Origin of the sequence: Kribbella flavida DSM 17836 (assembly GCF_000024345.1) — a bacterium.
Taxonomy (GTDB): Bacteria; Actinomycetota; Actinomycetes; order Propionibacteriales; family Kribbellaceae; genus Kribbella; species Kribbella flavida.
Genome location: NC_013729.1, coordinates 6,779,320 through 7,007,286, shown reverse-complemented (window position 1 = coordinate 7,007,286; position 227,967 = coordinate 6,779,320). Strand labels below are relative to the sequence as shown.

The following is a 227,967-nucleotide window of genomic DNA, read 5'->3' as shown; positions in this document are numbered from 1 at the left end:
TGCTGGCCGTCGTCAGCCTGCTCGGCGGTCCCCGGGTCCCGCTGCTTCCACTGCCCGGCCCGGCCCAGACCGCCGACGCGGTGAACCCGGTCGACGGACCACCGTCGGTGAGCTCGTCCGACCCGGTTTTTCCGCGGATCCCGGGCGACCCGCCGGCCACGACGACGCCGTACCCGACCCCGCCACCGGCGACGCTGCCCGGTGCCCCGGACACCGCCGGCTCCGCCGGTCAGGACAACAGCGACTCCCGGTCCGGTCCCCAGCGGGATGCGCCGACGCCCGGCCCGGCCGAGCAGAGTGCGCGTCCTGGCGACCCGGTCACCGCGAAGCCCCCGCCGCCCGGCGACGAGCGCACGGTCCGGCCGCGCCCGGACCCGACGCCGACCGCGACCTCGACTGCCACCCCGTCGCAGCCGCCGAGCCCTCCGCCCGGTACTCCGTCGCCCACACCGTCCGGTCCGCCGGACGACCCGGAGCCGCCGGACAATCCCACGCTGACGGACCACCTGCTTGCCCTGCTGGACCTGCTGACTCCGTGACGGCCGGCCTGCGGTCGTAGGGATTGGCAGTACCAGGCTGTTCCCGGCACGAACCGCAATACTGGGCACGTGGGAGAACTCGGCAACATGCTGCACGCCTGGCGCGACCGCGTGACCCCTGCCGAAGCGGGCCTGCCGGTCAACGGCGTACGGCGGGCGCCCGGGCTCCGGCGTGAGGAGCTCGCCCAGTTGGCGGGATTGTCCGTGGACTACGTCGTCCGGCTGGAGCAGGGCCGGTCGTCGGCTCCGTCGGTCCAGGTGCTCACCGCGCTGGCCCGCGCACTACGGCTCAGCGACGCGGAACGCGACCACCTGTTCGTGCTGGCCGGGCAGACGCCGCCGACGCCGGGGCAGATCTCTGCGTACATTCCACCTGGCGTCCAGCGGCTCGTGAACCAGTTGGACGGTGCGCCGGTGATGGTGTGCGACGCGGCCTGGACGATGATCAGCTGGAACCCGTTGTGGGCGGCGCTGCTCGGTGACCCGTCGGCGCTGCGCGGACGGGCCCGCAACATCATCTGGCGGCACTACACCGCTGTCGAGGACAGCTGGGCGGGCCGCTCCGTCAAGGTGGTGCAGACCGAGGAACAGGCTCGCCGGTTCAGACTCGCCATGGTCACCGACCTGCGCGCGGCCGCCGCGCGCTACCCGAAGGACCGCGACCTGCGCGCGCTGATCGCCGAGCTGCACGCCGCGAGCGAGCAGTTCGCGACCGCCTGGGACGAGCATAGGACCGGCTTCCACGACTCCGACCGCAAGACGATCCAGCACCCCGACCTCGGCGCGGTCACCCTCGACTGCGACATCCTGACCGTGCCGGGCAGCGACCTGCGCATCGTCGTCTACACCGCCACCCCCGGCACCGAGGCCGCCGAAAAACTCAAACTGCTCTCCGTCGTCGGCCTGCAGGCGCTCAGCTAGCTAGTACATGTGTTAGCGTTGGTACATGTCCATGAAGCGCACCAACGTGTACGCCGACCCGGCTGACCTCGCCTTGATCAAGGAGGCGGCCGAACGGCGTGGCGTGCCGGAGGCGGAGATCATCCGGGAGGGCATCCACCTGGCGGCGATGGCGAACCGGGTCTGGGACGAGCCGCTCGACTGGCCGACCTTCGATGGTCCCGGCAGTCCGGCGGACAAGGACGAGGTCCGGTCGGCCGTCGCACACCGAGCCGGTACTCAGTGATTCTTGTCGCCGATACCTCCGGCATCATCGCGGCCTTCGACCGGAACGCGCAGGAGGCAACCGGCTGCCGCCAGGCGCTGCAAGACGCCGGCACGGTGATCCTGTCTCCGCTGGTTCTGGCGGAGGTCGACCACCTTGCCAGGGCACGTCTCGGTGCGGCGGCACGGACGGCGATTCTCGACCTGCTCTTCGCCCAGGTGCAGAGGATGCGCTTTCAGGTGCCGGAAATCAGCACGCCGATCCTGCAAACCGCCACGGCCGTGATGCGCCGCTACGCCGATCTGGACCTGGATCTCGCGGACGCCGTCACGGTCGCCCTGGCGGCGGAGTACCGGACCGACACCCTCCTGACGCTCGACCGGCGGGACTTCCGTGCGGTCCGGCCGCTGACGCCACACGCGGCGTACCGCTTGCTGCCGGACGATTTCTAGCCGCCGCGCTCGCGGTCAGAACGGGGCGACGTCGCTGGTGGAGGCGTTGCCGAGGGCGGACGGTTGCAGGTCGACCCGCCAGCCCTCGTTGCGGCCGAAGCCCTGGTCGAACTTCAGGAAGCTGCAGTCCTTGCTGAACTGCCGGCGCTTCGGGTTCCAGTCGGTGCCGCTCTTGGCGTAGAGGTGGTACTGGCCGCCGATCCGGCTGATCGTCGCGGTCTTCTTCGCCTGCACGTAGACCAGCAGGTGCGGCTTGGCCGGCGGCTTGCCGTCGGTGACCACGGCCACCGCGACGTCCTGGGCGGTCCCGTTCTTCACCTGCAGCCGGCCCGAGCCGCGCGGACCCGAACGGACCAGGACGTCGCCGTTCGACGGGCGCTGGTCGGCGGGCTCCGGCTCGACCTTCGGCAGCGAGGTGCCGAACCTCAGCCCGAGCTTGGCCAACGGGGTGACCGCCGCGGTCAGGTCCGCGGTCAGCTTCCGCTGCACGGTCTGGGAGGTGTAGACGACGCCGCCGCACTTGGCGTCGGTCCCGACCGTGTCGTGCGCCGACAACGCCGTGGCTGCCGCGCGAAGCCGGGTCTGCAGCGTTTTGTGCGCAGCGGCGACGTGCGGCTGAACCTGGAGGGCGCCCAGCATTGTCGCTTCGGTCGTCAGTCGCTCCGACAGGCTCAGGATCGCGTTCTGCAGATTGGTCGCGGAGTTGGCGCCGGTGAGGCCGCGTACCTCGGCGGCGATGCGTCGGTCCGCCTCGGCCAGCTGTGCCTGGTACTGCGCTCCGGTCACCGGCCCCGCCGGTGTGGACGCCGGCGCACTGGGCGCGCTGGCCGGCGCGCTCGCTGTCGGGACCGACGTCGTCGTCGCCGAGCTCGTCGGCGCGTCGTCCGCGGCGTCGTCGCCGTTCCCACAGCCGGTCGCCAGACCGAGCAGCGCCACCCCCAGCGCCACCGAGACCATCTTCCGCATCGCTGCCCCCCAGGATGGAAAATCCTTGTCGGCAAAGCGTAAGGCTCGTCCGGTGCACCCGCGACCCGGACGTGCACGGGCTGCGGCGCGAGCTCAGCTCCGGGGGGTGGGACGGACGAACGGGAAGGCCAGCGTGGCCCGGATGTTCTGGCCGGTCAGCATCATCAGGATCCGGTCGACGCCCAGCCCGAGCCCACCGGTCGGCGGCAGCGCGTACTCCAGCGCGGCCAGGAAGTCCTCGTCCAGCGACATCGCCTCCGGGTCGCCCGCGGCCGCCTTCAGCGACTGCTCGGTCAACCGCCGGCGCTGCTCGACCGGGTCCACCAGCTCCGAGTACGCCGTACCGATCTCCGCGCCGAAGGCGACCAGGTCCCAGCGTTCGGCCAGCCGCGGATCGGTGCGGTGGCCCCGGGGCAGCGGCGACGTCTCCAGCGGGAAGTCGGTGTAGAACGTCGGTAGCGTGGTCCGCGGCTCCACCAGCTCGTCGTACAGCTCGAGGACGAGCTCGCCGGCCGACAGGTCGAAGCCGGCCCGGACGCCGTGCTGCGCGCAGATCTCCCGCAGCCGGCTGACCGGCGTACCGGGGTCGATCGTGACCCCGGCGGCGCGGCTGACCGCGTCGTGCACGGTGACGACCGGCCAGTCGCCGGAGATGTCGAGCTCCGCACCGTCGCGCTGGACCACCGCTTTGCCGAACACCGCGACGGCCGTCTCCAGCAGCAGCTCCCGGGTCAGCTCGCGCATCACGTGGTAGTCGGCGTACGGCTGGTACGCCTCGACCGAGGTGAACTCGGGGTTGTGGGTGGCGTCGGCGCCCTCGTTGCGGAAGTTGCGGTTCAGCTCGAAGACCTTGCCGAGTCCGCCGACGCCGAGCCGCTTGAGGAACAGCTCCGGCGCGATCCGCAGGAACAGGTCGGTGTCGTAGGCGTTGATGTGGGTGACGAACGGCCGCGCGTTCGCCCCGCCGTGCACCGCCTGCAGCATCGGCGTCTCCACCTCGACGAATCCGCGCGCCTCGAACCCGTGCCGCAGGGCCCGTACCGCGGTGCTGCGGTGCCGCAGCATCCGCAGCGCGTCCGGGTTCGTCACCAGGTCGAGGTGGCGCTGCCGGACCCGGGCCTCGGGATCGGTGAAACCCTTGCGTTTGTCCGGCAACGGGTGCAGGCACTTGGCCGCCATCGTCCAGCCGGTCACCGCGACCGACAGCTCGCCCCGGCGACTCGTCACCACCTCGCCGGTGACGCTGACGTGGTCGCCGATGTCCACGAACCGGTCCCAGTTCCGCAGGTCCTCGGCCGGGCAGGTGCCGGCCGCGAGCATCACCTGCAGCTGGTCGAGGCCGTCCTGCAGCTGGGCGAACGCCAGGTTGCCGTGGTCGCGCAGCCGCATCACCCGCCCGGTGACCGAGACGTGGTGACCGGTGTGGTGGTCGGGCGGCAGGTTCTGGTGCAGCGCGAGGATCCGCTCCAGGGTTTCGGTCCTCGGCACCGAGACCGGGTACGGATCGATGCCCTCAGCAACCATCGCGGACGACTTGGCCCGCCGGATGCGTTCCTGCTCGGTGAGCCGGCGGTCCGGCAGCGCGGGCCGGAGCAGCTCGTCCTCCTGCTCCTGCACGGTGATCGCGAACCGGCCGTCGTCGCCGACCGCGATGGCGTTGCGGTCCGCGGTACTGCGGGCGTCGACCCGGGTCCACGGCCGCGGCGCCGGCAGGAACCCCTCGGCGGTCCCGGCCGCGAGCAGCACCTGCGCGAGCGAAGCGCCCCGCGAGTAGCAGATCAGCCGCGGGGACCAGCGGGGCAGGTACTTCTCGTTCGACTGGTAGAGGCTCTCCAGCTGCCAGAACCGCGAGGCCGCGGTGAGCAGCGCGTTCGTCAGCCGCAGCACCGGCCCGGCGCCGACCCGCTCGGCGTCGCTGAAGATCTCCCGGAACATCGCGAAGTTCAGCGAGATCCGGTGCACGCCGAGATCGCCGCAGGCGTCCACCAGCGCGGTGACCATGAACTCCATCAACCCGTTCACCGACTCCGGGTCGCGGCGCATCAGGTCCAGCGAGACACCGCGCACGCCCCACGGCACGAACGAGAGCAGGCCGCGCACGGCGCCGCCGGCGTCCCGCGCGATCACCATCACGCAGCGCGCGTCGGCGGCGTCCCCGAGCCGGCCGAGCGCCATCGAGAACCCGCGCTCGGTCCGCGCCCCGCGCCACCGCTCCGCCAGCTCGACGTACTGCGCGAGGTCGTCCGGCGCGAGGTCGCCGTGCCGGACGACCTGAGCGTGGTAGCCGGCTCGCTGGACCCGGGTGACGGCCTGCCGGACCGGCCGCATCGTCCGGCCCTCGAGGCTGAAGTCGGCGACGTCGATGATCGCCTCGTCCCCCATCGCGAGCGCCCGCAGCCCGGCGTCGACGTACGCGCGGGCGGCCTCCTCGCTGGCCGACAGAACGGCCGGGGACCAGCCGTAGATGCGGGCCTCGGCGAGCCACTGCTCGATCGCGCCGGGCCAAGCCGCCGGGTCGCCGAGCGGGTCGCCGCTGGCCAGGCTGACCCCGTTCACCACCCGGTACGCGATCGCGGCGTCGTTGCCGGGCGCGAAGACGACGGCCTTGTCGCGCCGGGTGGCGAAGTAGCCGAGGCTGTCGCGTTCGCCGTACTGGAGCAGCAGGCGACGGACCTGCAGCTCCTCGGCCTGGCTGAGGTAGCGGACCCGGCGGACCGAGCGCAGGAAGATCCAGAACGCGATCACCAGCGAAGCGGCGGACAGGAAGCCGACGGTCAGCCCGACCCAGGCATGCCCCTCGTGCCCGGAACCCATCCGCGCCCGGCTCTGGCCGAAGGCGGAGAACACCGCCCAGCCGATCTTCTCCTTCTGGCCCTGCAGCGTGTTCGGGACGACCTGGGTCAGCGCGATGCTGACCGCGATCGAGATCAGCAGGCCGGTGACCAGTACGCCGATCGCCACCCGCCGGCTGCCCGGGGCGAGCCGGGCGGGGAAGCTGTCCCGGATCCGCCACAGCAGCACGATCAGCAGCGCCGGCACGAGCACCCGGACGATGCCGACCTCCAGGTCCTCGATCGAGGCGCGGCCGAACTCGGCGATCAGGTCGGGGTCGTTCGGGTTCGCGATCCGCACGCTGATGAAGCCGAGCGCGGCGATCTGGGTGACCAGCGTCAGGCCCTCGAAAACCCACAGCACCCAGAGCAGGGCAGCTCGTTTGCCGCGCAGCAGCGCGCTGCCGACGACAGCCAGGTAGACCGCGGAGAGAAACGTGTGCCCGGCCGGGATGCCGGTGAAGTCGATGACTCCCTCGACCCGCTTCACCACCTCGGGAGCGACCAGGTGCAGCGGGACCGCGACGAACGACCAGATGGCCGCGCTGACGACCGCCAGACCTACCCAGCCGGCTGCCGACTGCTGCCACTTCGGGATGGCCTGTTGCCCTGACACGCAGTGATCATCCCACTGCAGTGTCACAGCCGTGTGCCGAGTGGTCAGCTCAGCGGTTGAGCCACCAGATCGAGGCGTTCAGCGCGGTGGCGAAGGTGGTCCAGGCCCAGTACGGAACCAGCAGGGCCGCGGCGGACCGGCGGACCCGGGCGAAGGTGAGCACGGTCCACGCGATGGTGGCCCAGAGCAGCACGATCTCCACCAGGGCCGGTCCGATCGCTCCGGCGCCGAAGAACAGCGGAGTCCAGGCGGCGTTGAGGAGCAGTTGGACGGCGTACGGGACGAGTGCGCGGCTCCAGCCGACGCGGCGCCAGACGAGCCAGCCGCTGACGGCGATCATGGCGTACAGGACTGTCCACACCGGGCCGAACAGCCAGCTCGGCGGCGCCCAGGACGGCTGCTGCAGCTGCTGGTAGCGCTCGGCGGTGCCGTCCACCCCGAGGACGCCGATCAGCGCCGCGGCGGCGACCGCGGCGACCAGCAGAACCAGTACGCCGGCGCTGCGAACCGGGCGGCTCTCGGTCCAGGTGCTCATGGGTGCGCGGTGCCCGCCGGTCAGGACGAGCAAACCGCTGCAGAAATTATGCGGTGGTGGTCAGCGCCGGAGTCGGGAGCTTGCGCTGCCACACCTCGTCCAGCGCCATCCGCATCGCGCCGGTGACGACAGCGTCCTCGGCGAGCGCGGACAGTTCCAGCTTCGGGTGGTTGAGCGTGAGCAGCCGCAGCTGGTCGGAGATGGCGTCGAGCAGTACGGCGCCGGCGCGGGCGACGCCGCCACCGATCACCACGGCCGTCGGGTCGAGCACCAGGACAGCGGGGGCCAGCGCGCGGGCGAAGTCGCGGGCGACCTGCTGCACGACGGCCTGAGCCACCGGATCACGCTCGGCGGCCGCGGCGAACACGTCGGCCGTGTCCAGCTGGTCGCGGCCGAGCTCGGCGAGCCGGGAGTCCGGGTGGTCGAGCACGGCCTGCCGGCCGAGCGCGGCGATCGCCTCGGAACCGACGGCACGCTCCAACGGTCCGCGACTGTCCTCGGGATTGATCACGTCGTCCGTCGCGGTCGCGATGAAGCCGATCTCGCCGGCGGCGCCGGTGCCGCGGTGCAGCCGGCCGTCGATCACGATGCCGGCACCGAGCCGCTCACCCCACTGGACGGCCAGCAGCGTGCCGGTCCCGCCCCGGGCGGCGGCGATCGCCAGGGCAGCCAGGTTGGCGTCGTTGTCGAGCATCACCGGGCAGTCGAGCAGGCTGCGTACGTGCTTGACCAGGTCGACCGAGGACCAGCCCGGCACGCTCGGGGCCAGCTGGACCCGGCCGGTGTGCTCGTCGACGATGCCCGGGCTGGCGGCGACCGCCGCGGCGATGTCCTCGGCCGGGACCTCCGCCTCGTCCAGCGCCTCGGTGATCACCTCGCTGATCACGCCGAGCAGCTCCTGGGCGGTCCAGCCCGGGCCGGACCGGCGGACGAGGGACAGCTTGCGACCGGCCAGGTCGGAGACACCGACGGTCACCCGGTGCGGGCCGACGTCCAGCCCGAGCACCGGCGCCGCGCGGCCGCGCAGCGAGACCCGGATGGCCGGCCGGCCCAGCGAGCGGTCGGCGGAGTCGGGACCGTGCTGCTGCAACCAGCCGTTGTCCAGCAGCTCGTCGACGGCCTGCGCGACGGTCGGTCTGGCCAGACCGGTCCGCTCGACCAGCTCCGCGACCCGCAGCGGCGCCGGGGCGGACCGCCGGACCGCGTCCAGCACCGCCGCCACGTTGATCCGCCGCAGCATCGTCGTACCGCCGCCGCCGACCGTTCCCTTGCCCATGTCCGACCCCTTGCCTGCCACTCGCCCATCCTATATATAAAGCGAGCGTTCATAAATTATCGACGGAACGACGCGCGCCGCGGGGTGGGCGGCCACCCCCTGAGGTCCGTGCGTCGACACCTATCACCGACCGGGCACCCACCGCCTGAGCACACGCGCGGACCCCGGGATCAGTCCTGCAACACCGTCCGCGCGAAGCTGCTCAACGCCTCACGATCCGGCTGCCGCGTCTTGGTCATCAAACTCGCCACGTGCTTCTCCACGGTACGGGGAGAGATGTGCAACCGCGACGCGATCGACTTGTTCCCGATCCGATCCACCAGCAACAGGCAGACCTCGTACTCCCGGGTGGTGATCCCCAACTGCCGCAGATGCGCCGGCACCTGATCACTGCCCGACCGCCGCTGCGACACGGTCGCCCCGAGCTGCCGCAACATGCTCCGGCAGGCACTGGCGACAGCCGGTACGTCGGCGCGGTGGAAGTGCTCCTCCGCCAGCCGGAGCCAGAGCACGGGATCGCCCCATCCGTCGGCCGCCGCCTGCTCGGCCACCAGCCGCAGACCGAGGTGGCGTGCCATCGGATAGATCTCGGCGGTTTGCAGCGCCTCGTCGACCATCGCCGAGGCTTCCTCGGCGCGTCCGTCCCGTCCCAGCAGGACAGCGTGCGCCAACTGGACAAATTGCCGGTTCCAGCGCATCCGGCTGGCCGCGGTGGCCATCACCGCTTCAAGGTGTTCCCAGCTGTTTCGGCCGGCGAGTACGCCGAGCAGGAGCCCGACACCGTTCTTGCCCGCCAGATGGAACATGCTCGGGTTCTGGGCGTCGTAGGCCAGCGCCTGGGCCATCTCGTTCTCGGCGAGCTCGCGGTTCTCCTCGAGCAGCGCACAGAAGGTCCGCGCCAGTCCGAAGGACACCGGCAGCTCGTGCGACGCTCTCTCGCCGTACTCGGCAAGTTCGGCGAGGGTCTGCTCCATCGCGGCGCGCCGGCACTGATGGCCGGCCAGCATCGCCTTGGTCACCAGCACGTACGGCGCGCCGCGGCCGAGCTTGAGCCGCCGGGTGACCTCCAGGCACTCCTCGATCTTCACCGCGGCCACGTCGTACTCGGCTCTGAGCACGGCTTGCTGGGCAAGGATTCGGTCGACGTCGTAAGCGCTCGGGATCGCCCCGATCTTCAGCGCCTGCTGCCTGGCCGTCTCCAGCTCGGTGCCGTCACCGTCGGCGAGGTAGATGGTGCCCGCCTGGAAGATGTGCGCGACGACGCGCTGCAGCCCCATGTTGTTGTCGGTGGCTACCTGCCGAGCGCGCTGGAAGTACCTGATCGACTGCTCGAGATCGTGTTCCCGAGCGAGGATGCCGAGCAGTTGCCACGCATCGGCTTCGACCGTCGGCAGGTTCGCGCGTTGCGCGGCCTCCGCGGCCCGGGTGGCCAGCTCGGTGGCCGACTTGAGCCGGCCCGGACTGGTCCTGGTCATTTCGACCGCCGCCGCGATCGCCTCCAGCGGGGCGAGGTCGGCGTCGCCGGCCTCCGGTCCGAGCAGGGCTCGGGCGGAGCCGATGTGCGAAATCGCAGCGGACCAGCGACTGGCGGAGTAGTTGAACTCCGCGAGACGGACGTGAAGCCGGGCCACGTTGCGACTGTCCAGACCGCGACTTGCCAGGTGGTCGACAAGCTCCGGCCGGGCGGCCGGGTGCTCGAACTGCCCTGTCTCGCCGAGCGCGAGCAGCAGGGAGCCCAGCACGTCCGCACGGTACTCGACATCTGGATCGTCGGCCAGCAAGGTGAAAGCGCGATCGAGCAGCCGCGCCGCACTGCCGAGCGAACCCTCGTCGAAGGCCCTCCGCCCTGCCTCGGCGAACAACCGTGCCGCACGTGCCGGGTTCCCGCCGGTCTCGGCCAGTTCCGCGACCATCAACGACCACTCGCCCGGCAGCCCGGGGTGGAGCAACTCGATTGCGTCGGCGCACCGGCCGGCCAACGTCGCACGCTCGGTCGGGTTCAGCCCGGCGAGCAGTGCCTCGGCGGTCAACGGATGGCGAAACGCGTACCAGTCGGGAACCGGTTCGTCCGGCCCGACCAGCTGTGCGGCCAGGCCGGCCCGCAGGGTGGCGAGCAGTTGCCGTTCGTCGATCGCACTGGCTTGCCGGACCACGCTCAGCGGGAAACGGTGCCCGATCACCGCTGCCAGGACAAGCAGCTCTCGGGACTGTGGACCCAACTGGTCGGTCCGGCTGTTGATGCTGTGCACCACAGCGGCCGGAATGGTCATCCGGAGGTCGTCGGCAACCTGCACCACACCGTCGCCACCGGCCAGCAGTTGGCCCGACCTGCTGGCTTCCTGCAGCAACTCCTCGGCGATGAAGGGGATGCCGGCGCTGTCGGTCCAGAGGCGATCGGCGAGCTGGTCCGGGACGGCTTCCGGCCCGACCTCGAGCCGGTTGGCCGCGAGCTCGCGGACCTGGTCCCGGTCGAGAGGACGGAGTTCTGTCAGCGTGGCAGTGCCTCGCTGATCGGCCAGTTGCGCCACGACCTCGGCGGGGCAGCGTTCGGAGCGAACGGTCGCGATCAGCGCGATCGGCTGGTCCTCGAGATTGTCCAGCAGGTACTCGACGACGGCTAGCGTTTCCGGATCCGCGCCCTGCAGGTCTTCCAGGACGAGCAGGCAGCCGCGATCGCGACCGGCCGTGCCGAGCAGCCGAAGGATCGCCTCGCCGAGCACGACCGCCGAGACAGCGGTCTCGGCGGTTCCGTCGTCCCAGTCCGGGATCAGCCGGGCGAGTACCCGTCGGTACGGCCCGAGCACTTCGGGATCGGGCATCTCTCCCCGGCGAATCAACGACAGCAGCGCTTCGCTGAACGGCCGGAAGGCGACCGTCGTACCGATGGCGACGACCCGGCCCCGGAGAGTGACCATGCCGTGATCCAGCGCCTCGGTGGTGCCTACCGCGGCGAGCCGGCTCTTGCCGATGCCAGGCTCGCCGGTCAGGAAGACAGCACCGCCATGGCCGGAACGGGCAGCCGCCAAAAGGTCGTGGAGCTGTTCGATCTCCCCATCCCTGCCGACCACCTTGGGCGCATGGGTCCGCATCCCTGCACTCTAATCGTGGACAGGTCGGATCGCAGGCGGATCGGCTGGTCGGCTGGAAGTGCATCAGACGTTTGATCGGATCGTTGCCCGATCCATCCATCCGGCCGCCCGGCAGGCGCTAAAGCTCGTGCCCGACAGTCGTGAAGGTCGAGCAGCCGTCGGCGAGAGTCTGAACCGCCAGCGCCGCCATGCTGGTGGTGCCGACGAGTGCGAGCGCGCGGCGACCGATCTTGCTGCGCTTCGGCAAGGTGACGGGACCGAGCGGGTCGGTGCCTTCGAGGTCGGTGGCGGGCTGGGCGAGGTTCTCGTCGTGCGGGTGCTGGGCGGTCATGATGTCTCCCCTGTCGGTTGGTGGCCCGCCGGCGCTGTGATGGGCGCCGGCCGGGCCGGTTCTTGCAGCAGCACGGACGGGATCTGCCCGTGGAAGCCGAGGCGCAGCAGGCCGTAGCCGATTCCCGCCAGGCCGGTCAGCAGACCGGGGGAGGGAACGGCGCGCGGCGTGCCGCACTGCGGTCCGTGCTGCTGTACTGCGGCGAGCACCAGCCCGGCCCGGCGGCGCCGGACGGCCGCAACGGCTGGGTGATCGCGTTCGGTCAGCCACAACAGTGGCTCGACCGCGCCGAGCTCGCCGTGACACAGACTCAGGTCGGCGAGCATCGGACGTTCGGTGGCGTGGCGCAGGTAGGCGTCGAGGTCGACCGGTCCACCGGCGCGCAGACCGGCGAGCAACGTCCCGGCCTGGCCGGAGCACCAGCCCGGATTCGCTGCGGTGGTCTGCTCGGCTCGCTCAACCGCGACTCGGGCAGCGTGGTGGTACTGCGAATCTGCCGCGGCGTAATGGCCCAGCGCCCAAGCGATTCCCGCGTAGCCGCGCGCGAAGCCGGCCGGCTCGGCCTGCTGGAGGTGAAGGTTGACAGCGGCGAGCAGTTCGTCGGCGTACTGGGCGGCAAGCTTCGTCGTCCGTGGACCGCTGCCGATCGCCTGCACAGCGGTGAGGCCCCCGGCGGCGCCTTCGACATAGCTCGGAACGCCTTCGGAACGGGACGCTGCGTTCTCCATCAGCTGGAGCGACAGGTCCAGCCAGCTGAGCAGGCTGGAGTCGTCGAGCAGTTCGGCCAGCCTGCTGAGGCCGTAGCTGATCCCGCCCAGTCCGTGCAGGCCGGCGCCGACGGTCTGCCCGGCGTCGGGACTCGCTGCCAAGACCTCGAGCACCTGGGGGATCGGGCGGATCGCGTCGTACGCCAGTTCGCAGTACTTGGTCGCGCCGGTGAGAACTCCGGTCTGGGCCAGAAACAACGCGGTTCCGAGGTAGCCGTTGGTGAGCCCGGCGCCCATGGGAAGGATCGTCCAGTGGTGGTCGTCGAGCAGTTCGAGGCCGAGCCAGTTCGCCTGGCTGCCGTTGTCGCCGAGGACCTGGGCCATCACCTCGTCCGCGATGTCGGTGGCGGCGGCGAGCAGCTGCTCCGGATCCGCTTCGGCGGTCCCGAGTCCCGGCCGGGTGGCGGTGCTCGAGTGCAGCACCGGTGCGGGGCGAGTGGCGAGGCTCGCGGAGATCACCCAGCACTGGCGGTCCTGGTCGACCTCGCCCATCGCCGCGACCTTCGCCTCGACGGCTGCCAGGCCTTCCGTCCTCAGCAGGCCCGGGACCCGGGTGCCGTCGGAAGCCCAGACGTCACGGGTTTGCGGGCGCGTGGTGAAGAGCGGGATGTTGCCCGACCAGAGATCCGCGAGCTCGGACGGCACCACCTGGCGCAGCTCCTGGTTGGCATCCCACAGCAGGTCGAGCAGTGAGCTGTGGCCGTCGGCATCGTGCAACGCAGTGGGATGGGTCGACTCGTCGAGCAGGGTGGCGTAGATCCGCGAAGGACGCGGGACGTAGCGGATCTCGTCTGCCGAGCACCGGGTGAGCAGGCCAGCTGGACCGAGCAACTCGGCGCGGTGCCGGGCGATGGCTTCGTACGCGCTGCGAAAGCCTGCGAGCAAAGAGACTTCGTGGTCCCTGGGCTCGGTCACCGACCCGCGCAGAGTAGGTCGGTTGTCGCGGTACTGGTTCTTGCCGGCGCGGCGTACGAGGTGCATCGAGTCGAGTCCGGCATCCGCCCAGTCGACGACCTCGTGGGGAGCTACGCCGTCGTCGCCGCCGATGCCGGACAGATCCGCGGCACCGTGCTCTCCGACCACCATCAATGGCAGCAGTGCGGTCCGGGAGACCGAGCTGAGCAAGGCGGTGTGGGCTGGATCCTGACCGAGCGGACCGGTGCTCGCCATGGCCGGATGGAACAGCGTCTCGACGTCGACGAGAACCGGCTGGTCGCCGCCGGCGATGAGGTTCTCGTGGTGCATGTCGGTGCCGTCGAGCACGTACAGCAGAGCCAGCAGAGCGCCTTGGCGGTGGTAGAAGCGGCGTACGGCGGCCAGGTCGTCGCACGGCGCGTGCTCGATGAACTCCATCCACCCGTAGCCGGGGCGGCGGACGATCCGTACGGTGCGCAAGGCCGCGGCGGTCCTGCTGTTCAGCCAGTCGACGATTTGGTTGAAGTGCTCGTGCAGATCCAGGGGCCGAGGCTTGTAGACGACCTTGCGACCGTCGGCGAAAGTGAGGACGGTCGTGCAGCGACCGCCCCGGTGAGGGTCGCCGCCTGGATCCACACCGGCGAGCTCGCCCGGGTCGCGGCCGTGGAAGAGCGTGGTGACCAGCAGTTCGCGGTCCTCGGCGAGGCGGGTCAGCAGTTCGTGGTGGGCGGCTACGGACTGCCGGCACGCCTCGCCCAGGATGCGGGCCAGGACGGGGTACTCGGCCAGGAGGTCCGCCAGCTCGCTCCCTCCTGCGAGCCGGTGGGTGAAATCCAGGAAACGTTCGTTCGGGGTGGCGCCGGTCAGGTCGCCGCGGACCCGAGCGCGGTGCAGTTCCAGGACCAGGGTGCGGGCGGACAGCTTGAGCAGGCGGTGGCCCAGGCGTTGCAGGAACTGGTCGGTGACCGGGCCGGTGTGTCCGGCGGCGAGCAGGTCGTTGCGGGCGGTGGCGAGCAGGGGAGCGAGGCAGCGGAGCAAATCGTGTTGCCAATCCCCGGTTGCCGCCTCCGGCTCGTGGGTGGTGGCGGTACTGCGCTCGATGTACTCCGCCCAGGCCGGGCGCTGCGCGCCGGACTCGTGCGGAGCCAGCCCAGCGGACCACCAGGCCGTGGGATGGGCGGTTGCCGCCGTCGCTGAGTCGAGCACGCCGACAGCGTGGCAGCAGGCGCGCGAGAAGACATGGGTATGGAACCCCCATATTCCCGCAAGCGTTCGCTTCGACGTACGTGTCCGGCAAACGCTTGTTTTGCTGCTGTCCGCGGGACGGTGACTGGGGGTTGACCGCCCCGCGGCAGCAGGACCTGTCCCGGGCCGCCTCTGGTGGAAGGCTTTCCGGGTCAGGAATCCAGGTGTGGCGAGAGACCGTGACGGTTCCCGCTGGTCGTGGTCGTCGTGGCCGGCCTCCCGCTGTCGGGTCGAACTGCTGGAACGCCGAGAACGATGCCTGAGGCGTCAACGGCCCGGCAAGAGCCGTCGGCCCCCATCTTTCGGCGCCGGGTGGGGGTGCGGAACATGGGGGTGGATCCCCCATGTGCGATCGGCGGACAGGTGACACGGTGGGCAGGTGTTCAGCCCAGCTCCCGGACTCCCGGTCTCCGCCCACTCGGTGCTCGACGTGGTGCCGCAACCGGCCGGCCAGTCCGCCGCCGCCGCGTTGCGGGAGACCGTGGAGGTCGCCCAGGCGGCCGACGATCTCGGCTTCCGCCGGTTCTGGCTCGCGGAGCACCACGGGGTGCGCGGCTTCGGCAGCGCGTCGCCGGCGGTGCTCGCCGCGGTGCTGGCGGCCCGGACCGACCGGATCCGGCTCGGGTCCGGCGGGATCTTGCTGGGCAACCACCAGCCGCTGCTGGTCGCCGAGCAGTTCGCGGCGCTCGCGGCGGCGTACCCGAGCCGGGTCGATCTCGGCGTCAGCGAGGGCGCCGTCTCCGCACCTTGTACCGCGGCCGCTCTGGGCTGGTCCGGTGACGCGCGGGAGACCTTCCCGCAGCGGCTGGACGAGCTCTGCCGGTTCCTGCGTGACGGTCTGCCCGGACGGGTTCCCGTCGGAGACGTCCGCCTCACGCTGGCCGGGCTGCCACCACCGGTGTTCGTCCTGGCGAACCGGCCGGCGACGGCGCAGCTGGCCGCGGTACGAGGGCTGCCGGTGTTCCTCACCGCGTCGGAGGCGACGGTGGCGGCCGCGGCGGCGTACCGGGACACGTTCGAGCCGACCGGGCCGACCGGCAAGCCGTACCTCGGGGTGTCCGTCGGGATCGTTGCCGCGGACACCGACGAGGAGGCGCTGAACCGGCTGGCGGAGTACGTCCGGGTGAAGCACCGGCTGAGCACGGCCTCGCTGCGGGCCACTCCGGCCGAGCTGCTCGAACTGCTGGCGCCGCCGCTCACCGGCCGCGAGCGTGGGCGGGCAGAGCGGCTGCTGGACGACCCGGGGCACATCGTCGGTTCACGCTCGACGGTGGCCTCCGGGCTGGCGACCCTGGCCGCCAGCACCGGCGCGGACGAGATCATGCTCACCCCACTCGCGTACGACGGTCTGGTGCGCTCCTCGATCCTCCGCACGGTCGCGGCGGCTCTGACCCGGGCGATCCGCACCGTGCCGCGCTCGGCCCCGCACTTCGTCGCCACCGCCTGATCGCCACCGCCTGATCGCGCCCAACGCTCGACCGCCCCGACCTAAGGTGGGTACTGCCCCACTACGGAAAGGCAGAGCTGATGTCGCGCGAGCAGGAAGTCGTCCAGGAGTGCCCGACCGAGCTGTTCGTCGGTGGCAAGTGGCGAGCGGCGGAGAGCGGTAGGACTCTCGCCGTCGAGGACCCAGCCACCGGTACGACGTTGTGCGAGGTTGCCGACGCCGGTCCGGCCGACGGTGTGGCCGCACTGGACGCGGCCGTCGCCGCACAGGCGGACTGGGCTGCCACCGCTCCGCGCGAGCGCGGCGAGATCCTGCGCCGGACGTACGAGCTGATGACCGAGCGCGCCGACGAGCTGGCGCTGCTGATGACGCTGGAGATGGGCAAGCCGGTCGCGGAGTCCAAGGGCGAGATCGCGTACGCCGCGGAGTTCTTCCGCTGGTTCGCCGAGGAGGCGGTGCGGATCGACGGCGGCTACCAGGTCGCGCCGAACGGCAAGGGCCGGTTCCTGGTGACGCGGCAGCCGGTCGGGCCGTGCCTGCTGATCACGCCGTGGAACTTCCCGGCCGCGATGGGCGCCCGCAAGATCGGGCCGGCGGTCGCGGCCGGCTGCACGATGGTGATCAAGCCGGCCGCGCAGACGCCGCTGTCGATGCTGAAGCTGGCCGAGCTGATGACCGAGGCCGGGTTGCCGGCCGGCGTGCTCAACGTGGTCACCACCAGCGACTCCGGCGGCGTGATGGAGCCGCTGATCCGCGACCCGCGGGCCCGCAAGCTCTCGTTCACCGGCTCCACGCAGGTCGGCCGGAAGCTGATCGAGCAGTCGGCCGAACAGGTGCTGCGCACGAGCATGGAGCTGGGTGGCAATGCGCCGTTCCTGGTCTTCCCCGACGCGGACCTGGACAAGGCGGTCGAGGGCGCGCTGCAGGCCAAGATGCGCAACGGCGGCGAGGCGTGCACCGCGGCCAACCGGATCTACGTGCACTCGTCGGTGCTGGACGACTTCGCGACCAGGCTGACCGAGCGGATGTCGGCGCTGAGGGTCGGCCGCGGCACCGAGGACGGCGTCGAGGTGGGCCCGCTGATCGACGCCGAGCAGCGCGACAAGGTGAAGGAGCTGGTCGACGACGCGGTGCAGCAGGGCGCCCGCGTGCTCACCGGCGCCGAAGTTGCCGAGGGCAAGGGTTATTTCTACCCGCCGACCGTGCTCACCGACGTACCACGGTCGGCCCGGCTGCAGAAGGAGGAGATCTTCGGCCCGGTCGCACCGCTGACCGCCTTCGACACCGAGGACGAGGCGGTCGCGATGGCGAACGACACCGAGTTCGGCCTGGTCTCCTACCTGTTCACCAACGACCTCAGCCGCGCGCTGCGGGTCTGCGAGAAGCTGGAGACCGGCATGATCGGGCTCAACCAGGGCATCGTCTCCAATCCCGCGGCGCCGTTCGGCGGCGTCAAGCAGTCCGGCCTCGGCCGCGAGGGCGGCAGCGTCGGCATCGACGAGTACCTGGAGGTCAAGTACGTCGCGATCACCGTCGACTGATCACTCCGTCAGCCACTGCTTGATCGTCTCCTCGTCGGGGCGCGGCGCGGTGCCGATGGCGTGCGGGACGAAGCGGGCGTAGTAGTCGGTGATCGGCCCGTCGGACTCGCGCACCATCATGCCGGCGGCCGCCCCGTCGACGATCCAGCTGCCGATCACGGCCCGGTTCCCCTCGTACGACGGCAGCGGGCTCCACTCCTGGTAGACCATCGTGCCGGTGTCGTACGGGCCGTCGTGCACGTGGTCGTCGCCGCCGATGGTGTGGATCCGGATGTTGCCGCCCTCCCGGCCGTGCAGCGGTTTGGCCACCCACTCGAGCAGGTCGCCGGGGTGGTCGAAGTACGCCGGCAGCAGGTTCGGGTGGTCCGGGTAGAGCTCCCACAGCACCGGCAGGATCGCCTTGGTGGACAGCATCGTCTTCCAGATCGGCTCGATCCACTGCACCGGCTCGCGTTCGACGCCGGCCAGCAGGTAGCGGCCGAACTCGTCGTCGAGCATGTCCTCCCACGGGTACAGCTTGAACGCGGTCCGGATCTTCCGCCCGCCCCAGTCGACGAACGCCCGCTGCGCCGACTCCCAGCCCAGGTCCTCGATCTCGTGCCCGTACGTCGCCAGCCCGGCCATCGCCGCCGTGTCGCGCAGGTAGGCCACCGTCATCGCCTCCTCGCCGGTGGTCTCGGCGCCGGAGTTGAAGAAGTGCGCCTCGTTGCCCGGCAACCGGCCGGCGGCGAGCTGCTCGCTCCACCACTTGACCAGGCGGTCGTGCACCGAGTTCCACTGGTCGGCGTCGGGGAAGACGTCCTCCAGCCAGTTCCACTGGATCACCGCGGACTCCAGCAGCCCGGTCGGGGTGTCCCCGTTGATCTCCAGCATCTTCGGCTCGACGCCGTTCCAGACCAGGTCGAACCGGGCGTACACGGACAGGTCGTCGCGTTTCAGCGACTGCTGCACCAGCGGCAACGTGCCCGGGGCGAGCCCGAGCTGGGCGTCGCTGAACCGGTCACCGGCCGCCATCACCGACGCGGCGTGCTTGCACATCTCGTACAGCTCCTCGGTGACCCGCTCGAGGTGCAGCACCTCCTCCATGGTCACCTCGTACCACGCGCTCTCGTTCCAGTACGGGCGCTCGGTGCCGTCGGGCAGCTCGGTCATCGGGTAGACCAGGCCCTGCTCGACGACCTTGTCGCGCCAGTCCGGCCGCGGCTTGATCGCGTGTCGCCACATCAGCCGCCAGAGCTCCCCTTGCCGGACTTGCCGAACCCGCCCCGGGTGATGGTGCCGATGTCACCGCCGCCCGGGTTCAGCCCGCCGCGCCGGACCGAGGGCGCCGCGCCGCCGGTGCCGGTGCGCGGGACGGTGTAGGTGCCGGAGCCGGCCGGGTAGCGGCCACCGATCGGCGGTACGAGCACTCCGCTGCGGGTGGCCATGTAGAACCAGAAGAATCCCGCGCCGGAGCCGTTGTACTCGCGCTCGTCCTTGCAGTTCTCGTCGCTGGTCCGCTGCTCGGTCTCCGGGTCGACGCAGATCGCCGCGTAGTCCGGCTGGTCCTCGTCGTCGCTGGAGCACCCGGTCAGTGAGGCGGCGACCAGCGCGGTCAGACCGAGCGTGATCCCCACACTGCGCATCCGGCGGTCGCTCATCGTCGTCCCTCCCCTTCGGCCGGCGGCTTCATCGAGAACATCACCGCCGCGCCCACCACCATGGTCACACCGACCACAACCAGCGGGCCGGTGCCGACGTCGGCCACCGCCAGCACGAGCACCGTCGCGAACGACACGGTCGCCAGCACCGGCACCACCAGCCGCTGGACCATCCGGCCGCGGAGCTCGCCGCTGAAGTACACCGGGACGGCCAGAGCCGTGGCCAGGTAGTACAGCGAGACCAGGATGGACACCGCGGCCACGGAGTCGGCCAGTACGGCGTCCGACGTGAGCACCAGCACGACGTACACCAGCACGCTGGCGGTCGCGAACGTCCAGGTCGACACGCTCGGGGTCTGGTAGCGGGCCGAGATCCGCGCGAACTGGCCCGGGAACGCGTCCCGCCGGGCCATCGACAGCATCGTCCGGGCGGTCGGCAGGATCGTGGTCTGCGTCGAGGCCAGCGCCGACACCAGGACCGCGGCGATCAGCAGCTTGCCGCCGGCCGTGCCGAGCAGGTCGGCGCCGAGCACCGCCAGGAAGTCGTCGTCGGCGATCTCCGCCAGCTGGCCGGTCCCGGCGTACGCGACGGCGGCCCAGGCGACCACGACGTACAGGACGACGAGGATGCCGTTCGCGACGAGGGCGGCGATGGCCGGAGTACTGCGTGGGTTGCGGGACTCCTCGTTGACGCTGAACGACGAGTCCCAGCCCCAGTAGAGGAAGACAGCGACCAGTACGCCGGCCGCCCACGCTCCGTCACCGGTGTCCGAGAACGCGGGGATGCTGACGGTGCCGGCCTCCCGGAACGCGCCGACGACGAACCAGATCAGCGCGACCAGCTCGACCGACAGCAGCAACAGCTGGGTGCCTGCGGCGACCCGGATGCCGCGGTACGCGAGCAGGGCCATGCCGAGGATGAACACCGTGCCCAGCCCGGCCTGTGCCAGCCGGGACTCCTCAGCGGTTTCCAGGCCGAGCAGTGCGTAGGTGTAGACGGCGGCGACCTGGGCGAGATTGCTCATCACCAGGACGCAGGCCATCACCGTGGTCCAGCCGACCATCCGGCCGACGCTCAGGCCGAACGCCTTCTCGGTCCACGGGAACGTCGTACCGCAGTCCGGCTCGGCCCGGTTCAGCTCCCGGAAGCAGAGCGCGACCAGTACGACCGGTATCGCGCTGACCGCCAGCACCAGCGGTGCCGCGGCGCCGGTGTACACAGCCAGCAGTCCCACCGACACTGCCAGCGAGTACGCCGGGGCGGTGGAGGCGACGCCGATCGCCGTGCCCGCACCAACTCCCAGCGCGTTGCCACGCAGGCTCCGGCCCCGTGACCGCGACTCGGTCGTCGTCAAAGCCCACCGTCCCTGTCTCGTAGCGCCGGACCGTTGGCCCGTCGTCAGCCCAGACTGCCACCCCGGACGGGGCGTCGCGCCACCGCCACTCGCCGGACCGCAGGTTGTGACGGCTTCAGCCGGCCATCAGTTCCGTCACGGTGACCAACTCGTAGCCCCGCAAACGCAGCGATTTCACGATCGAGGGAATCGCCTCGTCGGTCAGCGGCGCGTTGTCGCCGCCGTGCATGTGCAGGACGACGATCGAGCCGTTGCGCGCGTTCTGCAGGACCTGGCCGACGATCGACTCGGACGACTTGGCGAAGCCGTCGGCGCCCGGAACGTCCAGGCCGACCGCGGTGACAGCGGCCGGAGCCAACTCGTGCAGGGCGGTGCCGTCGTAGCAGCCGCCGGGGAACCGGAACCAGCGGGTCGCCTGCGGGTCCAGCTCGTCCAGGATGGTGACGGCCCGGCGTACGTCGGTGAGCATGCCGGCGCGGGGGACGGTGCCGAGCGTGTAGCAGCGCTTGGTGAAGGCACGGTGGTCGTAGCTGTGGGTCGCGAGCTCGAAGAGCGGGTCCGCGGCCAGCTCGCGGGTCCGGTCCGGGTACTGCTCCATCCACAGGCCGGTGAGGAACAAGGTGGCCGGGACCCTCAGGTCGCGCAGGTGCTGGATCAGTGCCTCGTTGTAGTACGACTTCACCTGACCGCTGTGCAGCCGGCGGCGCATTGCGGTCGTGAGGTCGGCGTCGAAGGTCAGTGCGATCCGCGGCTTGTCCCGGGGACCGTGCTGCACGATCGGCATCAGCGTTCGCGCCCGGGACTCACCAGGCCGGCGCACCGGGGTGGTGCTGGGCTTCGACGACGGCTGAGCCGGTGTGCTCGCCGAGACGGTCGGCGTGGGCGAGTCCTGGACGCTGGGCGGAGCCGAGGAGCCGCCACAGCTGCCGAGCAGTACTGCCACCACCGCGCAGAACGCAGCCAACGTCCATCCCCGTGCCCCAGTCACGGAAGTCGAGTATGCCTCCGAACCGGGCTACTCCCGCGAGCGGTCCTCCCATTCGGTGCGCAGGAGCGACCAGGTCTGTACGTCGTGCGCTTCCCCGCGGTAGGGAAAGGCCTGCCGGAGGGTGCCCTCGTGTGTCATTCCCAGGCGGCGCGCGACGGCGATGCTGCGGGTGTTCGACGGGACACACCGCCACTCGACCCGGCTCAGGCCCCGGACGCCGAGCGCCCAATCGATCAGGAGCTGCGCCGAGCGGGTGACCAGACCGCGCCCCTCGGCGTGGCCGGCCAGCCAGACGCCGATCTCGCAACTGCCGTCATCGGTGTCGAAGGTGCGGAACAGCAGTCCGCCGACGAGTTCGTCCGCCAGCCAGATGCCGTAGATGCGACCCTCGTCCGCAGCCTGGCGCTCGGCATAGCGCTGCAGGAACTCACGTGCTGTTCGGTCGTCGACGACAGTCACCGCCCACGGCAAGTAGGGGGAGAGGTTCGTTCGAGCCTTGTCGACATGGGCCTGGAACTCGGCGGCCTGCCAGGGCTCGAGCGGCCGCAACTCGGCGTTGTCGGCGATCGTTGCAGCGAACATCGTGTCTCCTCAGGACCCGGGAGTGCTGGACCGCCCCACCATACATAACAATTGTTTGGTACGTACACTGGACGCATGCCGGCGAAAACGGATCACGACGCGCGCCGCCGTGACGTGTCGGCGGCGGTGTGGAAAGTCGTTGCCGCGGACGGGTTCGGCGGCCTGACGCTGCGCGCGGTGGCGGCGGCGATGGGCGGGTCCACCGGATTGGTCACCCACTACTTTCCGTCCAAGCAGGCGCTGGTACTGCACGCCCTGGAGGTTGCCGAGCAGCGGACGCAGGCCCTGGTCCCGGACACCACCGATCTGCGGACTGCTCTGATCGCGGTGCTGCCGCTAACTGCGGAAACGACCGAACTGAACCGGGTCTGGGTCAGCTCCTGGGATGTCGCGCTGGCCGACCCTCAGTTGGCTGCGCTGGAGCAAGCTCGCTACCGCCGCTGGCGAACGCGGCTGAAGCCGCTGGTCATTCAGGCGCAGAACGATGGCGACCTGATCACGGGCGATGCCATGGACCTGGCCGCCGGTCTGGCCGCCTTCACCCACGGTCTCGTGGTGCAAGCCCTGGTGGATCCGCGAACCTTCGGCCGCAAACGGCTGGAGTTGCTGCTCGACGCCCACCTCACCGCCCTCCGCCCACGCCGCTGACCCTGCGCATCCTCTAGCGCCGGCAGGCAGCTGGCTCGGATAGCGCCCGGGGATCTGGGTACCGGCGATCAACCGTCCCCGCGTGAAGGGTGTTCCGATGTCCACCGCCCGCCCACCGGCCCAACGTTCCCAGGTGCAGCCTCCACCGGAGTACGGCGTGCTGCTGCCGACTCGGTCCGTCTGGGCCGGGGTGCTGATCGGCATCGGGATCGCGGCGTTCGTCGACGAGACCGTGTTTCACCAGTTGCTGCACTGGCACCACTTCTACGACCGGTCGACGCCCGCAGCCGGGCTCGTCTCGGACGGGCTGTTCCATGCCTTCGGGTGGTTCGCGGTGGTCATCGGGCTGGTCATGGTGGCCGATCTGCGCCGGCGTGCGGGCCTGGTCGGCCGCAGTCTGGCTGGCGGCATCCTGCTGGGCGCGGGCGCCTTCCAGTTGTACGACGGCACCGTCCAGCACAAGCTGCTCGATCTGCATCAGATCCGCTACCAGGTCGACCTCACGCTGTACGACTGGACCTGGAACGTGCTGGCGGTCCTGATGGTCGTGGCCGGCGTCCTGCTGATCCGCGCCGGGCGCACTCGGCCATGACCCACTCGCACGACCATCAGGCGACCGGGCTGGCGACCTTCGCTGCCCTGCTGACGGCGTTGGTCCTGGTGATCGTGTACGCGTGGGCGGTGCAGCGGCTGCAGCGGCGCGGGGACACCTGGTCCGTCGGGCGGTTCCTGTGCTTCGCCGGTGGAGTGCTCGGACTCACTGCGGCCTTCGCCTTGCCGCTGCCGGGTCGAGCGTTCACGGCTCACATGACCCAGCACCTGCTCATCGGCATGCTTGCGCCGCTGCTGATTGTGCTGGCCCGCCCGCTGACCCTCGCTCTCCGCGTACTCCGCCCTGGCCGGGCTCGGCAATCCTTGCTCGCTCTCGCGCACTCCAGGTGGTCGAGCTTCGTGCAGCTTCTTCCAGTGGTCGCTGTCCTCGAGGTTGGCGGTCTCTGGGCGCTCTACCGGACTCCGCTGTTCGCTGCGTCGCAGGAACGCCCCTGGCTGCACGCGGTGGTTCACGGGCACGTCATCGTGAGCGGACTGCTGTTCGCCTTCGTCATCTGCCAGCTGGATCCCGTTCGGCGCCGCTACGGCCTCGTGCCGCGCGCCGCGACGGTCGTTCTGGCCGGCGCGGCGCACGCCGTACTGGCGAAGTCGCTGTACGCTTCTCCGCCGCCGGGCACCACGTTCGCTGCTGCTGACCTGGCTGTCGGCGCGAAGGTCATGTACTACGGCGGCGACGTGGTCGAGATCTTGCTGGCTGTCGTCCTGGCCCTGCAGTGGTACTCCGCCGAAGGCCGGAGGTTCACGCGCGGGCTGCGGCCAGGTACCAGTTCAGGGCGGGCGTTGGGTCGGTTGGGGCGGGCCAGTCGTTGAGGACTGCCAAGAGCTCGACGTAGCGCTGCCTGCGCGGGTCCGATGCCAGCCGGAGGTGGTCGATGTCCAGTGGACCGAGCTCGACGACGATCGCGGCTGCGGCAGGGGAGTCGGGCGAGAGGCCGTCGAGCTGTGCCACTCGGTCGCGGACGACAGCGACGGCATCGGGACGCGGCACGCCGTCGGCCGGCACATTCTTCACGAGCTGCCGCAGAAGGTCCCGGAAGTCGGAGTCCTGGCAGAGCGAGCCCAGCTCCAACCAGGCTTCCAGTTGCTGGACGGTCGCATTGTCCGGCAGCGCAGGGCGCATGGTCTGCCGGGCGGCCGCGAGCGAGGGCCGGGGATCGGCGAAGACTGACTCCAGGAAGCCCTCGACCAGGGTGGTCCGTTCAGCAGCGGTCAGCGCTGCCAACCGCTGCAACTCGTGCAGCCGCTCCGGCGAGAGGGCTGCAGAGCGGAGGACCGCCTGCCGCACGCGGAGGGCCCGGATCTGCACCTCCAGCGCGTCCGCCTCAGCAGCGGCGACCTCCGCCAGCGAATGCTCGCGCTGCAGCACCTGCTGGATGGTCGCCAGCGGCAGACCGAGGTCGCGCAGCGTGCGGATGAGCTCCAGGCGGGCCAGCGCCTCCGCGTCGTACTGGCGGTAGCCCGCCGAGGTGCGGCCGGTGGGCGGCACGACCCCTCGATCGGAGTAGAAGCGGATCGTCTTCACCGAGAGCCCGGTCCGTCGGGCCAGCTCACCGATCGAGTAGGTCATGCCCTCACTGTGCCGTCTCCCAGCGGGGGAGACTCAAGCCACCAAGTCGTTCGCGGACCGCAGCACCGGTACGCCGACCGTGTCCGGTGCGGCGCCGCCCGTCACGTGGAAGGTGTGCGCCTCGCCCGCCGACAGCGTGATCAGGCAGCTGTCGACGCGGGCCGCCGCGTCCAGCCGGTCCGGGAACAGCGCGAGGTCCTTCACCAGCGCGGTCGCCGTCACGGTCACGTCGTACCCGTCGCCGGTCGCCGTCACCGACGACGTGAACGCGTCGCCGACCAGCTGCAGCGCGGTGTCCTCGACGAAGTACCAGTACGCCGTACTGCCGTCGGCCGCGCGCACCTCGACGTACTCCGTCGTCGGGTCGCCGGGAGTGGCGACCGAGGCGGGCAGCGAGTTCAGGACCGCGGACCGCGGACCCACCTCCAGGCTGAACGTCTCCTGCGCGAGCACCTCGCCACCGGCCGCGGTGCTGCGCCGGGCCACCGTCACCTCGGTCGACCAGGTCTCCTCGGTGTCGTTGTGCGCGGCAACCACCGGGCCGTCCTCGCGCGGCTGCACGGTGAGCAGCCGGTCGGCGTACACCCGGCGCAGCGCGAACCACAGCGGCTTGCGGATCCCGTGCCCGTCGACGGCCGCCCAGGAGATCACCGGCCAGTTGTCGTTCAGCTGCCAGACGACCGCCCCGGTGTTCAGCGGGAACAGGCTGCGAAAGTGCTCGATGCCGTAGGCGACCGCGCGGGCCTGGTTGAGCTGGGTGGTCCAGTGCCAGTCATCGATGGTCTTCCAGCGCGGCAGGTGGTTGCCGAGCCCGCGCTCCAGCTTGAGGTTGCCCTCGTTCGCCTTCTGGTGCACGAGCATCTGCTCGCCGTACGGGTCGAGCGGCTCGTCGTGCACCACCGAGGTCAGCGTCGACCAGGCCGGCGGTCCCTGGAAGCCGAACTCGGAGACGAACCGCGGCTGGTACTTGCGGTACGTCGAGTAGTCCACCTGGTTCCACACGTCCCAGATGTGCATGGTGCCGTGGCGCTCGTCGTTCGGGTGGATGAAGTGGTCGTAGGAGTACGGGCTGCCCGGCGAGTACGGCGTCCGCGGGTCCAGCTCGGCGACGATCTTCGGCAGCAGGTCGAAGTAGTACCCCTCGCCCCAGGTCCGGCCGGCCAGCGGCTGGCGCCAGCCCCACTCGACGTAGCCCCAGATGTTCTCGTTGTTGCCGTTCCAGACCGCGAGGCTGGCGTGCCGTGCGAGCCGGGTGACGGCCTGCCGGGCCTCGGCCTCCACCTCGCTGCGCAGCGGCTCGTCCTCCGAGTACGCCGCGCAGGCGAACAGGAAGTCTTGCCAGACCAGGAGGCCGACCTCGTCGCAGATGTCGTAGAAGTCGTCGGTCTCGTAGATGCCGCCGCCCCAGACCCGGAGCAGGTTCATCCCGGCGTCGACGGCGTCGGCGATGCTGCGCTGGTAGGTCTCGCGGTTCAGCCGGGTGACGAACGCGTCGTCGGGGATCCAGTTCGCGCCGCGCACGTAGACCGGCTTGCCGTTCACCGACAGCACGAACGGGCCGCCGTGCTCGTCCGGTGCGACGTCGACGGTGATCGTGCGGAAGCCGACCCGGCCGGTCCAGTCGCCGGTCTGCTCGCCGGCGCGCAGCGACACGCTCACGTCGTACAGCGGCTGGTCGCCGTACCCGCGCGGCCACCAGCGGTCGACGGCGTCCAGCGTCGAGGTGACGCCGACCTCGGCGGTGCCGGCCGGCACGGTGGTCTCGGTGCTGGTCCCGCCCACCTCGACGGCGACGGTGGCGTCGGCGGTGAAGCCGTCGGCCCAGGCCAGCGTGACCCGGGTGTCCAGCACGCCGCGGTCGCCGTCCAGACCGGCCAGCGGGCGCACGGTGTCGATCCGGACGCCGGTCCACGACTCGATCCGGATCGGCCGCCAGATCCCGGCCGTGGCGACGTCCGGTCCCCAGTCCCAGCCGAAGTTGCTGGCCATCTTGCGCAGCGCGTTGTACGGGTGCAGATTCGTGTGCGGCCAGACCCCGAGCTGCTCGGCCAGCCGGTTCGCGGTCTCCACCGGACCGGCGAACTCGATCACCAGTTCGTTGCTCTCGGCAACAAGCAGAGCGGTCACGTCGAACCGGTACGAGCGGTGCTGGTTGCTGGTCCTCGCCACGACCGTGCCGTTCAGCGTGACGGTGGCGACCGTGTCCAGCCCCTCGGCGACCAGCTCCTGGACCGCGTGCCCGTCGGCGTCCCAGTCGAACTCGATCCGGTAGCTCCAGCTGGTCCGGCCGATCCAGGCCAGTGTGCCCTCGTTGGCGCCGTCGAACGGGTCGGGAATGACGCCCGCCGCCAGCAGGTCGGTGTGCACCTCGCCCGGCACGGTCGCGGTGACCGGCGTGGTCCGCAGCGCGCTGTGCCGGTCCGGTACCGGGCCGTCGACGGCCCGCACGGTCCAGGCGGCACCGCCGGCGGAGGTCAGGGGGACAACGGTCAGGGAGGTCATCGATCTCATTTCATGAACCGGTTCAGTTGAACAACGACGAAGCAGCCGGCGGGGTGGCCGGGCTCAGGTCGCGGGCTGGGTTGGCGGACTCGAGTCGACGAACCCGGATCGGCGAACCCGGATCGGCGGGCTCGGGTCGGCGGGCTCAGGTCGCGGGGTGGGCCGGGGTGAAGGAATCCCCGGCGAACACAGCGGTTCGCCGGGGATCCGATGCGTCGACAGCGGTCAGAGCGTGGCCGCGGTGACGTCCCAGTCGTCCGGCAGGACGGGCGGGACCTCGACCGTGCTGGTCACGTCGACGAACGTGCCGGACTCGATCGAGTCGGTGATCGAGGCCATCACGTCGACGACGTGGAAGGCCAGCGCGCCGGTGGCCCGGTGCGGCCGGTCGGCCCGGATCGCCCGCGCCATCTCCAGAACTCCGGTACCCCGCTCGGCGGTGGCCTCGGTGGTCGCGACCGACTCCCAGTCCTCGCCGTCGCGGCGGCGGACCTTGAGCTCACCGTCGAAGCGGTTCGGGTCCGGCAGGGCCAGCGTCGCCTCGGAACCGGTGATCTCGACGAACCCGGCCCGCGGCAGCGGGGAGTCGAAGCTGAAGATGCTCTGCGACGACTGACCGGACTCGAACCGTGCGATCGCGCTGACGTGCGTCGGCACGGTGACGTCGAACTCGGTGCCGGCCAGCGGGCCGGAGCCGATCGTGCGCTTGTCCCGCGACTTCGAGCCGAGCCCGGCGACGGCCGCGACCGGGCCGAACAGCTGCACCAGCGTGGTCAGGTAGTACGGGCCGATGTCCCACAGTGGGCCGGCGCCCTCCTGGAACAGGAACGCCGGGTTCGGGTGCCAGGACTCCGGGCCGGGCGACTGCATCAGGGTCAGCGCGGTGAGCGGCTGCCCGATGTCACCCTTCTCGATGATCCGGCGTGCGGTCTGCAGGCCGGGACCGAGAATGGTGTCCGGCGCGCAGCCCAGCCGCAGTCCCGCGTCCTGGGCGGTGGACAGCAGCTTCAGCCCGCTCTCCTGGTCGAGCGAGAACGGCTTCTCGCTCCACACGTGCTTGCCGGCGGCGATCGCGGCCAGCGCGACCTCGACGTGCGCGATCGGAATGGTCAGGTTGACCACGATCTCGACGTCGGCGTTGTTCAGCACGGCCTCGGGTCCGCCGTGGGCGGGGATGCCGTACTGCTCGGCCTTCTCTTTGGCTGCCTCCGGCCGCAGGTCGCCGATCGCGACGACGCTGAGGTCGGGGAAGCTCTGCATGCTCTTGATGTAGGCGTCGGAGATCACCCCGGCGCCGATCACGCCTACGCCGACCGCGCTCATGCGAAATCCTGCCCGGTGAGGTAGCGGAAGCTGCCCTCGACGGCGTCGAAGATCTCGCCGCTGAAGTCGTCCAGCTCGACGACGCGCAGCGCGGTGGGCGCCGCGGCCAGGATGTCCTGCACTGCGATGGTGCCGTCGCCGACCGCGACCTGCGCCTTGTTGTCCAGGGTGCCGTCGCCGTCCTTGACGTGCAGCGCCTTCACCCGGTCACCAAGCCGGCCGAGCAGCGCGGGCACGTCGGCGCCACCGACGGCGGCCCAGTACGTGTCGACCTCGAGAATGACCTCGTCGGACAGGTGCGCGACCAGGATCTCCAGGCCGTGCACGCCGTCGATCACCGACTCCAGCTCGAAGTGGTGGTTGTGGTAGCCGACGGCGATGCCGTGCTCGGCGCCCTCGGCAGCCGCCTTGTTCAGCGCCTCCGCGGTCGCCTTGATGTCGTCCGCGGACTGCCAGCGCGCGGGCTCGACGAACGGGTCGATGACGGTGCCGATGCCCAGCTGCTGGGCGGCCTCGAAGATCGGGCCGCTGTCCTCGCGGAGCAGGCCGGCGTGCGTGCTCGGCGCCGACAGACCGTACTTGGGCAGCGCTTCGGCGAGCTGCGGGGCCAGATTGACCAGACCGAACGGCTCGACCTTCGTGTAGCCGATCTCCGCGATCCGGGCCAGCGTGGCGTCGAAGTCCTCCTCCAGCTTGTGCCGCACGGTGTAGAGCTGGAGGGACAGGTTGTCCACTGCGACCATTCTTCTCTCCTCGTCGCCGGAGCTTCTCCGCTGCCCAAAGAAGACCCGGCCTCGGTTGACCGAACCGGTTAAGTACCGACCGGCAGACTATCCCACCTTGCCCGCCCGGACCAGAGTGCAACCACCCTCCGAACACGTCCCCGGCAACCGCTTCCCGACCTCCGTTCCGCAACCTTGTGCACGGACCGGCCGGAAACCGGCGCGATCGGTGGCTGGGCCGTGCACGAGGTGGGTTTGATCAAATGGTTGCTGTGGGTGAGGGAGAGCGTTTACCTGCAGACAGACAGTGGGGGGCGGCGCACAATGAGTGCCTGCCGGACCGCCCGTCCCGGTTCGGACCGCCCGTTCGAAGGAGGCCGATCGTGGCCCGTGTGACCATCAAGGAGATCGCCCGACGGGCGGGCGTCTCCAAGGGAGCGGTGTCGTACGCGCTGAACAACCAGCCGGGGGTCTCCGAGGCCACCCGGGCGCGCGTGCTCAAGGTCGCCGAGGAGCTGGAGTGGATGCCCAACCGGGCCGCCCGCCAGCTGTCGGCGGCGCGCAGTGAGACCTTCGGCCTGGTGCTGGCCAGGACCGCGAAGACGCTCAGCGAGGAGCCTTTCTACATGGGCTTCGTCGGCGGTGTGGAGTCCGTGCTGAGCGAGAAGTCGTACGCGCTGGCCCTGCAGGTCGTGCCCGACCTGGCCGACGAGATGGCGACGTACCGGAAGTGGGCCGCCGAGCGGCGGGTGGACGGGGTGATCGTGGTCGACCTGCGCGTCGACGACCCTCGGATTCCCTTGCTGCGCAAGCTCGAACTGCCCGCGGTGGTGGTCGGCGACCCCGCGCTGGCCGACGGGCTGACGTCTGTCTGGACCGACGGCCGGTCCGCGATGAATGCCGCGGTGGAGCACGTCGTGTCGCTCGGCCACCGGTCGATCGCGCGCGTCGCGGGGCCGCCCGAGCACGGGCACGTGTGGATCCGGGACCAGGCCTTCGCCGCGGTCGGCCGCCGGCTGGGGCTCGACCTGCAGGTGCTGCACACCGACTTCTCCGGCGAGCAGGGTGCCGCGGCGACCCGGCGGTTGCTGACCGCCGACGACCGCCCGACCGCGATCATCTACGACAACGACCTGATGGCGGTCGCCGGGCTCTCGGTGGTCAACGGCCTGGGGTTGCGATCACCCGACGACGTCACGCTGGTCGCCTGGGACGACTCGGCGCTGTGCCGGCTGACCCATCCGCCGCTGACCGCGATGAGCCACAACATCGTCGCGTACGGCGCGGAGGTCGCCCGCCGCCTGTTCGGCGTGCTCGACGGCGCGCCGCCCGAGGCGCATCTCTACTCCACCCCGCTGCTGATCGTCCGCGACAGCTCGGCCGCACCCGGACGCCGCGCCCAGGAAGTCGGCACCTTGAACAGGGCATAGCCTGTCCGCGGTCCCGCGATCCTGCACGCGGTCCCGCGATCCTGCACGCGGTCCTGCACGCGGTCCCGCGATCCTGTGCGACGTGCCGCGAACCTGCTCGAGGTCCCGGCGTGGATCACCGGTTGGCGGCGGTCACCTGCACCGGTACGCCGTTGAGCGCCGCCGTACCGGACAGGGTGTCGGTGAATGCGTCGTCGGTGAGGTCGTTGGCCGAGACGCCGGACACCTGGTTGGCCACGGTCAGCCGCGCCCCGGCCCGGCCGTGGCCGAAGCCGTGCGGCAGGCTGACCACGCCCGGCATCATGTCGTTGCTTGCGGCAACCTCGACCGCGACCGAGCCGACCGCGGAGGTGACCTCCACCAGCTGGCCGTCGACCAGCTCGCGGTGCGCCAGGTCCGTCGGGTTCATCAGCAGCTGGTGCCGTGGCTTGCCCTTCACCAGCCGAGCCGAGTTGTGCATCCACGAGTTGTTGCTGCGCAAGTGCCGGCGCCCGATCAGCAACAGGTCATCCTCGTTGCTCAAAGCAAGCAACGACTGCTGCACCCGGGGCAGGTCGTCGAGCAGCATCGGCTGGGCGAGGTCGATCCGCCTGTCGCGCGTCCGCAATGCCTGCGGCAGTGCGGGTTGCAGCGGACCGAGGTCGATCCCGCCCGGGGACTTCCGGAGCTTTCGCACCGACAGCCGGTAGGGCCCGATCCGCAGCCCGGCGTCGACGATCCGTCGCGGGGTGAGCCGCAGCCGCGCCGTGGCGAGCAGCTTGCGCCGGCTCATCGGCGTACGGCGGAGCAGGGCCAGTCCCAGGTCGCGGAAAATCTCCCAGTCGTGCCGGGCGTGGGCCGGCCGGGGCAGCACGGCGTCGTTCCAGCGGGCGGTGTTCCGGACCGCCAGCTGGTGGAAGGCCAGGTCGTAGTGGTCGCGCTCCAACGGCGGGGTCGGCGGCAGGATCACGTCCGCGTGCCGGGTGGTCTCGTTGATGTAGGGGTCGACGGCGACCATGAAGTCCAGCGTGGCCAGGGCCTCGTCCAGCCGGCGGCCGCTCGGCGTGGACAGCACCGGGTTGCCGGCGATTGTCACCATCGCCCGGATCCGGCCGTCGCCCGGGGTCCGGATCTCCTCGGCCATCGCGGCCGCGGGCAGTTCGCCGCCGAACTCGGGCAAACCTCGCACCCGGCTCGTCCACACCCCGAAGTGGCCGCGCCCGATTCCACGCAGAGTGTCGACGGCCGGTCGCGGGATCATCGTGCCGCCGGGCCGGTCGAGGTTGCCGGTGATGATGTTGAGCACCTGCACGGCCCACTGGCAGACCGCCCCGAACTGCTGCGTCGACACCCCGACCCGGCCGTAGCAGGCGGCCCGGTCCGCGGTACCGAACTCGGCCGCGATCCGGCGGATCACCGCGGCGTCGATCCCGGTCGCCGCCGCGGCCCGCTCCGGCGTCCACTCCGCGACCGCGGCGGTCACCTGGTCCAGTCCGTCCACGTAGTCGGCCGGCCGGGCGTTGCCGTCCGCGATCACCTGGTGGATCAGGGCCAGCAGGAACGCCGCGTCGGTGCCGGGCCGGACGAAGTGGTGCTCGTCGGCGACGGCCGCCGTCTCGGTCCGGCGCGGATCGATCACCACCACCCGGCCGCCGCGGCGGCGGACCTCCTTGAGCCGCCGGCCGAACCCGGGCGCGGTCATCATGCTGCCGTTGGAGGCCAGCGGGTTCGCGCCGAGCATCAACAGGTACGCCGTCCGGTCGATGTCGGCGACCGGGACCATCAGCTGGTGGCCGTAGAGCAGGTGGCACGCGAGCATGTGCGGCAACTGGTCGACCGAGGTGGCGCTGAACCGGTTGCGGGTCCGCAGCAACCGCACGGCTGTCGGCATGTGCGTCATCGCGCCGAGGCTGTGCACGTTGGGATTGCCGAGGTAGACGCCGACCGCGTTCCTGCCGTGCTCCTGCTGGATCGCGGTCAGTCGCGCGGCGACGTACGCCGTGGCCTCGTCCCAGCCGATCTCCTGCCAGCCGTCCGGCGTACGGCGGACCGGGGTGGTCAGCCGGTCCGGGTCGTCCTGCAGGTCCTGGAGGGCCACGGCCTTCGGGCAGATGTGCCCGCGCGACAACGGGTCGGACTCGTCGCCGCGGATGTCGGTGACCCGGCCGTCGTCGACGGTGACGAGTACGCCGCAGATGGCTTCACACAGATTGCACGAGGTCCTGCGCACGGTGGCTGCCATCCAGCCAAGCTACCGCCAGGTAGGCACGGCGACTAGTCGAACCGCGCCTCGTCCAGCCGGCCCAGGATGGCGTCGACGGTCTCGGGCGGGGACAGGTCGGAGTTGTCCAGCCAGAGACCTCGGCGTGGGGTGAAGGCGTGCAGCTCGTAGTCGAGCTCGTCCACCGACAGGCCGCCGAGCCGGCGTGCGATGACGTCCGGCCGGGGCGTCAGCACGACCAGGTAGCGCGGCCGGCTCCGGATGCCGTCCAGGAACTCGCGCAGCAGTTCGCCGATCACCACGTCCTGCAGGACCACCGTGAAGCCGGCCTGGGCGTAGCCGTCGGCCGCCTGGCAGGCCAGCCGGTACCGCAGTTTCAGCTGTTTCTGCGCCTCGGCGCCGTTCTCCGCGTCGGCCGAGGCCTGGCCGCTGACGATCATCCGGCGAAACACCTCGCCGCGCAGGTGGACGCCGTACTGGAAGCGCTCGGCGAGCAGTTGGGAGACCGTCGACTTTCCCGCCGCCGTGATCCCGCTGACGACGATCACGCCCTCGGTCTCCATGGGGTGGATCGTGCCATGCGGACCGGAGGTTCCGTCAGGTCTCGCGGGCGGATTGTCCGGAGTCTGCCAGCGGTTGCGGCGGTCAGCGCTGCAGGGAGTCCAGGTGCGCGGCCACCACCTGCCGAGCGCGATCGGCGGTGGTCACCTCGGGCTGGACCGCCACGTGCAGGGAGATCCCGTCGATCAGCGCGTGCAACCGCTCGGCTTCCAGGTCGAGGTCGAGATCCTTGCGCAGAGCGCCGTCCCGGGCCAGCTCGCTGAGCATCGACAGGCACAGCCGGCGCAGGCCCTCGGTGGACGGCGCAAGATGCTCACGCAGCCCACCGGCGCCGGTCTCGGCCTGGGCCTGGGCGATGAACGACAGCCACACGTCGAACTCGGCCAGCCGCTCGGGGTCGAGCGGGATCACTTCCTCCAGGTACCGCAGAGCCATCTCGGTCGCGCTGCCGGTCACCCTCAGCGCGGCGATCCGGTCGTGCACCCGGCGGGAGACCAGGTCCATCGCGAAGCTGATCAGGCCGTCCTGGTCGGGGAAGTAGTAGCGGACCGCGCCGGCGGACCAGCCGGCCTCGGCGGCGACGGTGCGGACCGAGGCGGAGCGGATGCCGTCGCGACGGACCACCCGCCACAGCGCCTGGGCGATCTCCTCGCGGCGGGCTTCGTGATCGACGATTTTCGGCACCCGCCCTTTTTAGCACTCCTGTGTTACCGTGGTTCTTGTCAACACAGTCGTATCAAAAAAGAAAGGGTGGACGCCGTGCTGCTGGCTGTCATCGCCGCGTGCGAGATCGGCTTCTGGGTCCTGCTCGCCGCCGGCCTGACGACGCGCTACCTGTTCCGGCTGCCGAAGCTGGGCATGGCGCTGCTCGTGATGGTGCCGCTGGTGGACGTCGTGATGCTGGTCGCCAGCGTGATCGACATCCGCACCGGTGGTGAGCCGTCGTTCAAGCACTCGCTGGCCGCGATCTTCATCGGCGTCAGTGTCGGCTTCGGCCACCGCACGCTGCAGTGGGCGGACGGCTGGGCGGCGCACAAGTTCGCCGGCGGGCCGCGGCCGTACAAGCCACGCAAGGGGACCCGGGAGAAGGCCCGCTGGGAGCGGCAGGGCTGGTACCGCCACCTCACCTCGTACGCCGTGGCCTGCGCGATCATGATCGGCCTCGGCCTGCTGTCCGGCGAAGGGTACGACGCGCTGCTCGGTCCGGCCTGGACCTGGACGATCGTGCTGGTGATCGACGGTTTCATCTCGTTCAGCTACGGCGACGACGTGGACGAGGACGCCGACAGCAAGCAGGACCGGGTCGAGGCCTGAGTGTTCCGCCTCGCCGCTCCCGGCCGGCTCCGCTCCCGCACCGTAGATTGCGGTCATGACCAAGTTCGGTGCGGGGCGGCTCTGGTTCGCGGTGACGGCTGCGGTCGTGGCGATCGGCATCATCGTGCAACTGGTCGTCACGGCGACCACGACCGAAGGCTTCTTCCCGGACAATCCCGACCGGGTGCTCAACGTCTTCGCCTTCTTCACGATCCAGTCGAACCTGCTGCTCGGTGGCACCACGCTGCTGCTCGCGCTCGGCGCCGCCTCCGACTCCACGGTGTTCCGGACGCTCCGGCTGAACGGTGTGCTCTGCATCGCGGTGACCGGGATCGTCTACCACGTGGCGCTGGCCGGGCTGGACGAGTTGTCCGGTGCGGCCGCGCTCACCAACTTCCTGCTGCACACGGCCACTCCGGTGCTCGGCGTCGTGGGCTGGCTGCTGTTCGGCCCGCGCGACCGCACCGACCGCGAGATCGTCGGCTGGTCGCTCGCGTTCCCCCTGCTGTGGCTCGCCTTCACGCTGGTCCGCGGCGAGCTGGTCGGCTTCTACCCGTACCCGTTCGTCGACGTCGGCGAGCTCGGCTACGCCCAGGTCCTGCTGAACTGTCTGCTCGTCGCGCTACTGTTCCTCGCTCTGGCGTTCGGGGCCACCCTTCTCGACCGCCGGCTGACCAGGACCACCGTCGAGAGGTAGATCCGTGCTGGTGACATCCCGCTCGTACGCCGAGTACGAGGCGATGTTCGATCTGTCCGACCTTCCCGAGTCCGTGCTGGACTGCTGCGCCGGCGGCGCCGGGTTCACGGCCGAGGCGGCGGCCCGGGGCGTCGACGCGGTCGCGGTCGACCCGGCGTACGAGCTGCCGGCGGCGGAGCTGGTCGACACGGTGCGGCGCAGCCTGCCGGCCACCTCGGGCATCGTGGACGAGCACGCGGGCAACTTCGTCTGGCACTGGTACGGATCGCCGGAGCGCAAAGACGAGCTGCGGCTCGACGCGGCGGACCGGTTCCTGACCGACGTCGCGGTCGCGCCCGAGCGGTACGTGCCGGGCAGCCTGCCGGAGCTGCCGTTCCCGGACCGGCGGTTCGAGCTGGTGCTCAGCTCGCACCTGCTGTTCACCTGGGCCGACAAGTACGACCAGGACTGGCATCTGGCGGCGTTGCGCGAGCTGGTCCGGGTGGCGCGGTCCGAGGTGCGGGTCTTCCCGCTGGTCAAGCAGGGTGCGGGGGAGCCGGTGGAGTACCTGCCGGAGCTGCTCGAGCAGCTCGACGGTGTTCAGGCGGAGATTCGTCGGGTGCCGTACGAGTTCCAGGCCGGGGCCAACCGGATGCTGGTGCTCACGCACTGAGCGTGCGACGGGAGGCCTGCACGTGAAGGTGGTGCCGGCTGCGACCGGCACCACCGTTCACCAGACTGCGGGTCAGCGCAGGAAGCGGCCGCAGGACGGCCACGGGGACGCGCCGCGCTGCGAGTACAGCTTCTTCGCGCGCATCAGCTGCTCGGCGGCCGAGGCGTTCGAGGGGAGGCCGGATCCACCGACGCTGCGCCAGGTCTGCCGGTCGAACTGGAAAAGACCGTGGTACTTGCCCGTCGGGTTCACCGCCCGCGGGTTGCCGCCGGACTCGCACTGGGCGACCTTGCGCCAGGCCGCGCTCATCGAGACGCTGCCGCCGTTTCCGCCGCGGGTCGACTCCGACCGGCTGGTACGAGCCTTGCGCTCGGACTTGCGCTCGGACTTGCGCTCGGACTTGCGCTCGGTCTTGCGCTCGCTCCTGGCCTCGACCTTGCGCTCACTGCGGCGCTCGGTCTTGCGCTCCGTCTTGGCCGTGGACCGGCGCTCGGTGACGGCGGCCTTGTTCACGCCGTCGAGCTTGAGCGTCTGGCCGATCAGGATCAGGTCCGGGTTGTCCAGACCGTTCAGCTCGGCCAGCTGGTGCCAGTCGGTGCCGTTGGCCTGGGCGATCTCGGAGAGGGTGTCGCCGGACTTCACCGTGTAGTCGGTCGCGAAAGCAGCGCCCGCGCCGACGGCGGTGATCCCGGCGCCGAGGCCGGCGATGGAGAGGGTCCGGACGATCCGGCGGGTACTTCGCCGGGGTCGGGCATGTCGAGCTTTGGACATCAGAATCTGCTCCTCATGAGCTGGGCATGGTGAACTTCTCCAGCCCGGCCGATTCAGCCGCGTGCGCACTTTCCCCGAGAATCCCGCGGCGCGCCGGAAGTGCGGGCCGGCCGGCGGGATGATGGTGGTCGTCACCTGTGTGCGTGAGGCTCGGATCGTGGCCGCTGTCGGCGGCCGTACCGGGCTCCACAGTCTGGGTGAGGTACCACTCCCTCCAGGGGTGCAGGGGACAAGCACTCGGGCGATGTCACGAGACAGCGTCCGAATGGTCACGCGCCGGTAACGGCGTTGACCGAGCCATCGTGCGTGACCCGCGCCGCGAACGCAAGGGGTATGCCCAACTTCGGCTGAAATTTTTCTTGCCTCCGGCCATCGAAAACCCAACAACAGAACGGTTTCCACGCTCGCGACGAGCGCTGATGACGGCGTGGGCGACGGGGTTGTCCGGGCGGACCGGCGAGGAATCGTGCGTGTCGTAACTCACGTTCGCTCGTTGATCGAGTCACGGGCCGGGAGGGCCCGTGGTTGAGGCAAACGATTGATGGGGGCGTGCGGTGATCCGAGTGGTCCTCGGGCACCGCGGCACGTTGGTGCGTGGAGCACTGGCCGCGGTGCTGTCCAGGGAGTCCGATCTCGACGTGCTGGCCGCGCTGGACCGGTCGGACGACGTGCTCGCCGCCGTCCGGCTGCGTCCGCAGGTGGTCGTGCTCGACCCGCAGCTGCCCGGCAAGGTCGGGATCGAGGAGCTGTGCCGGCGGTTGACCGGCCGGGGCGTGCTGGTGCTGGTCGACCACGAGGCGATCGCCGCGACCAGCATGGCGCTGGTCAAGCAGGCGCCGCGGGTCGGCCTGATCGCGACCGACGCGACCACGGACCAACTGGTCGAGGCGGTCCGGGACGTGGCCAAGGGCCTGCCGGTCGTCGACGTCCGCCTCGCGGTCGCCGCGCTGCGGGCCGGTGACAACCCGCTCACCGACCGCGAGTGCGAGGTGCTGCGCCAGGTCACCACCGGCGCCACCGCCCAGGAGATCGCCCGCACACTGAGTCTGAGCGCCGGTACGGTGCGCAACTACCTGTCCCGCATCCTGACCAAGACCGGTGCCCGCAGCCGGATCGAGGCGATCCGCAAGGCCCAGGACGCCGGCTGGATCTGACCGCGGACCGCCGCCGCGACGAATGGTTGCCGCGTCCGGCTTGCCTGTCCCGCAAGCCAGTCTCAGGAGGCGGGCTGGATCCGGTCCTCGGGTTGCCAGTGGCCCAGAAGTTCCCGGTAGAGCGGCGAGGCGCGGAGCAGCGTCTGGTGGGTGCCCAGGGTGGCTCGGTTGCCGTCCAGCACGAGAATCTGCTGGGCTCGCAACGCCGAACTGATGCGGTGGGCAATGACGATCAGGGTGCCGCCGCGCTGGGCGAACGCCTGCTCAGCGCGGCGTTCGGCCTCCGGGTCGAGGAAGCAGGTCGCCTCGTCGAGCACCACCAGCGGCGCGGGCGACAGGTAGGCGCGGGTCAAGGCGATCAGTTGACGCTCGCCCGCGGAGAGGTCTCCCGGCCGGAGCGTCGCATCCAGTCCGCCGAGCCGTCGCACCAGGGCCGCGGAACCGACCGCGTCGACAGCCTGCTCGACCTCCGACGTCGAGGCGTCGGGCAACAAGTAGTCCAGGTTCTCCCGGACGGTCCCGCTGAAGACGTAGGCCTCCTGCGGAATGAGAACCCGCGTCCCCGCCAGCCGCTCCGCCGTCACCTCGCTCGGTGGTACGCCGCCGAGCAGCAGCCGCCCCTCGGTCGGCGTGAGCAGACCGCAGATCAGCCCGGCCAGCGTCGACTTCCCGATCCCGCTCGGCCCGACCACCGCGAGGTGCTCGCCCTCGGCAACGACCAGGTCGAGCCGCTCGAGCACCGGCTCAGCGGCCGGCCCGTAGGCGAAGGTGAGACCGCGCGCCCGGACCTGGTGGCCGGCCGGCTCGATCGCTGCGCCGGACTGCTGGGAGCCGCGCAAAGGCCGCTCGGGAGGCGGCTGCAGGGACAGGATCCGGCCGAGCGTCACGACGTACCGCAGGCCGCTGTCGCCCAGGGCGCCCATCACCGTGCTGAGCGCCGGCTGCAGGCCGATCAGGACGTACGTGAGGCCGCCGAGCAGTGTCCCGGTGCTGACGCCGCGGCCCACCAGCCAGGGACCGGCCGCCAGCAGGATCAGCAGCGGCGCCCAGCCGCCGACGGCGAAGCAGAGCGTGCGCAGCGCGGCCACCTTCGCCAGCGACCGCTCGGCTGCGGCCTGCGCCTCGATCGGCCGCCCGGCGAAGTGCTCGACGAACTCCTCGGACCCGGTCGCGGTGATGTCCCGCACCCCGCTGAAGGTCATGCCCGCGGCCGCCGCCAGGTCCTCGTCGGCCTGCAGCGACGCGCGCACCCGGTCCGCCGCCAGCCCGAGCACCGCCAGCGACGCCGCGAACCCGAGCAGGAACGGCGGTACGACGAGCACCGCGATCGCCGGTGCCAGCGACAACAACCCGGCCAGAACGCCGAACAGTGTGACCGCGAAGCTGCGGACCACCAGCACCAGACCGGCGAAGGTGTCCCGGACGATCTCCACCTGGCGGTTCAACCGGGCCACCGCCGCGTCGTCGCCGGTCCGCAGGGCGCCGCCGACAACCCGGCGGACCAGGTCGTCGCGGAGCGGCTCGACCAGCTCGCCGAGGCGGCCGTAGACCTGGTACGAGCCGGCCGCGCCGATGCAGGCGGTGGCGACCAGTCCGCCCAGCCAGGCGATGCCCTGCCAGGCGTGACCGGCGAGGAAGCTGTCCGTCGCGCGCGCCACGGCGATGCCGTAGAGCGCCGTCGGCAGGATCTCGGGCACCGACCAGAGCGCCAGCTTCAGTGCCGACCGGTTGCGCAGCGCCGCGACGCCGTACCGCAGTTCGCGCTTCATCCGAAGACCTCGCGGTAATCGGGGTGCCGCCAGAGCTCGGAGTGGTGGCCGACCGCACGGACGCGGCCTCGCTCCATCCAGACCACCAGATCGGCCCGAGCTGCGGTGGCGGGGCGGTGGGTGACGATCAGCCGGGTACGACGGTGCCGGTCGTCGGTGAGCGTGCGACTGATCTGCATCTCGGTCGCGGTGTCGAGGCTGGAGGTGGCGTCGTCCAGGACGAGCAGGCGGTCCGCGGGCCAGGCGCGGGCCAGGCCGAGCCGCTGGCGTTCTCCGCCGGACATCGGGGCTTCGGGCAACGGAGTACGGTAGCCCTGCGGGAGGCGGCTGACGAAGTCGTGCGCGTGGGTGGCCCGGGCCGCGGCGAGGGTCCGGACCGTGCTGTTCGCGCGGTGCGAGATGGCGTCGCCGATGGTCGACCCGACCAACGTCGGCCGCTCGAACGCGCAGCCGACCGCTCGGCGCAGAGCGTGCCGCTGGACGGCCTGCAGCGGTACGCCGTCGAGCAGGACCTGACCCGTCGACGGGTCCCGCAGACGGGCGGCCAGCGCGGCCAGAACGGACTTGCCGGCGCCGCTCGGACCGATGACGGCGACCGTCGCACCACCGGGCAGGTCCAGCTGGATCTCGTCGAGCAGGACGGTGTCGCCGGACCGGACGCTCACGCCGTCGAAGCGGAGGCGGCCCGGTCCGGGAGGCAGCGGCAGCGTGCCGTGCGGCACCGACTCGATCGCGAACACCTCGGCCGCCCGGCTCACCCCGGCGCGGGCCCGGGCGATCTCCCCGATGACGCCGGTCAGGCTGCCGAGGCCCGCCCCGAGTACGGCGTACTGGCCGGCGGCGAAGAGTTCGCCGGCGGTGATCCTGCCCTCGACGAGCTGCAGGCCGCCGACCGCGAGGACCGCGACCAGGACCAGCGGTCCGACCACCGCGGCCTGGGCCCCGGAGCGGGCGAGCACGCGCCAGGTCAGCAGGCCGTGCTTGTGCAGCTCGGGCAGCAGGCTCAGGATGCGCCGCTCCTCGCGGCCGACGGTGCCGGCGGCGAGGATCGTACGGATGCCGGTCAGCGACTCGGTCAGCAGGCCGGAGATCCGGCCCTGGGTCTCCTGGTAGGCGAGGCTGATCCGAGCGGTCCGGCGGGCGAAGATCCAGAGCACGGCGATGACGAGCGCGACGCCGCCGAAGAACGCCGCCGCCAGCCAGGGGTCGATCAGCGCCAGCAGGACCAGGCTGCCCGCGGGCGGGAGGACCGCGGCGAAGGCGCTGATCAGCGCGGGCCCGGCCTGGGCGGCGTCGACCGCGTTGCCGGAGACGCGGCTGACCAGGTCGCCGGTGTCGAAGCCGCGGCTGCCTTCGGGACCACCGCGGACGACCCTCCGGACCAGCCCGTGCCGCAGCCAGGCCGTCGTCCCGGCGACACACGCCGTACCGGCGAAGACGTCGACCAGCGCACAGATGATGCCGGTGGCAACCAATGCCACGGCGATCGTCAGCCACTGGTGGTAGCCGTGCCCGGCCACGATCGAGTCCACCGAACGCCCGAGCACCGAGGGCAGCGCGAGCGAGACGCAACTGCCGGCCACGGAGGTCACCGCGATCACCGGCAACCACCCGCGGCCGTGCCGAGCCACCGCTGCGAAGGTCAGGCTCATGGGTCGCTGCGCGGGGTGAGGCGGAGTTGGCCGGCGAGGAAGGCGAGCATGTCGGCAGCCAGCGCGATGCCCTGGGACGTCGAGCCCGCCGAGTGCCCGGCGTCCGGATCGAGCCGCAGCAGCACCGGACGGGAATCAGGCGGGCCGGAGGTCGCGTGCTGGAGGGCGGCGCAGGTCTTGCGGGCGTGCAGGGGATCGACCCGCGTGTCGTTGCCGAAGGCGGTGAACAGGACCGCGGGATAGCGGATCCCGGGCGTGACGTGGTGGTACGGCGAGTAGCTCAGCAGCGTCTTCAGCTGCTGAGGATCCGAGGCGGAGCCGAACTCCGGGACCCACTGCGGGCCCAGGCCGGACCGTTCGTAGCGGACCATGTCGAGCAGCGGCGCCGAGCAGACCGCGGCGGCGAAGAGCTCCGGGCGCTGGGTGATCGCGGCACCGACGAGCAGCCCGCCGTTGGACTCACCGCAGAGCCCGAGCTGGTCGGACGTCGTCCAGCCGTCAGCGATCAGCTGCTCGGCCGCGGCGAGGAAGTCGTCGATCACGTTCTGCTTCTGGTCGAGCATGCCGGCGCGGTGCCACGCGTCACCGCGCTCGCCGCCGCCGCGCAGCGTCGCGGTGACGAACACGCCGCCTGCCTCGACCCACGCCAGCGTGAAGGCCGAGTACGCCGGGGTCAGCGACTGGCCGAATCCGCCGTACCCGTAGAGGATCGTGGGTCGCGGCATACCGTCGCCCGGACCGGCGATGACCAGCATGTCCAGCTCGGTGCCGTCGCCGGACCGGAAACTCACCGGCGTCGCCGTCGCGGCGGCGACCGGAGCGGCGCCCGGCGGCTCGGACCACAGACTGGTCTCGCCGGTGGTCGCGTCGTAGCAGTAGACCGCAGCCGGCGTCACGCTGTCGGTGTAGGAGAACCAGGCCTGGTGCCCACCCTCCGGCCGTGTCGTCAGCGAGCCCACAGAACCCTTGCCCGGAAGGGGAATCTCGCCGAGACGTCGCCCGGTGACCAGGTCGTGGACGATGATCTCACCGATTCCCGCTCGCGAACGGCCGACCAGCACCACCTTGTCCAGCACGGCCAGGCTGCTCAGTGGAGCATCGGGATCGGCCGCAACGTAGTCGTGCCAGATCAGTGGATTCTCCGGGTCGCCGATGCAGATCCGGCCGGTCGGGGCGTCCTTTGTCGTCACGACGTACAGCCGGCCGTCGCCGCCGACCGAGACCACCGTGACCGCGTCGGCACCTGCCTGCAGCACCTGCGGCGGCGCGTCGTTGCCGAGGTCCGCCAGCCAGAGGTCGTTCCCCCTGCCGCGGGCCGCGGAGACGGCCAGCCAGCGCCCGTCCGCACTGAGATCCAGCCCGTACGACGCTTCGTCGGTGAACACCTGCTGGTCGTCGGCCGAGCCGATGTGGTGCAGCAGGACCCGGCGGAGTCGCACGTAGTAGAAGGATTTTCCGTCCGGCAGCCAGGCGATCGGGGAGTAGCGGCAGCCGTCGATCGGTCCGTCGACGACCTCACCGGTGGCGACGTCGAGCACGTGCAGGACGGACCGCTCGTCACCGCCGCGGGAGACCTGGAACGCCAGCCGTGATCCGTCCGGCGACGGCTGCCAGCTGTCGAGCGTGGTCAGGCCGCTGGGGTCGAGCTGCACGGGATCGAGCAGAACGGTGTCGTCGACCATGAGTACGGGGTGGTCCTGCCGCGGCTCGCGGCGGAGCACGAAGCAGCGGTCACCGCGCCAGACAGGCGTGGAGACGGAACCGACCGCGGACAACGCCCGCACGCGGTTGCGGAAGTGGTAGCGGCTGGGCAGGGTGGCGGCGTGGTTGAGCCAGAGCTCGTCCTGGGCGGCCTGCCAGCGCAGGGTCTCCGGACTGGTGGCGTCCTCGAGCCAGCGGTAGGGATCGGCGACGGCCTGTCCGTGCACCTGCTCGACGAGCGGAAGCCGCTCGGCCGGTGGGTAGTCCATGGTCGCTTCCTCCCCAAGGCGTCAGCACGGGCCCGGCAGCGCTACGCCGGCAACTGCCAGGCAGGCCCTGGGCGGGAGTTGCCGCCCGCCCAGGGCCTTCGGAAACCTCGTGCAGCAGGTCCGGATCAGTGGCAGAGCAGAAGGCTCAGGTTGCTCGGACGCTGCGAACCGCAGCCGAGCACGGTCAGCGTGGAGCCGCCGTGGTGGTGGCCGCCGTGGCCGTAGCCCGGGGTCTCCAGACCCTGAAGGTCGAGAAGTGCCATGTGTTTACACCTCCTTCGGAGGAAGTCGTCGGGATGGGGACTCGGACCACTGGGGAGGTCCGAGGAACGGGAGGGACACCGGCCGCTCGTGCAGCGCGGTTCCCAGGGCCAGCAGAACGCCGGCGGATCCGGTGGCCAGGTCCGTCGAGAGACGGAGCAGCTGGTTGCCCGGGAAGATCAGTCCGCCCTCGTACGGCAGCGCGTGCCAGCCGAGTCCGCGGACCAGGTCATCGGTGCTGTCGCCGAGCTCGGCCGCGGTCAGCAGCAGCCCGGCGCGACCCATCAGCAGGCCGGGCTGCACGTAGTACGCGCAGTGGGTGACGAGCCGCAGCGCAGCCAGCTGGGTGGCCAGCTTCTCGTCGGGCCGGTGCTGCAGGTAGCGGCTGAGCACCAGCGCGATGCCGGCCGAGCCTTCCTCCAGGTAGGGCAGCGTCCGCCAGCCCTGGTTGACCTGGAGCGTGCCGTCCGGCGTCGGGATGCAGCGGCGCAGGTCCTGCCGCAGCGCGGTCTCCGCGAGGTCGAGCAGGCCGGTGTCGCCGGTGCGCTCGTACGCCGTGAGAAAGAGCAGTGCGGGACCGGAGGAGCCGTACATCAGCCCGGCCCGTGGTTTGCCCTCGCCGCTCAGTTCCGGAACGTCGGTGACGTCGCCGAGCCGGTCCGCGACCAGGTCGAGGATGCGGACCGCCTTGCCCTGCAGACCCGGCTCGGTCGCGGCGAAGTGCAGCAGGTTGAGGCCGATGCCTGCGAGACCTGAGTGCAGTCCGAGCTCGCGGCTGCCCAGGTCGTCGGCGAGCGTGCGGTCGATGGCGTCGAGAGCGTCCTGCCGGTGGCCGAGCTCGCCGAGGACGTGGGCGACTCCGTGCAGTCCGTCGTACAGGCCTGGGCCGGTCTCGGTGGTCAGGGCGTGCTCGCGCAGCCAGTCCTCGTACTCCGGGAAGCGGCCGGCCCCGGTCTTCGCCAGTGCGTACAGGACACCCGCGGCACCGGTGGCGAGGTTGATGCCACCACCCGGGCGGAACTGCGCGATGTCGCCGGGGAACAGCCGGTCGTCCCGCTCCGGAGTCGCGCTCGCCACGATCGCCGTCGTCAGCGCCGCCCGTACGTCGGTCCAGCCGGCGCGGCCGGGCAGCGGCAGCGCCGCCATCTCCGGGTCCTCGGTGAGCTCCGGGCCGACGATCGTCCGGACTGCGGCGTCGAGCGTTGCCCTCGGCACCGGGAAGGTCTCGGCGATCATGCCGGCGAGCTGGAAAGCCTTGCCCGGATGCAGGTTCAGCAGCATGGTTGCCTGCGGCGCGAACAGGCCGAGGGTGATGCAGGCCAGCGCGTACAGGTCGACGTCCGTGCCTTGGCGGTCGCCGGGCGCCGCGTAGCCGGGATGAGCCAGCGCGGACCGGGCCTGCTCGGCGGCCAGCGTGGCCACCTCGAAGTCGATCAGGACCAGCCGGTCGCCGGTGCTCAGCAGCACGTTGTCGGGGTGAAGGTCGCAGAACACGACACCCCGGCCGTGCAGCTGGCCGACCGCCTGCTGGACCGCCGTGACCATCCGGGTCGCCCACTCGGCGTACTCCGCGAGGTCGGCGGCGGACGCGTCCGGCCGGGTCAGCGGGTAGCGGCGGACGAGCTCGCGCTGCAACGGGTTCGCGTCGACGAACTCCTGGACCAGGAAGTGGTGATCGCCGAGCGTGAAGTAGTCGTGCACCTTCGGTACGACGCCGAGCCCGTCGAGGCGCTGCAGGATGTCGCGCTCGTGCCCGATCCGGGCGACCGCGTCCCGGCCGGACATGTCCAGGCCGGCCAGCGGACGGCCCTCCTTGAGCACCACCCGGTCCTGGGTCTCGTTGTGGTGGCCGAGGTAGACGCCGCCACCGTTGGAGAACTGGATGACGCCGTCGATCGTGTACGCGAGGTCGTTGGTGGTGACCGCGTTGCGGGCCTCCAGGTGCGACGCGAGGAACGACGGCAGCCGCACCCACGGCGGCACGCTGAAGGTCGGGCTGCGGTGGTCGGGAACCAGCCGGCCGTGGTCGTCCTCGAGCGCGAGCACCCGGTCGCCGGCGGCGTCCAGGGTGTAGCGGCTGACGAACGCGCCGTACCGGACGAACAACGGGCCTTCGGCGTACCGGAGGTCGCTCAGGATGTACGGGCCGCGGACGCCGTGGAGAAGGTCGTCGAGCTCCTTGAGGACCAGCTCCAGCTGGGCCTCGTCGGTCGGGTAGATGGTGACCAGCTTGCCGCTGGAGCCGCGCGGGGCCGACTTCGAGTTGACCATCACCAGGACCGGCTCGTTGCGCAGGAACTTGAACGCGATGCCACGGGGGACGCAGTAGTCCCAGACCGCGTCGAGCACGCGCTCGGCGTCGGCCAGTCCAGCGGAGACGTGGACCTTCCAGCCCTGGGCGGGCAGTCGCAGCCCGTCCGGGGCGTAGTGCATCCACATCTCGCCGGCGACGTGCTGCCAGCCGGCCGGGACGGGTCGCGAAGCCTGGGCGAAGTCGGGGTGCTCGGCACCGCGATTGGCCGGGGTGTCGTAGAACAGCCGGTCGGCCAGGCAGTACAGCTCGTAGGATTCCACGGCGGTTCGTCCCCCTCTCTCGTCGGTGCCCCGGCACATCTTGGGCAGCGCGAGGGGGGTCGGCGTAGTGCATCGCGTCACGACTAGACCGTGAAGAACTCACGCACTACGAGTGAGTAACTAAACACTCTTTGTCACATTCCGCTCACTTTGAGCGGGGAAAGCGCTGTGACATCATGTCGATTCGTGGCAGTGCTGTCACAGGCCGTAACTTCGACGTGGGAACGTCGTGCTGAGGATTTCTCACTGCGCGTCCCGGTTCTGCCGGCTGGCCGCGTAGGCGATCCGGCGGGCCCGCATCACCTCACCCAGCGGCCGGTGCTCGGCCTTCGCGGTCCACGGGTCGAAGCTCGCGCGCTCGATCTCGTCGGCCAGGGCCGGGTCCGGCCGCTGCCGTGGGACGGTCAACCGGGCGACGGTCAGGCAGGGCGTGTCCCAGACCACCGAGGCGTCCTCGATCGGCGTGCGCTGCTCGTCGACGAAGAACTGGACCTGGAGGTCGTAGTGCAGCGGGCCGTCGGCGAGCCGGGCGTGCACGTCGGCCGCCCAGTCGCCGGACGCGCGCGGATCGACCTGGTCCGCGCGGGCGGCGAGCTTCACGCGGACGGCGTACGGGCCGAAGGCGATCGGGGCGGCGCTGAAGAAGTCCTGGGTCGCGAACCCGGAGAACGGCGTCTTCAGCGCGGCGGAGGCCGCTCGGAGGCGAGGGAAGAGGCTGGGCTGCCGGGCGACCGCGCGCAGGACCTGGCCGGACGTGCCGGCGGCGGTGGTGACCAGCGTGGTGAACTCCTCGCTGGTCGGAGAGCTGAGCCGCTCGTGGTTGATCAGGACGAGGTCCTGGCAGACCGCCTCGCCGCCGAGCGCGGCCGGCCCGCTGGTGCCGAACACCTTCACCGCGAAGCCGTGCACGTCGGGGACCGCGTCCGGCGCCCGGTTGAAGCCGCCGTTCGAGAGCCGCACCCAGGCGTCGTACGTGTCGGGGACGCGGAACAGTCCTTGCTGCGCGTACTCCGGGAGGTCGCTCGGCACCGTCAGCACGGCCCGTAACGCGGCCACCTGCTGGCGGTGCGACGCGCGCCCGGCGCCGAACTCCCCCGACCTGCGTGCCTGCAGCTCCACGAACCGCTCCGCCTGCCGCCGGTGCCGCTCGGCCTCGTCGTCGTGCACCACTTCCCGCCACTCGACACTCGGCTCGATCACGGTGCTCCCCATCCCTCGCGCGGTCTGGTCCACCCCCCAGTATCCGCCGTCCCCCTCGTTGCGCCAGGCAACAAGCGCGCCCGGCCGGCGCCCGACGCGACTCTGAGCACGTGCCAGCCACTCGTACGCCGATGTGGTGGCTGGCGCGTGCTCAAAGTCGGAGTACGGAGCTGGGTCAGCTGGGGTAGGTCTGGGTCTCGGTGGCTTTGAGGGTGGCCCAGAGGTGGCGGCCGGGGGTGAGGTGGAGCTCGGCGACTGCGGCGGTGGTGACGTCGGTGAGCAGATCGGTGGGGGCCGACGAGTCCGGAGCGGGCGAGAGGCGGACTCGGACCGTGTGGGCGTGCTGCTCGATCCCGGTGACGACGACCGGCCAGGTGTTGCGGGGGCTGCCGCTGGGGCGGTCGGGGTAGAGGCTGACGGCCGACGGGGGGAACGACACGTGCACAGGACCGGTGGCCGGGGTGGCGGTGGTGACGGTGCCGCCGGCGGCCAGGTGAACGGTGGTGCCTTCGGCGGTACCTCGGTACAGGTTGAGGCCGACCAGGTGAGCGACGTAGTCCGTCCGGGGGCGGCGGGCGATTTCGGTGGGAGCGCCTTCCTGGACGACCCGGCCGTTCTCGACGATGACCAGGCGGTCGGCGAGGACCATGGCGTCGAGGGGGTCATGCGTGACCAGTAGCGTGCGGCCCTCGTAGCGGGACAGGTGCTGGCCGAGCTCGGCGCGGACGTGCAGGGTGGTCCCGGCGTCGAGGGCAGCGAGTGGCTCGTCCAGCAGCAACAGTTCGGGCTCAGTCGCTAGAGCCCTGACCAGCGCGACGCGCTGGGCTTGGCCACCGGAGAGGGAACGGGGACGGGACGCGGCGTGCTCGGCAAGACCGACCGTGGACAGCCAGCGGAGAGCCTCGGCCCGGGCGGTGTGCTTGCCGACACCCCGAGCGCGCAGGCCGAAGGCAACGTTCTCCAGCGCGCTCATGTGGTCGAACAGCAGGTAGTCCTGGAAGACGACCCCGATCGGGCGTCGGTCGGCCGGGCGGAAGACGCCGGGCGGCTCGTCCCACAGGTCGTCGTCGAGGGTGATCCGGCCGTCGTCGAGCGGCAGCAGGCCGGCGAGTGCACGCAGGGCGGTGGTCTTCCCGGCGCCGTTCGGGCCGAGCAGGGCGACCACCTCGCCCGGGGCGACCGACAACTCCATCGCCAGTTCGAAGCCGGTACGGCGTACGTGCAGGTCGGCGTGCAAGGTCATCGCAGGCCGCCGATCCAGCGCTCGCGCAGACAGGCCAGGACCGCCACGGAGACGAGCAGGAGGACCAGGCTGAGGACCACCGCCACGTCGGGGTCCGTCTCCAGCGCCAGGTAGACCGCCAGCGGCATGGTGGTGGTCCGGCCCGGCAGGTTGCCGGCGAAGGTGATCGTGGCGCCGAACTCACCGAGCGCGCGGGCCCAGCACAGCACCGCGCCGGCGACGACGCCCGGCGCGATCGACGGGAGCGTGACCCGGCGAAAGGTCAGCCAGCGTCCCGCGCCGAGGGTGGCCGCCGCTTCCTCGTACCGCGGGTCGGCCGCCCGCAGTGCGCCCTCGACCGAGATCACCAGGAACGGCATCGCCACGAACGCCTCCGCGACGATCACGCCGGCGGTGGTGAACGGCAGGGTCAGGCCGAACCACAGATCGAGCCGCTCGCCGATCAGCCCGCGGCGTCCCAGGACGAGCAGCAGCGCCACCCCGCCGACGACCGGGGGCAGAACCAGGGGAACGGTCACCAGCGCCCGGAGCACGCCGCGGCCGGGGATGTCCGCCCGGGCGAGCAGCCAGGCGAGCGGAATGCCGAACAGCAGGCAGAGCACGGTCGCGGCACTCGCACAGATCAGCGACAGCCGCAGGGCCTGGCCGACCTCGGCGCTGAACAACCGGGACGGCAACGTCGACCAGGGGGCTTCGAGCAGCAGGCCGATCAACGGAACGAGCAGGAAGGCGAGCCCGAGCAGCGCGGGCAGCAGCAGGACGACCGGCAGTCGGCCACCCGTCCGTCTCCTCCGGCCGCGGGTGCTCACGGAACGTCGAAACCAGCCTCGGCCAGGACCTTCTTGCCCGCCGGCGACAGGACGAAGTCGACGAACGCCTGGGCGCCCTCGGCGTTCGGGGCCGTGGTCAGCGTCGCGATCGGGTAGTCGTTGACCGCCTGCGCCGCCTCGGGGAACTCGATGCCCTCGACCTTGTCCTTCGCCGCGAGTACGTCGGTCCGGTAGACCAGCGCGGCGTCCACCTCGCCCAGCCCGACCTTGGTCAGTGCTGCTTTGACGTCCTGCTCCAGGCTGTCCGGCTCCGGGGTGATCCGGGCCGCGGCGAACACCTTCCGCGCGGCCGCGCCGCACGGCACCTGCTCGGCGCAGAGCGCGATCTTGCGGCCGGGATCGGCGAAGTCGCGCAGCCCGGTGACCTTGCCCGGGTTGCCCTTCGGCACGGCGATCTCCAGCCGGTTCCGGACGAAAGTGGTCGGGGTGCCCTTGCCGGTGACCTGGTCCAGGTTCTTCGGCGCGGCCGAGGCGAAGACGTCGGCCGGCGCGCCCTGGTTGATCTGCTGGGCCAGCGCCGAGCTGCCGGCGAAGTTGAAGACCACCTCGACGCCCGGGTGCGCTGCCTCGAAGTCCTTGCCGAGCCGGGTGAAGCTGCCGGTGAGCGAGGCCGCCGCGAACACGGTGACCGTGCCGTCGACGCCGGAACCGTTCGCCGACGCGGCCGGGGAGTCACCCGACCCGCACGCGGCCGACGCGAGCAGGCCGGCAACGGCCACCACACCGGCCAGGACTCGCCGCCCTGCCTTCACGACTCCTGGCGTCGGTTTCGCCGGGGAACTGGTTCGACGCGGCATCTAGGCCTCCGGGATCTCGACGACGACGTGGGTGGACTTGATCGAGGCCACCGCGACGACGCCCGGCTCGAGGCCGAGCTCGTCGGCCGCCTCGCGGCTCATCAGCGAGACGACCCGGAACGGCCCGGTCTGCAGCTCGACCTGAGCCATCACGCCGTCCTTGACCACCCGGGTGACGATGCCGCGCATCCGGTTCCGGGCCGAGGCGGCGGTGGTGGTGCCCGGCTCCGGCGACTCGGCCAGCCGCTGCGCGAACGCCGCCAGCTCCCGGCCGTCGACGGCCATCCGGCCGCCCTGCTCGGTGGCGGGCAGGCGCTTCTGGTCGATCCAGCGCCGCACGGTGTCGTCGCTGACCCCGAGCAGAGCGGCCGCCTCACTGATCCGCAAAATCGGCATGCTGGCCATCTTAGGGCCGCAGATGCGGCAGGTAACCCCCGATTGTCCTTAGTTTTTCGAGACCTCCGGCATAGGTTGGGGCCATGACCGGGCTGCGGGAGTACTTGGACGGGCCGCACAAGGCCGCGCGCGACGTCGTACGGGACGGGCTGGCGACGCACGCCGGCCTGCTGGACGCGGGGCTGCGGCTGTCGCGGGACGAGTACCGCGACCAGGTGCTGGCCACCCTGCGGGAGGTGGCCGCGCAGGGTCACCCGGTCCGCGGCTTTCCCAAGGAGTACGGCGGCCAGGGCGACCTGGGCGGTTTCATCGCCGGCTTCGAGACGCTCGCCTTCGGGGACCTGTCGCTGATGGTCAAGGCGGGCGTCCAGTTCGGGCTGTTCGCCGGCGCGATCCTGCACCTGGGGACCGAGCGGCACCACGAGCGGTACCTGGCCGACGCGCTCACCGGTGACCTGCTCGGCTGCTTCGCGATGACCGAGACCGGCCACGGGTCGAACGTGCAGGCGCTCGAGACCACCGCGACGTACGACCCGGCGACCGGGGAGTTCGTCGTGCACACGCCGACCGCGTCCGCGCGCAAGGACTACATCGGCAACGCGGCCCGGCACGGCCGGCTGGCCGCGGTGTTCGCGCAGCTGGTGGTCGGCGGCCAGACCCTCGGCGTGCACTGCCTGCTGGTGCCGATCCGGACCGACGACGGGCAGCCGGTGACCGGCGTGACGATCAGCGACTGCGGCCCCAAGCTCGGGCTGAACGGCGTCGACAACGGCCGGATCGTCTTCGACCAGGTCCGGGTGCCGCGCGAGGCGCTGCTCGACCGGTACGCCCAGGTGGATGCCGACGGCACCTACCGCAGCGAGATCGAGAACCCGGACCGCCGGTTCTTCACGATGCTCGGCACGCTGGTCCAGGGCCGGGTCTCGGTCGGCGGCGCCGCGATCAACGCGAGCAAGGTGGCGCTGACGATCGCCGTCCGGTACGCCGAGCAGCGACGGCAGTTCGGCGCGCCCGGCAGCCCGGAGGAGGCGCTGCTGCTGGACTACCGGATGCATCAGCGCCGGCTGCTTCCGCTGCTCGCCCGGACCTACGCCCTGCACTTCGCCCAGGCCGAGCTGGTCGACGAGTTCGCCCGGATCTTCGGCGCCGACACCGCCACCGGGCAGGACGGCGGCAGCGCGCCGGACGGCGGAAGCCGGAGCGACGAGCACGACCGCCGGGCGCTGGAGGCCCAGGCCGCGGGCACCAAGGCCGTCGGCACCTGGCACGCGACCGAGACGATCCAGCTGTGCCGGGAGGCCTGCGGCGGGGCCGGCTACCTGGCCGAGAACCGGCTCTCGACGCTGAAGGCGGACACCGACGTGTTCACCACCTTCGAGGGCGACAACACCGTCCTGCTGCAGCTGGTCGCGAAGGGCCTGCTGACCGACTACCGGGAGTCGTTCGGCAAGCTCGACCCGCTCGGCACCGCGCGGTTCGTGGCCGGGCAGGCGGTCGAGATCGCGGTGGAGAAGACCGCGCTGCGCGGGCTGATCGAGCGGCTGCGCGACGCCGTGCCGAACCGGTCGGACGCGGGTGACCCGGACGCCGGGCTCCGTGACGACGACTACCACTCCGGGCTGCTGCGGTTCCGCGAGCAGCACATGCTGGCCGGCGTGGCCCGCCGGCTGCGGGCCGGGATCGACGCCGGCGACGAGGCGTTCGAGGTGTTCAACCGGTGCCAGGACCACGTCATCGCGGCCGGCCGGGCGCACGTCGAGCGGGTCGTGCTGGAGGCGTTCCAGCGCGCCGTGCACGCCGCACCGGAGGGGGAGACGCGGGACCGGCTGAAGGAGCTGTACGACCTGCACGCGCTGACCACGATCGAGAACGACCGGGCCTGGTTCATGGAGCACGGCCGGCTGTCCGGCCCGCGGTCCAAGGCGATCACGGCGCTGGTGAACGACCTGTGCGGGCGGGTCCGGCCGCACGCGAGCAGCCTGGTCGACGCGTTCGGCGTACCGGGCGCGGCGGTCGACGTACCGATGGTTGTACGGTCGCTGCATGAGTGAGCCGCTTGAGCCCGCCTCGGCCGCCGAGGCCGCCCGCGAACTTGCCAAGGTGCTGCTGGAGCAGGCCGACGCCTTGGACCTGCACGACCTGCGGGCCACCACGGCGATCGAGAACGTCCGGGTCCAGTCCCGGGTGCTGGCCGACGCGGTGCACGAGCGGGGCTGGGGAGACATCTTTCTCGGCATCGACTCCTACGACCCCGACGAGCTGGACGACGTGCCGCTCGGGCCGGACGACTTCGACGACCCGGCCGACTACCGGGAGCTGGTCGAGGGGGTGGCCGACCTGGACGAGCCGCTGGTCCCGGAGAACGGGATGCGGCTCAGCTACCAGGCCCGCTACGACTTCGTGGTGACCGATCCGGAGGCGTTCATCGCCTACGTGCGCAGCCGCGCCGACGAGGCTGTGATCCAGGGAAACGACGACGAGATCGACGATATCGATGATGCCCGCTCGGCGTTCGAGCTGCTCGGCTACCTCGACGGGCTCGGCTCCAAGGACTACGACACGGTCGGCCTCAGCCCGGCCGGCGGCGAGGAGTCGCACAAGGTGGTCGAGTTCTCGCTCTGGGACATGGACCCGACCAGGCGGGACGACACCTACCCGTACTGACCACGTCCGGAACCAGGATGGGCGCTTCGACGCCCGGTGGGCCGGATGGTCAAGCGTGCAAGCTTTTCCGTTGTTGCGGCAGGCAACGTCAGTACGGAAAGTGACGACTTGTGCACGTAGTGTCGCCTTCTGAAAAGCCAATGCAAATGTTTGATCGTGAGCATGGCCCCGCTCCGGGGCCCCGTGACAACGTTGCGTTGTCGGCGACGGACGGGTCGCCGGCACAGGCTCTTGGTGGCACCGCGATCTTCCGTCCGTGACCGGACTGTACCTCCCCTGCCGGTTGCGGAACCAGGTCGAGGCTCCACCTTCCTTCGGGCCGACCGCCCTCTCGGGGCAGCGTTAGACGCCGGCCGTGCCGCACAGGGCAGCCGGTCGCCAGTGAGGTGGCGACCGACGCCCGGCACGGTCGGCGTTTTCCTTTCCCCGGGCCGTGCTCTCGCTGCACCGGTGCTGACTGGGGACCGGTCCAGCCCGACCGGCCCGGGGCCACCAAGTTTTCGGGGTCCATTCACCGGTGAGCCCTGGTGTAAATGGGTTACGTGCACGTTGACTGTTCTGGTCAATCGTTCACGACCGGAGGTCCCTGTGCCTGCCCCGTCCCTCACCCGCCTGGTGGCCGTGCCGCTCGCGTTCGCGCTGGCCACTCCGGCGCTGCTCCCGGCCTCGGCCACCCCAGCGGCCGGAACCGTCGCCTCGCCGGCTCAGCTGCAGACGTACGAACGCACCCGCCCGGTGGCGCCCGGGGTGACCGCCGGATCGCTCGAGACGTTCGACGAGCGCGGCTGGCAGCAGGGCAACACCCTGTCCGTCGACCTCACCAAGGGTGCGCGGATCGACTACCTGTCGCCGGGCCAGGTCACCGCGACCAAGCCGCTCGACCAGCAGGCGAACGAGGCCGGCGCGGTGGCCGCGGTCAACGCCGACTTCTTCGACATCAACAACTCCGGCGCGCCGCTCGGCCCGGCTGTGGCCGACGGCCAACTGGTCAAGTCGCAGTCCGAGGATCCCTACCGGGCGGTGGCTTTCGACCCCCAGGGCGTCGGTCGCATCCTCGAGGTGCTGTTCGACGGCACGGCCGGTCCGTACCGGTTGAACCGGCTGAACAGCCCGGTGATCCGCAAGGACGAGATCGGCGCCTTCACGACGCTGTGGGGCAGCTACTCCCGCGCCCACGCGGTGGCCGGCGCGGCCAAGGTGACCGAGGTCGTCGTCGCGGGGGACACGGTGACCGCCGTGGCAGCCGCGGCCGGTGCGGGCGACATTCCCGCCGGGACGACGATCCTGGTCGGCCGCGAGGCCGGCGCGGACGAGCTCGGCCGCTTGAAGGTCGGCGACCGCGTCCCGGTCGCGTTCGCGCCGCGCGCGTCGGACGGCAGTGTGGTGCGGACCGCCGTCGGCGCCCACGCGCTGCTGGTCAAGGAGGGCAAGCCGCAGCCGGCCGACGACACGGCGTACGCCGGGCGGACCGGGCTGGGCTTCTCCGCCGACGGCAAGAAGATGGTGATCGTCAGCATCGACAGCAACCGGCTGACCCACAGCCGGGGCGCGACGCTGGCCGAGATGGGCCGGATCCTGGCCGCCCGCGGCGCGTACGTCGGGGTGGAGCTGGACGGCGGCGGTTCGACCACGCTGGTCAGCCGCCGGCCGGGCGGGACCAAGGTGCAGGTCGACAACGTGCCGGGCGACGGATCGGTCCGACCGGTACCGAACGGCCTGGCCGTGATGGCGCCGAAGGGCAGCGGCCGGGTCCGCGGCCTGTGGGTCGAGACGGCGGCCGACGGCCGGACCGCGCCGGGTGATGCGCCGGTGCCGGGTGGCCGGCCGGACCGGGTCTTCGCCGGCACGACCCGCACGCTGACCGCCACGGCGTACGACGAGATGTACGGCGCGGTCCGGCAGACCCCGCGGATCCACTGGTCCGCCTCGCACGGCATCGTGCGCGACGGGGTGTTCCGGGCCCTCACCCCGGGACGGGCGACGGTGCGTGCGACGACGTCCGGCGGACGCGGCAGCACGGAGCTGGAGGTGCTCGGGCCGGTGCAGCGGGTCACGCCGACGAGCGCGACGCTGAACCTGACCACCACCGGCAGCTTCGGTCTGGTCGGGTTCGATGCCCACGGCAACTCCGCGCCGGTCGAGCCGGCCGACGTCCGGCTGTCCTACGACCAGACCCTGTTCCAGGTCGTGCCGACCCGCGACGGCCGGTTCGAGCTGACGCCGAAGCAGGAGTCCGGGGCCGGCGTGATCACCGCCCGGATCGGTGCCCTCGAGACGTCGGTCGCGGTGTCGGTCGGCGTCGAGAAGCGCATCCTCGACACCTTCGACCAGGCCGAGCAGTGGACCGCCGGGTCGGCCCGCGCCGCGGTGTCGGTGCGCAAGGTGGCCGAAGGTGAGAACGGTCCCGGACTCAAGCTCAGCTACGACTTCAGCCAGTCGACGCTGACCCGGAACGCCATCGCGATCTCGCCGCGGCCGCTCGGCGGCACCGGGCAGTCCCGCGCCTTCGGGGTCTCGATCCACGGTCACGGCAAGGGCGAGTGGACCGCGCTGCAGGTCGTCGACGCCACTGGACGCTCGACGACCCTGTACGGCCCGTACATCACCTGGAACGGCTGGCAGACCGTCGAGCTGCCGGTCCCCGAGGGACTTCCGCAACCGGTGAGCCTGCGCCGGGTCTACACGCTGGAGACGAAGGCGGCCGCGCAGTACACCGGTGAGGTCGTGATCGACAACGCCTACGTCAAGTCGGCCCCGACGGTGACCGCTCCGGCGGCACCGCCGGTCCGGGACGGTCTGGTGCAGACGGCGCGCGCGGTGGACGGCCGGGACTGGCGGTTCGCGGTGATGTCCGACGCGCAGTTCGTGGCGCGTGACCCGAACTCAGCCCTGGTCCAGGCGGCGCGCCGGACGCTGCGCGAGATCAAGGCGGCCGAGCCCGACTTCTTCGTCATCGCCGGCGACTTCGTCGACGAGGCCACCGAGGCCGACTTCCAGCTGGCCCAGCGGATCCTGGACGAGGAGATCGGCACGTCGGTGCCGTACTACTACGTGCCCGGCAACCACGAGGTGATGGGGTCGGCGATCGGCAACTTCACCAAGTACTTCGGTGCGCCGCACCGGGTGTTCGACCACCAGGGCACCCGTTTCGTCACGCTGAACACCTCGAACGGCACCCTGCGCAGCAGCGGGTTCGACCAGGTCGCGCTGCTACGGTCGGCGCTGGACCAGGCGGCGACGGACCGTGCGATCTCGTCGGTCGTGCTGATCGAGCACCACCCGCCGCGCGACCCCACCCCGGCCAAGAACAGCCAGCTGGCCGACCGGCACGAGGCGGCGCTGGTCGAGCGGTGGCTGGCCGAGTTCCAGCACGAGACCGGCAAGGGCGCGGCGTTCATCGGCGGGCACGTCGGGACGTTCCACGCCTCGCGGGTGAACGGGGTTCCCTACCTGGTGAACGGCAACTCCGGCAAGGCGCCGGCGACCGGTGCAGACAACGGAGGCTTCACCGGCTGGACGCTGCTCGGCGTGGACAAGGTCAGCGCCGGCGAGCAGGCGCAGGCCCGTTGGCTGCCGCACCGCGGTGGACCGAACTGGCTGTCCGCGCAGATCCGCCCGCACGTCGACGAACTGACGCTGTCAGCGCCGGCCACCCTGCGTCGCGGGGCCACGGCGCAGGTCTCGGCCGTGCTGACGCAGAACGGGCGGTCGGTGCCGGTGGCCTACCCGGTCAGCGCCGACTGGTCGACCAGCCACAACGTGCGGTACGACGCGGCGCGCGGCACGATCACCGCCACGGGCACCGGCCCGGCGACCCTGACGGTGAAGGTCAACGGCGTGACCGAGACCGTCACGCTCCAGCTGACCCGCTGACGATCAGCGACGAGCGAGGCCGCCGGTCCGGGGCCTTGCTCGTCGCTGTTCCGGGGTGTCGCCGTCAGGCCAGTTCGAGCGCACCGAGCGGCCGCTGCCGCACCTCGCCGTACGTCGTGGTCCGCTGCCGGGCGGGGCGGCCGGCGGCGGTGGCCATCGCGGTGAGCTCGTCGATGGACTTGCGCGAGCCGTGCTTGGACCCGGCCATCCGGCTGATGGTCTCCTCCATCAGGGTGCCGCCGATGTCGTTCACACCGCCGTTGAGCACCGCGACGCAGCCCTCGGTGCCGAGCTTCACCCAGGAGCACTGGATGTTGTCGATCCGGCCGTGCAGCATGATCCGCGCCATCGCGTGCACCGCGCGGTTCTCGTCGTACGTCGGGCCGGGGCGGGCCACGCCGGCCAGGTAGATCGGCGAGTTGGTGTGGATGAACGGCAGCAGCACGAACTCGGTGAAGCCGCCGGTCCGGTCCTGCACCGCCGCGATCGTGCGCAGGTGCTGAACCCAGTGGTGTGGCGAGTCCACGTGGCCGTACATCATCGTCGAGCTGGACGGCAGGCCGACCCGGTGCGCGGTGCTGATCACCTCGATCCAGCTTGCCGTCGGCAACTTGCCCTTGGTGAGGATCCAGCGCACGTCGTCGTCGAGGATCTCGGCCGCGGTGCCGGGAACGCTGTCCAGCCCGGCCTCCTTGACCGAGATCAGGAACTCCTCGATCGACAGCCCGGTGCGGACCGAGCCGTTGACGATCTCCATCGGCGAGAAGGCGTGCACGTGCATCTCGGGGACGCGCTGCTTGACCGCGCGGACCAGGTCCGCGTACGCCGTACCGGGCAGGTCGGGGTGGATGCCGCCCTGCATGCAGACCTCGGTCGCGCCGATCACCCAGGCCTCCTCGGCCCGCTGGGCAACCTCGTCCATCGACAGCGAGTACGCGTCGGCGTCGGTCCGCCGCTGGGCGAAGGCGCAGAACCGGCAGCCCGTGTAGCAGACGTTGGTGAAGTTGATGTTGCGGTTCACCACGTAGGTGACGTCGTCGCCGACCACGGCCTTGCGGAGGTCGTCGGCGATTCGGGCCAGCTGGTCGAGCGCCGGACCTGTTGCCGTCATCAACGTCAGCGCCTGCGCGTCGGACAGCCCGGCCGGGTCACGCTCGGCGGCCGCGAGCGCTTGCTTCACGTCGCCGTCGATCCGCTCCGGCGCCTTCCGGGCGGCCACGTCCTCGCGCAGTACGTCCCAGTCCCCGTACGCCGCGTCGAAGTCCGAGCGGGTTTCGGTCCGGCGGCCCTCGGTATCGATCGCGGTGTGCAGGTCGGTTCGCCCGACGCTGTCCCAGCCGCCGTCGGGCTCCTGCCACGGCAGGCCCTTCGGCAGCGCGGCCTCGTTCGCCAGGCCGGTGGCCGGGTCGACCAGAGCCTCGACGTGCGAGATCAGCCGCGGGTCCAGCCAGGGCTCGCGCAGGTACTCCGGGTGGGCGGTGAGCCGCTCGCGCAGGGTGAAGCCGGCGTCCGCGGTGAGCTTGGCCAGGTCGTCCAGGTGCGGCCACGGACGCTCGGGATTCACGTGGTCCGGTGTCAGCGGGGAGACGCCGCCGAAGTCGTCGACGCCGGCGGCCAGCAGCAGCTTCGCCTCGTTCAGGTTGACCAGGTTCGGCGGGGCCTGGACTCGCGCCCGCGGCCCGAGCACGATCCGGGTCACCGCGATCGCGGCCAGCCACTCGTCCAGCGGCACATCCTCGTCGTTGCGCATCGCGGTGTCGGGCTTCACCCGGAAGCCCTGGATGATGACCTCCTGGATGCCGCCGTACTGCCGGGCCACCCGGCGCAGCGCGAAGATCGAGTCGGCCCGCTCGGCGATCGTCTCGCCGATGCCGATCAGCAGGCCGGTGGTGAACGGCACGTTCGAGCGCCCGGCGTCCTCCAGCACCCGGATCCGGACCGCCGGGTCCTTGTCCGGCGAACCGAAGTGCGGCTGGCCCTTCTCCTCGAACAACCGGCGCGAGGTGGTCTCCAGCATCATGCCCATGCTCGGCGCGACCGGCTTCAGCCGCTGCAGGTCCTGCCACGACATCACGCCCGGGTTCAGGTGCGGCAGCAGGCCGGTCTCCTCCAGGACCCGGATCGCCATCGCGCGAACGTAGTCCAGCGTGCTGTCGTAGCCGGCTTCCTCCAGCCACTGCTTGGCGGCGTCCCACCGGTCCTCAGGTGCGTCGCCAAGGGTGAACAGCGCCTCCTTGCAGCCCAGCGCCGCACCCTGGCGGGCGATCTCCAGCACCTCGTCCGGGCTCAGGTACGGCGACTCGACCCGGCCGGGCGTGGTCGCGAACGTGCAGTAGTGGCAGCGGTCCCGGCACAGCCGCGTGAGCGGGATGAAGACCTTCTTCGAGTAGGTGACGATGCCGCTGCGGCCGGCGTCCTCGAGGCCCTGGTCGCGGACCCGGGCGGCGGTCGCCATCAGGGTCTCCAGCGCCTCGCCCGAGGCGGTCAGCAGCACCTCCGCCTCGGTCCGGTCGAGCGTCTTGCCATCGTCGGCGCGCTTCAGCGCCCGCCGCATCGCGGTACTGGGTGTCGTCGTCACGAGGTCCGAGCCTAGGCGCTGGAACGGCCCCGATCGGGCGATTTCCGGACCCAAAAACAATCAGTACGCCTGTCCTGATACTTTGCCGTTTGTGCAGGTCAGCGCGCGAAGCCGGAGACCCGACGGCCGCCGGGTCCGCGGGGCGCAGCGGCGGGCCGAGCTGCTGCGCGCGGCGCTGGCGGTGATCGAGCGCGACGGTGTGGCCGCGATCAGCCATCGGGCCGTCGCCGCCCGGGCCGGGGTCTCGCTCGCCTCGACGACGTACCATTTCGCGACGCTCGACGACCTGCTGGTCGCGGCCCTCACCGGGGCCGCCGAGGACCTCACGGCCGAGCTGCACGAACGAGTGACCGAGCTCGGAGCCCGGCCCGCCGACGAGCTGGCCAGGCTGGTCGAGCACCTGCTGGTCTACCGACGGGGCCGCACGCTCGCGGAGTACGAGCTGTACCTGCTCGCGGCCCGGCGGCCCGAGCTGCGGGAGGCCGCGGCCGCGTGGTTGCAGCCGCTGACCGAGATCGCCCGGACGTTCACGACCAACCCGCAGAAGGCGAGTCTGCTGGTCGCCGCGCTCGACGGGTTGTTGCTGCAGTCCTTGGTCGGGGCCAGGTCGTTCGACCAGGCCGACTTCGCGGCACTGCTGTCGCACCTGAGGTAGCGCCTGCACTACCCCGGCCCGGGCGCTGCGGCCCGGGCGCGGACTGCGCCGTACGGGTTGGCTTGGACCATGCTGAGGATGTCTCTGGGGGCCGTACGCGATCGGTGGCACTTGTTCGCGGGTGCGGTGGTGGCAGTCGCGTTCGGCGTCGGCCTGGTGCAGTCGGCCCTGCAGGTGATGGCCGCGACGGACCCTCCCCAGGTGCCGCCCGGACTGTCGGGCCCTGAGCGGGCCAAGCTGCGCGACGGGTACGCCGGGGCGGCGACGCTGATGGGCATGTCGGTGATGCTCGCCGTCTTCCTCACGGTGTTCGTCGTCAGCACCACGTTCGGCTTCGCGGTGGTGCAGCGGCGGCGGGAGCTCGGGCTGCTGCGGCTGGTCGGGGCGCAGCGCGGCACCTTGCGGCTGATGCTGCTGGGTGAGGCCGCGGTGCTCGGCCTGGTCGGTACTGCGGCTGGCGTGCCGATCGGGCTGGTCGGCACGTGGGCTCAGTCGAAGCTGCTGATCGAGCTGGGCATGTTGCCCTCGTCGTTCCACGCGCCGTGGGAGCAGGGCGCGCTGTGGGCGGCGGCGATGATCGGCGTGGGCACGGCCGTGGTCGGGGCGTTCGCGGCGGCCTGGCGGGCCTCCCGGATCGGCGCGCTGGATGCCCTCGCCGATCTGCCCAGAACACTGCCGGTGATGACGGGGTGGCGGTGGTTCTGGGGGTTGTCGGCGGCCGGGTTCACCGGGCTGATGGTGATCGCGGCGCAGGCTGCCGGCGACTTCGTGGCCGGGCTGATGATCGCGCTGGTGGTGATGATCAGCGGGTCGGTCGCGCTGAGCCAGCTGAGTCCGGTCGTCGTGCCCCTCGCCGGGCGGCTGCCGGCGCTGGTGCTGCGCGGCAACGTGGTGACCGACCTGGCCCGCGCCGGCGTCCTGCACGCCGTACGCCGCAGTGCCGCGACGGCCGCGCCGTTGATCGTGCTGGTGGGACTGCTCGCCGGTCTGTGGGGCGTGTTCGGCTCGCTGGCGAAGGCGGTCGGGGAGGAGCAGCGGCAGTTGATCACCGCCGAGCTCGTCGTCGGCGGCGCGGTACCGCCGGATCCGCGGATCGCAGCCACGTCGGTGCAGACGACGGTGCCGGTGACGATCGTCCGGACCGCCGGGAAGAAGAAGCAGACGACGTACTCGGAGGCCGTCGGCATCGATCCGGCCGGGTACCAGCGCACGCACACTCTGCGTGCCCGCAAGGGATCACTCGACAAGTTGACTGGGGCAACGATCGCGATCGGGCCCGGGATGGCGACCGAGGGGTACAAGCTGGGTTCGTCGGTGACGGCCGTGATCGGGACGCAGCGGCTAACGCTGAAGGTGGTCGCGCTGATGCCGGAGACGCTCGACGTGACCGAGCACTTCTTCGTCCCGCGGGCGCTGGTCTGTGCTCCGGCGTCGCGCTGCGCCGAGGCGAGGACCGAGACGCTCGTCCGGGTCGCGGCGGGAACCGATCCGGCCGAACTGGCCCAGGCGCTCGCTGCCCAGGGGGAGGTGCGGACGGTGCGTGAGTGGGCCGAGGCGAAGGGCGCTGCGGAACAGCGCGACGACACCGGGATCTTCGCCGTCCTGATGGGGCTGGCCGGGGTCTACGCGGCGGTTGCCGTGGTCAACGCGGTGGTCATGGCGGCGGCCGACCGGCGGCGCGAGTTCGCGCTGGCCCGGATGGCCGGGTGCACCCGGCGGCAGGTCGTCGGCATCGCCACGGTCGAGTCGATCACCGTCGTGGTGGTCGGCGTCCTGCTCGGCGCGCTGGTCGTGGGAGCGGCGCTGGCCGGGATCGCCGCCGGCACGGCCGAGCTGTACGGCGTGGTCGTGGTCGCCGTCCCGTGGCGGCTGCTCGGGCTGATCTCCGCGGCCGCTCTCGTCGTCGTGGGCTGCACCGCCGCGCTGAGCGCTTGGACCACGACCAGGTTCAGCCCGATCACCGTGCTCAGCGGACGGGAGTGACCTCGGGCCGGTAGGTCAGCAGGGTGAGGTTGTCGCCGATGGTCCGGTGGCGGAGCAGGCGCAGCGGCGTCGTGGCGCTGGTGTCGTCGAAGAGGCGCCGGCCGGATCCGAGCACGACCGGGAAGAGCATCAGCCGCAGCTCGTCGACCAGGTTGTGCTCCAGCAGGGTCCGTCCGAGCTGGCGGCTGGCGTAGACGAGGATGTCGCCGTCTCGCTGCTGCTTGAGGCGGGAGACCTCGTCGACGACGTTGCCGCTGAGAACCGTGCAGTTGGTCCAGACGGGACTCCGGCGGCCGGCGGACACGACGTACTTGGGCAGGCTGTTCAGGCGGTCGGCCAGCTCGCCGGTCCGGGCGGGCCAGCGGGTGCCGAACCACTCGTCGCTCCGGCGGCCCAGGAGCAGGGCCTCGGCGTGCAGCGCCTCGTCCGTGGTCACCTTGGTCCACTCGGCGAGGTCCTTGCCGCCGAACCGGGCGAACCAGCCGCCGCCTGCGGAGCCTTCCTGGCCGTCCGGGTCCTCGACCACCCCGTCGAGGGTTGCGTTGGTGGTGATCACGAGCTGTCCCATGGTGGGTCTCCTTCGTCGTCGGCTACCGAGATGGACACCGCGGTCGCCGGAAAAGGGGCGCAGTCGGCCGCCCCGTTGTCGCCGCGGCCGGTGTCGGTACCGGAAGATGCAGTGAGCGGGAGGTGGCGGTGACGGCCGAGTTGATGGCGCGGGCGCGGAGCGGGGACGGTGACGCGTTCCGGGAGCTGACGGCGCCGTACGTCCGCGAGCTGCAGGTGCACTGCTACCGGATGCTCGGGTCCTTCCAGGATGCCGAGGACGCGCTGCAGAGCACGCTGCTGGCCGCCTGGCAGGGACTCGACGGTTTCGAAGGCCGGGCGTCGCTGCGCACCTGGCTCTACCGGATCGCCACCAACCGGTGTCTCAACGCCCGCCGGTCGGCCGCCCGCCGTCCGCCCCAAGCCTGGGACGTGCCCGGGGTGGAGCCCCTGGCACCGACTCGTCTCGGCGAGGTTGTCTGGCTCGAGCCGTTCCCCGACGCCCTGCTCGACGGTGCGGTCGACGTGCCGCTCGGCCCGGAGGCTCGGTACCAGCAGACCGAGGCCATCTCGCTGGCCTTCGTGACCGCGCTCCAGGTGCTGCCGCCGCGCCAGCTCGCCGTCCTCGTGCTGCGGGACGTGCTCGGCTTCCGCGCCGACGAGGTGGCCGAACTGCTCGACTGCAGCGTGGAGTCGGTCAAGAGCGCGCTCAAACGAGCCCGCGCCGGGCTGCGGCGATCGGTGGCCGGCGCCGAGCCGGCGCCGGCCCGCGACTCACCCGCCGAGGCTGCGCTGGTGGCGAGATTCCTGCACGCCTGGCAGTCCGCCGACGTCGACGCGCTGGTCGAGCTGCTGACCGACGACGCCTTCGTCTCGATGCCGCCGATGCCCTTCGAGTACCAGGGCCGAGACGTCGTACGCCGCTTCTGCGCCGCCCTCTTCGGAGCCGGCCGGCGGTTCGACCTGGTGCCGACCCGGGCCAACGGCCAGCCCGCGTTCGGGGCGTACCTGCGCGGCCCGGACCGGATCAGCCACGGAGCCGGCCTGTACGTCCTGACGCTGGCCGGCGACCGGATCGCGGCGATGACCCGCTTCGAGAACACCGTGCTCCCGGCGTTCGGCCTGCCCCGATCCCTGCCGAGCCGCTGACGGTGAGCCGGCGCCGGAATCAGGCATTTCCGGTGGCTTGCGCGACGGGACGCCCTGACCGGTCGCGGAAGAGGGAGACCGGCAGCGATCCGCGGAAGAGCACGTGCGGAATGTCGGCCCAGGGCAGCAGCGGCTCGTCGGCGGTCAGGCTGCGCAGCCGGCGCAGAGCCGTCTCGCTGGGGCTGCTCAGCTCGGCCACGGTTCGCACGCTGTACGGGACGAAGTCCTCGGGGCCGGGGGCCGAGTGCGTCGGGTCGTACCGCATCAACCGGATGCAGGTCCGGTCGGCCGGCAGCAAGTTCGCGTCCAGGGTCCAGTAGTCGAGCGCCGGTACGCCGCGGCCCGACGCGCGGATCGCGTCGAAGATCGGTCCGGGGTGGACCGGCGAGAAGAACAGCACGTCGTTCCACGTGCACGCCAGCGGATGCACCGGGTGCCGGGTGACCTCCGGCCAGGCGGCGTACTTGGCGACCTCGCGGTCGTACAGGTCGGGGTAGCGGTCGCGGATCTGGTTGAGCGGCAGCAGGTGCTCGCCGCGCAAATCGCGAACGGCGGCCTTGTAGAGAAGAGTTGGCATACAGAAAAGCCTCCGACGCGGAAATCCGCGCGGAGGCTGCCTGTGCAGTTTATCAACCGGTGAGGGTCATCAGCGGGTGAGGTCGGTGGCGATCACCCGGGCGATGTTGCGCTCGGCCAGGGCGGTGATGGTGACGAAGGGGTTGACGCCGATCGATCCGGGCAGCAGCGCGCTGTCGGTGACGTAGAGGTTGCGGTGGCCGCGAACCCGGCCGTAGTCGTCGGTGGCGCGGCCGAGCACGCAGCCGCCGAGCGGGTGGTAGCAGAAGTCCGCGGCGAACGCCCGGTTGCCGGAGAACAGGTCGCGACGGTACGTCGTGCCCGTCGCGCGGTTGATCCGGTCGAACAACGCCTTCGCGGCCTGGATCGACGGCGTCGACTGGGACGCCTGCCAGTGCAAGATCGCCCGATCGGTGGCGTGGTCGTAGCTCAGCCGGCCGCGCTCGGGGTTGGCGGTGATCGCCAGGTACAGACCGGCCCAGGTCTCCAGCCCCGTCGGCAGCGGCGCGATCTCCGCGAAGGCCGGGTGGACCGGGTCATCCCAGTTGTCGATGGCAACGGCCGGGATGGTGGACTGCAGCGAGCCGGTCGGGTCCCAGGCGTGGTTCGCCCGAGCGGTCATCACGTTGCCGTTGGTTCCCCAGCCCTCGCCGATCGCGTCCGGCAGGTCGGGCAGCGTGCCGGTCTCCCGGGCGCGCAGCAGCAGCTCGGTGGTGCCGATGCTGCCGGCGCCGAGGAACAGCTGCCGGCAGCCGAGCTCGCTGCGCCGAACAACCTTGCCCGAGGCATCGATCTGCTCGAGGCCGAGAACGTAGCCGCGGCGGTCCGCGCGGACCGAGACGACCCTGGTCAGCGTCCGGATCGTCACCCGGCCGGTGCCGACGGCATCGGCGAGGTAGGTCTTGTCGAGGCTCTGCTTGCCGTGGTTGTTGCCGTAGATGACCTCGCCGGCCAGCGCCGATCGCGGGACCTGCCGGCGCTCCTCCTGCTCCAGGTAGCCGAAGTCGTAGACGTTCGGGATCACCGCGGTGCGGAAGCCGGCCTGGTGGGCGTGCCGGCGGGACACCCGGGCGTAACGGTAGGCCGGGGTCGTCTCCAGGTAGCGCGGATCGATCGAGTTCACCCCGAGCATCCGGTTCGCCAGCGGGAACCAGCGCCGGTACATCTGGTCCGCGTCGACACGCGGCAGCACCTGCTCGAAGTACGACCGCCGCGGCGTCGGCGCCATGCCGCCGTTGACCAGCGATCCGCCGCCGACCCCGCGGCCGACGTACACGTCCATGGCCGGGAAGTCGATCCGGTCCAGCACTCCGGCGTACGGCGTACCGAGGTCGCGGTTGACCACGTCGAGCCACAGGAACGTGTCGAGCGGCGCCGCGGTGCGCCGGTGGAACCACATCGAGCGGCGGTCGGGGGCCAGGGTCGAGCAGAACACCTTGCCGTCGGCGCCGGGCTGGTTCCACGGCTGGCCCATCTCCAGCATCGTCGTCGCGACGCCGGCCTCGCCCAGGCGCAGCGCGGTGACGGCCGCGCCGTAGCCGGTGCCGACCACGACGGCCGGAACGAACGAGCGCTCGGCGGCGACGGCGTCGCCGACCCGGCTCAGGCCGAGAGCGGCGGCGGAGGTGAAGGCAGCGAGGCCGGCGAACCGGCGTCGGGTCACTACGGACTGGTTGGTCTCGTTGGAGGCGGTCACTGACGCACCGTAGCGGTGCAACTCCGCACAGGAGTTGGCTTCGTGATGAGAGTCACTTCCACTCTGCGTTGCCGCAAAATTGCGCGAAATATCAATTTGCAGTGACTGCAAACTCGTCTACTGTGGTCGGGTGACGGACAACGAGCAGGTCCCGGTCCCTGGCCGGCGGGAGCGCAAGAAGCGGGAGACGCGGGCCGCGCTGGCCGCGGCGGCGCTTCGGCTCGCGCTCGAGAAGGGCCCGGACAACGTCACCGTCGAGGAGATCAGCGAGGCCGCCGACGTGTCGGCGCGCACCTTCTTCAACTACTTCTCGCACAAGGAGCACGCGATCCTCGGCCGCGACCCGGAGCATCTGGAGCGGGCGCTCAGCCAGGTCCGGAACGCCCCGCCCGGGCAGTCGCCGCTCGCCATACTGCGGCTGCTCGCCTCGGAGGCGCTGGCCGACCTGGAGGACAAGGACGGCATCGCCTCGCAGCGGGTCGGCCTGATCATGCGGACGCCGACGCTGCTGTCCCACTTCGTCATTCTCGGCGTCGAGGACGAGCGCGAGCTCGCCGCGGCACTCGCCGAGCGGATGGGCGGACCGGCCGCCTCGGTCCGGGCGAAGCTGATCGTCGGCGTCGTCAGCACCGCCGTCCGGGTCGCGATGGAGCAGCAGGAGCTGCAGCCCGATCGCTCGCTCCAGTCGCTGGTCGACGAGGCGTTCCAGCTGCTCGCGGACGGCCTCGATCCCGCCTTCGACGCGACCACCCTTTCCCGTACCGACCAGAAAGGTCAGTCATGACAACGACCTCTTCGCCCACCCCGTCCGACGCGGCGGGCGAGGTCTCCGCCACCACGCCGCCGGAGCAGGCGGCCGAGCAGGTCGCCGCGCTGACGCCGCGGCAGACCGTGCAGGCGATCTCCGGCCTGATGATGGGCATGTTCGTCGCGATCCTGGCCGGCACCGTGGTGTCGACCGCGCTGCCGCGGATCATCCACGACCTCGAGGCGAGCCAGTCGTCCTACACCTGGGTGGTCACGCTCGAGCTGCTCGCGATGACGGCCACCGTGCCGCTGTGGGGCAAGCTGGCCGACCTCTACAACAACAAGCTGCTGGTCCAGCTGTCGCTGGGCTTCTTCGTGATCGGTTCGCTGGTCGCAGGCCTGGCGCCGAACATCGAGGTGCTGCTCGGCAGCCGGGTCCTGCAGGGGCTGGGCGCCGGCGGCCTGACCGCGCTGGTGCAGATCGTGATGGCCGCGATCATCCCGCCGCGCGAGCTCGGCCGGTACTCCGGCATCTTCGGCGCGATCTTCGCCTCGGCGACCGTCGGCGGCCCGCTGCTCGGCGGCTTCCTGGTCGACTCGCCGCTGGGCTGGCGGGCCTGCTTCCTGGTCGGTGTGCCGTTCGTGCTCGCGGCGATCGTGCTGCTGCAGCGCACGCTGAAGCTGCCGACCGTGCGCCGGGACGTGCAGATCGACTGGTGGGGTGCGTTCCTGATCACCGCCGGCGTCTGCACGCTGCTGGTCTGGTCGTCGTTCGCCGGCAACAAGTTCGACTGGGCGTCGGGCTGGACCGCGCTGCTGGTCGGAGCGGCCGTGGTGGCGCTGGTTGCGGCGGTCCTGGTCGAGCGCCGGCACCCCGAGCCGATCATTCCGATGGGTCTGTTCGGCAACCGCACGGTGACGCTGTCCATCGTCGCCAGCGCGCTGGTCGGTGTCGCGATGTTCGGTGGCTCGGTGTTCCTGGCGCAGTACTTCCAGATCGCGCAGGGCTACTCGCCGACCAAGGCCGGGCTGATGAGCCTGCCGATGATCCTCGGCATGATGGTCGCGTCCACGATCGCCGGTGGACTGATCACGAAGTACGGCAAGTGGAAGATCTACCTGGTGATCGGCAGCGTGCTGCTGCCGATCGGGCTGGCGCTGTTCGGCACGATCGACGCGCACACCTCGAAGTACCTGCTCTGGGTGTTCATGATCGTGCTCGGCGTCGGCATCGGCCTGGTGATGCAGAACCTGGTGCTCGCCGCGCAGAACGACGTCCCGGCGCGCGAGCTGGGCGCGGCCACCTCGGCGGTGAGCTTCTTCCGCAGCATGGGCGGCACCATCGGTGTGAGTGTGCTCGGCGCGATCCTGGCCAACAAGGTCACCGAGACGCTCAACCCGGGCGGTGCGCAGTCCGGTGAAGCCGGCACCGTGCCGAACATCGCCGAACTGCCCGAGCAGGCCCGCACCGTCGTCGAGAACGCGTACGGCGAGGCGACCGCGGAGCTGTTCCTGATGTCGGTGCCGTTCGCGGTGCTGGCGCTGGTCGCGGTTCTGTTCATCAAGGAGAAGCCGCTGCTCACCACCAGTGGGGCCGAGCGTCGTGCCGACGAGGAAGCCGCGAGCCGGCGGGTGCAGGACGAGGTCTGAGGCAACGGATCGGTCGCCGGACGGCCGGGCTGGCAAGCTGGACGCATGATCGTTGCCTTCAGTATCAGCCCGGCCGCCGGGGACGAGACCGGTGGCGTGAGCGAGGCGGTCGCCGAGGCGATCCGCGTCGTCCGCGCCTCCGGCCTGCGGAACGAGACCAACGCGATGTTCACCAACCTCGAGGGTGAGTGGGACGAGGTGATGGCGGTGGTGAAGCAGGCGGTCGACGCCGTCGCCGCGGTCTCCCCGCGGGTGAGCCTGGTGCTCAAGGCCGACATCCGGCCCGGCTACACCGGCCAGCTCACCGCCAAGGTCGAACGCCTGGAACAAGCTCTCGGCGACTAGGACACCGACACGGCCAGGGCGTGTCTCCTAGGGCGTGTTGATTAACTCCCTGCGTGCTGCGCGGCACCCGGCACGGCACCTCGCCGGGCACCTGCTCGCGACTGCAGGGAGTTAATCAACACACCCTAGGGCGCCGACGCGGCGTCAGTGGCTGTTGAGCGCGGCGAAAGTCTGCTGGAAGCGGCCCTCGCGCTCGGCGTACCGCAGGAAGCCGACCCGCTCGACCAGGATCTCGCGGGCGTCGGGCTGGTCGGTCAGCAGCTGCACCGACTCGGTGAGGAACTCCTGCAGCGGCATCCACTGCGGGTCCGGCTCGCGTCCCTCGAGCAGCGCGGTCCGGACCGCCGGCGGGACCAGCTCGATCACCTGCACGCCGGTCCCGGCGAGCTGGAAGCGAAGGCTCTCGGTGTAGCTGTGCACCGCCGCCTTCGTCGCGCTGTACGTCGGAGTCGCCGCCAGCGGCGTGAACGCCAGCCCGGACGACACGGTGACGATCGCCGCGTCCGGCCGGCCGAGCAGGAACGGCGTGAACGCGGTGATCGCCCGGATCGTGCCGAGCAGGTTGATCGCGACGGTCTGCTCGGCCGCCGCCAGGTGCCCCGGGTCGCGCAGGTCCTCCGACCGCATGATGCCGGCCATCGTCACCAGCACGTTGGTCTCCGGGTAGCGCGTGGTGACGGTGTCGTAGGCCGCCTGGATCGAGGCCGGGGCGGCGACGTCGAGCTCGACGGTGCCGAGCCCGTCCTCGGCGGCGATCCGGTCGAGCAGGTCCTTGCGCCGGCCGCTGACGATCACGGTGTTGCCGAGGTCGCGCAGCTCGCGGGCGAGTCCGAGGCCGATGCCGGAGGTGCCGCCGGTGATGAAGATCGTGTTGCCAGTCGTTTTCATGGCTCCAGCCTTCGCCGGCCGGCCGGCGGTAACCAGGCCGAGCTCAGCCACTGCTCGGCAAGCAGTGGCTGACGGTCGCGACGGCTGGGACCCTGGACCCATGGAGTACGGCGAACTGTCCGACTTCCTGCGCAAGCGCCGGGAAGCCCTGCAGCCCGAGGACGTCGGCATGCCCCGCGGCCGCCGCCGGCGTACGCCGGGCCTGCGGCGCGAGGAGGTCGCTTCGCTCGCCTCGATGTCGGCCGACTACTACAGCCGGCTGGAAGGTGGCCGCGGGCCACAACCGTCCCCGGAGATGCTGGCCGCGATCGCCCGGGCGCTCCGGCTGACGGCCGACGAACGCGACTACCTGTTCGTCCTGGCCCAGCACGGGACGCCGCCCCGGGTGACCCGGCTCGACCACGTGAACCCTGGCCTGCTGCGCATTCTCGACCGGCTCGACGACACCCCGGCCGTGGTGCTCAACCGGCTCCACGAGACGCTCGCCCAGACCAGCGCGCACGTCGCGTTCGACGGCGAGCAGACCAACTACGAAGGGCTCGAACGCAGCGCGGTCTACCGGTGGTTCACCGGCAACCGGGGGATCTACTTCGAGCAGGAGTGGGACCACCACAGCCGGGTGCTGGTGTCCGGCCTGCGCGCGGTCGTCGCGGCCGACGGCCCGAAGTCGCAGGCCGGCACGATGGCGCGGATCCTGCGGGAGACCAGCGCCGAGTTCGCCGAGCTGTGGGAGGCGCACGAGGTCGGCCACGCGCACAGCCGGACCAAGTGGTTCAGGCATCCGGTGGTCGGCGACCTGGAACTGCACTGCCAGGTGATGGAGGACCGCGACCAGCAACAGACCCTGCTGGTGTTCACCGCGACGCCGGGCAGCGAGAGCGCCCACCGGCTGGAGCTGTTGTCGGTCGTCGGCAGTCAGCAACTGGCCGAGCAGTGACGACCGAGTACACCTAGGCCACCGGCTGCCCGGGCAACGCCTCGCTGCCCGGGCGGACCGATCGCCGGCTCAGGTAGTAGGCGAAGAGCGCGGTCGGGAAGAACATGACGATGCCGTAGACGGCGACCGGGATCGACATCTCGCTGTTGCCGAGCAGGGACGGGCTGAGCGCGATGGTGAGCGCCAGGGTGGCGTTGTGGATGCCGATCTCCATCGAGCAGGCGATCGACTGGCGCTCGGCGAGGCCGGTCAGCCGGGGTACGGCGTACCCGATGGCGAGGCTGAGCACGTTCAGCAGCAGGGCGATCAGGCCGACCTCGACCAGGTAGTCCAGCACGTTGGCGCGCTCGGTGTAGACGGCGGCGAAGATGACCAGGGCGAGCACGACGATCGAGCCGAGCTTCACCGGCCGGGTCATCCGGTCCGCGAACGACGACCGGCGGGCACGGACGAGCATGCCCAGGGCCACCGGGACCAGCACGATCGCGAAGACCTGCAGCATCTTGGCCGGCTGCAGACCGATCTGGCCGTCGCCGAGGAAGTGGTTCAGCGACAGGTTCACCACGATCGGCAGCGTGATCACCGCGAGCACCGAGTTCACCGCGGTCAGCGTGACGTTCAGCGCGACGTCCCCGCCGGCCAGGTGGCTGAACAGGTTGGCCGTGGTGCCGCCGGGGGAGGCGACCAGCAGCATCATGCCGACCGCCAGCGCCGGCGCCAGCCCGAACACCTTGACCAGACCGAAGCAGATCACCGGCAGCAGCACCACCTGGATGCCGAGCGCAACCAGTACGGCGCGCGGCATCCGCAGCACCCGGGTGAAGTCCGCGACGGTCAGCGTCAACCCGAGACCGAACATGATCACCGCGAGCGCGACCGGCAGCAGCACCGAGGTGAGAACTGAGTCGGACACCGGGGCCTCCTTCGGACGGGTGCTCAGAGTGACAGTGCCGGGCAGCGGGCGGCAAGATCTCGTCTTCGGTCCGGCCTGTGTATTACGTTGCCGCCCATGAAGACCCTGCGTATCGCCGCCCTCGCCGCCGGAGTCCTGCTCTCCGCCACCCAACTCACCCCCGCCCAGGCCACCGGTACGACGGGTGGCAGCGGCCACCGGCCGGCGTACCAGTGGGAGCTGAAGCCGACCGGCAGCGCGTCGCAGTTCCGCGGGCTCGCCGCGGTCAGCAAGGACGTCGCCTGGGTGGCAGGCAGCGCCGGGCGGGTGCTGCGCACCACCGACGGCGGCACCAGCTGGCAGAACGTGAGCCCGGCCGGCGCGGCCGCGCTGCAGTTCCGCGATGTGGAGGCGTTCGACGCCAAGCGTGCGGTGATCCTGGCGATCGGTCCCGGCGAGGACTCCCGGGTCTACCGGACCGAGAACGGCGGCCGCAGCTGGACCGAGACGTTCCGCAACACCGAGCCGACCGCCTTCTACGACTGCCTCGACTTCCACGACAACCGGCGCGGCCTGGCGCTGAGCGACCCGGTGAACGGCAAGTTCCGGATCGCCGCGACCTCGAACGGCGGCCGGTCCTGGCAGGTCCAGCCGGACGCCGGCATGCCGGCCGCGCTGCCCGGCGAGTTCGCCTTCGCGGCGAGCGGCACCTGCCTGGTCGCGGGCACCGGCCGGACGGCCTGGTTCGCGACCGGCGGCGGCGACCGGCCGCGGGTTTTCCGGACCAGCGACGGCGGCCGGACCTGGACGGTGACCGACTCGCCGATGGCCAGTGGCGCGGCGGCCGGCATCTTCAGCCTCGCCTTCCGCGGCAAGCTGCACGGCGTCGCGGTCGGCGGCGACTTCGAGAAGCCGGCCGAGGCGGTCCGCGCGGCGTCGGTGACCACCGACGGCGGCCGCAGCTGGAAGCTGGTCCCGGCCGCACAGGCGCCGAAGGGGTACCGCAGCGGCTCGGCCTTCGTGCCAGGAACGCTGGCCACCGTGGTCGCCGTCGGTCCGTCGGGCAGCGACGTCAGCCTGGACGGTGGGCGCAGCTGGACCCAGTTCTCCAGCACCAGCTTCGACAGCGTCGAGTGCGCCGGGCACGGCGTACGGGCGGCCTGCTGGGCGTCCGGCGCGAAGGGCGCGGTCGGGCGGCTCGTCCGGACCCGGTGATCTGTTCAGCTCGGCGACACCCGGGCGTCGTCGCGGGGTCGCCCCCGTTCGACCAGGATTGAGGCCATGCGCACACTTCCCAAGACTCTGCTCGCCGCCCTCGCGGGAGTGCTGATGGTGCTGCCGACCGCCGCGGCCGCGAGCCCACGGTCGGACGACCGCACGTTGACCGTGATCACCTACAACATCCACCACGGGGCGGGTGTCGACGGGGTGCTGGACCTCGAGCGGATCGCCACGGTGATCGAGAAGTCCGGCGCCGGCGTGGTCGGGCTGCAGGAGGTCGACAACCACTGGAGCGAGCGCAGCAACTGGGTCGACCAGGCGGCCTGGCTCGCGCGGCGGCTGAAGATGCACTACCGGTACGCGCCGAACCTCGACCTGCCGCCGCTGAACCCCGGTGAGCCGCGTCGCCAGTACGGAACCGCGATCCTGTCGCGCTACCCGATCAAAGACTTCCGGAACACGCTGCTGCCGAAGGCCCCGGCCGGGGAGCAGCGCGGCCTGGCGGTCGCCACGGTCAAGGTCCGTGGCCAGGAGCTGCGGTTCGCGAACACCCACCTGACCCACAACAACAACGCCGAGCGGCTGGAGCAGGCGCAGAAGGTGGTCGAGGTGCTGGCCGGCTCGAAGCAGCCGACGCTGCTGGTCGGCGACCTGAACGCCGCGGCCACCACGCCGGAGATCCAGAAGCTGACCGCGATCTGGCGCGACACCTGGCCGCAGGTCGGCGTCGGCCCGGGCAACACGATCTCGGCGGAGAACCCGACCGCCCGGATCGACTACCTGCTGCACAGCGCCGCCCTGCGGCCGACGTCCGCGTCGGTCCCGGCGACGCTGGCCTCCGACCACCTTCCGGTCGTCGCCACCTTCACCCTGCGCTGATCCCGCGCACGTCCACCGGCGTCCTCCGCTCCGCGGAGGGCGCCGGCTTTTTGTTGCCTGCTCCACCTGTTGCCGAGGGCGCCCACCTTCAGGCGGCCGGAATTACAAGCTTGTAGTTTGTCAAGCCGACACGCACGTGAAACAAAGTTATCCGTGGTAAGGGTGTTCCCAATGGGGCTGCAGGCAACTAGTGTCACCTGTGGGGTCCAGAAGGACCAAAAGATCGCGAACCCTGGGGAAGGGGTTCACGACCGGCGGAAGGAAGTACCCCGATGCGGACGCCCTCGGGGGCTACGTCCGGCAGGCGGGACGCGGGCACAGGGAAGACCGGCAGAGCGCTGCTCTGCGGAGTGCTCGCGGTCTGCATGACCGGCACCATGGCCCTGACCACCGTGCCGGCCCAGGCTGATCCACGGCCTCCGGTCATTCCGTCCCGGATCCAGGTCGATGCCGCCCGCCAGGCCGCCGCCGCCCAGGCCGCCGAGGTCGCCGCGATCGAGCAGCGGCTGGCCGGCGCGAACGCCCGGCTCGAGCAGCTCGGCCGCGCCTCCGGGATCGCCGCCGAGAAGTACAACGGCGCGGTGCACCGACTTCGGCAGGCCCAGCGCGACGCCGCCGCGGCCGCGGACCGGGCGACGAAGGCCGCGCAGAAGCTCGCCGAGCAGCGCCGCCAGATCGGCCGGTTCGCCGCCGCGTCGTACCAGGGTGGTGGGGACGTTGCGAAGCTGGCGCCGCTGCTCAGCGCCGACGGTCCGCAGCAGCTGCTCGACTCGGCCGGAGCGTCGCGGTCGGTGTCACAGGCGATGCAGGGCTCGTACCTGCGGTTCACCGCCACTCAGGTGGTCAGCAACGCGTTCAAGGTGCAGGCCGACCAGGCGGTGGCCAAGGTGAAGGCGGCGGCCGACGAGGCGGCCAAGGCGAAGGCGGCGGCCAGGTCCGCGGAGGCTGACCAGGCCGCGGCCGTCGCGGCGATCGGCGGTGAACGCCGGCAGCAGATCGCGCGGCTGGCGACGCTGCGCCGTACGTCGTACCAGGTGGCCGACCAGCGGCAGCGGGGACTCGAGGAGCTTGCGCGCCAGCGAGCCGCCGCACTGGCCGCGCAGAAGGCCGAGCAGCTGCGCCGCCGGATCGCCGCGCACGAGGCGGCCGAGCGGGCCCGGATCGCCGCCGAGCAGGCCCGGCTGGCTCGTGCGCAGCGTGCGGAGCAGGAGCGGCGCAAGCAGCAGGAGCAGGCGGAGCAAAAGGCCGCCAAGCCGCCGAACCGGCCGGCCAGGCCGCCGGTCAAGCGGGCCGAACCGCCGGTCAAGCCCGCGAAACCGCCGAAGAAGAAGCCGAAGGCGGACCGGCCGGGCAACGGTGGCACGACCCACCGCAAGGGAGCCTCGGCCGCGATCGCCTTCGCGCTGTCGCAGCTCGGCGAGCCGTACGTCTGGGGCGCCCAGGGGCCGAGCTCGTGGGACTGCTCCGGGCTGACGATGGCCGCCTGGGAGACGGCCGGCGTCCGGCTGCCGCACTACAGCGTCGCGCAGTACGAGCAGGTCCGGCACATCTCGGAGGAGGAGCTGCGGCCGGGCGACCTGATCTTCTGGTCCGAGCAGGCCGACGACCCCGGCACGATCTTCCACGTCGCGCTGTACCTCGGTGGCGGCCGGATGGTGCACGCCCCGCGCAGCGGCCGGCCGGTCACCGTCGACAGCGTCTACTACTGGGAGGACCCCGACTTCTTCGGCCGCCCCTGAACCCGTTCGCGGCGGCGGCTTGTCCCGGCCGCCGCCGCACCCTTCACCCGACGTCAGCCGCCCCTGACCCCGACCGACGCCGGTGACCACCGGCCCGTAGAACGGTGGTGCTGATGCCAGCTTCTCGCAGCAAGACCCTGCTCGCCGCGGTCTTCGGCCGCCCGCGCCGTGCTTCGCACGCCGGGCAGCCGGCGCGCCCGGGCGACGCGCACGGGACGCAGCCCCTGGAGACACCGAGGGTCGTCGCCGATCCGGAGTCCGACGTGCCGGTGGAGAGCGAGCGCGGAGCTGACCGCCGGACGGCCAGCTCCTACGCCCTCATCGGGTGGTGAGCGGCTGCCGGCGTCGCGGTCGGCCGGCCGGACCTCGCCCGGCGGTCCGGGCGAGGTCTCAGTGGCCTTCGGTCTTCAGGCGGTCGAAGGAGGCGGTGATCTCGGCCTCGGCGTCGGCGCGGCCGACCCAGGTGGCGCCCTCGACCGACTTGCCCGGCTCCAGGTCCTTGTAGACCTCGAAGAAGTGCTGGATCTCCAGCCGGTCGAACTCCGGTACGTGGTGGATGTCGCGCAGGTGCTCCTGGCGCGGGTCACCGGCCGGCACGCAGAGCACCTTGTCGTCGGGGCCCTTCTCGTCGGTCATCCGGAACATGCCGATCGCCCGGGCCCGGATCAGGCAGCCGGGAAAGGTCGGCTCGGGCAGCAGCACGAGCGCGTCCAGGGGGTCGCCGTCCTGACCGAGGGTCTCCTCGATGAACCCGTAGTCGGAGGGGTACTGAGTGGACGTGAACAGGGTGCGGTCGAGCCGCAGCCGGTTCGTCTTGTGGTCCAGCTCGTACTTGTTGCGGGTGCCCTTGGGGATCTCGATGAAGACGTCGAACTCCATGGGGCAGATACTGTCACGGTTCGGCCCGACCATCTGACAGGAGCAGCCCGGTGGCCCGTCCTTCCCGTGCGGTCTTCGTCACGCTCGCGGCCGGCGCGGCCCTGACCGGCCTGGTCGCGGCCGCCCAGGCGGTGCCGGCGTCGTCGCAGCGTGCTACCACCGGGACCACTGGCACGGTCGCTCCCGTCGTGCTCGCACCGGCGAAGGCCGAAGGCGTGGCGCCCACCAGCGCCGGCGTACGGAAGGCGCTGTCGGCCGCACTGGCGGACCCGTCGCTCGGCAGGCACTTCGGAGCTTCCGTGTACGACGCGTCCCGCGGCAAGCAGGTCTACTCGGTCGGTGCGGCCAAGCCCTTCGTGCCCGCCTCGACGCTGAAACTGCTGACCACGGTCGCCGCGCTGGAAGCGCTGGGTCCGGACCACTGGTTCAGCACCAGGACCGTACGGGCCGGGAGCTCGCTGGTCCTGGTGGGCGGCGGTGACCCGCTGCTGACGATCAAGCGGTCCGCGGACCCGCTGGAGTTCCCGCGTCGCGCCACCCTGCAGGACCTGGCCGCCAGTACGGCGAAGTCGCTGCGGGCCGGAGGTGTCACCAGCATCACCCTCGGGTACGACGCGTCGCTGTTCACCGGCCCGGCGGCGAACGCCAAGTGGGAGCCGAACTACGTGCCCGAGGGCATCGCCGGCCCGACCTCCGCGCTCTGGGTGGACCAGGGCCGGATCACTCCCGGCATGGCGAAGCGGGCGGTCGCACCGGCACAGGCGGCGGCGACGTCGTTCGCGGCGCTCTTGCGGGCCGCCGGCATCAAGGTCGCCCCGGCCGTGCGGCCGGTGGTGGCTCCGGCCGCTGCCGCGAAGGTCGCCGAGGTCCGGTCCGCGCCCGTCGGCGACCTCGTCGAGCACGTCAACCTGCACAGCGACAACGACGGCGCCGAGGTGCTGCTGCGGCACGTCGGCCTGGCCACCAAGAACGGCGGCTCGTACGCCGGAGGCCTGAAGGGACTGCGCAGCACGCTCACCAAGCTCGGGCTGAACGTGACCAAGGCCAGGCTGGAGGACGGCAGCGGGCTGTCCCGCACCAACCAGGTTCCGCTGGACGTGCTGGCCGGCGCAGTACGGGTCGCGGTGAGCCGGCCGGAGCTGCGATACCTGATCAGCGGCCTGCCGGTTGCCGGGTTCACCGGCAGCCTGGAGGAGCGCTTCGCAGTACCGGGTGCCGGCGCCGGTACCGGCCTCGTGCGCGCCAAGACCGGCACGCTGACCGGTGTGCACTCGCTGGCCGGGCTGGTCCGCAGCCGGACCGGGACACTGCTCGTCTTCGCCGTCGCCACCGACGCAGCCCTGCCGAACAAGCCGCTGGAGGCTCGCGCCGCACTGGACCGCGCGGCGGCCGCCCTGGCCGCCTGCGGTTGTGCTGCCTGAACTCACCGCGTCCCACAGGCGCAGGTTGGGACATGCGACTAGGGTCGGACCATGAGTACGGCTGAAGGTGGGACCGCGGCCGAGATGGTCGACTGGCAGCTTGCGACGGGCGTGGCGCGCAAGCTGCTCCGTCCCGGGCCGGTGGTCACCCGGGCCGAGGCGGACCAGGTGGTCGCGCAGCTGCGGCAGTTCGCCGCGGAGTCCGAGCACCACGTGCGGGAGTTCAGCGGGCTGCAGGCGACGTCGGCGACCGCCCCAGTGGTGATCGTGGACCGGCCCGGCTGGGTGCAGGCCAACGCGGACGGCTTCAAGACCGTGCTGGCGCCGCTGGCGGACAAGCTGCGCGAGAAGCAGGAGAAGAGCGGCGCGCTGGCGTCCGCGGTCGGCTCGCGGGTCACCGCGATCGAGGCGGGCGCGCTGCTGGCCTTCCTGTCCTCCCGGGTGCTGGGTCAGTTCGACCCCTTCTACCCGGCCGAGCCCGACCCGAGCCGCCCCGGTCTGACCGGGCGGCTGCTGCTGGTCGCACCGAACGTGATGCACGTGGAGTCCGAGCTCGGCGTCGTACCGCGGGACTTCCGGCTCTGGGTCTGCCTGCACGAGGAGACGCACCGGGTGCAGTTCACCGCGGTCCCGTGGCTGCGGGACCACCTGCGGTCGGAGATCGCGCTGTTCCTCGACCAGGCGGAGCTGGACGCGTCGGCGTACGCGGCGATGTTCCGGGAGGCGGTGCAGCGGCTGGGCCGGTCGGTGAAGGGCGAGGCCGAGCTGAGCCTGGTCGACCTGATGCAGTCGCCGGAGCAGCGCGCCGTGCTGGACCGGCTGACCGCGGTGATGTCGCTGCTGGAGGGCCACGCGGACTTCGTGATGGACGGCGTCGGGCCGTCGGTGATCCCGACCGTCGACACCATCCGGTCCAAGTTCACCTCCCGCCGCTCCAGCGGGAACCCGGTCGACCAGCTGCTCAAGCGGCTGCTCGGCCTGGATGCCAAGCTGAAGCAGTACCAGGACGGCGCCGCCTTCGTCCGGCGGGTGGTCGACCGGGTCGGCATGGAGGGCTTCAACAAGGTCTGGACCGGACCGAACACGCTGCCCACCAAGCACGAGATCGCCACCCCCGATGCCTGGGTCTCCCGACTCCACGGCTGAGTCGGCCGAGCAGCTGGTCGACAGCCGGCGGGGCAAACTGCACCCCGCGGTGGCTCGCGTCCGTGAGGCGGTTCGGGCGGCGCTGCGAGAGCTGCCCGCGGACACGACTGTTCTGGTGGCCTGCTCCGGAGGCGCCGACTCGCTCGCGCTGGCCGCGGCGATCGCCTTCGAGGCGCCGAAGCTGCGACTGCGTGCGGGCGCGGTGATCGTCGACCACGGGCTGCAGGCCGACTCGGCCCACGCTGCCGCGATCGCCGCCGACCAGTGCCGCTCGCTCGGGCTGGACCCGGTGGAGGTCCGCGCAGTCGAGGTCGGCAGCGAAGGCGGCCCGGAAGGCGCCGCCAGAGCCGCCCGGTACGACGCACTGCGCGCCGCCGCCGACCAGTTCGGCGCGGACGTCGTCCTGCTCGCGCACACGCGGGACGACCAGGCGGAGACGGTTCTGCTGGGTCTGGCCCGCGGTTCGGGGGCCCGCTCGCTCGCTGGGATGGCGCCGGTGGCCGGACTGCTCCGCCGCCCGCTGCTGGAGGTGCCACGTGCCAGTACGGCCGCTGCCTGCATCGCCTCCGGGCTCCGGCCCTGGCACGACCCGCACAACGACGACCCGCAGTACAGAAGAGTGCGAGTGCGGCATGAGGTGCTGCCGGTGCTGGAGGAGGCGCTCGGGCCCGGCGTGACCGAGGCGCTGGCCCGCACCGCCGGTCTGCTCCGCGCCGACGCCGACGCGCTCGACGCACTGGCCGCGGACCTCGCCGAGACCGCCGTACGGCGTACCGATGACGAGGTGCTCTGCGACATCGGCATGCTCGAGGCCGAGCCGGAAGCGATCCGCACCCGCGCGCTGCGGCAGGCCGCGCTGGAGGCCGGCTGCCACGCCACCGACCTGACTGCCGGACACGTCGCCGCCATCGACGCTTTCGTCACCGGCTGGCGCGGTCAGCGCTGGATCGACCTGCCGCAAGGCGTTCGGGCGATGCGCCGAGGCGGATTCATCCATCTCAAGCCACGTGTGACAGGCTGACCCGTGTGGATGCGTCGGACATCGAGAAGGACCTGACCGAGATCCTCCATACCGAGGAGGAGATCCTGGCCAAGCTCAAGGAGCTGGCCGTACGGATCGAGGCGGACTACGAGGGCAAGGACCTGCTGGTGGTCGGTGTCCTCAAGGGCGCCGTGATGGTGATGGCGGACCTGGCCCGCTCGTTCAGCCGGCACGTGGAGATGGACTGGATGGCCATCTCGTCGTACGGCTCGGGCACCAAGTCGTCCGGGGTGGTCCGGATCCTCAAGGACCTGGACACCGACATCACCAACCGGCACGTGCTGATCGTCGAGGACATCATCGACACCGGCCTGACGCTGACCTGGCTGGTCAGCAACCTGGAGTCGCGCAAGCCGGCCTCGGTGGAGATCTGCACCGCCTTCCGCAAGCCGGACGCGGCCAAGATGGCGGTGCCGGTGAAGTACGTCGGCTTCGACATCCCCGACGAGTTCGTGGTCGGCTACGGGCTGGACTACGCGGAGAAGTACCGCAACCTGCGCTGCGTCGCGACGCTGGCGCCGCACGTCTACTCCTGAGCTCCCCGCCGGACTTGGTGACAGGCTGTACAACGGACCGTACCGTCGTTCCAGGTGACCCTCGTGGTGGGCAGGCTTGCCCGGCACGAGACACTTGGACTGGTGTTACCGTCGAAGGGCCCCTCACCCGGGCCTGCTGAGCTAGGAGGGACGGGGCGCGAGCCTCGATCATGGACGTGAAGCGCATACTCCGCGGACCGCTGTTCTGGATCGTCATCGCCTTCCTGGGCGTGCTGGTGATCGGGCAGCTCCTGACCGGCTCGACCGGGTACAAGTCCGAGCCCACCGGTCAGGTCGTGCAGCTGATCCAGCAGGCCACGACCTCGTCCGACAAGTCGATCAAGACGGTGACGCTGATCGACCCCGATCAGGAGATCCGGGTCGAGAAGACCGACGGCACGAAGGTGCGGGCGCACTGGGTCGACGGCCAGGCCAACACCCTCGGCTCCTCGCTGCAGACGCTGTTCCAGCAGGGCAAGATCGAGCGGTACGACGTGGAGAACCCGAAGCCGAGCTTCATCGGCCAGGTGTTCTCGACGCTGATCCCGTTCCTGCTGATCGCGGTGGTGTTCATCTTCTTGATGAACTCGATGCAGGGCGGCGGCTCCCGGGTGATGAGCTTCGCCAAGTCCAAGGCCAAGCTGGTCAGCAAGGACACTCCGAAGACCACCTTCGCCGACGTGGCCGGCGCCGACGAGGCGATCGAGGAGCTCGGCGAGATCAAGGAGTTCCTGCAGGAGCCGGGCAAGTTCCAGGCGGTCGGCGCGAAGATCCCGAAGGGCGTGCTGCTGTACGGCCAGCCCGGTACGGGCAAGACGCTGCTGGCGCGGGCGGTCGCGGGTGAGGCGGGCGTCCCGTTCTACTCGATCTCCGGTTCGGACTTCGTCGAGATGTTCGTCGGTGTCGGCGCCTCCCGGGTGCGCGACCTGTTCGAGCAGGCCAAGACCAACGCCCCGGCGATCATCTTCATCGACGAGATCGACGCCGTCGGCCGGCACCGCGGCGCGGGCCTCGGCGGTGGGCACGACGAGCGCGAGCAGACGCTGAACCAGCTGCTGGTCGAGATGGACGGCTTCGACGTGCGCGGCGGGGTCATCCTGATCGCCGCGACCAACCGTCCGGACGTGCTCGACCCGGCGCTGCTGCGGCCGGGCCGGTTCGACCGGCAGATCCCGGTCGACGCGCCGGACCTGCCGGGCCGCGACAAGATCCTCAAGGTGCACGCCCGGGGCAAGCCGATGGCCGAGGACGTCGACCTGACCGCGGTCGCCCGCCGGACCCCGGGCTTCACCGGCGCCGACCTGGCCAACGTGCTGAACGAGGCGGCCCTGCTGACCGCCCGGCTGAACAAGCAGCAGATCGACAAGCACGCGCTGGACGAGGCGATCGACCGCGTGATCGCGGGACCGCAGCGCCGCACCCGGCTGATGTCGGACAAGGAGAAGGTGCTCACGGCGTACCACGAGGGCGGCCACGCCCTGGTCGCCGCGGCGCTGCCGCACTCCGACCCGGTGCACAAGGTGACGATCCTGCCGCGCGGCCGCGCGCTGGGCTACACGATGGTGCTGCCGGACGAGGACAAGTACTCGACCACCCGGTCGGAGATGCTCGACAAGCTGGCCTACATGCTCGGTGGCCGCGCCGCCGAGGAGATGGTCTTCCACGACCCGACCACCGGCGCCAGCAACGACATCGAGAAGGCGACGTCGCTGGCTCGCGCGATGGTCACGCAGTACGGCATGACCGAGCGGCTCGGCGCGATCAAGTTCGGCCAGGACTCCGGCGAGCCGTTCCTGGGCCGCGACCTGGGCAGCCAGCGCAACTACTCCGAGGAGATCGCCGCGGCGGTCGACGAGGAGGTCGGCAAGCTGATCCTGAACGCGCACCAGGAGGCCTTCGACATCCTGGCCGAGAACCGCGCGGTGCTCGACCACCTGGTCGAGGAGCTGCTGGAGAAGGAGACGCTGGACAAGGGCGAGATCGCCCGGATCTTCGCGCCGATCCAGAAGCGTGAGCTGCGGCCGGCCTGGACCGGGTCGGCGACCCGGGTTCCGTCCGAGCAGCCGCCGGTGATGCCGCTGCCGAGCCGCGGTGAGCAGAACGGTTCGCTGCAGGACGTCATCCCGGGTGGTTCGATCGGCCCGGACGAGGCCGCGCACGGCCCGAACTACGGCAGCGGCCCGACCCCGCCGGCGGAGTGAGGCAGGGCATGTCCGCTGAGTGCCGGCCGGCTGCGCGGCGCCCGTGACGTCGCCGAAGTTCGACCACGAGCGGGCCGAGCGGGCGGTCCGGGAGCTGCTGATCGCGATCGGCGAGGACCCGGACCGCGAAGGACTGAAGGAGACCCCGGCCCGGGTGGCTCGCTCGTACGAGGAGATCACCGCCGGGCTGGGGCTCACCGCGTCGGACGTGCTGACCACGACGTTCGACCTCGGCCACGACGAGATGATCCTGGTCAAGGACATCGAGGTCTGGTCGCTGTGCGAGCACCATCTGGTGCCTTTCACCGGGGTCGCGCACGTCGGCTACATCCCCAACCCGGACGGCCGGATCACCGGCCTGTCCAAGCTGGCCCGGCTGGTCGACGTCTACGCCAAGCGCCCGCAGGTCCAGGAGCGGCTGACCACCCAGGTCGCCGAGTCCCTGGTCGAGCTGCTGCAGCCGCGCGGGGTGATCGTGGTGATCGAGTGCGAGCACCTCTGCATGACGATGCGCGGCGTGCGCAAACCCGGCGCCAGAACCATCACCTCCGCCGTCCGCGGCCAGCTCCGCAACCCCTCCACCCGCGCCGAAGCCATGAGCCTCATCGTCGGCTGACCCGGCTGTCCTCGTCCTGCGCGTAGCCACCTGGGGGGTCAGGTCGTTGAGGGGTCAGAGGTCGTTGACCATGGACATTCCGTGGCTGAGCGTTTACGTTCCGTAGTGGTGTTCCGACTCGGACGCGGGACGCCTTCGTGAGGAGGAACGTATGTCAGGGCGTTGCCTGGTCGGCGTCGCACTCACCGGGATCGTCGCGTTGACGGCCGCCGGGCTGGTCGCGGCGAACGGCGCCGAGGCCGACGAGCGGAGCGGGACGGCGCGGGCGGGCCGCACGATGGCCCCCGACCCGGAGCTGCTCCAGCAGGAGCGCATCGTCAAGGCCGGCACGGTGGAGACCCAGCTCGGGTCCCGGGTGATCGGCAGCTATCTCAGTGACGCGGGTGACGTCGTCGTCGCGGTCTCGGACCAGGCCACCGCCGGGCTGGTCCGGGCGATCGGCGCGGTGCCGAAGCTGGTCCGGTTCACGGCCGAGGAGCTGCGCTCGGTGCAGCGCGACCTCGACCACCTGGCCGTCGGATCCAGCGCCGGCAAGGTCAAGTCCTGGTACGTCGACCCGATCACCGGCACCGTCGTGGTCACCGTGCCGACCGGCGCCCGGGACGCGATCACCAAACGGTTCCTGCGCCGCGCCCAGGCCAACGGCGACCGGGTCACGGTGCGCACGTCCCCGGGCGAGCTCACCACCACCCAGGACGACTTCGGTCTGCTCGGCGGGCTCCAGGTCGACAAGAACACCGGGTACACCTGCTCCCTGGGCTTCAACGCCCGGACCGACGACGGCACCCGAATCTTCCTGACCGCCGGGCACTGCACGGCCGGCAAGCCGTCGTTCTCCCGCAACGGCTACATCCTCGGCGACACCCGCAGCTCGAGCTACCCGGGCAACGACTTCGGCACCGTCACGGTGATCGACGGCTGGGACCAGCGCGGCTACGTCGAGCGCTGGGGCGACACCGACGTACCGATCAAGGGCCAGACCGGCGTCACCGTCGGCGCCTCGGTCTGCAAGTCCGGCAAGACCACCCGCTGGACCTGCGGCCGGGTGGTCGCGAAGAACGTGACCGTCAACTACGGCAGCAACCAGGTCGTCAAGGGCATGTACAAGCACACCGCCTGCGTCCAGACCGGCGACTCCGGCGGCGCCAACCTGACCAGCGGCTACGCGCTCGGCATCACCAGTGGCGCGGCGCTGATCAGCGGCGAGTGCCTGCAGAAGCGCGGCCAGGCGAACGAGTCCTACTCCCAACCGATCGGTGAGGCGCTGGCAGCAAGCGGCGCCTCATTGGTACTGGGTTAGCGACCCCCGGCAGGCGCCCGGGAGTTGATGGGGGCCCGGTACCTAGGTGGGGCGGTTCGGCCGGGACCACTACGGTGGTCCAGTGCGAACTGCCCCACCGAGTCATGTTCAGGGACTGCCCACGCCGGACCGCTGTCTGGTGATGGGTGTCGTCAACGTGACCCCGGACTCGTTCTCCGACGGCGGGGAGTGGTTCGAGCCGTCCGCGGCGATCGAGCACGGGCGGGAACTGCTGGCCGAGGGTGCCGACCTGCTCGACGTCGGCGGGGAGTCCACCCGGCCCGGGGCGCAGCGGCCCGCGCCGGCCGAGGAGATCCGCCGGGTGCTGCCGGTGATCGAGGCGCTGGCGGCCGACGGCGCGCTGATCTCGGTCGACACCATGCGCGCCGACGTGGCCGCGCTGGCCCTGGACGCGGGCGCGGTGATGGTGAACGACGTGTCCGGCGGACTGGCCGATCCCGACATGCTGCCGCTGGTGGCCGACCGCGGTACGCCGTACGTGTGCATGCACTGGCGCGGGCACTCGGCCGACATGCAGGACCGCGCCCGGTACGACGACGTGGTGGCCGAGGTGGTCGCCGAGCTGGCGGTCCGGCTGGAGGCGATCGCGGCGGCCGGCATCGACCTGGCCAGGGTCGCGCTGGACCCGGGCCTGGGGTTCGCGAAGAACGCGGACCACAACTGGGAGGTGCTGCGCCGGCTGCGCGAGTTCGCCGTGCTGGAGCGGCCGCTGCTGATCGGTGCGTCCCGCAAGGCGTTCCTCGGTAGGCTGCTCGCCGACGAGGAGACCGGTGAGCCTAGGCCGGCCGTACGACGAGACGACGCGAGCGCTGCTGTCTCCGCCCTCGCTGCCGCGAGCGGGGCCTGGTGCGTCCGGGCCCACGCGGTGGCACCGAGTGTGGACGCGGTCCGGGTGGCGAGCAGGTGGGGAGCGGTATGACCGAGGAGCAGCCGGGAGCGCGGCGGGCGGAGCCGTCGGGCGAGAACGCCGTGCTGACCGCGAACACGGCGTTCTACAACGCGTTCGAGGCCGGCGACCTGGACCTGATGGCGGCGGTCTGGCTGCCGGAGCCCGACCCGGTCTGCATCCACCCGGGCAACGCGGCCATCTCCGGGTACTCCGAGATGATGCGGGCCTGGGCGATGATCTTCGCCAACACGCCGTACATCCAGTTCTTCCTGACCGACGTGCAGGTACGCGTGGATGAAGACGTGGCTTACGTCACGTGTACGGAGAATGTCCTGTCGTCGGGTGAAGGGGCCCCGGAGGAGGGGTTCGCCGGTGGCAAGGCGTTCGCGACCAACGTGTTCCGGCGAACTTCTTCCGGCTGGCGGTTGTGGATCCACCATGCCTCCCCGGTACTGTCGTCTGGGGGTCCACAGGAGGAGGCGGAATGAGCGGTCCCGTGATGCCTCCTGACGTGATCGAGATCCGCGGTATCCGTGGCTTCGGCCGGCACGGGGTGTTCGAGCACGAGCGGGCCGACGGGCAGGAGTTCGTCGTCGACGTCCGCCTCGAGCTGGACACCCGGCCCGCCGCCGCCTCGGACGACCTGGCCGACACCGTGAACTACGGCGTCGTCGCCGAACGCGTGCACGCGGCGATCGAGAACGACCCGGTCGACCTGATCGAGACCCTCGCCCAGCGGATCGCGGACGTCTGCCTGGCCGATCCGCGGGTCACCGGCACCGCGGTGACGATCCACAAACCCTCGGCGCCGATCACCGTGCCGTTCGACGATGTTGTCCTGACCGTGCAGCGCAAACCCGGAGAGATTTCGTGACTGAGACCCCTAGTCCCCACGTCATCGACGCGGACACCCTCAGCGGTGGCCTGAAGCCGATCCGCCAGGTGATCCTGTCGCTCGGCAGCAATCTCGGCGACCGTGAGGCGCACCTGCAGGGCGCTGTCGACGCTCTGCGGGACACCCCGGACGTCGTGGTCGTCGACGTCTCGCCGGTCTACGAGACCCAGCCGGTCGGTGGGCCCGAGGAGTCCGGCCCGTACCTGAACGTCGTGCTGCTGGCCGACACCACGCTGGCCGTCGAGACGCTGCTGGACCGCGCGCATGCCGTCGAGCAGGCGTTCGGTCGCGAGCGCAGTGTGCCGGGAGCGCCGCGCACGCTGGACGTCGACCTGATCACCTACGGCAAGAAGACGATCCAGACCGACGAGCTGACCGTGCCGCACCCGCGGGCGCACGAGCGCGCGTTCGTGCTGGCGCCCTGGCTGGACATCGAGCCGGACGCCGAGCTGCCCGGGGTCGGGCCGGTCGCCGACCTGCTGGCCCAGGTGGGCACCGAGGGCGTCAGGAAGCTCGACGACCTGACCATCGAGCTGCAGTAGTGGTGTCCGGCAGTCCCGGGCCGGGCAGGGCTTCCGGCCAGGAGCCGCCCCGTCCCGGCTCGGTGCGGCCGACGTCGCGCTGGCTACTGGTCGCGATCGCCGTCCTCGGGGCGGCGATCGGGCTGACCATGGTGCAGGCGATCGAGTCCGGCGGCGGGGTCGCGCCGACGGTGTCGTTGCTCACACTGGTCGCCTGGGCGTTCCTGGCCGCGCTGCTGTTCGCCGCCGCCCGCAACACCCATCAGCGGATCCAGGTCCGCCGGGAGCGGATCGAGCCGTCGCGCGCGGTTTTCCTGCTGCTGCTCGGAAAAGCGAGCGCATTCGTCGGTGCGTTGTGCACCGGTGTGTACGCAGGGTTCGCGTTATCCTTCCTGGACGCGGTGAGTTCTTCGGGGCCGCGCAACCGGGTGATCACGGCCGGACTGGCGGCGGTGATCTCAGTGCTGGTCGTCACGGCCGGATTGCTGCTCGAACGTGCGTGTCGTATCCCCGAAGACCCCGAAGAGACCCCCTAACATGTCGGTCCATGGGGTCAAGGGGTAGCCGCCGTCGAACCAGGACCACCGTTCTCACCGTCGCGAACAGTCTGCTGATCGTCATCTGTCTGGCCGTCAGTGTCGCGCTGTTCTCGCAGAACGCGTGGATCCTGCGCGCGGCTGCCGTCTGTGCGGTGATGATCGCGATCGGCGCCTCGCTGCTGATCCGCCACCAGTTGCTGGTCGAACGCCTGGCCCACAGCGACGAACGCGCCCACGTGGCGCAGGAGTACTCCCGGATCACCAGCGCCCGCGTCGTCGAGAACGCCGAGTTCGTCGACCTGATGCAGCGCCGGCTGGACAAGATCGACCAGCGCCTGGACAAGATCGACGAGGAGGTCGCCACGGTCGTTGCCGCCGGCGACAAACACTCCCAGGCCGACGCCCCCACCGTCGTCGACCTCAAACTCCGCGGCCTCGCGGCGTCCTGACGCTCAGTGCGGACGCGGTCCGAGGGATGCGCCCGGTACTCTTCCTCGATGTCGACGGTCCGCTGATCCCGTTCGGCGGCCCCTCGCCCTACCCGTCGTACGGCGCGGCCGGCGCTGACGGCAATCCACTGCTCGCCCGGCTCGATCCAGCACACGGCGCCCGACTGACCGCGCTCGGCTGCGACCTGGTGTGGGCGACGACCTGGGGAGCAGAGGCGAACGAGGTGATCGCTCCCCGTCTCGGCCTGCCGGAGCTGCCCTTCGTCGAGTGGCCGGATGCCGAATCGATCGGCTCGATCCACTGGAAGACCGCAGGTTTGCTGGCCTGGGCCGACGGCCGTGCGTTCGCCTGGCTGGACGACGAGATCACCGACCGCGACAAGGTCTGGGTGCACAGGCGGTCTGCGGCGCCTGCCTTGCTGCATCGGGTGGATCCCCGGCATGGGCTTCGGGCAGCGGACTATACGGTGGTTCGGGATTGGTTACGGGGGCTGAAGCCGGCCGGCGGGTGAGTGGAGGTTGGGATGGGAATCCTGGTGCGGGTGGAGTTCGTCGTCCGGGACGGGCGCGAGCAGGACTTCGCGGCGGTCGTCCGGGCGTTGGCGGCTCGGGTCGCCGAGGAGCCCGGGACGTTGAAGTACGACTGGTACCAGGGACCGGGGTACGTGGTGGTGCTCGAGGAGTACACCGACGCGGCGGCTGCGATCGGGCACAACGAGCACGTGGCCGATCTGCTCGCGCAGCTTTTCGCGCTGGCCGACATGACGCTGCTGCAGCTGCACGGCGACGTGACGCCGGAGCTGCAGAAGGTGCTGGACGGGCTGCCGGCGGCTCAGGTCTTCCCACCGCTCGGTTAGGTTGCTGGTACGCCGACCGTTCTGCCGAGGAGTCGTCCCGTGACCGACCTGCCGCGCCTGCTGGAGATCGCCGAAGGGGCGGTGGCGATCGCCGCTGACCTGGTGGAGTCGCGCCCGCCCGGCGCTGTGCACTCCAAGGGCGACCGCGACATGGCCTCCGACACCGACATCGCGGTCGAGCAGGCGGTCCGGGCGCACCTGGCGAAGGAGACGCCGCAGATCGCGTTTCTCGGCGAGGAGGAAGGCGCTCATCCGGGCGAGGGGGAGCTGTCCTGGGTGCTCGACCCGATCGACGGCACCGTCAACTACCTCCACGGCGTACCGCTCTGGGGCATCTCGCTGGGCCTGGTCGCCGGGACGTCGCAACGCCTCGGCGTTCTCCACTTCCCGCGCCTCGGCACCCGCTACACCGCGGCCGAGGGCCTGGGGGCCTTCCGCAACGGCGAGGCGATCCGGGTCAGCCGCTGCGAGCAGCTCTCCGAGGCCCTGGTGATGGCCGGCGACTTCGCCGTCGGCGCAGACGCAGCCGCGAGGAACCGCCCGCGGACGGCCCTGATCGACCTGCTCGTCCCGCGGGTGCAACGCATCCGCATGCTCGGTACGGCGGCCCTGCACCTGGCGCTGGTCGCCGACGGCAGCCTCGACGCGTCGATCATGTTCAGCAACAAGCCCTGGGACACCAGCGCCGGCGTGATCATCGCCCGCGAGGCCGGCGCGATCGTCGTCGACGTCGACGGCTCACCCCACGACGTCGCCTCCGGCGCCACCATCGCGCTGTCCCCGGGGATCGCCGAGGAGCTGCTCCCGTTGATCTAGCAGGCGACGCGTTCCTGACCCTCGCAGCTCCAGCTACTGCCCGTTGCGCTGCGCAACGAGCACCAACGAGGGAACGCCCGCCACACTCTGCGTGAGCCGCAGCTCAGCCACCGGCTCGAGACCCGCCGCAGCCAAGATGGCCCAGAGGTCGTCCGGCTGCCACAGGTAGGTGGTCCAGGAAACCGGCACCGCGCCGTACGCCTCGGTCCGCACGATCTCACCGTCACCCTTGTGGGTCGCGATGATGACCTGCCCGCCCGGTACCAGCGCGCGGGCGAAGGACTGGATCACCGACGGAAGAACGTGCCGCGGCAGGTTGAACAGTGACCACCACCCGAGAATCCCCCCGAGGGACGACTCCGCCAGCTCCAGCTCGGTGGCCGACGCCACGGCGAACCGCTGCCCCGGGTACAGCCGCCGCGCGTGCTCGATCATCCGCGGCGAGAGGTCCACCCCGGAGACGTCGAGCCCGTGCTCGGCCAGGTAGGCGGTCACGTCGCCCGGCCCGCATCCGACGTCCAGCACCGGCCCCAGCCCGCGCACCGAGGCCGCGAACCCGTCCATCGCGGACCGCAGCCAGGGATAGGTGGTGATGTCCCCGAGGTTCATCTCGACGTAGTTGTCGGCGACCCGGTCGTAGGAGGTCCGAACCAGCTCGAGGTCAGCGGGTTGCTCGATGGAGGAGGCGCTCATGGTGGCGGATGCTAGCGGCCGGGCGGGCCGCGCCGATTTCCGAGCTCAACGCGAAGCGTGTTCTGGCCGCTGCGGGCGGCGTCGTAGGAATCAGCTCGCCTGATGACGCGCGGCGTGGGCCTCCGAATGCTCGAACGCCGGCGACATGTCGTCGATCTGCTGTGTGGTCTGGCCGTACCGCGCGGCGACCTCGCTCCATCGCGCGGTGGCTCTGGCAACCTCGGCAACGACCTCACGTGCTTCGGTCTGGCTGAGACGGAACATTTCGGCGACGTCCAAGGCCAGCTCCAGGCTGGCGTCCGTGTCGCGGTCGTTGATGGCAGTCGAAAGGTACTTCGCGCCGGGTGACGGATCCGGATTGAGATCGAAGGCGGGCGACAGACTCCAGGCGTTGTGCGTGGTGCGGAGAAAGCCGTGGTTGCGCAGATGGTCGTCGAGGTTGGAGATCAGGATGGAAAAGACGATCCGCCTCCACAGATCGCGCAGTTCACGAGAGGTAGCGATCGAGTGTTCCTCGATGGCTGAGGCGATGTCGAGATAACTTCCCGTGTCGCCGTCCTTGGCCTCGAGCATCGTCATCGCGCTGATGTATCCGATGCGCAGCCGCCCGGCCCGATCGAAACGGTCGATGACGTGCACATGCCGCCCGGCGACCTTCAGCAATTGCGATCTCGGTACGGCGATGCCCGCGGCGGACGCCAGGTCGAAGGCGATCTTCTCCCAAGCCATCACGTTCCATGCGTCCGACCGGCTCGGAAACTTCGCGATGGCGATCGCGCCGTCCTCGGTTCGAACGTGAGCCTTGGGTCTCGCGCCACCCAGCGAACTGCCCGCGCGGACCAGTTTGCGAATCGCCTCCAGGTCAGCGTCGTCGTCCTCGGTCCGTTCAGCCAGGTTCAGCAGGTCGGGCAGTTCCGCGAGCGCCGGAACTCCGGTGACGTCGTCGGCGAGAAACGTCCGGGTCCCGGACAAGGCGAACCTGACGGCTCCCTGACGAAGGTCGTCGCGAACGCCGAGGAGGTAGCTGAACTCGCTGAGAGTTCGAGGAGTGGCGCCTGCCGTGCGCGCGCGCTGCCGCTCCGCCTTGGTGATGAGAACCTTGCCCCAACGGTCAGGTGAGCTGTCGGCGAACGAGTGGAACAGCGACACCCCGACAGCGGTGTGGAGCGCGCCGGCGACCCGGGGCAGAGCCGGCTCGAGGTCATAAGCCAACGGATCGGCGAGATACCCCGGGTCGTACAGGAAGGTGGCGGACTCTGCGCCGCGTCCGTAGTGGGAGTTGAGCTGACCTGCCAACACGTCTCTGCCATCGATCTGAACCCAGACGTCGACCTTCGGCGGCAGACGGTCGCCGGTCGCGGCCACCGTCTGCTGGATGGCAGGGCGTCTGCTAGCTCTCGGCATCGCCGTCCCTTCGCTTGCGTCCAGGCTGCCGGACCCTCTGTGGCAGCTCTTGGTCCGCTCGGAGACGACCGACATCTGTGCTGTAGGGATCGACTGCTGCCACCAGGAGGTCCATGACGCCGAGCGCTCGGGCGATGCGAAGCGTGTTCTCCAGGCTTGCGCCGTCGCCGGCTTCCAGACGCTGCACCGTCGCCCTGGAAACACCCGCGCGATCACCGACCTGTCCGGCGGTCAACTGCTGCAGGCGCCGCCACGTCGCCAAGTGGCTGCCGATATCAGCCAGCGCGCGACTGACGGGCCTGGGAATCCCACGAGTCTGCGGCATGGTTGCTCCTGAAGCTTAATGAGTCATATTTGCACCACTAACCCACTTAATGTAGCAAATATGAGCTTAACGTATAGCTTCGAAGCACGATCGCCGGATCGCGCCTCCTGGCCCATCCGTCGGCGGACGCCGCCTGCATCGCCTCCCGCCAGCCAGCAGTGGTAGGCCGCCAGGCCGCCCTCCCGCGCCGTCCGCAGGTCCGGACGCTACCCGCCAGCGCCGAAGCTGTCGGTTCAATGCGACAGCGCCAAGTTCGCGCGATAGTGCCGAGGGCGTGCGACAGCGCCGGAGGCCGCGCGACAGCGGCAGTCAACCGGGTGGGTGGGAGCACGGCGACGAAGAAGCCGCGCGTGGGCTGGATCACCTGCACCACCGACAAAGGAGCCGCGCATCGGGCTGGACCACCCGAACGAAGGCCCGCACAACCCGGCGTACGGAAAGCCGGCCTACTTGTCGATGTCCCCCACCACGAAGAACATGCTGCCGAGGATCGCGATCATGTCCGCCACGATCGTGCCCGGCAGCATCTCCGGCAGCACCGAGATGTTGTTGAAGCTGGCGGACCGCAGCTTCAGTCGCCAGGGGGTCTTGTCGCCGCGGGACACCAGGTAGTACCCGTTGATGCCCAGCGGGTTCTCGGTCCAGGCGTACGTCTGCCCCTCCGGCACCTTCAGGATCTTCGGCAGCCGCACGTTCACCGGCCCTGCGGGCATCGCGGCCAGCCGGTCCAGGCAGGCGTCGATCAGGTCGAGCGACACCTTCACCTGCTCCAGCAACGCGGCGAACCGCCCGAAGCAGTCGCCGTCGGACCGCGTCACCACCCGCAGTACGCCGTCCCGCGCCAGCTCGTCGTAGGCCAGGTACGGCTCGTCCCGCCGCAGGTCCGCGTCCACCCCGGAGGCCCGGGCGATCGGCCCGGACACCCCGTACGCCGCGATCAGCTCCGGCGACAACCGGCCGACGCCGACCGTCCGGGCCCGGAAGATCTCGTTGCCCAGGACAAGGTTCTCGATGTCGGGCAGCCGGCTCCGGACCGCGGCGGAGGCGGCGGACGCGCGCCCGAGCCAGCCGTACGGCAGGTCTTCCTTCAGCCCGCCGACGCGGTTGAACATGTAGTGCATCCGGCCGCCGGACAGTTCCTCCATCACCGCCTGGATCGTCTCCCGCTCGCGGAACGCGTAGAACACCGGCGTGATCGCCCCGAGCTCCAGCGGGTAGGAGCCGAGGAACATCAGGTGGTTCAGCACCCGGTTCAGCTCGGCCAGCAGGGTGCGCATCCAGACCGCCCGGACCGGCACCTCCAGCCCCATCATCCGCTCGACCGCCAGCACCACCCCGAGCTCGTTGGAGAACGCGGACAGCCAGTCGTGCCGGTTCGCGAGCACGATGATCTGCCGGTAGTCGCGCACCTCGAACAGCTTCTCCGCGCCGCGGTGCATGTAGCCGATGATCGGTTCGCAGCCGACGATGCGTTCGCCGTCCAGGGTCAGCCGCAACCGCAGGACGCCGTGCGTGGCGGGGTGCTGGGGGCCGATGTTGAGCACCATGTCGGTGGTCGGCATTTCCGAGCCCGTACCGGTGCCGCCGCGCTCGTACAGCGGGTCCAGCCCGGCCGCTCCGGCGCCGATTCCGACGACTCTTTCCGCACTCATGTCTCCCAGTGTCCCGCAACCGGGACCACGGACGTGACAGGCTTGACCCGTGGACGACCTCTTCGCACCGTCGGATGTCAGCTGGACGCCGGTCTCACCGAAGCTCGCGGCGGTCCGCCGGGTGACCGCGGCGATCACGTTCGGCCTGCTCGCGATCGCCGGTCTGCTGGTGCTCGGGCTGACGGTCGACTGGCTGTACGGCGGTCTGTGGCTGCTGCTGATGCTGGCCGGGTTCGCCTGGTCGTGGCGGATGATCGGCCGCAACCAGCAGTCCTGGAAGTACGCCGAGCGCGAGGACGAGCTGCTGGTCAGCCACGGCATCCTGTTCCGCCAACTGGTGGTCGTGCCGTACGGCCGGATGCAGTTCGTCGACGTCGCGGCCGGTCCGCTGGAGCGGTCGTTCGGCATCGCCACGGTGGAGCTGCACACCGCCACCCCGGCGACGGACGCGAAGATCCCGGGCCTGCTCCCGGACGAGGCGAGCCGATTGCGCGACAGGTTGTCCGCGCTCGGCCAGGCGCAGGCGTGGGGCCTGTGACCGAGCCGGCCGCACCACCGCCCCAGCCTCAGCCGGAGCCGCAGTCCCAGCTCCAGCCGCAGTCCCAGCCGCAGCCCGTGCCGGTGACCGAGCGCGAGGGCGACCGGCTGCACCCGCTGACCCCGTTCGTGAAGGGCTGGGGGTACTTCGTCGTCGCGGCGCTCGCGATGGTCAACAACGAGGGCCTGCGCAGCAACCTCAGGATCGCTGGGTTCGCCCTGCTCGGCGTGCTGGTCGGCGGCATCGCGCTGGGCGCGTTGTCGTGGTGGTTCACCAAGTGGCAGCTGACCGAGGACGCGGTCCGGGTGGACAGCGGCTTCCTGTTCCGGCGGACCCGGATCATCCGCTTCGACCGGATCCAGGCGATCGACGTCGCCCAGCCGTTCGTGGCGCGGTTGTTCAACATGGCCGAGCTGCGGATGGACGTGGCCGGCGGCAGCCGCAGTGACGGCAAGCTGAGCTACTTCACCTCCGAGGACGCCGCCAAGCTGCGCGGCACCCTGCTGGTCCGCGCCAAGGGCCGGGAGGCCGCCGAGGAGACGCTGCAGGCTCCGGAGCAGGAGTCGCCGCCGCTGCTGGTCGTTCCGACCGGTCGGCTGCTCGGCGCGACGCTGCTGTCGTCCACTGTGCTCGGCAGTCTGGCTGGTCTGATCTGGCTGATCGTCGCTACCACGGTGTTCGAGTTCCACGTCGGTCTGTTCGCCGGTCTGCCGCTGCTGCTCGGTGTGGTGCAGCCGATCTGGAAGCAGGTCGTCGGCAACCACCAGTTCACGCTGCACGAGACCCGCGACGGTCTGCGCACCAAGCGCGGCCTGTTCGACCTGCAGCGGCAGACAGTCCCGCCGGGACGGGTCCAGGGCCTGCTGATCACCGAGCCGCTGATCTGGCGCCGCCTCAACTGGTCCCGCGTCGACCTGGACATCGCCGGTGTCGTCGGCGGCGTGTCAGGCGACGGCGAGGAGGAGCAGAACGGCGTCCAGCTGCTCCCGGTCGGCACCCGCACCGAGGTCGCGGGTGTGCTCGCGCGCGTCCTTCCCGGGTTCGACCTGGCTCAGATCGAGCTGCACCGGGCTCCGCGCCGCGCGAGGTGGCTGCGGCCGATCGGCTGGCGCTATCTCGCCTACGGCGCCGACGACCAGGTGCTGGTGACTCAGCGAGGCTGGGTGAGCCGCAAGACCTCCGTGGTGCTGCACCACAAGACCCAGTCGGTCCGGGTCCAGCAGGGGCCTCTCCAGCGCCGCCTGCGCCTTGCCAACGTGCACGTCGACACACCGCAAGGCCCGACCGACGCCATCGCGCTGCACCGCGACCCAGCCGACGCAGCGAACCTGCTGGAGGCTCAGACCACCAGAGCCCGCGAAGCACGCCGTACGACGTCCGCTCCGCTCCCGGTCCAGACCCAGCCGAACGCGCCGAGCCCGGCGGAGTCCAGCAGCTCAGCGGCCTCGCCGGCGGACGACAGCTCGGCGATGTAGCGCAGCGGGTCGGTCCGGGCCAGCTCCTGGCTCGGACGCCCCGCTGAGACCCCCAGGGCACGCAGTGCGTCCCGCTGGGTGGTGATGGTGCCGCCCAGCGAGTCCAGCGCCACGTGCGCGGTGATGTCGCAGGAGCCGTCCGGCACCGGCTCGCACTCCCGTCCGCCGCGAAAACCGGTCAGTGTCCCGTACGCCGGCCGGCCGGCCCGGACGTGTCCGTAGTCGATCGCGACGGCGAGTCCGTCGTCGAGCCGGGACACCACGTCGGCCCACGCCGCGTCCCGCGTCACGCCGATCTCCGCCCGGTCGCCGGGCTCCGCCAACGGCCACCACCGCTCGAGCCAGGCCAGATCTTTGCCCTCGACAACCTCACCCGGACCGAGATCGGCGAGCAGGTACCGTGGTACGCCGTCGTCGGCGAGCTCGGCGAGCTCGCACGGCACGTTGTCGAGCCACTCGTTGGCGATCACCAGCCCGGTCAGGGCCGGCGGCAGCACGTCGTCCAGCTCGATGCCGGTCACCGTCAGCTCGGGAGCAAGGACCTCGACGGCCTTGCCCAGTTCGCCGGAACCGGCGCCGATGTCGGTGATCTGCCGCGCGCCGATCTCCCGCGCCAGCCGGACCACCGCGGCGGCGAACAGCGGCGAGGCGTGCACGGAGGTCCGGAAGTGGGCGCTTGGTCGTTCCCGCCGGTAGAAGCCGTCGGAGCCGTACAGCGCCTCGTCCCAGGCCTCCCGGAAGCTACGCACCGGACCCGAGCGGGACGGAGCCGATCAGCTGCCAGACCCGGTCCTCGCCCTCGCGCCAGATGGTCAGGTCGTCCAGCAGCACGGCCGGCGGCGGCTCGACGGCGAGCGCCTCCTCCGCCTCGGCGACCACCTTCGGCCCTCCTTGACCGGCCGCGCAGATGGTCAGGTGCGGGTGCGGGTCGAGATGCTTGCCGCCGTACGGCGGGCACTCGGGGAAGGCGAAGAGCACGGCGTTGGTCAGGGCAAGGATCTCGTCGTACGGCTCGGGCAGCAGCCACGCCGTACCGTCCTCGAACCGGCCGGCCGACGAGAACGAGACCTCGAACGGGATCACGTCCGCGACCGCGTCGGTGAGCCGCTGGACGTCGTCCGGCGACGGGTCGGTCACCCAGGGAACCAGGACCGTCACGTGCGGTGGAACCCGTTCGCTGAGCGGCAGATCGGGCCGGTCGGCGGAGTACGAGACCGAGCGCCAGCGGTCGGTGAACTCGGCGAGCTCCGGCAGCGCGACCAGGATCGCGGTCGGTCCGGTCGGCTCAGGCCAGACGGGGTCGAATCTGCTCACGCCTCATGCTCCCACCTGTGACCCACGACTCCACCACATTCCACCGATGAGCACTACGCTGACCCCAACCGCACCAATCGTCCGGTACCCGCACCACGGGACTGGAACGTAGAGAGTGGACATGGAACGCATCGGCATCATCGGAGCCGGGCGGGCCGGCAGCGCCCTGGGAGCAGCCTTGGCGTCGGCCGGGTATCCCGTCACCGGCGTCAGCGCGCGCTCGCGGGTTTCGCTCGACCGGGCCGCCGAGCTGCTCCCGGACGTCCCCGTGCTGCCGCCGGACGAGGTGACCGCCCGCGCGGACGTCGTCCTGCTCGGCGTACCGGACGACCGGATCGGGACCGTGGCGGCCACGTTGCCGCTGGCACCGGACCAGTACGTCGTCCACCTGTCGGGCGCGCACGGGACCGCCGTGCTCGGTGACGTCGCCGCGGTCCCGGTCGCGCTGCACCCGTCGATGACGTTCCCGGGCGGAGCCGTCGACCTGCGCCGCGTCGTGTTCACCGCGACGGCGCCGCCGGCGGCCGAGGACCTCGTCGAGCGGCTGGTGAAAGGGCTCGGCGCCTCGGTCCAGTGGATCGGCGAGCAGCACCGCGCGCTCTACCACGCGGGCATCGTGCACGGCGCGAACCACCTGATCACGCTGGTCGCCCAGGCGCTCGACCTGCTGCGGGAGACCGGGATCGCGGATCCCGCGGGCACACTTCGCCCGCTGCTGACCGCAAGTCTCGACAACACGCTGCGGTCCGGTCATGATGCGCTGACCGGGCCGATCGCACGCGGCGACGTGGACACGGTGGCTGCCCATCTCGCCGTACTGCGGGGCCGCACGGCGAGCACGTACGCCGAGCTGGCCCGGGCCACGGTGGAACGGGTGACGGACGACGGGCGGATCGACGCCGCCACCGCCACCCGGTACGCCGAACTGCTGGACCGGCAACAGGCGCCGGAGCGGGATCGGACACGGGAGGCACCGCGGTGAGACTCACCCAGACGAAGGCCGAGCTGCGGGCGGCCGCGGCGGTCCGCCCCCGGGCGGTCGTGATGACGATGGGCGCGCTGCACGACGGGCACGCGGCGCTGCTCGCGGAGGCCCGGGAACGGGTCGGACCGGACGGCAGCGTGGTGCTGACGATCTTCGTGAACCCTTTGCAGTTCGGGCCGACCGAGGACTTCGACCGGTACCCGCGCACGCTGGCCAGCGACCTGGCGATCGCCAAGACCGAAGGCGTCGACCTGGTCTTCAACCCGTCCCGCGACGAGCTCTACCCGAACGAGCCGTCGATCACCGTGCACCCCGGCCCGCTGGCCGACGAGCTGGAGGGCATGGTCCGGCCGGGCCACTTCGGCGGCGTGCTGACGGTGGTGGCGAAGATGCTGCACCTGACCTCGCCGGACCTGGCGCTGTTCGGTGAGAAGGACTACCAGCAGCTCACGCTGATCCGGGAGATGGTCTGCGACCTGGACTGGGACGTCGACATCGTGCCGGTGCCGACGGTGCGCGAGCCCGACGGCCTGGCCCTGTCGTCGCGCAACCGCTACCTCGACGAGACCGAGCGGGACGAGGCGCTGGTGCTGTACCGCGCGCTCACCGCGGGCGCGAAGGCGGGCATGCACGGCCCCGACGCGGTGCTGGCCGCGGCCCACGCCGAGCTGGAAGCCGTACCTTCGGTGAAGATCGACTACCTGGCGTTGCGGGCGCCCGATCTGGGCCCGGTGATCGGCCCCGGCGAGGCCCGGATGCTGATCGCCGCCCGGGTCGGCACCACCCGTCTCATCGACAACATTTCCATCACCTTGCGGTGACAAGCATTGATACCGTCGCGGGATGACTGTGCATTCCGCGCCTCCGGTACCGCAGCGCCTGGCGGCGCCTGAACCCGGCTGGACCGACACCGTCGACGTGGTGGTGATCGGTTCGGGCATCGCCGGGCTGACGGCCGCGCTGAAGGCTCGTGAGTTCGGCTCCGTGCTGGTGGTGACCAAGGACGTCGTCGCGTCGGGATCGACCCAGTGGGCGCAGGGCGGGATCGCGGCCGCGCTCGATCCGGAGGACACGCCGGAGGAGCACCTGCAGGACACCCTGGTGGCCGGAGCCGGCTTGTCCGACCCGGCGGCGGTCCGGGCGCTGGTGACCGAAGGGCCGGACGCCGTCCGGGACCTGATCGCTCTGGGTGCCCGGTTCGACACGCTGGCCGGCGGCGACCTGTCGCTCACCCGCGAGGGCGGCCACCACCGCAACCGGATCGCGCACGCGGGCGGCGACGCGACCGGCGCGGAGATCGAACGCGCGCTGGTCGCGGCGGTCACCCGGGCCGACGACATCCGGATCATCGAGCACGCGCTGGTGCTCGACCTGCTCCGGGCCGAGGACGGCGCGGTCGCCGGCGTCACCCTGCACGTGATGGGCGAGGGGCAGCTCGACGGCGTCGGCGCGATCCGCAGCCGCGCGGTGATCCTCGCCTCCGGCGGCCTCGGCCAGCTCTACGCCGCGACCACCAACCCCAGCGTGTCCACCGGCGACGGGATGGCGCTCGCGCTGCGGGCCGGCGCGAAGGTGCGGGACCTGGAGTTCGTCCAGTTCCACCCGACCGTGCTGTGGCTCGGCAAGAGCGCGAAAGGCCAGCAGCCGTTGGTGTCCGAAGCGGTCCGTGGCGAGGGCGCGTTCCTCGTCGACCACGAGGGCAACCGGTTCATGCAGGGCCGGCACGAGCTCGCCGACCTGGCGCCGCGCGACGTGGTGGCGAAGGCGATCATGCGCCAGATGCTTGCTACCGGCAAAGATCACGTGCTGCTCGACGCCCGGCACTTCGGCGACGAGAAGTGGCGCGTCCGTTTCCCGACCATCCTGGCGTCCTGCCGGTCGCACGGCATCGACCCGGTCCGCGAGCTGATCCCGGTCGCGCCGGCCTGTCACTACTCGTCCGGCGGCGTCTGGACCGACCTGCACGGCCAGACCTCGGTGCCCGGCCTGTACGCCTGTGGCGAGGTCGCCTGCACCGGCGTGCACGGGGCCAACCGGCTGGCGTCCAACTCGTTGCTGGAAGGGCTGGTCTTCGCCCGCCGGATCACCGACTCGCTGGCCGCCGAACTGCCGCCGCTGCGCGAGCTCGCCGTGGACCACCGGGTCCCCGGCCTGGTCGACGCGGACGTCGTACCGGAGCTGCAGCGGGTGATGACGGTCGGCGCCGGGGTGATCCGGAGCGCGGCCGGGCTGGCCGACGCCGGCGAACGGCTCGGCAAGCTGATCGAGCAGCCGGCGACCGATCCCGGCACGCCGAGCTGGGAGGCGACCAACCTGGCGACGGTCGCGTCGGCCCTGGTCGCGGCCGCCACCGTGCGCGAGGAGAGCCGCGGCTCGCACTGGCGTGAGGACCACCCGGATCGCGACGACGCGCGCTGGTCGGGCAATCTGGACCTCACGTTGCCGGGGGACGGCCGGTCCGCCCGGCCGGCCACGGCCTTCGTGGCACTGAAGGAAGCATCAGAGGGGAAGTAGCGCCATGGATGACACGCTCGACAGGCGGTGGGTCGAGGACCTGGTCCGGGCCACCATCGAGGAGGACCTGGCCGGCGGTGTCGACGTCACCACGACGGCCACCGTCGACGAGCAGCAGATCTCGGTCGCCGAGCTGGTCGCTCGCGCGGACGGCGTGGTCGCGGGCCTGCAGATCGCCGAACTGGTGATCCGGCTGGTCGCGGGTGCGGACGAGGTCGAGATCGAGCACTCCGTCACCGACGGCAGCGCGGTCAGGACCGGCGACGTGCTGCTGACCGTGCGCGGCAAGACCCGCAAGCTGCTCACCGCCGAACGCACCATGCTCAACCTGGTCTGCCACCTGTCCGGCGTCGCGACGCTGACCCGGCGCTGGGTGGACGCGGTCGAGGGCACCGGCGCGGTCATCCGGGACACCCGCAAGACGATGCCGCTGCTGCGCTCGCTGGAGAAGTACGCCGTACGCTGCGGTGGCGGGCAGAACCACCGGATGGGGCTGTCCGACGCCGCGCTGATCAAGGACAACCACGTGATCGCGGCCGGCGGGGTGGCGGAGGCCTTCCGGCTGGTGCGCAAGGCGTACCCGGAGATCGCGGTCGAGGTCGAGGTGGACTCCGTCGACGACGCGCTGATCGCGCTGGAGTCGGGTGCGGACCTGATCCTGCTGGACAACATGCCGGTCGAGCAGCTGCGCGAAGCCGTCGAGAAGATCGCGGGCCGGGCCCGGCTCGAGGCCTCCGGCGGACTCACCCTCGAGGTCGCCCGGGAAGTGGCCGAAACCGGCGTCGACTTCCTCGCCGTCGGTGCGCTCACGCACTCCGCCCCGGTCCTCGATCTCGCCCTGGACCTGCAGGACGCGTCCTGATGCTGCTGGCCGTCGCCGTCGAGAACAGCCGCACCCTCGTCGGCCTGGTTTTCGAGGGCGCCGTCAAGCGGCACTGGTGGGTGGGCACCGACCCACGCCGTACGGCGGACGAGTGGGCGGTGCTGCTCGGCGGCCTGCTGGCCGGCGAGGCGCCGGTCGCCGGCATCGCGGTCTGCTCGGCCGTTCCGCACGTCCTGCACGAACTGCGCGACGTGGTCGCGCGCTACTACGCCGACCTGCCGAGCGTGGTGCTCGAGCCGGGCGTGAAGACCGGCCTGCCCGTGCTGGTCGACAACCCCCGCGAGGTCGGCACCGACCGGATCGCGAACGCGCTCGCCGCGGTCAACCGCCACGGCTCGCCCTGCGTCGTCGTCGACATCGGTACGGCGACCACGGTCGATCTGGTCAACCCTGCCGGCGCCTTCGTCGGCGGCGCCATCGCGCCGGGCATCGAGACCGCGACCGACGCCCTCGGCGAAGCCGCCGCCCAACTGCGCCGGGTGGAACTCGTCCGCCCCCGTGCCGCGCTCGCCAAGAACACCGTCGAAGCCCTGCAGTCCGGCGCCATCTTCGGCTTCACCGCGCTGGTCGACGGCCTGGTCACCCGCATCCTCATCGAGCAGTCGCTGGCTCCCGGCTCAGTACCGGTGGTCGCCACCGGCGCCTTGGCCGCGCTGATCGTGCCGGAGTCGACGCTGATCACCCACCACGAGCCGTTCCTGCCCTTGCTCGGGCTGCACCAGGCGTTCGCCCGCAACCACTAGCTCAGGGCTGCTCGATCTCACGCCCGACAGTGAGCGCTTCCCGAAGCTGCTGGGGGAGCGAGCGATAGGCGGCGTCCGGGGTGGTGCCGGTCGCGTCGAGCGTCTTGCTGAAGAAGCACCGCGCGGCCGCCGCGAGCGCGACGTCGAGCACGTCCTCGTCGGACAGTCCCAGCGCCAGCAGGCGATCGACGTCTGCCTGCGTGATGCGGTCGGCGCTCACCGCGACCTTCCGCGCGAAGGCCATCACGGCCTGGTCGACCGGATCAGCCGGCTCGCCGACCACCAGGCCGGCGACCTCGTCAGCGGTGAAGAACTGCTCCGCGAGCGCCTGCCCGTGCGCCAGGCTGCAGTAGCTGGATCTCAACGCCGTCGCCGCCGCCAGCGTGGCGAGCTCGTACCGCCGCAGGTCCATGGACGTCTTGATCGCCCCGTTGAGCTGCTTCCACGCGTCGTACACGGCAGGCCGCGCCGCGAACGTCCGCACGAAGTTCGGCACGTGCCCCGCCGGCGCGCGGTTGTGCTCGAAGAACTCGCCGTCCTCGGCAGTACGGATGAAGGCCATCGCGATCCCCCCCCGGTTGGAGTGCTTGGACCGAGTGTCACCCCACCTCCTCGACTGCAACAAGACGCGCGGACAGCACCCTTCGGTTTCGTCGCGCTTCCTGAGACGCCGGAGACTCGCGACCAGCTAGCTCGCGGACCAGCCGGTCCAGTGGTCGACGTGGGCGACGATGAACGGGCCGGCTGGTGAGGTCTCGGCGTACTGGGGGTACTTCGCGGCCAGGCCGTCGGTCGGGTGCGTCGGTACGACGGCGGCTGTGCAGTCGGCTCGGATCCACCACAGGTGGGTCCAGTCGGGGGAGTAGTGGTCGACGAGCAGGGTGGCTTTCGGGTTTTCGGTGAGGTTGCGGAGGCGGCGAAGGTTGCGGGTCGTTTTCGGCTTGTGGTCGACGGCGACGACCACCACGTCGTCGGTCAGGGTGAAGGTGACCGGGACGAGGTGCGGGCGCAGGTCGGAGCCGGTGGTGGCGAGCACGGCGCGGTCGGCGGCGGCGAAGCGGGCGCGGCAGATCCGGGTGGGGAGTATCACGATTCGGCCCTCCTGCTAGGCAGCCCGGGGTGTCAACTATGTATGGTCAACGCGGTTCAGGTTGTCCGCGAGGCAGGTGAGGTGCGATGAGCGGGGTACGGTCGCCGCTTGCCGTCGTGACCGGCCTGTTGCTCGCCGTGACGGCGCTGACGGCGTGCACGTCGGACCCGGTGCCGACCGGGGTGACGGTCGGCTGGGACGAGTCGCGCAGCGCGGTCCAGGTCAGCTGGACCGACGACAACGCGCCGAACCGGATCTCGATCGAGGGCGTGGTGTCCACCAGCCCGTCGTACGTGAAGTACCTGCCGGCCGACGCGCAGAACTCCTGGGCGATCCCCACCTCGGCGTTCCCGGCCGACGGCAACTACCGGGTCGCCGTCGCGATCGGTACGTCGCAGGGCGGGGTGACCAGCAAGCCGGCCCGGTCGCCGATGTTCGACACCGACGGCCCGCTGCGGCCGGCTGAGGCGGTCGCGACGCCGCAGGGCCGCAACGTGGTGGTGACCTGGCGGGTGCCGCCGCCGGCGCAGGACTTCACCCCGGGCGACCCGCTCGACCTGCCGGCCGGCAGCCAGTCGTACACGCCGGTGATCGGCAGCAACGGGCAGCCGTTCCGGCCGGTCGGCGCGGCCACCACGAAGACCCGGCTGGTGCTGAAGAACGTCCGGCCGCCGTACTACTTCCAGCTCCGCGCCCGCAACGAGTGGGCCTCGCTGACCGGGGCCGAGATCGCCGGCCGGACCAGCGCGACCTCGGTGGCCGTGCCGACGCTGTGGACGTTCGGCAAGCAGATGCTGATCCGTGGCCGGACGATCCAGCAGGAGGTCAGCTGCGGCGGAGCTCGTTGCTCGCTGCAACAGACGACGTCGGCCGGGTTGCCGGTCGTGATGCTGGCGCAGAACCGCCCGGGCGGTCCCTGGGTCCAGGCCGGCCGGTCCACCACCCAGCCGGGCGGACACTTCCAGGTCCGGGTGAACACCGGCGCCACCCGCTCGTACCGGGCGTACGTACCGCTGAACAGCCGGGTCGGGGCGTTGTCCAGCGCGTCGAGCAGCAAGGCGTTCCTGACCCGGACCAGGCTGCTGATCCAGGGTGCGGGCTACGCGGGCGGCAACGTGCACAACCGCAACGCCGTGGTGAAGGCGGTGGTGGTGGTCCGGCCGGTGGTGAACAGCACGGCGATGCTGCAGTTCTGGAACGGGCGGGCCTGGGGCAACGTGCGCGGTACCCCGATGCGCAACGGACGGGCCGAGATCAGCTTCCGGGCCACCCGTCCGGGCACGTTCGCCTACCGCTTCCTGGTCCCCGGTACGACGTACCAGGGCACGCCGGTCTACGGCACCGCGACCCCCAGCCTGGTCATCCGGGTCCGCTGACCGCCTAACCCGCGTCGGCCGGCGGCTTGCCGAGCGGGACGACGGCCAGCAGGGTGCCGACCTGGCGGGCGTCGGCCGGGTGGTCGGTCTGTGAGCGGCCGTGCCGGTACCGGTCGAGCAGAGCCGTCAGGTCTTTGCCGAGTTGCTCGGTCTCGGCCCGGGTGAGCCAGAAGCTGCCCCGGCTGAGCTGGGCCAGGTCGTCCCACGGGTCGTCGTCGGGCAGCTCGTCGAACTGCTCGAGCAGCCGGTTCACCCCGGTCCGGACCATCGCCCGGCGGGCCAGCCGGCCGGCGACGGTCGGCTGCGACGAGATGACCAGGCTCTTGGCCGGCGCCCGCCAGGGCCGCTCCCGGCCGTCGGCGGAGGTGTCGGCGCGTTCGATGACGCCCCAGCGCGACAGCGCCCGGAGGTGGTAACTGGTCGCGGACGGCGTGAGTCCGGCCAGCTCGGCGCACTCGGTCGCGGTCAGCACCCGGCCGCTGTAGAGCTCCTCGATGATGCGTTGCCGCGCCGGGTGGGCCAGCGCCCGGATCGCGCGCGGATCGGTGAGTACGACCCGCTTCTTCTTCGCCGCCACGGGCCTAGCGTAGCCCCTGTTGACGGTCACTGATGTGAAGCATTAACTTCATAACTATGAAGCAACCACTTCACGGTTCACTGTGGTCCCGGCCTGACGTCCGGCTGGTCCTGCCGGCCCGCGCCCTCTCGTACGCCGGGGACGCGGTGGCGCTGGTGGCGCTCACCCTGCGGGTCTCGGCCGACAGCGGCCCCAGCTCGTTCGCGATGACCGGGCTCCTGCTGGCCTTCGCGCTGCCGACGGTCCTGATGGTCCCGTTCGCCGGGCGGATCGTGGACTCCCTCGACTCGCGGACGGTCCTGGTCTCGGCCTCGCTGCTGCAGGCGGCGGCCGGTGCCGGGCTCGCCCTCGCGGACGGTCTGGCCGCCACCCTGGCGCTGGTCTGCGTGCTGCAGGTCGGGCAAGCGGTGGCCGGTCCGGCCTGGGCTGCGCTGATTCCCCGGATCGTCGGCGAGGAGCTGATCGGCCGGGCGACCGGTGCGAGTCAAGCGCTGACCGGGGTCGCGACCATCGCGGGCGCGGGGATGGGCGGATTGCTGGTGGCCTGGCAGGGCGACACCGGTGCGCTGCTGGTCAACGCCGCCACCTTCCTCGGTCTGGCCGTCGTCGCCTGGTTGGTGCGGACCAGGCGGCGCCCGGATCCGGGCGGACCGGCGTACGCCGGAGGAGCTCTGGCGGGTGTGCGGAGTCTGCTCGGTGACCAGTTGCTCCGGGTGCTGGTGCCGGGGCTGTGGCTGTTCATCCTCGCGGCGGAGGCGCTGAACGTGGTGGAGGTCTACCTGCTCACCGGCGACCTGGGGCTCGGTCCGGTCGGGTACGGCCTGATTGGGGCGGGTCAGGGGGTCGGCGCCGTCGCCGGTGCCTGGTGCACGGGCCGCCTCGGGGCGGACCGAGCCCGCGCCCTGGCAGTGGTCGCCGGGACGGCGCTCATCGGTGCGGCCGCCCTGCTCATGGGGCTCACCCAGATCCTGGTCCTGGTGGCTTTGGGCGCGGTCGGGATGGGCTTCGCCGCGGGCGTGCTGAACACCGGCACCAGCACCCTCGTCGTGACCCGTACGCCGGAGGCACTGCGCGGCCGGGTGATCGCTGCCCTGGCCGGTTCCACCCGGGCCTGCAGCCTGGTGGCGTTGCTGCTCGGCGGTGCCGCCGGAGCCCTGCTCGGCCCGCGCGGGACGTTCCTGGCCTCGGGCGCGGCCTGCGTCCTGCTGGCCGTCGTGATGGTGGTGCCGGTGCTTTCGGCGCTGCGCCGGGAGCCCGGGGCGGCGAGAAACGATTCGGTCTCGAAGGTGGTCAGTCACTAGCCTTTGCCCTATGACTGAGCCACGTGAGACCCCGGTGACCCCCGACCACGGGCAGGACGACCTGCCTGAGCAGCTGCGGGTCCGCCGGGAGAAGCGTGACCGGCTGCTGGCAGAGGGGGTGCAGCCGTACCCGCTCGCGGTCCGCCGCACGCACCTGCTCAAGGACCTGCGCGCGCGGTACGACGGCCAGGACCTCGCCCCGGACACCCGGACCGGCGAGCAGGTCGCGGTGGCCGGCCGGGTCATCTTCCTGCGCAACACCGGCAAGCTCTGCTTCGTCCGGCTGCGCGAGGGCGACGGCACCGAGCTGCAGGTGATGCTGTCGCTGGCCGACGTCGGCGAGGAGGAGCTGGCCCGGTTCAAGGCGCTGGTGGACATCGGTGACCTGATCTCGGTGCACGGTGAGGTGGTCACCAGCCGGCGCGGCGAACTCTCCGTGCAGGCGGCCGGCTGGCAGATGGCCGCCAAGACGCTGCGGCCGCTGCCGAACGAGCACAACCCGCTGAGCGAGGAAGCCCGGGTCCGGATGCGGTACGTCGACCTGATCGTGCGCCCGGAGGCGCGCGACATGGTCCGGACCAAGGCGGCGGTGCTGAAGTCGCTGCGGGCCACCTTCGACGCCCACACCTTCGTCGAGGTCGAGACGCCGACCCTGCAGCTGACCAACGGCGGGGCGGCGGCTCGGCCGTTCCGGACCCACCTGAACGCCTTCGACCAGGAGATGCTGCTGCGGATCGCGCTGGAGCTGGACCTGAAGCGGGCGATGATCGGCGGTGTCGACCGGGTCTACGAGATCGGCCGGACGTTCCGCAACGAGGGCCTGGACTCCACCCATGCCGCGGAATTCTCGATGATCGAGGCCTACCAGGCCTACGGTGATTACGATTCGATGGCCGTGCTGATCGAGGAACTGATCCGGAACGCGGCCCGCGCGGTCGGTCGTACGGTGATCACGGCGCGCGACGGGTCCACCATCGATCTGGACCAGCCGTGGCGGCACGCGACGCTATTCGAGTTGGTCTCCGAAGTGGTCGGCGAGGAGGTGGACGCGAGCACCGAGGCGGCCGCCCTGATCAAGATCGCCGAGCGTCACGAGGTCGAGCTGCAGCCGGGCTGGAATGCCGGTGAGATCGCGCTGGAGATCTACGAGAAGCTGGTCGAGCACACGCTGATCCAGCCCACCTACGTGCGCGACTACCCGGAGTCGGTGCGGCCGCTGGCCAAGCCGCACCGCGAGCGGCCGGGCCTGGTCGAGGCCTGGGACCTGATCATCAACGGCGTCGAGCTCGGGGTCGCCTACTCGGAGCTGAACGACCCGGTGATCCAGCGCGAACGCCTGGTGGCGCAGTCCTTGCTGGCCGCCGCCGGCGATCCCGAGGCGATGGAGCTGGACGAGGACTTCCTGCGCGCGATGGAGTTCGGCATGCCGCCGGCCGGTGGCATGGGGATGGGTCTGGACCGGCTGGTGATGCTGTTCACCGGGGCCGGTATCCGGGAGACGATTCTGTTCCCGCTGCTGCGTCCGGAGTGAGCCGAAAACGGGTCCGGGTGGCTGTTGCATACCACAACAACCGCCGAGGTAATTCCCGGGCCCTATTTTCGTCCGCCGGGTAACACGGAGTGACGTGAATACCCTTCGTCACGAACAGTGCCGGTACCGGTCCGGGCTGCCGGTTAAGTCACATCTTTCCTCCACATTCCGCCTGTTGAATGACAACTCCAGGGTTTGTGCGGTACAAATCAGGAGGAAACCAAAACGGCAGGGGGATTGTGCCCGGTGACGGGCGCGGAAAGGACTGTCATCGATGGCGCAAAGGGTCCAGGTGGTTCTCGAGGACGATCTCGACGGCGGTAAGGCCGACGAGACCGTGACCTTCGGTTTGGACGGCACGACGTACGAGATCGACCTGTCCAAGAAGAACGCCGCCAAGTTGCGCGACGCCCTGGCCGGGTACGTCGGCGCGGGGCGCAAGGTCGCCGGGCGCCGTGGCACGACCGGACGCACGGCGCGGGGCCGTGGCCGGTCGGCGACCGACTCCGCGGACATCCGGGCGTGGGCCAAGGAGAACGGCTACGAGGTGAGCGAGCGCGGCCGGATCTCGGCCGAGGTGCGCGCGGCGTACAACGAGGCCAAGTAGCAGTCCAAGGTTGAGCCGGTCCCGGTGCCAGTTCTGGCGCCGGGACCGTCCGCATTCCGGTTGTTTCACGATGTGGACACATCCGCGGGCGGATCCGCTCCGGATCCCTGCGGAAGCAACCACCGGCACGAATTCGCTGGTGGCGAACACCGGGCGCGCCGGGAACACCCGGAACGGCCCGGAGGTTGTTCCCTTGTGATCCCCAGTGGGCGGCCGGCCGAGAGGTCGTCGCTTGTTCGCTGAGAGCGAGCCTGTCGGAGCCGGGGACTAGCATGCATGTACGGGGGTCGGCCTACACGGCACGTCCGACTCCTCTGAGGCAAGGAGCGCTTTGGCGATGTTTGAACGATTTACGGACCGCGCCCGTCGGGTAGTCGTCCTGGCTCAGGAAGAGGCCAGGATGCTCAGCCACAACTACATCGGGACCGAGCACATCCTGCTCGGCCTGATCCACGAGGGTGAGGGTGTCGCCGCCAAGGCTCTCGAGAGCCTGGGTATCTCGCTGGAGGCTGTCCGCTCTCAGGTCGAGGAGATCATCGGCCAGGGACAGCAGGCTCCGAGCGGGCACATCCCGTTCACCCCTCGCGCCAAGAAGGTGTTGGAGCTCTCCCTGCGTGAGGCCCTGCAACTGGGCCACAACTACATCGGCACCGAGCACATCCTGCTCGGCCTCATCCGCGAGGGTGAGGGTGTCGCCGCGCAGGTCCTGGTCAAGCTCGGAGCGGACCTGAACAAGGTCCGTCAGCAGGTCATCCAGCTGCTGAGCGGGTACCAGGGCAAGGAGACGGCGTCCGCCGGCGCGCCCGCCGAGGGTGCGCCCAGCAGCTCCCTGGTGCTCGACCAGTTCGGCCGGAACTACACCCAGTCCGCCCGCGAATCGAAGCTCGACCCGGTGATCGGGCGCGAGACCGAGATCGAGCGGGTCATGCAGGTGCTGTCCCGGCGGACCAAGAACAACCCCGTCCTGATCGGTGAGCCGGGCGTCGGCAAGACCGCGATCGTGGAGGGTCTGGCCCAGCAGATCGTCCGCGGCGACGTGCCCGAGACCCTCAAGGACAAGCAGATCTACTCCCTCGACCTGGGTGCCCTGGTGGCCGGTTCGCGCTACCGCGGCGACTTCGAGGAACGCCTGAAGAAGGTGCTCAAGGAGATCCGCACCCGCGGCGACATCGTGCTGTTCATCGACGAGATCCACACCCTCGTCGGGGCCGGCGCGGCCGAGGGCGCGATCGACGCCGCGAGCATCCTGAAGCCGATGCTGGCCCGTGGTGAGCTGCAGACCATCGGCGCCACCACGCTCGACGAGTACCGCAAGTACGTCGAGAAGGACGCCGCGCTGGAGCGCCGGTTCCAGCCGATCCAGGTGGCCGAGCCCTCGATCGCGCACACGATCGAGATCCTCAAGGGCCTGCGTGACCGCTACGAGGCGCACCACCGGGTGACCATCACCGACGCCGCGCTGGTGAACGCCGCGCAGCTGGCCGACCGCTACATCTCCGACCGCTTCCTGCCGGACAAGGCGATCGACCTGATCGACGAGGCCGGCGCCCGGTTGCGGATCCGCCGGATGACCGCTCCGCCGGACCTGCGCGAGTTCGACGAGAAGATCGCGAACGTGCGCCGGGAGAAGGAGTCGGCGATCGACGCCCAGGACTTCGAGCGGGCGGCGAGTCTTCGCGACGACGAGAAGAAGCTGATCAACGCGAAGGCCGAGCGGGAGAAGCAGTGGAAGGCCGGCGACATGGACGTCGTGGCCGAGGTGGACGAGGAGCTGATCGCCGAGGTGCTGAGCACCGCGACCGGCATCCCCGTCTTCAAGCTGACCGAGGAGGAGTCCTCCCGGCTGCTCGACATGGAGAAGGAGCTGGCCAAGCGGTACGTCGGCCAGACCGACGCCGTCAAGGCGCTGTCGCGGTCGATCCGGCGGACCCGTGCGGGTCTGAAGGACCCGCGCCGGCCGAGCGGCTCGTTCATCTTCGCCGGTCCGTCCGGTGTCGGTAAGACCGAGCTGTCCAAGGCGCTGACCGAGTTCCTGTTCGGCGACGAGAGCGCGCTGATCAGCCTCGACATGTCCGAGTACTCCGAGAAGCACACCGCCTCCCGGCTGTTCGGTTCCCCGCCCGGTTACGTCGGCTACGAAGAGGGTGGCCAGCTGACCGAGAAGGTGCGCCGCAAGCCGTTCAGCGTGGTGCTGTTCGACGAGGTCGAGAAGGCCCACCCGGACATCTTCAACTCGCTGCTGCAGATCCTGGACGAAGGTCGCCTGACCGACGCCCAGGGCCGCGTGGTCGACTTCAAGAACACCGTCATCATCATGACCACGAACCTGGGCACCCGGGACATCGCCAAGGCCGTCAGCCTGGGCTTCTCCCAGGCCAACGACGCCTCGGGCTCGTACGAGAAGATGAAGGCGAAGGTGACGGAGGAGCTGAAGCAGCACTTCCGCCCCGAGTTCCTGAACCGCGTCGACGAGATCGTGGTCTTCCACCAGCACGGCAAGGACGAGATCGTCAAGATCGTCGACCTGATGATCGCGCAGGTGGAGGAGCGGCTGAAGGACAAGGACATGGGCATCGAGCTCACCCCGGCGGCGAAGGCACTGGTCGCCGACCGTGGCTTCGACCCGGTCCTGGGTGCTCGCCCGCTGCGCCGCGCCCTGCAGCGCGACGTGGAGGACGTGCTCGCCGAGAAGATCCTGTTCGGGGAACTGCGTCCCGGCCAGATCGTGCTCGTCGACGCCGCTCCCGCCGGCACGGTCGGCGAGGACGGCCTGCCGGAGTACTTCACCTTCACCGGCACGCAGAAGAGCGCGCCGGACCTGGAGCTCACCGAGCTCGCCGGCGGCGGTACCGGCGTACAGGACAGCTGACCGGTTCGACCGGTCGCTGACTCCAGCTGAACCCGAGGGGCCCCGTGGACACCAGTCCGCGGGGCCCTTCGGCGTTTCGGGAGCGCGTCGGTGCCGATGCAACCGGGTGGTGCGCCGAACCGGTAATTACCCGTGAGGAAGCGCCGAAACGAACCGGAGGACGTTGGTGCCGAACGACCGCGACGAAGAATTCTCGCGCTACGTGTCCGCCCATCGCGGGCGCATGCTCCGCGTCGCCCGACTGCTGACCACCGGCGACGCGCACTGGGCCGAGGACCTGGTGCAGACCGCCCTGACCAAGCTGTACCTGAAGTGGAGCGCTGTCGACCAGCGCACCGGTGCCGCCCGGTACGCCGACCGGATCCTGGTGAACGTGTTCCTGGACGAGAAGCGCCGGTTCTGGCGGCACCGGGAGACGTTGAGCGACGACGTGACCGAGTCCGGCCGGCTGACCGGGCCGGTCGCGACGGCGCAGTCCGGGTCCGCGCCGGAGGGCCGGCCGGAGGAACGCCTGGTCATGCTCGACGCGCTCGCCCAGCTGCCGAAGCGCCAACGGGCCGTCGTGGTCCTGCGGTTCTTCAGCGACCTGGACGTCGCCACCGTGGCGGACCTGATGGGCTGCAGCCAAGGCACGGTCAAGAGCCAGACCGCCCGCGGCCTGGACAAACTGCGCGACCTCGTTGCCGACCCCCTGGACACATTGGAGACCGCACGATGACCGACCTGAAGAACCTGCTCGACGAGGCCGCGGGACCGGAGCCGCTGGTGAGTGACGCCGACGTCTCCGCCGACCTGGGCCGGGCCCGGCAGGCGGCCCGGCGCCGGCGTTTCACCGGGGCCGGCCTGACCGCCGTCGCGGCGACCGTCACGCTCGCCGCCCTGGCCACGCCGCTGCTGCTCTCCCCGAACTCCGGTCAGGAGGCGGCGACACCGCCCGGCCAGCCGTCGGTGTCCGCTCCTGGTGCGTCCGAGCCGGTCCGTGCGCTGACCGCCGGCCAGGTGCTGCTGGTTGCGGCCGCGGCGGCCGAGCGCGCCGAGCCGACCAGTGGCCAGTACTTCCGGGTCCGGGTCGCCTGGACCCGGGACCTGGCCGTCAACCAGGGCAAGGACCCGTACAAGATCCGCGAGACGATGGTGACCGAGACCTGGACCGGCCGCGCCGGCGGTACGGCGTACCGCGGGACCCGGTCGCTCGGCGCCAAGCCGGCCACCGCTGCCGACAAAGCCGCCTGGCGACGGCACGGGTCGCCGACCAGCTGGAACCTCGGCAAGACCGACACGGTGGTGCCGAAGGACCAGATCATCCGGTCGACGCCGACCCGTGGCGAGCTGCTGGAACTGCCGGAGGAGGCGGACCGGTACCACGCGCTGGGCGCCGCCGGCGTGCCGTTGAGCGAGGTGCTGGCCCTGCCGACCACTCCGGAAGCACTGCGCGCGCGGCTGCTGAAGGACAAGGCCGCTCGGGCTGCCGCCGCCGACAACACGTCGTACCTGGCAAGCATGGCGGCCGGCCTGCTGCAGGAGACGCCCGCGCCGCCCAAGGTGCGAGCCGCCGCGCTGCGGCTGCTGGCCGGCCTGCCCGGTGCGAAGGTCGAGCAGAACGTGACTGATGCGCTGGGCCGCAAGGGAACGGCGGTGCAGTTCTCGTTCCCGTCCGCCTGGCTGACGATCAGGCTGATCATCGACCCGGTCTCCGGCAAGTTCCTCAGCAGTGAGCACGGCGGCGGCAAGAGCCGCGAGACGGTCGGCCTGGAGTCAGGCTGGACCAACAACAAGCCGACCCCGCCGCCCACGGCACTCCGCTGACCGATCCCTGCGCCGGCCGTGGTGGCCGGCGCAGGGCCGGTTCGTCGCCCACGCGGGCTCCTCGCGCCCGGTCACCTACTTGGTGCCAGCGAGCGAGGGCCTGCGTGGGGCGGGCGGATCACCCGCACACCGCACACGCCGTACGCCGGCGGTAGTAGTACGCCGCCGTCGCCAGGGCCAGTGACGCGCCCCAGAGGGGGAACGGGAAGAGCAGCAGGTGGCCGAGGTTGGTGAGCAGGGAGACCTCGGGCGACCAGAGCAGTTGACCCATGGACACACTTCCGACCAGCAGCAGGGTCGCCGCGGTAGCCGCCGGAATGATGGCCGCCTTGAGCGCGACCGGGCGGCCGGCCAGGAACGGGATCCAGCGTGGCCAGATCTCGCCCCACGGGCGGATCAGGCCGAGGGTGACGATTCCGGCGGCCAGGGCGATCAGTCCCAGGCCGAGCCCGAACAGCCTGATGCCGGGTTCGGCCTCCAGGGTGGCGGCGTCGAAGCCGACGGGGTTCGGCAGCAGCCAGGTCATCCGGAGCAGCGCGTACGGCATCGGGCAGAGCGCCGCCACGACCGTGGCCCACCAGCCCCAGCGGCGAGCGACCTCCGGCCGGGTCCACCAGGCACCAGGCCGTCCGCACCGCACGCAGCGACCACGGGCGCTCCGCAGTCCCCGTACGCCGAGCACGGCCCAGCCGCCGCCCAGCAGGAACGCCCCGAAGACGAACAGCGGCCGAGTCCCCACCTTCTCCGGGATGCTGGCCACGCCCGCTCCCAACTCCCGGAACGCCTGCCAGTCGAAGAGCCCGGTGGTGAGCTCCAGCACCGCGGCCAATGCCAGTACGCCGAGCAGCAGGGCCCGGGTGGTCCGCTGCCGCCAAGCGCCGACCAGCAGGAAGCCGAAGGCCACTGGCAGCCCGACCAGGACCAGCAGATAGCCGGTGATGACGATGACGGTCATGCTCGGCGCAAGCACCCCGAACACCAGCAGTTGAAGCGCCGTGAACACCAGCAGCGGCCGGTACGCCGACGACGTCCACCCCGTCTGCGTGTGGCCCAGCGCCGCCGGTACGCCGAGGAAGCCGAGCACCGCGACCAGACCTGCGCCGACCTGCTCCGGGAAGAACGCCAACGGCGAAAGCTTGTCGCCGTCGGGCGGGACCGGCCCGAACGGGTATCCGTCCATGCCGAGCAACCAGGCCAGCCCGAGGACGCCGTACAGGAGTGAGAGGCAGGCGACGGCGACCGGCAGACGGATCGTGCTGCTGCGGGTGTCGCTGCGTGGAGTTGTGATGGTCATGCGGTCCTCCGGTGTCGTGTGCTTCCACCGTGCGGCCGGACCGGGCTCGGAGGGCTCCGTCCTGCGAGGGGTTGGCCTCCCTCTCGCGGGTGAACGTCAGCGGTTCTGGCGAAGACGAAGGACGGCCTGGGCGAGCGCTTCGTCGTCGGGTGCGCTGGGACGTTGGCGGTCCGCGATCAGGTGTGCCGTCGCGCAGAGGAGCCAGATCACCCCGGTGACGACAGCAATCGCTGGCCCTGGACCTGGCCAGGTGTCGCTGAGCGCGCTGGCGGTGTTCGCCTGCCACCCACCTGCTACGTAGAGCAGTGCGATCACGCCGGTGAGGACTGCAGCCGCTTGGGCGACTCGACCGGGGCGCACCCACAGCGCGACGACCGCTGCGGCCAGCCCGGCAAGCCAGGTCAGCAGCAGAGCCGGCTGCGCCTCCAGGCCGAGTTGCCAGACCGTCTGGCCGAGTCGACGGCTGAAGATCCAGGGGAGCAGCAACGCGAGTCCAGCTGGCAGAGCGGCGAGCAGTGTGGCCCTGGCGAACCACCGATGCCGCTCCACCGTGAGCCGGCGCTCGAGCTGGTCGAGTCTGCGCGGCAGCTCCTCGTCAGGAAGCTCCCCAGGCAGTTGGGCCGGGTCACCGCCGAGCCGGCGCGCACGCGTCTCGCTCATCGACGCCCCCGCCCAGCAACTCCCGCGTTCATCCAGTACGGCGTACTGCCGGCCGCGGGCGTACGGCGATCGCAGCGCGACGTCGGCTCGGGGGCAGCCGGGTACGACGCGGCTGCTGCGGCCGCGTCGGGAATGAGCAGCACCTGGTCACCGCCGCCCGGCGAGACTCCCACCAGGACCGATCCGTCAGCCCGGGCCTCGATGCTTTCCACTCCGGCGGTCTTGCGCGGCAGCGGCCGCAGTACGCCGTCCGGGGTGATCACGGCCGTCGACGTGCTGCTGCTGAGCCACAGGTTGCCTCGCACGTCGACCGCGAACGCCTCGACGGTCATTGACGAGCTGACCGGGTCACGGCTGAGCGGACAACCCGCAGGAGCGATCCCGGTGAGCTGCTGCGGCTGAGAGCCCGGTCTGCGGAGTGCGAGGCCCGTCCGGCCGGTCCGCCAGGCGACAGTGCCGTCGGGACCACTGGAGACCGCGTTGCCGGCAGCACCCGGGCCGGGCGCGACCAGGAAGTCGCTCAGCTTCAGCCCGGCGCGCAGTTGGTCGGCTGGGATCTGCCAGGTGCTGTTGGACGCCCAGATGACGACGGAACGGTCCGCAGTGCGATGGCTGAACGCCGGGCCGGTGCCGGTGGCGAGTACGTCGATGCCTGGCGTCACGTAGTACGTGCCGTCGGGGTTTCGGTGGCTGAGGCTGATGTCTGCGGTGACCAGGCTCAGTGGGACGGACAGGACGGCCCAAGGGTGGTTGGCGGCGCCACCGGCGAACAAGAGCATCCGGTGGTCGGAGACACCGAGCAGTGCGGGCGGGGTGACGCCATGGCTCAGTGCGACCTGTGGAAGTGCCACTCCGTCGCCGTAGGCGAACACCGTGGAGCCCTCCGACCCGGTCCGGCCGAGCAGCCACTCGCCCGGCGTACCGTCGAGGTTGCCGGCGAGGGAGTCCAATGGGTCGGACGTGCCGATGGCGACGCGCATTCCCAGCCGGTCCTCCAGCTGGCCGCCATTGAGGTCGAGCAGGCGATGTGGAACCCCGGCGACCACCTCCGGCTCGTACGGCGGCGCTGCGGCGTCGGGAGCGAGCAGACCCGCGAGCACGCCGATCGACGCCGACGTGGCGACCACTGCGAGGTGGCGAGGGCGGCGGAGAGAGAGCAGTACTGCGAGCAGTAACAGGGGGATCGCGAGCGCCAGAGCGGTCCAGAGACCAATGGCGGGGCGGTAGCCGACGCCGTCGGGGAGGCGTGGCGGAAGCTGGATGAGTGCGTACAGCGTGCCCGCGGTGACCAAAGAGGCGGTGGCGGCAGCGGCAGCGCGCAGTACGAGGTCGGCCCCGGTGATTGTCGCGGCGAGGGTGCCGGCGGCCAGGGTGGCGAGGAGCATGGTCCAGGTTGTGGCGTAGGGGAGTTCCCAGAGCTGGGAGCGGACCAGGCCGGCCTCAGGACCGGCCGGGCCGAGCGCTACCGGGTCGATCAGTTCGCGCCAAGGAAGCAGAGTCGACAGGAGCAGCAGTGCCGCGGCGGCCGCGGTCAGGAGCTGAACGGCGGTCGGCCGGCGCGGCTCCGGAGTGAGCAATCCGCCGAGTTGGACAAAGGTTGCCCGCAATTCGGACTGATGGAGCGGTTCGTCCGAAGGCACATCCGGCCGCTCTGGGAGCAGCGGCTCGACCCTCGGGACGACGGTGGACCAGTGCGCGCACACGACGGTCGCGAGGACTCCGCAGACGGTCGTGCCCATCACAGCCGGTGAGGTGGCGCAGCCTTCGCGGCCCTGAACCACCAGACCAGTCCAGCTCACTGCAGTGGCGAGCCCCAGTCCGAGAGCGGCCCAGCCACGGAGCTGTCGGCGCCCCACGATTCGGTCTGTGCACAAGCGATCCACGAGCAGAACGCCGATCATCGCGACGGGCAGCGCGAGTGCCGGACCACGGCCGCTCACTGGTTGCGTGCTGGCGCGCCAGAGGTAACAGCCTGTACTTGCGGAGGCCGGCAGCAGGACCGCCACTCCCGCCGCCACAGCAAGACTCGCGAGGACGGCGGCGTGCCACTGCGGCCGTCGCAGGGCCTTGCGGCGCTCCAGTTGTTCCACTCGCAGCAGCGCCGCCGCTGCCTTCGCTTCGGTGGGAAGATCGCGCAGCGGCATAAAACGACGTTACCCGTGCGCGCCGGCCCCTTCATCTCGACCGTGCAGCGTGGCTGCCGGTGCGGAATCGAGGGCAGACCCTAGCGGCATGTGGCTCGTTGTAAGAGCATGACTGCTCCAAGTGGACCCGGACTGTTGGAGAGGAGGCCGGAGATGGAATCATCTCGTCGCATGGACGCACCGCGTCTGCCGTTGACCCAGGAACCGGTCGCTGACGCCGGTTCCTTTGGCGTGCGGCAAGCGGGTGGGGTGCTGGAGCGGGCGCAACGGATCGCGGACACCCTGCGCGAGCAGGCGGAGTACGAGAACGACACCGCGCTGCAGGAGGCCGAGCGGGTCCGGGCCGAGTCCGAGCGGCTCCGCGCCGACGCGGAGGCGGAGGCGCAGAAGCTGCGCGCGGACGCGACCGCGTCGGCCGAACGTCTGCTCGCCGACGCCGAGCGCGCGGCCGAGCAGCTGCGGACCGAGGCCGAGACGGCCTCCGAGCGGGTCCGGGCCGAGGCGAACGACGAGGCCGAGCAACTGCGCGCGACCGCGACCGCGGAGGTCGCCAAGCTCCGGGCCGACACCGAGGCCGAGGTCAAGCGGCTGCGCGACGAGGCCGCCGCCGAGGTGGCGAAGCTGCGCGCCGACGCGACCGGTACGGCGGAGCGGCTGAAGGCGGAGTCGGAGTCGGCCGCCGAGCAGTTGCGCGCCGAGGTCGCCGAGGAGGTGGCCCGTCGGCGCAGCGAGTCCGAGGCCGCGGCCGACAAGCTGCGGACGGAGACCCAGAGCGCCGCCGACGCGTTGCGCGCCGAGTCGCAGGCCGCGGCGGCCCGGCGGATCGCCGACGCCGAGGCGGAGGCCGAGCGGATCCGGACCGCCGCCGACGAGCACCGGGCCGAGGCCGAAGCCGCCGCCGAGAAGATCCGGACGGAGTCCGAGGCGACGGCCGGGAGGCTGCGGACCGACTCCGAAGCCGCGGCGGCCAAGCTGCAGGCCGACTCCGAAGCCGCGGCGGCCAAGCTGCAGGCCGACTCCGAAGCCGCGGCGGCCGCCTTGACGGCCGAGTCCGAGGCCGCGGCCGCGAAGCGACGGGCCGACGCCGAGGCCGCGGCCGAGCAGCTGCGGACCGAGTCGGAAGCGGCGGCGGAACAGCTGCGGGCCGAGACCCAGGCAGCCGTGGACGAGCTCAAGGCGACCTCGGAGGCGGCGGCCGCCCGGGCGATTGCCGAGGCGGAGGCCGAGGCGGCCCGGATCAAGGCCGACGCCGACGACCTGCTGGAAGAGGCGCGGGAAGCGCGGGAGGCGGCGGCGCAGAGCGTCGAGCGGGCCGGCCGTGAGGCGCAGCAGCTGGTCGCCGACGCCGGCGAGCAGGCGGCGCTGGTATCGCAGGCCGCCGTACGGACCGAGGCCGACCTGATCGCCCGGGCCGAGGCCGAGGCCGACGACCTACGCAGCGCCGTCGAGCGCGAGGTCGAGGCGGCCCGGGAGCGGGCTCGTACCGAGATCGCCGAGGCGCACGCGGAGATCGAGCGGCTGCGCGGCGAGAACCGGGCCGAGCTGGAGCGCCGGACCGCCGAGCTGGAGGAGACCGAGCGGGCCAAGCTGGCCGCCATCTCGCTGGAGATCGACAAGCTGCGGACCGAGGCGGTCGAGGACCTCGCCCGGCGCAAGGCCGAGGCCGAGGCGGCCAACGAGCGGCTGATGGCCGACGCCCGGGCGCAGGCCAAGTTGGTCGTCGACAGCATCGAGGCCGACCGGCGGACGGCGACCGCCGAGGCGCAGCGCATCGTCGAGGAGGCCAACAAGGCCGCCGAGGTGGCGCTGGCCGAGGCCGAGAAGCAGACCGCGTGGACCCGGACGACGGTCGACGAGCTGGTCGCCACCGCCGAGGCCGAGGCGCAGGCGATCCGGGAGCAGGCCGCCGCCGAGGCCGCCGAGCTGCTGCGCACCAAGCGCGCCCACCTGCGCCGGGTGGTCAGCCGCTCGACCAGCCGGCTGAAGGCGACCCAGGAGGAGATCGCCCGGCAGAACGCCGAGCAGACCAACCAGGCGAACGCCGCGGCGCAGAAGGCGACCGCGCAGGCCGAGGCCGCGCTGGAGTCCGCCTCCCAGCAGGCCGAGCGGGTGACCGTGCAGGCCCAGGCCAAGGCCGAGCGGCTGAAGGCGACCGCCGAGGCGGAGGCCAAGGAGATCATCGACCGGGCGAACCGCCGGGTCGCCGAGGCCGAGGCGAGCACCCAGGTGCTGCGCGAGCGGGCCGCCAACAACCTGGCCGACGCCCAGCGTCAGTCGCACGAGCTGATCCGCAAGTCCCGGGCCGAGGCCCAGCAGCTCGAGGCGCAGGCCCGCGCCCACGCCGACGAGCTGCGCGGCCAGGCCCGAAAGCTTCTCGCCGACGCCGAGGCGAGGGTCGCGGCGCTGAACCAGCGCCGCGACGAGATCACCAAGGAGCTCACCCAGCTTTCGGGTGTGATCGAGGCACTCGCTGTACCAGGCTTCCGCGTTGATGGTGGAATGTCCTCCAGCGAGGGTTCCACGGGGGAACCAGGATGAGGACGTGACAGCCAGATCCTTGTCAGTGACAATGTGTGATCCACCCACCCACCGAAGTGAGCATCCGAAGACATGAGCAGTGAAGCCCCAACCCCGTTCCGCACCGTTCTGCGTGGCTACGAGCCGGCCCAGGTGGACCAGCACGTACGGGAGCTGACCACCTCGCTGACCGCGCTGCAGCAGCAGTCCGAGCAGCTGCAGCGGCACGTTCAGGAGCTGCAGGCCCGGACCGACGCCGCCGAGTCGGCCGTCATCTCCGCGCAGGAGGACAACAAGGACCGGACGCCGACGTTCACCGAGTTCGGTGAGCGGGTGGCGAAGATCCTGTCGCTGGCCGACGACGAGGCCCGCGACCTGGTCACCCGGGCCCGCACCGACGCCGAGGCGATCGTCGCCGACGCCGAGGCGCACGCCAAGAAGGTCCGCAAGGAGGCCGAGCAGTACTCCCTGGACTGGAAGAGCGAGGTCGACGCCGAGGCTGCCCGCATCCTGGAGGAGGCGCGGACCCAGGCCGACGACATGCGCGACGAGGCCGAGCGCGACGCGAACGCGCGCCGCAGCGAGGCGCAGGCCCTGTACGAGCAGGAGCGGGCCAAGTCCGCCCAGGCCGCAGCCGCCTTCGAGACCACCCTGGCCGAGCGCCGGGGCAAGGTCGAGCAGGAGTTCGCCGCCCGGACCGCGCTGGCCGAGCAGCAGCTGGCCGCCGTCACCGACCGCGCCGCCCAGGTGCAGCGCGAGGCCGACCGGGCCCGGTCCGAGGCCGAGCGTCTCGCCCAGCAGCAGCTGGCCGACGCGAACCGGCAGGCTCAGGAGATCGTCGCCGCCGCCAAGGACAAGGCGGAGCGGATCCGCGCCGAGTCCGAGCGTGAGCTCGCGGCCGCGACGCAGCGCCGGGACAGCATCAACGCGCAGCTGACCAACGTCCGCCAGATGCTGGCGACGCTGTCCGGCAGCCCGGCGATGCCGCTCGACCTGCTCGGCGACGAGGACGAGCCGGCCACGTCCAACAGCAAGAAGAACTGAGCAGGCCGCACCTGCTCGACCGCGTCGAGGCCGGCTCTCCCTGACGGGAAGCCGGCCTCGAGCATGCCCGCGTTCAGCCGGCCGCCGGGTCCGTGGACACCAAGTGGGGACCGCGCACAGGTTCTGCCGTGTTCACGGTCCCCCACTTGGTGTCCACGGTCCCCGGCTACTGCGGTAGTTGGTACTGGTTGTCAGCGAACGGGTCGACGAGGCCGTCGGCGACCAGGCCGTCCAGGGCGCGTTCGCGCTGCACCTGGTCGGGCCAGCAGGCGTCGAGGGCGTTCTTGGCGACCGGGCCCGGTGCGGCGCGCAGGACGGCCAGCAGGCGGCCGCGGACCTGGCGGTCGGTGCCTTCGTAGGTCTGCCCCTTGCGCGGCGGTCCGTCGTACGGGGGTGAGCCCGCCAGGACCCAGGCGCACTGGCTCCTGATCGGGCACTCGGCACACCGGGGAGTCCGCGCCGTACAGACCAGCGCGCCCAGCTCCATCGTCGCGACCGCCCAGCGCGCCGCAGTCGGCTCGTCGTCGGGCAGAGCCGACACCGCCAGCCGCTGATCGGCCGCGGTCGGGGAGATGCTCGGCTGAGCGAGTCCAGCGAGGGCTCTGGCGAACACCCGCCGCACGTTGGTGTCCACCACCGCGTGCCGCTGGCCGTAGGCGAACGACGCGATCGCTGCCGCCGTGTACGTACCCACTCCGGGCAGGGCGAGCAGTGCGGCGTGATCGCGCGGCACCTCGCCACCGTGCAGCTCCACGATCGCCGTGGCAGCCGCGTGCAGGCGCAGGGCACGCCGGGGGTAGCCCAGCCGGTCCCAGGCCCGCACAGCCTCGCCTGGCGCCTCTGCGGCCAGGTCACCGGGCTTCGGCCACCGCCGCATCCACGCCTCGTACGCCGGCAGCACCCGCGCGACGGGTGTCTGCTGCAGCATGAACTCGCTCACCATGACCGCCCAGGCACCGGCGTCGGGCTCACGCCAGGGCAGTGTGCGGGCGTTGTCGGCGTACCAGCTCAGGACTGGGGTGTGCAAGGCCGATGCGAGGGGGAGCGGCGAGTCTGACATGTCGGGCTCAATCCTGACATTAAGGTGCGGACATGAGCAGCCTGCTCCGTCCGGTCGGGCATCTGCCGGCCAGCGTCTACTGGTTCCGTCGGGGGCTGCTGCTCGTCGTGCTGGTGGTCCTGCTGGTGCTGCTCGGTCGTCTGTTCGGCGGAGGCGGCGACGAAGCCAAGAACACCGCGGCCAACGGCCCGCAGCCGGGCGGGACCGCCGGAGCCGTGGCCGACCCGGTCAGTACGCCGTCGAGCGGCGGAACCGAAACCCCGGCCCGGACCTCGCAGACCCCTGACGGGACCGGGACGCCGTCGGACCGGGAGAGCACCCCGGAGACGCCCGAGCCGCCGAAGGACTGCTCCGGTCGCGACGTCCGGGTGAGCGTGCTGCCGGCGGTCCGCTCGATCAGTGCCGGGGGCACGCTGAACTTCGCCGTCCGGCTCACCGCGGTCCGGTCCGGGTGCAAGGCCGCGATCGACCCCACCCTGTTGTCGGTCACCATCACCTCCGGCAGCGACCAGATCTGGACCACCACCCAGTGCGAGCAGTCGGTGCCTCGGGCCACCGTTCTGATTGCCAAGGGCAAGCAGGCGACCAGCGTCGTGGGCTGGAACGGGCGCCGCTCGGGGCCGGGCTGCCTGCCCGGTCAGCCGCAGGCCAAGCCCGGCACCTACGTGGCCAAGGCCGTCTACGACGGACAGGCCTCGGCCGCGCAGGCCTTCAACATCGTCTGAGCCGGCGCCGCGGAACGCCCGCCGGGCCGGTCAGACGTAGCGTTCGAGGATGCTCGACTCGGCCAGGCGGGACAGGCCCTCGCGCACGGTCCGGGCGCGGTTCTCGCCGACGCCGTCGACGGTCTGCAGGTCGTCGATGCTGGCGGCGAGCAGCTTCTGCAGGTGGCCGAAGTGCTCGATCAGCCGGTCGATCACGGCCCCCGGCAGCCGCGGCACCTTGGCCAGCAGCCGGTAACCGCGCGGGGTCACCGCGGCGTCCAGCTGCTCCGCGCCGCCGAGCTGCAGGGCCCGGGCGACCTGGCCGATGTCCAGCAGGTCGGTCGGGCTGACCGCGTCGAGCTCGAGCAGCACGTCGTCCGCGGTCTTGGGCCGGCGGCCGGTCGCGGGCGGCAGGTAGTCGCGCACGACCAGCTCGCGTTCTCCCGCGACGCCGGCAACCAGCTCGTTCAGCTGCAGGGTGAGCAGCCGGCCGTCGGTGCCGAGCTCGACCACGTAGCCGTCGATCTCGGTGGCGATCCGGCGGACCATCTCCAGCCGCTGCGCGACGGCGGCCACGTCGCGCACGGTGACCAGGTCCTCGATCTCCAGCGCGGACAGCGTGCCGGACACCTCGTCGAGGCGCAGCTTGTACCGCTCGAGCGTGGCCAGGGCCTGGTTCGCCCGGGACAGGATAGCGCCGGAGTCCTCCAGCACGTAGCGCTGGTCGTCGACGTACAGGGCGATGATGTGCATCGACTGCGACACCGAGATGACCGGGAAGCCGGTCTGCCGGGCGACCCGGTCGGCGGTGCGGTGCCGGGTGCCGGTCTCCTCGGTGTGGATCGACGGGTCCGGCATCAGGTGCACGGCGGCGCGCAGCATCCGGCTCATGTCGCGGTCGAGAATGATCGCGCCGTCCATCTTGCTCAGTTCCCGCAGGCCGGTGGCGGTGAACTCGACGTTGATCTCGAAGCCGCCGGTCGAGATGGAGTCGACGGTCTTGTCCTGGCCGAGGACCAGCAGGGCACCGGTGCGGCCCCGCAGGATTCGCTCCAGGCCTTCGCGCAGTTCGGTACCGGGTGCCACCGCGGCCAGCGTCGCGCGCATCCGGGCATCGGTGCTGTTCTTGTCGGAATTCGGGGCCACGATCCCTGAGTCTATGCGGGTCGGCGGCGTGCTGTGGGCGAACGGTCCCCGGACCGGTCACTCCGTTCGCCGGAGCGGCGAAAGCGCTTGCAGACGCCCGTGCATTTGGTCGTGCAACCGACATGTGCAAGCCCATTTCCCGTGGCAGGCGGCCGATGCGCGGGCCCTGCGGCGCTGCGGAACACCGATCGGCCACCGGCGACAGGCTCCGCGTGCACGCCCGGAAAAAGTGGACACCCGACGGTGTGTCCCGGCGAGTCCCCGTGGCCGGAGGGGGCAGAAGGGACAAAAATCAGGGGCAGCGGATGATCTGGCCGGCGTACGAAAGGCCGCCGCCGAAGCCGAACAGCAGCACCGGGGCGCCGGCGGGGATCTCGCGCCGTTCGATCAGCTTGGACAGCGCGATCGGGATGCTCGCGGCCGAGGTGTTGCCGGACTCGATCACGTCCCGGGCGACCACCGCGTTGACCGCGCCGAGGCGCTTGGCCAGCGGGTCGATGATGCGCAGGTTGGCCTGGTGCAGGACGACGCCGCCGAGCTGCTCGGGGGTCACGCCGCCCTTCTCGCAGACCTGCTGGGCGATCACCGGCAGCTGGGTGGTGGTCCACCGGAAGACGCTCTGCCCGGCCTGGGCGAACTTGCCGTCGCGGCCCTCGATCCGGACCGCGTCCGACATCTCCGGCACCGATCCCCACACCACCGGGCCGATCTCCGGCTCGTCACTGGCCACCACCACGGCCGCGCCGGCGCCGTCGCCGACCAGCACGCAGGTCGTCCGGTCGGTCCAGTCGGTGAAGTCGGTCAGCTTCTCGACGCCGATCACCAGCGCCTTGCCGGCCGCGCCGGCGCGGATCGCGTGGTCGGCGGTCGCGAGCGCGTGGCTGAAGCCGGAGCAGGCGGTGTTCAGGTCGAGGGCGGCCGGGTGGCCGAGGCCGAGCCGGGCGGCGACCCGGGCCGCGATGTTGGGCGAGCGGTCGATCGCCGTACAGGTGGCGACGATCACGTAGTCGATCTCGGCCTTGTCCAGGCCCGCGTTCGCGATCGCCTTCTCGGCGGCCCGCCAGGCCATCTCGTCGACCTGCTCGTCGGGTGCGGCGACCCGGCGCTCGCGGATGCCGACCCGGCTCTGGATCCACTCGTCGTTGGTGTCGACCATCGTGGCCAGTTCGTCGTTGGTGAGCACCCGCTCCGGCTGGTAGTGGCCGAGGGCGACAACTCTGGATCCGGTCATGCGTGCTCCTCCGAGGGACGGCCACGGTCAGGGGGTGGGCCGTCCACCAGGGTACGAAATCCGAACCCAGGGGTGCGCACCCGTCTCATGCGCTCGCCCGGGATGTGATCGGGGACACGCGGGCCGGAGATGTCAACGTGGTGGCGGTGGCTCCGACCAGAGGGCGACACCGATCCTCGGAACAGGAGCTTTCACCATGGCCAAGATCCTCCACTACGTGCACAGCTCGCTCGACGGCTTCATCGAGGGCCCTCACGGCGAGTTCGACTGGCCGCAGATGGGGCCCGACCTGTCGGCGCACGGCATCGGCCTCAACGAGCAGGTCGGCACGTTCCTGTACGGCCGGGTGGTGTGGGAGATGATGTCGGGCTTCTGGCCGCAGGCCGAGTCGATCTCGGACCACCCGCACGACCTGGAGTTCGCGCCGATCTGGCGGCGGATGCCGAAGGTGGTCGTCTCCAGCACGCTGCGGGACGCCGACTGGAACACGACGGTCGTCGGATCGGTCGCGGAGGTGGCGAAGCTCAAGCAGCAAGCGGGCGGGGACATCCTGCTGTCCGGAGGCTCGACCCTGGCGGCGGCGCTGACCGCCGAAGGGCTGATCGACGAGTACCACGTCGTGGTGCACCCGGTGCTGCTCGGCGGCGGCAAGCGGCTTTTCCCCGAGGGGCAGTCCCGCCGCCCGCTCCGGCTGGTCGAGTCGCGGCTGCTCGACGAGCGTGCGGTGCTCACCGTGCACGCGCCGGCGGAGAGCTGACCGGACGGCAGTGCCCGGCGCCCCGGCGTTTTCCGCCGGGGCGTCAGAGAATGCCGGCGGCGTGCATGGCGGCGCGGATGTCGCCGGCGGCGAAGATGCGCAGGCCGTACTTGGCCTGCATGTCCAGCGGCTTGAGGTCCTTGCTCCGGTTCGGCACGTCGGCGGGCACGATCGCCTTGGTGAAGCCGAGCCGGGCCGCCTCGGCCAGTCGCTTCTCCAGCCCGCCGACCCGGCGCACCTCGCCGGCCAGGCCGACCTCGCCGATCGCGATCAGGCCGGGATGGATCGGCTTGTCGGTGACCGAGGAGGCGACTGCGATCGCCACCGCGAGGTCGGCCACCGGCTCGGTGATCTTCACCCCGCCGACGGTCGCGACGTACACCTCCTGGTCGGTCAGCTTGAGACCCGCCCGGTTGCCGAGCACGGCCAGCACCATCGCCACCCGCGACGACTCGAGCCCGGACGTCGTCCGTCGGGGCTGCGGCGCCGCGGACGGACCGACCAGGGCCTGGACCTCGGCCAGCAGCGGGCGGCGGCCCTCCATCATCACCGTGACGCAGGTGCCGGCCACCGGCTCGGAGTGCTCGGACACGAACAGCCCGGTCGGGTCGCTGACCTCGACGATGCCGGTGTCGACCATGTCGAAGCAGCCGACCTCGTCGGACGGACCGAACCGGTTCTTGGTCGCGCGGACCATCCGGAAGCCGGAGTGCCGGTCGCCGTCGAAGGCCAGCACGACGTCGACCAGGTGCTCGAGCATGCGTGGTCCGGCGATCGCACCGTCCTTGGTGACGTGGCCGACCAGGACGACGGCGATGTTGCGCTCCTTGGCGAGCCGGACCAGCGCGCCGGTCACCTCGCGGACCTGGGTGACGCCGCCGGGGGCGCCGTCGACCTCCGGGTGCGCCATCGTCTGGACCGAGTCGATCACCAGGAACGCCGGCTCGACCACGTCGACCTGGCCGACGACGGCCGACAGGTCGGTCTCGGCGGCCAGGTAGAGCTCGTCGACCAGCGCGTCGGTGCGGCCGGCCCGCAGCCGGACCTGGGCCGCCGACTCCTCACCGGAGACGTAGAGCGTGCGGTGGCCGTTGCGCGCGGACTGGGCGGCGACCTCCAGCAGCAGCGTCGACTTGCCGACGCCGGGCTCGCCGGCCAGCAGGATCACCGCGCCCGGCACCACACCGCCGCCGAGCACCCGGTCGAGCTCACCGATGCCGGTCGCCCGGGACTCGGCCTCGATCGCGGACACCTGGGCGATCGGCATCGCCGGCGAGGAGACCGGCCCGGCCGTGATCCGCGCGGACTTCGGCGCGCCGGCCTCGGCGACCGTGCCCCACGCCTGGCACTCGCCGCACCGGCCGACCCAGCGGGCCGCCGTCCAGCCGCACTCCGAGCACTGGAACGGGGACTTGCCCGCCTTCGACCGGGTCTGCGCCGCCGCCTTCACCATGCCGTCAACCCCGCCTTCGAGCCCGCGTTCGACCCCGCCGTCACCATGCCCGACAACCTAGGCGATGGGACCGACAGAATGCCTCAGCGCAACAGCCAGCGGTCGATCAGGCGGCGGATCCGGCCGACGGTGGCCCGCCGCGGTTCGGGCGGAACCTCGGGCGGCGTACCGGTCTCGGTCGCGGCCTCCAGGTAGGTCACCAGCGTCGGGCTCTCGAACGACCGCAGCAACGCACTCTGCTGCAGCAACTCCCTCGCCTTCTCCCGTTCGCCGGCGACCACCGCCGCCGAGCCCAGGTGCTGCAGGCAGCGGCCCTGCCCTTCCCGCTCGTCGATCTCCGCGTAGAGGTGCTCGGCATGCTGCCACCACTTCTTCGCCTCGTCCGGGCGCTCCAGCATCCAGGCTGCGACGCCGGTCAGTTCGAAGGCGTGCGCCTGCCCGCTGGTGTCACCCGCCGTGGTGGCCCGTGCTGCCGCGGGCCGGAGCTGGTCCAGAGCACCTTCGGGGTCCTGCTGGTACAGGTGCACAATCGCGAGGTTGATCGCGATCGCCACGTCACCCGCCACGTCCGGGCCGGGCCGGCTGAGCCGCGCGTCGTCGAGGCGGTCGCGGGCGTTGAGCGCGGCTTCCTCGCGGTCATTGCCTGCAGGAGCCGCGTCGGCGCGTGCCAGGTGCAGCAAGGCGCGCTCGACCTGCCGCCGCGTCTCCAGTGCGGCCGCTGTCCGGCTGTGCCCGCGTCTAGCCGGTGCGACGTTGTCGGAGATACCCAGCTTGGTGCTCGCCGTCTCCAGATCCCCCAGCATCCGGTACGCCGTAGCCGCGCGCGCAGCAGCCAGTTCCAGCAGATCTCGCCGACCGGACCCGTCGGCTACGGCAGTCAGGTAGTCGCTCAGGTCCAGGAGCTCGGCCGGCTCGTGACGGGTGATGTACCAGGCCTCCAGCGCGTCGCAGATGCGCGCGAGGTCGTCCGCAGAGTCGGCATCCGGCTTCTCGTTCGCCAGCAGGTTGCGCAGGCGCAGCTCGTTCAGCTCGAACCACGCTGTTGCGGCCAGGCCACCGGAGCTGGAGCCCAACGACACCAGCCACTGCTCGGCCTCCTCGGCGACGGCATGTACCTCGCCGGACGTCTCGATGCCGGCGGCGCCCGCCCGCCAGCGCCGGTACCGCCGCAGACCGACCGGGGCGTTGTAAATCGCCCAGATCAAGGCGAAGCCGATCGTCAGACTGATGCCGACGACACCGACCCACCCGCCGCTGTCGAGGCTTTGCGCCAGCTTCTCGCCGGCGAGGCCGGACAGCAGGGCCGAGGCGAGCGCGCTGATGCCGAAGATGTCGCCGCGCCGCCGCTCGCCTTTCGCGGCCGGCTTCTCCTCGGGAGAGTCCTCGGTGCTCATGGCCTGCCCCCGACCGTCAGTCCGCGGACAACCGTGCGCCAGAAGGACAGCATCAGGACCGCCGGCACCACAGAGGCAACCAGGGCTGCCGCCGCGACCGTTCCACCCGAGGTGGAGAACTGCCGCGCCTCGCCCCACAGCACGAGCGACAGCGGCGTCGTACCGGCTCCGCTGATCAGGAAGCCGACGATGAAGTCGTTCCACACCAGCACGAACTCCAGCACGGCCACCGCCACCAGCGCGGGCCGATAGGTCCGCTGCACAGTCGCCAGTACGGCCCTCTGCCGCGCGGGACCTTGCAGGGCTTCGGCCACCAGCACTGGGGGAGCCGATGCGAACGCCGAGCGCAGCAACAGCACAGCGAACGGCAGACCAGCGGCGGCATGCACCAGAGCCAAGGCGATCCGCGAGCCGGTGAGTCCCGCGGCATCGATCGCCTCGCGCAGCGGAGCGGCGTACATCTGCACCGGCGTCACCGCGAGCACGACGAACCCGGACGTGACCACGCGGCCCAGCCAGGTCGGCAGTCCACCCCAGGCGACCAGGTACGCCGTGGGTACGGCGATCACGAGCAGGACGCCCGTGGCGATCGAGGAGATCAGCACTGTCGACAGCAGTGCACGCATCAGCCCCACGTTGGCAGCCGCGGTGAAGGACTCGAAGCCCAGTCCACGCAGGGACCACCAGCCGCGCAGTCCGGCTTCGCCGGGGGAGTGCAGCGCGGTGGCGACCAGCATCACGGCCGGCAGGATCCAGAACAGGCTGACGGCGAAGCCGGCGGTCCATCCGATTCGCCGGACTCTCTTGCTGGGCTTGGGTCTGCGCAGCGACGGATCAGCCGGTACGACGGTGGCCGGCATCGCCCAGCGTCGTCGCCGCAGGCCCCGGACGCCGATCACCGCGACCGCGGCGACGATGGCGAACAGGACGACGCCGAGTGCCGCCGTCCGGCCGGGATCGTCGCCGGCGCTGGTCGCGCGCCACCAGTTCAGGCCGAGCACCTCCGCGTCGCGCTGCATCGGGCCGGGCACAACGATCAGCACCAGGTCGAACACGCGGACCGCGGCGATCACCAGGGTCAGCGTGACGACACCAGTGATCGGCCGGAGCAGGGGCAGCTCGAGCACCCGCCACCGGCGCCAGCCGGTCACCCCCTCGGCCGCGATGGTGCGGCTCACGTCGTCGGGGATCGCGTCCAGGCCGGCCCGGAACAGCGACACGACGTACCCGAGCCAGGTCCAGCCGAAGGCCGACACCAGGACCAGCCAGAAGAGCCCTGGACCGAGCCAGACCGGACTCGAGCCGAACAGCGACGTCCAGACCGCGGTGACCGTGCCCCGCTCGGGTGCCGGGTCGAAGATCAGCCGGAAGGTGGCACCGGAGGCCAGCACCGACACCGCGAACGGAATCACCAACGCTGGTTGCAGAAACGACGACAGGGCGGGCAGGCGGTAGCTCACCACGGCCAGCAGGAAGCCGACGACGACCAGCGCCAGGGCGACGGCCACCCAGGCCAGGCTGTTGCGTACGGCATGCAACGCGGCCGGGTCGCCCATCACCGCGAAGTTGTCCAGTCCGAACGACCCGTCCGGCAGCCGGAACGCGGCGACCACGGTCAGCGCGACCGGAATCAGCAAGAGGCTGCTGAGCAGCAGTGCGGGCAGGCCCAGCAGGTAAGGGCCGGCCGGGCGGCGCGGCTTGCCGGGCACCGGTCGCCCGACGATCGGACGGCCCGCGATCTCGAGCGACAAGCCGTTGCTGCGCAGGCCCATCAGCTCTCCACCTTCGCCAGCTCGTCCAGCGCCGACCGTACGGCGTCCGGCACCAGTTCGCTACCGCGGTTGCCGACCCGGATCAGCAGGTCGGTCAGCACGCGCCACACGCCGTTGATGTCGCCCAGCGAGCCGAGCCGGTCGGACAGGTCGAACTGCAGGGCGGCTCCCGGGGTGACCAGCTGCTCCGCCAGCCGGGTGAGCTCGGGGGAGTAGCCGGTGGTGCGTCCGTCGGCGATGAAGCCGCCGGTCGCGATCCACGGGTCCACCGCCGCGGGCGCAGCGAGGCGCCGGACCAGGTCCCACGCGTCGTCGGTCGCCGGCCGCGGTACGACCATCACGTCGCCACCGACCACCACCGGAGCGGCGGTGCCCGGCCGGAACGGCGGGAACGTGAACAGCCCGACGTCCGACGGGTCCGTGGCGAAGCCGCGGATCACCGGCTCGGCGAAGTCCGACGCGAGCACCATCGCGGCCCGGCGATGCCCGAACACCTCGACGACGGCATCGGGGAACTGCTGCACCAACGACCGCTCGACCCCACCGGCCAGCGTGCCCGGTGCAGCCCAGGCCGTTGCCAGCAGGCGCAGCGCGTCGCCGAACTCCGGCAGCTGGGACGGCCGCGGCTGGTCGGACACCGCCAGCGCCCGGTACGCCGCCGGCGCCGTACCGAGCAGGACGTTCTCCAGGAAGTCGGTGAGCACCCAGCCGTCGCCGGCGGCCAGGGCCAGCGGCCGGATTCCACCGGCGGACAGTGACCGGTTCACGGCGAGCCACTCGGACCAGAGCTTCGGTGGCTCCACCCCAGCCGCGCGGAACACCGACGGCCGGTACCAGACCGCCGACTTGTGCGCCGTCTTGAACGGCAGCCCGTACGTCGTACCGTCACGGGTCAGCAGCTCGTCCCAGAGCCGGGCCCGGCCGCGCTCGGCCAACTCGGCCGGCATCGGCTCCAGGTTGTCGCGGTGCAGAGGAACCAGGCCCGGCCGCGGCAGCATCACGATGTCCGGGCGACGAGCCGAGCGGGCGCCGAACGCGGTGGAGATGTCGTCGCCGAGCGGAACCACCTCGACCGGGTACTCCAGCTTGCCGAGTCCGTCCAGCACCCGGTGGAAGGCCCGCAGCTCCGGACCGCCCCAGCTCACTGCCACCCGCACGCTCCGGCTCAGACCGAGAACGTCCGGAGTACAGCCGGACACGGCGGTGGCGGCGGCTGCGGCGAGGACCACTCGTCGGCTGATCACGTCTCGGACCTCGCGTCGAACCGTGGTGCGAAACCAGCTGCGCGGGCCGGGTCGGTGGTGATCAGCAGAACCGCGATCGACCACAGCTCGGTCATGTGGTCCGGCCGCAGCAGCGAACCCCACGTCGGCAGGCCCGCTGCGTCCTCCAGCACGATCACCGACGGCTGCGCGCGCAGTGCCCGGGCCAGTCCGGTCAGACGGCGGCGGCCCGGCGTGATCTCGTGCGGGTAGCGGTCCAGGACGTCGTCCAGCCCGCAGTTGGTGGAGGTGATCCGGCACTGCTCCTCGGCAGCCTGCCGGGTCACGCGGTGCGTCACGGTGTGGCCGTGCACGACGTTGCCGAGCACGGTGAGGTGCGGCAGCAGACCGCCCTCGGCGGGGACGAGCCGGACGGTGCCGCTGCTCTTCACGACGGCACCGGGCGGTGGGTCGTCGAGTCCGGCGATCACGTCGGCGCACTGGCGGGCCTGGGCGGTGGTCCCGACCACCAGCGCTGCCTGCTGGCCGGCGGCGACACCGACCCGTTCGGGGAGTGCTGGCAGCAGGCGTTCGAGCAGCAGTCCGTCCATGCCGGTGAGGCGCCTCCCCAGGTCAGTGGCGAATGCTCACCTTAGGGGGCGTTGCGGCTCACCGCAGCGGATCGCGTGTCCGCTGCTAGTAGGTGCGGCTCCACAGGTTGACCGCGTAGTCGACCTCGGTGCCCGGATGCGTCGCGATGATGCGCTCGGCGGCCTCGGGCTTGAACTCGATCCGCACCACCGCCTCGAAGTCGGCCCGGCTCTCGAACCGCCAGCCCATGTCCAGCTCGGTGCGCTGCCAGCCGCGGGAGGTCCAGAACCGTTCCACTGCGGGCGCCTTGATCATCGGGTACGCCTCGGCGAACCAGCGGCCGAAGGTGGACCGGCCGGCGTCGTTGTCGATCACGAACGCCGTACCGCCGCGCCGCATCACCCGGTCGAGCTCGGCCAGGCCCGGTTCGCAGCCGGGCCCGAAGAAGTACGCCCAGCGCGCGTGCATCACGTCGACCGACGCGTCCGGCAGCGGCACCTGCTGCGCTGTGCCCTGCCGCACCTCGACGTTCGCCAGTCCCCGGGTCCGCCGCCGCGCCGCCTCGGCCAGCGTGCCGTGCGGCTCCACCCCGATCACCCGGGCCGCCGTCGCCGCGAACAGCGGCAGGTGGAACCCGGTGCCGCAGCCCAGATCCAGCACGGTCGCCCCGGCCCAGTCCCGGATCGCCCGCATTGCCGGCTCGATCACCCCGTCCGGGTCGACGGCCCGGTTCTCGATCTCGTAGGTCTGCGGGTGGTGCCAGATGTTCGGGCTGGGAATCCCACCGTCGGCGATGCTCACGCCGAAACCCTAGTCAAGCGCCGGCACGCCCCGCGTACTCGACCGGGTCGTGCGCCGAGAACACCAGCGGGCCGTCGGAGCGCAGTACCGCCTCCCGGAGCCGGTCCCGGTTCTCCAGGCGCGACGTACGGTCCGTCTCAGCTCGTGCCTGCAGCAGGTCCCAGGTCTCTGGCCACTGACCGTCGGCTCGTAGCTCGTTCCGGTGGAAGTACGCGTCACCGGCGTGCAGCAACCAGCCGTCGTCACCCTCGACCGCTACACCGACATGACCCGGCGTGTGCCCGAGTAGCGGCACCATCAGGATCTCCGGCGGCAACCCGACCAGCTCACGCACTCCGGCAAAGCCCATCCACTCGTCACCGCCCGAGCCGGCGTACGTGACCCATTGAGGGCCGTGCGCGTAGGCGGCGTTCAGGTAGATGCCGCCGCCAGGCGTGGCGATGTCGTGCTCGGCTTGGTGCAGGTGGACAGCTGCGTGGGGGAAGTCCGGCAGCCCACCACAGTGGTCGCGATGCAGGTGCGTCACGACGATGTGCCGTACGTCGGACGCCACGAACCCCAGCTGCTCGATCTGGTGAACCGCTGTCTCCTCGGACCGCAGCACCGGCGCCGCCCATCCGATGAAGTCCTCGCCGAGCGAGCCGACCGGGTCCGCGATGTTCACTGTGCCCAGTCCGGTGTCGACGAGGACCAATCCGTCGGCGTCGGTCTCGATCAGCAGGCAGTGGCAGACGGCGGGTGGCTCACCCGGTCCGCCGGACGTCATCGTGCCGCAGTTCAGCGAGTGGATTCGCATCGTTCCGCTCCAGTGGTAGAAGTTGGGACACTCCGATTCCCGAAGCTAGGAGCGCGCGTCGTGGCTCACCAAACGGTTGGTCTCCTGCAGCCCTGCGAGGCGCTGGACGCCGAGCTTCCGCCCGCCTGCCCTGTCGACGTCGCGCTGGACGCGCTGCGTGGCCGCTGGACGGCCCTGATCATCGGCGAGTTCCGGCACGGCGACCGGAGCTTCACGCAGCTGCGCGAAGGTCTGCCGCGGTTGTCCGACAAAGTCCTCACCGACCGGCTGCAGCAGCTGACCACCAGTGGAGTGCTCGAGCGCACCCGGCAGCGCGGCTGGCCGCCCCGGGTGTCCTACGCCCTCACCCCGCGCGGCCGAGCGCTCGTGCCGGCACTGCGGGCGCTGTGGGAATGGGGCTCCCAGCAATAAGCAGTTGAGCCGTCCGTCCGCCCCTGTGATGCTCCGACCTGTGCAGAAGACCGAGTACGCCGGCCGCGACGGCCTCCAGGACATGCAGGAGCTCGTCCAGCGGACCTGGAGCCCGGCCTCGCGCTTCCACATCGGGGACCTGGCCTGGGAGCTGAATGCAACGCTCCACCGGCAGGACAGCTGGCGTACGGCGGTCTGGCGGGACGCGGGAGAGATCGTCGCCTGGGGGTGGCTCGCGGAGCCGGGTTATCTCTTGCCGGTGGTTGATCCGGCCCGGCCGGAGCTGGCTGAGGTGGTTGTGCAGTGGTTCCGGGCCACGGCTGACGGGTCGGAACTGGCTTCCAGTGTGTTGGACACCGAGGCACACCTGATCGCGGCTTTGGAGGCGGCTGGGTTCCGCCGGGACGAGGACGCGCCGTTCTTCACGCACCACTGGACTTTGCTGGATGCGCTGGACGAACCTGTCGTGCCGGAAGGCTTCGCCCTGCGCCATGTGCGACGGGACGAGGTAGCGAAGCGCGCCGCCGGGCATCGCGCCGCCTGGTCCGACTGGGGCCCATCGAAAGTCACCGATGAGGCCTTCGCCGCGGTGATGGCCGCCTGGCCCTACCGGCCGGAGCTGGACTGGGTGGTGGAGAACGAAGCCGGGGAGTTCGTCGCGACAGCGCTCATCTGGCTGGACGAGCAGAGCGGTGTCGGTCTGGTCGAGCCCGTCGGCTGCGCTCCGGCGTACCGGCGGCGCGGGCTGGCCCGGGCGGTCGACCTGGCTGCGCTGCATGCGTTGCGGGAGGCGGGTGGGACCAGGGCGCTGGTCTGCCCGCGCGGGGATGACGGCTATCCGCAAGCACGGGCGCTCTACCAGGACATCGGGTTCCGGCCCGGCTCACGCACTGTCAATTTTGTTGCTTGAGGCAAGCTGAGGGGTGAGTGCGGCCATCACCGCGACCGGCACCAGCAGCAGCGCGCACAGCACGGCGAGCCAGTGGAAGCCCAGGTGCGCCAGGATCGGGCCCGCGGCGGTGCCCGCGATGGACGCCAGCGCGCCCATGGTGAGGTCGGACAGGCCCTGAGCGGAGGTGCGGATGTCGGCGGGCACCGAGTAGGACAGCAGCGTGGATCCGGCCACCAGACAGGCCGACCAGCCGATGCCGAGCAGGACCAGGGAGAGCGCGGTCAGGCTGTGCGCCTCGTCCGGGGCCAGCGCGGCGACCGCCATCGCGACAGCCAGGACTGCCAGGCCGACGCCGATCGTGGGAATCCGGCCGAGCCGGTCGGCCAGCCAGCCCATCACCGGCGACAGCGCGTACATGCCGGCGACGTGGCCGCTGATCACGAACCCGACCACCGTCAGTGAAGCGCCGTGGTGGCGCAGGTGCACGGCGGTCATCGACATCACGCCGACCATCACCGAGTGCGCGGACGCGATCGCCAGCAGACCGAGCCGCGCGTGGGGAATCGCCATCACCCGGCGGAACGTCGTCGCGAGCGGTTGCCGCTCCACCTTCGTCCGCGGCGTCGACAGCTGCAGCCGGCGCAGGCCGAACCAGACCGTCGCCAGGCTGAGCGCGAACGCGACGACCGAGAACAGGTACGGCCCGGCGAGCGGCAGCACGCCGACCGCCGCACCGGCGGAGCCGCCGAGTCCGGTGAGGTTCGGCCCGACCACGACGCCGATGGTCGTCGCCCAGACCACCACCGACAACGAGCGAGCGACGTACCGCGGGTCCGCGGCGTCCGTCGCGGCGTACCGGGACTGCAGGTTGGCGGCCGAGCCGCTGCCGAACAGGCATCCCGCGATGAGGAGCAGGGCCAGCGAGTCGACCTGCGCCGCGACGATGCTGAGCACCGCGCCGGTCACCGCGATCAGGTACCCCGTCGCGAGTGAGACCCGTCGCCCGCGCCGGCGCGCGAGCCCGGCCAGCGGTACGGCGAGAACCGCCGCGCCCAGGGTGGTCGAGGTGGCGACCAGCCCGGACATCGACGTGGAGCCGGAGATGTTCTCCGCCAGCAGGCCCGCCACGGCGAACCCGCTCGCCACCGCGACGCCGCCGACGACGTTGCTGATCACCAGCACCTGCAGAGTTCTCCGCTGCAGAGCCCCGGCTCGCCCGGCGGCGTCCACCTGCGCGGGCGCCCGTTCGTCGAGCGGCTGGTCCTGGGGTCTTCGATCGGTGGTCACCGGCTCACCCTCTCACCGCGGTCGCTGTCGCGGCAGCGAATTCACCGGAAGCCGAATCGTCCGCGCGCGAAAGCGACCCTCCGGACCATCGCTGCTCGATAGTGCTCCTGGCAACAGCTTCTGCGCAGTTCGGAGCGTGGACCGTGGCTGTTCGGCGGTGGGCCACCGCTTGTAGGGTCCTGTTAGGCAGAGTTCTTGCCGAAAGCGCTCATCGAACCCTCTTGGAGTCCGGATGCCCGATATCGCGATCGTCCCCGCCCCGCGTGAGCTCGTCGTCGACGACGCCCGCTGGGTCACCGCCGACCCGGTCGCCGACGCGGTCCGGACGGTGGTGGAGAACCTCGGCGAGACCGAGTACCGGATCGACGTGCAAGCCGACGGGGCCCGGCTGTCCGGCGGCTCGGAGGACGCGCTGCGCTGGGCGGAGACGACGTACCGGCAGTTGCTGGACGCCGCCGAGCCGGCCGGCGACGGCGAGGTCGCGGTGCCCGCGGTCCGGATCGCCGACGCGCCGCGGTTCGGCTGGCGCGGCCTGATGCTCGACGTCGCGCGGCACTTCATGCCGAAGGAGTTCGTGCTCAAGGTCGTCGACGTGGTCGCGCTGCACCGGATGAACGTGCTGCACCTGCACCTCACCGACGACCAGGGCTGGCGGGTCCAGATCGACGCCTTCCCCCAGCTGACCGAGATCGGTGCCTGGCGGCCGGAAACCATGGTCGGCAAGATGGAGCACCACCAGACCGAGTTCGAGTACGACGGCACCCGGCACGGCGGCTTCTACACCAAGGACGACCTGCGCGAGATCGTCGCGTACGCCGCCGAGCGCGGCATCACCGTGGTTCCGGAGATCGACCTGCCCGGGCACATGCAGGCGGCGATCGCGGCGTACCCGGAGCTCGGCAACCACCCCGACCGGCAGCTCGGCGTCCGGCAGGTCTGGGGCATCAGCGAGGACGTGCTGAACGTGAACGACGCGACCGTCGACTTCGTGCGCACGGTGCTGCGCGAGGTGCTGGAGATCTTCCCCGGCCCGTACATCCACCTCGGCGGGGACGAGTGCCCGGCCGTTCAGTGGCGCGAGTCGGAGGCCGCGCAGCAGCGGCAGGCCGAGCTCGGGCTGACCGAGGCCGGTCAGCTGCAGGGCTGGTTCACCGCGCAGGTGGCGTCGGTGCTGGCCGAGCAGAACCGGCGACTGGTCGGCTGGGACGAGATGGTCGAGACCGACTGCCCGAAGGACGCGGTGATCATGGCCTGGCGGGGCCCGGACCGCGGCGAGGTGGCCGCAAAGGCCGGCCACGACGTGGTGATGGCGCCGAACCAGTCGGTGTACTTCGACTACTACCAGGGCGACCCGGCGACCGAGCCGCTGGCGATCGGCCACTTCACCCCGCTGGAGAAGGTGTACGACTTCGAGGTGCTTCCGCCCGGCCTGACCGCCGAGGAGCAGGCCCGGATCGTCGGCACCCAGTGCCAGGTCTGGACGGAGTACATGGAGGACCCCGAGCAGGTCGGCTACATGCTGCTGCCCCGCCTCTGCGCCTTCGCCGAACGCGCCTGGGGCTCCCCCAAGACCCCGTACGACGAGTTCCTGACCCGGCTCCGGCCCCACCTCACCCGCATCGAAGCCCTCGGCCTGAACTACCGCCCGCTGGACCGGTAGGCGGGTCGGCCTCCCGGCCCGCCGAGTGGACGGGCCGGGCCGCGGCGGCGACGATGAGGCGTCGGTGACCGGCGGAACCGGGAGGGTCGATGACCGCGGTAGGGCCGCTGGATGCGTTGTTTCTGCTCGGGGAAGGGCGCGACCAGCCCATGCATGTGGGTGGGTTGTTGTTGTTCGAGTTGCCGGAGGGGGCGGGGCAGGACTTCGTGTCCGGGTTGTACCAGGACATGCTTGCGGCGCGGGCGGTCAACGCGGTTTTTGCTCGGCGGGTTCGGCAACGGGCTGTTGATCTCGGGTACTGGTCGTGGGAGCCGGAGGACGACGTCGACCTGGAGTACCACGTTCGGCTGTCCGCGCTGCCGCGGCCGGGACGCTACCGGGAACTCTTCGAGTTGACGTCCCGCCTGCACGGCACGCTGCTGGACCGGCGGCGGCCGCTGTGGGAGATGTACCTGATCGAGGGCGTCGAGCAGCGGCGGTTCGCGCTCTACAGCAAGATCCACCACTCGATGCTGGACGGGGTCAGCGCTCTGCGGTTGCTGCAGGCGATGCTCAGCACCGATCCGGACCGCACCGGCATGCCCGCGCCGTACGCCCTGCCGGGTGCGGGGGAGAACGCGCCAGGCGGGGCGACGGTGGCGTCGGTCGGCAGGGCTGAGCAGAAGCCTCCGCTGGCTCGGGTGGCGCAGACCGCGGCCGGCGTCGGCCGCGCCGCAGGTGGTGCCGGCCGCTTCGTGGCCGAGCTGGCGGGGTTGTCGTCGGTGGGGATGCGCAACGCGGTGCGGGCGCAGCAATCGCCCGGAGCGTTCCAGGCTCCGCGCACGATCCTCAACCAGCCGATCACCGGCGCCCGGCGGTTCGCGGCGCAGTCCTGGGCGAGGGATCGGCTGGAGAACGTCCGCGCCAGCACCGGCGCTACCCTGAACGACGTCATGCTCGGCATGTGCGGCGGCGCCCTGCGCTCCTACCTGCTCGAGCTGAACGCCCTTCCCGACAAAGGTTTGACGGCCATGGTCCCGGTGTCCCTGCGCGGTACGGCCGCGGACGGCCCAGGCGGCGGCAACTCACTCGCAACGCTGATCGCCGACCTGGCGACCGACGAGCCCGACGCGGAGCGCCGAATCCGCCGCACGATGGAGTCCACCAGTCACGGCAAGGCGGTGCTGTCCGAACTGAGCCCCTTGCAGAACCTGATGATCGGCGCCCTGGGCATGGGCTCGGCCGGACCAGCCGCAGTACTGCCCGGACTCGCCGGTCGCACTCCGCCGCCGTACAACCTGGTGATCTCCAACGTTCCCGGGCCGGTCGAGAATCCCCTGTACTGGAACGGCTCGCGCCTGCTCGGAATGTACCCGGCGTCCGTCGTGCTCAACGGCCAGGCGCTCAACATCAGCGTCACCAGCTACGACCGCCAGCTCCACTTCGGCCTCACCGGCAGCCGCCGTACCGTGCCGCACCTCCAGCGCCTGCTCGGCCACCTGGAGAGCGCACTGCAAGACCTGGAGCGGGTCTAGAGCTCCAGCAGACGCGGCACGATCTCCTGCTCCCGCCACCCTCCGGAGCCGTCCGCGGTGACATGCCAAGCCCGAGCGTCCGGCCGCACCGACACCGCTTCCTGCAACGAGGTGCCGACGTAGTGCAGGCCCACCCCGTCCTCGGTGGCGTACCCACCCGGCAAGGTGCCGTCCGCAACAAATCGCCGGTACGCCGTCCGCCGTGGCTGGTCGCCGAGGTCGTCGTGCACCCCGTTGCTCCACGGCAGCCAGCCCAAGCATTTGCTATAGGCATCGAGTCGCTCGGTGAACGGCGAGACCTCGACGGACGGTTCGCGGCCGGAGGCGGGCGCGATCCGTCGGCCCGTTGGCGGATCCGCGGGGTGCTGCAGGCGCCGCCCCGGCGGCCGGGGCCAGGGACAGCGCGTGCTCGAGCAGGCGGCGGGTGCGGGACCGGTCGCCGGTGAGGATGCCGGAGATCGCGAGGATCTGGCGGCGGGTCACAGCCTGACGATGCCGTTCGGGGTCTGGAAGATCGCGGCCACCAGGCCGGGCTGACCGTTCGGGCCGACCCAGGCGACGTCGAGGTCGTCCAGCAGGTGGTCCGCGGGGTGACCGATCCAGTCCGTCACCCGGGTCGGGTCACCGGCGATCTCCAGCGCGGTCAGCTTGATGCCCTTGCCGCCGACCGACGGGTGCTGGGACAGGTCGTCCCAGTGGATGAAGAAGGGCAGCTGCGGATCGGCCATCAGGCCCTTGACGCCGATCTGCCGCCAGGTCAGGTTCGTCCCGTCGGGGCGGTGCCGGTTGCCCGGTACGGCGTCGCGGCCGAGCCGCTTCTCCATCCGCTCCATGTCCCGGACCGCGACCACCCAGCCGAGCCAGCCGCCGCCGAGCTCCTTGCGGGCCCGGACCGCCTGACCGAACGGTGCCTTGTCCGACGCCGGGTGGTCGAGCACGTCGACCACCTCGATGTAGCGGTCGTTCTCCAGCGGAAGGATGTGGTTGACGGTCCCGAACCGCGGATGTACGCCACCGTCGACGAAGTCCGCCCCCAGCAGCGCGGACAACCGCTCGACCGTGGCGCGGTACCCGTCGGGTCCGGCCGCGTACGACAGATGATCCAAGCGCATGACGTTCATTCTGGTCCCCGTCGTCCGGCTCCGCCGACCCGGGGTGTCGCAGCGAAGGGCACCCTTACCTCGTCCCGGAGCTGACCGGCCCGCCTGGTTAGGCTCGGGCCATGCGCACAGTCGTCGTCGGAGGCACCGGTCACATCGGCACCTACCTGGTCCCCGGCCTGGTCCGGGCCGGCCACGAGGTCACCGTGCTCAGCCGCGGCGAACGTACGCCGTACCGGGCGAGCGGCGAGTGGCAGCAGGTGGAGATGGTCGCGGCGGATCGGCCGGCCGAGGACGCCGCGGGAACCTTCGGGCCGCGGGTGGCGGAGCTGCGGCCCGACGTGGTGATCGACCTGATCTGCTTCACCGAGGACAGCGCGCGGCAGCTGGCCGAGGCACTGCACGGGAAGGTCCAGCACCTGTTGCACTGCGGCACGATCTGGGTGCACGGGCCGAGTGCGAGCGTGCCGACCCGGGAGGACGCGCCGCGCCGCCCCTTCGGCGACTACGGCGTGCAGAAGGCGGCGATCGAGACCTACCTGCTGGACCGGGCCCGCCGCGACGGGCTCCCGGTCACGCTGATCCACCCCGGGCACATCAGCGGACCGGGCTGGGCCCCGGTCAACCCGGCCGGCCACCTCGACCTCGGCGTCTTCGAGAAGCTTGCCCGGGGCGACGAGCTGGCGCTGCCGAACCTCGGCCTGGAGACGGTCCAGCACGTGCACGCCGCCGACGTCGCGGGTGTCTTCCTGGCCGCGCTGGCGAACCGGTCGGTCGCGGTCGGCGAGAGCTTCCACGCGGTGGCCGACGGCGCGCTGACGCTGCGCGGGTACGCCGAGGGCGCGGCGGCCTGGTTCGGGCGCGAGGCGCGGCTGACGTTCCTGCCGTGGGACCAGTGGCGGCGGACGGTGTCCGAGCGGGACGCCCAGCTCACCTGGGACCACATCGCCCACAGCCCGCACTGCTCGATGGACAAGGCCGCCCGCCTGCTCGGCTTCCGGCCCCGCTACTCCGCTCTCGACACCACCCGGGAAGCCGTCGACTGGCTCGTCCGGGAAGGCAAGATCACGACTTAGAGGCCGGGTGCGGCAGCAGCGGACGCGCCGCCTCCAGGTGCCGGCGGCAGTACTCCGCGAGCACGTCGTACGCCTTCAGGCCCATCAGCGTCTGCAGCTCGACCTTGCTCGACTCGAAGACCGCCTCGACACCGATGTGCGCCTCGGTGTTGCCGGTGCAGTACCAGTCCAGGTCGTGCCCACCCGGACCCCAGCCGCGCCGGTCGTACTCGCCGATCCCGACCTCGGTGTACGTCGTACCGTCCGGGCGCTCGACCTCACGGAAGGTGCGGCGGATCGGCAGCTGCCAGCAGACGTCCGGCTTGGTCTCGACGAAGTGCACGCCCCGCTTCAGGGCGAGCCCGTGCAGCGCGCAGCCGGCGCCGCCCTCGAAGCCCGGCCGGTTCAGGAAGATGCAGGCGCCGTCGACGACCCGGGTCTTGCGGTCGCCGTCGTCGTCGGTCTCCACCCAGCCGTTCTTCTTGCCCTCCTTGCGGAGCTGCCAGTCCTCCCGGCCGAGCTGCTTGACGTAGCCCTTCACCCGCTCCTCGTCGTCGGCGTCGGAGAAGTGCGCGCCGAGCGTGCAGCACCCGTCGTTCGGCCGGCCCTTGTAGATGCCCCGGCAGCCGCCGCCGAAGATGCACGTCCAGTTGGAGGTCAGCCAGGTCAGGTCGCAGCGGAACACCTGCTCGGGGTCGTCGGGGTCGACGAACTCGACGTAGGCACGGGGGAAATCGAGAGAAACCTCAGGCACCTGAAAAGCGTACGCGCACCGTCCCCGATCTCCGGCATCGTCGGGTCGGTAGGTCGTGGGGCCTCCCGGTCTGGACTGAGGAGTGGAGGGAGCGAAGCGACTGGAGCGACGAGGGAAGACCGGCAGTTCCAGCCCCACGATCCGCCGAGCGGAGCGAGGCAGCTGCAGAGCGTCCAGTAGCGTGAGGGTATGCGGCTCGGCGTACTCGACGTGGGATCCAACACCGTCCATCTGCTCGTGGTGGACGCTCATCGTGGTGCCGCGCCGCTGCCGGCGTACTCGCACAAGACCGAGCTGCGGCTGGCCGAGCACCTGGACGCGGGCGGCAACATCGACCGCGCCGGTGCCGACGAGCTGGTCTCCTTCGTGCAGGAGGCGGCCGAGCTGGCCGAGGACAAGGGCTGTGAGTCGGTGCTGGCGTTCGCGACCTCCGCGCTGCGCGAGGCGCCGAACGGCGAGACCGTGCTCGAGCGGGTCCGGACCGAGGCCCGCGTCGACCTGCAGGTGCTCAGCGGCGAGGACGAGGCGCGGCTGACGTTCCTGGCCGTCCGCCGGTGGTTCGGCTGGTCGTCGGGGCGGCTCGCGGTGTTCGACATCGGTGGCGGATCGCTGGAGATCGCGTCCGGTTCCGACGAGGAGCCGACGGTCGCGGTGTCGGTGCCGCTGGGCGCGGGCCGACTGACCCGGGAAGGTCTCACCACCGACCCGCCGGACAAGGACGAGGTCAAGGCCCTGCGCAAGCGGATCCGGGTCGAGATGGCCGCGGTGGCCGGCGACGTGCTGCGGGCCGGCCGGCCGCAGCGCTCGGTGGCGACCAGCAAGACGTTCCGGTCGCTGGCCCGGATCTGCGGCGCCGCCCCGTCCGACGAGGGCCCGTACGTGCCGCGCTCGCTGCACCGCGACGACCTGGCCGAGTGGATGCCGAAGCTGATCGCGATGAGCGCGGCCGAACGCGCCGAGCTGCCCGGCGTCTCGCCCGGCCGGGCCGGCCAGCTGATGGCCGGCGCCCTGGTCGCGGACGCGGTGATGGACCTGTTCGACCTGACCTTGCTCGAGGTCTGCCCGTGGGCGTTGCGCGAAGGTGTCATCCTGTCCCAGCTGGACCAGCTGCAACCCCCGTCAACTCACGCCTAACTCCTTCGAAGGCACCTACCGATGAGCACCCGCTCGGCCGCGAAGATCGGCCTGTCCACCGCCTCCGTCTACCCCGAGTCGACCGCCAGCGCGTTCGAGCTGGCCGCCCGGCTCGGGTACGACGGTATCGAGGTGATGGTGGGCATCGACCCGCTGAGCACGCAGATCGACGCGATCCAGCGGCTGGTCGAGTACCACCAGCTGCCGGTCCTCGCGATCCACGCGCCGTGCCTGCTGATCACCCAGCGGGTCTGGGGCACCGACCCGTGGGAGAAGCTCGAGCGCAGCGCCGAGGCCGCCAAGGACCTCGGCGCGGACGTCGTGGTGGTGCACCCGCCGTTCCGCTGGCAGCGCGACTACGCGCGCGGGTTCGTCGAGGGCATCGCCCGGCTGGAGCAGGAGACCGGGATCGTCTTCGCGGTCGAGAACATGTACCCGTGGCGGGCGCCGGGCAAGGGGCTGCAGGCGTACGCGCCGAGCTGGGACCCGACCGAGCAGAGCTACGCGCACACCACGCTCGACCTGTCGCACTCCTCGACCGCCGAGCAGGACTGTGTCGAGCTGGCGGCGACGATGGGCAGCACGCTGAAGCACGTGCACCTGACCGACGGGACCGGGTCGGCCAAGGACGAGCACCTGGTGCCCGGCCGCGGCACGCAGCGGGCCGCCGACCTGCTGAACGGGCTGGCGAACAACGACTTCCGCGGGCACCTCATCATCGAGATCAACACCCGCCGGGCGTCCAGCCGCTCCGAGCGCGAGGTCGACCTGATCGAGTCGCTGGAGTTCACCCGCAAGCACTTCGTGCGCACCGCCGACGCCGCCCGCTCCTCCCGTCGCTCCGGCTTCGCCGTCACCAGCGACGGCGAGGTGTCGGAGCTGACCTCGTGACCGCCCGGTCGCCGGGGCGGCGGCCGGGCGGGCCCGACACCCGCGGGGAGATCCTGCGGGCCGCGCGGGAATCCTTTGCGGGCAAGGGGTTCGCGGCGACGTCGATCCGGGGCGTCGCGCGGGACGCGGGGGTGGACGCGGCCCTGGTGCACCACTACTTCGGTGGCAAGGACGAGCTGTTCGTCGAGGCGATGGCGTTGCCGATCGATCCCCGGCAGGTGGCGGCCACCATTCTCGACGGTCCCGTCGACGACCTGGGCCGGCGGATCGTCACCGTGTTCCTCGGCGTCTGGGAGTCGCCCGACGGCCAGCAACGGATGAAGGCCCTGCTGCGCAGCATGGTCAGCAGCGACCAGGTCGCCCAGCTGATGCGCGAAGGCCTGACCCGGATGGTCATCGCCCCGGTCTCCAAGGCCCTCGACGTCCCCGACGCCCGGCTGCGGGTGAGCCTGGTGGCCAGCCAGCTGGTCGGTCTCGCCCTGACCCGCTACGTGCTCGAGCTGGACCCGATCACCACCGAGCCGGCGGCCGAGCTGGTCGACCGGATCGCTCCCGCCCTGCAGCACTACCTGACCGGCTGACACCACTGCCCCTTGACCTTCGGCCGCACGCCGTCCTAAATTCATCACATGATGAAAAATGCGGTCGAGTGTCGCGACGTCACCGTCGTCCGGGGTGAGCGCGAAGTGCTGCACGGGGTCGGCTTCGATCTCGCCACCGGGTCGGTGACCGGCCTGCTCGGGCCGTCCGGCTGCGGCAAGACCACCCTGATCCGCGCGATCGTCGGCCTGCAGGCCAAGGTCACCGGCGACGTGCGGGTGCTCGGCCTGCCCGCCGGTGCGCCCAAGCTGCGCGGCCGGATCGGCTACGTCACCCAGGAGCCCAGCGTGTACGGCGACCTGACGGTGACCGAGAACCTGCGCTTCTTCGCCGCCGTGCTCGGGGCCGGCTCCGCCGAGGTCGGCCGGGTGATCGACGCCGTCGACCTGGGCAGTCACGCCGACGTCCGGGTGGATCGGCTGTCCGGCGGTCAGAAGTCCCGCGCGTCGCTGGCCGCGGCGCTGCTGGGCGATCCCGACCTGCTCGTGCTCGACGAACCGACGGTCGGCCTCGACCCGGTCCTGCGGCGCGACCTGTGGCAGCTGTTCCACCGGCTCGCCGGGGACGGCGCGACGCTGCTGGTCTCCAGCCACGTGATGGACGAAGCGAGCCGCTGCGACCGTCTCCTGCTGATGCGGGACGGCGAACTGCTCGCCGACGACACTCCCGCCGACCTGCTCGCCGCGGCCGGAACCGCGGACATCGAGCAGGCGTTCCTCACCCTGATCGACCGAAAGGCTGGTGCGCGATGACACCGCGCGTCTCGTTCGCCGTCGCGGCCCGGGTGCTGGCCCAGCTGCGCCGGGACCACCGCACGGTCGCGATGCTGATCCTGCTGCCGGCTCTGCTGGTCAGCCTGATGTGGTGGATGTTCACTGATGCGCCGGCCACCTTCGACCGGGTCGGTGGGCCGCTGCTGGCGGTGTTCCCGTCGATCATCATGTTCGTCGTCACGTCGGTGGCGACGCTGCGGGAGCGGGCCGGCGGCACGCTCGCGCGACTGTTCACGCTGCCGATGGGCAAGCTGGACTTCCTGCTCGGCTACGCGCTCGCCTTTGCGCTGATCGCCGTCGTCCAGGCCGGGGTGGTGGTGACGATCGCGCTGTACGCCCTGGATCTCGACATCCGTGGCGCGGCCTGGCAGCTCGCGGTCGTCGCCGTTCTCGACGGCATCCTGGGCACGGCGCTCGGGTTGCTCGCCAGCGCGTTCGCGGCGACCGAGTTCCAGGCTGTGCAGCTGATGCCGGCGGTCATGATCCCGCAACTGCTGCTCTGCGGTCTGCTGGTGCCGCGCGACCGCCTGCCCGGCGTACTGGAGGCGGTCAGCGACGTGCTGCCGCTCTCGTACGCCGTGGACGCGGTCGCCGGTGTTGCGGCCGGCAACGGGTTCGGCAACGGGGCCGGGACCGACGCGCTGGTGGTGGCCGGCTTCATCGTGGGGGCGCTCGTGCTCGGGGCCGCCACGCTCCGGCGCCGTACCGCGTGATCCCTGCCGCCTGCTTTTGTCCCGCCTGATCCCGTACTGCCTGATTCCGTCCCGGGCGCGGGCGTCTTCGCTGCTGCACGGAGGGTGCGCCTGCCGCGAGGGAGGATGGTGGACATGCGCATCTTCAAGCGGCGGCCGGTGGCCGACCCGATCGAGGCGTTCTGGGGCTGGTGGTCGGCCGCCGGCGCCGAGCAGGTCGCGGCCGCCGTCGCACGGAAGGACCCGGCGGCCACCAGCGGTGTGCTGTCCGAGCACGTGCGCGCGATCGACCCCGGCCTGGACTGGGAGCTCGGTCCAGGTCTGCATGCCGAGCACACCCTGGTCGTCACCGCGGCGGGCGATCCGGCGACCCGCGCGACCGCCCGGCGCTGGTTGCGCGCGGCCCCGCCGTCCGACCGGCTCTGGGAGTACGCCGACCTGCGCCGTCCCTCGCCGGCCGTGACCATCCAGTTCGAGGGTCTGCCGCCGGTGGTCTCGGACGAAGCGCTGGTCACCATCGAGCCGGACGAACGGGCCGCCGCCGTGCACGTCGGCGTTCACCACCCGGCGTTCGCGCGGCTGCCCGACGAGGCTCAGCGGCGGATCACCTTCCTGCTGCTGGACCTGTCGCTCGGCGAGGAGATGACCGAGACCTGGGTCGGCGCGGTCGAGACGCTGGTCGATCCCCCGGAGGGCCTGGTGCCGATCACCGAACTGCTGCCCGCGGTCGCCGCCTTCGCCGCCGGCTTCACCACCGACACCGGCGACCCGACGTGGCGGCTGCTCGAAGGCTTCGTGGAGGGCCGGCGGCTGATCGCGACCACCGAGGTGCCGCTGCGCTCGATCCGGCTGCCGCACCTGGACACCCACGTCGGCGTGACGATCAGCTACCCGACCGGACGCGACGACGGCCTACCCGACGCGGACATGCTGGACCAGTTGCGGGACCTGGAAGACCATCTGACCCGGCGGCTGGGCGACTCCGGCCGGCTGCTCGCGCACGAGACGATGGCCGGCGCCCGGACCCTGCACTACTACGTCGACGGCAGTACGCCGGCCCCCGCGCAGCTGCATGCCGCCACCACCGGCTGGCCGCACGGACACGTCTCCCTCACCACCAGCCCCGATCCCGGCTGGCAGAACCTGAGCCACCTCGGCAGTTGACGCCGAAGCGCTTGTCCGAACGCCCCGGCTCCGGGAAGCTGAGGGCGGCAGATCCGGACCAGTCGACGTACTGGTGTGGTACTGGCCACACGATTAGGGGCGGTCCGGTCCAGGCGCGTAGCCTGCTGACACCCCTGGCATACGGGGCCGGGTGGGTGATGAGGAGGAACGCGTCGTGCTTCGCCGAGTTCTGCTGGGCGTGTCCCGCAGTCCCCAGATCAAGAACGCCGTCTCGTCGCTGCCGGTGTCCAGCGGCATCGTCGCGCGGTTCGTCGCCGGCGAGACCGCGCCGGAGGCCGTGCTGGCTACCGAGAAGCTGGTCAGCAACGGGCTGAACGTCACCCTCGACCACCTCGGCGAGGACACCACCGACCTGGCGACCGCGAGCGCGACCGCCGACGCCTACGTCGAGCTGCTCAAGCAGCTGGCCGCCGCCGGCCTGACCCAGCACGCCGAGGTCTCGGTGAAGCTGTCCGCGGTCGGCCAGGCGCTGCCCGGCGACGGCGAGAAGATCGCGCTGGAGAACGCGCGCACGATCTGCCTGGCCGCTCGCAACGCCGGCACCACGGTGACCCTCGACATGGAGGACCACACCACCACCGACTCGACGCTCGGGATCCTGCACGAGCTGCGCAAGGACTTCCCGGAGACCGGCGCGGTGCTGCAGGCCTACCTGCGCCGGACCGAGGCGGACTGCGTCGACCTCGCGTACGCCGGGTCGCGGGTGCGGCTGTGCAAGGGCGCGTACAAGGAGCCGGAGTCGGTCGCCTTCCAGAACAAGCAGGCCGTCGACAAGGCCTACGTGCGGGCGATGAAGGTGCTGATGAACGGCGACGGCTACCCGATGATCGCCTCGCACGACCCGCGGCTGATCGCGATCGCCGGTTCGCTGGCCGCCCGCGCCAACCGGTCCCGGGACAGCTTCGAGTACCAGATGCTCTACGGCATCCGCCCCGAGGAGCAGCTCCGGCTGGCCCGCGAGGGCAACACCGTCCGGGTCTACATCCCGTACGGCGCCGACTGGTACGGCTACCTGGTCCGCCGGCTGGCCGAGCGCCCCGCCAACCTGCAGTTCTTCGCCCGCTCGCTGATCAGCAAGAAGTAGGCCGGTCCGGCCGGCCACGATTCCTCCACCGGGTCAGGCACCCCACCCGCCGGCCGCCGCACACGTCGACGTACGCCTTGATCGCGGCGCCGTCTCGTGGGTCAACCCATCGGACGCAGGGTTGGCCCATGGAATTCTGGTGGGCCAACCCTGCGCTTGATGGGTTGACCCACGAGACGTTGGGCGGGGATTGGGTGGGCCGGCGGCTAGCCTGAGGGCATGAGCGAGTACGGGCAGGTAGCGATTCTCGGCGCCGGTGTGATGGGCGAGACCTTGTTGTCCGGCCTGTTGCGGGCCGGCCGGCGACCGGCGGACCTGCTGATCACCGAGCGCCGCGAGGAGCGTGCCACCGAGTTGCGCGAGCGGTACGGCGTGGACGTGGTGAGCAACGTCGACGCCGCGGCGAAGGCCGACACCCTGGTGCTGGTGGTGAAGCCGCAGGACATGCCGGAGCTGCTCGCGGAGATCTCGCCGGTGGTGCGGGCCGGCCAGACCGTCGTCTCGCTCGCCGCCGGCATCACCACCGGCTTCATCGAGTCCCGGCTGCCCGACGGCGTCGCGGTGGTCCGGGTGATGCCGAACACGCCGGCCCTGGTCGACGAGGGTATGGCCGCGATCTCCCGCGGCGCGCACTGCGACGAGAGCCACCTGGTGCTGGCCGAGGGCCTGCTGTCCGCGACCGGCCGGGTGATCCGGGTGCCGGAGAAGCAGCAGGACGCGGTCACCGCCGTCTCCGGCTCCGGGCCGGCGTACCTGTTCTTCGTGGTCGAGGCGATGATCGAGGCCGGCGTGCACATGGGCCTGCCGCGGTCCACCGCGACCGAGCTGGTCGTGCAGACCGTGGTCGGCTCGGCGAAGCTGCTCCGGGAGACCGGTGAGCACCCGACCGTGCTGCGCGAGCGGGTCACCTCGCCGGGCGGTACGACGGCGGCCGCGGTCCGCGAGCTGGAGGACCACAAGGTCCGGGCCGCGTTCCTGTCCGCGATCGAGGCGGCCCGGAACCGGTCGAGGGACCTGGCGGCCGAGTAACACGGTGGGTGCTGCGACCGTTACTGTTGTCGCCGCAGTTTCCTGCCAGGTACAGGGGATGAGTCGACTATGGTCCCGCCCATGGGTAATCGTTCGGTGAACCCGGCGTCCGCGAGCGCCCCGGACCGCCCGGCCGACGCGGTACCGGCCGGCGCCGCACCGGCCGGCGGGCCGCTGCCCGCGCTGCCCTGGCGGGTGCCGCTGGACCCGGCGCCCTGGTGGGCCTGGGCCCTGTTCGTGCTGCCGTTCGCCGCGGTCCCGCTGCTCAACTCCTGGCTGTGGATGGGGGCCCGCGACTTGCTCGCCGTCGGCCTGTTCACGCTGATCGGGGCGTCGGTGGTCCGGGTCGCGGGCGGCATCGTGCTCTACCGGGTGGAGATCACCGCGACCACGCTGAAGGCGCGCACCAGCCTGCTGGTCCGCAGCCTCGCCTGGCAGGACGTCGACCGGGTCGAGACCGGGGACGACTCGGTGGTGCTCGGCTCCGGCCAGGACGAGAACGAGATCAACGGGATCCGCCGGGACCGCACCGCCGAGGTCGCCGCGGTGATCGAGGCCGCCCGTCAGGCCGCGGCCGGCCGGCCCGTCCGCCGGTCCCGCCCGCGCCCCGGCCTCGGGGTCCTGCTGGTGCTGATCTACCTGGTCCTGTCCGTCGGCGCGTTCCTGGTGCGCTGGCACATCGTCTGACCTGTCTTCACTGTTCGTCGCCGGGGTACTGGCTAGACATGTCTGACGGTCCCCTGCCTACTGCGCGGCGCTCGGCACGGCACCTCGCCGAGCACCTGCTCGCTACGGCAGGGGCCCGTCAGGCATGCCCTAGGCTCAGGAACGAGTCCGCCCATCGGGCGTGCGCGACGGGAAGGTGAACGATGCTGGGACTGCCCGCAGGGGTGAAGGTCTGCCTGTTCGACCTGGACGGGGTGCTCACGGACACCGCGGCGGTGCACGCCGCGGCCTGGAAGGAGATGTTCGACGCCTTCCTCCGGGCCCGGTTCGGGCCGGAGTTCACGCCGTTCGACGCGGGTGCGGAGTACGAGCAGTACGTCGACGGCAAGCCGCGGGTCGACGGGGTGCGCGACTTCCTGGCCGCCCGGGGCATCACGCTGCCGGAGGGCACGCCGGACGATCCGCCGGCGGCTGAGACGGTCAACGGGCTCGGCAACCGCAAGAACGACGCCGTGCAGCGCCGGATCCGGACCGAGGGCGTCCGGGTGTTCGAGGGCTCCCGTCGCTACCTGCAGGCCGCCGAGCAGGCCGGACTCCGCCGGGCGGTGGTCTCGTCCAGCGCGAACACCGCCGAGGTCCTGGAGGTCACCGGCCTCGCGCAGTACATCGAGCTGCGGGTGGACGGCGTGACGATCCGCACCGAGCAGCTGCTCGGTAAGCCCGCGCCGGACACCTTCCTGGCCGCGGCGCAGCAGTTCGGAGTCGATCCGACCGAGGCGGTGGTGTTCGAGGATGCGCTGGCCGGCGTGGCGGCGGGCCGGGCCGGTGCCTTCGGCTACGTGGTCGGGGTGGACCGGGTCGGTCAGGCCGAGGAGCTGCGCCAGCACGGCGCCGACATCGTCGTGCAGGACCTGGCCGAGCTGCTCGACGGGGAGGACAAGTGATGGACCGGTCGCACCACCCGATCGAGCCCTGGCAGCTGCGGGAGACCGAGCTCGACCTCGATCGGCTGGAGCAGGCCGAGTCCCTGTTCTCGTTGTCCAACGGTCACATCGGCCTGCGCGGCAACCTGGACGAGGGCGAGCCGTTCGGCATCCCCGGCACCTACCTGAACTCCTTCTACGAAAGCCGCCCGCTCCCGTACGCCGAAGCCGGCTACGGCTACCCGGAGTCCGGCCAGACGCTGGTCGACGTGACCAACGGCAAGCTGATCCGGCTGCTGGTGGACGACTCGCCGTTCGACGTCCGGTACGGCGACCTGCACAGCCACGAACGCGTGCTCGACTTCCGGTCCGGGATCCTGCAGCGGGAGGCCGACTGGACCTCGCCGGGCGGCAAGCGGATCAAGGTGCGCAGCCGCCGGCTGGTCTCGCTCACCCAGCGAGCCGTCGTCGCGATCGAGTACGTCGTCGAGCCGGTCGACCAGCCGACCCGGTTCGTCGTCCAGTCCGAGCTGGTCGCGAACGAGACCCAGCCCCGGCTGTCCGACGACCCGCGCGTCGCCGCCGTGCTGGAGAACCCGCTCGAGCCGGTGTCCCAGCACGGCGACCGCGAGGACGTCGTCCTGGTGCACCGGACCCGCAAGAGCGAGCAGTTGATGGCCGCCGGGATGGCGCACGAGGTCGAAGCCGACACCCGGGTGAAGACGGACGTCGACGTCCAGGAGAACTGGGCGCGCAGCACGGTGATCTGCGAGCTGAAGCCCGGTCAGAGCCTGCGGGTGGTGAAGTACGTTGCCTACGGCTGGTCCAGCCTGCGGTCGGAGACGGCGATCGGCGACCAGGTCGCGGCGGCGCTGGCCGGGGCGCAGTTCTCCGGCTGGGACGGTCTGGTCCAGCAGCAGCGCGAGTTCCTGGACGACTTCTGGGACGCGGCGGATGTCGAGGTGCACGGTCACGCGGAGCTGCAGCAGGCCGTCCGGTTCGCCTTGTTCCACGTGCTGCAGGCCGGGGCGCGGGCGGAGCGGCGGGCGATTCCCTCCAAGGGCCTGACCGGCGCCGGGTACGACGGGCACACGTTCTGGGACACCGAGGGCTTCGTGCTGCCGACGCTGACCTACACGATGCCGGACGCCGCGGCCGACGCGTTGCGCTGGCGGCACTCGATCCTGCCGCTGGCCAAGGAACGCGCGTCCGTGCTCGGCCTGCGCGGCGCGGCCTTTCCCTGGCGGACGATCCGCGGCCAGGAGTGCTCGGGGTACTGGCCGGCCGGCACGGCGGCGTTCCACATCAACGCCGACATCGCCGAGGCGGTGACCCGCTACTACTGTGCGACGTCCGACGACAAGTTCATGACCGAGGTCGGCATCGAGTTGCTGGTGGAGACCGCACGGCTGTGGATGTCGCTCGGCCACCACGACCGTGACGGCCAGTGGCACCTGCCCGGCGTGACCGGTCCGGACGAGTACAGCGCCGTTGCCGACGACAACGTTTTCACCAACCTGATGGCGGCCCGCAACCTGCGGGCCGCCGCCAGGTACGCGGCCAAGCAGCCGGCCAAGGCCCGGGAGCTGGGCGTCGACGCCGAGGAGGAAGCCGCCTGGCGGGACGCGGCCGCGGCGGTCTACGTGCCGTACGACGCGGAACTCGGCGTACACCCCCAGTCGGCGGGGTTCACCCGGTACGCCGAGTGGGACTTCGAGGCCTCCCGCGGGAAGTACCCGCTGATGCTGCACGCGCCGTACTTCGAGCTGTACCGCAAGCAGGTGGTCAAGCAGGCCGACCTGATGCTGGCCACCTACTGGTGCGGTGACGCGTTCACGGCCGAGGAGAAGGCCCGCAACTTCGACTACTACGAGCGGTTGACGGTCCGCGACTCGTCACTGTCGGCCTGCGTGCAGGCGGTCGCGGCGGCTGAGGTCGGGCACCTCGACCTCGCCTTCGACTACGCCTACGAAGCCGCCCTGATCGACCTGCTCGACCTGCACAGCAACAGCGGCGACGGGCTGCACATGGCGTCGCTCGCGGGGGCCTGGATGGCGATGGTCGCGGGCTTCGGCGGCCTGCGTGAGCGCGGCGGCATGCTCAGCTTCGACCCGGCGCTGCCGGACGGCCTGTCCCAGTTGGCTTTCTCGGTGCGCTGGCGCGGCGTTCGGCTGCGGGTGGAGGCGCACCACCGCGAGGTCAGGTACGCCGTGCACGACGGCCCGGACGCGCAGATCACCTTCCTGCACGCGGGCGAGGAGATCACCGTGACCGCCGATGCGCCGGTCACCCGGCCGCTCACCAAACGGGTGCCGCTGATGCCGCGGCCGAGCCAGCCGCCGGGGCGGGAACCGATGTCCGCGCTCGGCCAGCACCCAGCGGTCGAGTCCGAGCAGGGGCAGCGGTCCAAGGCCCGGGCCAACGCCGGCGCCGGACCGACGAAGGACGCCGCCCGGACGTCGGCGGCGCAGGACGTGTGAGTCCGGGAGACAGCTGAGGACTGCCCGGCCGGGGCGTCTGGGGTCGGTCGCATGGACTTCTCCTTGTGGCCGGCCGCGTCCCGGACCTGGCCGGACATCCTCGACGGCGCCGAGTACGCCGAGCGCACCGGCTGGCACGGCGTCTGGATCGCCGACCACTTCATGCAGAACGGCGACGACCTGTCCGTTCCGGTGAACGAGTGCCTCGCGCTGCTGGCGGGTCTGGCGGCCCGGACGTCTCGGGTGCGGATCGGGTCGATGGTGCTCGGCAACACCTACCGGCATCCCGCGGTTGTCGCGAACCAGGCGGCCACGCTCGATCAGATGAGCAACGGGCGGTTCGTGCTCGGCATCGGCGCGGGCTGGCAGGTCAACGAGCACGAGGTGTACGGGATCGAGCTGCCGCCGGTGCGTCAGCTGCTGGCCCGGTTCGAGGAGGCCTGCCGGGTCTTTCGTGGGTTGCTGACGGAGGAACGGTTCAGCCTGGACGGCGAGTACTACCAGCTGACCGGCGCCCCGCTGGAGCCGAAGCCGGCGAACCTGCCGATCCTGATCGGCGCCGCCGGCGAGAAAGTAGCGCTCGGCATCGTCGCGAAGTACGCCGACGAGTGGAACCACTGGGGGCTGCCGGACGTGGCCCGGCACAAGGGCGAGGTGTTCCGCGCGCACTGCGAGAAGATCGGCCGCGACCCGTCCACGGTCCGCCGGTCGACGCAGGCGATGATCGAGGTGATCACCCCCGGCGACACCGAGGCCGAGGCCCGCCGCGACCGCCTCACCGCCGCCGGCCGACCGACGATCATGGGTTCGGCCCAGTACGTGCTCGACACCGTCGCGCAGTACCCGGAGGCGGGTATCGACGAGCTGCTCGTCCCCGACGCCTTCCTCGGCGCCGGCCCCCAACGCCTCGAAGCCCTGGAAACCCTGCGCGCGGAGGTCTTCACCAAACTCTGACCGCGCCGCGCATTCGTCCGCCCTGCGCTGTGCTTCCGCGCCCTGCGCATTTCGGGGGATAACCCGCCAAGTGCTGGGTCCACCCGGTCGTATGCGGGGGGATAACCCAGCATTTGGCGGGTTATCCCCCCCGCCGCCCTCGCGAGTAGAGGTCAAAGCGCAGGCGGCTGCGGGTGCGGGACGGGTGGGGTCAGGGGAGGTGGAGGGTGGCCGCGACGGGCCAGTGGTCGCTGGGGAGGCGGTTGGCGGGGCGGTGGTAGGAGACGGCGGCCTCGACGACCTGCCACGGCTTGCTGACCAGGATGTGGTCAATCCGCTGCCCGTCGGTCGCGCCGGTGAAGTCGTGCCAGGTCCCGCCCGCGGCGGCAGGGATCGCGTCGGTCCAGCCCGCCTCCGTCAGCACCTGCAGCGGCGGTGATCCCGGTTCCGCGTTGAAGTCGCCGAGCAGCACCCACGGGCGATCGGGTTCGGCCGCGGCCCACCGGTCGAGCAGCCGCGACGACTCCACCTGCGCCAGCTCGCCGACGTGGTCGTAGTGCGTGTTCAGCACCCCCACCCGGACCCCGCTCACGTGCCGAAGCCGTACCAGCGTGGCGATCCGGGTCAGCTCCGCGTCCCAGCCGACCGAGCCAGGAGTCGCGGGATCCGCCGACAGCCAACGCGTCTCGTCCGACTCCACCGACCAGTCGCCCGGCCGGACCATCACCACCGAGTGCTCGCCGGCCGCGACCCCGTCGTCCCGGCCGGCGCCGACGATCGTCCAGTCCGGGTACGCCGTCCGCAGGTCCGCCAGCTGGTCCGGCAACACCTCCTGCAACCCGACCACTTCCGCGTCCAGCGCCGCGATGGCCGCCACTGCCACCTCCCGGCGTACCGGCCAGGAGTTGTCCCCGTCCTGCGCGGACGAATTGCGGATGTTGAAGGTCGCGACGCGCAGCTGCAGACTCACCCCTCGATCCTGCCAAACCGCTGCGCGCTCGCGACCTCCGTCCCATCGCGTGATCCCTTCAAGCCGTCGCGAGATCCCGGTCCCGGCTGACCCCGAGCCCCATCGCCGACTGAGCGGCCCGCAGCCGAGGTGCGCTCGCCTCGATCGCCCGGTCGCGCCCGTGGGCCAGCAACTCGTCGACCGTGGCCGGATCCGACGCCAGTACGGCGTACTCGCGCTGCAGCGGCTCGATCACACTCAACACCGCGTCGGCGACGTCGGACTTCAGCGCGCCGTACCCGGAGTAGCCGCTCGCCAGCTGCACCGGGTCGCCGCCGGTGCACGCGGCCAGGATCTCCAGCAGATTGGTGACTCCCGGCTTGGCCGATTCGTCGTGCCGGACCTCGTTCTCGGAGTCGGTCACCGCGCGCATCACCTGGCGGCGGATCACGTCCGGCGGATCGAGCAGCCGGATCGTGCCGACCGCGTCGTCGGCGTCGGACTTGCTCATCTTCGCCGTCGGCGTGGCCAGGTCCCGGACCCGCGTCGCCAGCGCCGCCTTGACCACCTGCGGCACGACGAACGTCTCGCCGTACTCGCGGTTGAACCGGATCGCCAGGTCCCGGGCCAGCTCGACGTGCTGGTCCTGGTCGTCGCCCACCGGGACCCGGTCCGTGCCGTAGAGCAGGATGTCGGCCGCCATCAGGCACGGGTAGGTGAACAGCGACGCCCGGGTCATCGGCCGGTCCCGGCCCTTCTCCTTGTACTGGATCATCCGGGACAGCTCACCGACGTACGAGGTGCACTCGAGCAGGTACCCGAGCTGTGCGTGCGCCGGTACGTCGGACTGCACGAACACCGTGCCCGGCGGGGACCCGGCGGCGAGCATCAGCGTCGCCGTCTCCCGGGTCAGCGCCGCCAGCCGCCGCGGCACGTGCCGCATCGTCATCGCGTGCAGGTCCGCGACGAAGTAGAACCCTCCCCGATCGGTGAACCGCCGGAGCGCGCCGAGATGGTTGCCCAAGGTGAGCCGCCCGGTCGGCATGATCCCTGAAACCGCAGTCATGTCCGTTGTCCTCTTTCGGTGCCGAAGTGGTCACCGCCCCACCCGAGGACACACAAGAGGCCGCCTCGGCGAGGCGGCCTCTGGATGCGCGTGAACGCTGGGGGTCCGCCCTCAGGCGGCCCACCACTGCTGCAAGCTCAGCGTGTTCACGCCCCAACCATAAACACCCCGCGCCCACTTCGCCACCGCCGGCGCCGGACCCCCACCACTCACCAAGCGCCCCGTGCCGGGCTGCTGACCGTCCGCTGAGCGCGAACCGGCCGCGAAGACGCTGGTTGGTGAGTGGTGGAGGTTCGGCCGCTGCGGGCTCCTACGTTGGATCCGGTATCCCGCGCCGCGCGGGCGTGTACGGCGGGGCGGGGCTAAGGTCGGGGCATGAGTGGTGAGGCGATGCTGGTCTTCGACGACGGGCTGACGGCGTACGACTTCGGCCACGGGCATCCGATGAGCCCGGTCCGGGTGGACCTGACGCTGCGGCTGGCCCGCGCGCTGAACGTACTCGACCAGCTGAAGGTGGTGCCGGCGCCGGTCGCCGACGACGCGCTGCTGGGGACCGTGCACACGGCCGACTACATCGCGGCGGTCAAGCGGGCCGGCGACGATCCCGACGTACCGGATCTCGCGCACGGGCTCGGCACCGACGACACCTACTGCTTCCGCGGCATGCACGAGGCGTCCGCGCACATCGTCGGCGCGACCGTCGAGGCGGCCCGGGCGGTCTGGCAGGGCGATGTCGTGCACGCGGCGAACATCGCCGGCGGACTGCATCACGCGATGCCCGCCGCGGCCAGCGGCTTCTGCGTCTACAACGATCCCGCGGTCGCGATCCAGTGGCTGCTGGACCACGGCGCCGAGCGGGTCGCGTACGTCGACGTCGACGTGCACCACGGCGACGGCGTCCAGGCGGTGTTCTACCACGATCCGCGGGTGCTCACGGTCAGCCTGCACGAGTCACCGACCACGCTGTTCCCGGGCACCGGTACGGCGGGGGAGACCGGCGGGCCCGGCGCCGAAGGCACGGCCGTCAACATCCCGCTCCCGCCCGGCACCGGCGACGCGGGCTGGCTGCGGGCGTTCCACGCGATCGTGCCCGACGTGGTCAGGGCGTTCCGGCCGGACGTGCTGGTCACCCAGCACGGCTGCGACTCGCACGTCGAGGACCCGCTCGCCCACCTCACCAAGACCGTCGACGGCCAGCGGGCGGCGTACGCGGCGCTGCACGACCTGGCGCACGAGGTCTGCGGCGGCAAGTGGGTGGCGACCGGGGGCGGCGGCTACGCGATCATCGAGGTGGTCCCGCGGGCCTGGACGCACCTGCTGGCGATCGTCGCCGGGCACCCGATCCCGCCGGCCACGGCGGTGCCGGAGTCGTGGCGCGAGGAGGTGCAGATCCGGTTCGCCCGGATCGCGCCGGCCCGGATGACCGACGGCCGCGAGGCCACGTACGCCGACTGGTCGACCGGCTACAACCCCGACACCTGGCTGGACCGGTCGATCAAGGCGACCCGGGACGTCTCGTTCCCGCTGCTCGGCCTGGACCCGACGTACTGAATCGAGTCACACCAGACACCCTCTTTCCCATTCGCACCAACAGCCACTACGCTCGGTTCATGCACGGGCGGAGGTGCCGGAGGGGAAGCCGGCGCACGATCCGTGCTGGAAGTGCGGTGCGTTATGGCATCAAAGAAGTCCGGTGGTGAGCAGCCGCTCGCTGAGGTGAAGTTCCTGACCGTGGCTGAAGTCGCCACGGCCATGCGCGTGTCCAAGATGACGGTGTACCGCTTGGTGCACTCCGGCGAGCTGCCCGCGGTGCGGGTGGGTCGGTCCTTCCGCGTGTCGGAGGACGCCGTGCACGACTACCTCAAGGGCGCTTTCTTCCAGGCCGGATAAACCACGAGAAGCACAGCGGCCGGTCCCCTCGGGAACCGGCCGCTGCGCCATGCCTGCGGCCCGGCCGAGGCCGGTGGCGGCCGGTCAGCGCTGGAGCAGGGTGCGGAGGATCTTGGCGATCTCCGCGGGGGACTCCTCGGCCATGAAGTGGCCGCTGGTCGTGGTGGTGTGGTCGAGATCGGGCGCCCAGGCGCGCCAGCGGGCGGCGGCGTCGAAGCCGAGGGCGGCGCCCCAGTCCTGCTGCACGACCGAGACCGGCATCGAGAGCTGGTGACCGGCGGCCAGATCGGCCTCGTCATGGGTGATGTCGATGCCGGCGCTGGCCCGGTAGTCGGCGACGATCGACGGGACGGCGGCGCGGCAGGCGTCCAGGTACGCCGTACGGACGTCGGCGGGGATCGCGGCCGGGTCCTTCACCCAGAGATCGAGGAAGTAGCCGAAGAACGCGTCCGGGCTGCCGGCGATCAGCTGCTCCGGCAGGCCCGGCGGCAGCGCCATCAGGTAGAGATGGAAGCCGACGGTAGCGCTCGTTCCCTGCATGACCGACCACATGTCGAGCGTCGGCAGCACGTCCAGGCAGGCCAGCTGAGTGATCACGTCAGGGTGGTCGAGCCCGGCCCGGAAGGCGACCAGCGCACCCCGGTCGTGCCCGGCGAGCGCGAACCGCTCGTGGCCGAGGGCCTGCGCCAGCGCGACCACATCGGCGGCCATCGTGCGCTTGGAGTACGTCGATCCGTCGGTCTCCGCGGGCTTGTCGCTGGCGCCGTAGCCGCGCAGGTCCGGGCAGATCACCGTGTGGTCGGCGGCCAGGTCGGCGGCGACGTGCCGCCACATCAGGTGGGTCTGCGGGAAGCCGTGCAGCAGCACGATCGGGCTGCCGGTCCCGCCGACGACCGCGGACAGTGTGACGCCGTCGGCCACGGTGACGCGGTGGTGGGCGAATCCTTCGAAGCTGGTCAAGGTGGTGCCTTTCGGTACGAACATCCGGTACGGCACAGCCTGCCGGGCGTGGATGAGCAATCGATGAGCGTTACCGTGAGGGGGTGAGCGGGCAGCCGACCTTCGGGGTCCTCGGGCCGGTCGTTGCCTGGGACAACAACGGTGAACCGCTGGCTCTGCGCGGACCGCGGCACCGGGCGGTGCTGGCGCGGTTGATCGTCGCGCGCGGGCAGGTGGTGCCGGTCGGCCGGCTCGTCGACGACCTCTGGATCGACCCGCCGGCGGGTGCGGTGAGCGCGCTGAGGACCTTCGTCGCGGCGCTTCGGCGGGCGCTGGAGCCGGACCGCTCGCCGCGTGCGCAGCCGACGCTGCTGGTGACGGAAGGGCCTGGGTACGCCCTGCGGCTCGCGCCGGACGCGGTGGACGCCTGGCGCTTCGAACGCGCGGCCGCGGTGACCCGGCCGGCGTCGACGGTGGCCGCCGGCCGGACAGGTCGGCAGGTCGGCGCTCGGGTGGAGCGGTTGGAGGAGGCGCTGGGGTGGTGGCGAGGTCCGGCGTTCGCCGACTTCGCGGACTACGCGTGGGCGCGCGGTGAGCGGTCCCGGCTGGCCGAGCTGCGGCTGCAGGTGCTCGAGCAGTTGGCCTCCGCCCGGTTGGAGCTCGGGCAGACGGCTGAGGTGGTCGCCGAGCTGGACGCGCTGGTGACCGAGCACCCTTGGCGGGAAGAAGCCTGGCGGTTGCTTGCTCTCGCGCTTTACCGCTCCGATCGCCAAGGCGACGCGCTCGCCGTACTCCGTCGCGCCCGGAGCCTCCTGGTCGAGCAGCTGGGGATCGACCCCGGCCCCGCGCTTCGCCAGCTGGAGATCGACGTACTCCAGCAAGCCGAGCACCTCACCCGGGACGCCGACAGGCACCCGCAACCCGAGCACCTCACGCGGATGCGCGGTGGGCCGCCGCAGACCGAGCACCTCCCGCGGAAGCCCGGCGGCCAGGCGGAAGCTGAGGACGGCGCGGCGCAGCGCGGTGAGTCCGCGGATACCGGCAGCTCCGGAGGCGACGTGTGGGATCGCGCCGTCGCGGCGTACGGGCGGGGTGTCGGCGAACGGGCGCGGCTGGAGTCGACCGTCGGGTTGTTGCGCAGTCTCGCGGTGACCGGCGGTGGCGGGCTGGAGGCGGCTCGGGAGCACCGGCTCGCGGCGGTGGCGGCGGCCGAGGAACTCGGCGACGTCGAACTGGCCGCTCGCGTGATCGGCGCGTACGACGTACCGGCGATCTGGACGCGGGTGGACGACGAGGCGCAGGCGGCCGGGATCGTCGCTGCAGCTGAGCGCACGCTGATCCGGCTGCCGGCCGCCGCCGAGTGGCTGGTCGGAACGCGGGCGCGGCTGCTGGCGACCATTGCGCTGGAGTCTCGGGGGAGCGGGTCGGCTCGGGCTGCCGCGGCGGCGCGGGAGGCGGTGGAGACGGCGCGAAAGCTGGATGACCCGGCGGTCCTGGCCTTCGCGCTGAACGGGTTGTTCATGCAGACGTTCCGGCGGGCCGGTCTCGCGCCGGAGCGGGACGCCATCGGCGCCGAACTGATCGAGCTGGCGGTGCGCCACGGGCTGCAGTCCTTCGAGGTGCTCGGCCACCTGATCCGGATCCAGTCTCGCAGCGCCCTCGGGGACTTCGCCGGGGCCGACGCCCACGCCGGCGCCGTGGACCAGTTGGCCGCTCGGCACGAACTCCCGCTGGTCGGCGTCTTCACCACCTGGTACGCCGCCCTCCGCCGAGCTGCCGGCCCTCCGCCTGCTGGAAGGGCGGCCTCGCACGCGGCCACCTCCGCGGCCGAGCAGGAGGCGACCTACCGCGACGCCGCCCGCTCCCTCGACGGCGCTGGAATGCCTGGCCTGCAACGCGGTCTGCTCCCACTCGCACTGCTCACGATCCGCCTCCGCCGCGACCTTCCACTCAGCTCACAACCGGCCGACTACGGCCCGTACGAACCCTGGGTGCGGCCGCTGCTCCTGCTCGACGAGGGGCGCACCGACGACGCGGCTGCCGCACTCGCCGTCGTACCGGAACCGCCGCGCGACCTGATGCTCGAAGCGATGTGGACTCTGGTCGCCGAGGCCGCGATCCGCCTCGGTGATCGCGCGGCGATGGACCGCGCCCGCCAGGCCCTGGAGCCCGCCGCAACCGAGCTGGCCGGGGCCGGCAGCGGCCTGATCACGCTCGGCCCGGTCGCCGAGGTCCTGAGCCGCTTGCAGAACCCACCTGTGCCGAAAGCCCGCCGCAGGACAGACTAGGCCGCATGACGATCAGGTACGGCGGTCCGGGGGTGCGGATCGCGGGGGACGGGCTGGTGCTGCGGGAGTGGGAGCGGGGTGACCTGGCGGCGATGTGCGAGCTGTTCGACAACCCGGAGGTCGCGTACTGGACCCCGCTGCGCGCTCCGTTCGACCTCGTGGCGGCCGAGGCGTACTACGACGCCGCGCACACCGACAACGGCCGGATCCACCTCGCGATCACCACCGACGGCGAGCAGCCGCTCGGTGAGGTGATGCTGAACGAGAAGACCGGCGCCCTCGGGTACGCCGTGGGCCCGGCCCATCGCGGGCAAGGGCTGGCGGCCCGCAGCCTCGGGTTGCTGACGAACTACGCGCACGAGGTGCTCGGGCTGCCCCGGCTGATCCTCGAGATCGAGCCGGACAACGACGCCAGCTCGTCGGTCGCCCGGCGCTGCGGCTACACGCTGACCGACCTGCCGCCGAACCAGGTGATGGACAAGGGCCGCGACCTCATCCTGCTCACCTGGCAACACCTCGCCTGAGCCAGATCCGGGCAGGGTCAGCGCCGGGCGCGGATGGCCAGCGCAGCAGGCACCGGCCCGGCGTCCGGCTCGACAACGTGATCGAGCTGCAGCCCCGCGGCCAGAAAGGCGTTCAGCAGCTCGGCCAGCGGCACGTGTCGCATGCCGACCGTCGCGCGAATCCCGTCGCCGGCCCACCAGCGCTGCGGCTCGTGCCACCCGGCCACCCGGTACGTCGGGTGCGCCAGCCGGCCGCCGTCCTCCTGGTACTCCACGTGCGGCCCGTTGAAGCACGGGTGGACGCCGTAGAAGTAGAAGAAGCCGCCCGGCTTCAGCACCCGGGCGATCTCCCGCACGGTCCCGCCGAAGTCGTCCAGATCGGTCGAGATCCACAGCGCCAGCACGTCGTCGAAGCTCGCCTCGGCGAACGGCAGGTGGACGGAGTCGCCCTCCACCAGCGGTACCGGCTGAGGGCGCTGCCGCGCCAGCCTCAACTGGTCCGACGAGCGGTCCAGCCCGATCAGCTCGCGTCCGGTCTCCTCGACGATGCCGAAGTAGCCGCCGTTTCCACAGCCCAGGTCCAGGCAGCGCCGCCCGGCACCGGGCCCGAGCAGCCCCAGCACCTCGTCCCGGTTGTCCTCGGCCCAGGTCCTGCTGCGGGCGGCGTACCAGTCGGCGGCACCGTTGTAACGCGCTCTCATGGCGTCATGCCTACCACCCGATCGGACCTCACTTAGGTGCAAAGCTGATGTGCAGGTAGGCTTTGCCGACGCTCTCTTTAAGTTTGGAAGGTCGACTGTGGGTTCGGTAATCAAGAAGCGCCGTAAGCGGATGGCGAAGAAGAAGCACCGCAAGCTGCTGAAGAAGACGCGGGTTCAGCGCCGCAAGCTCGGCAAGTAAGCAGTTCCCGCCGCTCTGGTCACCAGAGCGGCTCGGCTGGGGTTGCTGTCTGGCTGGGGGTCACTCGTGGCACAGGTGGTGATGGTGACCGGCGTCTCCCGGGACGCCGGTGCTCGGTGTGCCCGGCGACTTGCCGCGGACCCGTCCATCGACACCGTGATCGGTGTCGACGTGGTGCCGCCACGCGCCGAGCTCGGCCGGGTCCGGTTCGTCCGGGCGGACATTCGCAACCCCGTGATCGCCAAGGTCATCGCCGGTGCGGACGTCGACACTGTCGTCCACACGGGCGTGGTGGCGACCCCTGGCAGTGCCGGCGGCCGGTCGTCGATGAAGGAGATCAACGTCATCGGCACCATGCAGCTGCTCGCGGCGTGCCAGAAGGCGCCCGGCCTGAGCAAGCTGGTGGTGAAGTCGTCGACCACCGTGTACGGCGCGGGCCCGCGCGACCCGGCGATGTTCACCGAGGAGATGGCGCCGCGTGCGATCCACCAGACCGGGCTGAGCAAGGACGCCGTCGAGGTCGAGGGCTACGTGCGCGGGTTCGCCCGGCGCCGGCCCGACGTCTGCGTGACCACGCTGCGGATGGCGAACTGGATCGGCCCGCGGACCGACTCGCCGATCACCCGGTACTTCGCGCTCCCGGTGGTTCCCACCGTGCTGGGCTTCGACGCCCGGCTGCAGTTCCTGCACGAGAGCGACGGCGTCGAGGCGATCCACCACGCGACCGTGCACGACCTGCCGGGCACCTTCAACCTGGCCGGTGACGGCGTGCTGGTGCTGTCCCAGGCGATCCGCCGGCTCGGCCGGCCGGTCCTCCGGCTGCCGTCGTTCACCGCGTCGAGCACCGCCGCGGTGGTCCGCCGGGCCCGGCTGGCCGACTTCTCGCCCGACCAGATCACCTTCCTGACCTACGGCCGCGCGGTGGACACCACCCGGATGCGGACCGAGTTCGGCTTCGAGCCGAAGTACTCGACCGCCTCGGCGTTCGACGACTTCCGCGACTCGCTCGGCACCGGTGCCGTCACCCGGGCGGCGCAGCTGCTCACCGCCGGGCTGGGGGCGCTGCGTGGCTGACGCCGACATCATCCCGATCGGTTCCGGCGGACGGCCGGGCCGCGGCAGCGCCCGCCGGACGACCCCGTCGGCCGCCGCTCGCTCGCTGGCAGGCAAGGGCCGCCGCACCGACGACGCCGCCGACGCGCAGCGGCCGCCCACTGCAAACCCCGAGCCGACCAACGCGTCGACCGAGCGGCTGAGCGCGGTCGAGGACGCGGCGTCGGAGCAGTCAGCGGGTGGGCAGTCCGACGCGCAAGCGCAACCGACCATGATCGGGGGCAGCGGGCCCGAGCAACCGATCAGCGTCGGCGCCAAAGCATCGGAGCAGGCCGTCGCTGCCGGGGCAGCGGACTTTGCCGGGTTCGAGCAGCTGGTTCGGGATCTGTTCGGTGCCGACGGGGAGCGCAAGGTCGCCGAGCTGCTGGCCTTCGTCCGCCGCCGGCTGACCGGGCAGTACGAAGTCGACGAGTTCGGCTACGACCCCGAGCTCACCGACCAGGTGGTGCTGTCGATCCTGCGGCCGCTCGCCGAGAAGTGGTTCCGGGTCGAGGTCCGCGGCGTGGAGAACATTCCCGACACCGGCGGCGCCCTCATCGTGGCGAACCACTCGGGCACGATGCCGCTGGACGGGCTGGTCACCCAGCTCATCGTTGCCGACCACGCGCACCGCCCGCTGCGTACGCTGGCCGCCGACCTGGTCTTCCGGACGCCGTTTGTCGGCGAGCTGGCCCGCAAGTCCGGCGCCACGCTGGCCGGCAACGACGACGCGGAGCGGCTGCTCGGCCAGGGCAACCTGGTCGGCGTCTGGCCGGAGGGGTTCAAGGGCATCGGCAAGCCGTTCAGCGAGCGGTACAAGCTGCAGCGGTTCGGCCGCGGCGGCTTCGTCAGCGCGGCCATGCGGACCGGCGTACCGATCGTGCCGTGCTCGATCGTCGGCGCCGAGGAGATCTACCCGCTGGTCGGCAACATCGCCTCGCTGGCCCGGCTGCTCGGCGTGCCGTACATCCCGGTCACGCCGTTCTTCCCGCTGCTCGGCCCGCTCGGCCTGATCCCGCTGCCCTCGAAGTGGCTGATCGAGTTCGGCGAGCCGATCCGCACCGACGACTTCCCCGAAGGTGCCGCCGACGACCCGATGCTGGTCTTCAACGTCACCGACCAGGTCCGCGAGACGATCCAGCAGACCCTGTACTCCCTGCTCATGCAGCGCCGCAGCGTCTTCTTCTGAGCCGATCGAGCCGATCGAGCCGTTCCTGCGCTCCCGCCGGACGCGCCGGTACGGCGCCCGCGAGCGGACGCCGTACTGGCGCGTTGGTCAGGGCCGGCCGAGATACACGTTCGGCCCGCTCGGCGGAGCAGTTCGCTGCAGCAGCTTCGTGCAGTTGCCGGTGACCAGCTCGCACCTGGCGATCAGCTGTTCGACCGGCAGGAACCCGTCGGTCGGAGTCTCACCCGTGCTCGGGTCGGGGGTCGCCTTTGCCTTGACGACCAAGCCGGTCCGGCTCACGACGAAGTGGCCGTTGCCCTCGAAGATCGCGGCGCCGTCGTGGACAGGCAGCGCGGACAGAGCGACCGAGGTGCCGCTGTCCACGTCGACCACGGTCCTCAGATTGAGAATCACCAGCTTCTTGCCGTCCGGCGTCAGACCGGTGGACAACGGGACGTGCCCCCCGCAGACCTCGCGCAGCATCTGGAACCGGTCGCCGGGCCGGGGTGCCAGCACTCGGGCGCAGGATTGGTTGCCCTTGCGGATCTTGGCGATGACGCGGTCCGTCGTACCGTGTGGCACCTCGAACCACTCGAGGCCCTCGATCTTCGGCCGCCGCGGCGGGCTGCCCGGCTGCCAAAGCCGCAGGTCGGGATCACCGGCCGCAGCCTGCTGGATCCACACCCCCGCTGCGGTCCAGCCCTGGATCAGCGTGGGCCCGGTGGCGGGGAGCGACGCCGTTTGCCGGTTCGAGGCCAGGTCCACCACGACAACCCGTGACCCCACGATCATCGCGACCTGGTCGCGGGACGGCGAGAGCGCGACAGGTCCTTGGCCGAAGTTCGGGCCACGCTGCTGGAACCGGCCGTCGACGCTCAGTACGCCGAGCTGGGCCGAACGCGGCCGGTCCGGCGTGCCCGACTTCGTCACCAGCCAGCCCTCCGCCAGGCGAGCGTGCACCTGGATTGCTCCAACGCGGTCCAACGACACCGTCCGGTCACCGTCGTGCAGGGTGCGCCGGTCGCCCTCCGACGTGACGTACGGAACCTTGAGCGACTCGATCCCGGGAGACCCGGCCGCCGGCACGTCCTTGTCCCGCAGTGCCGGCAGCGCGACGGCAAGGCCGGTGATGAGCAGCAGAACGGCAGCCGCGGCGGCCAGCGGCGCGGCGTACCGGCGGCGCGGGGTGACCAGGTCCTGGTCGATGGCGGTGAGAAGTTCGGCCCGGTGGAGTTCGTGCCGGGGCAGGTCGCGCTCGGGGCGCGGTGTCAGCAAGTTGTTCATCGCAGAGTCTCCGGGGTCTCGTCGGGGTCGAGCTGGGACAGGGTGAGGTCGCGCAACCGCCGACGGGCCCGGGAGAGCCGCGACTTCACCGTACCGAGTGGGATGTCGAGCGCGACCGCGGCGGCCTGCTGGTCCAGGCCGGCCCAGACGCACAGCTCGATCACCTCCCGCTCGTGCGCGGGAAGCCGGCGCAGCGCGTGTCGCAGTTCCCGGGCCTGCCGCTGGTCGTCGAGCCGCTCGGCCACCTCGTCGGCGTGGTCCGGCTGATCGGCGGCCAGCAGCCGGGGCAGCGAGTTGCGGTACCGCCGTTTCGACCGCCACTCATTGCGCACGGTGTAGTCCGCGGTCCGCAGCAGCCAGGGCAGGGCCGACTCACGGTCGAGCACCACTTGGTCCCGGCGCCGCCAGGCGTGCAGGAACACCGCCGAGGTCAGGTCCTCCGCTGTGCTCCAGTCCGCGGTCCGGCGGAACAGGAAGTTGTAGACCGCCTTGGCGTGCCGGTCGAACAGCACGCCGAAGGCCTCGGTCTCGCCCTCGCTCGCGCGCCGCCACAGATCCCGGTCGCTGCTCGTCATGGTTGCCACAACCAGTACGTGTCCGCGGGGTCAGCCGGGTTCCCGGCGGGGCACCGGAGCAGACAGACAACGAGGCCCCGACGACGATGTCGTCGGGGCCTCGTCAGAGATTCTGCCGGTCAGTTCCAGGGTGGCAGCAGGGTCTGAACCACGCCGGGCAGGTTGAGCGTCGGCAGGCTCAGGGTCGGGAACGGCCAGGGCCAGCTCGGCGTTCCGGGAGTGGGCAAGCTCGGCAGCGGGCTGCCGGACGGCGTGACCGTCGGCGTCCTGGTGGACGGCCGCACCGGCGGGGTCGCCAGCTTGGTCGGCTGGGTCGTGTTCCGCTCTTCGACCTTGGTGGTGTCCGGTACGTCGGTGGGCGCCGTGCTCGGCTTGACGCTCGGCTTCGCGGACGGCGCCGTCGTCGTGCTCGGCGGCACCGCCTTGGTCGGGTCGTCCTTCGGCTCCGCGCTCGGCCGGGTGGTGTCCGTGCTCGGCTGGCCCGCGTTCTTGGCCGGCTTCGGCTGGTCGCACTTCGGGCAGGCCGCGGTGGTGTGCTGGGCCAGCTGCTCGATCGTCGCTAGTGCCTCGACGGCGGACTTCAGCGACTCGGGCGGCAACTGCGGAGCGAGCTCACCGATGGCCTGGCGGGCGCTGGTGATGAACGTCGTGATCGCCGTGATCGAACTGGCGTCGCCGTCCTGCTGGTAGGACGCGACGAGCCGGGACACACCCTTGCGGGCCTGCTGGCTGAAGACGTCGAGGGTGCCGTCGACGGCGGCCACGTCGCCGCCGTTCGACACCAGCGCGCGGACCTCGGACAACCGGGTCATGGCGTGCTGGAGGTCCCGCCGGCCGCGGGAGTCGTCCCCCGGGCTGACGTTCGTCGAGACGTTCTCGATGCTTCGCTTCATCCCGTACAACGTGTCGCCGGGCATCGCCTGCTGGGCGGCGGCGGCAGAACCGATGCCACCTCCGAGCAGGACCAGCGCGGCGGTACTCGCCACCAGCCGGATACGCCGGCCGGGACGATGACGGATGGGTGTCACGGACGCCTCGTCGTCCTCGCGGGGCGGCAAGTCCTCCTCGCTGTCCGGCGTGCTGCGCACCACGGTCGGAGTGGTCGCCGCCCTGGCGGCGGCCTGCTCCAGCAGGCGGTGCCGCAACTCGGCGGAGAACTCCGGTCGCGGTGCCACTGCCCCGGCGGTCCTCAGTCGCCCGGCCAGCTCCACAGCTTCCAACAGCTCAGGGTCATCGCTCAGTCGCGAAGAGTGACGGGGCCCGTGATCGACGGCGTGCGCGAAGGCATCCGCGCGCGCTCGAGCCCTGGTTAGGTCACTCATGGGTTCTCGTTCTCCTCAATGGCCAGTCGGGGTCACCGACAGGTCCTCACCAGGCAAACGAGGAAACTCCCTGACGGGTTACGAAAGACATTCGTTGTCATCCTCCTCACCTCAAGTCCTTGGGGATAACCTTCGCCAAGTGCCGGACGGCTCTCAGCTGAAGTTGCTTCACGGCGCCCTCGGATTTCTCCAGCGCCTTGGCGGTTTCGGCGATCGACAGGCCGGCGAAGAAGCGCATCGTGAGGCAGTCGCGCTGCTCGTCCGGCAGTGCCGCGACGGCGTCCCGGAGCACCTCGGCGGTGGCGGCGGCCAGGACGTCGACCTCCGGCCCCTCGGTCTGCCGGTCGTGCGTCTCGATCTCGTCGGTGACCACCTCCAGCCGGACCCGGCCGGACTTGTAGTGGTCGGTGATGAGGTTCCGCGCGATCGTCACCAGCCAGGCACCGAAGTCGCGGCCCTGCCAGCGGAACGAGTCCAGCGCGCGCAGCGCCCGGACGAACGTCTCGCTGGTGAGGTCCTCCGCGAGTGCCGACGAGGACACCCGCGCGTAGATGTAGCGATACACGGTGAGCGAGTACTCGTCGTACAGCTCACCGAAGGCACCGACGTCTCCAGCCTGGGCGCGATCGACGAGCTCTGCGCGTCTCATCCCGTCCGGGCTTGGCTCCGGCGTTGTCAAGTTCTCTCCCCGTTCAACTGACACGTCTAGGACTGAAAGATCCGCGACTGAGACATCGATGGATGGCCGCAGCGGCTGAGACAGCACCGAGCGTTACGCCTGGAGCACCGGCTGTCAACAGGACCAGGCGCGTCGCCTTGCGTCCCGTGCGGTAGTCACGGACCCGCCAGCCGGCCACTTCGGCGTGCCGCCGCAGCCTGCCGTCGGGATTGATCGCCCACGGATTCCCCACCATTTCCAGCATCGGCACGTCGTTCACCGTGTCCGAGTACGCCGAGCACGCGGTCAGGTCGAGCCCCTCGTGCGCGGCGAGCGCCCGGACGGCTTCCACCTTGGCCGGGCCATGCAAGATATCGCCCACAAGCTCACCTGTATAGACCCCGTCACTCTGCGCTGCAACCGCGCCCAGCGCGCCGAGGTGCTCAGCAGCAACGTGTTGTCGACGTCGAAGAACACGGCGGCGTGGCCGGCCCGGGGAGTCGCCGGCGAGGCTTCCAGTTCGGCAGCGGCCGCGCTCGCCTCCCCGGCCGGCACGGACCGCGCATACAGGTCCCGAGTCACTCGGGAGACCCTAACCCGAACGTGACAGACTCGCTCTGTGAACTTCAACTTCGCGGACGTCCTTCGTGACACAGCGCGACGTCACGGGGATCGTCTCGCGCTGGTCGACGGTGACCGGCGACTGACCTGGAGCGAGCTCGACGCGGCCGTCGAGGCGGCCGCCCACGGGTACGCGGCGGCCGGCCTGGTGCCTGGGTACCGGGTGGTCCTGCTGCTGGCCAACAGTGTCGAGTTCGTCACGTCCTACTTGGGATGTCTGCGCGCCGGCCTGGTCGCCGTACCGCTGAACACGGGCCTCACCAGGCCCGAGATCGCGAACGTCGTGGCGCACTCCGGCGCCCGGCTGGTGGTCGCCGACGGCGACCTCGCGGCCAAGGCCGAGGGCGTTCGGGTGGTCCGGGCCGGCGAGCTTTCCGGTCACGCTCCGTTGTCCCCGCGGACCGACCCGGAGAGCCTCGCGGTCCTGCTCTACACGTCCGGGACGAGCGGCGAGCCGCGGGCCGCGATGCTCCCGCACCGGGCGCTGGCCGCCAACGTCGAGAACCTGGCCGGCCTCGGCGAGGACCGGATGGGTCCCGACGACGTCGTACTCGGGGTGCTGCCGATGTTCCACGCCTTCGGCCTGAACGCGGTGCTCGGCTGGGCGATCGCCACCGGCGCGGCGCTGGTCGTCGACCGGCGGTTCGACTCCACCCACACCGTCGACCTGATCAGCCGGTACGCCGTGACGCGGCTGCCGCTGGCACCTCCTGCCCTGCAGGCGTTGCTGGCCCGCGACGACCTGCGCGAGCGGCTCGCCTCGGTGAAGGTGGTGCTCACCGGCGCCTCCACTCTCGACCGCGCGCTGGCCGACCGGTTCGAGCAGGCGACCGGTCTGTTCGTGCACCAGGGCTACGGCCTGACCGAGGCCTCGCCGGGCGTGACCACCACGCTCGGCCAGGACAACCCGAAGCCGGGATCCGTCGGCCGCCCGCTGCCCGGCGTGGACCTGCGGATCGCCGACGAGCGCGGCGAGGACGTGGAGGGTGACGACCCGGGCGAGATCCTGGTCCGCGGCCTCAACCTGTTCTCCGGTTACTGGCCGGACGGCTCCGGCGGCCCCGACGAGGACGGCTGGTACCGCACCGGCGACGTCGGCTACCTGGACGCCGACGGCGACCTGTTCCTGGTCGACCGGCTGCGCGAACTGGTCATCGTCAGCGGTTTTAACGTCTTCCCGAGCGAGGTCGAGGAAGTCCTGGTCCGGGCTCCGGGCGTGCGCGAGGCCGCGGTCATCGGCGTACCGTCCGCCGAGACCGGCGAGGCGGTGAAGGCGTTCGTCGTACCGGCCACCGGGGCGGCGGTCGACGTCGCCGAGGTGCGCGCGTACGCCGGGCAGCGGCTGGCCCGGTTCAAGTGCCCGGTCGACATCGAGGTGGTCGACCACCTGCCGCACTCGGTCACCGGCAAGGTCGCCAAGGGCCGGCTGCGCGAGGCCGACCGGTGAGCGCGCCGCGGGTCACGCTGTACGGCAAACCCGGCTGTCACCTCTGCGAGGACGCCCGGGCGGTCGTCGAGGCGGTCTGCGCCGAGCTGGGCGTGGACTGGACCGAGATCGACATCACCCAGGACCCGGAGCTGATGCGCGCGTACGGCGAGCAGATCCCGGTCACGCTTGTCGACGGCCGGCAGCACGACTTCTGGCGGGTGGACCCGGTCAGGCTGAGGAAGGCCTTGACAAGGACGTGACGTCGGTCATGGGTGTGGTTCCCGATTTTGTTCTCACGTTCACAAGCTCCTAGAGTGGGGGAGTCGCCAGCCGTGAGGCGGTGACTCGCGAACCACCTTTCCAGGAGAACTGTGACGCCTGCCCGCAGCCGTCGCCCCGGCGCGCCGACGCGAACCGAACGCGGCATTCCCGAGGCCACTGTCGCGCGCTTGCCGGTGTACCTGCGGGCCCTGACCGCGCTGTCGGACAGTGGCATCGCCACCGCGTCGAGCGAGGATCTCGCGACCGCGGCCGGCGTCAACTCGGCCAAGCTCCGCAAGGACCTGTCCTACCTGGGCTCCTACGGGACCCGCGGCGTCGGCTACGACGTGGAGTACCTGCGCTACCAGATCGCCCGTGAGATCGGCGTCACCCAGGACTGGGCGGTGGTCATCGTCGGGATCGGAAACCTGGGCCACGCGCTGGCGAACTACTCCGGCTTCGGCACCCGCGGCTTCCGGATCGTGGCCCTGCTCGACGCCGACCCGGCCCTGGTCGGCGAGCAGATCGGCGACATGGTGGTCCGCGACTTCGCCGAGCTGGAGGAGATCGTCGCCGCCGACCGGGTCTCGATCGGCGTGATCACCACCCCGGCCGGTCCCGCCCAGGAGGTCTGCGACCGGCTGGTCGCCGCGGGCGTGACCAGCATCCTGAACTTCGCGCCGGTGGTGCTGTCCGTGCCCGACGGCGTCGACATCCGCAAGGTGGACCTCTCGATCGAGTTGCAGATCCTGGCGTACCACGAACAACGAAAGTCCGGAGAGGCGGCGCTCCCCGAGGTGCCCGAACTACCAGCGATCAACGGTCTGCCGAACCTGCCCAGCGTGGGGGGTGTCGGCGCATGACGAACGAGCGCAGCGAGTTCGCAATTCAGCACAGCCTCCGACGAGGTAGCTCATGCGCGCCCGGAGCGAAGCGAGGACGCGGATGAGCTACCTCGTGGTCGGAATCTCTCACCGCAGCGGCGACATCTCGGTGCTGGAGCGGGTCGCGCTGGACCCGGACGCGGCGACCAAGCTGGCCGTCGCGGTCCAGCACAGCCCGGCCGTCAGCGAGTCGGCCGTCCTGGCCACCTGCAACCGGACCGAGGTCTACGCCTGCGTCGACCGGTTCCACGCCGGTATGGACGAGGTCACCGCGATCCTGTCCGACATCACCGGTGTCCCGCTGCTGGACCTGGCCGAGCACCTGTACGTGCACTTCGAGGAGGGCGCGGTCGCGCACCTGTTCCAGGTGGCGGGCGGGCTCGACTCGATGGTCGTCGGCGAGAGCCAGATCCTCGGTCAGCTCAAGGAGACGCTGCGGATCGGCCAGGACCTGGAGACGATCGGCAGCGCGCTGAACGCGCTGTTCCAGCACGCGCTGCGGACCGGCAAGCGGGCCCGCGCCGAAACGGGCATCGACTCGGCCGGCCGCTCGGTGGTCACCGCCGGGCTGGAGGCGGTCGGTGGCTTCGAGGGCCGCCGCGCGCTGATCGTCGGCGCCGGCTCGATGGCCTCGCTGGCCGCCCAGACCCTGCTCAACGGCGGCGCCGCGAGCGTCACGATCGCGAACCGCAACCACGACCGCGCCGTCGCGCTCACCGAGCGGATCGGCGGCACCGCGATCCCGCTGGCCGGCGTACCGGACGCGCTGGCCGAGGCCGACCTGGTGGTCAGCTGCACCGGTGCCCGCGGCGTCGTGCTGACCGAGGAGATGATCCGCAACGCCGCCGACGGCAGGCCGCTCGGCGTTCTGGACGTCGCCCTGCCGCGCGACGTCGAGCCCGGCGCCGCCCGGATCCCCGGCGTCACCCTGATCACCCTGGCCGACCTGGCCGGGACGGCCGGCGGCAGCGCCCACGACGTCGACGAGGTCCGCCGGATCGTCGCCGAGGAGGGCGGTGCGTTCGAGGCGACCCGGCGGGCCGCGTCGGTCGCGCCGACCGTGGTCGCGCTGCGTGCGATGGCCTCCGAGCTGGTCGACTCCGAGCTGGCCCGGCTGGACCGCCGGCTGCCCGGCCTCGACGAGCACCAGCGGCACGAGGTCGCCCGGACCATCCGGCGCGTCGTCGACAAGGTGCTGCACACCCCGACCGTCCGGGTGAAGGAGCTGGCCGCCGACCCCGGCGGCCCGACCTACGCCGACGCGCTGCGCGAGCTGTTCGCGCTCGACCCCGCGACCGTTGACGCGGTCACCGCACCCAAGACCACCACCGGAGGTGAGTCCGCATGATCAAGCTCGGAACCCGCCGGTCGGCCCTCGCGACCGCGCAGGCCGCCCTCGTCGCCGACGCCCTGCGGAACCTCGGGCACGAAGTCGACCTGGTCCCGATCGTCACCACCGGCGACGTGAACCGCGCGCCGCTGGAGCAGATCGGTGGCACCGGCGTTTTCGTCAGCGCGCTGCGCGACGCCCTGCTGGCCGGTGAGATCGACATCGCGGTGCACTCGCTGAAGGACCTGCCGACCGCGCCGGTCGACGGACTGACGCTCGGCGCGATCCCGGTCCGCGAGGACCCCCGCGACGTCCTGGTCGCCCGGGACGGGCTGACCCTCGGCGAGCTGCAGACCGGTGCGCTGGTCGGCACCGGTTCGCCGCGCCGGGTCGCCCAGCTGGAAGCGCTCGGCCTCGGCCTGGAGCTGACCGGCATCCGGGGCAACGTGGACACCCGGATCGCGATGGTGGCCGACGGCAAAGTGGACGCGGTGGTGCTGGCCCGGGCAGGGCTGGCCCGGTTGGGCCGGCTGGCCGAGATCACCGAGACGCTCGATCCGATCCAGATGCTTCCGGCTCCGGGACAAGGTGCCCTCGGCATCGAGTGCCGCAGCGACGACACCGCGGTACTGGCCGCGCTGGCGCCGCTGGACGACCCGGGCACCCGGGCCGCGGTGACGGCCGAACGCCAGCTGCTGGCGACGCTCGAGGCCGGCTGCACCGCGCCGGTCGGAGCGCTCGCCGAGGTGGTCGACGGTGAGGACGGCCCGGAGCTGTGGCTGCGGGGCGCGCTCGGTGAGGACGGTGGCGGTGTCCGCCGGCTGTCCGCCAACGGGTCGGTCGACGACCCGGCGGCGGTCGGGCGGGCGCTGGCGAACGAACTGCTGGAGCAGACATGACACCGGCACGGGGAACGACGACGGCCAAGAACACGAGCAAGACGAGGGCGAAGGCGACGGCAGACGTGAGCAGCGCGAAGACAGCAGCGGCCACCAAGACTCCGCAGAAGGTGCCGGCGAAGGTCGCGGCGGGGTCCAGCACGGTCAAGCAGACCAGGCCGCTCGGCCACGTCACGTTCGTCGGCGTCGGCCCGGGTGACCCCGCGCTGCTGACGATCGCCGGCCGCGACGTGCTCGCGAACGCCGACGCGGTGGTGGTCGAAGGCCCCGAGCACGACCCGTTCCTGGCGTACTGCCGGCCGGGTGTCGAGGTGGTCGACGGCTCCGGCGCCGAGGGCAGCCGGGCGCTGCGGATCGCGGCCCGGGCCCGGCTGGTGGTGAAGACCGCCAAGGCCTCGGCGAACGTGGTCCGGCTGCTGACCGGTGACCCGTTCACCTTCTCCAGCGGCGCCGAGGAGGCCGCCGCCTGCCGCAAGGCCGGGATCAGCTTCAACGTGGTGCCGGGGGTCAGCGAGGTCAGCGCCGTACCGGCGTACGCGGGCATTCCGCTGACGGTGAAGGGCGAGCGCGAGGTGACCGTGCTCGACCTGGCCGAGTCCAAGCTCGACTTCAGCCGGCTGCACCCGAAGCAGACGCTGGTCCTGCTGAACGCCGTGGACGTGCTCAAAGACACGACGGTCGCGCTGGTCGACGCCGGCTTCGACGCCGGCACGCCGGTCGCCGCGACGGTCGGCGGCACCACGACGGCGCAGACCAGCGTGGTCGGCACGCTCGGCACCATCGTCGCGGACCTGCGCGCCGCCAAGGTGACCGGCCCGGCCGTGATCGTGGTCGGCTCGGTCGTCGAGCAGCGCGAGACGCTCAGCTGGTTCGAGACCAAGCCGCTGTTCGGCTGGCGCATCCTGGTGCCGCGCACCAAGGACCAGGCCGGACCGCTGATGGACCGGCTGCGCCGCTACGGCGCGATGCCGGAGGAGGTGCCGACCATCTCGGTCGAGCCGCCGCGCAACCCGCAGCAGATGGACAAGGCGATCCGCGGCCTGGTCGAGGGCCGCTACGAGTGGGTCGCGTTCACCTCGGTGAACGCGGTCAAGGCGGTCCGGGAGAAGTTCGACGAGTACGGCCTGGACGCGCGTGCCTTCTCCGGGCTGAAGATCGCCGCCGTCGGCGAGAAGACCGCCGAGGCGATCGGCGCCTGGGGCATCCGGCCGGACCTGCTGCCCTCGGGTGAGCAGTCCGCCGCCGGGCTGGTCGAGGACTGGCCGCCGTTCGACGAGGTGCTCGACCCGATCAACCGGGTCTTCCTGCCGCGCGCGGACATCGCCACCGAGACGCTGGTGGCCGGCCTGACCGATCTCGGCTGGGAGGTCGACGACGTCACGGCGTACCGGACCGTGCGGGCCGCCCCGCCGCCCGCGCCGACCCGCGAGGCGATCAAGTCGGGCAAGTTCGACGCGGTCGTGTTCACCTCGTCCTCGACCGTGCGCAACCTGGTCGGCATCGCCGGCAAGCCGCACGCGTCGACCGTGATCGCGGTGATCGGCCCGGCGACCCTGAAGACCGCCGAGGAGCACGGCCTGCGCGTCGACGCGATGGCCGAGTCGCCGTCCGCCGAGGAGCTGGCCGACGCTCTCGCCCGGTTCGGCGCGGACCGGCGTGACACGATGGTAGAGGCCGGAGAACCGGTCACCCGCCCGTCCGAGCGCCGCTCGGGCTCTCGCAGGAAGAGCTAGCACTGTGTCTGGTTTCCCGGGTGTTCGCCCGCGGCGGCTTCGGTCGTCCGCGGCCGTGCGGCGGCTGGTCGCCGAGACGACGATCGAGCCGCGGCAGCTGATCTTGCCGATGTTCATCCGGGAAGGCGCGCGCGAGCCGATCGCGATCAGCTCGATGCCGGGCGTCTACCAGCACACCCGCGACACCGCGCGCAAGGCGGTCGCCGAGGCGGTGCAGCTGGGGCTCGGCGGGGTGATGCTGTTCGGCGTACCGGTCGAGAAGGACCCGCAGGGGTCCGGGGCGCTCGACCCCGACGGCATCCTGAACGTCGCCATCCGGGACGCGGTGTCCGAGGCCGGCGACGACCTGCTGGTGATGTCGGACCTGTGCCTGGACGAGTTCACCTCGCACGGGCACTGCGGCGTACTGGACTCCGCCGGCCGGGTCGACAACGACGCGACCCTGGAGATCTACGCCGAGATGGGCGTCGCGCAGGCCTCGGCCGGTGCGCACGTCGTCGGGCCGTCGGGCATGATGGACGGCCAGGTCGGCGCTGTGCGGACGGCGCTGGACGCGGCCGGGTTCACCGACACCGTGATCTTGGCCTACGCGGTGAAGTACGCGTCGGCGTTCTTCGGCCCGTTCCGCGAGGCGGTCGACTCGTCGCTGCAGGGCGACCGGAAGACCTACCAGCAGGACCCGGCGAACGCGCGCGACGCGATCCGCGAGGTCGACCTGGACGTCGCCGAGGGCGCCGACCTGGTGATGGTGAAGCCGGCCCTGGCGTACCTGGACATCATCCGCCAGGTCCGCGACCACGTGACCGTGCCGGTCGCGGCGTACAACATCTCCGGCGAGTACGCGATGGTCGAGGCCGCGGCGGCGAACGGCTGGATCGACCGCGAGGCCGCGATCATGGAGACGCTGAACAGCATCCGCCGGGCCGGGGCAGACACGATCCTGACGTACTGGGCCTCCGAGGCCGCGCAGCTGCTGTCGCGACGGTAAAGCCGAACTCTGACGGGTTGACCCACCCGGTCCATGGTTGGCCCACGAGAATTCGGTGGGCCAACCATGCGTCTGGTGGGTCAACCCCTGAGAGGTCGTGGTCCGACCGGCGGCCTGCGCTGGCTGCCGCGGTGGTTTAGAACGCAGCTGGTTGCGGGACCGGTCATCCGGCAGCAGACCGTCGACGCCGGGGAGCGAGCTCGCATGACCAAGGTCACCACCGACAACCTCGGTGCCTGGGTGCTCAAGTGCAATCCCAAGCTCACCAACCTCGACGTCCTCCTGGCGAACGGCGTACGCACCTGGTGCGTGCAGGAGAACTACCGCTCCGCCCTCATTGCCGCGGACCAGCCGGTCGTCCTGTGGATCACCGGGCCCTCCGGCGCCACGCCTCAGCCAGGGATCTGGGCCACCGGCCACGCGACCGGCGGCACGGAGTACTCGCCGCACGGCAAGCTCGTCATGCCGCTCGAGCTCAGCTTCCTCCGCACGCCGGTACCGCGCGAAGACATCGCTGGCCGCCTGCCTGACCTAGAGGTTATCCGGCAGCCGCACATGGCCAATCCGAGCTTCGCGACGAGCGCCGAGTACGCCGTTCTGCAAACCCTCGGATTGCTGCCGTCCAGCCAGGCTTGAACCCAAGCCCGGCTGCCGCCGTACAAGGCCCAACCTTTCCTGCGATCGGTGCATCGTTCCTACGTACGCATCAGCATGGAGGGGACATCGATGAAGCGATACAAGGGTCTGATCACAGCGGTCGTCGTCGTGGGGCTGATGGGTGGTCCGGGCACGGTGGCCGAGGCCGCGTCTCCGCAGCCTGGTGGGCGGCTGCTCTACGTGGAGTTCGCCACCACGACGCTCGTACCTGGGCAGCTGAAGAGCGCGCAGCCGGACGGAAACGGCGGGCAGGATCTCGGCAAGAGCCTGCCCTGGTACGCCGGGCCGGATTACTCGCCGGACGGGACGAAGTTCGTCTACGCCGAGGGCATGTCGCTGCGGATCGCCGACGCCGACGGCGGCAACGACGAGTGGTTCGTCGCCGGACCGTCCGGGCCTTCGTTCCCCCGCTGGTCGCCTGACGGGCGGTGGATCGCGACCGAGGCCGGCGGGATCCACGCCTGGCGGACGGACAGGTCCGAGTACAGCAACCTGGCGACGGCGTTCGAGAACATCGCCATGGCGTGGGCGCCTGGTGGCAAGCGGTTCGCGACGGTCACCAACGACGGCGAGGTCCGGATCTACCGGGTCGGGAACCAGGAGCCGGTGAAGCGCTTCGCGGTGGCCGAGCCGCGTCAGGTGGACTGGAGCCCTGACGGCAAAACCCTCGCCGTACAGGCGCAAGGAGACATCGTGCTCATCACGGTCAGCACCGGCGTGATCAGGCGGGTCACCAGCACGCCTGAGGTGTACGAGAGCAGCCCGGTCTGGTCACCTGACGGCGGCTGGATTGCGTACGGCAGCGGTGCCGCCGGGTACGACGAGTACGGCAACCCGCATACCGTTGCCCCAGTCATCCACCTGATGACCCGCACCGGAACCGACCAGCACCCGACATCGATCGCCGGAATCCCGACCAGCTGGCGCAGCTACTAGGGTGTCCCGCTCCCTGCTGACGACGGTTGAGCGGAACCTTCCGCGCCGGGATGCCCGTCGGTTGCATGCTCGGCTGTCGGCTCGCGATGGGCTGTGGTGAGGGTGCGTGGAGAGCCCGAAGGCACGGCGTACGGGCCGGGTTCACGCCTTTGCGTCGTAGCGGCGGAAGGTTTTGGAGGCGCCGGTCAGGGCGGCGATGCCGAGCAGGCAGAGCAGGCCGCCGGTGAGGATGCTGATGGTGGGGCCGAAGAAGCCGGCGACGGTGCCGGCGCGGACGTTGCCGAGGTGGGGGCCGCCGAGGCCGACGATGAAGTCGAGGGAGTTCAGGCGGCCGCGGAGGTCGTCGGGGGTTGCTGTCTGCAGGATGGTGGCGCGGAAGACCGTGGTGACGATGTCGGCGGCGCCCGCGGTGGCGAGCAGGGCGACGGCGATCCAGAGGTTGTGGGTGAGGCCGACGGAGCCGATGGCGGCGCCCCAGATCGCGACGGAGATCAGCATCGCGCGGCCCTGGTGGCGGAGGTGGCCGAGCGGGCCGGACAGGATGCCGGCGACGATGCCGCCGACGCCGATCGCGGCGTACAGGTAGCCGACGGTCTGCGCGCCGCCGCCGAACCGGGTGTCGGCCAGGGCCGGGAACAGTGCGGTCGGCATCGCGAGCACGGTCGCGTTCAGGTCGATCAGGAAGATCATCCCGATCAGCGGGTGCCGGACGGCGTAGCGCAGACCTTCCACGACCGACCGTACGCCGAACGTCGCGCCGCCGCCCTCGGGTGGCATCGGCGGCAGCCGGCGGACGCTGACCAGGACGGCGACGAAGGTGAGGGCGTCCAGCCCGTACGCCGCTTCGAGGCCGACGGCGGAGATCAGCACGCCGGCCAGGACCGGGGCGGCGATGATCGCGGCCTGGAAGGACAACTGGTGCAGAGCCGCTGCCGCAGGCAACAACTTCGGCGGCAGCACGCGCGGGATGAACGTGCGCCGGGCCGGGGTGTCGATCGCGCTGGCGGCGGCGCCGATCGCGGTCAGCACGTACAGCAGCCAGAGCTGCCCCCAGTCGAGCCAGGCCTGCAGCGCGAAGACCATCGAGACCAGCATCAGCAGGCTGCCGGTGATCAGCACGAGCCGGCGCCGGTCGACGGCGTCCGCGATCGAGCCGCCGAACAGGCCGAGCAGCAAGGTCGGAACGAGCGTCGCCAGGCTCACCGCGCCGACGGCGACCGACGAGCCGGTCAGGTCGTAGACCTGGATGGCGACCGCCACCCCGGTCATCATGGTGCCGATCGACGACAGCGACTGGCCGGCCCACAACCAGCGGAACTCCACCGACTCCCGCAGCGGAGTCACGTCCGCGAACAACCGCCAGGTCCCAGGCACAAGGAGCGATTGTCGCCGCGTCTCCGCGCCCGTCGCAACCGGTTTTGCGTCCGCCGCTTCAGCGGAGCTGGTCGAGCAGCCGCAGGTTGTCCGCGGTCACCCAGACCTCCACGATCTTGGCCTGCTCGATCCGGTAGAACGCGAACTCCTGGGTGGTGACGGCCCGGCCGGTCGGCGCGACGCCGAGAAAGCTGCCCTGGTGGGTGCCCGTGTCCCGGAAGTGGGCCGCGATCCAGGGGCCGTTGACGACGAGATGCTGCAGGTCCCAGCGATAGTCCGGGAAGGCGCGGACGACGTCCGACAGCCCGGCGCTGTAGGCGGCCAGTCCCTGTCGCTCACCGTTCACCTCGACGTCCTCGGCGACGTATTCCCCGAGCCGGTCGAACTGGTGGGCGTTGCAGCGCGCGTTGTACGCCCGGTACAGCGCGGCGAGCTCGGCATCGGACTCCGGCGTACCCGGCATGGTGACTCCATCCTGCGTCAGCGACATCGACTGCGACCCAAGTCTTCCGGACCGCGCGCTCAGGTGCCGCGAAAGGCGGCCGATTCCCGCGGCACCGATCGGGCGGCCGGTACGTCGTACGGTCGCCGCGGAGCGAGTTCGCGGGGGACGGCCCGGCCGGGGGTTAGGCTCGACGGGCTGGTCGTCGAAGGACCGAGAGGGAGTGTGTCGAGGGTGAACGAGCAGGTGACGGGGACGCCGGGCTGGTCAGGGCCCGAGCAGGATCTGCGGGCCGCGCGTTATCATCTCGAGGACGTGGCAGCGGTGCTCCGGCAGGCGCTGGCCGAGGACGACGCGCTGGCCGGTACGCCGACGTCGCCGACCGGCAGTTCCGGCGGCGGTGAGCTGCGATGAGTGCCGATCCGGCGGAGATCGCCCGGCTGTCCGATGAGCTGGCGACCGCGGTGACCAGGGCACGCCCGGTCCTGCAGATGGTGGCCGACGACGCCTTCGCGCTCGCCCAGCAGGTGGCGCGCAACAGCGACGACATCCAGAACCTGCAGCGGCAGGCGTCCCGCGTCCAGGAGTTCCGGGACGTGCCGCCGGCGACGATCCTGCGCGGCGCCATGCTCGACGCGGACGAGATCAGCAGCCGGCTGCAGCGGGCCGCGGGTCAGGTCGACGAGATCCGCGGGGACCTCGGCCGCGCCGAGCGGGACCTCAGGCACGGCAGCAAGGTCTACGCCGAACTGGTCGACACGCTCGGCCCGGAGATGCCCGAGGCGACGAAGGACCTGGGCCAACGGCTGCAGGCGCTGTCCCGGGCGGTGGAGACGGCCTCGAGCGGGCTGTCCGCGGCGGACCGGTCGATCGCCGATGTGCGGCAGTCGGTCCAGCAGTTGACGACAACGGATCTCCAGGCCGACCGGTTCGGCACGGAGCAGAAGATCCGGACCGCCCACGCCGGGGCGCGGGACGGCGCCGAGGGCTTCGAGCAGCGGATGAAGGGCGTGACCGCGGGATTGGCGCAGGCCGAGCCTGATCTTCAGCAAGCGACCCAGCAGACCCAGGCACTCGCCCAGGCGGCCCAGGCGGCGCTCAACCCGACGCCGAAGGCGAAGCAGGTGAAGCCGGGATCGGCATCGGAGCAGTCCGGCCTGGCCGCCCGGCTGAACGGCCAGTCCCGCAGCACCGACCGCGACCGCTAGACCCGAACTCGTCGTACAGCGGCACAAAGCCGTACCGCCGCGCCGGTACGGCGTACCGCAGGGTCAGCGGGGAATGCTGTAGTCCGACTGGACGAAGCCCGCCTTCAGCGTGCGGGTGGCGTTGTGGGTGAGCGCGATGTCGCGGTCGAGCTCGCCGAACAGCGGGATGCCCGCGCCGAGCAGGACCGGCACGGTGGTGATGGTCAGCTCGTTCAGCAGGCCGGCCCGCAGGAAGGTCTGCACGACCCGGCCGCCGTCGGCGTAGACCCGCTGGGCGCCGCGGTCGTTCAGCGTCTCCACCAGGCCGTCGAGGGTGCGGTGCACGATGACCCGCTCGTCGGTGTCGGCCGGCAGCGTGCTGCTGAGCACCTCGACCTGCTTGCCGTCGTACGGCCAGAAGCCGAAGGTGAGCACCTTCTCGTAGGTGTTGCGGCCCAGCACGACCGTGTCGACGGTCGCCATGAACTCGTCGTACCCGGTGTCGCCGGCCTGCTCGCCCCGCTCGGTCAGCCAGTCGATCGACCCGTCCGGCCGGGCGATGAACCCGTCCAGGCTGACCGCGATGAACACCGCCGCGTGAAAGCTCACATCACTCCCGTCTCGTCGTGGGAGTCCAGTTTGCCAGGGGTCGTCAGACCGGTCCGGCCGGCCAGTGGGTGGTGAGGAGTTCGTGCGCCCGGGGGTAGTCGCGCAGGACGGCGGTGGTGGCAGTCGCCAGGGTAGTGACCAGGCCGGGGTCCGCCCGGCGGGGCACGAGCAGGTCTGTGATCCACCGAGCGGTGTCCGGGAGCGGGCGAGGGTCGCCGGTGAGCAGGGTCGCCCAGAGCGCGTGCAGGGTCTGCTGTACGGCGTCCTCGGCGATCTCCAGGTCCTCGGGCGGCTGCCACTGGGCGGTGATGTCGGTCAGCAGCTGGCGGTGGGCCAGCTCCAGCGCGGCCTGCTCGCTCGTCGCCTCGGCAGGCAGCGGGTCGACCGGCGGTACGACCGGAGGAAGACCGGCCAGGACGCGGACCGCGGTCGCTGCGTCCGGGGCCCAGGCGGTGGCGCCGAGGGCCTTGGCGCGGACCTCGTCCGGACCGAAGGCCGGGCCGCCGACGACGGTCGGGATGCCGGCGGACGCCGCGGCCTCGATGAACCGGCGGGTGGTCGGCAGGGCGCCGAGCATCGAGCAGCTGACCGCCAGCACGTCGGGCCCGAGGTCCTGGAGGTACTGGCTGAGCCGCAGCGGCGACGTCGAGGCGCCGAGCGGCGTGGTCTTCCAGCCGTTCGCGAGCAGTGCGCACTCGATCATCGTCGCGGGCAGCGCGTGCCACTCCCGCTCGGCGCAGGCGACGACCACGTGGCCGTGCTCGACCGGCACGGTGGTGCGGACGTGCCGTGCCACCGCCTCGGTCGCCGCGACGGCCACGGCCGTGGCGGCGTGCTCAGCGGCGACCGACCACTCGCCGTTCTGCCAGCGCAGCCCGACGGTGCGCTGGGCCGGGGCGACGACCTCGGTCAGCAGCTGGATCGGGTCGGCGCCTTCGGCCAGCGACGCCTCGACAGCCACCAGGGCCGTCGCCGAGTCGCCGGCTTCCAGGGCCGCCCGAAAGGTTGTCGTCAGCTCGTCGAGATCGGTCGCGGTGCTCGTCACCGCGCACCCCGCTCACCCGCGGCCGACGCGTCGTCGCCGGTGACTTCCGGCGCGACGACGGGCTCGGCGAGGGGTGGGCAGGTGATGGCGAGCAGGGCGATGTCGTCGTGCGAGCGGCCGTTGAGGTGTTCGACGACGTCCTGCTCCAGAGCGCCGCAGATGACCTCCGAGCCGGCTCCGGCGTACCGGGAGAGCAGGGCGGCGATCCGGTCCAGGCCGTAGAAGCCGTCGTCGCCGCGGGCCTCCTCGACACCGTCGGTGAACATCAGCAGGCTGTCGCCCGGCCGCAGCCGTACGGTGGACGTGTCGTACTCGACCGCCGGCAGGACACCCGCGACCGTCCCGTCGGCCTCGACCTGGCTGACCGTGCCGTCGCCACGCAGCACGAACGGCGCGGTGTGCCCGGCGACTGCCAGCTCGACGTCCAGCCAGTCCGGCGTGACCGCGACCCGCGCACAGATCACGGTGACGAACCGGTCGGATCGGTCCTCGTAGACGACCGCGTTGAGGGCCGACAGCAAGGGCCCGGGCCGGTGCTCGAAGTACGCCGCGGTGCGTAGGCTCTGCCGGGCCCGGCCGGTGAGCACGGCCGCCTCGACCCCCTTGCCCGCGACGTCGCCCAAGGTGACCAGCAGGTCGTCGCCGGCGGCGTACACGTCGTAGAAGTCGCCGCCGACGTCGAGGTGCTCGGCGGCCGCCCGGTACCGCGCGGCCAGGTCGACGCCCGGGAGCGTCGGCAGCGGCGGCGGCACCAGGCTGCGCTGCAGGGCGGTCGCGATCCGGCTGCGCTCCTCGTAGAGGCGGGCCGAGTCGAGCGCGAGCGCCGCGCGCTGGGCGATCTGCTCGGCGACGACGACCTCCTGCTCGGCGTACCCCCGGCCCTGGCCGCGCACGACGATCAGCGCGCCGAGCGTCGTACCGCGGGCGGTCAGCGGCAGGCCGAGGATGTCCACCGGGTGCAGCGCCGAGGCCTGCTGGCGCAGCCGGTCGGTGGGCACGAGCGTCGCCAGCCCGTCGCCGGCGGGGGTGTCGATGTCGACGTGCAGCAGCTCGCTCTGCCCGGTGTGCAGGATGCGTTCCAGCGCCGTCCCGGCGAGCGTACGGCGGGAGACCCGCGCCGAGGCGCCGACGTCGTCACCGCCGAAGACCCGGATCGCTCCGGTCCGCAGGTCGGTGAGCAGGACGACGGCCCAGTCGGCCAGCTCGGGCCGGACCGTGGTGAGCAGCTGCAGCACGGTCCGCCGCAGGTTCAGCGACCCCGCCATCGCGAGCGCCACCTCCTCGGCCAGTTCCGGGCGCAGCCGGGGCCCGGTCGCCGGCAGCGTGCCCGGCTCCGGGGTGTCGTCGAGCAGGCCGTCCCACGTCGCCGCGCGGAGCAGCGCGTCGCGGGCGGGCGGGTCGTCGCGTCGGCCGGCGTGGACGGCGAAGTCGTCAGACGGCACCGTCGGCCGCCATCGCCTCGTCGACGCTGGGGCTGACGGTGAACACCTTGTGCAGCTTCGTGATCCGCAGGATCTTGGCGACCCGCGGGTGCGGCGCGGCGAGGATCAGCGTGCCGCCCTGGGCGGTCGCCTCCTTGTGCGCGCCGACCAGGACGCCGAGGCCGCTGGAGTCCATGAACTCCACCTCGGTCAGGTCCAGGACCAGCGGGCGCGCGCCGATCTCGGCCAGCACCGCCTTCAACGCGTCGGTGAGCTCGTCGGACGAGTCGATGTCGACGTCACCGGACAGCCGGACCAGCGGGTGGGGTCCGGAGTGATCGATATGAATGGACAGATCCGTGCCTTCGGCAGCCACGATCTGGAGCTCCTCGCAGTGTCGGCGCCGGCGCCGTCGGAACGGCCGGGCACCCGATGCACGCCGCCGGGGCAGGCGTGCCTGGCTGATGGCTGTAGTCATAACCATCGGTCTCTGATGAGCAGTATCACCCGCGAGCGCCCCACTTCAACCATCCACACCAACCTGAGATCACCTTGTGTACGCACCGTCGAACCACCCGCCACGCACAGCGACCGATTCCGGCGTCACCCCTTCAGACCGGTCTGGGCCAGACCCTCCACGAACTGCCGTTGCGCCAGCACGAAGACGATCAGCACCGGCAGCGCGCTGAGGGTCGCCGCCGCGAGCTGAACGTTCCACAGCGCGCCGCCGTACGCGTCGACGTACTGGGTGAGCGCCTGCGGAATGGTGAACTTGTCCTTGCTCGACAGGAACACGATCGGCTCCAGGAACAGGTTCCAGCTGTGCAGGAAAGTGAAGATCGAGACCGCGCCGATCGCCGGCTTCGCCAGCGGCAGCGACACCTGCCAGAACAGGCCGAACCGGCCCAGCCCGTCGACCCGGCCGGCTTCCTCCAGCTCGCGCGGCAGCGTGATGAAGAACTGCCGCATGATGAAGGTGGCCAGCACGCTCGGCGCCCCGAGCACCGGGATCAGGATCAGCGGCCAGTGCGTGTTGACCAGGCCGAGCCCGTCGAACATCCGGTACAGCGGGATGATCGTCACCTCGTTGGGGACCAGCAGCCCGGCCAGCACCAGCACGAACACCACCCCGGACCCGCGGAACGGGATCCGCGCGAACGCGTACCCGGCCAGGGAGGAGACCACCAGCGTGCCGAGCGTGACCAGCACGGCGATGTAGAAGCTGTTCAGGTACTGCTGGCCGAACGGCTGCAGCGCGAAGACCTGCCGGTAGGCCTCGAACGTGGCGTCGCTCGGCCAGAGCGTCGGCGGGAAGGCGAAGATCTCGTTCACCGGTTTCAGCGACGTCGTCGCCATCCACCAGGTCGGGAAGACGAACGGCACGCAGCAGACCAGGAGGACGGCGTACACGAGCAGCTTGAGCTTAGGACTCATGGAACACCCATCTCTTGCGCATCCGCCACTGCAGGACCGTCAGCGCGAGCACGATGATGAACAGCAGCAGCGAGATCGTCGCGCCGTAGCCGAAGTGGTGGAACTGGAACGCCTGCTGGTACAGGTAGTAGACGAGTACGGTCGTGGAGGTGCCCGGGCCGCCCTGCGTGAGCACCGCGATCTGCGCGAACACCTGCAGCGACCCCACCACGGTGAGGATCGAGGTGAGCAGGATGGTCGGGCTGATCAACGGCACCGTCACCCGGCGGAACCGGGCCCACGCCGACGCTCCGTCGATGCGGGCCGCCTCGTAGAGCTCGGCCGGGACGCCCTGGAGGGCGGCCAGGAACAGCACCATGTTCAACCCGACGCCCTTGAACAGCTGCACCACGATCACCGCGATCATCGCGGTGGTGTCGCCGCGCAGCCAGTTCGGTCCGTCGATGCCCAGCAGGTCCAGGAACCCGTTCACCCCGCCGTTGTCCTGCAGCAGGAAGCCCCAGACGATCGTCCAGGCGACCAGGGTGACCACGACCGGGGAGAAGAACAGGGTCCGGAACACGACGGTGCCGCGGAGCTTCTGGTTCAGCAGCACGGCCAGGAACAGCGCCAGGCTGAGGTTGAGCACCACCAGCCCGATCGAGAACAGGCCGGTCGCGCGCAGCGCCGGACCCAGCCGCGGGTCCGACCCCAGCTGCTCGTAGTTCGCGCCGCCGACGAAGTCGAAGGTGCCGGCCAGCACGTTCCACTCGTGCAGGCTGTACCACACCACCAGCCCGAGCGGAACGACGACAAAGGCGACGATCCCGGCGAGCTGCGGCGCGACCATCAGCCAGCCGGCCAGCTCGTCGCGTCGCCGCATGGTCCAGTACGGCGCCCGCTCCGGCGCGCGGACCGGCGCCGGTGCGGGCTTCTCCGCCACGAGGGTCATTTGGACAGCAACGGGTTGATCTTGGCGCACACCCCGGCCAGCACGGCCGGGACGTCCGCGTCGGGCTTCCAGAGCGGGTCGAGCGCGGCCCGGACGGTCTGCTGCAGCTCGGCGTACCCGACGTGGCTGGTCTTGATGTCGCCGCGCTCGATACCGTCGATCACGACGCTCTGCAGCTGCGCGGGCTTGAGCAGCGGATTGGCCTTCGCCAGCACCGCGGTGGTCAGCTGCGACTTGCGCGGCGGCGGGAAGAACTGGGCCAGCTTCGCCGAGTTCTCCTGGTTGGTGAAGTAGGCGAGGAAGTCCTTCGCGGCGTCGACGTGCTTGCCGCGCTTCAGGACGCCGATGCCGGCCTGCCCGACCACGGAGTACTCGCCGGCCGGGCCCTTGGGCAGCGGAACCAGGTCCCACCTGAACTTGGCCTTTTCCAGCAGCGCCGCCCGGCTGATCTGGGTCAGCACCATCGCCGCGTCACCGGCGAAGAAGTCCTTGGTCACGCCGGGGCCGGGCATCGCCTGGTCGGTGAAGACCATCTGGTGGATCGCGGTCATCGCGGCCACCATCTCCGGCTGGTCGAAGCCACAGGTCTTGCCGTCCTCGCTCCAGGGGCGGGCACCCCAGCCGGCCCAGATCGAGTTCAGCGCGTCCCAGCTCTTGAAGTCGAAGTCGCCGACCACGATGCCGCCCTTGCCGGTCTTCTGCACCGCGGCGCCGGTGGTGACGGCCTGGTCCCAGGTCCAGGTGCCGCTCGCGATCTGCTGCGCCGGCGTCTGCCGTCCGGCCGCCGTCACCAGGTCGGTGTTGACGAAGACGCCCAGCGGGGAGGTGGAGAACGGGTACGCGTACAGCTGCCCGTCCTGCTCCCAGGTCTTGGTCGTGCTGGGCAGCAGGTCGGGGTCCCGGTCGATCGGCGCGAGCGCTCCCGACGAGACGAAGTCCGGGGCGGTGCTCTCCAGGATCCAGGCCAGGTCGGGCACGTTGCCGCCGCCGATCTGGGTGGTCAGCGTGGTGGTGTAGCTCTCGAACGGGATCGACTCGAAGGTGATCTTGCCGACGTCGGGATGGGTCGACTTGTACTCCGCGGCAATCTGGTCGAACAGCGCGGTGTGCTTGGCGTTCGCGCTCCAGATCGTCATGCGCAGGTCGACCGGGCCGGCCGCGCCGGCGTCGTCGGACCCGCCGCCGCAGCCCGCCAGGGCGAGCAACGACACGGCCACGGCGGCCGCGGTCAGGCGGGCCACGTTCAGGGTGGGGAGTTTCATCGGTCAGTCCTCCATCAGTAGCCGGAACTCAGTAACCTGCGATGGCCGGCCAGCTCAATTCGACGCCCTGGGCAACCAGTCGCGCCTGGAAGTCGCTGAGCAGAGCAGGGGTGTTGCGGACCGCGCGCGGGCTGACGCCCCGGTCCAGGCAGAAGGCGGCGAGCAGTCCGGCGGCCTCGCCGACGTTCCACTCGACCGGGTGCAGCCGGTAGCAGCCGTTGGTGATGTGGGTCGTGCCGAGGTTCTTGCCCGCGGGCAGCAGGTTCTCGACCCGGCGCGGGATCAGCGCACCGAGCGGGATCCGGAACGGGCTGCTCGCGACGTCGATGTAGTTGTCGCCACCGGTCGAGGGGTGCAGGTCGATCCGGTACATGCCGACGCCCACGCTGTCGGCGTACTCGACGGCACCCGCGTCGCCGCGGACGGCGACCGACAGGTCCTGCTCGACGACCGTGTACTCCGCCGCGATCCGGCGGGACTCCCGGATGTACGGCGCCTGGGCCAGCCCGTCGGCCGAGCCGAGCAGGTCGCCGCGCAGCCGCAGCCCCGGGAAGCCGGTGCCGCCGTCGGGTCGCGGCGCCTCGGTCTGCAGCCAGTAGAAGACCGCCTGGGACAGTTCCTTGGCGCCCCGCAGGTGCCGGTCCGCGTCAGGCACGTCGAAGACCGGGCCGTCGAGGTAGTCGATCATCGGCCAGTTCACCAGGCAGATGTCGCTCGGGTAGGCACCCGCCTGGAAGTGCCGGCGGGCGGCGATTCGGCGGAACGTCCACAGGTTCGTGTCGCCACCGGTCCGGCGCTGGTCGGCGACCACCGCGAGCGGGTCGTCGTCCGGGTTCGGGGTGAACGTGCGCCGCGAGGGCGCCAGCGTGCGGGGGTCCGGCGCGTTCCAGGACAGCAGCCGGTCGCCCCAGAACGACGGCTGGTAGTTCCGCCAGAAGGCGTAGTCGGCCGGCTTGTCGCCGACCTGGTCGCCCTCGACGTGGTCGATCGCGAAGCAGAACGACACGGCCTGCATGTTCAGCGGCTGGGCCTCGGCGGGCGCGCTCGGCTCGCCGGTGACGGCTTGCGACTCGAAGCCGGTCACGTACTCCGTACCGGTCAGGGGCAGCAGCTCGCCGGTCTCGGTCGCATCCAGGATGTACGGCGCGGTCAGCGTGAGCTGGGTCCCGGTGTCCCGGTGCTGGACCGTCACGGCGGTGACCCGGTCCCCGTCGGTCTCGGCGCCCACCGGCTTGTACGGCTGCAGCACCTGCAGCCGGCGACTCGCCCGGTACGGCGCGAGCATCGCCTCCAGCACCGCGACGGCGACGCGGGGTTCGTGGCAGAGCTTGGACACGTAGCCGGCGCCCGGGTTGAGCTCGGCGGCCGCGCGGGACGCCTCGGTCAACGGGTAGTGCCGCCGGTAGTAGTCCCGGATGCCGTCGCGCAGCGCGCGGTAGGACGCGGTGACGCCGAACTGCTCCACCCAGGTGTGCTCGTCCGGTGGGACCGCCTGACTGGTCAGCTGGCCGCCGATCCAGTCGTACTCCTCGGTCATCACGACCGTGCGACCGGCGCGCAGCGCGGACAACGCCGCCGCCACTGCGCCGAGGCCGCCGCCGACGACCAGGACATCCGCTTCCATTCACAGACCTTCCGGTGCTGCGAGGGTGCTTCCCTCGACGAGTTCACAGGGCAACAACTGCTGGGGTGCGGCCGTTTCGCCGGACAGGATCGCCTCGAGCAGGCCAACGGCCTGGCGGCCCATCTCCTTGCGGGGGATGTGGAAGCCGGAGTAGTCGACGTCGCTCGGGACCGGCCGGCTGGCGTCGCCGAGCGCGACCACGGACAGATCGCCGGGGACTCGCAGCCCCCGCGTGCGCGCTGCCGCCGCCAGGGCGTCCGCATCCGCCAGGTCCTCGACGAACACGGCGGTGACATCGGCGTCGAGCAGCCGCGTGAGCACGTCGCTGAGCCCGCGGTCGGCGGCTGGAGCGCCCGGTCCGGCGTCAGCGGGACTGCCGGCTGCCCGCTCGCCGGGGGCGATGTGCAGCCCGCGGGGAGCGATCCGCCGGAAGCCCAGCAACCGGTCGGCCGAGGACTCGGCGCCCTCACCGGGGCCGACGAACGCCACCCGCTCGTGCCCGAGCGCCAGCGCCTTGGCCGTCACGGTCGCCGTCGCGGTCACGTAGTCGGCGCCGACGTACGGCACCGGTTCGGGAGTGTCGCGGCGGCCGACGGAGACGAACGGGTAGTTCTCGGCGACCAGCCGGGTCAGTTCCTCGGCGGGGATGCGGCGGCCGAGCAGCAGGGCGCCGTCGGCCAGCCGGAGACGGTTGTTCTCGTGGAAGATCCGGCGCCGGCCGTCGGTGACCGGGGCGCTGGTGAACAGCAGCAGGTCGCAGCCGCGTTCCTCGGCGCACTGCTCGATCCCGCTCAGGAACGGGTGGTAGAAGTCGGCGCTCGCGCTCGGGAAGACCGACTCGTAGGTGAACACCCCGAGGATCTGGTTGCGCTGCTGCAGCAGCCGGCGGGCCAGCGGGTCGGCCACGTACCCGGTCTCGCGAATCACCTTCAGGACCCGGTCGCGGGTCTCGGCCGGGATCCGGGCGGAGGCGTCGGAGCGGTTGTTCAGCACCAGGGACACGGTCGTCTGGCTGACCCGGGCCAGCCGGGCGATGTCCCGCTGGGTCAACCGCATGCTGTCACCTCCGTTGAGTAATACGTATTGCCGGAACCGTAGAGGCGTGCTGCTCGGCCGTCAAGAGCAGTAGGCATAGATAATACGGATTAGCAAACACATGGTCTTGACGGGCGGATCGGCTGGGCCGACAGTTTCGGTCATGCCCCTGACTCGCCGTGCTCTGCTGACCACCGCGGCCGCCGTCGCCGCCGCGCCCGCCCTCACCGCCCTGCCTGCCCGCGCGCGCAGTGCGCTTCCGGTCCTCGCGCCGCTGGGTGCCGGTATGCCGGACCGCCGCCTGTTCAGCCCGCTGGAACAGCGCTTCGCCGGCTACCTGGCGATCCTCGCGCCGATGGCCAACGACATCGTCGACGCCGACCCCGCGACGTACGGGTTCATGGCGGGCGGCTGGTGGCGCACGCCCGCGCAGCCGTTCAACGCGCGCGTGCAGGAACACGTGTTCACGTTGAGCTGGTTCTACGCCAACCGGCGGCCCTGGAACCCGTACTACCGCGACGCCGCCCTGCTGGCCCGTCTCGACGCCGCTCTCCAGCACTATCTGAAGCTGCAGAACCCGGACGGCTCCTGGCCGGAGTACGCGCCGGGGGAGCGCGGCAAGGCGTCCAGCGGGTTCGGTCTGGGCTATCTGGCGAAGACGCTCGCCAACCTCCGGCAGGCCGGCGCGCTGCCGGCGCGCCGCCGCGACCTGGAAGTTGCCCTCAGCAAGGGAACGGCCTGGTACCTCGATCCGGCCAACCCGGTGGTCTGGGACGACCCGTTCCAGTACACCAACCAGGCCGTCGCCGGGGTCGCCGGCGCCGCGCTGACCCTGAAGCTGATTCCCGACCACCGGCTGCAGTTGCGCCTGCAGGAGCGAATCCGGTACGTCGCCAAGTGGTCCCAGAGTCCGGCCGGGTTCTTCTACGACCCGCGGGGCATGGACATCAACTACAACTTCGAGGTGATGCTGCCCGAGATGGCCGAGCTCTACCTGCACACCGGGCACCCGGCGCTGGTCACGATGGCCCGCAGGTTCACCGACTGGTTCGGCTACAACCTGCTGCGCGAGCCCGACGGGTCAGGCTGGCTGACGTACTACGCGGTCTCCGACCGGACCGCCACGGCGTACTACGACGACGTGATCCCCGACCCCGACCGGTCGAACCTCGGCAGCGTCTTCGTCCCTGCCGTCCCGAACCTGGGTGCCTTTTTCACCTCTCGCGAGGACCGCGCTGCGACCCGGACCGCCTGGGCCGCCGATCCCGCGCCGGTGCCGATGCCGGCCAAGCAGGACACCTCGCCGCGGATCATCGCCCACGCGCCCTTCGGTGAGGCGCTGCCGACGGAGGAGGCCAAGCGGGCGGCCGTGGCGCGTGTCCCGTACCTGCGCAGGAACGACTTCACCGAGCTGCGCCGCGACAGCGTGGAGAACCAGGACTACCTCTACGTACGCCGGCCGGGCTTCTACCTCGGTGCCTTCTTCGGAACCCGCGCGGGCAGCGTGGTGCGCGCCGGCACCGGGTTCGTCTGGCACCCACAGGCCGGCACGGTGATCCATGCGCAGCAGACCTCGACCGGCTGCTGGGGAACCGTGCGCGCGGGCAAGGCCGACGCCGACGGCAACTTGGTCGCCGAGTACTTGTCGAGGGATCTCGTTCGCTACCGCACCACCGACTCCTCCGTCGTGACCGAGCTGGTGATCGGTCAGCGCGAGATCACCCGGCGGGTCACCGCGAGCTCCGCCGCGACCGAGCAGGTCCCGCTGGTCCTGCAGCCCGGTGACGAGGTGGTGTTCTCCGACGGGACCCCCGTGCCCTACAACGAGTCCCGGACCGCCACGGCCGACGGCCTGACGATCAGGCGCGGTGGCAGTACCGTCCAGCTCAGCTGGTCGGGCGTCCGTCCGGTGTCGCTCAGCACCTCGAACCGGACGTACCTCCGGGACCAGCGCCGCCGCATCCACGTCCTGCGGATCCAGCACGCCGGCAGCCTCGAAACCACCGTCCGCTGCGACTGAGCCGGAGAAGGCACGGCGTGGAGACGTTCAGCCGTCGTACCTTCCTGACCGTCACCAGTACCGTCTTCGCAGGTGCCGCCGCTCACGCTCAGCGGAAACGGCAGACCAGGTGTCGGCACGCAGGCGGCGTACCCGGGCGGTTGCCTGCAGATCGAGCCGACCGCCACCGCCGCGGTCACGGTCGGGTGAGGATCAGGAGGTCCGCAGCCGGAGCACCAGGCGGGCGGGGGACCGGCCGGTGACGTAGACCCGCAGGCCGTCTGGGACCAGCCTGCCGTTCAGGTGGGTGTAGCGCTCGCCCGGGTCCATCGTGACCCGGGTGGCGCCGTTGCCCGGGCCGAACTCGATCCGGTCCTCGCCGACCGTGTACGCGCCGGTGCCCTCGACCAGCTGGTAGTTGCCGGGGGCATCGAGTGGCTGAACGCCGGACAGCGTGCCGCCCGGCCGGAAGCACAGCTCGACGGCGAACGGAACCTCGGACCCGGCCAGCTCGAGGGCGAAGTCGAAGCCCGGCCCGAACTCGGTGACCGCCACCGTGGTTCGCAGCGTGCGGTAGTGCTTCGGCCGGTGCGGGAAGTCCATCGCGGCGTAGAACCGGCCGTCGAGGGTGAGCGGGTACGCGCCGGTGCGCCGGTGCCGACAGGGCAGCGGCAGGTGGTACGGGATCTTCACCTCGTCGCCGAGCCGGAACGTGCGCGTACCGGTGCGGCGCAGGCCGTCGCTGCGGAAGTGCCCGGTGCTGAGGAACTGCGGCGACAGCCGGACCGAGTCCAAAATCGCGGCGCCCTGGCGGAGCGTGAAGAAGGTCGGGTTGGTGGACAGGCCGGACGCGATCACCGGGATGTCGTGGAAGTCGGTGCCGCCGAAGACGGTCGCCGTCCGGGCGGATCCGCACCAGCTGCTGCGACCGGAACTCCTGCACGAAGTCGGCCGGCACCGGGACGGCGGTGGGCAGGGTGGCGGCCAGCTCCGGGCGTTCGAGCACCTCGGCCAGGAAGTCGCCGAGCTCGCCGGTGCCGCGGCGCTCGATGTCCTTGGCGACGGTCGCGAACCGGCCGTCACGGTCCAGCAGGGCCAGCTCGCGGAACTGGGTCAGGTACCACCAGACGTCTCGGACGCGGTTCTGGTCCTGGCGGCGGGAGGCCGTGGTGTCCACCTCGCCGTTGGGCTCCAGCAGGTACAGCGTGGCGTCGAGGTTGCGCCGGACGTACTGGTAGTTGGTCCGCACGAGCTGGATCTGCGCCTCGCATACGAGCCCCACAGGGGTGGAAAGCGATTGCCAAATGCCCAGTACTGTTCTTCGCCGGTACTGCGCTGTCAACACTTCGCAGGTGTCCGGAATCGGTCACCGGATCGCCGGTCGAGGTCTTGTCGGAACTGCCTGGCTGGACTAGTTTGACCGACCTGGGTAAACGCTTTCCAAGTGCCCGACGGGCTTTCTGGAGGAAAGAAACATGAGCGCGCTGAGTGAGCTGGGCACGCTCGGACGGAAGAAACCGACCGGGCAGAAGAAGGACAATCTTGCTGCCTACCTGTTCCTGTCCCCGTGGCTGCTCGGGCTGTTCCTGATCACCGTCGGCCCGATGATCGCGTCGCTCTACCTGGCCTTCACCGACTACAACCTGATCCAGGCCCCGCAGTGGACCGGGCTGGAGAACTTCAGCCGGATGCTGTCCGACGAGCGGCTGCACAACTCGCTGCGCGTCACCTTCACGTACGTGCTGGTCTCGGTGCCGATCCAGCTGGCGGTCGCGCTGCTGCTGGCCGTCGTGCTGGACCGCGGTGTCCGCGGCATGGCCTTCTACCGCTCGATCTTCTACCTGCCGTCGCTGCTCGGCTCCAGCGTCGCGATCGCGATCCTGTGGAAGCAGGTCTTCGGCACCGACGGCCTGCTCAACCAGGTCCTGGCGCCGCTCGGCATCGCCGGCAAGGGCTGGATCTCGGACCCGAGCACCGCGCTCGGCACGCTGATCGTGCTGAACGTGTGGACCTTCGGCGCCCCGATGGTGATCTTCCTGGCCGGCCTGCGCCAGATCCCGGCGATGTACTACGAGGCGGCCTCGGTCGACGGCGCCGGCACCCTGCGCCGGTTCGTCGGCATCACGCTGCCGCTGCTCACGCCGATCATCTTCTTCAACCTGGTGCTGCAGATCATTCACGCGTTCCAGTCGTTCACCCAGGCCTTCGTGGTGTCCGGCGGAACCGGCGGGCCGTCGGACTCGACGATGTTCTACACGCTGTACCTCTACGACCGTGGCTTCGGCAATTTCGACATGGGCTACGCCTCGGCGATGGCGTGGTTCCTGCTCGTGATCATCGGGGTCTTCACCGCGGCGAACTTCGTCGCCTCGAAGTACTGGGTGTTCTATGACGACTGAGACGCTTCCCCGGCCGGTCACCGCGACCAGTGGCGCCACGGTGGCGTGGCGCCGGATCCGGCCCGCCCTGACGCACCTGGCGCTGGGGGCCGCGGCGCTGGTGATGCTTTACCCGGTGATCTGGATGGTGGTCAGCTCCCTGCGCCCCGGCAACGAGATCTTCCGCGACCCGGGCCTGCTGGTCCGCGACCTGCAGATCAGCAACTACCGGCTCGGCTGGAACGCGCTGACCGAACCGTTCTCCCGCTACCTGCTGAACTCCGCGGCGGTCGTGCTCGGATCGATCATCGGCAACCTGGTGTCCTGCTCGATGGCGGCGTACGCGTTCGCCCGGCTGGACTTCACCGGCAAGCGGTTCTGGTTCGCGATCATGCTGGTGACGATCATGCTGCCCATTCACGTGGTGATCGTGCCGCAGTACATCCTGTTCTCGCAGGCCGGCTGGATCAACACCTTCCTGCCGCTGGTGATCCCCAAGCTGCTCGCCACCGACGCGTTCTTCGTCTTCCTGATGGTGCAGTTCATCCGGGGCATCCCGCGCGAGCTGGACGAGGCGGCCCGGATCGACGGCTGCGGCAAGGGCGGCATCTTCCTGCGGGTGATCCTGCCGCTGATGGTGCCGGCCCTGGCGACCACCACGATCTTCACGTTCATCTGGACCTGGAACGACTTCTTCAGCCAGCTGATCTACCTGACCGACCCGAAGATGTACACCGTTCCGGTCGCGCTGCGCTCGTTCGTCGACGCCACCGCGAGCACCTCCTGGGGATCGCTGTTCGCGATGTCGGTGGTGTCGCTGATCCCGGTCTTTCTCGCCTTCCTGCTCGGTCAGCGGTTCCTGATCAAGGGCATCGCCACCACCGGCATCAAGTGACTTCTCCTCGCCCTGCCCATCAGAAAGGTTCACCATGAGGTCGTTACCCCGACTGACCGCACCGCCGCCGAAGCGGGTGCGGGCCCTGGCCGCCGCTGTGCTGGCCACCGCGCTGCTGGCCACCAGCGCCTGTGGCGGCGACTCCGGCGGCGGCGGATCCGCCGACGGCGAGGTCACCCTCCGGTTCAACTGGTGGGGCTCCGACACCCGGCACAAGCTCACCCAGCAGGTGATCGACTCCTTCCAGCAGGAGAACCCGAACATCAAGGTGAAGGGCGAGTTCGGCGAGTGGGCCGGCTACTGGGACAAGCTCGCCACCACCGTCGCGGCCAACGACGCGCCGGACGTCATCCAGATGGACGAGAAGTACCTGCGCGAGTACGCCGACCGCGGCGCGCTGCTGGACCTGAAGAAGGCCGAGGGGCTGAACACCGGCAAGTTCGAGCCGGACACCCTGGCCGCGGGTGAGTTCGACGGCGGCCTGTACGGACTGAACGCGGGCATCAACGCGTTCACGATCGTGGCGAACCCGGCGCTGTTCAAGGCGGCCGGCGTCGCGATGCCCGACGACACCACCTGGACCTGGGACGACTACGGCAGGATCGCGGCGGAGATCAGCCAGAAGCTGAACGGCAAGGGCTGGGGCACCGCCGCCTACGGCACCAACGACGCCAGCCTGAACATGTGGGCCCGCCAGCACGGCGAGTCGCTGTTCACCGAGGACGGCAAGCTGGGGGTGAGCAAGGAGAAGGTGTCGTCGTTCTGGACCCAGTTGCTGAAGTTCCAGGCGGCCAAGGCGACGCCGCCGGCGGAGGCCGTCGCGCAGGACATCAGCGCGCCGCTCGACCAGACCGGGATCGCCACCGGCAAGCTGGCCATGTCGTACAACTGGAGCAACCAGCTCAACGCGCTGAGCAAGGCGTCCGGGCAGCAGCTCAAGCTGCTCCGGCTGCCGAGCGTCACCGGCAAGGCGAGCGAGAACGGGGCGTACTACAAGGGCTCGATGTTCTGGTCGGTCTCGGCGCGGTCGAAGCACCCGAAGGAGGCGGCCAAGTTCCTCGACTACCTGGCCAACAGCCCGGCGGCCGGCACCGTGCTGCTGGCCGAGCGGGGTGTGCCGCCGAACACCGAGATCCGGGCTGCCGTCACCCCGAAGTTGCAGCCTGCCGACGCGGCCTCCGCGGCGTTCATCCAGGCGATCTCCCAGGAGCTCGGCAAGCCGTCGCCGGCGCCGCCGGTCGGTGGTGGGCAGGTCGAGAAGATCATCCAGCGCTACACCACCGAGGTGCTGTTCGGCCGGCTCAAGCCGGACGACGCCGCGCAGAAGTTCATCGACGAGATCAACGGGGAGCTGGCCAAATAGTGTTGCTTGAAGCAACTGGTTCTCGATGACCCCGGGCGACGCGCCGGCCGGCCACCTGCCGGCCGGCGCCGCGCCGCGGGTCGCGGTGGTCGGCGTGCACGGCCACGGCACCACCCACGTCCGCACCGTCACCGGCCTCCACCACACCGGCCAGGCCCGGTTCGCCGCCGTGGCCGACCCGCAGCTGCCTCCCTCCGGCGGCAGCGCAGTCTCCGGGCCGGCCACCGGACGGGTGACCCGGGTGGAGGAGCTGCCGGCAGGGACTGCGGTGTACTCCGACCTGGACAGCTTGCTGGCGGCGACCGAGGTGGACGTGGTGGTCATCTGCACCCCGATCCACACTCACGTGCCGCTCGCCGAAAAGGCGCTCCGAGCCGGCGCCGACGTGCTGCTGGAGAAACCACCGGCAGCCTCCCTGGCCGAGTTCGAGCGGCTGCAGCAGGTGGTGGAGGAGACCGGACGGAGCTGTCAGGTCGGCTTCCAGGTGCACGGCTCCCGCGCCGCCAGGACGCTGGCGAGCTGGGTTGCCGACGGACGGCTCGGCGAGCTGCGCGGGATCGGCGCCGTCGGCGCCTGGGTCCGCACGGATGAGTACTGGCAGCGCGCCCGCTGGGCCGGCCGTCGCAGTCTCGACGGGATCCCGGTCGTCGACGGCGCGGTGACCAACCCGTTCGCCCACGCGTCCGCGACTGCCCTGCTGGTCGACGGTTCCGGCACCGCCGCCCAGGTCGCCTCGGTCGAGACGGACCTGTACCGCGCCAACCCGATCGAGGCCGACGACACCTCGGCCGTCCGGATCCGCACCACCCGCGGCACCACGATTCTCGCCGCCCTGACCCTGTGCGCCGAACCACCTGGCGCCGAGCCCGCAATCATCGTGCACGGCTCCCGCGGTCGCGCCGTACTGCGCTACCCGTCCGACCACCTGGAGCTGACGGTCGACGGTGTCACCACCGCCACGCAGTACGAGCGGGACGACTTGCTGGTCAACCTGCTGGACCACCGCGCCGACCCCTCGGTGCCGCTGCTTGCGCCGCTGGCCGAGCTCGGCGGCTTCACCCGGGTCCTGGAGGAGGTCCGGCTGTCGCCGCCGCAGGAGATCGCCCCGGCGCTGATCGACTGGCAGGGAGACGGTCCGGGCCGTCACCCGGTCGTCGCGGAGGTCGGCAAGTGGGCCGCGCAGGCTGCGGAAAACCTGTCGCTGTTCAGTGAGCTCGGTGCCCCTTGGGCCACCACCAACGAGAGACGGAGTGCGTACTGATGACGTCAAACCTCGGCTGCAACCACGCCGTCGGCCGCTCGATCCAGGTCACGGCCGGCGACAGCGAGCTGTTCACCTACGTCTACGCGCCGACCGACGCGCAGCGGGAGTCGCCGCGGCCGTACATCCATCCGCTGCGCACGCTGGACGGCGACCTGGTCAGCGTGTTCCGGCCGCACGACCACGTCTGGCACAAGGGCATCGCCTGGTCGCTGCCACACTTCGGCCACGACAACTTCTGGGGCGGCCCGACGTACTCGCGCGAGCACGGCTACCGGCAGCTGGAGAACAACGGCTCGATGGACCACCAGCGGATCGTCGCGCTGGACGTCACCGACGACCTGGTCCGGTTCAGCCACGAGCTGGCCTGGCACACCCAGAGCGGGACGCACGTCGCCGACGAGCAGCGCACGCTCGAGGTCCGGCTGACCGACGACGGCTGGGTCCTGCTCTACAGCACCACGATGACCAACGTCTCGGGCGACACCGTCCAGCTCGGCAGTCCCACCACCGCCGGCCGCCCCAACGCCGGCTACGGCGGGCTGTTCTGGCGCGGGCCGCGCTCGTTCACCGGCGGCACGGTGCTCGCGCCGCAGGGCAGTGGCGGCGACGAGCTGCGCGGCCAGCGGGCGCCGTGGATGGGCTTCTCCGGCAAGCACGACGCGACCGACCGCGCGTCGACCGTACTGATCGTCGACGCCGGCGAGAACCCGCGTCATCCCCCGGAGTGGTTCGTGCGCTCGGAGGACTTCGCCGCGGTCTGCCCGGCCCCGTTCTTCTCCGAGGAACTGCCGTTCGCGGCCGGCGCCGACCTCAGCTTCCGGTACGGCGTACTGGTGGCCGACGGCGCCTCCGACGACACCCGCGCCGAGACCCTCGCCACCCAGGCCCAAAAAGCCCTCACCCGCTGACCCCACCCCCGCCCCAGCCCCCACCCGCCCCCACCACATTTCCAGGGATAACCGGCCAAGTTGTGGGTTCTGCCCCCGTTATTTCGGGGGATAACCCACAACTTGGCCGGAGAAGAGGGGAGAGGGGAGAGGGTCGGGGAGGAGTCAGAGGAGGAGGTGGCGGGCGGCGGTGCGGAGGTGGTTGAGCTCCGCGTCGGCCCAGCCTTCGGTGCGGGACTCGGTTCCCCGGAACATCGGCTTGGCGACCAGGTGGAAGCGCAGGTTGACGATGCTGCCCACGACCATCAGCCAGTCGACGGCAGCGAGATCGGCCGCCGGGATCGGCCGCACGGTCGTGTACCCGCGACGGAAGGCTTCCCAGTGCGGGGTCGTCGCCACCCCGGTGAAGTCACTGGCGCGGTAGCCCTCGGCCGACAAGTCGAAGTCGTGCAGGGTGAGGCCGTCGCCGGTGAGCAGCACGTTGTCGAGTGACACGTCGCCGTGGCACATCCCCCAGCTCAAGCCGTCGGCCACGTTCTCCCGTACGCCGTCCGCCAACTCCCGGAGCAGTTCGGCGTCGGGTGCGTCGACCAGCGGGAGGATCGCGGCGAGTGGCTCGTCGAGCCGGTGCGCCAGCTCCGCGGGGCGGCGCGGATGCGGCGAGGTGAAGCCGTCGGTGGCGTCGTGGAAGCGCGCGAGCAGTTCGCCGAAGGCGCGGTAGAGATCGTCGGTGAACGGCGGCTGGGGTTTGGTGCCGTCGACGAACGAGGTCAGCACGTACGGGCGGTCGCCCTCGGGCGCGTCGAGCACGCCGGCCATGGTCCCGTCGGCAAGGGGCTGAACCACAGGGACGCCGATCCCGGCCGTCGTCAGCTGGTCCGAAAGGCCTGTCTCCCAAAGGATCTCGGGCAGCTGCCGGCCGTCGGCGGCGTACAGCTTGAGCACGAACGAGCCGGCCGGAGCGGTCACTCGGTAGACGTCGTTGACCAGGGAGCGGAGCAACGTGCAGCCGGTGAACGGCAGACCGTAGACCTCGGCGAGGTGGTCGCGCAGCGCCTCGGGGTGGGGCAGTGATCTCAGCGGGCGGACCATGTGGTGTCCTTTGCGTGACGTCTCAGGAAGTCGGGCGTTGGAGAGTACTGAGCCGAACGATTCCGTACTCGGGGTCCGGTGAGGAAGCGGGTTTTCCTCCGGGACAGGGGAGGCCACCGGGGTAGGACGGAATCGTTGTACGGATTCAGCTCCCCTGAACGCCCCGGGAACCGGTAGCCTCGTGCAGCCACCTGGGGAGGCCCACCGCATGACCACCACCGACGAACTGCCGGAGAGCCCAAACCGGTCAGGAGACCACGTCTTGCAGGAGAACACCACCACCAGCACCAGCACCAGTACCGGCGAACTCGCGAACGTACCCCTCACCGGTGCGGACAAGGTCGCCTACGCCTTCTACGCCACCGCGGCGACCGCCGCGCTCGTCGGCCAGGTCTGGGCCGGCGTCACCCACATCCCATGGCCCGAGGAAGGGTTCTCGACCTTTCTCAAGATCGCGCTCGTCACCCCCGCGGTCGCGGTCATCGAGCTCGGCGGTGTGGCGACCGCGGCGCTCGCCGACCTGCGCCGGCGCAAGGGCGAGCAGGCCTACGCGTACCGCGCGATGTCGTTGTTCGCCGCGATCGTCGCGCTCGTCTTCAACGTGGTCGGCCACTGGCGGCCCGAGGAGCGGTTCCTGGCCTTCGGCTTCGGTGGCCTGTCCGCGTTCGCCTACGTGCTCTGGCTGATCCACAGCTCCGCCCGCCGCCGCGACGCGCTGCGCAACTCCGGCCAGATGGCGAACACCGGCCCGGTGTACGGCGTGGTCCAGTGGCTGCGCGAGCCGCGGCTGACCTGGCAGGCCCGGGCGCTGGCGATCGAGCACGGCTACGGCATGTTCGAGAGCCTGCGCGCGGCCCGCGAGCACGTCCGCAACGCGGCCCGGCGCAACGCGATCGCCGGCACCGTCGCGGAGTACATCCGCTCCGAGCACCAGGACGAGCGGCTGGCCAAGATCGCCGAGACGACGTACGACGCCGACCGGCTGGCCGGGATGCTGGAGGAGCGGATCAACTACGAGGTGGTCACGAACAAGTTGACCCGGGCCATCTCGCCGCCGCCGGAGGAGCCGCCCGCGGCGTCGGCCGAGGAGCGCAACGACCTGCGGGCCGCGGTCTGGGTGGTCGAGGGCACCGCGCTCAAGCCGCAGCAGCTGCGACCGGCCGACGGTGGCGTCAACCTGCGCGACGAGGACGCCTGGGGCGAGGCGATGACCGGCGAGCTGATGGCCATCGTCGATCCGCCGGTCAGTGCCGAAGGCGTCACCGAGGCCGAGGTGGTCGAGGACGAGTCCGAGCACGTGGTGAACGGCCGGGCGGCGGGCAAGCCGGTCAAGGCGTCGCCGGTGGTGCAGAAGCCGCAGCCGCCGTCGCCGTTCGCGCCGGAGGACCAGGTCGCGCGGCCCGGCGTACCGGAGCCGGTGGTGGAAGCTGTCGCGGAGCCGGTGGTCCCGGCCGAGCCGAAGGTCACCACCCAGACCGGTTCGACCACCCGGAGCCGGTCGACGACGTCGCGTCCCGCGCCGCAGGTCGTCGTCGCCGAGCCGGTCTCCACCGGTGGCGACGCCGACGAGCCGCCGGCCGAGCCGACCGACCTCGAGAAGAAGCGCATGCGGGCCTGGAACATGCTGTCCGACTGGCCCGAGGGCCACGACCGCAGCGCGCAGAACCTGGCCCGCGCGATCGGTTGCAGCGAGCCGATGGCCGGCCGGTTCATCGAGCAGTACGAGGCCGAGCACGACCTGGTGACCAGCAAGTCCTGAGCACCGACCGCGAGGGCTCGTCCGGAGAACGTTCCGGACGAGCCCTCGGTGCTTGTTCAGGCAGGGGCGACGGTGCCGAGGTTGACCGGCAGCTCGGCGAGGCCGCTGACCAGCACCCGGCGCCACTCGAGCTCCTCGGCCGGCTTGGCGAGGCTCAGCTCCGGGAAGCGGCGGAGCAGGGCGAGCAGCGACTCCTGCAGCTCGATCCGGGCCAGTTGCGCGCCCAGGCAGAAGTGCGGTCCGAAGCCGAACGACAGGTGCTTGTTGTCCTGCCGGTCCAGCCGCAGCTCGTCGGGGGCGTCGTACGCGCGCGGATCCCGGTTGGCCGAGTTCAGCGCGGCCATCACCCCCTCGCCGGCCTTGATCAGGACACCGTGCAGCTCGACGTCCTCCACCGCGACCCGCAACTGCCCGACCTCGCTGAACCGGTTGAACCGCAGCAGCTCCTCCACCGCCGACGGCACCAGCGTGTGGTCGGCGACCAGCCGGGCCCAGTTCTCCGGCCGGCGCAGCAACGTCGCCACGCAGCTGGAGATCTGGTTCGCCGACGTCTCGTGCCCGGCCACCAGCAGATTGACGCCGAAGGCAATCAACTCTTGCTGGCTCAGCCGGTCACCCGCCTCCCGGGCCCGGACCAGCTCGTCCAGCAGGTCGTCGGCCGGCTGGTCCGCGGTCGCGAGCTTGCGGTCCACCAGCGCCTCGATGTACGCCGTCAGCTCGGTCATCGCGTTCTCGACCAGGTCCTTCTCCGCCATCCGCATGCTGTAGCCGAGCTCGGTCCACTCGCGGAACTGCTCCCGGTCCTGGTACGGAACGCCGAGCAGCTGGCAGATCACCTGGATCGGCAGCGGCAGCGCGACCAGCTGCCGGAGGTCGGCGCCGTCGCCTGCGGCCGCGACGTCGTCGGCCAGCCGCGCCGACAACTCGGCCACCCACGGCCGGGTCCGCTCGATCCTCCGGTGCGCGAACGTCGACGAGACCAGCTTGCGCAGCCGGGTGTGCTCGGGCGGATCGGTCGTGGTCAGGCTGTTCGGCATCGGCTTGGCCAGGGCGACTCGCGGCGCCCCCTGCTCGACCACCGCCGCGCGGGAGAACCGCGGGTCCGCCAGCACCAGCCGGACGTCGTCGTACCGGGTCACCAGCCAGACCTCGGCCCCGGCCAGCGTGCGCACCCGTGCCACCGGGCGGTTCTCCCGCAGCTCGGCGAAGGTCGGCGAGGGATCGAAGCGGAACGCGTCGTCGAACGGGATGTCCAGCACCGTGTCCGTCATGCCCCCGACCTTAGGTACTGAGGTAACCCGTCGCTCGCCGACTCAGCGGGTCGCGTGCCGCAGCAAGGTGTCGGTCAGCCGGGTGAACTCGTCGGTTCCGTGGCCGTCGGCAATCGCCTGCCGGGTCAGTGCGTGCGCCGCGCGCAGCAGGCCGGCGTCGATGCCGTGCTGCTCGGAGGCGTGCACGATGTGCGCGATGCCGGCGGCGGCCGAGAGAAGGTTCGTCGTCGTGCCCGGGTGCTCGCCGGCGTCGATGTTCGCCGCGAAGCCGTCGATGCTCGGCGACAGCAGGTCGGTGATCCCGCGGGCGAAGCCGGCCAGGTCCCGGGCGGCGATGTTCTCGGCCTTGGCCAGCGCGAAGGCGTGCATGATGCCGGTCAGCGCGGTCCAGAAGATGCCGAGCAGCGCGACGTCGTGCGCGGCGGCCCGGCCAGGGTCCTCGCCGAGGTGGGACTGGGTGCCGCCGAGGGCGGCCAGGGCCGGCGCGTGGCCGGCGTACAGGTCCTTCGGGCCGCTGTAGAGCACGACGGCCTCAGGTCCGCCGATGGTTTCGGTGGGAGTCATGATCGCGCCGTCCAGGTACTGGATGCCACGCTCGGCGGCCCACTGCGCGGTCTGCCGGGCGCGGTCCGGGGAGTCGGCGGTGAGGTTGACGACGGTCCGGCCCGCCAGGACGGGTTCGGCCGCGGCGAGGATCTGCTCGACGGCGTCGTAGTCGAGCACGCAGACGACGATCAGGCCGCTCGCGGCAGCGGCTTCGGCAGCGGTCGACGCGACCGTCGCGCCCTGCGCGGCCAGCTGGTCGCCCTTGCCAGGAGTGCGGTTCCAGACGGTGGTCGGGTGTTCGGCGGCCAGGAAAGCGGCGGCCAGCGCCTGACCCATCGGGCCGAGCCCGAGAACGGTGACGGGAGTGCGGGAATGGTCGGTCATGCTCGGACGCTAGACATTCACATCACTGTGAGAGTCAAGCCCGGGAGACCCAGATGCACATCGGTGAACTGTCCCGCCGGACCGGCGTCAGCGGCCGCCTGCTGCGGTACTACGAGGAGCAGGGCCTGCTGGAACCGGCTCGGACGTCCAGCGGCTACCGCGTGTACGCGGAGGACGACGTGCAGCGGGTCCGCCACATCCGCGTCCTGCTCGGCGCCGGACTCGGCACCGTCACGATCGCCGAGCTCCTGCCCTGCATGACCACGAACGACGACCAACTCGTCCCGACGTGCCCCGAGCTGGTCCCGCAGTTCGAGCGCGAACGCGACCGCATTTCCGACACCATCGCCAACCTCGAACGCGCCCGCACCGCACTCGGCGACCTCATCGCGACCGCTCTGCCGCCGGGGGTCTATCAGGCGTCCTGATCAGCTGTCTTTGGCGGTGCCGAGAGGTCAGCCCGGAAGGATCGCCTCAGCGAGCGCGCGGGTCTGCCGGGCGGGTCCACCGATACCGGTCGCCTGAACGGTGGCGTACGCGCCCTCGAAGAGCAGCGTGAGATGGCCGGCCAGCGTGGCCGGGTCCGCAGGCTCGAGTGCTGAGGCGAGATCGAGGAACTGGTCCTGCACCCACTGCTTCATGGCAACCGCCTGCTGATGGCTCGGCAGCGTCTGATCGGGGAACTCGGTGAGCACCATCAGGAACGGGCAGCCTCGGCAGCGGTCCGGCTCAAGCTGCACCATCAGCTCGTCGAACAACGCCAGCACGCGGGCTTTCGGATCGTTGCCGCCGGCCTCGAGCGCGCCGGTGAACCACTCCCGGTACGCCGCGTGCGCCCGTTCGACGTACGCCGCGATCAGGTCGTCCTTCGACGCGAACAACCGGTACAGGGTGGTCGGGGCGATGCCGGCCTCGGCGGCGATCCGGTCGACGCCGATCGCCCGGATGCCCTGCCAGTAGAACAGGTCGTGCGCCACCGCCAGCACGTGCTCCCGGGTGTCCGCCGCGCTTCGTCGCCGCCCGCTCACCTCGCCGCCCTCTCTGCCGACCATGGTGAGCCCAGGGTAGCAATGTTAGGGATCGTTCCCTATCGTGTTGTTAGGGATCGTTCACTTTCGAGGGAGAAAACTATGGCTCTGACCGGTAAGACCGCACTGGTGACCGGGGCGTCACGCGGCATCGGGCGCGCGGTGGCCGAGCGGCTGGCGGCCGATGGCGCTCTGGTCGCGGTGCACTACGGCCGCAACGACACCGCCGCCAAGGAGACGGTGGCCGCGATCGAGAACGCCGGCGGGCAGGCTTTCCCGGTGCGGGCCGAGCTCGGCGTCGAGGGTGACGTGGACACGTTGTTCGAGCAGCTGACCGCGGGCCTGGACGGGCGCGGGCTGGACATCCTGGTCAACAACGCCGCCGTGATCGACTACGGCGACAGCATCGAGGCCATCACGCCGGAGGCCTACGAGCAGGTGATGGCGGTGAACCTTCGCGCGCCGCTCTTCGTCACCCAGCGCGCGCTGCCGCTGCTGCGCGACGGCGGCCGGATCGTCAACGTGTCGTCCGGCGTGACGTGGTTCGCCCAGCCGGAAATCGTCTACGCGATGTCGAAGGGTGCCCTCAACGTCTTCACCCGATCGCTGGCCCGAACCCTCGGCCCGCGGCAGATCACGGTGAACACGGTGTCGCCCGGCATCACCGAGACCGACATGAACGGCTGGCTCCAGCAGCCGGAGTCGGCGGCCGGAGTGGCTGCCATCACCGCGCTCGGCCGGCACGGTCAGCCGGACGACATCGGCGACGTGATCGCTTTCTTCGCCTCCGACGAAGGCCGCTGGGTGACCGGTCAGGTCCTGGAGGTCAACGGCGGCCTCTGGCTCGGCCCGAACAGCCGCTGACCGCGGCGGCGACTCACCCCGGTCGCGCGAACGCGCGGCGGTAGCGGCTCGGGGTCGTGCTGAGGGATCGGGCGAAGTGCTGGCGGAGGACGAGAGCACTGCCGAAACCGCTGGCGGACGCGATCTGGTCGATGCCGAGGTCGGTGGTCTCGAGCAGTTCGCGAGCGCGGTGGAGGCGCTGGGTGGTCAGCCACTGGAGCGGGGTGGTCCCGGTCCGGGCGCGGAAACGGCGGCTCAGGGTGCGGGTGCTCATCGACGCCTGGGCGGCGATGCTGGTCAGGGTCAGTGGTTCGGCCAGGTGCACGGTCATCCAGTGCTGCAGCGGCTCCAGCGAATCGTTGCCCTCGACAACAGGGGTGGGAACGTACTGCGCCTGGCCGCCGTCGCGGTGCGGCGCCATCACCAGCCGGCGGGCGACGGCGGTGGCGACCGCCGAGCCGTGGTCACGGCGAACCAGGTGCAGACAGAGGTCGAGCCCGGCGGTCACCCCGGCCGACGTCAGCAGGTCGCCTTCGTCCAGGTACAGGGTGTCGGTGACGACCTCCACCGCGGGATGCCGCCGGGCCAGCTCCGTGGTGTGGTCCCAGTGGGTCGTGGCCCGGCGCCCGTCGAGTACGCCGGCCGCGGCGAGCGTGAAGGCACCGGTGCAGATCGACGCGATCCGTACGCCGCGCCGGTGTGCCGCGCGGACCAGCTCGACCACCTCCGGCGACGGCTCACCGGCAGCCGGTACGACGAGGGTATCCGCGGTCAGCGCGGCCGCGAGCCCGTACGGCGCCTCGGCGCGCAACACCGGCCGGTCGAAGGCCAGCACGCTGGTCCCGCCGGGATCACCGCACACGCGGACGTCGTACAGGCGCTGCCCGGACGCCGGGTCGGTGGCCGTGGCGAAGATCTGGCAGGCGCCGGTGAGCTCGAGCCCGATGACGCCGTCGAGCGCGAGGACCGCCACGGTGTGCATGGCTCGAATCTAGCGAACCATGTCCTGCCGGCCACTGGGCTCCCGGGTCCGCGCGGGACATCGTGAGCGGATGCGGATCGATGTGTTGATGTTCGAAGGGGTTGCCGAGATCGACGCGCTGGCGACGTACGCCGTGTTCGCCAACGCTCAGCGCCGGGGGCTCGCGGTGGAGCCGTACCTCGTGACGGCGGACGGCGCGACGCAGGTGACCGGGTGCTACGGGACGACGTTCGCCGAGCTGGTGCCCTGGGCCCCGGAATCGGCCCGGGTGCTGGCGGTGTCCGGCGGCTGGGTGCTGGAGGAGATCGAGCGCGGCGTGATTCCCCGTCAGCTCGCCGAGGCGAAGGCCGCCGGCGGCGAGCAGCTGGTTCTGGCGGGGATCGACTCCGGCTCGTTGCTGCTCGGCGCGGCCGGGCTGATCGCCGGCCGGCCGGCGACGACGCACCGGGCGGATCTGGAGCGGTTGGCGGAGTGGGCCGAGGTGATCGACGCACGGGTCGTCGACGACGGGGATCTGGTGACCTGCGGGAGCGGGTGGTTCGCCGGGACCGACCTGGCGTACTGGCTGCTGGAACGCGAGCTCGGGGCGACCGCGGAGGTGGTCGCGCTGGAGCAGTGGATCGGCCGCGACCGGCAGGGCACGGTCTGGCGTCGGTGAATCTCGGCCGGGACGGGTCAGTCCACGGGTGACTGACCCGTCCGCGCGAACCGGCCGGACTACTTGGTGCCGAAGGAGTAGACGGTGGTGGAGCGGTAGGTCTCGCCAGGGCGGAGAACCGTGGACGGGAAGTTGGGGTGGTTGGGGGAGTCCGGGAAGTGCTGGGTCTCGAAGGCGAAGGCGTCGCCCTGGCGGTAGGACTTGTTGCCGATGCCCTGGAACGTGCCGTCGAGGAAGTTGCCGCTGTAGAACTGCGCGCCCGGCTCGGCGGTGTGCACGGTGACGGTGCGGCCGCCCTCGGGCTCCCAGAAGCGGGCGGCGAACCGCAGGCCGTCGCGGTCCGGCTTGCCGCCGAGCACGAAGTTGTGGTCGTAACCACGCCCGATCACCAGCTGCGGGTGGTCGTCCCGGATCCGCGCGCCGATCGCCGTCGGGCGGTTGAAGTCGAACGGCGTACCGGCCACCGGGGCGATCTCGCCGGTCGGGATCAGCCCTTCGTCCACCGGCGTGTACGACGGGGCGTTCAGCTGCAGGACGTGGCCGTCGATCGAGCCGCTGCCCTCACCGGCCAGGTTGAAGTAGACGTGGTTGGTCAGGTTCACCACCGTCGGCTTGCCGGCCACGGTCGCGTGGTAGTCGATGCGCAGGTCGTCCTGCTTGTTCAGCGTGTAGGTGACCGTGGTGGTCAGCTCGCCGGGAAAGCCCATCTCGCCGTCCGGGCTGACGTAGCTGAACGCGACGCCGACGGCCGACGGGGTCTGCACGACCTTGGCCTTCCACACCTTCTTGTCGAAACCGAGCGTGCCGCCGTGCAGGGCGTTCTCGCCGTTGTTGACCGGGATCTGGTAGCTGCGCCCGTCGAGAGTGAAGCGGCCCTTCGCGATCCGGTTGCCGTAGCGGCCGATCGTCGCACCGAAGTACGGGCTGAGGGCGGCGTAGTCGGGCAGGTTGTCGAAGCCCAGGCTGATGTTCTCGGTGCGGCCCCGGCGGTCCGGGGTCTCGACCCGCTGGATGGTGGCGCCCCAGGTCAGCATCGAGACGGTGACCCGTCCGTTGCCGAACGTGTAGACGTCGACGCCGACCCCTTCCGGGGTGGTACCGAACGGGTCCTTGCGGATGGACAGGCGGCCGTGGTGTGAACCCATGGACGCGACTGTAGTAGCCGTCGGCGCGGCGTCGGCCGGGCCGGTCAGCGCGCCGGCCGCGGCCGCTCCCAGGCCGAGCGCGCCGGCGGTGCGCAGAACGTGGCGACGAGGTAGGTGGTCAGGCATGGAGTCCCCTCCGTCGGTGGGCGGTTGGTCGGCGAGAGCGTTCTCACCCCGACCCGGGCACTGTAAGCACCGGCGTCCGGTGTTTGGAACAGTTCGTAACCGTTCGGATTCGTCCGATGACTGGACCGGTTCACGGTGTGAGCGGAGGAAGTGCCGGCCGGCCTGACCGGATCCGTCCGCCCCGGGTCTCGATGGTGCCTTTCGCGGGCGTCGGGCGACCGCCAGGCTGGAGCCATGACCCAGACAGCGCTGATCGTGATCGACGTGCAGGAGTCCTTCCGGGCCCGGCCGAACTGGCAGGCCGTGAACCATCCCGACATCGCCGACCGGGTCGGCCGGCTGGTCCGGGCCGCGCGGGACCGCGGCGACCTGGTCGTCTGGGTCCTGCACACCGAGCCCGGCACCGGCGGCGTCTTCGACCCGGCGAACGGGCACGTCCGCCTGATCGAGGGCCTGCAGCCGGCCGAGGGCGAGCCGGTGCTGACCAAAACCGCGCACAACGCCTTCACCACGACGAACCTTCAGCAGCTGCTCACCCAGCACGGCATCCGGGAACTGGTGATCAGCGGGATCCGGACCGAGCAGTGCTGCGAGACGACGGCCCGGATCGCCTTCGACCTCGGGTACGACGTCGTGTTCGTCACCGAGGCGACCGCGACCACCCCGCTGCCGCACTGGACCCTGCCGGCCGACGCGTCGCTGGAGGAGGTGCTGGCCGATCCGCGGACGCTGATGCCCGCCACGGTGGTCGAGCGCACGGAGTACGCGCTGGCCGGCCGGTTCGCCACCATACGGACGCTGGACGAGCAGGCCGGGCTGAGCCGGATGCCTGTGGCATCCTGACCAGATCATGCCCAAGGTCGCGTTCTTCCTCGTCCCCCGCCTGCACCTGCTCGACCTCGCCGGGCCGGCCCAGGTGTTCTCGACGGCGAACGATCTCGGCTACGCCTACGGGTTGTCCTACGTCGCCGAGTCCGAGGAGATCAGCACCGCCCAGGGCGTCGTACTGAAGGCGCAGCGGGACTGGCCGTCGCTCGGCCGGGACGACCTGATCGTCGTCCCGGGCTGGCGGTCGCCCCGGTTGTCGCCCCGGCCGCCCATCTCGGCCGGCACGCGTCAGGTCCTGCGCAGCCATCACGCGAACGGCGGGTCGGTCGCCAGCGTGTGCTCGGGGGCCGACGCGCTCGGAGCGGCCGGGCTGCTCGACGGGCGGCGGTACACCACACACCACGAGCTGACCGACGAGCTCGCCGCCCGGTACCCGCAGGGCAGCATCGTCCGCGACGTCCTGTACGTCGTGCACGACCGGGTGATCACCTCGGCCGGGATTGCCAGCGGCATCGACCTCGCACTGCACCTGGTCGCGGTCGAGCACGGCGCCGAGGCGGCCGCCCGGGTCGCGCGGGAGATGGTCGTCTACGCCCGCCGCAACGGCGACGAGTTGCAGGAGAGCGCGATGCTGCGGCACCGGGGCCATCTCAGCGACGTGGCGCACCGGGTCCAGGACGTGATCGACACCCGGTACGCCGAGCGGTTGCCGCTGGCCGAGCTGGCCCGCGCGGCCGGCGTCAGCGAGCGCACCCTCACCCGGGTCTTCACCACGGCGACCGGCCTGACACCCCTGCGCTACCAGCAGTTGCTGCGCCTGGAACGCGCCGAGCACCTGATCGGCCACGGCGCCACCGTCGAGGCCGCCGCCCGGCTGGTCGGTTTCGAGGACGCCCGGATGCTGCGCCGGCTCCGCGCGCGCGACCACTTCGCCACCTCGGCCTGAAACTCCTGGCCCTGCCCGACCGCACCGCGCCGGCCTCGACTGGGAGCGAGCCGGCGCAGGCGAAGGACGGGTGGGTCTAGGTCCACCCCTGCTGGGGTGTCACGTCTCCTGAGATTCCCCCCGCTGACTACCAGGCTCTAGGTGCAGCAGGCAGGGTGCCTCGGCGAAGACGGTGAAGGGCAGAACACATGAGCAGGCGATCGATGACCGTGCACGTCGCACGGTGGAGTGCAACCCATCCATGGCGGGCGATCGGCCTCTGGCTGCTGCTCGTCGGCGTCGCGGTCGGACTGATGATCGCGGTCCCCACCCAGAAGACCAAGGCGGCCGACACCTGGATCGGCCAGTCCGGCCAGGCGGCCGAACTGATCCAGCAGGCCGGCCTCGAGAACAAGCCCGGTGAGACCGTCCTGGTGACCGATCCGGACGGCCCGCTGGACCGCCGTGCGGCAACCACCGCACTGGCCCAGCTGAAGCAGAAGATGACCGCCCTCGACGCGGTCGACAACGTCGGCGACGCGGTGTGGGCGGAGAACGGCAAGGCAGTGCTGCTGCCGATCGAGCTCAAGGGCAGTGACGACGACGCGGCCGACAACGTCGACAAGCTGGTGGCGGCGACGGCCGAGGTGCAGCAGGCGCACCAGGGCCTGGCCATCCAGCAGACCGGCAGCCAGTCGCTCGACGCAGGCATCTGGAAGCAGGTCGGCAGCGATCTGGCCCGGGCCGAGAAGCTCAGCCTGCCGATCACCTTCGGCCTGATGCTGCTGGCGTTCGGTGCGCTGATCGCGGCCGGGATCCCGGTGCTGCTGGCGTTCTCCGCCGTCGGCGCGGCGCTCGGCTTCTACGCTCCGCTGTCCTACCTGTTCCCCGACGGCGGCTCGGTGGCGAACGTCGTCCTGCTGATCGGCATGGCGGTCGGCGTCGACTACTCGTTGTTCTACCTCAAGCGGGAACGTGAGGAACGCCGTCGCGGCCACGGCACGGTGGACGCCGTCGAGATCGCCGCGGCCACCTCGGGACACTCGGTGGTCGTCTCGGGCGTCGCGGTGATCGTCTCGATGGCCGGGCTGTACGTTGCGCAGGACCCGGTCTTCTCGTCGATGGCGACGGCAACGATCGTGGTCGTCGCGGTCGCGGTGCTCGGCTCGCTGACCGTGCTGCCGGCCCTGCTGGCGAAGCTGGGCCACCGGGTCGACCGCCCGCGCGTCCCGCTGCTGTGGCGGCTCAACCGGCGGATCGGTCCGGGCGGCATCAGCCGCCGGCTGCTCGCTCCGGTGCTGCGCTTCCCCAAGGCCGCGCTGCTGATCTCCGCCGTCGCGGTGATCGCGCTCGCCGTACCGGCGCTCGGCATGAAGACCGAACCCGGTGGTCTGAACACGCTGCCGCAGAGCATTCCCGAGGTGAAGACGATGCAGCAGCTGCAGGCGAACTTCCCGTCGCAGGGCATGGCGTACGAGGTGGTGGGGCGGACCGACGGCGGCAAGCCGCCGGTGGCGGCGCTGACCGAGCTGCAGCAGGCGGCCGTCGGCAGCGGGCAGTTCGTGGCCCCGCCGGGACAGCAGATCCGGACCGCGGGTGACACCGCGGTGCTCACCTTGGTGTCGGTCCGGCCGGACACCAACGAGGACGCCCGGGTCGCGCTCGAGCAGCTGCGCGGGTCGCTGGTGCCGAGCGCCTTCGCCACGGCGTCCGGGACCACCTGGGCCGTCGGCGGCGAGAACGCGGAGGGCGTCGACTCCGGGCAGAACCAGCGCGACAAGCTGCCGTACGTGATCGCGTTCGTGCTCGGGCTGACGCTGGTGATGATGGCCTTCACCTTCCGCAGCGTCGCGATCGCGCTGGTCACCACGCTGCTCAACCTCGCCTCGGTCGGTGCCTGCTTCGGCGCGCTGACGCTGGTCTTCCAGAACACCTGGGCCGAGGGACTGCTGGACTTCACCTCGCCGGGGTTCATCGTCTCGTGGATCCCGCTGTTCCTGTTCGTGATCCTGGTCGGGTTGTCGATGGACTACCACGTCTTCGTGCTCGGCCGGATCCGCGAGGCCGTGCAGGAGGGGCTCAGCCCGCGGGAGGCGGTCCGCAAGGGCATCACCGAGTCGGCCGGCGTGGTGACCAGCGCGGCGGCGGTGATGGTCTCGGTGTTCGCGGTCTTCGCCACGCTCGGCATGATGGAGATGAAGCAGATGGGCATCGGCCTGGCGGTCGCGGTGCTGATCGACGCGACCCTGGTCCGGATCGTGATCCTGCCGTCGATCCTGGTCCTGCTCGGCCGGAAGGCCTGGTGGCCGAACAAGCTGCCGGCCGCCCGGACGCCGCGGACCGAGGAGGAGCGCGAGCTGGCAGCGGTCTGACCCAGCAGCAGGCGAAGCTGTGGGCCCGGAGCAACCGCTCCGGGCCCACAGCGTTGCGTCACTTCAGCTTGTACGCCGCGGTGAGCTTGGCGATCGCCGTGCTCAGGTCACCGCTGAGGGCCAGGTGCTCGGCGTCGGAGGTGAGCTTCGACACCGCCTGGTCCAGGTCCTGCCCGATCGCGTCCTGCGCGATCCAGCGGGCCGCGCCGACCACCGCGTCGTCCTCGGCGAACCCGTCGACCCGGCTGCGCTGCAGGTACTTGCCGGTCTGACCGAGCGCGGCCAGCGCAATCGTTGCCTGCGGCCCGGACCAGTCCTTCGTCCGGAGCGCGACGTCGATCGAGACGGCCGCGAGCAGTACGTTCGGGTCCAGGAAACCCTTGCGCAGCAGCGCCACCTTGGCGTCGGCCAGCTTCTGCCGCGCGGCCGCCTGGGTGGTCAGCCCCCAGCCGTACGGGTACTGCGGGTCGTACGCCGCGTCGCCGACGTTGATCGGCTGCTGCGCCTCCGACTTCGGCCAGGTGACCGGGAGCCGCCCGCTGAACGGCTTCTTGCCGAACAGCACGTCCGCGACGCCCGCGCCCTCGGTGCCCGGCAGCCAGGAGGCCACCAGCGCGTCGATCTCGCCGAGCTGGTCCGCGACGACCTGCGGCCGGCCGGAGACCACCAGCACGACGCACTTCATCGCCGCGCACACCTTGTCGATCGAAGCCTTGTCGGCGTCGGTCAGCAGCAGGTCGTGCCCGTTGCCGACGTCACCGATTCCCTCGGCGTACGGGCGTTCGCCGACCACCACCACACCGACGTCGTGGCCGTCCAGCGGAGCCGACGCGTCCTGGCTGAACGTGGCCGTCGGCGCCACCTGCTTGATCCCGTCGAGGATCGTGGTGCCGGTGGTGGTCGCGCCGGAGCTGCCCTGCCAGCTGATGCTCCAGCCGCCGAGCTGGTTGCCCAGGTCGTTGGCGTTGCTGCCGGCCACGTACACCTTCGAGGTGCTTGCCAGTGGCAACACGTTGCCGTCGTTCTTCAGCAGCACCTGGGACTTGGCTGCCGCCTCCCGCCCGACGGCCCGGTGCTTGGCGCCGCCGATCTCGCTCAGCTTGCTGGTGTCGGCGTACGGCTGCTCGAACAGGCCGAGCCGGAACTTCTGCACCAGGATCCGGCGGACGGCGTCGTCGACGCGGGCCTGGCTGACCCGGCCGGCGGTGACCTCGTCGGTCAGGCCCTGGGTGAAGCCCTGGTAGTTCGTCGGCACCATGATCATGTCCAGGCCGGCGTTGACCGAGGTGCGGATGTCGCTGGGGTAGTCGCCCGGCAGCTGGTCGATCGCCTGCCAGTCGGAGATCACGAATCCGTCGAAGCCCATCCGGTCCTTGAGCACACCGTTGATCAGCTCGGCGTTGCCGTGCATCTTCACCGGGCCCTTCTCGTCGCCGATGACGTCCACCGACGAGTACGACGGCATCACGGTCCCCACGCCGAGATCGACCGACGTCTTGAACGGGTCCAGGTGGATCGCCTCCAGCTGCTGCCGGGTGACCTCGGTGACCCCCTGGTCGATCTTGTACGCACCCGTCGTCGACGAACCGTACGTCGTACCGCCGTCGCCGACGTAGTGTTTCGCCGAGGCCAGCACCTTGGTGTTCTGCTTGAGCTGGCTGCCGTCGGCCTTGCCCTGCATGCCGGTGATCACCGTCGACATCGCCTTGACCAGGGCCGGGTCCTCGCTGAAGCCCTCGTAGGTGCGGCCCCAGCGGTCGTCGCGCACCACGCACACGCACGGCGCGAAGTCCCACGGGATGCCGGTGGCGCGGACCTCGGTCGCGGTCACCTCGCCGGTCCGCCGGGACAGGTCCGGGTCACGGGTGGCGCCGATGCCGATGTTGTGCGGCAGGATCGTCGCGCCGATCACGTTGTTGTGCCCGTGCACCGCGTCGACGCCGTAGATCAGCGGGATCTGCAGCCGGGTCGCCTGCGCGTTCAGCTGGTACGTGTCGATCATCGCGGCCCAGCTGGCCGGCGTGTTCGGCGTCGGCACCGAGCCGCCGCCGGACAGCAGCGAGCCCAGCGCGTACGACGCGATGTCGGTCCGCGAGCGCAGCGCGTTGCGCTCGGCCTGGGTCATCTGGCCGACCTTCTCCGCCAGCGTCATCCGGCTGAGCAGGTCCTTGACCCGGGTCTTCACCGGGAGCTTGGCGTTCAGGTAGGGCAGGTCGTGCGCGTTGATCACAACCACCGGCTGGGTGGCCGGGGGTTTGGCGCCGGTGACCGTCAGCTCGAGCGGGATCGTCTCCGCGACCTCGGCGGACTTGTCCTTGCGGGTGACCACCTGGACGGTTCGGGACGCGCCGGACGGCGTACCGGCGGGGAAGGTGACGGCGCCGGACACCGGGTTGTAGTCGCCCGCGCTCGCCGTACCGGTGCCGGTGCGGTACTCGACCGTGACCGGCTCCTCCAGCGGTACGCCGCCGGTGGTGGCCAGGGAGACCTTGACCTGGGCGGTGCCGCCCTCCGTGACCGGGTAGACGCCGGCGTCGGTGACCACGCTCGCCTTGAGCGCCGGGTCGGCCTTGCCGTAGACCTCCACCTGGTCGATCTGGAACTCACCGGGAGATCCGGCCGGCAGTGTGAAGGCGTAGCCCCACATCTGGGTCAGGTTGAGGATCTGGTCGATGCCGCCGACCGGCTGGTAGTCGCCGCGGTAGGCGAAGTCGGTGAACGGGATCTCGACCAGGTGCCAGCCCTGCCAGTCGTCGGTGAAGCTGGTGTTCCACAGCTCCGACGCCTCGGCGTTCGCGCCGCCGTCCTTGATCTCGAAGAAGATCCGCTTGCCCGAGCCCGGCGGCAGCGGCGCGGTGTTCTGCCCGTACCACCAGAACCGGATGCCCTTGTGCACCGACCAGTTGCCCGGGTCGGTGTCGAAGGTGACGTCGTGGCTGAAGCCGCCCCAGCCGGAGATGTCGTACTTGCCGTGCAGCACCTTCTCCCCGGCCGGCGCGTCGGCCCGCGCCCGCAGTTCCATCGTCGGCTGGTCGTCGGCGTCACTGCCCCACCCGAAGATGCCCGGGTTCGGCGGCGCCGCGAACGGCTCCGCCCCCTCGAACGCGGCCAGCACCGTCGGCGCCGGATCATCGGCCGCCGCCTGCGAGGCGACCCCGAGCGGCAGCAACCCGGCGAGCACCGCCACCGCCGTGATCACCGCCGTCCGGCGTCGCGGCGTACGAACAACTGGCCACCTGGGCATGGGCGACTCCCTCACACTCCGCGCAGGCCTCACACCCACGTCGGGCCCGATGCTCAGCCCTGCCGAACCCCCGGTCAAGACCTCACCGGTTCCGGAACTAGAGCGCTCTCACACCGCAAGACGCGCTGCCCGCTCCGGTGCGCTGGGGTATGGCGAGGGGGCGAGGTGTGAACGACTCTCCGGTGAAGCGGTCGGAGGGTGGGAAAGCTCCCTAAGCTACCTGGCGTTGGGCCATGCGGGGGTCCAGCGGTGAGGGAAGGGGGCCGACCTATGGGCGGTGCCCGGGGGGAGTCGCGCGGTTTCTGGCTGTTGCTGACTGGTTACGGCGTGTCGTCGTACGGGAACTTCCTCAATCTCATCGCGCTGGGGTTGTTCAGCTACCACCTGACCGGGAGCTCGTGGGCGACCGGTGTGGTGATGGCGGTTCGGCTGGGGGCCGGGTTTCTGGCGGGGCTGGGCGCGGCGCGGGTGCTGGGGCGGATCGCGCGGCGGCCGTTGCTGATCGGCCTGGATCTGGTGCAGGCGGCGGGGATGGTGGCGCTGGTGGTGGCGCCGAGTCTGGCGATGCTGCTGCTGGTCGCGGTGGTGCTCGGGGTGGGCAACACGACGCTGGTCGTCGTACTGCGCAGTGGTGTGCCGGACCTGGTCGGTGAAGAGGCGCGCGGGCGGGCGAACGGGCGGCTGGTGACGGCGCGGTCGCTGGCGACGATCCTCGGGTTCGGCTCGGCGGGGGTGGTGATCGACCTCGGCGGGTACGACGCGGCGTTCCTGCTGAACGGTGGGTCGTTCCTGGTGTCCGCGCTGGCATTGTCGTTCGTCAGGTGGCCCAGTCCCGAGCGCAGAGCGCCAGGGGAAGCGAAGACCGCGGACCCGGTGTCGGCAGCAGGCAGCCCGGAGGCGGACGGCCTGACTCGGTGGCGGGCGGTGTGGCGAGTGCTGCCCGCGCTCGTGGTCGGCATGGTGGTGGTGCGCGGGCTCGACGCGTTGGCGTCGGCGGGGCACAACGTGGCGTTGCCGATCTTCGCGACCGGGGTGGCGCCGGAGAACCCGGCCGCGGTGATGACCCAGTTCATGACGGCCTGGGCGATCGGCAGTCTGTGCGCGCACCAGCTCGTCTCCCGGCTGGTGACGACGATCGACCACCGGGTGTTCGCGGTCGCCACCTGCGTGATGTCGGCGTCGTTCGTGCTCGCGTTCACCGGGCTGCCCACCGGCTGGCTGATCGCTGTCTCGCTGCTGGCGGGAATCGCCGACGGGGTTTCCGAGATCGGCTACGTCTCCACCCTGCAGGCGCTGCCGGCCGCGCAGCGCACCCGGGTTTTCGGCCTGTCCGCGAGCGTCGAGAACTCGGCGTTCGGCGGCGGCATGGTGCTCAGCGCGGGACTGCTCGACGTCCTGCCGGTGCTGGCGGTGGTTGGTGGACTGCACGGGGTCGCGGTGGCCGGCGTACTGGCCTTTCTGTTGCTCTCACAGAGGAGAACACCCGATGGCGAACTCGTCGCTCACCCGCGGCTCGCAGCTGATCCTGACCGGAGCTGACCCTGCCGACGCCGTGCAGGCCCTCACCCGGGCCGCCACGGAATTCCCGGCGGCGGGCGTACGGACCCCCGCCGGCCTGCTCACGTACGCCGACCTGCTCGACCGCGCCCGACGGATCCTGACCGGTCTCCGCGCCACCGGGTTGTCCAGCGGGGATCCGGTGATCGTGCAAGGCCTGTCCCTGGACGACTTCTTCCCGGCGTTCTGGGCCTGCTTGCTCGGTGGCATCCAGCCGGCCGTGATCAGCGAGCAGGTGTCGCCGGGTTCTCCGGTGCTCGACCGGCTCCGCCACACCTGGGCGCTGCTGGACACCCCGCCAGTACTGACCGACCGCACCGGAGCCGTCGTACTGGCGGACCGTGGCTTCCAGCCCGCGGTCGTCGACGAGCTCCAGCAGTCGCTGCCCGCCGACGAGTTGCACCGGCCGGATCCGGCCGAGGTGGCGCTGCTGATGCTCTCGTCCGGCAGCACCGGCGCACCGAAGGCCGCGGCGCTCACCCATCGGGGGCTGGCCGAGTTCGCCGCCGGATCGCGTCGGGTGCTGGACGTGCGACCTGGCGAGACGATGCTCAACTGGTTGCCCGTCGACCACAGCGGCGCGCTGCTGCTGTACCACGTCCTGCCGGTGTTCACCGGGTCGACCAACGTGCACCTACCGACCGCCGACGTGCTGGCGAATCCCTCGCTCTGGTTGGAGAAAGCGGCCCAGTACGGCGTCGCGCACGCGTGGTCGCCGACGTTCGGGCTGCAGCTCGCGGCCGATGCGTTCGCGGCGCGGCAGGACCTCGAGCTGGACCTCAGCTGTGTCCGCTCGGTGGTGTCCGGGGGTGAGCAGATCGTGCTGCCGGTGGTCGACCGGTTCTTCGCCGCGACCGCTCGCGCCGGCCTGGGTCGGGAGCGCTTCCGGCCGGCCTGGGGCATGGCCGAGACGGCTACCGCGATCACGATCGGCGCCTTGACCTCCCAGGGCGGCGTGCTCCGGGTGCTGAAGTCGTCGCTGGCCGGTGACCTGGTGCTCGCCGAACCGTCGGTGCCGGACGCCGACTGTACGACGTTCGTCGCGGTCGGCCCGCCGGCTCCCGGGGCGACGGTGCGGGTGGTCGACGACAACGACGAGGTCCTGCCCGAGCTGCGGATCGGCCGGCTGCAGGTCCGGTCGGCACGCATCACCGCCGGCTACCTGAACAACCCGTCGGCCACTGCGGCCGCGTTGCCCGACGGTGAGTGGTTGCGAACCGGCGACCTCGCGTTCGTGGCCGACGGGCAGGTGGTGATCACCGGCCGGGAAGGCGACAGTGTCGTGCTGAACGGCCACACCGTCTTCTGCCACGAGATCGAGGAGGTCGTCGGCGGGGTCGACGGGTTGAGCCTGCGCGGCGTCGGCGTCTGCGGCGTACCGAACCCGGGGACGGGGACGGAGGACCTGGTTGTCTTCGTCGACGACGCCGGTACGCCGGGGGAGGTGGAGCCGGCGATCCGGGCGGCGCTCTTCCGGCGGTTGCGGCTGACTGCTGCCGAGATCGTTCGGGTTCCGGCTGGGGAGTTCCCTCGCACGGCGAGCGGCAAGGTTCGCCGTACGGAGTTGCGGGCGCGGTACCAGGCCGGCCGGTACTCCCGGGATTCGGCGGCGAGCCAGGGCGGACGGTCGGCCGGCGAGGACCGGATGGCCCCGTCCGTCGGGGAGGTCGGGGCGGTGGTGCGGCGACTGGTGGCGGAGCTGGCGGGGCAGCCGGTCGCGGTCGACGCGCCGTTCTACGAGGTGGGGTTGAGCTCGATCAAGCTGGCGCGCCTCCGCGCGGGTTTGACCGAGCAGCTCGGGATCGACGTGCCGGCGACCACGCCGTTCGAGCACCCGACGGTGGATGCGCTGACTCACTGGCTCACCGAGCAGCTCGCCGCCTCGGGTCCGGCGCAGGTGGAACCAGACGGCCGAGCGGACGAGGCCGGGCGGCGGGTGGTGGATCGGCGGGTGGCAGTGGTCGGAATGGCTGCTCGGTTCCCCGGGGCTCGGACGGTGGAGGAGTTCTGGGCGAACTTGTGGGGCGGGGTGGACAGTGTGTCGACGTTCGCCGCGGCGGGCGGGCCGGATCACGTGCCGGTCGGCGGGGTGCTCGAGGACGCGGAGACCTTCGACGCGGAGTTCTTCGGCATGTCGCCGAAGGAGGCGGCGCTGACCGACGCGGCGCACCGGCAGTTCCTGGAGGTCGCGCACGAGGTGCTGGAGAACGGCGGTTACCCGTCCGCCGAACCCGGCGTCCGCATCGGGGTCTACGCGGGTACGGGGATGAACCTCTACGGCCACCAGGACCAGCCGGCCGGCGCGGCCGCCGCCGACATCCCGACGGCGATGCAGGCGACGATCGGCGCCACCGCGGACTTCCTCGCCACCCGCGTCGCGTACCGGCTCGGGCTGACCGGACCGGCGATCGGGGTCCAGACGGCGTGCTCCACCTCGCTGGTCGCGGTCCACCTCGCCGTGCAGGCGTTGCTGGACGACGACGCGGATCTCGCCGTCGCCGGGGCCGCGGCCGTCCGGCTGCCGCAGGATGCCGGGTACCGGCACGTACCGGGGTCGATCCTGTCGCCGACCGGGCGCTGTCGCCCGTTCGACGCCGCCGCGGACGGCACGGTCGGCGGCAACGGCGTCGCCGCGGTGCTGCTCAAGCGGCTCGACCGCGCGCTGGCCGACGGCGACACCGTGCACGCCGTGATTCTCGGCAGCGCGGTCAACAACGACGGGACCAGCAAGGTCGGGTTCACCGCGCCGAGCGTCTCCGGCCAGGTCGACGTCGTACGCCGGGCGCTGGAGCGGGCCGGCGTCGGCGCCGACACCATCTCGTACGTCGAGGCGCACGGCACTGGTACGGCTCTGGGGGACCCGGTGGAGTTCGAGGCGTTGTCCCGGGTGTTCGGCGCGGGACAGCGGACGGCGAAGTGCGGCCTGGGGTCGGTGAAGGCCAACGTCGGGCACCTGGACTCGTGCGCGGGCCTGGCCGGGCTGATCAAAACGATCCTGATGCTGCAGCACGGCCGGTTGGTGCCGACGCTCAACCTGACCCAGCCGCACCCTGATCTGCGGGTCGAGCGCAGCCCCTTCGAACTGATCACGGCTTCCGGCCCTTGGCGGACCGACGGCGTCCCGCGGCGGGCGGGCGTCAGCGCCCTCGGTGTCGGCGGGACCAACGCCCACATCGTGCTCGAACAGCCGCCGCTGGAGTCGGGACGGGACGAGACGCCGGTGCCGCAGGCAACCGATGGACAGACGAATGGCTTCCACCCCGTGGTGGTGCCGGTCTCGGCGCAGTCGGTGGAGGCTTTGGGGGAGTTGAGTGCGTCGTTGCGGGCGTACCTGGCGGCTCGTCCTGAGGTGGCGGTGGCCGATGTCGCGACCACGATGGGAGTCGGGCGGCGGCATCACGCTTGTCGCCGGGCCGTTGTCGGCGCCGAGGTGGGCGAGGTGGTGGCCGCCCTGGGCGAGGACCCGGGAGAGGTGGTGACGGGGCCGTTGACGTTCGCGTACTCCGGCCAGGGCAGTGCGTACTCCGGGATGTCGGAGTGGATGTACCGAACGTTCCGGCCGGCCCGGGAGGTGTTCGACGAGATCGAGCGGGTGCTGGGCGTCCCCGTGCTGGAGGGCGAAGGGGAGCTCGGGCAGGTCGCGCTGTTCGCGCATCAGGCGGCGTGGACGGAGGTCTGGCGCGGACTCGGGGTGGTGCCGGACTTCGTTGTGGGGCACAGCTTGGGGGAGTACGCGGCGCTGCACGCGGCGGGGGTTCTGTCGTTGACGGATGGGGCGTTGCTGACGGCTCGGCGGGGGGAGCTGATGCAGGCCGGGATGGAACCGGGCGTGATGGTTGCCGTCGGCGCGGAGCTGGCGGAGGCGGAGCAGATCGCCGCCGAGTGCGGAGTGGAGGTTGCCGCGGTCAACGGTCGCGATCGGGTGGTGCTGTCGGGTGCGGAGGACGCGATGGCGCGAGCGGTCGGCGTACTGGATGGTCGCGGGGTGTCGTGGCGGCGGATGGGAGTGGAGCGCGCGTTTCACTCGGTGATGGTGGAGCCGGTACTGGGGGAGTTGCGGGCGTTTGCGGAGAAGGTGGCGTTCCGGCCGCCGCGGGTGCCGGTTTTCCGTGGGACGGACGGGGCGGTGCTGTCCGGTGTCGATGGGCGGTACTTGGTCGAGCACGCGCGTCGAGCGGTGCGCTTCGACCTGTTGATGCGGGCCGTGCGGGAGCGGGGCGGGAATCGGTTCCTGGACGTGGGTCCGGATGCGGTGCTGAGCGGTCTCGGGCGGAGGGCGTTGCCGGGGAGCGCGTGGGTGGCGAGTCAGCGGAAGGGGGCGGAGGACCAGTTCGCGCAGACGCTGGCGGCGCTGTACCGCGCCGGCGCCGACATCAACTGGTCGATGGTGTCCACCGGACGCCGCATCCCGCTGCCGGGCCATCCACTGGCCAGGCGTCGGTACGACCGACCGAGCACGCCGACGGTGCCGCCGCAGACGGCAGTGCCACCGCAACCAACCGTGCCGGCCAGAACACCCGAGCCGATGCGTGCGACCGAGCCGATGCAAGGGGTGGAGCAGATGCAGGTGCAGTCTGTCGGGGCGGAGCGGGCAGCGGTGCTGCAGCAAGTGAGGCAGTTGGTGGCGCCGTCGTTGGGGATGGAGCCGGACGCCGTTCCGGCTGAGGCCACCTTCCTCAGTCTCGGCGCGGACTCGCTCTCGCTGATGCGCCTCGTCGGTGACCTCGATGAGGTCTTCGGCGTCAAGATCCCCGTCCGCCGCCTCTTCGACGACGCGGACACCCCGAACAGACTCGTCGACCTCCTCAGCCCATCCGCCGCTGTAGTCCCTCAACCACTGCAGCAGGAGTCGCAGCCCGTCCAGCTGCAGGAGGCACCTGCGGCCCAGGCGGTCGATGACGGAGGCCGGCGCGAACTGGTGGACCGCCAACTACGGCTCGCCGAACGCATGGTCGACCGAGTCACCGACCTGATGTCAGAACAACTCGCCTTCCTGAATGGCGCTTCTCCGACAACCCAGCAGGCGTCAACGCCGATGGTCGACAGCAGCACCGCGCCGCCGGCCACCGTGACCCACCCAGAAGCGCCGCCCCAACCCACGCCCGCCCGCCGCAACTCGCCCCATCGCCGCACCGGCTGCGACTTCAGCCTGTACTTCTTCGGCGACTACCCCGACCACGCGGCGCAGGACAAGTACGGCCTGATTCTCAAGGCGACCGAGTACGCGGACGCCCACGGGTTCCACGCTGTCTGGTTGCCGGAGCGGCACTTCCACTCGTTCGGGGCGTTGTTCCCGAATCCGTCCGTGCTGGCCGCGGCCCTCGCGACCAGGACCCAGAGGATCAGGCTGCACGCCGGCTCCGTGGTGCTGCCGTTGCACCATCCGATCCGCGTGGCCGAGGAGTGGTCGGTGGTGGACAACCTGTCCGGTGGCCGGGCGGGGATGTGCGTCGCAAGTGGCTGGCACGCGCGGGACTTCGTGTTCGCGCCGGACAGCTACGGCCGGCACCGCGAGGAGCTGTACGAGCACCTCGACACCGTGCGCAGGTTGTGGGCCGGCGAGGCGATCACCGCGACCGCGGGCAACGGCGAATCGACCGAGGTCCGCCTGCACCCCCGTCCGCTGCAGGACCAGCCGCCGCTGTACGCCGCGGTCGTCGGCAACCCCGAGTCGTACAAACTTGCCGCCCGCAACGACATCGGCGTGGTCACCAACCTGATGGCTCAGTCGGTCGAGGACCTGGCGGCCAACATCGCGCTTTACCGGTCCACTCGCGCCGAGCACGGCCTCGACCCTGACGCGGGCCGGGTCGTCGTGCTGCTGCACACCTACGTCGGCGACGACCTGGAGGCGGTCCGCGCCGCGGCGTACCGGCCGTTCTGCGACTATCTGCGGTCTTCGTTGTCGTTGTTCGGGCAGGTGACCAACAGCCTCGGGTTCCAGATCGACCTGGACAAGACGCCGGCCGACGACGTCGACTTCCTGCTGGGCCAGGCGTACCAGCGGTACTGCGAGTCCCGGGCCCTGATCGGTACGCCCGACAGCTGCGCCACGATCGTCGATGCCCTGCTGGCAGCCGGTGCGGACGAGATCGCCTGCTTCGTCGACTTCGGAGTGGCACCTGAGCAGGTGATGCAGAGTCTGACCGCGGTGGACGCTCTGCGGGCCGAGTACGACGGTGCCGCACCCCCACGTCACGAGGGACGGGAGTTGACGCCGCCGGAGCGGCGGATCTGGTTCCTGGAGCAGCTGAATCCCGGCACGAACAGGTACCACGAGCCGAAGGCGATCGAGCTGCGCGGACCGCTGGATCCGGTCGCGCTGCGGGGTGCGCTGCAGAAGGTGGCCGACCGGCATCCTGCGTTGCGGACGACGTTCAGGGAGATCGACGGGGAGCCGCGCGCGTTCGTCGGCGCTACGGCGCCGATCGACTGTCCGATGGTCGATGCTGAGGGCAAAGACCTGTCATCCGTACTGCGGGACGTGCGGCTGGGCGAGCTCGATCCCGCGACCGGTCCGCTGGTCCGTGCGCAGCTGGTGCGCTTCTCCGAGCGGCATCACGTTCTGCTGCTGGTTGCTCATCACATCGTCTTCGACTCGGCCTCGACGCCCGTGCTCGCCCGCGATCTCGGCGCCTACTACCGGTCTTGGCCGGACGACCCGGACCTCCCAGCCGCCACGGACGGTCTCCACCTGCCGGCCGGCGGCGACCAGGAGCCGGCGGCGCTCGAGGCGAGGAAGAAGGGCGATCTCGATTTCTGGGTCGAGCACTTGTCCGGTGCGCCCGAGTTGCAGCTGCCGGCCGATCGGCCTCGACCTCCGCGGCGCAGCGGTGCGGGCAGCTCACTGACCCACGACCTGGACCGCCGCCTGACCGAGCAGCTCACCGCTTTCGCCGGCCGGACCGGGGTCACCGTCTTCAGTACGCTGCTCGCCGGACTGTCCGTCGTCCTGTCCAGGTTCAGCGGTCAGCGCGACTTCGTTCTCGGCACCGGCGTCTCGGGCCGCGGCAAGCACGCCGGCGACGCGATCGGCATGTTCGTCGACACGCTGCCGCTGCGGGTCCGGATTCCCGCGACCGCCGCGTTCGCCGACGTCACCCGCGACCTCGGCCTCGCGCTGATGGACGCCGTCGACCACCGCGACCTGCCGTTCGAGGACATCGTCGCGGCGCTCAACCCGGAGCGGTCCGCCGGCCGCAACCCCTTGTTCGGCGTCGCGGTCGAGTTCGAGAGCGGCAGTGAGCAGATCTCGTTCGCGCCGCCCACGGTCTCGGCGACTCTGCTCGACCTGCCGAGCGAGCGCGCTCCACTCGACCTCGTGCTCTACCTGACGTACCGGCCCGACGGTGTCCAGTGCGTCGTGGAGTACGACACCGACCTGTACGACGAGTCCACGATCCAGCGCCTGCTGGACTACCTGGGAACCACTCTCGACCTCGCCACTGCCAGTACGCCGGTCGCTGTCCCGGACCTCGCCGTCCTCACCGAGCAGGACAGCCGGCTGCTCGCCCAACTGGAAGGCCGACCGGCCGAGGAGTCGACGCTCTGCCTGCACGAACTGTTCGAGCGTCAGGTCGACCAGCACCCGGAGGCGCTCGCTCTCACCGGCGCGTACGGCGATACGACGTACGCCGAGCTCGACCGGCAGGCCAACCGGATCGCTGCCGAACTGCTCACCCGCGGAGTCCGTCGCGGTGAGCTGGTCGCGCTGTGCCTGCCACGGGGTCCGCAGCAGATCGCGGCGCTGCTGGGCGTGCTCAAGTCCGGCTATGCCTATCTGCCCCTCGATCCGACCGTGCCGGTCGAGCGACTCCGCCTTGTCGTGGACGACGCCGACGCGGCCCTGGTGGTGACTGCCGAGGGGATGCCCGACCTCGGTGACCGCCCGCGGTTGCGCATCGACGACCTCGACGCGGGCCCGGTCGACCGGCCGCGAACAGACGTCACCCCGGACGATCTGGCCTACTGCATCTACACCTCCGGCTCGACCGGCACTCCGAAGGGCGTCTTGGTCCCGCACCGCGGCACGGTCAACCACGTCCTCCAGTACGTCGCTGCCCACCCGCCGACCCGGTTGTTGCAGTGGGCAACTCCCACGT

At 71.1% G+C, this 227,967-nt stretch carries 202 protein-coding genes and 2 pseudogenes (2 of these 204 cut by a window edge); 113 read left to right on the top strand and 91 right to left on the bottom strand.

Annotation, left to right across the window (positions count from 1 at the left end):
- From KFLA_RS32470 to KFLA_RS32455, 4 genes are all read left to right on the top strand, one after another.
- A protein-coding gene (locus tag KFLA_RS32470; RefSeq protein ID WP_012924086.1) for a hypothetical protein crosses the window boundary here: on the top strand, positions 1 to 539 show its 3' portion. The gene continues 1 nt to the left of window position 1, outside the view; the window shows 539 of its 540 coding nt (coding positions 2–540); only part of the start codon is in view: it crosses the left edge, with 2 bases visible at positions 1 to 2; the stop codon is at positions 537 to 539.
- A 69-nt stretch (positions 540 to 608) separates the two neighbouring features.
- On the top strand, positions 609 to 1,460 hold the full coding sequence (locus tag KFLA_RS32465; RefSeq protein ID WP_012924085.1) for a helix-turn-helix transcriptional regulator: 852 nt from the start codon (positions 609 to 611) through the stop codon (positions 1,458 to 1,460).
- A 25-nt stretch (positions 1,461 to 1,485) separates the two neighbouring features.
- Complete coding sequence (locus tag KFLA_RS32460) at positions 1,486 to 1,725, top strand: ribbon-helix-helix domain-containing protein (protein WP_012924084.1); 240 nt, start codon at positions 1,486 to 1,488, stop codon at positions 1,723 to 1,725.
- Complete coding sequence (locus tag KFLA_RS32455) at positions 1,722 to 2,156, top strand: PIN domain-containing protein (RefSeq protein ID WP_012924083.1); 435 nt, start codon at positions 1,722 to 1,724, stop codon at positions 2,154 to 2,156. Before KFLA_RS32460 ends, KFLA_RS32455 begins: the two co-directional genes overlap by 4 nt.
- A 15-nt stretch (positions 2,157 to 2,171) precedes the next feature.
- On the opposite strand, the gene KFLA_RS32450 is transcribed toward KFLA_RS32455, so the two are convergent.
- The 7 genes from KFLA_RS32450 to KFLA_RS32420 all read right to left on the bottom strand — a co-directional run bounded on the left by KFLA_RS32450 (position 2,172) and on the right by KFLA_RS32420 (position 14,688).
- Positions 2,172 to 3,122, bottom strand: coding sequence for a hypothetical protein (locus KFLA_RS32450; protein ID WP_012924082.1), 951 nt, complete (start codon positions 3,120 to 3,122; stop codon positions 2,172 to 2,174).
- A 93-nt stretch (positions 3,123 to 3,215) separates the two neighbouring features.
- Positions 3,216 to 6,569: a bifunctional lysylphosphatidylglycerol synthetase/lysine--tRNA ligase LysX gene (gene lysX, locus KFLA_RS32445; protein ID WP_012924081.1), complete on the bottom strand. Its 3,354-nt coding sequence runs from the start codon at positions 6,567 to 6,569 to the stop codon at positions 3,216 to 3,218.
- A 49-nt stretch (positions 6,570 to 6,618) separates the two neighbouring features.
- The gene (locus KFLA_RS32440; protein WP_012924080.1) at positions 6,619 to 7,104 is read right to left on the bottom strand and encodes a TspO/MBR family protein; all 486 of its coding nucleotides are present in this window, start codon (positions 7,102 to 7,104) and stop codon (positions 6,619 to 6,621) included.
- A 46-nt stretch (positions 7,105 to 7,150) separates the two neighbouring features.
- On the bottom strand, positions 7,151 to 8,401 hold the full coding sequence (locus KFLA_RS32435; RefSeq protein ID WP_012924079.1) for an ROK family transcriptional regulator: 1,251 nt from the start codon (positions 8,399 to 8,401) through the stop codon (positions 7,151 to 7,153).
- A gap of 149 nt (positions 8,402 to 8,550) precedes the next feature.
- Positions 8,551 to 11,469, bottom strand: a complete 2,919-nt coding sequence (locus KFLA_RS32430; protein ID WP_012924078.1) for a helix-turn-helix transcriptional regulator — start codon at positions 11,467 to 11,469, stop codon at positions 8,551 to 8,553.
- Positions 11,470 to 11,587: 118 nt separating this feature from the next.
- Positions 11,588 to 11,800, bottom strand: a complete 213-nt coding sequence (locus tag KFLA_RS32425; RefSeq protein WP_012924077.1) for a hypothetical protein — start codon at positions 11,798 to 11,800, stop codon at positions 11,588 to 11,590.
- Positions 11,797 to 14,688, bottom strand: coding sequence for a type 2 lanthipeptide synthetase LanM family protein (locus KFLA_RS32420; protein ID WP_012924076.1), 2,892 nt, complete (start codon positions 14,686 to 14,688; stop codon positions 11,797 to 11,799). Before KFLA_RS32420 ends, KFLA_RS32425 begins: the two co-directional genes overlap by 4 nt.
- A gap of 418 nt (positions 14,689 to 15,106) precedes the next feature.
- Here KFLA_RS32420 and KFLA_RS32415 point away from each other — a divergent pair, with 418 nt between their 5' ends.
- Positions 15,107 to 16,174 (top strand): MsnO8 family LLM class oxidoreductase, encoded by a 1,068-nt coding sequence (locus tag KFLA_RS32415; protein ID WP_012924075.1) that lies wholly within the window; start codon positions 15,107 to 15,109, stop codon positions 16,172 to 16,174.
- An 80-nt stretch (positions 16,175 to 16,254) separates the two neighbouring features.
- Positions 16,255 to 17,715: an NAD-dependent succinate-semialdehyde dehydrogenase gene (locus KFLA_RS32410; protein WP_012924074.1), complete on the top strand. Its 1,461-nt coding sequence runs from the start codon at positions 16,255 to 16,257 to the stop codon at positions 17,713 to 17,715.
- Here the strand turns inward: KFLA_RS32410 and KFLA_RS32405 are convergent, their stop codons facing one another.
- The 5 genes from KFLA_RS32405 to KFLA_RS32385 all read right to left on the bottom strand — a co-directional run bounded on the left by KFLA_RS32405 (position 17,716) and on the right by KFLA_RS32385 (position 22,280).
- Entirely contained in the window at positions 17,716 to 18,939 is a 1,224-nt protein-coding gene (locus tag KFLA_RS32405) for a glutathionylspermidine synthase family protein (protein ID WP_012924073.1), read from the bottom strand.
- On the bottom strand, positions 18,939 to 19,355 hold the full coding sequence (locus tag KFLA_RS32400) for a lipoprotein (RefSeq protein WP_012924072.1): 417 nt from the start codon (positions 19,353 to 19,355) through the stop codon (positions 18,939 to 18,941). Before KFLA_RS32400 ends, KFLA_RS32405 begins: the two co-directional genes overlap by 1 nt.
- Positions 19,352 to 20,710 (bottom strand): APC family permease, encoded by a 1,359-nt coding sequence (locus KFLA_RS32395; RefSeq protein ID WP_012924071.1) that lies wholly within the window; start codon positions 20,708 to 20,710, stop codon positions 19,352 to 19,354. The genes KFLA_RS32400 and KFLA_RS32395 overlap by 4 nt, the downstream gene beginning before the upstream one ends.
- A 115-nt stretch (positions 20,711 to 20,825) precedes the next feature.
- Positions 20,826 to 21,698 (bottom strand): polysaccharide deacetylase family protein, encoded by an 873-nt coding sequence (locus KFLA_RS32390; RefSeq protein ID WP_012924070.1) that lies wholly within the window; start codon positions 21,696 to 21,698, stop codon positions 20,826 to 20,828.
- Between the two features lie 27 nt (positions 21,699 to 21,725).
- Entirely contained in the window at positions 21,726 to 22,280 is a 555-nt protein-coding gene (locus KFLA_RS32385) for a GNAT family N-acetyltransferase (protein ID WP_012924069.1), read from the bottom strand.
- A gap of 75 nt (positions 22,281 to 22,355) precedes the next feature.
- On the opposite strand from KFLA_RS32385, the gene KFLA_RS32380 reads away from it, so the two are divergent.
- The 3 genes from KFLA_RS32380 (at position 22,356) to KFLA_RS32370 (ending at position 24,350) form a co-directional block, all read left to right on the top strand.
- Positions 22,356 to 22,928 (top strand): TetR/AcrR family transcriptional regulator, encoded by a 573-nt coding sequence (locus KFLA_RS32380; protein WP_012924068.1) that lies wholly within the window; start codon positions 22,356 to 22,358, stop codon positions 22,926 to 22,928.
- 133 nt (positions 22,929 to 23,061) lie between these two features.
- On the top strand, positions 23,062 to 23,520 hold the full coding sequence (locus KFLA_RS32375) for a DUF2243 domain-containing protein (RefSeq protein WP_041289582.1): 459 nt from the start codon (positions 23,062 to 23,064) through the stop codon (positions 23,518 to 23,520).
- A complete protein-coding gene (locus KFLA_RS32370) occupies positions 23,517 to 24,350 on the top strand; it encodes a cytochrome c oxidase assembly protein (protein WP_012924066.1) in 834 nt (277 codons plus the stop codon). Before KFLA_RS32375 ends, KFLA_RS32370 begins: the two co-directional genes overlap by 4 nt.
- Here KFLA_RS32370 and KFLA_RS32365 read toward each other — a convergent pair.
- The 4 genes from KFLA_RS32365 to KFLA_RS32350 form a co-directional block, all read right to left on the bottom strand.
- Positions 24,280 to 25,107 (bottom strand): MerR family transcriptional regulator, encoded by an 828-nt coding sequence (locus tag KFLA_RS32365; protein WP_012924065.1) that lies wholly within the window; start codon positions 25,105 to 25,107, stop codon positions 24,280 to 24,282. The two genes, KFLA_RS32370 and KFLA_RS32365, sit on opposite strands and share 71 nt — an antisense overlap.
- 33 nt (positions 25,108 to 25,140) lie before the next feature.
- Entirely contained in the window at positions 25,141 to 27,609 is a 2,469-nt protein-coding gene (locus tag KFLA_RS32360) for a glycoside hydrolase family 2 protein (RefSeq protein ID WP_012924064.1), read from the bottom strand.
- A 225-nt stretch (positions 27,610 to 27,834) separates the two neighbouring features.
- Positions 27,835 to 28,932: a Gfo/Idh/MocA family protein gene (locus tag KFLA_RS32355; protein ID WP_012924063.1), complete on the bottom strand. Its 1,098-nt coding sequence runs from the start codon at positions 28,930 to 28,932 to the stop codon at positions 27,835 to 27,837.
- Positions 28,929 to 29,675: a sugar phosphate isomerase/epimerase family protein gene (locus KFLA_RS32350; protein WP_012924062.1), complete on the bottom strand. Its 747-nt coding sequence runs from the start codon at positions 29,673 to 29,675 to the stop codon at positions 28,929 to 28,931. The genes KFLA_RS32355 and KFLA_RS32350 overlap by 4 nt, the downstream gene beginning before the upstream one ends.
- A gap of 362 nt (positions 29,676 to 30,037) precedes the next feature.
- Here KFLA_RS32350 and KFLA_RS32345 point away from each other — a divergent pair, with 362 nt between their 5' ends.
- Positions 30,038 to 31,084, top strand: coding sequence for a LacI family DNA-binding transcriptional regulator (locus KFLA_RS32345; RefSeq protein ID WP_012924061.1), 1,047 nt, complete (start codon positions 30,038 to 30,040; stop codon positions 31,082 to 31,084).
- A gap of 115 nt (positions 31,085 to 31,199) precedes the next feature.
- Here the strand turns inward: KFLA_RS32345 and KFLA_RS32340 are convergent, their stop codons facing one another.
- From KFLA_RS32340 to KFLA_RS32330, 3 genes are all read right to left on the bottom strand, one after another.
- Positions 31,200 to 33,305 (bottom strand): molybdopterin-dependent oxidoreductase, encoded by a 2,106-nt coding sequence (locus tag KFLA_RS32340; RefSeq protein WP_012924060.1) that lies wholly within the window; start codon positions 33,303 to 33,305, stop codon positions 31,200 to 31,202.
- Positions 33,306 to 33,337: 32 nt separating this feature from the next.
- Positions 33,338 to 33,847 (bottom strand): AAA family ATPase, encoded by a 510-nt coding sequence (locus tag KFLA_RS32335; protein WP_012924059.1) that lies wholly within the window; start codon positions 33,845 to 33,847, stop codon positions 33,338 to 33,340.
- Positions 33,848 to 33,929: 82 nt separating this feature from the next.
- The gene (locus tag KFLA_RS32330) at positions 33,930 to 34,529 is read right to left on the bottom strand and encodes a TetR/AcrR family transcriptional regulator (protein ID WP_012924058.1); all 600 of its coding nucleotides are present in this window, start codon (positions 34,527 to 34,529) and stop codon (positions 33,930 to 33,932) included.
- Between the two features lie 75 nt (positions 34,530 to 34,604).
- Here KFLA_RS32330 and KFLA_RS32325 point away from each other — a divergent pair, with 75 nt between their 5' ends.
- Genes KFLA_RS32325 through KFLA_RS32315 form a run of 3 tightly spaced genes read left to right on the top strand, consistent with a single transcriptional unit; the run spans position 34,605 to position 36,508 of the window.
- Positions 34,605 to 35,159, top strand: a complete 555-nt coding sequence (locus tag KFLA_RS32325) for a 2TM domain-containing protein (protein ID WP_012924057.1) — start codon at positions 34,605 to 34,607, stop codon at positions 35,157 to 35,159.
- A 55-nt stretch (positions 35,160 to 35,214) separates the two neighbouring features.
- Positions 35,215 to 35,856 (top strand): Pr6Pr family membrane protein, encoded by a 642-nt coding sequence (locus KFLA_RS32320; protein WP_012924056.1) that lies wholly within the window; start codon positions 35,215 to 35,217, stop codon positions 35,854 to 35,856.
- Between the two features lie 4 nt (positions 35,857 to 35,860).
- Complete coding sequence (locus tag KFLA_RS32315; protein WP_012924055.1) at positions 35,861 to 36,508, top strand: class I SAM-dependent methyltransferase; 648 nt, start codon at positions 35,861 to 35,863, stop codon at positions 36,506 to 36,508.
- Positions 36,509 to 36,580: 72 nt separating this feature from the next.
- Here KFLA_RS32315 and KFLA_RS32310 read toward each other — a convergent pair whose 3' ends face one another.
- On the bottom strand, positions 36,581 to 37,279 hold the full coding sequence (locus KFLA_RS32310) for a transglycosylase family protein (protein ID WP_012924054.1): 699 nt from the start codon (positions 37,277 to 37,279) through the stop codon (positions 36,581 to 36,583).
- Positions 37,280 to 37,833: 554 nt separating this feature from the next.
- On the opposite strand from KFLA_RS32310, the gene KFLA_RS32305 reads away from it, so the two are divergent.
- Positions 37,834 to 38,433: a response regulator transcription factor gene (locus KFLA_RS32305; RefSeq protein WP_012924053.1), complete on the top strand. Its 600-nt coding sequence runs from the start codon at positions 37,834 to 37,836 to the stop codon at positions 38,431 to 38,433.
- A gap of 62 nt (positions 38,434 to 38,495) precedes the next feature.
- Here KFLA_RS32305 and KFLA_RS32300 read toward each other — a convergent pair whose 3' ends face one another.
- From KFLA_RS32300 to KFLA_RS32260, 10 genes are all read right to left on the bottom strand, one after another.
- On the bottom strand, positions 38,496 to 40,202 hold the full coding sequence (locus KFLA_RS32300; RefSeq protein WP_012924052.1) for an ABC transporter ATP-binding protein: 1,707 nt from the start codon (positions 40,200 to 40,202) through the stop codon (positions 38,496 to 38,498).
- Positions 40,199 to 41,854 (bottom strand): ABC transporter ATP-binding protein, encoded by a 1,656-nt coding sequence (locus KFLA_RS32295; RefSeq protein WP_012924051.1) that lies wholly within the window; start codon positions 41,852 to 41,854, stop codon positions 40,199 to 40,201. The genes KFLA_RS32300 and KFLA_RS32295 overlap by 4 nt, the downstream gene beginning before the upstream one ends.
- Entirely contained in the window at positions 41,851 to 43,824 is a 1,974-nt protein-coding gene (locus KFLA_RS32290; protein ID WP_012924050.1) for a prolyl oligopeptidase family serine peptidase, read from the bottom strand. The genes KFLA_RS32295 and KFLA_RS32290 overlap by 4 nt, the downstream gene beginning before the upstream one ends.
- A 125-nt stretch (positions 43,825 to 43,949) precedes the next feature.
- Positions 43,950 to 44,087 (bottom strand): SapB/AmfS family lanthipeptide, encoded by a 138-nt coding sequence (locus KFLA_RS37165; protein WP_012924049.1) that lies wholly within the window; start codon positions 44,085 to 44,087, stop codon positions 43,950 to 43,952.
- A 4-nt stretch (positions 44,088 to 44,091) separates the two neighbouring features.
- Complete coding sequence (gene lanKC, locus KFLA_RS32285; protein ID WP_012924048.1) at positions 44,092 to 46,659, bottom strand: class III lanthionine synthetase LanKC; 2,568 nt, start codon at positions 46,657 to 46,659, stop codon at positions 44,092 to 44,094.
- 243 nt (positions 46,660 to 46,902) lie between these two features.
- The gene (locus tag KFLA_RS32280; RefSeq protein ID WP_237706644.1) at positions 46,903 to 47,859 is read right to left on the bottom strand and encodes a catalase family protein; all 957 of its coding nucleotides are present in this window, start codon (positions 47,857 to 47,859) and stop codon (positions 46,903 to 46,905) included.
- A gap of 175 nt (positions 47,860 to 48,034) precedes the next feature.
- Complete coding sequence (locus KFLA_RS32275) at positions 48,035 to 49,102, bottom strand: ABC transporter ATP-binding protein (RefSeq protein WP_012924046.1); 1,068 nt, start codon at positions 49,100 to 49,102, stop codon at positions 48,035 to 48,037.
- Positions 49,099 to 49,911, bottom strand: a complete 813-nt coding sequence (gene modB, locus KFLA_RS32270) for a molybdate ABC transporter permease subunit (RefSeq protein ID WP_012924045.1) — start codon at positions 49,909 to 49,911, stop codon at positions 49,099 to 49,101. Before modB ends, KFLA_RS32275 begins: the two co-directional genes overlap by 4 nt.
- A complete protein-coding gene (modA, locus tag KFLA_RS32265; protein ID WP_049797467.1) occupies positions 49,908 to 50,684 on the bottom strand; it encodes a molybdate ABC transporter substrate-binding protein in 777 nt (258 codons plus the stop codon). The genes modB and modA overlap by 4 nt, the downstream gene beginning before the upstream one ends.
- 45 nt (positions 50,685 to 50,729) lie before the next feature.
- Positions 50,730 to 51,134: a TOBE domain-containing protein gene (locus tag KFLA_RS32260; protein WP_012924043.1), complete on the bottom strand. Its 405-nt coding sequence runs from the start codon at positions 51,132 to 51,134 to the stop codon at positions 50,730 to 50,732.
- Positions 51,135 to 51,208: 74 nt separating this feature from the next.
- Here KFLA_RS32260 and KFLA_RS32255 point away from each other — a divergent pair, with 74 nt between their 5' ends.
- The 3 genes from KFLA_RS32255 to KFLA_RS32245 all read left to right on the top strand — a co-directional run bounded on the left by KFLA_RS32255 (position 51,209) and on the right by KFLA_RS32245 (position 57,662).
- Positions 51,209 to 53,176 (top strand): acyl-CoA dehydrogenase family protein, encoded by a 1,968-nt coding sequence (locus KFLA_RS32255; protein ID WP_012924042.1) that lies wholly within the window; start codon positions 51,209 to 51,211, stop codon positions 53,174 to 53,176.
- Positions 53,169 to 53,789, top strand: a complete 621-nt coding sequence (locus KFLA_RS32250; protein ID WP_012924041.1) for a hypothetical protein — start codon at positions 53,169 to 53,171, stop codon at positions 53,787 to 53,789. The genes KFLA_RS32255 and KFLA_RS32250 overlap by 8 nt, the downstream gene beginning before the upstream one ends.
- Before the next feature lie 588 nt (positions 53,790 to 54,377).
- Positions 54,378 to 57,662, top strand: coding sequence for a phosphodiester glycosidase family protein (locus KFLA_RS32245; protein ID WP_012924040.1), 3,285 nt, complete (start codon positions 54,378 to 54,380; stop codon positions 57,660 to 57,662).
- A gap of 64 nt (positions 57,663 to 57,726) precedes the next feature.
- Here KFLA_RS32245 and KFLA_RS32240 read toward each other — a convergent pair whose 3' ends face one another.
- Entirely contained in the window at positions 57,727 to 60,216 is a 2,490-nt protein-coding gene (locus KFLA_RS32240; RefSeq protein WP_041289581.1) for a bifunctional FO biosynthesis protein CofGH, read from the bottom strand.
- 115 nt (positions 60,217 to 60,331) lie between these two features.
- Here KFLA_RS32240 and KFLA_RS32235 point away from each other — a divergent pair, with 115 nt between their 5' ends.
- Entirely contained in the window at positions 60,332 to 60,895 is a 564-nt protein-coding gene (locus KFLA_RS32235; protein ID WP_012924038.1) for a TetR/AcrR family transcriptional regulator, read from the top strand.
- A 69-nt stretch (positions 60,896 to 60,964) separates the two neighbouring features.
- On the top strand, positions 60,965 to 62,878 hold the full coding sequence (locus KFLA_RS32230; protein ID WP_237706643.1) for an ABC transporter permease: 1,914 nt from the start codon (positions 60,965 to 60,967) through the stop codon (positions 62,876 to 62,878).
- On the opposite strand, the gene KFLA_RS32225 is transcribed toward KFLA_RS32230, so the two are convergent.
- Entirely contained in the window at positions 62,862 to 63,446 is a 585-nt protein-coding gene (locus KFLA_RS32225) for a dihydrofolate reductase family protein (protein ID WP_012924036.1), read from the bottom strand. The genes KFLA_RS32230 and KFLA_RS32225 overlap by 17 nt on opposite strands.
- 128 nt (positions 63,447 to 63,574) lie before the next feature.
- Here KFLA_RS32225 and KFLA_RS32220 point away from each other — a divergent pair, with 128 nt between their 5' ends.
- Positions 63,575 to 64,573 (top strand): sigma-70 family RNA polymerase sigma factor, encoded by a 999-nt coding sequence (locus tag KFLA_RS32220; RefSeq protein ID WP_012924035.1) that lies wholly within the window; start codon positions 63,575 to 63,577, stop codon positions 64,571 to 64,573.
- Between the two features lie 19 nt (positions 64,574 to 64,592).
- Here KFLA_RS32220 and KFLA_RS32215 read toward each other — a convergent pair whose 3' ends face one another.
- Positions 64,593 to 65,150, bottom strand: coding sequence for a hypothetical protein (locus KFLA_RS32215; RefSeq protein ID WP_012924034.1), 558 nt, complete (start codon positions 65,148 to 65,150; stop codon positions 64,593 to 64,595).
- Between the two features lie 69 nt (positions 65,151 to 65,219).
- Positions 65,220 to 66,845, bottom strand: a complete 1,626-nt coding sequence (locus KFLA_RS32210; protein ID WP_012924033.1) for a GMC oxidoreductase — start codon at positions 66,843 to 66,845, stop codon at positions 65,220 to 65,222.
- Between the two features lie 130 nt (positions 66,846 to 66,975).
- On the opposite strand from KFLA_RS32210, the gene KFLA_RS32205 reads away from it, so the two are divergent.
- From KFLA_RS32205 to KFLA_RS32195, 3 genes are read left to right on the top strand one after another with little or no spacing between them, the layout of a single operon-like run.
- Positions 66,976 to 67,629, top strand: a complete 654-nt coding sequence (locus tag KFLA_RS32205; RefSeq protein ID WP_012924032.1) for a TetR/AcrR family transcriptional regulator — start codon at positions 66,976 to 66,978, stop codon at positions 67,627 to 67,629.
- Positions 67,626 to 69,242, top strand: a complete 1,617-nt coding sequence (locus KFLA_RS32200; protein ID WP_012924031.1) for an MDR family MFS transporter — start codon at positions 67,626 to 67,628, stop codon at positions 69,240 to 69,242. Before KFLA_RS32205 ends, KFLA_RS32200 begins: the two co-directional genes overlap by 4 nt.
- A gap of 45 nt (positions 69,243 to 69,287) precedes the next feature.
- Entirely contained in the window at positions 69,288 to 69,587 is a 300-nt protein-coding gene (locus KFLA_RS32195) for a thiamine-binding protein (RefSeq protein ID WP_012924030.1), read from the top strand.
- A gap of 144 nt (positions 69,588 to 69,731) precedes the next feature.
- On the opposite strand, the gene KFLA_RS32190 is transcribed toward KFLA_RS32195, so the two are convergent.
- On the bottom strand, positions 69,732 to 70,475 hold the full coding sequence (locus KFLA_RS32190) for an SDR family oxidoreductase (protein WP_012924029.1): 744 nt from the start codon (positions 70,473 to 70,475) through the stop codon (positions 69,732 to 69,734).
- 100 nt (positions 70,476 to 70,575) lie between these two features.
- On the opposite strand from KFLA_RS32190, the gene KFLA_RS32185 reads away from it, so the two are divergent.
- Positions 70,576 to 71,412, top strand: coding sequence for a helix-turn-helix transcriptional regulator (locus tag KFLA_RS32185; RefSeq protein ID WP_012924028.1), 837 nt, complete (start codon positions 70,576 to 70,578; stop codon positions 71,410 to 71,412).
- Positions 71,413 to 71,425: 13 nt separating this feature from the next.
- On the opposite strand, the gene KFLA_RS32180 is transcribed toward KFLA_RS32185, so the two are convergent.
- Positions 71,426 to 72,325 carry a bile acid:sodium symporter family protein gene (locus KFLA_RS32180; protein ID WP_012924027.1) on the bottom strand — a complete coding sequence of 300 codons (900 nt, stop codon included), beginning with the start codon at positions 72,323 to 72,325 and terminating at the stop codon, positions 71,426 to 71,428.
- 96 nt (positions 72,326 to 72,421) lie between these two features.
- Here KFLA_RS32180 and KFLA_RS32175 point away from each other — a divergent pair, with 96 nt between their 5' ends.
- The 4 genes from KFLA_RS32175 to KFLA_RS32160 all read left to right on the top strand — a co-directional run bounded on the left by KFLA_RS32175 (position 72,422) and on the right by KFLA_RS32160 (position 76,475).
- Complete coding sequence (locus KFLA_RS32175; protein ID WP_012924026.1) at positions 72,422 to 73,519, top strand: WD40/YVTN/BNR-like repeat-containing protein; 1,098 nt, start codon at positions 72,422 to 72,424, stop codon at positions 73,517 to 73,519.
- 66 nt (positions 73,520 to 73,585) lie between these two features.
- Positions 73,586 to 74,404, top strand: a complete 819-nt coding sequence (locus tag KFLA_RS32170; protein ID WP_012924025.1) for an endonuclease/exonuclease/phosphatase family protein — start codon at positions 73,586 to 73,588, stop codon at positions 74,402 to 74,404.
- A 365-nt stretch (positions 74,405 to 74,769) separates the two neighbouring features.
- Complete coding sequence (locus tag KFLA_RS32165; protein WP_237706642.1) at positions 74,770 to 76,143, top strand: C40 family peptidase; 1,374 nt, start codon at positions 74,770 to 74,772, stop codon at positions 76,141 to 76,143.
- 113 nt (positions 76,144 to 76,256) lie between these two features.
- Complete coding sequence (locus KFLA_RS32160; protein WP_012924023.1) at positions 76,257 to 76,475, top strand: hypothetical protein; 219 nt, start codon at positions 76,257 to 76,259, stop codon at positions 76,473 to 76,475.
- 58 nt (positions 76,476 to 76,533) lie between these two features.
- On the opposite strand, the gene KFLA_RS32155 is transcribed toward KFLA_RS32160, so the two are convergent.
- Positions 76,534 to 77,022, bottom strand: a complete 489-nt coding sequence (locus KFLA_RS32155; RefSeq protein ID WP_012924022.1) for an inorganic diphosphatase — start codon at positions 77,020 to 77,022, stop codon at positions 76,534 to 76,536.
- Between the two features lie 50 nt (positions 77,023 to 77,072).
- Here KFLA_RS32155 and dacB point away from each other — a divergent pair, with 50 nt between their 5' ends.
- The 16 genes from dacB (at position 77,073) to KFLA_RS32075 (ending at position 90,271) form a co-directional block, all read left to right on the top strand.
- Positions 77,073 to 78,443, top strand: a complete 1,371-nt coding sequence (dacB, locus tag KFLA_RS32150; protein ID WP_012924021.1) for a D-alanyl-D-alanine carboxypeptidase/D-alanyl-D-alanine endopeptidase — start codon at positions 77,073 to 77,075, stop codon at positions 78,441 to 78,443.
- 51 nt (positions 78,444 to 78,494) lie between these two features.
- Positions 78,495 to 79,589 (top strand): zinc-dependent metalloprotease, encoded by a 1,095-nt coding sequence (locus KFLA_RS32145; RefSeq protein ID WP_012924020.1) that lies wholly within the window; start codon positions 78,495 to 78,497, stop codon positions 79,587 to 79,589.
- Positions 79,561 to 80,610 (top strand): tRNA lysidine(34) synthetase TilS, encoded by a 1,050-nt coding sequence (gene tilS, locus KFLA_RS32140; RefSeq protein WP_012924019.1) that lies wholly within the window; start codon positions 79,561 to 79,563, stop codon positions 80,608 to 80,610. Before KFLA_RS32145 ends, tilS begins: the two co-directional genes overlap by 29 nt.
- Positions 80,611 to 80,615: 5 nt before the next feature.
- Positions 80,616 to 81,167 carry a hypoxanthine phosphoribosyltransferase gene (hpt, locus tag KFLA_RS32135; RefSeq protein ID WP_012924018.1) on the top strand — a complete coding sequence of 184 codons (552 nt, stop codon included), beginning with the start codon at positions 80,616 to 80,618 and terminating at the stop codon, positions 81,165 to 81,167.
- Between the two features lie 170 nt (positions 81,168 to 81,337).
- Positions 81,338 to 83,368, top strand: coding sequence for an ATP-dependent zinc metalloprotease FtsH (ftsH, locus tag KFLA_RS32130; protein WP_012924017.1), 2,031 nt, complete (start codon positions 81,338 to 81,340; stop codon positions 83,366 to 83,368).
- Between the two features lie 43 nt (positions 83,369 to 83,411).
- Positions 83,412 to 83,984, top strand: a complete 573-nt coding sequence (gene folE / locus KFLA_RS32125) for a GTP cyclohydrolase I FolE (protein ID WP_041290709.1) — start codon at positions 83,412 to 83,414, stop codon at positions 83,982 to 83,984.
- Positions 83,985 to 84,135: 151 nt separating this feature from the next.
- A complete protein-coding gene (locus KFLA_RS32120) occupies positions 84,136 to 85,284 on the top strand; it encodes a S1 family peptidase (RefSeq protein WP_012924015.1) in 1,149 nt (382 codons plus the stop codon).
- A 142-nt stretch (positions 85,285 to 85,426) separates the two neighbouring features.
- Positions 85,427 to 86,224 (top strand): dihydropteroate synthase, encoded by a 798-nt coding sequence (folP, locus tag KFLA_RS32115; protein ID WP_041289577.1) that lies wholly within the window; start codon positions 85,427 to 85,429, stop codon positions 86,222 to 86,224.
- A complete protein-coding gene (locus KFLA_RS32110) occupies positions 86,221 to 86,682 on the top strand; it encodes a nuclear transport factor 2 family protein (RefSeq protein WP_012924013.1) in 462 nt (153 codons plus the stop codon). Before folP ends, KFLA_RS32110 begins: the two co-directional genes overlap by 4 nt.
- Positions 86,679 to 87,068, top strand: coding sequence for a dihydroneopterin aldolase (gene folB, locus KFLA_RS32105; protein WP_012924012.1), 390 nt, complete (start codon positions 86,679 to 86,681; stop codon positions 87,066 to 87,068). The genes KFLA_RS32110 and folB overlap by 4 nt, the downstream gene beginning before the upstream one ends.
- A complete protein-coding gene (folK, locus tag KFLA_RS32100; protein WP_012924011.1) occupies positions 87,065 to 87,631 on the top strand; it encodes a 2-amino-4-hydroxy-6-hydroxymethyldihydropteridine diphosphokinase in 567 nt (188 codons plus the stop codon). The genes folB and folK overlap by 4 nt, the downstream gene beginning before the upstream one ends.
- Positions 87,632 to 87,633: 2 nt before the next feature.
- A complete protein-coding gene (locus KFLA_RS32095) occupies positions 87,634 to 88,146 on the top strand; it encodes a DUF3180 domain-containing protein (RefSeq protein ID WP_237706641.1) in 513 nt (170 codons plus the stop codon).
- A gap of 11 nt (positions 88,147 to 88,157) precedes the next feature.
- The gene (locus tag KFLA_RS32090; protein ID WP_012924009.1) at positions 88,158 to 88,598 is read left to right on the top strand and encodes a hypothetical protein; all 441 of its coding nucleotides are present in this window, start codon (positions 88,158 to 88,160) and stop codon (positions 88,596 to 88,598) included.
- A gap of 26 nt (positions 88,599 to 88,624) precedes the next feature.
- Positions 88,625 to 89,110 carry an HAD domain-containing protein gene (locus KFLA_RS32085; RefSeq protein WP_012924008.1) on the top strand — a complete coding sequence of 162 codons (486 nt, stop codon included), beginning with the start codon at positions 88,625 to 88,627 and terminating at the stop codon, positions 89,108 to 89,110.
- A 12-nt stretch (positions 89,111 to 89,122) separates the two neighbouring features.
- Positions 89,123 to 89,455 carry a putative quinol monooxygenase gene (locus KFLA_RS32080; protein ID WP_012924007.1) on the top strand — a complete coding sequence of 111 codons (333 nt, stop codon included), beginning with the start codon at positions 89,123 to 89,125 and terminating at the stop codon, positions 89,453 to 89,455.
- Between the two features lie 39 nt (positions 89,456 to 89,494).
- On the top strand, positions 89,495 to 90,271 hold the full coding sequence (locus tag KFLA_RS32075) for an inositol monophosphatase family protein (RefSeq protein WP_012924006.1): 777 nt from the start codon (positions 89,495 to 89,497) through the stop codon (positions 90,269 to 90,271).
- A gap of 33 nt (positions 90,272 to 90,304) precedes the next feature.
- Here the strand turns inward: KFLA_RS32075 and KFLA_RS32070 are convergent, their stop codons facing one another.
- From KFLA_RS32070 to KFLA_RS32055, 4 genes are all read right to left on the bottom strand, one after another.
- Positions 90,305 to 90,964: a class I SAM-dependent methyltransferase gene (locus KFLA_RS32070; RefSeq protein WP_012924005.1), complete on the bottom strand. Its 660-nt coding sequence runs from the start codon at positions 90,962 to 90,964 to the stop codon at positions 90,305 to 90,307.
- A gap of 90 nt (positions 90,965 to 91,054) precedes the next feature.
- Positions 91,055 to 92,329: a type II toxin-antitoxin system HipA family toxin gene (locus KFLA_RS32065; RefSeq protein ID WP_012924004.1), complete on the bottom strand. Its 1,275-nt coding sequence runs from the start codon at positions 92,327 to 92,329 to the stop codon at positions 91,055 to 91,057.
- Between the two features lie 25 nt (positions 92,330 to 92,354).
- Positions 92,355 to 92,693, bottom strand: a complete 339-nt coding sequence (locus KFLA_RS32060; RefSeq protein WP_012924003.1) for a helix-turn-helix domain-containing protein — start codon at positions 92,691 to 92,693, stop codon at positions 92,355 to 92,357.
- A gap of 446 nt (positions 92,694 to 93,139) precedes the next feature.
- A complete protein-coding gene (locus KFLA_RS32055; protein ID WP_012924002.1) occupies positions 93,140 to 94,345 on the bottom strand; it encodes an NADH-quinone oxidoreductase subunit D in 1,206 nt (401 codons plus the stop codon).
- 49 nt (positions 94,346 to 94,394) lie between these two features.
- Here KFLA_RS32055 and KFLA_RS32050 point away from each other — a divergent pair, with 49 nt between their 5' ends.
- Positions 94,395 to 94,883: a PH domain-containing protein gene (locus KFLA_RS32050; RefSeq protein WP_012924001.1), complete on the top strand. Its 489-nt coding sequence runs from the start codon at positions 94,395 to 94,397 to the stop codon at positions 94,881 to 94,883.
- Complete coding sequence (locus KFLA_RS36950) at positions 94,871 to 96,358, top strand: PH domain-containing protein (protein WP_148256788.1); 1,488 nt, start codon at positions 94,871 to 94,873, stop codon at positions 96,356 to 96,358. Before KFLA_RS32050 ends, KFLA_RS36950 begins: the two co-directional genes overlap by 13 nt.
- A 95-nt stretch (positions 96,359 to 96,453) precedes the next feature.
- Here the strand turns inward: KFLA_RS36950 and KFLA_RS39160 are convergent.
- Together KFLA_RS39160 and KFLA_RS32035 are read right to left on the bottom strand one after the other, a co-directional pair.
- Positions 96,454 to 96,828 (bottom strand): annotated as a pseudogene (locus KFLA_RS39160) (SAM-dependent methyltransferase); the annotation flags it as partial.
- A gap of 271 nt (positions 96,829 to 97,099) precedes the next feature.
- Positions 97,100 to 97,672, bottom strand: coding sequence for a 2'-5' RNA ligase family protein (locus tag KFLA_RS32035; RefSeq protein ID WP_012923998.1), 573 nt, complete (start codon positions 97,670 to 97,672; stop codon positions 97,100 to 97,102).
- A 121-nt stretch (positions 97,673 to 97,793) separates the two neighbouring features.
- Here KFLA_RS32035 and KFLA_RS32030 point away from each other — a divergent pair, with 121 nt between their 5' ends.
- The 5 genes from KFLA_RS32030 to KFLA_RS32010 are packed head-to-tail and all read left to right on the top strand — an operon-like array spanning position 97,794 to position 102,797.
- Entirely contained in the window at positions 97,794 to 98,654 is an 861-nt protein-coding gene (locus KFLA_RS32030; RefSeq protein WP_012923997.1) for a Rossmann-like and DUF2520 domain-containing protein, read from the top strand.
- Complete coding sequence (panC, locus tag KFLA_RS32025; RefSeq protein WP_012923996.1) at positions 98,651 to 99,478, top strand: pantoate--beta-alanine ligase; 828 nt, start codon at positions 98,651 to 98,653, stop codon at positions 99,476 to 99,478. Before KFLA_RS32030 ends, panC begins: the two co-directional genes overlap by 4 nt.
- A 22-nt stretch (positions 99,479 to 99,500) precedes the next feature.
- Complete coding sequence (locus KFLA_RS32020) at positions 99,501 to 101,171, top strand: L-aspartate oxidase (protein WP_012923995.1); 1,671 nt, start codon at positions 99,501 to 99,503, stop codon at positions 101,169 to 101,171.
- Positions 101,172 to 101,175: 4 nt separating this feature from the next.
- Positions 101,176 to 102,033 (top strand): carboxylating nicotinate-nucleotide diphosphorylase, encoded by an 858-nt coding sequence (gene nadC, locus KFLA_RS32015; protein WP_012923994.1) that lies wholly within the window; start codon positions 101,176 to 101,178, stop codon positions 102,031 to 102,033.
- Complete coding sequence (locus tag KFLA_RS32010) at positions 102,033 to 102,797, top strand: type III pantothenate kinase (protein ID WP_012923993.1); 765 nt, start codon at positions 102,033 to 102,035, stop codon at positions 102,795 to 102,797. The genes nadC and KFLA_RS32010 overlap by 1 nt, the downstream gene beginning before the upstream one ends.
- 1 nt (position 102,798) lies before the next feature.
- Here the strand turns inward: KFLA_RS32010 and KFLA_RS32005 are convergent, their stop codons facing one another.
- Both KFLA_RS32005 and KFLA_RS32000 read right to left on the bottom strand, forming a co-directional pair.
- Positions 102,799 to 103,359 (bottom strand): carboxymuconolactone decarboxylase family protein, encoded by a 561-nt coding sequence (locus KFLA_RS32005; RefSeq protein ID WP_012923992.1) that lies wholly within the window; start codon positions 103,357 to 103,359, stop codon positions 102,799 to 102,801.
- Positions 103,360 to 103,485: 126 nt separating this feature from the next.
- Positions 103,486 to 103,887, bottom strand: a complete 402-nt coding sequence (locus tag KFLA_RS32000; protein ID WP_012923991.1) for a TIGR03668 family PPOX class F420-dependent oxidoreductase — start codon at positions 103,885 to 103,887, stop codon at positions 103,486 to 103,488.
- Between the two features lie 86 nt (positions 103,888 to 103,973).
- On the opposite strand from KFLA_RS32000, the gene KFLA_RS31995 reads away from it, so the two are divergent.
- The gene (locus tag KFLA_RS31995; protein ID WP_012923990.1) at positions 103,974 to 105,263 is read left to right on the top strand and encodes a hypothetical protein; all 1,290 of its coding nucleotides are present in this window, start codon (positions 103,974 to 103,976) and stop codon (positions 105,261 to 105,263) included.
- A gap of 4 nt (positions 105,264 to 105,267) precedes the next feature.
- Here KFLA_RS31995 and KFLA_RS31990 read toward each other — a convergent pair whose 3' ends face one another.
- Positions 105,268 to 105,840: an ArsR/SmtB family transcription factor gene (locus KFLA_RS31990; RefSeq protein WP_041289576.1), complete on the bottom strand. Its 573-nt coding sequence runs from the start codon at positions 105,838 to 105,840 to the stop codon at positions 105,268 to 105,270.
- Between the two features lie 56 nt (positions 105,841 to 105,896).
- Between KFLA_RS31990 and KFLA_RS31985 the strand changes: the two genes are divergently transcribed.
- From KFLA_RS31985 to KFLA_RS31960, 6 genes are all read left to right on the top strand, one after another.
- Positions 105,897 to 107,141, top strand: a complete 1,245-nt coding sequence (locus tag KFLA_RS31985) for an MFS transporter (protein ID WP_012923988.1) — start codon at positions 105,897 to 105,899, stop codon at positions 107,139 to 107,141.
- 10 nt (positions 107,142 to 107,151) lie between these two features.
- Positions 107,152 to 108,672 (top strand): lysine--tRNA ligase, encoded by a 1,521-nt coding sequence (gene lysS, locus KFLA_RS31980; RefSeq protein WP_012923987.1) that lies wholly within the window; start codon positions 107,152 to 107,154, stop codon positions 108,670 to 108,672.
- A 274-nt stretch (positions 108,673 to 108,946) separates the two neighbouring features.
- Positions 108,947 to 109,279 (top strand): histone-like nucleoid-structuring protein Lsr2, encoded by a 333-nt coding sequence (locus tag KFLA_RS31975; RefSeq protein ID WP_012923986.1) that lies wholly within the window; start codon positions 108,947 to 108,949, stop codon positions 109,277 to 109,279.
- A gap of 337 nt (positions 109,280 to 109,616) precedes the next feature.
- Positions 109,617 to 112,148, top strand: coding sequence for an ATP-dependent Clp protease ATP-binding subunit (locus tag KFLA_RS31970; protein ID WP_012923985.1), 2,532 nt, complete (start codon positions 109,617 to 109,619; stop codon positions 112,146 to 112,148).
- A gap of 166 nt (positions 112,149 to 112,314) precedes the next feature.
- Positions 112,315 to 112,866 (top strand): SigE family RNA polymerase sigma factor, encoded by a 552-nt coding sequence (locus tag KFLA_RS31965; RefSeq protein ID WP_012923984.1) that lies wholly within the window; start codon positions 112,315 to 112,317, stop codon positions 112,864 to 112,866.
- Positions 112,863 to 113,954, top strand: coding sequence for a CU044_5270 family protein (locus KFLA_RS31960; RefSeq protein ID WP_012923983.1), 1,092 nt, complete (start codon positions 112,863 to 112,865; stop codon positions 113,952 to 113,954). The genes KFLA_RS31965 and KFLA_RS31960 overlap by 4 nt, the downstream gene beginning before the upstream one ends.
- 118 nt (positions 113,955 to 114,072) lie before the next feature.
- Here the strand turns inward: KFLA_RS31960 and KFLA_RS31955 are convergent, their stop codons facing one another.
- The 3 genes from KFLA_RS31955 to KFLA_RS31945 form a co-directional block, all read right to left on the bottom strand.
- Entirely contained in the window at positions 114,073 to 115,248 is a 1,176-nt protein-coding gene (locus KFLA_RS31955) for a hypothetical protein (RefSeq protein WP_012923982.1), read from the bottom strand.
- A 96-nt stretch (positions 115,249 to 115,344) separates the two neighbouring features.
- Positions 115,345 to 115,908 (bottom strand): hypothetical protein, encoded by a 564-nt coding sequence (locus KFLA_RS31950; RefSeq protein ID WP_012923981.1) that lies wholly within the window; start codon positions 115,906 to 115,908, stop codon positions 115,345 to 115,347.
- Positions 115,905 to 117,485, bottom strand: coding sequence for a hypothetical protein (locus KFLA_RS31945; protein WP_148256786.1), 1,581 nt, complete (start codon positions 117,483 to 117,485; stop codon positions 115,905 to 115,907). Before KFLA_RS31945 ends, KFLA_RS31950 begins: the two co-directional genes overlap by 4 nt.
- 738 nt (positions 117,486 to 118,223) lie before the next feature.
- On the opposite strand from KFLA_RS31945, the gene KFLA_RS31940 reads away from it, so the two are divergent.
- Both KFLA_RS31940 and KFLA_RS31935 read left to right on the top strand, forming a co-directional pair.
- On the top strand, positions 118,224 to 120,590 hold the full coding sequence (locus KFLA_RS31940; protein WP_202797048.1) for a kinetoplast-associated-like protein: 2,367 nt from the start codon (positions 118,224 to 118,226) through the stop codon (positions 120,588 to 120,590).
- Between the two features lie 72 nt (positions 120,591 to 120,662).
- Complete coding sequence (locus tag KFLA_RS31935; protein ID WP_012923978.1) at positions 120,663 to 121,613, top strand: DivIVA domain-containing protein; 951 nt, start codon at positions 120,663 to 120,665, stop codon at positions 121,611 to 121,613.
- A 166-nt stretch (positions 121,614 to 121,779) separates the two neighbouring features.
- Here the strand turns inward: KFLA_RS31935 and KFLA_RS31930 are convergent, their stop codons facing one another.
- Positions 121,780 to 122,673: an HhH-GPD family protein gene (locus tag KFLA_RS31930; protein ID WP_012923977.1), complete on the bottom strand. Its 894-nt coding sequence runs from the start codon at positions 122,671 to 122,673 to the stop codon at positions 121,780 to 121,782.
- Positions 122,674 to 122,705: 32 nt separating this feature from the next.
- Between KFLA_RS31930 and KFLA_RS31925 the strand changes: the two genes are divergently transcribed.
- Positions 122,706 to 123,398, top strand: coding sequence for a hypothetical protein (locus KFLA_RS31925; protein WP_012923976.1), 693 nt, complete (start codon positions 122,706 to 122,708; stop codon positions 123,396 to 123,398).
- Between the two features lie 30 nt (positions 123,399 to 123,428).
- Here the strand turns inward: KFLA_RS31925 and disA are convergent, their stop codons facing one another.
- Complete coding sequence (gene disA / locus KFLA_RS31920) at positions 123,429 to 124,523, bottom strand: DNA integrity scanning diadenylate cyclase DisA (protein ID WP_012923975.1); 1,095 nt, start codon at positions 124,521 to 124,523, stop codon at positions 123,429 to 123,431.
- Between the two features lie 292 nt (positions 124,524 to 124,815).
- Positions 124,816 to 125,754 carry a beta-ketoacyl-ACP synthase III gene (locus KFLA_RS31915; protein ID WP_012923974.1) on the bottom strand — a complete coding sequence of 313 codons (939 nt, stop codon included), beginning with the start codon at positions 125,752 to 125,754 and terminating at the stop codon, positions 124,816 to 124,818.
- A 196-nt stretch (positions 125,755 to 125,950) separates the two neighbouring features.
- Between KFLA_RS31915 and KFLA_RS31910 the strand changes: the two genes are divergently transcribed.
- Entirely contained in the window at positions 125,951 to 126,511 is a 561-nt protein-coding gene (locus tag KFLA_RS31910) for a dihydrofolate reductase family protein (protein WP_012923973.1), read from the top strand.
- Positions 126,512 to 126,554: 43 nt separating this feature from the next.
- Here the strand turns inward: KFLA_RS31910 and radA are convergent, their stop codons facing one another.
- From radA to KFLA_RS31875, 7 genes are all read right to left on the bottom strand, one after another.
- On the bottom strand, positions 126,555 to 127,964 hold the full coding sequence (gene radA / locus KFLA_RS31905) for a DNA repair protein RadA (RefSeq protein WP_012923972.1): 1,410 nt from the start codon (positions 127,962 to 127,964) through the stop codon (positions 126,555 to 126,557).
- Between the two features lie 83 nt (positions 127,965 to 128,047).
- Positions 128,048 to 129,358 carry a hypothetical protein gene (locus tag KFLA_RS31900; protein ID WP_012923971.1) on the bottom strand — a complete coding sequence of 437 codons (1,311 nt, stop codon included), beginning with the start codon at positions 129,356 to 129,358 and terminating at the stop codon, positions 128,048 to 128,050.
- Positions 129,355 to 131,130: an ABC transporter permease gene (locus KFLA_RS31895; protein ID WP_012923970.1), complete on the bottom strand. Its 1,776-nt coding sequence runs from the start codon at positions 131,128 to 131,130 to the stop codon at positions 129,355 to 129,357. The genes KFLA_RS31900 and KFLA_RS31895 overlap by 4 nt, the downstream gene beginning before the upstream one ends.
- Positions 131,130 to 132,374 (bottom strand): ABC transporter substrate-binding protein, encoded by a 1,245-nt coding sequence (locus tag KFLA_RS31890; protein WP_012923969.1) that lies wholly within the window; start codon positions 132,372 to 132,374, stop codon positions 131,130 to 131,132. The genes KFLA_RS31895 and KFLA_RS31890 overlap by 1 nt, the downstream gene beginning before the upstream one ends.
- The gene (locus tag KFLA_RS31885; RefSeq protein ID WP_012923968.1) at positions 132,371 to 132,943 is read right to left on the bottom strand and encodes a P-loop NTPase family protein; all 573 of its coding nucleotides are present in this window, start codon (positions 132,941 to 132,943) and stop codon (positions 132,371 to 132,373) included. Before KFLA_RS31885 ends, KFLA_RS31890 begins: the two co-directional genes overlap by 4 nt.
- 85 nt (positions 132,944 to 133,028) lie before the next feature.
- The gene (locus KFLA_RS31880) at positions 133,029 to 133,724 is read right to left on the bottom strand and encodes a class I SAM-dependent methyltransferase (RefSeq protein ID WP_012923967.1); all 696 of its coding nucleotides are present in this window, start codon (positions 133,722 to 133,724) and stop codon (positions 133,029 to 133,031) included.
- Between the two features lie 13 nt (positions 133,725 to 133,737).
- Positions 133,738 to 134,520: an MBL fold metallo-hydrolase gene (locus tag KFLA_RS31875; RefSeq protein ID WP_012923966.1), complete on the bottom strand. Its 783-nt coding sequence runs from the start codon at positions 134,518 to 134,520 to the stop codon at positions 133,738 to 133,740.
- Between the two features lie 60 nt (positions 134,521 to 134,580).
- On the opposite strand from KFLA_RS31875, the gene KFLA_RS31870 reads away from it, so the two are divergent.
- Together KFLA_RS31870 and KFLA_RS31865 are read left to right on the top strand one after the other, a co-directional pair.
- Positions 134,581 to 134,931 (top strand): winged helix-turn-helix transcriptional regulator, encoded by a 351-nt coding sequence (locus KFLA_RS31870; protein WP_012923965.1) that lies wholly within the window; start codon positions 134,581 to 134,583, stop codon positions 134,929 to 134,931.
- A gap of 40 nt (positions 134,932 to 134,971) precedes the next feature.
- Entirely contained in the window at positions 134,972 to 135,841 is an 870-nt protein-coding gene (locus KFLA_RS31865; RefSeq protein WP_041289573.1) for a GNAT family N-acetyltransferase, read from the top strand.
- On the opposite strand, the gene KFLA_RS31860 is transcribed toward KFLA_RS31865, so the two are convergent.
- Positions 135,815 to 137,110, bottom strand: coding sequence for an MFS transporter (locus KFLA_RS31860; protein ID WP_012923963.1), 1,296 nt, complete (start codon positions 137,108 to 137,110; stop codon positions 135,815 to 135,817). The genes KFLA_RS31865 and KFLA_RS31860 overlap by 27 nt on opposite strands.
- A 232-nt stretch (positions 137,111 to 137,342) precedes the next feature.
- Here KFLA_RS31860 and KFLA_RS31855 point away from each other — a divergent pair, with 232 nt between their 5' ends.
- Together KFLA_RS31855 and KFLA_RS31850 are read left to right on the top strand one after the other, a co-directional pair.
- Positions 137,343 to 138,770: a beta-N-acetylhexosaminidase gene (locus tag KFLA_RS31855; RefSeq protein ID WP_012923962.1), complete on the top strand. Its 1,428-nt coding sequence runs from the start codon at positions 137,343 to 137,345 to the stop codon at positions 138,768 to 138,770.
- Between the two features lie 89 nt (positions 138,771 to 138,859).
- On the top strand, positions 138,860 to 140,284 hold the full coding sequence (locus KFLA_RS31850; RefSeq protein WP_012923961.1) for a WS/DGAT/MGAT family O-acyltransferase: 1,425 nt from the start codon (positions 138,860 to 138,862) through the stop codon (positions 140,282 to 140,284).
- Here the strand turns inward: KFLA_RS31850 and KFLA_RS31845 are convergent.
- A complete protein-coding gene (locus tag KFLA_RS31845; protein ID WP_148256785.1) occupies positions 140,281 to 140,541 on the bottom strand; it encodes a type 1 glutamine amidotransferase family protein in 261 nt (86 codons plus the stop codon). The two genes, KFLA_RS31850 and KFLA_RS31845, sit on opposite strands and share 4 nt — an antisense overlap.
- 222 nt (positions 140,542 to 140,763) lie before the next feature.
- A complete protein-coding gene (locus KFLA_RS31840; protein WP_041289571.1) occupies positions 140,764 to 141,396 on the bottom strand; it encodes a VOC family protein in 633 nt (210 codons plus the stop codon).
- A gap of 110 nt (positions 141,397 to 141,506) precedes the next feature.
- Here KFLA_RS31840 and KFLA_RS31835 point away from each other — a divergent pair, with 110 nt between their 5' ends.
- The gene (locus KFLA_RS31835) at positions 141,507 to 142,460 is read left to right on the top strand and encodes an NAD-dependent epimerase/dehydratase family protein (RefSeq protein WP_012923959.1); all 954 of its coding nucleotides are present in this window, start codon (positions 141,507 to 141,509) and stop codon (positions 142,458 to 142,460) included.
- Here KFLA_RS31835 and KFLA_RS31830 read toward each other — a convergent pair.
- Positions 142,450 to 143,193, bottom strand: coding sequence for a DUF3109 family protein (locus tag KFLA_RS31830; protein ID WP_012923958.1), 744 nt, complete (start codon positions 143,191 to 143,193; stop codon positions 142,450 to 142,452). The genes KFLA_RS31835 and KFLA_RS31830 overlap by 11 nt on opposite strands.
- Before the next feature lie 189 nt (positions 143,194 to 143,382).
- Between KFLA_RS31830 and KFLA_RS31825 the strand changes: the two genes are divergently transcribed.
- From KFLA_RS31825 to KFLA_RS31770, 12 genes are all read left to right on the top strand, one after another.
- Positions 143,383 to 144,327 (top strand): Ppx/GppA family phosphatase, encoded by a 945-nt coding sequence (locus KFLA_RS31825; protein WP_012923957.1) that lies wholly within the window; start codon positions 143,383 to 143,385, stop codon positions 144,325 to 144,327.
- Positions 144,328 to 144,348: 21 nt separating this feature from the next.
- Positions 144,349 to 145,218, top strand: a complete 870-nt coding sequence (locus KFLA_RS31820; RefSeq protein WP_012923956.1) for a sugar phosphate isomerase/epimerase family protein — start codon at positions 144,349 to 144,351, stop codon at positions 145,216 to 145,218.
- Entirely contained in the window at positions 145,215 to 145,799 is a 585-nt protein-coding gene (locus tag KFLA_RS31815; protein WP_012923955.1) for a TetR/AcrR family transcriptional regulator, read from the top strand. The genes KFLA_RS31820 and KFLA_RS31815 overlap by 4 nt, the downstream gene beginning before the upstream one ends.
- A gap of 48 nt (positions 145,800 to 145,847) precedes the next feature.
- The gene (locus tag KFLA_RS31810; protein WP_012923954.1) at positions 145,848 to 146,570 is read left to right on the top strand and encodes an ABC transporter ATP-binding protein; all 723 of its coding nucleotides are present in this window, start codon (positions 145,848 to 145,850) and stop codon (positions 146,568 to 146,570) included.
- Entirely contained in the window at positions 146,567 to 147,304 is a 738-nt protein-coding gene (locus KFLA_RS31805) for an ABC transporter permease (protein ID WP_012923953.1), read from the top strand. Before KFLA_RS31810 ends, KFLA_RS31805 begins: the two co-directional genes overlap by 4 nt.
- A gap of 114 nt (positions 147,305 to 147,418) precedes the next feature.
- A complete protein-coding gene (locus KFLA_RS31800) occupies positions 147,419 to 148,447 on the top strand; it encodes a DUF695 domain-containing protein (RefSeq protein WP_012923952.1) in 1,029 nt (342 codons plus the stop codon).
- Between the two features lie 175 nt (positions 148,448 to 148,622).
- Positions 148,623 to 149,552 carry a proline dehydrogenase family protein gene (locus tag KFLA_RS31795; protein ID WP_012923951.1) on the top strand — a complete coding sequence of 310 codons (930 nt, stop codon included), beginning with the start codon at positions 148,623 to 148,625 and terminating at the stop codon, positions 149,550 to 149,552.
- Positions 149,553 to 149,771: 219 nt separating this feature from the next.
- The gene (proC, locus tag KFLA_RS31790; protein ID WP_012923950.1) at positions 149,772 to 150,581 is read left to right on the top strand and encodes a pyrroline-5-carboxylate reductase; all 810 of its coding nucleotides are present in this window, start codon (positions 149,772 to 149,774) and stop codon (positions 150,579 to 150,581) included.
- 81 nt (positions 150,582 to 150,662) lie between these two features.
- Entirely contained in the window at positions 150,663 to 151,268 is a 606-nt protein-coding gene (locus KFLA_RS31785; RefSeq protein ID WP_202797047.1) for a hypothetical protein, read from the top strand.
- Between the two features lie 182 nt (positions 151,269 to 151,450).
- A complete protein-coding gene (locus tag KFLA_RS31780) occupies positions 151,451 to 152,191 on the top strand; it encodes a beta-phosphoglucomutase family hydrolase (RefSeq protein WP_012923948.1) in 741 nt (246 codons plus the stop codon).
- Positions 152,191 to 154,650, top strand: coding sequence for a glycoside hydrolase family 65 protein (locus KFLA_RS31775; RefSeq protein WP_012923947.1), 2,460 nt, complete (start codon positions 152,191 to 152,193; stop codon positions 154,648 to 154,650). Before KFLA_RS31780 ends, KFLA_RS31775 begins: the two co-directional genes overlap by 1 nt.
- 51 nt (positions 154,651 to 154,701) lie before the next feature.
- A complete protein-coding gene (locus KFLA_RS31770) occupies positions 154,702 to 155,604 on the top strand; it encodes an LLM class flavin-dependent oxidoreductase (protein WP_012923946.1) in 903 nt (300 codons plus the stop codon).
- Between the two features lie 190 nt (positions 155,605 to 155,794).
- Here the strand turns inward: KFLA_RS31770 and KFLA_RS31765 are convergent, their stop codons facing one another.
- Together KFLA_RS31765 and trpS are read right to left on the bottom strand one after the other, a co-directional pair.
- Positions 155,795 to 156,553, bottom strand: coding sequence for an endonuclease/exonuclease/phosphatase family protein (locus KFLA_RS31765; protein WP_012923945.1), 759 nt, complete (start codon positions 156,551 to 156,553; stop codon positions 155,795 to 155,797).
- A 58-nt stretch (positions 156,554 to 156,611) separates the two neighbouring features.
- Complete coding sequence (gene trpS / locus KFLA_RS31760) at positions 156,612 to 157,598, bottom strand: tryptophan--tRNA ligase (RefSeq protein ID WP_012923944.1); 987 nt, start codon at positions 157,596 to 157,598, stop codon at positions 156,612 to 156,614.
- 375 nt (positions 157,599 to 157,973) lie between these two features.
- Here trpS and KFLA_RS31755 point away from each other — a divergent pair, with 375 nt between their 5' ends.
- Together KFLA_RS31755 and KFLA_RS31750 are read left to right on the top strand one after the other, a co-directional pair.
- Positions 157,974 to 159,149, top strand: a complete 1,176-nt coding sequence (locus tag KFLA_RS31755; protein WP_012923943.1) for an acetoin utilization protein AcuC — start codon at positions 157,974 to 157,976, stop codon at positions 159,147 to 159,149.
- A gap of 123 nt (positions 159,150 to 159,272) precedes the next feature.
- Positions 159,273 to 159,488 (top strand): helix-turn-helix domain-containing protein, encoded by a 216-nt coding sequence (locus KFLA_RS31750; protein WP_012923942.1) that lies wholly within the window; start codon positions 159,273 to 159,275, stop codon positions 159,486 to 159,488.
- 84 nt (positions 159,489 to 159,572) lie between these two features.
- Here the strand turns inward: KFLA_RS31750 and KFLA_RS31745 are convergent, their stop codons facing one another.
- Positions 159,573 to 160,508, bottom strand: coding sequence for an alpha/beta fold hydrolase (locus KFLA_RS31745; RefSeq protein WP_237706640.1), 936 nt, complete (start codon positions 160,506 to 160,508; stop codon positions 159,573 to 159,575).
- A 23-nt stretch (positions 160,509 to 160,531) separates the two neighbouring features.
- On the opposite strand from KFLA_RS31745, the gene KFLA_RS39155 reads away from it, so the two are divergent.
- Together KFLA_RS39155 and KFLA_RS31735 are read left to right on the top strand one after the other, a co-directional pair.
- Positions 160,532 to 162,715: an AfsR/SARP family transcriptional regulator gene (locus KFLA_RS39155; RefSeq protein WP_012923940.1), complete on the top strand. Its 2,184-nt coding sequence runs from the start codon at positions 160,532 to 160,534 to the stop codon at positions 162,713 to 162,715.
- Positions 162,716 to 162,720: 5 nt separating this feature from the next.
- On the top strand, positions 162,721 to 163,239 hold the full coding sequence (locus KFLA_RS31735; RefSeq protein WP_012923939.1) for a GNAT family N-acetyltransferase: 519 nt from the start codon (positions 162,721 to 162,723) through the stop codon (positions 163,237 to 163,239).
- 17 nt (positions 163,240 to 163,256) lie between these two features.
- Here the strand turns inward: KFLA_RS31735 and KFLA_RS31730 are convergent, their stop codons facing one another.
- Positions 163,257 to 163,919 (bottom strand): class I SAM-dependent methyltransferase, encoded by a 663-nt coding sequence (locus KFLA_RS31730; RefSeq protein ID WP_012923938.1) that lies wholly within the window; start codon positions 163,917 to 163,919, stop codon positions 163,257 to 163,259.
- A 97-nt stretch (positions 163,920 to 164,016) separates the two neighbouring features.
- On the opposite strand from KFLA_RS31730, the gene KFLA_RS36945 reads away from it, so the two are divergent.
- From KFLA_RS36945 to KFLA_RS31720, 3 genes are all read left to right on the top strand, one after another.
- Positions 164,017 to 164,118 (top strand): 30S ribosomal protein bS22, encoded by a 102-nt coding sequence (locus KFLA_RS36945; RefSeq protein ID WP_008356322.1) that lies wholly within the window; start codon positions 164,017 to 164,019, stop codon positions 164,116 to 164,118.
- Between the two features lie 81 nt (positions 164,119 to 164,199).
- Positions 164,200 to 165,192, top strand: coding sequence for an NAD-dependent epimerase/dehydratase family protein (locus KFLA_RS31725; RefSeq protein ID WP_012923937.1), 993 nt, complete (start codon positions 164,200 to 164,202; stop codon positions 165,190 to 165,192).
- Positions 165,185 to 166,399, top strand: coding sequence for a lysophospholipid acyltransferase family protein (locus KFLA_RS31720; protein ID WP_012923936.1), 1,215 nt, complete (start codon positions 165,185 to 165,187; stop codon positions 166,397 to 166,399). Before KFLA_RS31725 ends, KFLA_RS31720 begins: the two co-directional genes overlap by 8 nt.
- An 87-nt stretch (positions 166,400 to 166,486) precedes the next feature.
- Here KFLA_RS31720 and KFLA_RS31715 read toward each other — a convergent pair whose 3' ends face one another.
- The 5 genes and pseudogenes from KFLA_RS31715 to KFLA_RS36940 form a co-directional block, all read right to left on the bottom strand.
- Positions 166,487 to 167,662, bottom strand: a complete 1,176-nt coding sequence (locus KFLA_RS31715; protein WP_012923935.1) for a hypothetical protein — start codon at positions 167,660 to 167,662, stop codon at positions 166,487 to 166,489.
- Positions 167,659 to 168,237 carry an RNA polymerase sigma factor gene (locus tag KFLA_RS31710; protein ID WP_012923934.1) on the bottom strand — a complete coding sequence of 193 codons (579 nt, stop codon included), beginning with the start codon at positions 168,235 to 168,237 and terminating at the stop codon, positions 167,659 to 167,661. The genes KFLA_RS31715 and KFLA_RS31710 overlap by 4 nt, the downstream gene beginning before the upstream one ends.
- A gap of 119 nt (positions 168,238 to 168,356) precedes the next feature.
- On the bottom strand, positions 168,357 to 169,448 hold the full coding sequence (locus KFLA_RS31705; RefSeq protein WP_237706900.1) for a DUF5667 domain-containing protein: 1,092 nt from the start codon (positions 169,446 to 169,448) through the stop codon (positions 168,357 to 168,359).
- 217 nt (positions 169,449 to 169,665) lie between these two features.
- Positions 169,666 to 170,208, bottom strand: coding sequence for a sigma-70 family RNA polymerase sigma factor (locus KFLA_RS31700; RefSeq protein ID WP_041289570.1), 543 nt, complete (start codon positions 170,206 to 170,208; stop codon positions 169,666 to 169,668).
- A 43-nt stretch (positions 170,209 to 170,251) separates the two neighbouring features.
- A pseudogene (locus KFLA_RS36940) lies at positions 170,252 to 170,653 on the bottom strand (HAD family hydrolase); the annotation flags it as partial.
- A 183-nt stretch (positions 170,654 to 170,836) separates the two neighbouring features.
- On the opposite strand from KFLA_RS36940, the gene KFLA_RS31690 reads away from it, so the two are divergent.
- From KFLA_RS31690 to KFLA_RS31650, 9 genes are all read left to right on the top strand, one after another.
- Positions 170,837 to 172,285, top strand: coding sequence for a class I adenylate-forming enzyme family protein (locus KFLA_RS31690; RefSeq protein ID WP_012923932.1), 1,449 nt, complete (start codon positions 170,837 to 170,839; stop codon positions 172,283 to 172,285).
- A complete protein-coding gene (locus KFLA_RS31685; protein WP_012923931.1) occupies positions 172,282 to 172,527 on the top strand; it encodes a glutaredoxin family protein in 246 nt (81 codons plus the stop codon). Before KFLA_RS31690 ends, KFLA_RS31685 begins: the two co-directional genes overlap by 4 nt.
- Before the next feature lie 111 nt (positions 172,528 to 172,638).
- Entirely contained in the window at positions 172,639 to 173,391 is a 753-nt protein-coding gene (locus tag KFLA_RS31680; protein WP_012923930.1) for a redox-sensing transcriptional repressor Rex, read from the top strand.
- Positions 173,392 to 173,473: 82 nt separating this feature from the next.
- Positions 173,474 to 174,760: a glutamyl-tRNA reductase gene (locus tag KFLA_RS31675; protein WP_012923929.1), complete on the top strand. Its 1,287-nt coding sequence runs from the start codon at positions 173,474 to 173,476 to the stop codon at positions 174,758 to 174,760.
- Positions 174,757 to 175,641, top strand: a complete 885-nt coding sequence (gene hemC / locus KFLA_RS31670) for a hydroxymethylbilane synthase (protein WP_012923928.1) — start codon at positions 174,757 to 174,759, stop codon at positions 175,639 to 175,641. The genes KFLA_RS31675 and hemC overlap by 4 nt, the downstream gene beginning before the upstream one ends.
- Positions 175,638 to 177,374: a bifunctional uroporphyrinogen-III C-methyltransferase/uroporphyrinogen-III synthase gene (locus tag KFLA_RS31665; protein WP_012923927.1), complete on the top strand. Its 1,737-nt coding sequence runs from the start codon at positions 175,638 to 175,640 to the stop codon at positions 177,372 to 177,374. Before hemC ends, KFLA_RS31665 begins: the two co-directional genes overlap by 4 nt.
- Before the next feature lie 4 nt (positions 177,375 to 177,378).
- Entirely contained in the window at positions 177,379 to 178,362 is a 984-nt protein-coding gene (gene hemB, locus KFLA_RS31660) for a porphobilinogen synthase (RefSeq protein WP_012923926.1), read from the top strand.
- A 204-nt stretch (positions 178,363 to 178,566) separates the two neighbouring features.
- Entirely contained in the window at positions 178,567 to 178,998 is a 432-nt protein-coding gene (locus tag KFLA_RS31655) for a hypothetical protein (RefSeq protein ID WP_041289568.1), read from the top strand.
- A gap of 90 nt (positions 178,999 to 179,088) precedes the next feature.
- A complete protein-coding gene (locus tag KFLA_RS31650) occupies positions 179,089 to 179,955 on the top strand; it encodes a WD40 repeat domain-containing protein (RefSeq protein ID WP_012923925.1) in 867 nt (288 codons plus the stop codon).
- Positions 179,956 to 180,096: 141 nt separating this feature from the next.
- Here KFLA_RS31650 and KFLA_RS31645 read toward each other — a convergent pair whose 3' ends face one another.
- Together KFLA_RS31645 and KFLA_RS31640 are read right to left on the bottom strand one after the other, a co-directional pair.
- The gene (locus KFLA_RS31645; protein WP_012923924.1) at positions 180,097 to 181,329 is read right to left on the bottom strand and encodes an MFS transporter; all 1,233 of its coding nucleotides are present in this window, start codon (positions 181,327 to 181,329) and stop codon (positions 180,097 to 180,099) included.
- Between the two features lie 58 nt (positions 181,330 to 181,387).
- On the bottom strand, positions 181,388 to 181,819 hold the full coding sequence (locus tag KFLA_RS31640; protein ID WP_237706638.1) for an ester cyclase: 432 nt from the start codon (positions 181,817 to 181,819) through the stop codon (positions 181,388 to 181,390).
- A 186-nt stretch (positions 181,820 to 182,005) separates the two neighbouring features.
- Here KFLA_RS31640 and KFLA_RS31635 point away from each other — a divergent pair, with 186 nt between their 5' ends.
- Positions 182,006 to 182,185, top strand: a complete 180-nt coding sequence (locus tag KFLA_RS31635) for a hypothetical protein (RefSeq protein WP_012923922.1) — start codon at positions 182,006 to 182,008, stop codon at positions 182,183 to 182,185.
- The gene (locus KFLA_RS31630) at positions 182,182 to 182,979 is read left to right on the top strand and encodes a hypothetical protein (RefSeq protein WP_012923921.1); all 798 of its coding nucleotides are present in this window, start codon (positions 182,182 to 182,184) and stop codon (positions 182,977 to 182,979) included. The genes KFLA_RS31635 and KFLA_RS31630 overlap by 4 nt, the downstream gene beginning before the upstream one ends.
- A gap of 63 nt (positions 182,980 to 183,042) precedes the next feature.
- On the opposite strand, the gene KFLA_RS31625 is transcribed toward KFLA_RS31630, so the two are convergent.
- The 9 genes from KFLA_RS31625 to KFLA_RS31585 form a co-directional block, all read right to left on the bottom strand.
- Positions 183,043 to 183,567: a dihydrofolate reductase family protein gene (locus tag KFLA_RS31625; protein WP_012923920.1), complete on the bottom strand. Its 525-nt coding sequence runs from the start codon at positions 183,565 to 183,567 to the stop codon at positions 183,043 to 183,045.
- 43 nt (positions 183,568 to 183,610) lie between these two features.
- A complete protein-coding gene (locus KFLA_RS31620) occupies positions 183,611 to 184,612 on the bottom strand; it encodes a cobalamin B12-binding domain-containing protein (protein ID WP_012923919.1) in 1,002 nt (333 codons plus the stop codon).
- Positions 184,609 to 186,054 carry a PP2C family protein-serine/threonine phosphatase gene (locus tag KFLA_RS31615; RefSeq protein WP_012923918.1) on the bottom strand — a complete coding sequence of 482 codons (1,446 nt, stop codon included), beginning with the start codon at positions 186,052 to 186,054 and terminating at the stop codon, positions 184,609 to 184,611. The genes KFLA_RS31620 and KFLA_RS31615 overlap by 4 nt, the downstream gene beginning before the upstream one ends.
- Positions 186,044 to 186,409, bottom strand: coding sequence for an STAS domain-containing protein (locus tag KFLA_RS31610; protein ID WP_012923917.1), 366 nt, complete (start codon positions 186,407 to 186,409; stop codon positions 186,044 to 186,046). Before KFLA_RS31610 ends, KFLA_RS31615 begins: the two co-directional genes overlap by 11 nt.
- A gap of 227 nt (positions 186,410 to 186,636) precedes the next feature.
- Positions 186,637 to 187,467, bottom strand: a complete 831-nt coding sequence (locus tag KFLA_RS31605) for a carbohydrate ABC transporter permease (RefSeq protein ID WP_012923916.1) — start codon at positions 187,465 to 187,467, stop codon at positions 186,637 to 186,639.
- A complete protein-coding gene (locus KFLA_RS31600; RefSeq protein ID WP_012923915.1) occupies positions 187,457 to 188,398 on the bottom strand; it encodes a carbohydrate ABC transporter permease in 942 nt (313 codons plus the stop codon). The genes KFLA_RS31605 and KFLA_RS31600 overlap by 11 nt, the downstream gene beginning before the upstream one ends.
- Positions 188,395 to 189,660: an ABC transporter substrate-binding protein gene (locus KFLA_RS31595; protein WP_012923914.1), complete on the bottom strand. Its 1,266-nt coding sequence runs from the start codon at positions 189,658 to 189,660 to the stop codon at positions 188,395 to 188,397. The genes KFLA_RS31600 and KFLA_RS31595 overlap by 4 nt, the downstream gene beginning before the upstream one ends.
- Positions 189,661 to 189,688: 28 nt before the next feature.
- A complete protein-coding gene (locus KFLA_RS31590; RefSeq protein WP_012923913.1) occupies positions 189,689 to 191,284 on the bottom strand; it encodes an FAD-dependent oxidoreductase in 1,596 nt (531 codons plus the stop codon).
- On the bottom strand, positions 191,285 to 192,340 hold the full coding sequence (locus KFLA_RS31585) for a LacI family DNA-binding transcriptional regulator (protein WP_012923912.1): 1,056 nt from the start codon (positions 192,338 to 192,340) through the stop codon (positions 191,285 to 191,287).
- A 142-nt stretch (positions 192,341 to 192,482) separates the two neighbouring features.
- Here KFLA_RS31585 and KFLA_RS31580 point away from each other — a divergent pair, with 142 nt between their 5' ends.
- Entirely contained in the window at positions 192,483 to 194,339 is a 1,857-nt protein-coding gene (locus KFLA_RS31580) for a hypothetical protein (RefSeq protein ID WP_012923911.1), read from the top strand.
- 192 nt (positions 194,340 to 194,531) lie between these two features.
- On the opposite strand, the gene KFLA_RS36090 is transcribed toward KFLA_RS31580, so the two are convergent.
- On the bottom strand, positions 194,532 to 195,176 hold the full coding sequence (locus KFLA_RS36090; RefSeq protein ID WP_049797463.1) for a hypothetical protein: 645 nt from the start codon (positions 195,174 to 195,176) through the stop codon (positions 194,532 to 194,534).
- On the opposite strand from KFLA_RS36090, the gene KFLA_RS37680 reads away from it, so the two are divergent.
- From KFLA_RS37680 to KFLA_RS31550, 6 genes are read left to right on the top strand one after another with little or no spacing between them, the layout of a single operon-like run.
- A complete protein-coding gene (locus KFLA_RS37680; protein WP_148256783.1) occupies positions 195,154 to 195,738 on the top strand; it encodes a hypothetical protein in 585 nt (194 codons plus the stop codon). The genes KFLA_RS36090 and KFLA_RS37680 overlap by 23 nt on opposite strands.
- Positions 195,739 to 195,793: 55 nt before the next feature.
- On the top strand, positions 195,794 to 196,717 hold the full coding sequence (locus KFLA_RS31570) for a carbohydrate ABC transporter permease (protein WP_012923910.1): 924 nt from the start codon (positions 195,794 to 195,796) through the stop codon (positions 196,715 to 196,717).
- The gene (locus KFLA_RS31565; protein WP_012923909.1) at positions 196,707 to 197,591 is read left to right on the top strand and encodes a carbohydrate ABC transporter permease; all 885 of its coding nucleotides are present in this window, start codon (positions 196,707 to 196,709) and stop codon (positions 197,589 to 197,591) included. Before KFLA_RS31570 ends, KFLA_RS31565 begins: the two co-directional genes overlap by 11 nt.
- A 34-nt stretch (positions 197,592 to 197,625) precedes the next feature.
- Positions 197,626 to 198,954: an ABC transporter substrate-binding protein gene (locus tag KFLA_RS31560; protein WP_012923908.1), complete on the top strand. Its 1,329-nt coding sequence runs from the start codon at positions 197,626 to 197,628 to the stop codon at positions 198,952 to 198,954.
- Positions 198,955 to 198,979: 25 nt separating this feature from the next.
- Positions 198,980 to 200,215: a Gfo/Idh/MocA family protein gene (locus tag KFLA_RS31555; protein ID WP_012923907.1), complete on the top strand. Its 1,236-nt coding sequence runs from the start codon at positions 198,980 to 198,982 to the stop codon at positions 200,213 to 200,215.
- Positions 200,215 to 201,126: a DUF6807 domain-containing protein gene (locus KFLA_RS31550; RefSeq protein WP_012923906.1), complete on the top strand. Its 912-nt coding sequence runs from the start codon at positions 200,215 to 200,217 to the stop codon at positions 201,124 to 201,126. The genes KFLA_RS31555 and KFLA_RS31550 overlap by 1 nt, the downstream gene beginning before the upstream one ends.
- A 144-nt stretch (positions 201,127 to 201,270) precedes the next feature.
- Here the strand turns inward: KFLA_RS31550 and KFLA_RS31545 are convergent, their stop codons facing one another.
- Positions 201,271 to 202,197: a phosphotransferase enzyme family protein gene (locus KFLA_RS31545; protein ID WP_012923905.1), complete on the bottom strand. Its 927-nt coding sequence runs from the start codon at positions 202,195 to 202,197 to the stop codon at positions 201,271 to 201,273.
- A 208-nt stretch (positions 202,198 to 202,405) separates the two neighbouring features.
- Here KFLA_RS31545 and KFLA_RS38045 point away from each other — a divergent pair, with 208 nt between their 5' ends.
- Positions 202,406 to 203,956 carry a hypothetical protein gene (locus KFLA_RS38045; protein ID WP_012923904.1) on the top strand — a complete coding sequence of 517 codons (1,551 nt, stop codon included), beginning with the start codon at positions 202,406 to 202,408 and terminating at the stop codon, positions 203,954 to 203,956.
- A 56-nt stretch (positions 203,957 to 204,012) separates the two neighbouring features.
- Here the strand turns inward: KFLA_RS38045 and KFLA_RS31535 are convergent, their stop codons facing one another.
- Positions 204,013 to 205,227: a cytochrome P450 gene (locus tag KFLA_RS31535; protein ID WP_012923903.1), complete on the bottom strand. Its 1,215-nt coding sequence runs from the start codon at positions 205,225 to 205,227 to the stop codon at positions 204,013 to 204,015.
- Between the two features lie 42 nt (positions 205,228 to 205,269).
- Positions 205,270 to 206,157 (bottom strand): NAD(P)-dependent oxidoreductase, encoded by an 888-nt coding sequence (locus KFLA_RS31530; protein ID WP_012923902.1) that lies wholly within the window; start codon positions 206,155 to 206,157, stop codon positions 205,270 to 205,272.
- A gap of 53 nt (positions 206,158 to 206,210) precedes the next feature.
- Between KFLA_RS31530 and KFLA_RS31525 the strand changes: the two genes are divergently transcribed.
- Positions 206,211 to 206,585, top strand: a complete 375-nt coding sequence (locus tag KFLA_RS31525; RefSeq protein WP_012923901.1) for a MerR family transcriptional regulator — start codon at positions 206,211 to 206,213, stop codon at positions 206,583 to 206,585.
- A gap of 27 nt (positions 206,586 to 206,612) precedes the next feature.
- Here the strand turns inward: KFLA_RS31525 and KFLA_RS31520 are convergent, their stop codons facing one another.
- Positions 206,613 to 207,209, bottom strand: a complete 597-nt coding sequence (locus KFLA_RS31520; protein ID WP_012923900.1) for a TetR/AcrR family transcriptional regulator — start codon at positions 207,207 to 207,209, stop codon at positions 206,613 to 206,615.
- 78 nt (positions 207,210 to 207,287) lie between these two features.
- Between KFLA_RS31520 and KFLA_RS31515 the strand changes: the two genes are divergently transcribed.
- Positions 207,288 to 208,049 (top strand): SDR family NAD(P)-dependent oxidoreductase, encoded by a 762-nt coding sequence (locus KFLA_RS31515; RefSeq protein WP_012923899.1) that lies wholly within the window; start codon positions 207,288 to 207,290, stop codon positions 208,047 to 208,049.
- Positions 208,050 to 208,062: 13 nt separating this feature from the next.
- On the opposite strand, the gene KFLA_RS31510 is transcribed toward KFLA_RS31515, so the two are convergent.
- Positions 208,063 to 209,010 carry a GlxA family transcriptional regulator gene (locus tag KFLA_RS31510; RefSeq protein ID WP_012923898.1) on the bottom strand — a complete coding sequence of 316 codons (948 nt, stop codon included), beginning with the start codon at positions 209,008 to 209,010 and terminating at the stop codon, positions 208,063 to 208,065.
- Positions 209,011 to 209,080: 70 nt separating this feature from the next.
- Between KFLA_RS31510 and KFLA_RS31505 the strand changes: the two genes are divergently transcribed.
- Positions 209,081 to 209,668 carry a DJ-1/PfpI family protein gene (locus KFLA_RS31505; protein WP_012923897.1) on the top strand — a complete coding sequence of 196 codons (588 nt, stop codon included), beginning with the start codon at positions 209,081 to 209,083 and terminating at the stop codon, positions 209,666 to 209,668.
- A 59-nt stretch (positions 209,669 to 209,727) separates the two neighbouring features.
- Here the strand turns inward: KFLA_RS31505 and KFLA_RS31500 are convergent, their stop codons facing one another.
- On the bottom strand, positions 209,728 to 210,939 hold the full coding sequence (locus KFLA_RS31500) for an aldose epimerase family protein (RefSeq protein WP_012923896.1): 1,212 nt from the start codon (positions 210,937 to 210,939) through the stop codon (positions 209,728 to 209,730).
- Between the two features lie 234 nt (positions 210,940 to 211,173).
- On the opposite strand from KFLA_RS31500, the gene KFLA_RS31495 reads away from it, so the two are divergent.
- The 3 genes from KFLA_RS31495 to KFLA_RS31485 all read left to right on the top strand — a co-directional run bounded on the left by KFLA_RS31495 (position 211,174) and on the right by KFLA_RS31485 (position 215,064).
- The gene (locus KFLA_RS31495; RefSeq protein WP_012923895.1) at positions 211,174 to 211,782 is read left to right on the top strand and encodes a cysteine hydrolase family protein; all 609 of its coding nucleotides are present in this window, start codon (positions 211,174 to 211,176) and stop codon (positions 211,780 to 211,782) included.
- A gap of 7 nt (positions 211,783 to 211,789) precedes the next feature.
- A complete protein-coding gene (locus tag KFLA_RS31490) occupies positions 211,790 to 212,713 on the top strand; it encodes a GlxA family transcriptional regulator (protein ID WP_012923894.1) in 924 nt (307 codons plus the stop codon).
- Between the two features lie 188 nt (positions 212,714 to 212,901).
- Positions 212,902 to 215,064: an MMPL family transporter gene (locus KFLA_RS31485; RefSeq protein ID WP_012923893.1), complete on the top strand. Its 2,163-nt coding sequence runs from the start codon at positions 212,902 to 212,904 to the stop codon at positions 215,062 to 215,064.
- 58 nt (positions 215,065 to 215,122) lie between these two features.
- On the opposite strand, the gene KFLA_RS31480 is transcribed toward KFLA_RS31485, so the two are convergent.
- The gene (locus KFLA_RS31480; RefSeq protein ID WP_041289567.1) at positions 215,123 to 218,308 is read right to left on the bottom strand and encodes a glycoside hydrolase family 3 N-terminal domain-containing protein; all 3,186 of its coding nucleotides are present in this window, start codon (positions 218,306 to 218,308) and stop codon (positions 215,123 to 215,125) included.
- 270 nt (positions 218,309 to 218,578) lie between these two features.
- On the opposite strand from KFLA_RS31480, the gene KFLA_RS31475 reads away from it, so the two are divergent.
- Entirely contained in the window at positions 218,579 to 219,847 is a 1,269-nt protein-coding gene (locus KFLA_RS31475; protein WP_012923891.1) for an MFS transporter, read from the top strand.
- On the top strand, positions 219,795 to 227,967 hold the 5' portion of the coding sequence (locus tag KFLA_RS31470) for a hybrid non-ribosomal peptide synthetase/type I polyketide synthase (RefSeq protein WP_012923890.1). The gene runs 2,321 nt beyond the window's last position; 8,173 of the gene's 10,494 nt are visible here — the first part of the coding sequence; it begins with the start codon at positions 219,795 to 219,797; its stop codon lies off the right edge, out of view. The genes KFLA_RS31475 and KFLA_RS31470 overlap by 53 nt, the downstream gene beginning before the upstream one ends.

Excerpts from the sequence above, each read along its gene's own strand:
- KFLA_RS32460 (WP_012924084.1), top strand. The coding sequence starts at position 1,486 with ATGTCCATGAAGCGCACCAACGTGTACGCCGACCCGGCTGACCTCGCC.
- KFLA_RS32450 (WP_012924082.1), bottom strand. The coding sequence starts at position 3,122 with ATGCGGAAGATGGTCTCGGTGGCGCTGGGGGTGGCGCTGCTCGGTCTG.
- KFLA_RS32440 (WP_012924080.1), bottom strand. The coding sequence starts at position 7,104 with ATGAGCACCTGGACCGAGAGCCGCCCGGTTCGCAGCGCCGGCGTACTG.
- KFLA_RS32430 (WP_012924078.1), bottom strand. The coding sequence starts at position 11,469 with ATGCGGACCCATGCGCCCAAGGTGGTCGGCAGGGATGGGGAGATCGAA.
- KFLA_RS32425 (WP_012924077.1), bottom strand. The coding sequence starts at position 11,800 with ATGACCGCCCAGCACCCGCACGACGAGAACCTCGCCCAGCCCGCCACC.
- KFLA_RS32410 (WP_012924074.1), top strand. The coding sequence starts at position 16,255 with ATGTCGCGCGAGCAGGAAGTCGTCCAGGAGTGCCCGACCGAGCTGTTC.
- KFLA_RS32405 (WP_012924073.1), bottom strand. The coding sequence starts at position 18,939 with ATGTGGCGACACGCGATCAAGCCGCGGCCGGACTGGCGCGACAAGGTC.
- KFLA_RS32400 (WP_012924072.1), bottom strand. The coding sequence starts at position 19,355 with ATGAGCGACCGCCGGATGCGCAGTGTGGGGATCACGCTCGGTCTGACC.
- KFLA_RS32385 (WP_012924069.1), bottom strand. The coding sequence starts at position 22,280 with ATGTTCGCTGCAACGATCGCCGACAACGCCGAGTTGCGGCCGCTCGAG.
- KFLA_RS32380 (WP_012924068.1), top strand. The coding sequence starts at position 22,356 with ATGCCGGCGAAAACGGATCACGACGCGCGCCGCCGTGACGTGTCGGCG.
- KFLA_RS32370 (WP_012924066.1), top strand. The coding sequence starts at position 23,517 with ATGACCCACTCGCACGACCATCAGGCGACCGGGCTGGCGACCTTCGCT.
- KFLA_RS32365 (WP_012924065.1), bottom strand. The coding sequence starts at position 25,107 with ATGACCTACTCGATCGGTGAGCTGGCCCGACGGACCGGGCTCTCGGTG.
- KFLA_RS32360 (WP_012924064.1), bottom strand. The coding sequence starts at position 27,609 with ATGACCTCCCTGACCGTTGTCCCCCTGACCTCCGCCGGCGGTGCCGCC.
- KFLA_RS32355 (WP_012924063.1), bottom strand. The coding sequence starts at position 28,932 with ATGAGCGCGGTCGGCGTAGGCGTGATCGGCGCCGGGGTGATCTCCGAC.
- KFLA_RS32350 (WP_012924062.1), bottom strand. The coding sequence starts at position 29,675 with ATGGTCGCAGTGGACAACCTGTCCCTCCAGCTCTACACCGTGCGGCAC.
- KFLA_RS32340 (WP_012924060.1), bottom strand. The coding sequence starts at position 33,305 with ATGGCAGCCACCGTGCGCAGGACCTCGTGCAATCTGTGTGAAGCCATC.
- KFLA_RS32335 (WP_012924059.1), bottom strand. The coding sequence starts at position 33,847 with ATGGAGACCGAGGGCGTGATCGTCGTCAGCGGGATCACGGCGGCGGGA.
- KFLA_RS32320 (WP_012924056.1), top strand. The coding sequence starts at position 35,215 with ATGACCAAGTTCGGTGCGGGGCGGCTCTGGTTCGCGGTGACGGCTGCG.
- KFLA_RS32310 (WP_012924054.1), bottom strand. The coding sequence starts at position 37,279 with ATGTCCAAAGCTCGACATGCCCGACCCCGGCGAAGTACCCGCCGGATC.
- KFLA_RS32300 (WP_012924052.1), bottom strand. The coding sequence starts at position 40,202 with ATGAAGCGCGAACTGCGGTACGGCGTCGCGGCGCTGCGCAACCGGTCG.
- KFLA_RS32295 (WP_012924051.1), bottom strand. The coding sequence starts at position 41,854 with ATGAGCCTGACCTTCGCAGCGGTGGCTCGGCACGGCCGCGGGTGGTTG.
- KFLA_RS32290 (WP_012924050.1), bottom strand. The coding sequence starts at position 43,824 with ATGGACTACCCACCGGCCGAGCGGCTTCCGCTCGTCGAGCAGGTGCAC.
- KFLA_RS37165 (WP_012924049.1), bottom strand. The coding sequence starts at position 44,087 with ATGGCACTTCTCGACCTTCAGGGTCTGGAGACCCCGGGCTACGGCCAC.
- KFLA_RS32275 (WP_012924046.1), bottom strand. The coding sequence starts at position 49,102 with ATGACCTTGCACGCCGACCTGCACGTACGCCGTACCGGCTTCGAACTG.
- KFLA_RS32260 (WP_012924043.1), bottom strand. The coding sequence starts at position 51,134 with ATGGCCAGCATGCCGATTTTGCGGATCAGTGAGGCGGCCGCTCTGCTC.
- KFLA_RS32255 (WP_012924042.1), top strand. The coding sequence starts at position 51,209 with ATGACCGGGCTGCGGGAGTACTTGGACGGGCCGCACAAGGCCGCGCGC.
- KFLA_RS32250 (WP_012924041.1), top strand. The coding sequence starts at position 53,169 with ATGAGTGAGCCGCTTGAGCCCGCCTCGGCCGCCGAGGCCGCCCGCGAA.
- KFLA_RS32240 (WP_041289581.1), bottom strand. The coding sequence starts at position 60,216 with ATGCGGCGGGCGCTGAAGCGCGCCGACGATGGCAAGACGCTCGACCGG.
- KFLA_RS32230 (WP_237706643.1), top strand. The coding sequence starts at position 60,965 with ATGCTGAGGATGTCTCTGGGGGCCGTACGCGATCGGTGGCACTTGTTC.
- KFLA_RS32225 (WP_012924036.1), bottom strand. The coding sequence starts at position 63,446 with ATGGGACAGCTCGTGATCACCACCAACGCAACCCTCGACGGGGTGGTC.
- KFLA_RS32215 (WP_012924034.1), bottom strand. The coding sequence starts at position 65,150 with ATGCCAACTCTTCTCTACAAGGCCGCCGTTCGCGATTTGCGCGGCGAG.
- KFLA_RS32200 (WP_012924031.1), top strand. The coding sequence starts at position 67,626 with ATGACAACGACCTCTTCGCCCACCCCGTCCGACGCGGCGGGCGAGGTC.
- KFLA_RS32195 (WP_012924030.1), top strand. The coding sequence starts at position 69,288 with ATGATCGTTGCCTTCAGTATCAGCCCGGCCGCCGGGGACGAGACCGGT.
- KFLA_RS32190 (WP_012924029.1), bottom strand. The coding sequence starts at position 70,475 with ATGAAAACGACTGGCAACACGATCTTCATCACCGGCGGCACCTCCGGC.
- KFLA_RS32185 (WP_012924028.1), top strand. The coding sequence starts at position 70,576 with ATGGAGTACGGCGAACTGTCCGACTTCCTGCGCAAGCGCCGGGAAGCC.
- KFLA_RS32175 (WP_012924026.1), top strand. The coding sequence starts at position 72,422 with ATGAAGACCCTGCGTATCGCCGCCCTCGCCGCCGGAGTCCTGCTCTCC.
- KFLA_RS32170 (WP_012924025.1), top strand. The coding sequence starts at position 73,586 with ATGCGCACACTTCCCAAGACTCTGCTCGCCGCCCTCGCGGGAGTGCTG.
- KFLA_RS32165 (WP_237706642.1), top strand. The coding sequence starts at position 74,770 with ATGACCGGCACCATGGCCCTGACCACCGTGCCGGCCCAGGCTGATCCA.
- KFLA_RS32160 (WP_012924023.1), top strand. The coding sequence starts at position 76,257 with ATGCCAGCTTCTCGCAGCAAGACCCTGCTCGCCGCGGTCTTCGGCCGC.
- KFLA_RS32155 (WP_012924022.1), bottom strand. The coding sequence starts at position 77,022 with ATGGAGTTCGACGTCTTCATCGAGATCCCCAAGGGCACCCGCAACAAG.
- KFLA_RS32145 (WP_012924020.1), top strand. The coding sequence starts at position 78,495 with ATGAGTACGGCTGAAGGTGGGACCGCGGCCGAGATGGTCGACTGGCAG.
- tilS (WP_012924019.1), top strand. The coding sequence starts at position 79,561 with ATGCCTGGGTCTCCCGACTCCACGGCTGAGTCGGCCGAGCAGCTGGTC.
- ftsH (WP_012924017.1), top strand. The coding sequence starts at position 81,338 with ATGGACGTGAAGCGCATACTCCGCGGACCGCTGTTCTGGATCGTCATC.
- KFLA_RS32120 (WP_012924015.1), top strand. The coding sequence starts at position 84,136 with ATGTCAGGGCGTTGCCTGGTCGGCGTCGCACTCACCGGGATCGTCGCG.
- folP (WP_041289577.1), top strand. The coding sequence starts at position 85,427 with ATGGGTGTCGTCAACGTGACCCCGGACTCGTTCTCCGACGGCGGGGAG.
- KFLA_RS32110 (WP_012924013.1), top strand. The coding sequence starts at position 86,221 with ATGACCGAGGAGCAGCCGGGAGCGCGGCGGGCGGAGCCGTCGGGCGAG.
- folB (WP_012924012.1), top strand. The coding sequence starts at position 86,679 with ATGAGCGGTCCCGTGATGCCTCCTGACGTGATCGAGATCCGCGGTATC.
- KFLA_RS32090 (WP_012924009.1), top strand. The coding sequence starts at position 88,158 with ATGGGGTCAAGGGGTAGCCGCCGTCGAACCAGGACCACCGTTCTCACC.
- KFLA_RS32085 (WP_012924008.1), top strand. The coding sequence starts at position 88,625 with ATGCGCCCGGTACTCTTCCTCGATGTCGACGGTCCGCTGATCCCGTTC.
- KFLA_RS32080 (WP_012924007.1), top strand. The coding sequence starts at position 89,123 with ATGGGAATCCTGGTGCGGGTGGAGTTCGTCGTCCGGGACGGGCGCGAG.
- KFLA_RS32070 (WP_012924005.1), bottom strand. The coding sequence starts at position 90,964 with ATGAGCGCCTCCTCCATCGAGCAACCCGCTGACCTCGAGCTGGTTCGG.
- KFLA_RS32060 (WP_012924003.1), bottom strand. The coding sequence starts at position 92,693 with ATGCCGCAGACTCGTGGGATTCCCAGGCCCGTCAGTCGCGCGCTGGCT.
- KFLA_RS32055 (WP_012924002.1), bottom strand. The coding sequence starts at position 94,345 with ATGAGTGCGGAAAGAGTCGTCGGAATCGGCGCCGGAGCGGCCGGGCTG.
- KFLA_RS32030 (WP_012923997.1), top strand. The coding sequence starts at position 97,794 with ATGGAACGCATCGGCATCATCGGAGCCGGGCGGGCCGGCAGCGCCCTG.
- KFLA_RS32020 (WP_012923995.1), top strand. The coding sequence starts at position 99,501 with ATGACTGTGCATTCCGCGCCTCCGGTACCGCAGCGCCTGGCGGCGCCT.
- nadC (WP_012923994.1), top strand. The coding sequence starts at position 101,176 with ATGGATGACACGCTCGACAGGCGGTGGGTCGAGGACCTGGTCCGGGCC.
- KFLA_RS32010 (WP_012923993.1), top strand. The coding sequence starts at position 102,033 with ATGCTGCTGGCCGTCGCCGTCGAGAACAGCCGCACCCTCGTCGGCCTG.
- KFLA_RS32005 (WP_012923992.1), bottom strand. The coding sequence starts at position 103,359 with ATGGCCTTCATCCGTACTGCCGAGGACGGCGAGTTCTTCGAGCACAAC.
- KFLA_RS31995 (WP_012923990.1), top strand. The coding sequence starts at position 103,974 with ATGAGCGGGGTACGGTCGCCGCTTGCCGTCGTGACCGGCCTGTTGCTC.
- KFLA_RS31985 (WP_012923988.1), top strand. The coding sequence starts at position 105,897 with ATGAAGCAACCACTTCACGGTTCACTGTGGTCCCGGCCTGACGTCCGG.
- lysS (WP_012923987.1), top strand. The coding sequence starts at position 107,152 with ATGACTGAGCCACGTGAGACCCCGGTGACCCCCGACCACGGGCAGGAC.
- KFLA_RS31975 (WP_012923986.1), top strand. The coding sequence starts at position 108,947 with ATGGCGCAAAGGGTCCAGGTGGTTCTCGAGGACGATCTCGACGGCGGT.
- KFLA_RS31970 (WP_012923985.1), top strand. The coding sequence starts at position 109,617 with ATGTTTGAACGATTTACGGACCGCGCCCGTCGGGTAGTCGTCCTGGCT.
- KFLA_RS31960 (WP_012923983.1), top strand. The coding sequence starts at position 112,863 with ATGACCGACCTGAAGAACCTGCTCGACGAGGCCGCGGGACCGGAGCCG.
- KFLA_RS31955 (WP_012923982.1), bottom strand. The coding sequence starts at position 115,248 with ATGACCATCACAACTCCACGCAGCGACACCCGCAGCAGCACGATCCGT.
- KFLA_RS31950 (WP_012923981.1), bottom strand. The coding sequence starts at position 115,908 with ATGAGCGAGACGCGTGCGCGCCGGCTCGGCGGTGACCCGGCCCAACTG.
- KFLA_RS31940 (WP_202797048.1), top strand. The coding sequence starts at position 118,224 with ATGGACGCACCGCGTCTGCCGTTGACCCAGGAACCGGTCGCTGACGCC.
- KFLA_RS31935 (WP_012923978.1), top strand. The coding sequence starts at position 120,663 with ATGAGCAGTGAAGCCCCAACCCCGTTCCGCACCGTTCTGCGTGGCTAC.
- KFLA_RS31930 (WP_012923977.1), bottom strand. The coding sequence starts at position 122,673 with ATGTCAGACTCGCCGCTCCCCCTCGCATCGGCCTTGCACACCCCAGTC.
- KFLA_RS31925 (WP_012923976.1), top strand. The coding sequence starts at position 122,706 with ATGAGCAGCCTGCTCCGTCCGGTCGGGCATCTGCCGGCCAGCGTCTAC.
- KFLA_RS31915 (WP_012923974.1), bottom strand. The coding sequence starts at position 125,754 with ATGACCGGATCCAGAGTTGTCGCCCTCGGCCACTACCAGCCGGAGCGG.
- KFLA_RS31910 (WP_012923973.1), top strand. The coding sequence starts at position 125,951 with ATGGCCAAGATCCTCCACTACGTGCACAGCTCGCTCGACGGCTTCATC.
- radA (WP_012923972.1), bottom strand. The coding sequence starts at position 127,964 with ATGGTGAAGGCGGCGGCGCAGACCCGGTCGAAGGCGGGCAAGTCCCCG.
- KFLA_RS31900 (WP_012923971.1), bottom strand. The coding sequence starts at position 129,358 with ATGAGCACCGAGGACTCTCCCGAGGAGAAGCCGGCCGCGAAAGGCGAG.
- KFLA_RS31895 (WP_012923970.1), bottom strand. The coding sequence starts at position 131,130 with ATGGGCCTGCGCAGCAACGGCTTGTCGCTCGAGATCGCGGGCCGTCCG.
- KFLA_RS31885 (WP_012923968.1), bottom strand. The coding sequence starts at position 132,943 with ATGGACGGACTGCTGCTCGAACGCCTGCTGCCAGCACTCCCCGAACGG.
- KFLA_RS31875 (WP_012923966.1), bottom strand. The coding sequence starts at position 134,520 with ATGCGAATCCACTCGCTGAACTGCGGCACGATGACGTCCGGCGGACCG.
- KFLA_RS31855 (WP_012923962.1), top strand. The coding sequence starts at position 137,343 with ATGCCCGATATCGCGATCGTCCCCGCCCCGCGTGAGCTCGTCGTCGAC.
- KFLA_RS31850 (WP_012923961.1), top strand. The coding sequence starts at position 138,860 with ATGACCGCGGTAGGGCCGCTGGATGCGTTGTTTCTGCTCGGGGAAGGG.
- KFLA_RS31840 (WP_041289571.1), bottom strand. The coding sequence starts at position 141,396 with ATGCGCTTGGATCATCTGTCGTACGCGGCCGGACCCGACGGGTACCGC.
- KFLA_RS31835 (WP_012923959.1), top strand. The coding sequence starts at position 141,507 with ATGCGCACAGTCGTCGTCGGAGGCACCGGTCACATCGGCACCTACCTG.
- KFLA_RS31825 (WP_012923957.1), top strand. The coding sequence starts at position 143,383 with ATGCGGCTCGGCGTACTCGACGTGGGATCCAACACCGTCCATCTGCTC.
- KFLA_RS31820 (WP_012923956.1), top strand. The coding sequence starts at position 144,349 with ATGAGCACCCGCTCGGCCGCGAAGATCGGCCTGTCCACCGCCTCCGTC.
- KFLA_RS31810 (WP_012923954.1), top strand. The coding sequence starts at position 145,848 with ATGATGAAAAATGCGGTCGAGTGTCGCGACGTCACCGTCGTCCGGGGT.
- KFLA_RS31805 (WP_012923953.1), top strand. The coding sequence starts at position 146,567 with ATGACACCGCGCGTCTCGTTCGCCGTCGCGGCCCGGGTGCTGGCCCAG.
- KFLA_RS31800 (WP_012923952.1), top strand. The coding sequence starts at position 147,419 with ATGCGCATCTTCAAGCGGCGGCCGGTGGCCGACCCGATCGAGGCGTTC.
- proC (WP_012923950.1), top strand. The coding sequence starts at position 149,772 with ATGAGCGAGTACGGGCAGGTAGCGATTCTCGGCGCCGGTGTGATGGGC.
- KFLA_RS31785 (WP_202797047.1), top strand. The coding sequence starts at position 150,663 with ATGGGTAATCGTTCGGTGAACCCGGCGTCCGCGAGCGCCCCGGACCGC.
- KFLA_RS31780 (WP_012923948.1), top strand. The coding sequence starts at position 151,451 with ATGCTGGGACTGCCCGCAGGGGTGAAGGTCTGCCTGTTCGACCTGGAC.
- KFLA_RS31775 (WP_012923947.1), top strand. The coding sequence starts at position 152,191 with ATGGACCGGTCGCACCACCCGATCGAGCCCTGGCAGCTGCGGGAGACC.
- KFLA_RS31770 (WP_012923946.1), top strand. The coding sequence starts at position 154,702 with ATGGACTTCTCCTTGTGGCCGGCCGCGTCCCGGACCTGGCCGGACATC.
- trpS (WP_012923944.1), bottom strand. The coding sequence starts at position 157,598 with ATGACTGCGGTTTCAGGGATCATGCCGACCGGGCGGCTCACCTTGGGC.
- KFLA_RS31755 (WP_012923943.1), top strand. The coding sequence starts at position 157,974 with ATGAGTGGTGAGGCGATGCTGGTCTTCGACGACGGGCTGACGGCGTAC.
- KFLA_RS31750 (WP_012923942.1), top strand. The coding sequence starts at position 159,273 with ATGGCATCAAAGAAGTCCGGTGGTGAGCAGCCGCTCGCTGAGGTGAAG.
- KFLA_RS31735 (WP_012923939.1), top strand. The coding sequence starts at position 162,721 with ATGACGATCAGGTACGGCGGTCCGGGGGTGCGGATCGCGGGGGACGGG.
- KFLA_RS31730 (WP_012923938.1), bottom strand. The coding sequence starts at position 163,919 with ATGAGAGCGCGTTACAACGGTGCCGCCGACTGGTACGCCGCCCGCAGC.
- KFLA_RS31725 (WP_012923937.1), top strand. The coding sequence starts at position 164,200 with ATGGTGACCGGCGTCTCCCGGGACGCCGGTGCTCGGTGTGCCCGGCGA.
- KFLA_RS31715 (WP_012923935.1), bottom strand. The coding sequence starts at position 167,662 with ATGAACAACTTGCTGACACCGCGCCCCGAGCGCGACCTGCCCCGGCAC.
- KFLA_RS31710 (WP_012923934.1), bottom strand. The coding sequence starts at position 168,237 with ATGACGAGCAGCGACCGGGATCTGTGGCGGCGCGCGAGCGAGGGCGAG.
- KFLA_RS31700 (WP_041289570.1), bottom strand. The coding sequence starts at position 170,208 with ATGAGACGCGCAGAGCTCGTCGATCGCGCCCAGGCTGGAGACGTCGGT.
- KFLA_RS31675 (WP_012923929.1), top strand. The coding sequence starts at position 173,474 with ATGAGCTACCTCGTGGTCGGAATCTCTCACCGCAGCGGCGACATCTCG.
- hemC (WP_012923928.1), top strand. The coding sequence starts at position 174,757 with ATGATCAAGCTCGGAACCCGCCGGTCGGCCCTCGCGACCGCGCAGGCC.
- KFLA_RS31665 (WP_012923927.1), top strand. The coding sequence starts at position 175,638 with ATGACACCGGCACGGGGAACGACGACGGCCAAGAACACGAGCAAGACG.
- KFLA_RS31655 (WP_041289568.1), top strand. The coding sequence starts at position 178,567 with ATGACCAAGGTCACCACCGACAACCTCGGTGCCTGGGTGCTCAAGTGC.
- KFLA_RS31650 (WP_012923925.1), top strand. The coding sequence starts at position 179,089 with ATGAAGCGATACAAGGGTCTGATCACAGCGGTCGTCGTCGTGGGGCTG.
- KFLA_RS31640 (WP_237706638.1), bottom strand. The coding sequence starts at position 181,819 with ATGTCGCTGACGCAGGATGGAGTCACCATGCCGGGTACGCCGGAGTCC.
- KFLA_RS31630 (WP_012923921.1), top strand. The coding sequence starts at position 182,182 with ATGAGTGCCGATCCGGCGGAGATCGCCCGGCTGTCCGATGAGCTGGCG.
- KFLA_RS31605 (WP_012923916.1), bottom strand. The coding sequence starts at position 187,467 with ATGAGTCCTAAGCTCAAGCTGCTCGTGTACGCCGTCCTCCTGGTCTGC.
- KFLA_RS31600 (WP_012923915.1), bottom strand. The coding sequence starts at position 188,398 with ATGACCCTCGTGGCGGAGAAGCCCGCACCGGCGCCGGTCCGCGCGCCG.
- KFLA_RS31595 (WP_012923914.1), bottom strand. The coding sequence starts at position 189,660 with ATGAAACTCCCCACCCTGAACGTGGCCCGCCTGACCGCGGCCGCCGTG.
- KFLA_RS31590 (WP_012923913.1), bottom strand. The coding sequence starts at position 191,284 with ATGGAAGCGGATGTCCTGGTCGTCGGCGGCGGCCTCGGCGCAGTGGCG.
- KFLA_RS31585 (WP_012923912.1), bottom strand. The coding sequence starts at position 192,340 with ATGCGGTTGACCCAGCGGGACATCGCCCGGCTGGCCCGGGTCAGCCAG.
- KFLA_RS31580 (WP_012923911.1), top strand. The coding sequence starts at position 192,483 with ATGCCCCTGACTCGCCGTGCTCTGCTGACCACCGCGGCCGCCGTCGCC.
- KFLA_RS31570 (WP_012923910.1), top strand. The coding sequence starts at position 195,794 with ATGAGCGCGCTGAGTGAGCTGGGCACGCTCGGACGGAAGAAACCGACC.
- KFLA_RS31565 (WP_012923909.1), top strand. The coding sequence starts at position 196,707 with ATGACGACTGAGACGCTTCCCCGGCCGGTCACCGCGACCAGTGGCGCC.
- KFLA_RS31560 (WP_012923908.1), top strand. The coding sequence starts at position 197,626 with ATGAGGTCGTTACCCCGACTGACCGCACCGCCGCCGAAGCGGGTGCGG.
- KFLA_RS31555 (WP_012923907.1), top strand. The coding sequence starts at position 198,980 with ATGACCCCGGGCGACGCGCCGGCCGGCCACCTGCCGGCCGGCGCCGCG.
- KFLA_RS31550 (WP_012923906.1), top strand. The coding sequence starts at position 200,215 with ATGACGTCAAACCTCGGCTGCAACCACGCCGTCGGCCGCTCGATCCAG.
- KFLA_RS31545 (WP_012923905.1), bottom strand. The coding sequence starts at position 202,197 with ATGGTCCGCCCGCTGAGATCACTGCCCCACCCCGAGGCGCTGCGCGAC.
- KFLA_RS38045 (WP_012923904.1), top strand. The coding sequence starts at position 202,406 with ATGACCACCACCGACGAACTGCCGGAGAGCCCAAACCGGTCAGGAGAC.
- KFLA_RS31535 (WP_012923903.1), bottom strand. The coding sequence starts at position 205,227 with ATGACGGACACGGTGCTGGACATCCCGTTCGACGACGCGTTCCGCTTC.
- KFLA_RS31530 (WP_012923902.1), bottom strand. The coding sequence starts at position 206,157 with ATGACCGACCATTCCCGCACTCCCGTCACCGTTCTCGGGCTCGGCCCG.
- KFLA_RS31525 (WP_012923901.1), top strand. The coding sequence starts at position 206,211 with ATGCACATCGGTGAACTGTCCCGCCGGACCGGCGTCAGCGGCCGCCTG.
- KFLA_RS31520 (WP_012923900.1), bottom strand. The coding sequence starts at position 207,209 with ATGGTCGGCAGAGAGGGCGGCGAGGTGAGCGGGCGGCGACGAAGCGCG.
- KFLA_RS31515 (WP_012923899.1), top strand. The coding sequence starts at position 207,288 with ATGGCTCTGACCGGTAAGACCGCACTGGTGACCGGGGCGTCACGCGGC.
- KFLA_RS31510 (WP_012923898.1), bottom strand. The coding sequence starts at position 209,010 with ATGCACACCGTGGCGGTCCTCGCGCTCGACGGCGTCATCGGGCTCGAG.
- KFLA_RS31505 (WP_012923897.1), top strand. The coding sequence starts at position 209,081 with ATGCGGATCGATGTGTTGATGTTCGAAGGGGTTGCCGAGATCGACGCG.
- KFLA_RS31500 (WP_012923896.1), bottom strand. The coding sequence starts at position 210,939 with ATGCCTGACCACCTACCTCGTCGCCACGTTCTGCGCACCGCCGGCGCG.
- KFLA_RS31495 (WP_012923895.1), top strand. The coding sequence starts at position 211,174 with ATGACCCAGACAGCGCTGATCGTGATCGACGTGCAGGAGTCCTTCCGG.
- KFLA_RS31490 (WP_012923894.1), top strand. The coding sequence starts at position 211,790 with ATGCCCAAGGTCGCGTTCTTCCTCGTCCCCCGCCTGCACCTGCTCGAC.
- KFLA_RS31485 (WP_012923893.1), top strand. The coding sequence starts at position 212,902 with ATGAGCAGGCGATCGATGACCGTGCACGTCGCACGGTGGAGTGCAACC.
- KFLA_RS31480 (WP_041289567.1), bottom strand. The coding sequence starts at position 218,308 with ATGCCCAGGTGGCCAGTTGTTCGTACGCCGCGACGCCGGACGGCGGTG.
- KFLA_RS31475 (WP_012923891.1), top strand. The coding sequence starts at position 218,579 with ATGGGCGGTGCCCGGGGGGAGTCGCGCGGTTTCTGGCTGTTGCTGACT.